This window comes from Vibrio marinisediminis (assembly GCF_014050145.1).
Classification (GTDB): domain Bacteria; phylum Pseudomonadota; class Gammaproteobacteria; order Enterobacterales; family Vibrionaceae; genus Vibrio; species Vibrio marinisediminis.
In genome coordinates this window covers 1-230,686 of sequence record NZ_JACFYF010000006.1, presented here as the reverse complement: position 1 = coordinate 230,686, position 230,686 = coordinate 1, and the positions used below count along the sequence as shown (strand labels likewise).

The window sequence follows — 230,686 nt, the reverse complement described above, 5'->3', positions numbered from 1 at the left end:
ACTCACACCTTAATGCAGCGTTAGTTGCAAATGGAGAATCATGGAAGAATTATCAGGTGGAAGAGAGTCTTCAATATTCCGAGATGGCGATGTTGTTTATCGACCAATTCAGCCTTGGAGCATTACGATTCATCGGTTACTAGAACACTTAAAAGAGTCTGGATTCAACGAAGCACCTCAGTTTCTCGGTGTTGAGGGTGAGCAAGAGAAGTTAAGTTTTGTAACTGGTGACACATTCAATTACCCGCTGACAGGTGCTATCGCTACACAAGAGGCTTTGGTGTCAGCCGCTAAATTGCTGAGAAAGCTTCACGACTCAACTGCAACATTCGTTAGTCATATTGAACCTAATCACTTGCCTTGGATGTTAGAACCTCGAGAGCCATTTGAGGTCATATGTCATGGAGACTTTGCACCCTATAATGTAGCTCTCACCGGTAATATTGTGAATGGCGTATTTGACTTCGATACCTCGCATCCAGCACCAAGGATTTGGGATTTAGCATATTCACTTTATTGCTGGGCTCCGTTTAAAACGGACAGTGTCGATAGGCTAGGTTCGATTGAGGATCAAACTAAAAGAGCTAAGGTATTCTGCGACAATTATGGTGCTTCGTTGGGTCAGCGGGAACAACTCGCAGATTATATGGTTATACGCCTAAACGCACTAGTCAGCTTTATGCGCCAAGAGGCAGCCAATGGCAGCGAACAATTTTCTGAGAACATCGAGCACGGTCATCTTCAATCTTATCTCGATGATATAAAATACATTATCGATAATAAGCAAAAAATTCAGCGCGCGTTGTGCAACTAACAAAGCGTTATAAGACGGATTCTCAACGCTTGGCAATTTCAGCTTAGGTTGGCTTTAGTGCTGAATGTCGCAAGGTTTAAGATTGGGTGGTACGGCAGCATAAGGAGGTGTTATGACGATTACTGGTGAGTGTTTCTGTGGCGAAATCAAGTACAAGGTTGACGGTGGTCTCCATGATGCCCGTTCTTGTCATTGCTCTCGATGTCGTAAAGCATTTAGCTCACAGGCTTCAGCATATGCTCTTGTTAAAGAGGGAGAGTTTGAATGGGTATGTGGGGAAGAACTGCTAACCTCATATATCGGTGAGCATGGTTTTGGACTTCAGTTTTGCTCCAAGTGCGGTTCCACATTAGTTGGCGTACACAAGGGGCATGTTCACGGTGTTACGTTAGGCTGCATAAACGGTGACCCTCAAATACAGCTCAGTCGCCATATATACGTTGACTCTAAGGCTTCGTGGGAATTAATCGCTGATGGGGTACCTCAGTTCGATGGTGCGCCTCCAGAAAATGGATAACAAGCATTTAAGATGGGTTCTCAATGCATGGCATTTTCGACTTACTTCAGTTTAAGTGTTTATGTCACAATGGTTTAGGTAGGGTGGTAGCGTTGCTCACCACTTAATGTGGCGTTAGCTGCTTGGAGGAACTATGAACTATCAGGGTGGTTGTTTATGCGGTGGAGTGTCAATAGAAATCACTGGACCGATCAAGCATGTGATGCATTGCCATTGTAAAATGTGCCAAAAGGCTCATGGCTCATCATTTGCATCTTTCGGCTTAGTCTCTGATGAAGATTTTAAAATAACTGGAACAACGAATATTCGCACATACAAATCGTCGAAGAATGTCTCGCGCACATTTTGCGGTGTTTGTAGCTCCAATATCGAATGGATAGACAGTAGTGAGTTCAACGAAGGTTATCGTTCGTTTGCTCTTGGTTTGCTGGATACAGAGTTTGTACCTGATAGTGAAGAGCACATTTTTGTATCGACTGAAGTTAAATGGGGACGAAGTTGTGCGCGTCTCGAAAAACACAGCTAACAAAGCATTTAAGACGGATTCCCAACGCATGGCGCTCTCGGCTTACTTCGGTTTAAGTGTTTATGTCACAATGGGTTCGGTTGGGTGGTTGGCGTTGCTCACCACTTAACGCGGCGCTATGCCGCAAGACGTTTAACATGGAGGAAAGGAAATGGACTTAAATTCACTATTCTTATTTGTTGTCGCTTGTTTAGCTATCAATATGATACCTGGACCGGACGTAATCTACATTGTTTCGAATACAATGAAAGGCAAAATGGCAAGCGGAATGAAGGCTGCAATTGGGTTGGGTGTTGGTTACTTTGTACATACATTAGCTGCTTGTTTAGGCTTATCCGCAATAATCCTAAGCTCTGCGTTAGCGTTTAGTGTAGTGAAATGGTTGGGTGCAGCCTACCTGGTATATTTGGGAATTCAGTCTCTACTTTCTATGTGGCGCGGAGGCAGCAAAATTGTTGTTCACGAAAGCACTGAAACCAATAAAAATGTATTTGTACAAGGGGTCATTGTTAGCGTATTAAATCCGAAGGTGGCACTATTCTTCCTCTCATTTTTACCTCAATTTATCGATACTTCGACTGGTTCGGCATCAATGCAACTATTAATGCTTGGGTTACTGTTTAGCGCTTTAGCTACAGTGTGTAACATTTTATATGCCTCAGTAGGAAGTTGGGTTTTTAGTCGACCAAACTCACAGCGTTATTCTCGAGTACTTGAGGGCGTCTCTGGAGTTCTACTTATTGGGTTGGCAGGCAAAGTCGCGTTCAGTGAGCGCTAGTGGCATATCAAAGCATATAAGACAAATTCGCAACACTTGGCATTCTCAGTTCAAATTGAGAGGTGATTTATGGCTAAACATCGAACTCCAGTGTACACCGAAGCGTTTTGCATAAAGGGGCAATAGGCTGCCCCTTCGAGTTTTAAAGTCGAGTTTCATCCTCAAGGTACTGAATGCACAATTTTTGTGCTTCAACGTTCCTTTGAATATCTTCGTGCTCTCTTAGCGTTAAGTAGAGTCTAATACACTGTTTAAATGCGATTATCAGTTCTGATTTTGTCGGTTTTGCTACTGTGAGTTCAAGCTTTTTGCTGAATTCGGGTAAACGAGTTTCGATTTTTCGTACTCCTGAAGGAGTCAGGTTAGCCTGTTTTAGTGCAAGCGGTGAGAGTACGACGGTACGAAGAAAGGATAAAAATTCAAGCGCTTCGAAATACTCGCCTCGAGCGATTTTAGTGGCAGCGTAATGCGTCCAAATCCAAAAACGGTCTTCAATCCATTGTGGCTCAGGCTGGGGATATTGAGGTACCTTAGTTTTAAATGTATCAGAGAGCAAAGTACCTTGCTCCCAAAGTACTTTTGTATCATCAACCCGAATTGCGGCATCTGGAAGGGACACAAACTTAAAATCAACATGGATAGCGTCAGGAGCGTAGAGTGCAATGACCAAACGCGGCTCTCCAACATGTTCTCCGGTAAAGGCTGCGACCTTTCCTTCAATACTCTCGATAATAGTAAAACGTTCACTCATCACCGCTTCAAATTGCTCAGGTTTAACTGCAATAACTAAATCTAGATCGCTGTATTTATCTAATGTATCTGTTGCGTATGAACCACTTGCACCTATACCAACAATTCTTGGATCTAGTTGTAGTTTCTGAACAATTTTGTCTAAAAGCTGCTTATGAGTTTGTGGGAGAGTTTTAGGGTATTTCATATTTTACCTTAGTATCTAACGTTTAGTTAAAACTACGCAGTGGGTAGTTAGTGCGGTAAAATCAACGCAGCATTACAGTGTCGTTTGAAATCAAATTAGATGCAACAAAATTTGGCATAGCAAACCACTCAAGGCAGACTTGTCTCGTATGGAATATGTGCTTGACGGAAAATTCAGTGATTAAAGTGGTCTGTGATGGTATTGGTATTGCGTTGGTTTAACCTTTCGTTGCGCGTTGGCGCGCAAATAGAAAAACTATAATTAGCAGGGTTTAAAATGAGTGAGATTGCTCTCTTCATATCTGGTGAAGTCCCAGATAAATTTGGTCGTCGTATTGATCAGTTGCTAGGTTACAACCACTTTTGGTTGGAGCATGACCATAAGTACATTCAAGTTCTTTTCCCAGTAGATGAGGGGACTAAGTTCAATCAACACGCTCCACTCGTCACTCAAGAAGACAGAGCGCTATTTTCCAACTCAAGAGAACTTCGTGAAGCTCATCTGCAAGCGCTTGATGTTATGCTCGAGTTTTGGGGAATGCAGCGAAATGGAAATGAAATCACGTCGGTATTGCCGTTGACACCGGTGAATCACGTATGGCTTAAACATAGTGACCACAATCAACTTAGGTTGACGAGAGCAATTCGTAGTTTGTATTTATTGGGCAATGAGCAGATTGCTAGCAACTTATGCGACTTTTTAACCGCTGCAGCCAATGAAACAGATACGGTATCTGAGAAAACTGTCCAATATTGGCGCAATGCATTAAAGGGGTGAGAGTGTTCTGTAGACTCACCTTAGTATCAAATTGAGCTTAGGGTTATCATAGTCAGAGGTCGCGTTATTCGAAATAGGAGAGGTAAGTATGGGGTTCGAACTAGTACAGGAAGTTATCAATGCTGAACATCGATTAAAAGCCTCGATGATTGGTTCTGATATTGCGGCATTAGATTCACTGCTTGCTGATAATTTGGTGTTCATAAATCATTTTGGACATAGAGTTTCTAAACAAGATGATTTAGCGCTTCATCAATCAGGCTTGTTGTCTATTTCCTCAATTGAATTGAGTGATCTACAGATCGAGCCCCATGGGAATTCTGTTTTGGTTTACGTAAATGCAGACATTGTAGGAACATACAATGGTGCTGACGCCAGTGGACGCTTCGTCTTTTCGAGAGTTTGGCTTAAAGAATATGGCAAAATTCAAGTGGTATCCGCTCATTCAACTATGTTGCTATAGTAAATCGACCAAGATGGATTCCCAACACATGGTGTTTTCTGAACTCCGTAGAGACTTTGAAGCCGATAACCGGATTCAGAAGTGGCTCACGACATTAGTATGTCTTGATGAGCCAGTGCCTCTTCTTCGTCACAGCAATGGACCGACACTCAAGACCCATCATCGGTTGGTTGTTGGATACAACGATGACGATTCAGCTCATTACAGATGTTTTAAAAATGGCGTTCAAGTCGCCTAGGGCGCCGAAGGGCGTCATAATCCACTCAGATCGTTGTGTACAATACCGAGCATATAAACATCAAGACTTAAGGCCCGGGCATAGAGGTATACCAAGCATGAGCTGAAAAGGTAACTGAGTACGAAAGAATGCAGTTATTTAGCGTCTACTCTTTGTGGGGAAACCAACGACTCAATTATCACGGAGGATATGTGAATACAATGGAAATTAGAGAAGCAAAAGTGGAAGATGCGCAAACAATTCTTAAATTTATTAATGAATTAGCGACATATGAAAAACTTGAAAGTGAAGTTAAAGCAAGCGTAAGGGACATTGAAATAAGCCTCTTTTCTCCAGAATCTAGCGCGAGTGCTGTGATATGTGAGGTGAACAACGAACCCATTGGCTTTGCTGTGTATTTTTATAACTATTCAACTTGGTTAGGTAAAAATGGTCTATATCTAGAAGACCTATATGTGTCTTTAGAGTATAGAAATATTGGGGCTGGTAAGGCTATCCTCAAATACTTGGCTAAGTTGGCTGTAGCAAAAAATTGTGGTCGTTTTGAATGGTGCGTGCTGGATTGGAATGAACCAGCGATTGAGTTCTACAAATCAATTGGGGCTAGACCTCAAGACGAGTGGATTATTTATAGGCTTACGGGAGATGCGCTTGAAGCATTTGCCAACTAGAAATATCGTATAGCAAAGCATATAAGAGTGATGCTATACGTTTGATATTTTATCTCCGTGTGGGTTTTATATTTACAGTACAATGGATTAGATCAGGTGCTGGTGTTGCTCACCACTTAACCCAGTGTTAGATGGGTACACCAGCTCTCAGGAGAAATTTGATGATAAGGGAAATCACAAAATCAGACTTTGAGTCGTTCTGGCGGACGTTCTCTACGGTTATTCAGGCTCAAGAAACCTATGCATTTGAACCCAATATGACGCTAGAACAGGCATTTAATCTATGGTGTGAAACACCGCTAAAAGCTTATGTTTTTGTTGAAAATAACGTAGTTCTTGGTACTTATTATATTAAGCCGAATGCGATGGGACCAAGTAGCCATATTTGCAATTGTGGTTACATGGTTTCAAATGAAGCCAGAGGTAAAGGCATTGCTCGTCTTATGTGTGAGCATTCGCAAGAGAAAGCCATTGAATTTGGCTTTGACGCAATGCAATTTAACAGTGTGGTATCGGCTAATGAAGTCGCTGTTAGACTTTGGGAAAAGCTCGGATTTTCAATCATAGGCACGATCCCTAAGGCTTATAAACACGCTCAATTGGGGCTTGTTGATAGTTACATTATGTATAAATGGTTACGAACTTAGCATCAAGCTTGTAGTGCATACTTTTGTTGTGTGCGCTTGTTAAGTGGTGGCTATCGGTAGTTTTCTGGCAATAGGGAATGACCATTTTTGTCCGCCAAATAGCTCAATGCGTCAATCGCTCGAATTGGCGTTAGTAAATTGTCATTCGTGCAACTGTCTAACTCAAATGCCACATAGATATTGTTTGATTCAACCTTTAGAAATAGGTTTCCATGAGGAGCTCTATCTTGAGTAAGGGAAAAAACGCCAATGCCAAGAAAATGCGAGCTATTTATACTACCGGTGGCGTAAATATCGCATTTCAATTTGTGGGCTAGAGTTAGAAAATCGAGAAGTAAGTTAATCTGCTCGTCAGAAACGTAATCTAGTGCATTTATATGCGGCTCTTTACAGAAACGCTCTAAATAGCTAATCATATGGTCAATGTCGTTGTTAAATGGCATCTTTTGGCGCTCATGTTGTAAGGTTTGAGATTGTATATTAGACATTGCATCATCACAAAGTATTCAAGGCTGATTCTGTCGTTGCTCTGTTTAGTGGGAGCATTGCTTGCCACTCAGTCCTGAGTCTACAGTTCTATGCATCCTGCTCAAATGACGGCGTAGCTTCATAAGTGAATGGGAGAGTCCTTCATAAAATAAGGGCGATAGCACTACGGAGGGTGCGAGCATCGAGTATTTACTTGGCTTTATTACATTTATCACATCGATGATTGCCGGTGTATTTGGGTTTGGCGGAGGGATGCTGCTCATTGCTATTCTGCCCGCGTTCTTGAGCCCAAGTTTAATTATCCCCGCACATGGTATAGCGCAGTTGGCGAGTAATTCATCTCGTATGCTGTTTTCTCTAAATTATGTGAAATGGAAGCTGCTACCAAAGTTTCTAATTGGTTCTATCGTAGGCTCACTGCTCGTCGTTAGTGTGTTGTCTTATATCCCCGTTGATTATATTCCGCTCGCAATTGGGGTATATATCCTACTTAACCTCTGGAATTCAACATTCTCAACCGCAGTTAGCAAATATGAAAGCTACTATTTACTGGGCTTTTTACAAACAGGTCTAGGGCTTGTTGTTGGGGCAACTGGTCCGTTAGTTCTGGCGGTATTAACGAAGCAGCTCAAATGCAAAGATGAAATCATTGCCACCAGTTCGATGTTTATGAGTATTAGCCACCTAGCGAAAATACCCGTTTATCTTACGGTTACAACCAGCTTATTCTCAAATATGGCGCTGATCATATATATGATTTTGGGGGCAGTTTTGGGATCGTTTGTTGGAACAAAGCTTCGATTGGCGGCAAACAATGGGAAAATTATTAATGCAATTAAATGGTTGGTGACCTTGCTAGCGATACGTATGGTGGTGCTGGCGATATTATAGTGTGACTGAATTGATTGCTATGCGGTATGTTTTCTAGCGATATTGTAAGGCGTGACTAGCAGAAGAAGTGAGTATGGTTAAGAAAGCGATTCAGGCGATACTCTCTAAATTACTCTTAGGGAGTATCGCTTGTTTTCAAATCCGTGAAAGGCTGGTTACAAAACCCAAGATAGGGTTAGTAACAAAGCTACTGCTGACGTTGCTAGGAACATCATCGCAAGTGTTGCGATTTCGGCTAGTGTAGAAGTTGAAGATTCTTTTTCTACTTTAGTAGCTTTTGCAGTGTCCAATGTTGATAGAAGTGCTGAGTTCATTTCTCTACCTATGTAATTACATTTCAAAAGACAGAGCGAATTCTACTCTTAATGTGACTTTGGTCAAATATTTTGAGTAATTTAATTACGAAAAAAAATAATGCAGAGAGATTACTTTATCTAATTAATCATGGGGATAGAAACCAAGCTCTAACAACGAGTTGCAGAGTTAAACTGAGCCGAAGTGTTTCCCATGGGATGCAAAGTAAATTTCTCGGCGAGTTCTGCCAAGATTGAGGTATCATGAGCAATTGAGTCAATTGTAGATATACATGAATATACCAATTAAGAACGAAACTAACGAAGAAGTGGCTTGTTCAAACTGCAAGGCTTGCTGTTGCCGCTTAGAAGTTATGATTATTTCAGATACAGGGGTTCCTGAGGAACACATCGCCATTGATAAATGGGGTGGGGAGACCATGTTGAGATTAGATGATGGTTGGTGTTCAGCATTAGATCGTGAAACCTACATGTGTACAATCTACGAGAATAGACCTTGGATTTGTCGTGAGTTTGAAACCGGAACTTATGAATGTATCGATGAACGGGTTAAATATCTTTAGTTCGAGTGGTGATCTACGCACGCTCATAAGTGCGATTATTTCGATATACTCGACCACTCTAATAGAAATAGTTAACTGAAAGAAATAGTAATATGTCATTTCCTCCTTGCGAAAATTGCCACTCAGAATTTGTCTACCAAGATCAAAACAACCTTATCTGCCCAGAATGTGCTCATGAATGGAACCCCAATGAAATTGGTGACGACGCTGAGACGTTAGCGATAAAAGATGCGAACGGAACTCTTTTGGAAGAAGGTGACAAAGTCACCCTAGCGAAAGATCTTAAAGTGAAGGGTAGCTCTTTGGTGCTAAAAATCGGCACAAAAGCCGTAGTAAGACGAATTGTTGAAGGTAAAGATCACCAATTAGATTGCAAAGTTGATGGCGCAGGTGAAATGATGGTCACCGCCAAGTTCGTAAAAAAAGCCTAGGTATTTGTATTATCGAGTAATGAACTGAATTGAAACAGGGCAGAGTATTTTGATAAATACCTATAACTTAATCTAGATTAAGGTTTTTTCACTATTCGAGCGTATTATTCAAACGCTCTGCTTATGGTTAATAGAACAGAAAAGAGAGCAGCTATATATTGTTTATGGCTGCTCTCTTTTTTGTTCTCCATTCGTTGATGGGCAGTACAAATAATTGAAATTTGAGGATGAGATTTGAGCGCTTTATTTTCAGCAAGCCGTATTGGCAACATGACATTAAAAAACCGCTTCGTACGAAGTGCCACCTGGGAAAATATGGCAACGGAAGATGGCCATATGACTGAGCGCCTTTACGATATCTATGAAGAGCTCGCTAAAGGTGAAGTGGGTTTAATCGTGACGGGTTATGCCAATATTGTAGAAGAAGAAAAGCCTAATGCAGGCATGATGGGTATGTACAACGACTCATTTATTGCCGAATATCAAAAGCTAACGGAGCTGGTGCATCAATACGATTCAAAAATAGTGATGCAACTAGCGTACGGCGGTACAAAAACCACCTATAACGTCGGCGAAAGAGTGATTTTTGCACCGAGTGACATTGCCGAAAGAGGCACAAAAACACTCGGTAAAGCAATGACGAAGGAAGAGATTGACTACATTGTTAACGCCTTTGCCCTTGCAAGTAAAAGAGCACAACAGTCTGGTTTTGATGGCGTTGAAATCCATGCTGCGCATACTTACCTGATCAACCAGTTTTTAAGCCCATATTACAACCAACGTGAAGATGAATATGGCGGCTGTTTAGAAAACCGTATGCGTTTCTTGTTAGAAATTTATGCCGAGATCAGAAAGCTTGTGGGTAATGATTTCCCAATTTTAGTTAAGTTGACGGCTTCTGAGTTTTTTGATGGCGGACTAACATTTGAAGAGACCCGCTTGATTTGTAAAAAGCTGGAATCGGTTGGTGTGGATGCCATTATTATCTCAGGCAATATTCACGGTAATGCGAGCGGTTTAGTCGGCGAATCGTTTGATGGCTATACTCTGCAACAAGAAGGCTATTTCCATGAATATGGTGATGTGATCAGCCAAGATGTTGCCGTGCCTATTATTACGGTTGGTGGTTTGAGTGATATTGCAGCCATTGAAAAGATCGCACATGAGACCAACATTCAATATTTCGCGTTATCCCGACCATTACTTGCTGAACCAATGCTGGTTAAGCGTTGGTTGGAAGAAAATAGAACGCCTGTGGATTGTGAGCGATGCTCTAAGTGCCGAACTAAGCGTGGTAATTTCTGTGTGGTTTACGGCAAAAAGAAGCGAGCAGTTGCCGCGTAAGCTCAGTTAATAAAGGTCATTCAACAATGTAAATTATGCGTTTAATGACAGTTTGCTAAAAAGCCTCATTCGAGGCTTTTTCTATTTATATTGCGCGGCTTCATCAGTAAGTTAATGCCGAAAAGCTGTGATAACCCCAATCGAGCTCAGGCATAGCAATGTAGACATCCATCCATTATCTGGGCTGTTTTTAAGCTTAAAAGCGATCAGTCGACATAATTATGAGTGTTCAAATCCAATTATTAGCACAGTGGATGTCGGTAAATAGAAATGAAGAAGTCCCTTATTTACTATATTCAAAGATAATCACGTTGATGAGGCAGATATGGATTACAAATTTTTCACCAAAGACAAAGAGTTTACCTACCTTGAAATGGGCTCTTCTACTTACCAACAAGAGTCACAGCAGTTGATTGAGCAGGGCTTTATAGAGCAATCTTTGATTGTTAGCGCAGACTCGCCTGAAAAAGCACAAGCAATGTTTAAGGATGAACACCAAGGCTTTTTTAAGAAGTTGAATATGCTACTCGGTCCATTCATTACCTCTGGCTATCATCGCTCTTAAATTAATACCGCAGAGCCTCGGTGGCTTGAATTGAAAGCGCACTGTCAGCGCAATGCTAGATTTGCTGCGGCAGAGGAAAAAAAGCTAACACTCTCTGCACTAAATACATAGAATGCGCGCCGATTTATTAATAATGATTAGATTGTAATGAGCAAAAAATCTTTAATTGTAGGCGCAGCAATTAGCGCGCTTATGTTTGTGTCGAACGTGCAGGCAGATGACAAGTTTACCTTGGGGCGTACGCTATTGTTGGAACATGGCAAACATGCTGCCAAAATTCCGCTACTCGTTTGTAGAAACACCAACGCGATTCAAATTAAAGCGGAGAAAGGGCTAAAGCTGCGCAAAGCTGTGGTTAAGTTCCAAAACGGTGAGAGCAAAACGATTAACTTTTATCGTGACTTTGACAAAGATGAGCATAGTTCATGGCGTTATTTTGGTAAGCGTCGTTGCGTGAAAAGTATCAATGTATACGGTAATTCTGAAAGCTCAAAAGCGGGCGTAAGAGTGTACGGTAAAGAGAAAAACTAATTTTATTTAATGAGTAGAGATAGCGTGTGAAAATGGGTTATCTCTACTCAGTTTGGCTCAAATTTCTATTTGGCTTTTAACATTTCCTCAAGCCCACCACCATTATGAACTTGGGTGAATCCTTGCTCTACTAAGAAGTTGTAAGCGATGCCCGAACGGTTACCACTTTTACAATAAACAACGATAGGGTGTGTTTTATCTACTTTCGCAAAGTGACGGTCTAACTCGGCTAATGGAAAGTTAACGGCATTTTCTAGGTGACCAGAGGCATACTCTTGTGGCGTTCTCACGTCAACAATCATCGCACCTTGTTCAATTTTTTGCCAACCTTGCACTGCTCGTTGGGAAGCATGAGCGGATATAGATATAAAGCTCAAACACAATGACACGATTAGCAGGTGAAAAATCTTCTTCATAACTCTTCCGTGATTAAATTGTCAGTAAACAAAGTATACCAAGGGTATGAGAAAGGGGATGAATATATTTTCCGGTTTGGTGATAAAGCTAACGTCACTTTTGTCAGAATTTAAGGGTAGATTGACTTTGATTATTTCCCTGCAAAAACAAAGGTTAATCTCTCGATAATGCGGAATTGCTAACCAAAAGCGGGGCTCCCAATGATCAAGGTGAGCAGTAAACAGTGCCCCGAAACCGCCCCAATCGTTAACGCTTTTCTCACTTTGTAATAGCGAATATTGGATTTGTTTCGTTCACAGACAAAGTTCATTAAATGCGCCAGCGTTAAGCCAATTAAAGCACCAACCATTCTCACCTCAGCGATCAAAGCAAACGCAAAAACACAAAGAGTAATGCCATTGGTCACCAGTAACATGTAGGGTTTCGCAGAGGGTTTCTCAACTTCTCTTCCCCACAATGTGCCAGCCATAAAGGCGGCAATACAAACACTGTACATGGTATAAATTTGCACTAAGTGCGTCGGAGTCACGAGGTTTGGCGTCAACAAGCCAAGCGGTAAAACTAGAAAAGGAAGTAGCCCCAAATAACTCAGTTTAATAATCATCCATTTACCTACGCAGTGCAGAGCCATAGGATCAAGTATGGATGATGAAAACGATTTATCTATCCACAACTGGGATAAGTCGATTTGGGGCGATGGATTGGTCAGAAACTACCAGGCTGAACATTAAGGCAATAGAGACATATATTAATGCTCAAAACGCACTCGAATCGCTTTTTCTTGACTGAAAGTGACATGATCAAAGTCATCAAGTTGATGGTGCTTGATCAATGCGCGCAAATTATCGACGTACGCTTCTCCACGCGTAGAGTAATGGCTCAGCGCTTGCACCAGTTGATGACCATTTAGGTTGTTCTGTGCACGAAGCTGACTTCTTAGTTCCCAAAGCTCTTTATAGGCACGGGTTGTGTTGAGGTTGTGAATGTAACTCGCTGTGCCTGAATATAGGTTATCAAAAGCGGCAACTTTGACATGACCGCCAGGCGTGGTGAGGTATTTGCCACCATGTGCGGGTAGGTGTTCACCATATAAACTATTGCCAGCTACGGCGAAATGGCTGGTTCCCCAACCACTTTCATCAATGCCTTGAGCTAACACCATACCGATTGGAATGATATCAACATGAAGTAACAGTTGTTGGATGTCGTTTGATTTCACATCATATGACTTCATTAGAGCGGTGACCCATTGTTGTTCTTCGTCTGACCAGTTTGTTGTTGGTTGCTGTGATAGAGAGATCAACTTGGTTCTTACTTCTAAAATTTGGTCATTAACGGCTTTGATAGTTGGCAACAATAAGCGAACAAAACCGGACGTTTTTTGTTGCACTGGCAGAGAGTTCAAATCATTTGGCAGGTTTTCAATGAAGTAATGTGGTAGCTGGTCATCGGTTTTAACCTTGTTTAACTGGTAGTCATTTTTCTCGAACTGTTCAATGAGCTCTTTTGCCGAACTAAGGGTATTGACCGTAATATTTGGGTAGGGTTGGGTAATACGCTCTGGAGATGCTGGCAGAGGTGTACGCGCAAAAGCAGTCGATGCGATGATAATTGCGCAGCAAGTGAGTGCTGTTTGAAATGGTTTGAACAAGGACATAATGGTGTTCCTTTAATAACGATTCGTCTGTTTGAGTTTACTGCGGTGTCGCTAACATTCCCTCAGTTAAGCAAGCATACGCTACTTCGATAAGGGGAGTCGCTAGATCATACAATAATGATGTCATTCGTGACTGATTACCGTGCCCATTGCGGTAAATTTCATCACTTTTGTGGCGCAATGCTAACGGAGTACAGTGAAATTTTAGTTAATTTGCAAAGTGGCTGATTTTTAACAAAAGTGATCATTGTCACATACTGAAAGTGCCAGTATACTCCGCGCCCGGTAAGATTCGACACCGTTAAAATGCACCGTTATGGCGTGTGATGAATACTTAACCAGCTTTCAAGCGGCTGCAATATGGATACTTGCCCCAAGGAACAGGGCCCAGCGTAACTGTGAGCGTTTACGGGCCTTAAATTAGCTTCGGGTAAGACAGCATTTTGCACACTATCGCAATGCTGCCTATGCCTGTGTGCGTCTGATTTTTGACCCGCCCAAATACAGATACATAAGCAAGGTAACATTCATGCAAATCATCTACAGCTTGGCCGGTATATTGGTCTTATTGGCGTGCGCGTATGCGCTTTCAGATAGCCGTCGCAACATTAATTGGCGGACTGTTATTGGGGCTTTCTCTCTTCAGGCAGGTTTTGCTGCCCTTGTGCTCTATTTTCCACTAGGTCAGTCATTATTGGGTTCCATTAGTACGGCTGTATCCGGATTACTCTCGTTTGCTGATGAAGGTATTGGCTTCGTCTTCGGTGAGCTGGCAACAGGAAGCTTTATCTTTGCTATCCGAGTACTTCCTCTCATCATTTTCCTTTCTGCTATCATCTCTTTACTTTATTACCTTGGTGTTATGCAAAAGCTAATCACTGTTATCGGTGGTGGTATAGCCCGATTATTAGGCACTTCCCAAGTAGAATCATTAGCGGCAACGAGTAATATTTTTCTTTCCATGTGCGAAGCCTCGTTGGTTGTTCGCCCGTTTTTGCCCAACATGACTCGATCGGAGCTCTTTGCGGTGATGGTGGGGGGGATGGCTTCTGTTGCGGGCTCGGTACTAGGCGGTTATGCCGCATTGGGGATAGAACTCAAGTACTTGATTGCAGCGAGCTTTATGGCTGCTCCCGGTGGTCTACTGATGGCGAAGATACTGGTTCCTGAGCGAGAAGAATCCGCCAACCAAGGCGCTATTCAGCTAGAGAAAAGCAGCGACTCAAACGTGATTGACGCATTAGCGTCAGGTGCTATGAATGGTGTGAAAGTCGCCGTTGCGGTTGGTACCATGTTGATTGCTTTTGTCAGTGTGATCGCAATGATAAACGCCGGTTTTGAAACTGTAGGCCATTGGTTTGGTATTGAAAATCTAACATTGCAGTGGATTTTTGGTTACTTGTTTGCGCCATTGGCACTTTTCGCGGGGATTCCGATCAATGAAGTGCTCAGCGCGGGCGCGTTAATTGGTCAGAAAACAATTCTCAATGAATTTGTCGCTTTTCTAGATTTTGTTAAGGTTAAAGAGACCTTGTCTGAACACAGTCAGGTAATCATTACCTTTGCTTTGTGTGGTTTTGCTAATATTGGCTCGATAGCAATTCAATTAGGCTCGATTAACGCGATGGCGCCAGAGCGTCGCCAAGAAGTGGCAACACTTGGATTTCGTGCGGTGATTGCTGCCACACTGGCTAACATGATGAGCGCAGCATTAGCGGGTTTGTTTATCGCTCTATAGTTTGCTCATCTTCAAATAGTTTGCTCATCTTCAATTGGTATAAGAGCCCACGATTTGTGGGCTTTTTTCTTCCTATCTCAATCGTTTCTACCTGCCTCTGTTCAATCTTAATCCTTATCCCTCAACCCTAAGCCCTTAGACGTAAGTCGTGTTACGACGTTATTTACAATCTGCTAATGTATAACCAGTTCTGCTCTAGACATCACTAAATCACAGTGATTCATCGGTTTACCTTGCTGGACAACACATGGCTTACGACAGTAGACAATCAATAAAATTTTGGAAAAACAGCCTAGTTAGGCGCTTTTTCTTGCTGTCTCTTTTAGTGGCGAGTCTGCCTTTGGCTGTGACGGTATTTGTCTACGACAGAATGACCGCTGGGTTAGTGTCAGAGATGGCAACCGAGCGTGCGCAGCAAAACCTTTTGCAAATCAAAAATAGTATCTATCACTTTAGTCGCCAGCATATTCACGCGCTTGAAGCGATATCTGAATTACCTGAGATCCCACGACTATTTCAAACTCAAAATAGCTTGGCTTATTCTTCTCAAACCCTAAGTTTGATTCACTTTGATATTGATCGACCAGAAATATATGGCGCACTGTTTTTTGATCCGAATTGGCGTTTGGTCAACGCATTGCCTGGTCAAAGTGCGAGTGGCTATCCGTATTGGGGGCAAGGCAGTTTTGATATTTCTGCATTAGCGAAAGCCCCCTTTGGCACCGCAATGCTTATCGGTCCAACCCCAGCAGTACCGGGGCATTCTGCTTGGTATTTGATGGCACTGCCCGTTTATCAAGCAGAGAATGAGAAGCAGCCGCTAGGCTATGTCGCTTTTCAGTTGCGCTTGGCGAGTTTAACTCAATACCTTTCTAATGCTCATTCAAACAATACTCTGCTATGCCCGAGCTTCAATCAATCTTGCTTTGATGTTCTGGCAAGGACGACCAGCACGCCGTCCAATGTAGGTGAGACACAGACTTTGCTGGGAGATTGGCATTTGGTCAATATTACTCAGGAGACACCATTGTTGGCGCGGGGGCAAGAAAGGTTATTGGTTCTGCTTATGGCGGTTCTGGTGCTCTGCTTAGTTTCGATGTTTTTCTATTTTTTGGTTAAGCGAGTCAGGCGCAGAGTCTTCCCACTGATTGACGCCGCAAATGCCGTTTCTGTGGGGGATTGGAGTACTAGATTACCAGTGCAGGGTAATGATGAAATTTCGTTATTAGCGCGTTCGTTTAATCGTATGACGGGTCACTTGGACTCGTTACTTCTTGCCCGTGGTGAGGCGGAGCGAAAAGCGGTTTGGGGCGAGTTTGCCACGGGGATTGCTCATGAGATTCGTAACCCATTAGCAACGATTAAAGTGTGTGTGCAATCCCTATCAGAAGGCAAAGCGGAAGACCGAGAACTACAACAATTGATGGTGGGCGAAATTGACCGTATCAATCAATTGATCTCTGGACTGCTGGAATATGCCCGCCCACCGGATCCTGAAACCCAGCATGTGCCATTGAATAACGTGATTAAGCGCCTCGCTTGTTTGATATCACCAATGGCGAAAGAGCGTGGAATCCAGCTTCAAGTAGAGTGCGACACAACCTTGTGCATCGAAGCGGACGAAAATCAAATCCAACAGATTTTAATGAATTTATTGCTCAATGCGCTTGATGCCTCGCAACCGGGGAGCGAGATCCATTTGAGTGTCGAATTAACGAAAGAGGCCGCTATGCTGGTGGTCAGTGACCAAGGATGTGGCATGGATGAAAAACAGATCGCCACCATTAGCCAACCATTTTATACAACCAAAACAACAGGAACCGGTCTTGGGCTCTCTGTTTCACAGCGTCTTGCTGAAATGAATAATGCCAGATTGGAATTTCACAGCCAGCCCAGAAAGGGGACTCAGGCAGTGCTGAGGTTTGAAAGGGAGTTTCTTTGTGAACCAAGTAGCTAATCATTCTCTTGCTCAATTAACGCCAACCTTGTTGATTATAGATGACGAAGTGGCACTGACACGCTCGCTGCAAATTGCCTTGCGTGACCCAAATTATCAGGTGGCGGTTGCGCACAACGCACAAGAAGGGCTAGCAAAAGCGAATGCGCTTCGCCCACAAGCGATACTGCTTGATCTGCGATTACCTGATGGTGATGACTTAAAGCCACTGCAGCGATTGAATGCAATGCTACCCGATAGCGCCGTGTTGATGATGTCTGCTCATGGTGATATTAAAACCGCTGTGGAGGCGGTGAAGCAAGGTGCAAAAGATTTCATCACCAAACCTTTTGATATTAATGCGCTTAAGACACAGTTATCTCAATATCTGCTCGCTCAACCGCTAAAGCAAGAGGGGTTAATCGGGCAAACCCCTGCGATGGAAAAGTTGCGTAGTGAACTGGCGTTGGTCGCCAAAAGTCAGGCAAAAACGGTGTTGCTTCTGGGAGAATCTGGTACAGGTAAAACCGCAGTCGCAGCGGAAATTCACCGTCAGAGCGCACTGGCAAATCAAGGGTTTGTTGAGGTTAATTGCGCCGCTCTGCCAGAGAATCTACTCGAATCGGAACTGTTTGGGGTAGAGAAGGGCGCGTTTACTGGCGCAAATAAGTCTCGTAGCGGTCTTATTCATGCCGCAGATGGCGGTACACTGTTTTTAGATGAAGTCGGCGAATTGACCATGGCGCTGCAAGCGAAATTGCTCTCTTTTCTAGAGAGTCAGCGCTATCGACCTGTCGGTTCAACAAAGGAAAAACAAGCCAATGTGCGTGTTATTGCGGCGACTAATCGTAACCTCGCAAGTGCGGTGGAACAAGGGCGTTTTCGCGCCGATCTTTACTATCGTTTAAACGTGATGCCATTAACGTTACCTTCGCTTGAAGAAAGAGCGGCAGATATTCCGTTGTTACTTGCTCACTTTGCACAACAGTTTAGCTATGATGCCGCTCCTATTCATTTTCAGCTTCAAACACAACAGCTACTGGCGGGTTATCGTTGGCCGGGGAATATACGCGAGTTAAAAAATCTGGTTGAACGTTTATCGGTTCTTTATGGCGGTGATGAGATCAGCGTTGGCATGTTACCGGTAGAGTTTTGTGAAGGTGGAAAGACTCAGCAGAGCTGTGATTTGACGGGTGCAGAAAGTGAGCCATTGGAGCATTTATCTAGCCGCTTAGCAGATGAAGAAAAGCGGGTGATTGTGGGTGCGCTGCAAGAGAGTGGTGGGCACAAAGGTAACGCTGCGAAGTTATTGAACATCTCCCGCCATGCATTGAAAAGGCGGCTGCAAAAGCTGGGTATCGAGGTATGAATCGACTCTTTGTTTGGTGTAGCGCTTGCTGGGCAAGCCTACTATTTTGTTCCGTGGTTCAAGCCGAAATCGTCCTTGGCGTAAGTAAGCAAGAAGCGGATCTGGAAGTAGGCTGTATGTATCCGCTGACTGGCGCGTCTGCTCTTTGGGGCAATGATGCCGTGGTGGCACTTGAGATGGCGCTGGATGAAATCCATGCTTTGCCAGCCTCGCCGAAAATGCGAGTGTATGTTGCCGATACCATGGGCAAGCAGTTTCGCTCACGCGAGATCGCGCTGAACTTGGTTAGCCGAGGTGTCGATGTACTGTGTGGAGTGGTCAATTCCAACATTGCATTAGAAGTGACTCAATTGGCGAAAAAGCACCAATTGTTGTTTCTTGGTGCGGGACATAGCACGGCGAGGTTAACTGAAGACGAGCGGCACCCTTGGTATTTTCACCTCAATAACGATGCCTCACAATCCAGTGATGCGGGGGCAAGGTATCTGCGTGATGTGAAAGCGCAGCTTGATTGGAAAACGATCTCTTATATTGGTCCTGATTACGAATATGGTCACCAGATTTGGCAAACGATGATGGCGAGTTTGAAACGCCATCAAGTTGAGTATCAGATCAAAGATGAATTCTATAGTTTGCTCGGGCAAACCGACTATCGTCTTTATATTGATGCACTCTTAGCTGACCCGCCAGATGTACTGGTAAGCGGGCATTGGACGCGAGATTTAGTCAGTTTTTTAGAGCAAGCATCAGTAGCAGGGTTGCTCGATAAAACGGTTTTCGTCAATTTCGACACGGGTGGCGGATACTTTGTGCTTTCACGTCTTGGCGATACGCTGCCTGAAGGGGTGGTTCTCTCCGGACGGTCTCATGTTAATTGGCCGACAACTACTCGAAATCGCAACTATATCAATGAGTTTTTTAATCGAACTCAGCGTTTTCCTACTTTTATCGCCCAAGATGCTTACACCGTGGTAAAAGTGTTAGACGCGGCTTGGCAGCAAGCGCAACCGCAAAACCTGGTTGGGCTGCGTAACGCACTGCCCGGGCTTGAGGTCGCATTGCCAGAAGACCCTGAGGGTTTTCATTCTTATATTGATGCGGCTACTCACAAGATCATGCAATATCAGGCGATAGGGACAACCCAGCAAGCTGATGGCTTTAGACCTGCAACACGCATGTTGGGGGAGTGGCAAGTTTATCCTCCTACGCAGAACCTCAGGCAGCACGTTTTGGCGAAATAATGTTTTTCAATGAATGAGCGGTTGAGCGCAAACCGCTCAACACAATGAGCGTTCGCCGCTCAACTCTGCATCCAAAATGGTCTTTGACACTTCTCTATTTGTCTTTTGTTAACATTAAGTAACTGGTCGTATCAGTTGTTTGATGATGCCTTGCTGGATAAATAGCTCTGTATTTTCATTGTGATAGCTTTGTTTCTCTCGAGGGTGTTTTTACTATATTCGTTGAGTGCATCTATCTATGGAAACAAAATTTTAACATTGGCATTAAGGTTGCTCTGTTTATTAGGAATAACAACAAATAGCTCAATATTAGTTAATCCCTAACAAACAACAGGAGTATGCATGTCAGTCATTAAACGCTCTCATGGAATGGAGCAACCATACTGGCCGGCTGGCCCTTTTAAAATTCGCTTGCCGTTTATTCATTACCGCTGGGAAATGGCGGAAACCATCCAAGGTATGATCATGTTTGTTGTCGGTATGGCAATGATCCCCCTATTGGAAAAATACCTTGGGCTTCCCTATGACGTTGCGCTGGCTTACGTTGTGGTGTGTGGTATTGGCTTTATGCTGCCAAACCTTTTAGGCGTACCCATGGTACCCGGCTGGATCACTCCCGCGATACCGGTGGTATTACTCTTTCTAGGTCAATTTGAACCGGGACCAGAGGCGATTCGTGCGCTGGTGGGGCTGCAACTCATCGTTACTGCTATCTTCTTCATTCTTGGTATTACCCGTTTAGGCAGTAAGCTGGTTGATCTGTTCCCTGACTCAATTAAAGCAGGCATTCTCATTGGCGCGGGTATCGCCGCTCTGACTGGTGAGATCAGCGAAGGTGGTCGATTAGCGAATACACCAGTATCACTGATTATCGGCTTTCTTGTGACAGCCTACGTACTGTTTTCTCTAAACTTTCGTGATTACGTAAACAGCCATAAATGGGCGAAAATTATTGCGGGTTACGGCATGGTTCCGGGCACATTAGTTGCGATGGGTGTGGGTTGGGCGGTTAATGAGTACCCGTTACCGAATATTGAGTTTGGTTTGTCTACACCTGCGTTTGGCGAGATGATCAACTACTTACCATTTACTGTTGGCTTGCCAAGCTTGGAGATGTTGTGGCTGGCTATTCCAACCGCATTGATTGCTTACGTAATTGCCTTTGGTGACATCATCGTCGGTAAAAGTCTGCTCGACCGTGTTGACCACCTTCGCCCTGATGAAGTTATCGAAGTCAATGTAGACCGTGTTCACCTAGTGACGGCGCTGCGTAACCTTATTCACTCATTCTTCGCACCGTACCCTGGTCTTGCAGGACCGTTGTTTACGGGCGCGATGGCAACGATCGCCGAGCGTTACCGTCATGGTCGTGGCGCGATGGATAGTATCTACAGTGGTGCCGGTGTTTTCTGGATTGTTGGTTTTATTGCGCTGTTCGCTCTGCCTCTAATCACACTATTTAAGCCAGTTCTACCTATCGCTCTTTCTATCACTTTGCTTATCACCGGTTACCTATGTATTTCCGTCGGTGTTGAGCAGGTTCGTAATGCCACTCAAATGGGTGTTGCAGGCACCATGGGTGTAGTACTGGCGGTGTATGGCGCAGGTTACGGATTACTAGCCGGTGTTGCTCTTTATTTTCTTATTGAATATCGCCGTAAAAATGCAGAGCCGCAAGAAGTCGAAGAGCCAATAGAAGTGCTCGAGGATTGAACCAGTAAGTAATAGTGACGCTCGGCTTTTGCCGGGCGATTAAGGAAGAATGGCTATGAACAAACACAATATCTATAACATTGGTCTTGAAAAGACACCGGCTAACTTTGAAAGCCTAAGTCCACTGAGCTTCTTAGAAAGGGCAGCAAGTGTTTACCCAGATTACACTGCAACGGTACACGGCAATATTCATAAAACGTGGAAAGAAACCGACATTCGTTGCCGAAAGCTGGCTTCGGCTTTGCAAAAGCAAGGGATAGGTGAGGGGGACACGGTTTCAGTGATTGCCCCAAATCTACCAGAACTGTTTGAAATGCATTTTGGCGTGCCTATGTGTGGCGCAGTCTTGAACGCAATTAATACTCGGTTAGATGCTGATGCCATCGCGTTTATTTTCCAGCATGCCGAAAGCAAAGTGGTTATTGTTGATAAAGAGTTTACTGAGGTGGTTAAGAAGGCGTTAAAGATGATTGCGCACCGTCCTCTGGTTATTGCGATTGATGACCCACTCTTTGATGAGGGGAGTTTGATCAGCGAAGTCACCTATGAAGAATTCATTTTAGATGGTGATCCAAACTTCCAAAATTGGCCGCCAAGTGATGAGTGGCAAGCAATTTCGCTTAATTATACTTCGGGTACCACGGGCAACCCGAAAGGCGTGGTCTACCATCATCGCGGCGCACACTTGAATGCAGTGAGTAATATTCTTTCATGGGATATGGGGGCGCATCCAGTGTATTTGTGGACCTTGCCAATGTTCCACTGCAATGGCTGGTGTTTCCCGTGGACAATTGCAGCGGCTGCGGGTGTCAGTGTGAGCCTTCGCCACGTTCGTGCGGATGCGATTTTTGAATCGATCAGTGAAAACAAAGTGACCCATTTTTGTGCCGCCCCAATTGTGCTCAATATGATGAACAATGCCGATGTGGATTTAAAATCGGGTATTGATCACCAGATCAAAGCGATGACAGCGGGCGCTGCGCCTCCGGCATCGGTGATTGAAGGGATGGAAGCACTTGGCATTGAAGTGACTCACGTATACGGGTTAACAGAAACCTTTGGTCCGTGCGTGGTGTGTGATTGGCAGCGCAGCTGGGATGAGTTAGACAACACTGAACGTGCTCGTATGAAAGCTCGACAAGGTGTTCGTGCGCCAATGCAGGGTGAGTTGATGGTTGCACATCCAGTCACTATGCAGCCTGTACAGAAGAACGGCAAAGAGATGGGAGAGATCTTCCTGCGCGGTAACATCGTGATGAAAGGTTATTTGAAAAACCCGACCACCTCAGATGAGGCATTAGCAGAGGGTTGGTTCCACACGGGCGATTTAGCGGTGTGGCATGAAGATAACTACATTGAAATTAAAGACCGCTCTAAAGACATCATTATTTCTGGTGGTGAAAACATCTCCAGTATTGAAATTGAAGATGTGCTCTATCGCCATCCCGATGTAGAGGAAGTCGCCGTCATTGCTATGAGTGATGAGAAGTGGGGTGAGGTGCCATGCGCATTTGTCAAAATCAAAGACTCGCAAGATATTACTCAAGACGACCTGATAGCGTTCTGTCGTAGCCAAATGGCGCATTTTAAAGTGCCGAAGAAGTTTGTCTTTACTGCGCTACCAAAAACGTCCACCGGTAAGGTACAGAAATACGTACTGCGTAAGCGAGTTAATGAGTAAACTAATTTGTTTCAATCGTTCCCTGTAATAAACCGTAGGTTTATTGTTGAGAGTTACCTTTAATGTGGGGGGGAACTCTCTTTTTTGTTGTAGGGGTATGTAAATCAATACCTTTTGCAATCAATGAAACACCCTCGATTAAGCCAAGGGTGTTAAAGATAAAGCGCGCATATCCTATTAGAAATAGTTGGCAATCGCTTCTTTCACCACTCGTGAGCGGTCTTTGGTAAGAGGCGCTATCAACTCAGTAGCATCGCTGGCTTGGCTCAAAATTTCTGGCAATTGCGCCCGTCTACCCGCATGCAGATAATTCAGCGTTTGCTTAAAGCTACCGTATTGTCCACGTGCATGGCTTTGGATAAACTCGCAACAGACTTCAAACTCCGACTGCTTAATACAGAATAGCGTAATGTGTGCAGGGTTAACCTCAAGTTCAATTAACCAATCGAGCACAAAACGCATGCCGGCTTCCGTTTTGTCTTCTTCGCGCTCTTGCTCTAGGTAGCTTTCAAAGTCGATTTCGCCTTGTGAAAGCTGGTGGAGTAACCAAGCTTTATCGTAGCTGCATTCAATGACTTTGAAGCCGCGGTAATCATGGTTGAATAGTAGTTTTCCGAGCCTGTCACGTTGTGGCTTATCCAGCATCCAAATGAATTGACCCAGTGTGTAGAGGCGGTATTCGTCAGCGCTAGGGCGGAAGCTTTCTGTCTCTATTTGCCCAGCATAGAGCGAGGTAATAGTGGTGTAATCCACATCGCCCTCAAGGTAAGCCAAGGTTTGCTCTAGTATATAATCGAGGCGAGTCGCGGTATCTTGCAGCGCTAAGATACGAGTGATCACCGCTTGGCTATCGACATCCTCTGCGAGAATCATCAGCATACCGCGAGGCAGTCCTTGTTGGTACGCTTCAAGTGGCATCTGATGATCTGCCATCAAAATCGAGTGTTGATCGCCACGCTGTTGTACCACTGTGCTTTGCATCCAGCTCATGCCATCCATATGACATGGTTTATCATGCACCGTATGCTCATCGGCAACGATTTCTTTCCGCAGTTTTGCTGGTACTTTGTCACCGTCGCCAATGTATAGGCAAGATGCGCCAAATTCGTGGGCTAAAGCGTATTCCCATGATGTGAGGTTTAACTGGATGACGATGTGCAAGGCTCGCTTAAGATCATCGGCAATATCTAACGTAACTTCTGGATATTTCAGCGATGCATGGTGAAGGAACTCAACTTTGCTCTGCTCATTGATGAACTTCAAACCTTGGTGCATTGCTTGCGCTTTTTTGCGGTCAATGCTGCCAAACATGCTGGTAGCGCTGCTAGTGATTTCGCTGTACACATCAAGCCACTGTAAATAGCGATTTGTATCGCGCTGTTGTTGCTGGCGGCTCATTTCATAGGCGTTAAGCACGCCAGAATCGATACCTGCTTTTTCCAATTGCTCGGTGATGTTAATTGCATCAAGTATATTGCTGAACTCGATGTTCCATGGTTCATCGGAGTGTGCACGTAAGACATTACGAGCGACACGCACTGGTGCAAGAGCGACAATAAATTGCCATAAGCGGTCGGCTTGAACACGCTGTGGTAATGGTAACTGTCGTAGCCAAAATGCAATCAGGGTAAAGCGCTGAAAGTCTTCATCATGATCTTTAAATAGATTATAGCCCGGCTGATACTCGCTGAACTTGTTGATATAAAGATTACCGCGGCAACAATCATCGCGATACAGTTGTGGCTCTAACAAAGCCATGATGCTGGCTTGGTCATCTTCAGGCTGCGCTGCGGTGAAGTACGCTGTGATGCGCTGAATATCTTCTTCGCTTAAGCCTTTATCTTCTGGGCAGTGGTAACCACCTTTGACGCAAGACTCTTTAAGGATCTTTTTGACAGCCATCTCCCAAACATTTTGCTCGTTTAGGTAGTTGAACAGAGCTTCGGTCACCTCATCGCCAACACGTTGATTGAAGTCGCGGTAGAGTAGGTAACTCGCTAACGCCAAAAAGCCCATATCCGGTTTTGCCCAATGTTTTGGGTGGCATCGTTCTCGTGATGAGCGTAAAACGGTTTCGACACGTTGCAAATGCTTGTTGCAAAGCAGTTCGTCTCTGTCGGTAAAAACATAGAAGAGTGATTGTACGTCGCGGTTTAGCGCAGCGTCTTGTTCATCCGCTTTTGCCTCTATTTGCGCTGCTGGCAGCTGACTGTAACGACGATAGTAATCTTGGCGAGAGAGTAATGGCTCGTCATCTTCAGTCAGCGACTCGATCATATACTCACTCAACTCACGTTTACCAAGCGCACGATAAAAAACATCAATTACGCGTAAATACTGTTGGCATCGTGCTTCGAGTAGTGAAATGTTGCTATCTTGCGTGACGGTGAGTGTAGTGATTAAACCGTTAGTGTGTTCAATGGTGCTCTCGTCACCAAAATGATCAGTGAGCAGGTCGCCACGTACTAAATCCAATACACTATGCAGCTCTTCGACCACTCCTTGGTTATTATATTCCCAGCTACAGACGTGATCATCCATATGTGCTGCCATTTCAGGGGCATAGGCTTTAGCAAGTGGAAGCAACTCAATTTCTTCAAGGGCTTCGAGTGCATCCAGCTCAGAGCCATCTTCAATATAGCGCCACAATCTCTCACCTTGTGACATGGCAAGAATTAGCGGTTTGAGTACATCACTGCCGTAATTGAGTTCAAAACTGCGGTCTTCACGTGCTAAATACGCTTGGTATTCTGCTCGTTTCTCAATTGCGCTTTGCGCCGCTTTAACCAGTGCTCCGGAAACTTGGTTTTGGACCGTTTTCTGCAAGTCATAGGCTTCATTTTCAAGCGTGCTACCCATAAACGGCTGCTGCATGAAGGCGTCTAACGCTTCGTCTTCATCATAGAAACTGGTGTGGGCAAAGAGTGACTCATACAACCAAACTACAGGGTTATAGCTGCTGAGGTCTTCTTCTTCATCGTCAAGCTCATCAATGCTTGCGAGCAGCACTGGCTCAGCTTGAAAACGCTCTATGACCATCTGTTTAAAGGCAGAGTAAAGGGATGGGTTCTGTTGTAGGTATTCACCCAATGGTTGGTAGGTCGTATCATTGCTATAAGGATCATCCATAAACATCCCTAAGCGAAAACTGGGGTTATCACACCAGATAAAGGCTTTGATGACCTCTGGGTGCCAACCATGCTCGACTAAAAATGCGGCAAGGTAGCTTTCGTATTGCGTGGCATGCTCATCGTCCCAGTATGGAATGAAAAATTGCCCGATAAGATAAGTGTATTGCAAGTCGGTTTTGGCCAGCATATATAGCGCTTCGATACCAAACACGCGCATATCATCGATCCACATTCTATCAGTATCATTGGCGTAGCGGCTGTAAGTGACGATCGCTTTGGCGGTTTCGACAAGCGTCTCTCTGAGTTCGGGGTATTGCAGCGCAGCAGCAAAGAGAATTACCTCAGAGATATAGACTTCTCTGTCATCGGTAATTTCACCGTTGTAATAGTGGCTTCCCCCTTCTTGCCCATAACTTAACGCTGATTTAAGCAGTTCGAAATTACTTCCTGAATCGCTAGGCTGTAAGCGACGTTCTTCATCAGAGTTTTTGTGTTTAAACTCAACATTAAATTGTTCTTTATTGAAGGCAAGCCCATTACTGAGCAAGGCTTGGTATTGCTTAAGTGCAGATTCAATTTGCTGAGGGTCTTGGATGTCGAGGGTGATGATTTGGTTTTTATCAAATTGGTTCATAAGGCAGTGATTAACAAAAAAATAACTTTAAATACAATGACTTTGAGTACAATAGCCTTATTTGCTCTTTGGGAAAAGAATTCTTACCTGAATGTGAGATTGTAACAGTTGTTCTGTGATTTGAGAGTTGATTGTATCGAATGCTAGTGCGTTAAATTACGAGTGGGGTTGCTCCTTCCTTTTTACCTGCCACGGTTTTCCATACTTGAGTTAATCCACCTTTTGCCAATTTTGCAAAGTCACTGGCACGCTTTGTCCAAATTTTAATTAGTGAAATGTGAGGTGTATTGCCTGAGCGGTGGCGTCCAACCAACGTATCAGGCAATCACAAATTTTTAGCTTAGCTGTTTATGCATTTTTTAAGTAACGACTTCTCAAATGTTCTTGGAAGAACTTAGCATTCAGTGTCTCGCCTGTCGCTTGCTTCACCAACTCATCGGTCGTTAGCAAACTGCCTTTACTCCAAATATTGTCTGAAAGCCAAGTAAAGATAGGGCTCAAATCGCCACTGTGAATCGCGCCGTCGACATCAACCGTTTTCTTCATCACAGCCATGTACTGTGCCGCGTACATCGCGCCTAGTGTGTACGAAGGAAAGTAACCAAATGCGCCGTCGGTCCAGTGAATATCTTGCATACAACCGTTTTTAAAGTTGCCCTCAGTTGAAATACCAAGGTATTGCTGCATCTTTAAGTCCCACAGTTCAGGCACATCGGTGTGTTTGATGTTACCGTTGATGAGATCTCGCTCAATCTCGTAACGCAAAATAACGTGCGCAGGGTAGGTGAGCTCATCCGCATCAACACGAATAAAGTCTTTCTTCACTCGTGTATAAAGCTTTTGAAAATTCTGTTGTGAGAATAATTCAGGGTTTGATGTCGTAAAGTGCTTACCAGCAAGGTGAGCTAGATGAGATATAAATGGGTCGCTGCGACCGATTTGCATCTCAAAAAACAGTGATTGAGATTCATGGATACCCATAGAACGCGCTTCACCCGCAGGCGTGCCCGCCAATGCCTTCGGTAAGCCTTGTTCGTATCGAGCGTGCCCCGTTTCATGCACTATCCCCATTAGCGATTGCACAAATTCACTCTCATCGTAACGGGTAGTAATACGCACATCACTTGGTACGCCACCACAAAATGGGTGGATGCTCTCATCTAAGCGACCATGATTGAAATCGAATTGAAGTAACTTCATCACTTCCATGCCCAGTGCTTTTTGCTTGTCAGTAGCAAATTGACCATTGGGTTCGAAGAACTGTTCTGATGATTGTTTATCGATCACTTGGTCAATCATGGTTGGCAACCAAGTTTTGACATCAGCGAACAGGGTATCTAAAGATGTGGAAGTGGTGCCCGGTTCGTAGATGTCTAGCATGGCATCGTAGGGTGTTAGGTTGTTCGCTTCAGCGCGTAACTGCGCTTCTTCTTGTGAGAGTTTTACCACTTCCGCCCAGTTTTTTTCAAAGCCTTGCCAGTCGTTCTCTTTACGTTGAGCGCGCCAAGCATGTTCGCATTTAGAACCAGCAAGAGATTTAGCCTGAACAAGCGCTTCAGGCAAAAGGTTGGCTTGTTGCCATTCTCTTTTGAGCTCGCGTAAGCTAGCCGTTTGCTCAAGTGAAAGAGACTGCAGCTCCGCTTCAGCGAACCAATCTGCTAATTGTGGTTGGGTGTGCAAAGAGTGAATATGAACAGAAAGCTCTGCCATGGCTTCAGATCGTGCTTGGTTGCCACCAGTTGGCATCATGGATGCCTGATCCCAGCCACATATCGCGGCTAAGTGGTTGAAGTGGGCAATTTTCTTTGAGTGAGAAATCAGTTTTTCAAATGCGCTCATGGAAGTCAGCCTTTTGATAATTCGGAAAATACCAGTCTAACAATGACTTTGATGAAGATAAATCGTTTGTTGCCAAGCTAAGATGGCGGTATAAAGAGACGTTATCGTTAAAGGCATTTTTCGTTAACGAGAGTTTATCACTATCTAAGCCAATCTCACTTTCTCAAAATATTGTCGGTTTAGAGCAACAAGGACGTAATAGCTATGATTGTCAATTTCGAAGCATTTTTGATCGCAATTACTATTTTAACCCTCACACCGGGTGTTGATACCGCTTTGGTGATCCGTAATTCTTCTCGAGGGGGAGTAGTTGATGGAGCGACAACCAGTTTGGGTATTTGTCTTGGGCTTTTTGTTCATGCGACATTCTCCGCAGTCGGTATTTCCGCCTTGCTCGCACAGTCGGCGCAGTTGTTCTCTGCAGTCAAAATGGTGGGGGCAGCCTATCTTATTTGGTTAGGTTTCTCGACATTACGAGCGCTGATGAAAGGGCATGCAGTTCCTGCTGAATTAACACTGAACCAACAGGGGCTGAATTTAAAACGCTCGTTACGTGAAGGCTTGCTGTCTAACGTGCTAAATCCGAAAACGGCGGTATTCTACCTTGCCTTTTTGCCTCAGTTTATTAACCCTGAAGGTTCGGCATTTGCACAATCGTTACTCATGGCTGCGATTCATTTTGTCATCGCGATGGTATGGCAGTGTGGGCTAGCTGGTGCATTAGATACAGCAAAAGGCTTGTTAAAAAGCAGCCGTTTTATGATGTGGATGGAAGCCACAACAGGTGTCGTGTTAGTTGCTTTGGGCGTAAAGCTATTACTTGATGATAAGTAATCGATAGTTTTTCTTACAGATCGAATGTGTAAAAAACGCGGCTTTTTAGCCGCGTTTTTTACATGTGAAGCGAATATTTTGATTAAGCTTTGACAGAATCTAATGATTCTTCGCGAGCAGCAGAGAAGAATAATTTCGTCTCTTCAACGACAACATGGCGAAGTGCAATCAAACCAATTAGGTTTGGAATCGCCATTAAACCGTTCACGATGTCAGCAATAATCCAAATCATATCAAGATGCAAAAACGCACCCGATGCTACGAGCATCACGAAGATGATTTTGTAAGGCAGAACGGCTTTGGTACCAATAAGAAATACGACACAGCGCTCACCGTAATAGTTCCAACCCAAGATGGTGGTGAAGGCAAAGAACATTAGACCAATAGAGATCAGCATTGGACCGAAGGTATCCATATTCATACCAACCGCAAATGCGTGGGTTGTCATTGCTGCGCCAGCCAGATCAGTTTGCCATGCACCCGTTAAGATCAACGCTAAACCTGTCATCGTACATATGATGATGGTATCGATAAACGTACCTGTCATCGAAATCAAACCTTGCTTAACGCAAGAGTCTGTTTTCGCCGCTGCCGCCGCCATTGGTGCGCTACCCAAACCTGATTCGTTGGAAAATACACCGCGCGCAATACCAGATTGGATTGCCAGCATAATGCTCGCACCCAAGAAGCCACCCGTTGCCGCTGTTGATGTAAAGGCAGAAACCACGACAAGTTGTAGAGCGTCAACCAGTTTATCTGCGTTCATGATGATGACGCTTAAACACGCCAACACATAGAATAGCGCCATTGTAGGGACGACTTTACCCGCAACTTTAGCGATTGATTGAATACCGCCTAGTGTTACAAACGCAACTAACAGAGTAAGAATGCTTGCTGAGATTTCACGAGAGATACCAAAAGAGATCTCAGTTGCATCAAGAATGGCGTTTACTTGTGGGAAGGTACCAATACCAAAACACGCAACACCAAGGGCGAAAATGGCAAACATAATCGCAAGTGCTTTAGAGCCCACACCATATTGCAGATAGTACATTGGACCACCGACCATCTCACCTTTGTCGTCCACTCGGCGGTATTTTACCGCAAGTAAACATTCCGCATATTTTGTCGCCATGCCAAACAAAGCTGCAAGCCACATCCAAAATAGCGCGCCGGGTCCACCCAGTTTAATAGCCGTTGCCACACCAACGATGTTACCGGTGCCTATGGTCGCAGAAAGGGCAGTACATAATGCTGCGAAGCTAGAAACGTCACCTTGCTTGTCTGAATCTTCTTTACTGAAGACCATTTTTAACGCGGTAGGTAAGTATCTAAATTGCAGTAGACCTAGACGAAATGTGAAGTAAATGCCGGTACCCACTAGCAAGATAAGCAGTGGTGGTCCCCAGACAAAATTGTCGATAGTTTTTAATAAAGATTGAACGTCGTTCATGGTTTCCCCTTAAGTGATAATGCTTTTTAAGGAGAAGAGGGAAAGGCATGATAGCCCCAAAAAAGGACGACCATAGATAGAGCACTTAGCATTACGCCAAGTAACAGGATGATATCTTTCCACTCCTCTGTCCTTTTGCCTGAGAGTTTCACTTCGCAATGCGCAAAGCTTGCTCCTTCGGCGACCGATTTAACGGTTCTCTCCAGAGGTTCCTCCAACTACAGTCCTCACTACCCTAAGGTAGCACCTGAAAGATTTACTTCTTCGGTAGGTTAATTCATCCAAATGTTAAAATTTGGTTAATAACCACTCTCCTGCAGCCTTCATCGGAACAATTACTCAATTAGTGAGTAAATGCTAGTTATTAGCACTGGCGCTAATAACGGTGAAACTTTATCATTTTTTTTGAACAATTCAACAGATTTTTACATTTTGAAATGCTAACAAGGCAAGGGGCGTTTTGGTTGGTTAAATAACTGCCAATTTGAGTGGGTAAAAATAAAAAGCGCCCCGAAAAGGAGCGCTTTGATAGGGTCGGTTATTAAGCGTAATTAGAAGTAATTTGCGTCTAATAGTTCGCTAGCTTCTACCGCGGTAACTTCTTCGCGAGCTTCTAACCATGCAACAACTTGTGCTTTCTGTTCTTCAGAAACGTTTTTGTAACGCTCAGAGACACAGATAAAGCCTTCAAAAATCTCAAGGCCGCCACCACCAAAACATAGACCTAGGCTGTCGATGTAGTCGATAAATTCATCAACGAATACGTCGTAGCGGTCGAAGTCAGCAATGTTTGTTTTGCAGCTTACTTCAAAACCTAGCATTGCGAATTCGCCTAGGTACATTTTCTTTAAGATACGACGTTTCTTGTTTTCTTGTTTAAATGGTTTCATGTGTCTGCCTCAAATAATTAGGACGATTGTTTATACCCTAAATATTGGTCTGACCCAAATAGAAAGCCAGTAAAACAGCTTAATTGTTGGGATATTAATCAAAACGGTAAGTGTTTAGGGAGGTCGCTATCATCTCGCTCACTCTTTGACCATTATTGCAGTTCAAAATGGCTTGCAGTCGCGTCATTTTCTAAACAGTGCCTTATCCTTCTGGCTATGAGCTATATTTAACGCGAGAAAACAACCTTGCGCTGACCTTTTGTGGCAAAAAAATGGTATAAAAGAGAAGTTTAGAATCCTGCTGAGTTGGGATGCCGGGCGTAGAGTCTGCTAAGGAGAGGTTATGACTAGATTGATTGCAATCGTGTTTCTTATTGCCATTGCGTTTGTGTTGGTTCGTTACAGAACCAATGAAAAATTGCAGAAATACGTTGTTATAACCTTAGTGTCAGGTTTCTTAATCTATACCGCGAGCATCATGATCACAGAACTTATGCGCTAGATGAGTAGGAGCCAAAAGTGAATAAAACGACGGATATAGACAACAGCGAAGATGACGTAGTCGTGATCGAGCAGCGTGATAAACGCAGTTATCTCTATATCGCTATTGCGGGTGTATTAGGTCTTGCTCTTGGTGGGATCGTAGGTTCATCGTTGACAGCAAGTAAATGGCAAGCAACTTACGTTGAGTTGCAACAACAATATCAATCTATTCAGCAAGAGAAGAAGCAGTTGGTGGTGACGGTGGAAAAGCGCGTTGCCAATGTGGACACTGAAGTAGAAGAGAAACTGCAGGCTAAAATTCAGCAACTGCAGGAAAATCATCAAACTGAGGTTGAGGAGCTTAACAAGCAAATTGTTCTGCTTGAAAGCCATAACACCAATTTGAACCAGCAAATTGAATCGCAAAAGAGTGATTTAACGACAGCCGCTCAAAAAAATGATCGCTTGAATCAGCAAGCAGATATGCAGGTAAGTTTGCTAGAGCGTTCGCGTGAATTATTTCAACGAGAGCTAAAAGTGAAACAAGAGTTGGAAGCACTTTCTAAAGAACAGGCAGAGTTAGAGCCTAAGTTGGAAGCGCTGAAACAAGATTGTAATGCTTATTTAGATGGCACTTCTTGGGAAGCTAAATCAGATTCTTGTGATAAGCAAGACGAAGCAAACTCGCGTATTAGCCAAATCAATCAAATGATCCGTGTACACGAAATGGACCTAGAGCAAATTCAAGCAATCTCTGAGCAATTAGGTTTGGAATAGTGAATTAGAAATAAGGTGTATTGGCTAAGATTGAACGTTTAGTTTGAAGCGACTCAATATAAAAATCCCGGCGTTTATGATGCCGGGATTTTTGTATTCTTTGTCTCTAGTTCAAGTTAGAACTTGAAGCGAGCCGAGAACATCATTGAGTCACCGTAGAACTCATTGAAACGCGCTTCGCCACCTAGAGAGAATAGCTCAGTTGCGTGGAAGCGAGCGTACGCTGACGCAATCCATTCTTCATTGTCGTCGATAGACAAGTAACCGCCTTTACCACCAACTTCTAGTTGTGGACCAAGCCATTGACGAACGCCAAGGTTTAGTTCCATACCTGATTCAGTACCTGACCAATCACTGTCAACCAAACGGTAAAGGATTTCACCTGTTAGGTCTGCCCAGTTGTTGATTGGCGCATGGAAGCCAACACCCATTGCTGAATCAAAGTCACCAGAGAATTCAGAATCAACACGAGCAACAGCGTGTGCATTAGGGTGGATAGATTTGCTCATACCTGCACCGAATGTACCAGGGCTAGCACCAATACGGGCTTCAAGGTAATCGTAGCTAAAGTTGCTCATAATTGATGGACTGTTAGGATCTGACATTGCAAAAGACTGACCAGATACAAGCACTAGCGCGGCAGCTAAGATTGTTTTACGCATAATGGAGATGAACCTTTAAGTTATTAAATCCGTGTTTGGGCGACAATGTTACCCTTATATACCTCGAGCATATTACTGATTGTTGAACAGCAGCACTAGGCAAAAATGTCATTGTTTTGTCGATAATTTTATTTTAAGCAAATTACATGCCGCTTGTGGTAGTAAAAGTGTGCAGCTATTCACCAAAACTGATGCGATTATCAGCAATCGCATTAAATATCTTCTCGGTATCAAGCACCTGAGCCCAAGGCATGAGTTCAGGTTCGTTGTCTATCATGTACTGCGTTAACAGCTCTTTGGCGATTAAACGCATTTGCTCACCACTCCAAGGTTTAGACAGGTAAAAATCGAGGCTGGCATGGTTAATCGCCTCTACGGTGTCTTCTAAGCCAGCTTGACCTGTGAGTAATAATTTTTTTGATTTTGCTGTCAATTTATTGTCATGGAGTTCGATTAAGAAACTGATACCCGTTTGCTCTGGCATAATATGATCACAAAGGATCAGGGCTAGCTGCGCACCTTCAGATTGCGCCTCGGCTATGATTTCTTTGGCTTCCGCGACGGATTCCGCACCTTCCAATAAGAAGTGCTCCTCAAAACAGTCGAGGTCTTGAATAACGCTGTCTAATACTTCTCGTTCATCGTCGACACATAGAATGAGGTACTTGTTCATAGTTTATTCCTCGCTGTTGCTGGGTTGTTCACTTATCGGCAACCAAACCGACATTTGTGTGTATTCATTGACGTTAGAGCTGACTTCAATGATGCCACCATGCTGTTGAATGATCTGCTGGCAAACTGACAAACCGATACCTAGCCCAAAGTTTCCTTCTTTTTTGGTGGTGAAGTTGAGGGCAAACACTTGTTGCTGAAGATCCGGTGAAATGCCGTGTCCGTTGTCTTTAATCTCAACCACAACCCAACGCTTGTCATTTTTTATTGCGCTTCGGGTGGTAATAGTTAACTTTCCATGCGGCGGAAAAGCATCAATAGCGTTGGAAATGAGATTGGTCCAAACCTGCTGAAGGGCAATCGGTAAGCAGTTAACAAGGGGTAAATCGGCATAGTTTTTCTCTACTTGATGTATCTTTAGCTTATTCTCGAATATCACTAAAGTATCTTCTATGCCTTCATGGATATTGACGTAGTGAAAGGTTTCATCATCTTGTCGGGCGTAGCCTTTTAAGCTTTTCACCATATCGGCAATACGTTGTGCACATACATTAATTGAGCGTAGTGTAGCGCCAGCGAGGTGATAATTATCGAGTTCATCAAGTTCATCATTGACCTCGCGAGGGTTAGTTCGCGTTTTAGTGAGCCAGAGTTGATCTTCATTCAAGCCTAGGCGCACCAGTTTTTTTGCAAGTCGTCGGTCTCCGATGACTTGTTCTACTGCTTTGGCTTTTTGTCTATCATCCGCGGTTGAGTTTGGTCGTGATGATAATGCTCTGGTGAGGACGTGGCTGGTCAGTTCTGGTGGGCATTTGCCATCGCTATTGACCAACTTAAGAATGTTATCGGTTAAGGTTTCTGTACCGCGCAAAATTGCGGCGATTGGGTTGTTTAATTCATGGGCTACACCAGCCACGAGCTGACCAAGCATCGCCATTTTTTCGCTTTCGATAAGTTGATGGTGTGCTACTTCGAGCGATTCAAGCGTTTTTTGCAGTTGCAGCTTAGTGTTGATATTGCGCTGCAAGCGTCGGTTGAAGTGACGCAGCAATAAGTTGGTAAATAGGGGCAGCAATGCCGTATCGGAATACATGACCGTACTAAAGACTTCACGGTCGAGTTTAATCACGTCAGTATTAGTTAGGGTGATCGCAGTTGAAAATGACGGCTCTCCAGTGACAAACGACATACCACCAACCAGATTACCTTTGGTGTGACGAACGACTTCTCGCTGCATTCCTAGCTCGTCTTTCTTATACAGCGCCACTTCGCCTGAAATAATAAACCAAAGGAAATTGTTATCTTCGCCCTCAATGGTTAAGAGATGGTCGCTTGAGTAATGACGTATCGCTTGTGTTTCATCGCCGTTGGCAAAGAACTGCTTGAGTGCATTGATGACTTGTTCAGCTAAATCACTGTCCGACATTTTATGGTGATCAGTGATAAACCCCGCTTGATAGCTTCGCATCTTTTGGTCGATGTGCGCGCGCAGTAGTCTTTGTTGGTCAAGTATTAGCCCGTAGGCGAGTAGATTTTCTTTGTCTTCTTCTATAACAAAGTTACTGAGCTCGTTTTGTGCGGTCTTGTAAACAAGGTTATCTTGCAAAGGTTTGGTCAAACAGTGGTCTAAGCGCCCTTCATTGACCGCAGTAAGGATGGCTTGAATGTCTTGCCCGCAGCTAATCAACACTTTACGAGCACGTTGAGTCAGTGGTGATTTATCAAGTTGGATCAAAAAATCGGCGCCATCAAAGTTTTCATGGTGGCTGGCAATCACTAACGCAACAGGTTGGTTGCGATCTAGGCAAAATTGCAAAGAGGCGTGAGCCTCCTCAAGGGAATCGGCACAGTGAATGTCGAATCTTGAGGCAAAGCTGCTGAGTTCCTTTCGTAGCTGCTCAATGCTTACTGGATTGTTGTCGAGACAGAGCAGGGCATATTGATTCAACGTGTCCTCCAAACTTTAGTCTTGCCAGACTGACAGCGTATCAAGAGCTAAGTAAAAGTGCTGAGAGCTGAGTTATATAAATTCTGCTCGAAAAACAAATCCGCCAATACTCTGATTTATCGCAAGCTTTTTTAGTGTAGACTTTAATGCAATACGGCTTTGAATCATGCCTGCAGCTAAAGGTATTGATGCAAACACTATACTGATAAGAAGACGGATACTTAAAGAATGAGTTCGATGGTACAACTTAGAAAATTTGCTGCTATTGGTGGCGCAATCTCGTTGGCATTATGTTGGCCGCTAGCGGTTGGTCAGATCGGTCAGAATGTGATCGAAGATAGCGTGGCAAAACTAAACTCTGATGCGCTAACTGCTGAGATTGTGAGTTACGATCGTGGATACCTTTCTTCAACGGTCACTACCCGTTATGTCGTGACTGACCCCGTTATGGCTGCACAACTTGAAGCCGATGGCGTACCGGCAGAGATTGTTGTAAATAGTAATATTCAGCACGGTCTAATTAGTTTATCTGCTGATTCAGTTATGGACAATTGGACAGAGATTCCATTGACGCTGCATACCGTCACTCAACTTAACGGTAATACAGACTTCGAATTCAAACTCGATAACTGGCACCAATCAACAGAAGGTGAAGATGGCGCGATGATGCTGATCACCCCTTCGACTTTAAAAGGTCATGCGACGGTTCTAGGGCAAGTTGATTATGAGTTGACGGTTCCTTCAATTGAAGTGGATTTCAATAGCGGTGAGAAGCTCTTAGTTGAAAACGTTACGGGTCAGGGCAGCGGTAAGAAGGTGAATAGCTTCTGGATTGGCGACCAAATGATGAAGATTGAGCAGATGTCAGTCTTTGACCCTCAGCAAACCGTGCAATTTAATTTAAAGAATGGTGAATACGTTTATTCTGCTGAGTACGCAGAAACGACTGAACGTGTCGCAAGTAAGCACACGGTAAGCGTGGGTGAAGTCACAGTCGAACAAGAGAGCTTGGAAAACCTAGAAATTGATTTTGCTTTTGGTGATTTAGACGCCGCTTCATTTGAACAATTAGTGACTTTGTATCAAAACTCGCCAATGTTGACTGCTCAAGATCTGCAAGAGATGATTCCGTATCTCGATAATTTGTTTTCTAAAGGCTTCTATCTTTCTAGTGATAAAATCTCGATGAACATTGGCGACGGTGAGTTCACATCGCAATGGAAACTGATCGTGCCACAAGGCACCGACAATGTTTCACAAGATCCGATGAAGGTAATGCCAGCGCTGCAAGGTCATTTTGATTCGTTTATTTCTAATGCCTTGGTAGATCAATACCCTGCAATTCAACAAACAATTGATGAAGGGGTGATTATGGAGTTTGTTAAGCAAACGGATCAAGGCTACCAAGTTAAAGCTGAAATCAAAGAGGGTAATATTGTCTTTGAGGGTGGGCAAAAAGTACCACTAATGAGCTTATTACTTCCTTTTATGATGTAGCTTACAGCGTACTTGGTATAAAGATATTTACACTTTCCAGATATAAGAGGTCTTAAGACCTCTTTTGTCACTTTTTCTATCAGGGAAAAAGTGGTATTAATGATATTAGTCTATAAAAAACATGAGCAAGGAAAGAAACCGTGGACAACGTTTTTAACTTTAGCGCCGGACCTGCGGCTTTACCGAAAGCGGTAATGGAGCAAGCCCAGTCGGAATTGGTTAACTGGAATGGCTTAGGTACTTCGGTGATGGAAATCAGTCACCGTGGTAAAGAGTTTATCCAAGTAGCCTCACAAGCAGAGCAAGATTTACGCGATTTGCTGTCTATCCCTGATAACTACAAAGTACTGTTCTGCCATGGTGGTGCGCGTGCTCAGTTCGCTGCAATTCCAATGAACTTGCTAGGTAGCAATACCAAAGCGACTTATATTGATGCAGGTTACTGGGCGGAAAGCGCGATCGATGAAGCGCAAAAATATTGCCAAGTTGATGTGTTTAACGCGAAAACAGAGATTGATGGCAAAGTAGCTGTACAGCCAGCGAGTGAGTGGCAAGTTGCAGATGATGCTGCTTTTGTTCACTTTTGCCCAAATGAAACCATCGACGGTGTTGAGATTGCCGAGTTGCCACAGACAGATAAGCCAATTGTGGCAGATATGTCTTCAAATATTCTTTCGCGCCAAATTGATGTTTCTAAATATGGTGTTATCTACGCTGGTGCGCAGAAAAATATTGGTCCTTCTGGTCTTTGTATTGTGATTGTTCGTGATGACTTACTCGAACTTGCCAGCGATATTCTACCAAGCTTCTTAAACTATAAGATCTTGGCAGAAAAAGATTCGATGTTTAATACACCACCTACATTTGCTTGGTACTTGTCTGGTTTAGTCTTTAAATGGCTAAAAGAGCAGGGCGGTGTGGCTGCAATGGAGCAAGTGAATCGCGAGAAAGCAGCGCTTATTTACAACTATGTGGATAGCTCTGATTTTTACCGCAACAACATTCACCCAGACAACCGTTCGCGCATGAATGTACCATTCCAACTAGCGAAACCAGAGTTGGATGAGCTGTTTTTGCAGCAAGCAGAAGCGCGTGGTTTGGTGGCATTGAAAGGTCACCGAGCTGTCGGCGGTATGCGTGCATCAATGTACAACGCAATGCCACTTGAAGGTGTGCAAGCTTTGGTTGATTTTATGCGCGAGTTTGAAGCAGCCAACGCATAAGTAAGTACGGTTTAAAAAATAAAAGCTGGCTAAATAGCCGGCTTTTTCTGTTTTTGGGCGGCGGTTTCCTTGCTGACAATAGTCAGCATCTAATCTATTCGTAATCTAAACTTATGGGTACTCGAAAAGCTGGTGGGGTGACATATTTGTGCGGTCACTAGCGTATTAAGCATCAGTTTTGAGATTGTTCGGTACGGCTCTATGCGCTTAGTTGATGATCACTGCAACCACTAAGAATGGAATTTATAGTTTTGCATTCGACAGTTGTCGTAAGTGCTTAGAAGCGTAAATTGTATCTATCAGATGAATAAGACTATGTTAGGAAATCACTATGAGCGATACACAACAAGAAACGACTCAAGCAGCAGCTCAAACATTGCTTTCTAAAGGTTGGAAATGGTTTGCGATAGTGGGGGTTCTCATCTCAATTGCGGGCTTGGGAGCGCTAAGCCTTCCTGTCGTTGCTGGTGTCACAATTACCACGATCGTTGGCGGACTATTCCTGTTTAGCGGTTTAGTTCAGGCATACCATACATTCAGCATCAAAGTGTGGAAAGAGAAAACGTGGTACGTGTTAAGCGCATTGCTTTACATTATTGGTGGTCTCTTTATCTTGTTCAATCCATTTGCTGGCTTGATTACAATGACGATGTTGATGGTTGTGGTGATGATGTTTAATGGTGCAACGCGGATGATCTTCGGTTTCCGTAGTCGTTCATTACCCGGTAGTATTTGGATTATTATCAGTGGGTTAGTTTCACTGCTTATCGGTGGCTACTTCTTCACACTGTTAGAAGACCCTTCTTTCTCTCTTTCGTTACTGGGTACGTTCGTAGGCGTTTCATTACTTATTGAAGGTATCAGCTTTATCTTCCTTGGATTACAGATGAAAAAAGCCGTTGAGTAACGGATAGGATTACAAAATAGCCCCCAAAGGTTGTGTCTTTGGGGGCTATTGCTTATAAGCCATGACGTTTTAGTGTTGTTTAATTTATCAGTGAGAATTACACCTTAAAGTATTTGAGTTGTTCGCTTAGATGCTCTGCTGAGTGCGCCATTTCTTGGCTATCAGTCGCCAACGATTGTGATGCTTGCAAGATCTCATTGGCTGACAAATGAACACTGGCAACATTTTGGTTCATCTCAGTTGCGACGGTACTCTGTTGCTCTGATGCGGCTGCAATTTGTGCCACCATATCATTCGCTTTTTGCATTTCGGTGACGATGACATTGAGTTGAGCTCGAGTCTCATCAGAGGCTTGCACACTCTGACTTACCTTTTCGTAGCTAGATTGCATCGCGGTAAAGGTTTTATCCGCTTGCTCGGTGAGTTTTTCAATCGTGTGTTGAACTTCATCTGTTGAGTTTTGAGTGCGGCTCGCTAAGTTACGTACCTCTTCTGCCACAACCGCAAATCCACGTCCTTGCTCTCCAGCTCGTGCTGCTTCTATGGCGGCATTGAGTGCGAGTAGGTTGGTTTGATCAGAGATATCGCTGATCACATTGACCACATTACTGATTTCATTCACACCGTTTTGCAGCTCTTTGATCAGCTCATTGGCGGTTGAAGTATTTTGAGAGACTTCAGAGATAGCCAATGAAGTGCGCTTCATTGTGTGATCGTTGAGGTGTGCGTGTTCGACGACTTTATGCGTGCTTGTTGAGGTATTTTCTGCGTTAGTGGCGACATCTGCGATGGTTGTACTCATCTCAGTCATGGCGGCAGAAAGTAATTCTAGTTGGGCATGTTGTGAGTTTACACTGGTGGCGGCTTCTTCACTTGCTTGTGCAATGTGGCTTGCCATGCTGCTTGAGTGTAAAGCAGAGTGGTGCGCGGTACTTAGTGTGTCTTGCAGTTTATTGAGCATGTTATCTATTTGTGCACTGACTTTTCCAAGTTCATCTTTACGCAACATATTCATTCGCGAGCGAAGGTCACCTTGTGCAATCTTTTGGGTGTTACGAGTAAGTTTATCTAGTGGTGCAATAATATTGTTTGAGATAGCAAAGCCCATCGCAAAAAGTAGCCCGGAAAAAACAGTGGCGACTATCGCTTGTTTAATCGCTAGGTCATAGAAGGTGTCTTGAATGTCAGCCACTAATATACCCGAGCCAATAATCCAACCCCACTCAGGAACAAGTTGTACATAAGAGACTTTATCCTTTAGCTCACCTTGTGGGCTTTTCCATTGGTAGTCTAAGAATCCTTTTTGCTCAGGTTTCTTGGAGATAGCAACCATTTCTCGCCAATGGAACTTTCCGGCACCGTCTTTAAAATTGTCTGCTTGTTTGCCGTTTAGGTTTGTTTTGAGTGGATGCATCACAACTTGTAATTGCTGGTTCAAAATCCAAAAATAGTTGCTGCTGTCATAGCGCAAACTCTGAATAGCTTGCAAGGCTTGTTGTTGGGCTAGGTCATTGCCCAAAACATCACGTTTCTCATAGTAGTATTGTACAAGAGTCGCCGCCGTTTCTACTTGAGCACTCAACTTATCTTTACGTTCTTGTAGTGAGCTACTTTTCTGTTGCAGCAAATTAAACACGCATGACAAAGTGATAAGAAATATAGATAAGATGACAATTGAGGCAAGCTTGTATCGAATTTTTAAGTTACTAAGTTTCATTATTGGCCGATTCTAACGTTGTTAAATTATTTTAAATTGGCGCTACTTTAACAATTTATTTTAAAACACAAATGTTACATGTCATAAAATATAATTCATACATTGGTTACATTTGAATCTGTAGGATTTGGTCATACTATTGGGTGAGTTTCGCCTTAATCGCTAAGAAGTCTTCGTTGAAACTTAGCTTTGATTTATAAAATATTCAGTAAGATAAGAGGGTGGTGGCTGTTTTTGTGATCTTATTGGAGAAAGCTGTGTAATGAGTGCCTACAACTAAAGTTAATTTAATTTGTTTCGATAAGGTCGGTAACAGTAAGTAGTTTTTCGAATGGTATACAATGAGCGCGTTGATAAATTAACTTATTTCAAACGATAGCGTAACATTGCATTTTGAATCGGATGTGATGAACAATGGGATGAAGGGAATAATAACTGCCAATTACCAATGGTGATGGTAATGATTAAAGCTGAAAAAAGGCCGAGCATATTTGCTCAGCCTTATTGATATAGATTAGCGATGTCGTTTAACGGCGTTTAGGTTTGCGGTTACCTGCTTGACCATTTTGTTGGTTACCTTGCTGATTACCACGGTTACCTGATTGGTTGCGAGATTTGCCAGCACCATTGGTGTTTCCGTTTTTGCTTTGACCAGTTTGTTCACCGCCACGCTGTTTCGGTTTAATAAAGCCACCTTTACCAGTGTTTGATGATCCAGAGCCGTTTTGGTTTTTGCTGTTTTCACCGCGTCTTGCTTGGCTTTGGTCACCAAAACCAGGCTGGTTCTTAGTGTGCTTAGTTGCAAATCGTTGAGAACCATGACGACCAGATTTACGGCGCTGTGCCGGAGTCTGTACGCTAAGATCATCTGCGGGTACCAAGCAGTTTGGTTTATCACCAATAAGGTGTTTTTTACCCATATCAATCAGTGCTTCACGGATGATTTTCCAGTTAGCAGGATCATGATAGCGAAGCAGCGCTTTATGCAAGCGACGCTGACGCTCACCTTTGGCGACCGGAACTACTTCACGTTGCTTATATTTAACACGCTTGAGTGGGTTCGTTTCTGAGTAATACATTGAGGTGGCATTACACATTGGTGATGGGTAGAAGTTCTGTACTTGGTCACACTCGAAATTGTTCTTCTTAAGCCAAAGCGCTAAGTTCAGCATGTCTTCATCTTCTGCGCCCGGGTGCGCCGATATAAAGTAAGGGATGAGGTACTGCTTTTTACCAGCTTCTGCACTGTATTTTTCGAACATCTCTTTGAAGCGGTCATAAGTTCCCATGCCCGGCTTCATCATTAAGTCGAGTGGTGCTTTTTCAGTATGTTCTGGTGCAATCTTTAAATAACCGCCAACATGGTGCGTGACGAGTTCACGAACATATTCTGGTGACTCAATCGCCAGATCGTAACGGACACCTGAAGCAATCATCACCTTTTTCACGCCCTTCACTTGGCGTGCAGCGCGGTAAAGATCAATAGTGTGTTTGTGGTCGGTATTGAGCTTATTACAAATTCCTGGGAATACACACGATGGACGACGACAATTTGCTTCCGCTTTTGGATCGCTACAGCCCAAGCGATACATGTTCGCTGTTGGTCCACCGAGATCTGAAATCGTGCCCGTGAAGCCAGGAACTTTATCGCGGATCTCTTCAAGCTCGCTCAAAATAGATTCTTGAGAACGGTTTTGAATAATACGACCTTCGTGTTCGGTTATTGAGCAGAATGAACAACCACCAAAACAACCACGCATGATATTCACCGAGGTTTTGATCATGTCATACGCTGGGATTTTTGCTTTGCCATACATAGGGTGAGGTACACGTGCAAATGGTAAACCAAATACAAAGTCCATCTCTTCTGTGGTAAGAGGGATTGGCGGTTGGTTAATCCAAAGTTCACGGTCACCGTGGCGTTGAATAAGGGCACGGCCAGAGTACGGGTTGGTCTCTAGGTGCATCACACGGCTGGCATGTGCGTATAAAATACGGTCGTTGTTTAGCTTTTCAAAAGGAGGCAAGCGTACCGCACTGGTTTGCGCATCATGACGAGATGGGCGAATCGTAATCGGCTGTGCTTCTACTTTGGTTTCTGCATTTTTATCAGCATTGGTGTCACACTGTTCTTCAACCGCGTATGGGTTTGGCGGAATGAATGCCTCTTTACGTGGCTTCTCGATACGAGATGAGTCGATGACATTAAAACCTTGTGGCGCTTGGGCAAGGTTAACCGCGGTACCACGAATATTGGTCAGTGTTGAAATGTCTTCACCATCAGATAGGCGATGAGCTAATTCAATAAGTGCGCGTTCGGCGTTACCAAACAGCAGAATATCTGCTTTAGCATCAAACAAAACCGAGCGACGAACTTTATCTGACCAGTAATCATAGTGGGCTAGGCGGCGCAAGCTGGCTTCGATACCACCAAGGACGACAGGCACACCTTTATACGCTTCACGGCAGCGTTGCGAGTAAACCAGTGTTGCGCGATCAGGGCGTTTGCCACCTTCATTGTTCGGGGTGTAGGCGTCATCATGGCGCAATTTACGGTCAGCCGTGTAACGGTTGATCATTGAGTCCATGTTGCCTGCGGTAATGCCAAAAAATAGGTTTGGTTTACCTAATGCCATAAAGGCATCTTTGGTATTCCAATCTGGCTGAGCAATAATACCAACGCGAAAACCCTGTGATTCAAGTAAGCGTCCAATAATCGCCATACCAAAGCTTGGGTGATCGACGTAGGCATCACCGGTTACGATGATGATGTCACAACTGTCCCATCCGAGGGCATCCATTTCCTTGCGGCTAGTCGGTAAAAAAGGCGCGGTACCAAAGCATTCCGCCCAGTACTTTTTATGCTCGTGAATTGGAGTGATGTCGTTGTACATATTTTGCTCTTAGGTCCAGTGAGCGCGAATTATAGCGGCTTGAATCGCATCTATCTATAGCCAAGTGATGTCAAGATGCCCAGTTGTTTTGTAATCCTAGTTTATTGGTGCTGAACTTGGGGAACCATTGGCTGTAATTGCGCCAAATTTAACCTGATAATTTTGTCATCTACTTAATTTTATTTGATTTGCTACACCACTAACGCTGTAGAGTGGTTGATTAGGTTAAACTGATATAAGTAATTAACGGATGAGTACAACAATGAATGATGTGATGAGTCATTTGGCTAATACAGAATCAGGCATGGAAGAGAAAAAGCCGAAATACTTAGTTTATGATTGGGAGATCAACTTAGCGACACAAGAGTTTTCATGTGATCATGATGTTCAGCAACTGTTTTTTGCCCAATCTTTTGATTCATTACCGGTCAACGAGTTCTTAAAGCTCGTTCCCCGCCAACAAAAAAAGACGATTAAAGCTGCATTTCGAAAAGCGCTGGTTTCCGATCAAGAGGTCTATTGCCACTGTTGCTTACTGATACCAAATGCTTTATTCGCTTATGTAGAGCTTTCCATTTCTCGCCATGGCGATCAGCAGCTTAAAGGCAGTGTGTCTCCGTGCATGATTGTACCGGGAGCAACGGAAGCCGCAGAGTTGTTCTATTCGATATTTGAAAACCAACATCAAGGCATCGTGGTGACGGATGCGGAAACACGCATCTTGGCTTGCAACTATAAATTTGAATCGATGAGTGGCTATTTAAGGCATGAGATCGTCGGTCTTAAAACTCATATATTTAATTCATCACAGCATGATGAACACTATTTCCAACAGTTGTGGGATGCACTTAATGACGCTGGTTATTGGAGTGGGGTGTTGTTATCTCGCCATGCTAATGGTGAAGTGTTTCCGCAAAACTTGACCATACAATCGATCTCACTAAGCAATGGCAAGCACTATTATCTTGGTTTCTATTCTGATTTATCGTCACACCTCGACCGGATAGAAGATATCAATTGTGGTGGTGTTGATTTACTTACGCAACTGCCAGTCAGCGAGCGCTTTATTAATGATTTGGAGCGTCAGTGCGAGATCAAGGAGAGTGCAAACAACCTTTTGGTTGTTGCGATGCAGCCCAACCTGTCGAGTGACAATGTCACAAATTTGAAGCGCCAATTTGCGCAGTACTTGAAAGCGCACACTAATGCGGTTTGCTGTGGGTATATGGATGGCGGTCGGTTTTTAGCCGCTTTGCCTATTGTGGTGGAATCACCTAATGAACCCATTCGCGATATTGCCAAAACGTTAGGCTTGTTCTTTCAATGCTTTAAGCAAGGCGGTGAGGTTTTACATACCCAAGTTAAAACCGGCAAAGTGGGCGTATCTATTTATGGTGTTGATGCGGATACGCCTCGAAGACTGGTTTCTCACGCTTGTCAGACGTTATTAGAATTGCAGCCGGGAGATCGGCGTACGATGGTGTTTTATGAGCGCGAGATTCACCATCAAATTGAGCGAAAGAAGCGCTTAGAGACCCATTTACTGCAAGCATTGGATAATGGCGATGTTGAAGTGCGCTTTCAACCGATTTTTGACCTCAAAGCACGACGAATAGAACGATTTGAAGCATTGTGTCATATCCCACCTTTGGAAGGTGAAGAGGTTAAAACGCCAGAATATATCGCTATCGCACAAGATATTAATCAGCATACACGTTTGGATGCTTGGGTCACTGGTTTGGCACTGAATCAATTTAAGTTACTGAGTCAAAAGTTCGGTGACCATGTTGAATTATCGATCAATCGTTCATTTAGCGACGATGACGATGTTTACGAAGAGTTGAAAAAATTGTCTTTAGCGCTCGATAAAGCCGATGTCTCCCCAGATAAATTGACTATTGAATGCACCAATGTGGCATTCCTGTTGGGTAAAGAAAAGAACCGACAAATCATCCAGCTTCTCAGAGAAGCGGGCGTCAGTATTGCTGTTGATGGATTTGGTACGGGTTACGCGTCATTTGGTTATTTAAAGGATCCTTTGATCGACGTACTAAAAATAAATCGCCAGTTTATTGCCAATGTACAACCAAATAGTCGTGAATACGTTTTGATCGATACGCTGATTCAATTGAGCCATAAACTCGGGTTAACAGTGGTAGCTGAAGGCGTTGATTCTGAGCAAGAATGGCAAGCTGTGTCTCAATTGGGTGTCGAATATGTTCAAGGGAACTACATTGCACCGCCACAACAGCTTGAACAAATTATTACGCAAAACGACTACGGACAATTGCCAGAAAACGGTTTTGTTGAACCGAGTCATTCGATCATCCGCTTAGCGAATTTGCAATTAAAATATCTAGATCCCGGAGATCCGTTGTCACTGGCTTATCAGTATTTTGAGGATAGCCATAGTGACATTTTGCCAGTGATCGATAAAAAGCAATGTGTGGGAGTGGTTGACCGAGCGGCGGTCAATTTACACATGACACCCAATATGGGTACCGATCTAGAAAGCAGCAAAGAGCAGGGTAATTGGAGTAAGAGTGTTAACCGCATGATGAAACCAGTTAAGTGTACTTTGAGCTATTTGACCGACCTTAATGAGGTAAGACATCTTGCGACCACCGAGCCTTTTCCTTGGTTGCTGGTGGATGAAAAAGGTCATTACAAAGGCTTAGTTGAGTCGTTCTCAGTAATAAAATATCTTGCTGATAGTTAAGAGATAGTTTTTAAACACCTGATTCGAACACCGTATAACAAAGGATAGAGCATAATTTTTTCTATACGGTGTTTGTTGCGCTTACTTGGTTTTAGTAAGTTTGTTATTATCCGCTTCCACTTAAATAAAACAGAACAGATATTCCATGGTTCAGCAATTGTTAGCCGTCATTGCCCCGTTATTACTGGGTGCCCAGATTGTATTAACGCTAGTGCTTGTGAAGGGTGAAATTTGCCCTGGTCAGCGTGGTCGTGTCCACAAAATGCTACCGACACTGGCGATTTTGTGGCTTGCTGTGGCATCACTAAAGATCCAAGCATTTATGGTGGCGGCGGCACTGGTGTATTTCTACTCTCAAGTCCAAACCAATAAAACGCGTGAGCGTGGACCATTATGGGTGCTTTATCTTGCCAATGGTTTAGCGCTTGCATACGTAGGCATTATGATTGGTGAGCAACCGACCGCAGCCGCAGGTGCCAATGTGGTCATGCAGGTCTTTTTACTGGGCGCTTGTTTTAGCCAGTTATTGCTGATTATTGCCCGCTCTCGCTTACAAGCATTCCAACGGATTTTACCTATCACGGGTGTAGTGTCAGCAATGCTGGCGAGCTTGACAGTATTGTGGAGTGTGTATGGACTACCAGAGGCACAATTACAAAGCATCATGATGCCAATTGTTTCCTCATTGGGACTGATGCTTGCTGCTGCTCTGATTTGGTGCGTACATCTGTTTGTGGCTAAGCCAGCGACTAAGGCGCAATTGAGCTTGACCTTGCTGATGTTGCTCAGTGCAGCATTGTTTGCTCAGCCTATTTTTAGTGTCATGAGTTAGGTGTAATTCGATCTTCTTCACTGTTAATTTACTTAATGAGAGCTAGGCTTTAAGTAAGCCGACTTAAGTTAGGAGTGGAGATATGGATCTGAGCAATGTACGCAGCCTAGATAGCATCATTCTTTTAGGCATCGTCAACGAGAAGCTTCGCTTAGAATGTGACAGCTTTGACGAATTGGTTAGCATGTACGAAATGGACGTAGAACAAGTCGTCGCAAAACTTGATGTCGTAGGTTACCAATACGACCCGCTAACGAATCAGTTTAAAGCGTATCAGCGTTAAGCATTGGCACCAGTAGAGAATCTAGAGCCCCTTTACCTACTTTGATTGGGTAAAGGGGCTTTTTTATGCCAGTTTTATACCTTCTAAATGGCTTTTGCACTGCAGTTTTGCGGTAGAGAAAAAAGCCTGTAAGTATCGTTTGTCTTTCTCCGAGTTGCGCGTTGCTGCAAATAAACGACGCCACAAGCCTTCGCCTAAAGGTACGCTACTGATCAGCCCTTGGCGTGAAAATTCGCTGATCGCCCAATTAGGTAGAGCCGCAACGCCCAACCCCGCAGAGACCATTTGTACGAGCATCAGTGTATTGTCACATTGTTTCCATTTTGCAGGTTCTATTCCTGCGGGTTGAAGGAAATGTTTCACTACGTCTAAACGCTGTTTTTGTACTGGGTATGAAATCATGGTTTGGTCGGCTAAATCTTCTGGCTGTATTGTGCTTTTGTCAGCAAGTGGGTGGTTAACCGCAGTAATGAGCCGCATTTCAAAATCAAACAGTGGTTCAAAGTGAACCTCTGAGCGAGGGAGAATATCGGAGGTGATCACTAAATCCAGTTCTCCGCTCATTAGTGCGGGGAGTGGCTCAAAGCCAAAACCTGACGAGAAATCCAACGTCACACTGGGCCAAGTGACTTGGTACTCCTTTAGAGCAGGCATTAGCCACTGAAAGCAGGAATGACATTCTATCGCCATGTGTAGCCGCCCATTGACGTCTTCTTTTAGGCTAGCCAGTTCATTTTCTGCTTTTGCTAGGCGGGGTAATAAGTCGTCCGCTAGGCGCAATAGAATTTCACCTTCTGAGGTAAATCTGACCGGTCTGGTTTTGCGTAAGAACAGTTGCCCGCCTAAACGGGATTCCAAGTCTTTGATTTGGTGAGAAAGCGCGGATTGAGTTAAATGCAATGCCGTGGCTGTAGCCGTAAGAGAGCCAGTATCTCGCAATGAAGTTAGCGTTCGTAGATGTTTAAGCTCTATCATGAGTTGTTTTCATCCCACATTCCTTTGTATGAATATTATTAACCTATCGACTATTGCGCCATTTGTAAACGTCTAGACGTCTTTGTTTGCAAGGCATCTAACATCCTGACTGTCTGATTATGAAATTTTCTAATAAACAAGTTGAATAATTGGATGTTGTTCATAGTGACGAATAACGAGATATTTTAGCCATCCGGACATCTTATCGTTCGACTAAATTAATCAGCACAGGGACTAGGGACTATGACGACAACAACACACATACTTGGCTATCCACGAATTGGTGAGAAGCGTGAACTGAAATTTGCGCTTGAGAAATACTGGCGTGGTGAAATTGAACAAAAAGAACTAAAGCAAGTGGGTGTGGATCTACGTGCAGAAAATTGGCGAACACAATCGGATGTTGAGTTGAGTTTTGTTTCAGCGGGTGACTTTGCTTGGTACGATCATGTTCTTACTACAACATTACTGCTTGGGCATGTGCCAAAGCGCCACCGCAATGGTTTTCCGGATCTTGATACGCTATTTCGAGTTGGTCGTGGTCAATCTCAAGCAACCTGCGGTTGTGCAGGCAGCGCGGCTTCTGACATGACAAAGTGGTTCAATACCAACTACCACTACATTGTTCCTGAATTTAGCAAAGATGATTCTTTTGAGGTCAGCTGGCCGCAACTGTTCGAAGAAGTGAACGAAGCGGTAAAAGCGGGGCATAACGTCAAACCAGTTTTGCTGGGTCCATTGAGCTATCTATACCTTGGCAAAGAAGTCGAAGAAGGGTTTGATCGCCTTACTCTGCTGCCTCGTCTACTTACGGCATACCAAGCGATTTTGGCGAAATTGGCTAAGCAAGGTGTTGAGTGGGTACAAATCGATGAACCAATCTTAGGACTTGAGCTTGAAAATAGCTGGCTGGACTCATTTAAACTTGCTTATCAAGTGATCCGCAGTGATGTAAAAGTGCTGCTTACCACTTACTTTGACTCTGTTGAAGAGACGTTAGATCGAATTGTTGAGCTAAATGTTGACGGTTTACATGTCGATCTTTCCGCGGCACCTGAACAACTCAATGCCATTGTCGAAAAGCTGCCTCAAGATTGGGTTCTGTCTGCTGGTGTGGTTAATGGCCGTAATGTATGGCGAGCGGATCTTTCTAAACAATTGGCGCTGCTTGAGCCGGTTAAAGAAAAACTGGGTGATAACCTTTGGGTAGGCAGTTCGTGCTCGTTGCTGCATAGCCCCGTTGATTTGGAACTTGAACCAGCCTTAAGTGAAGAAGTAAGAAGTTGGTTTGCTTTTGCTAAACAGAAAGTAACCGAAGTGGCACTACTAGGTAAAGCGCTAGATGGGAACCAAGAGGCCATCTTGGCATGTGACACTTACAGCGCTCCTATTCAAGCAAGAAAGAGTGCCACTCACGTTAATAAACCGCAGGTTCAACAACGTTTAAGCGGCATTACAAAAGCATTGGCTGAGCGAAGCGCTCCTTACAAAGAGCGTGCAGCTCATCAAGCTGAGGTGTTAGGTTTGCCACTGTTTCCAACTACGACCATAGGTTCGTTTCCTCAAACCAGTGAAATTCGCCTGCAGCGTAGCGCTTATCGTACTGGTAAGTTGAATAAAGCAGAGTATGAAACGGCGTTAAAAGGGCATATCGAAGATGCGGTGAAACGCCAAGAAGCTCTAGATTTAGATGTGTTGGTGCATGGTGAAGCAGAACGTAACGACATGGTGGAGTACTTCGCCGAAAACCTAGCGGGTTTCCAAACGACCAAGTTTGGTTGGGTACAAAGCTATGGCTCACGTTGCGTAAAACCGGCAATTGTTGTCGCAGACATTGAACGCGAACAGCCAATGACAGTTGAATGGTCGACTTACGCTCAGTCACTAACGACAAAACAAATGAAAGGTATGCTAACAGGTCCTGTGACGATTCTGTGTTGGACGTTCCCGCGTGAAGATATCACACGTAAAGAGATTGCCAACCAGCTTGCGTTAGCGCTGCGTGATGAGGTTTCAGACTTACAAGATGCGGGTATCAACATTATTCAAATTGATGAGCCGGCCATTCGTGAAGGCTTACCACTGAAAAAACGTGACCACAAAGCGTACTTAGAGTGGGCGGTGGATGCCTTTAAGATTTCAGCGGCGAGCGCTAAGCCAGAAACTCAAATTCACACTCACATGTGTTACTCAGAATTTAACGAGATCATTGAATCTGTTGCGGCATTGGACGCTGACGTGATCACCATTGAAACATCACGTTCTAATATGGAACTGCTGAAAGCGTTTGAGGAATTTAATTACCCAAATGAGATTGGACCGGGTGTTTACGATATCCACTCACCGAATATTCCTACTCAAGAGTGGATTGAAGGCTTAATCAATACGGCTGCAACGAAAATTCCTGCTGAACGTCTATGGATTAACCCAGATTGTGGCTTGAAAACGCGCAACTGGGAAGAAACGGAAGCCTCGCTGGCGAACATGGTATTGGCAACCAAGAAACTGCGTAAAGAGTTTGCTAAAGCGTAAATATCGTAAAGAGACGTAAAGTCAGTCGCCGATGACTTACTCTAAATGCAAAATCCCCACAAAAGAGTGGGGATTTTTTCATTCAAATTAACTGAGAATAATCAGTATTGTACCGCCAAGGGTCATCAAAATATTGGCAATGGCGTAGGTGCCAGCATAGCCTAAGGCTGGAATAGTTGATTTCGCGTATTCGTTCACGATATCCATCGCCGGACCACAAGTACGAGCACCGATTATGGCACCAAATAACAGCGCACGGTTCATCTTTAGCACATAAGCGCCAACTAGATAGGCAAGCACAACAGGGACAACACTGACTAAGAAAGCAAGCCCAATCACCTGAGGACCAACTTGCGCGAGATGATCAAACATTTTGCCACCGGCACTTAGCCCGATCCCAACCATGAAGAACATCAAACCTAGGTCTTTGACCATGTTTAATGCCCCTTGTGGCACGTAGCCAAAAGTAGGGTGGTTAGCTCGTAAAAAGCCCAACATAATCCCAGACAGAAGCAGACCAACCGCATTACCTAAACCAAAGGAGACTTGACCAAATGTCATGGTGATCAAGCCAAACAACACCCCAAGAATGAAGAAGCTACAAAATGCCAGTAAGTCTGCCATTTGGCTATGAATCGAGATAAAACCAATTTTTTCCGCAAGACCATGCACACGGCTTTTCTCACCACTGACTTGCAGTACATCACCTTTGGCGAGCACAATATCGAGATCCATTGGCATTTCGATTTGCGCTCGAACAACACGGTTCAAGAAACAACCGTATTCTGAAAGGTTGAGATCTGACAATCGCTTACCAGCGATAGAGTCACTTTTTACAACGATCTCTTCTTCGACAATACGTAGGTCGAGTAAGTTGCGGTCAAACACCTCTTTACCGTTGCGGAAACTTGGGTCAAGACGTGCATGGCTGTCTGGGAAGCCAACTAGCGCAATTTCATCACCTTCTTGTAAAATCGCATCCCCGTCAGGGTGTGCCAAAATGCCACCACGACGAATTCGTTCTATATAGCAACCGGTTTGACGGTAGATACCCAGTTCACGTAGGTTTTTGCCATCGGTCCAATCAATCAACTCTGGTCCAACGCGATAGGCGCGAATAATGGGTAAGTAGACTTTACGTTGCCCTGAGCTGCCAAGTCCGCGCTCTTGCGCAATTTGCTGTGCAGAATCAGAAAGGTTCTCTTTTTGTAGTTTAGGCAGTAGTTTGGCGAACATGATCATGCTTATCAAACCAATGAGGTACGCCATGGCATAACCCACCGATAAGTTCTCTAGAACAAGTCCAAAATCCATGTTACGTGGCACAGTGGCAAGCCCTGAATTGAGAGCATCTTGTGCACCCACCAACACAGGTGTTGAGGTTAACGCACCCGCCATCATACCTGCGGCTAAACCGAAATCGAGCCCCATCCACTGGCTACAGAAGTGGGTGATAAACAGCGCAGTTGCGAGCACTACTAGGCTCAAAATGAAATAGTGCTTACCATCGCGGAAGAAGATACCAAAGAAGTTTGGTCCAGCTTCAATACCCACACAGTAGATAAACAGCATAAAACCAATGGTAAGAGCATCAGGATTGAAGGTGAATCCAAGATGACCCATTACTAAAGCGGTAATAAGTACACCGATGGAATTGCCAAGTTGTAGGTTACCGAAGCGAATTTTACCGATGGCAAGACCAATCGCTAACACCACAAAGATGAGAAGAATAGGGTTTTGTTTAAGCAGCAGTACAACGTCAATATTCACAGGGGCAGTTCTTGTTTCAATGCCAGCCTAATACTCAGCGTTCTGAGCATGAGGTTAAGTTCGTCAAATTGTAACTGAATAATAAAAAAATATAAGCAGAAACTACTATTATTTTTAATCACACTAAAAGAATCTATTGAAGTGCTGTAACTATATGGCAGATATAAAAAAACCGCTGAAAGCAGCGGTTTTCTTAAAATATATGCGGTGTAGATTAGTCAAAAAGACCAAGATTCTCTTTCGCGTATGCTTCGAATTCGTCACAACCACCGATGTGTTCTTGATCGATGAAGATCTGTGGAACGGTTTCAACAGGTTTACCAACAGTTTTCTCTAAGTCAGCTTTAGAGATACCTTCTGCCTGGATATCAACATAGCGGTAGTTGAAATCGTCACGTTTTTCTTTAAGCGTTTCTGCATGCTCTTTAGCACGAACACAGTAAGGGCACGCTGGGCGACCGAAAATAACTACGAACATAGAATCTTTCTCCTTAAATTTGATAGTTGCCACTATGCCGCAAACTTTGGCGAAAATAAAGTGGCAATGACCTCTTGATTCAATAGGAAAAATCTATCGCTAAAAAAATGAACAAAACAATCGAGCAGAATCGCGAAAACCATATTTTATATGAGGTTAATTGCAACAAAGCGGGGTAGGTCAATTTAATTTTTGTTGGCACAAGGCAAGCTAGATTGAGCTTACTAATTTGCATAAGGAGTGTGTTTGGTATGTTCCAATTTATGACCTCCACGCGCATCATTTTTGGTGAAGGTGCGCTTCAATCGTCTCTCTCCGTCATTAATCAATTTGGCTATAGCGTGTTGCTCGTATCGGGCAAAAACACCGAGCGTGCTTCGCCGATTATTCAATACATTAAAATGCAGGGCATGCGTTACCAGCATGTCGCTATCTGTGGTGAACCCAATATTACTATGGTGGAAGAAACCGCTTTAAATGGGCGTAAATTCAAACCAGACTTGGTTATTGCCATTGGTGGTGGCAGCGTTATCGATATGGGCAAAGCTCTTGCTGCAATTATCCCAAACCAAGGTGATGTGTATGATTACGTTGAAGTCGTTGGGCGTAATGTTCCGTTGAAAACCAAACCCATTCCGTTTATTGCTATTCCGACAACCGCAAGTACGGGCTCTGAAGTTACGCGTAACGCCGTGCTTCGTTCTGGGCAAGATAAAGTCAAAGTCAGTTTGCGTAGTCCTGAAATGTTAGCTGATGTGGCGATTGTCGACCCGACACTCACCTATGGCACTGACGCTTATACTTCTGGTCGAGGCGCCATGGACGCGTTTACCCATTTAATGGAAGCGTATGTTTGTGGTGAGCCCAACCCAATTACCGATATGATTTGTGAAGAGGGGCTGCGCCGATTAAGTGAATCTGTGTTGCCTGGTTGTTTGAATGATAATTACCGTGCGCGATCGGATCTCTCTTTCGCTGCCATGCTTGGCGGAATGGCGATTACCAACGCTAAATTAGGTGCCGCGCATGGTTTGGCTTCTGCATTAGGCGGAAAACTGGCAGCGCCACACAGTGTGATCACTGCCCGGCTTGCCCCGTTTGTGATGCAAGAAAACATCCGAGCAGCGAAGAAAGCGGGTAGGGCTGATGTATTAGCAAGGTATCGCAAGATGGCGCAGTTATTGACGGGACGAGCAAATGCGAGTCGTGACGATGCGGTGTTATGGACCAACATGATGCTTGAGAAACTTAAACTACCAGATTTAAATGAGTTTGGCGTCTGTAAGACATCCTTTGAACAGGTCGTGGATGATGCACTTAAATCAGTGGCGATTAAGGGGAACCCTCTACCGCTAACCAAAGAGAGGTTGATGTTTATTTTGCAGCAGGTATGCCAGTGTAATGGAAGCTGTGAAAAAGAGTCGGTTTTTGAAAACCAGACCAAAGTGTCATTGGTATCACAATCGGATCAAAGCGGTCTGCCAGCATCCCAACAGACATGAAAAAGAGGCCGTTCGGCCTCTTTTTAGAAGTGTGACAATTTATCGTAACGTGAATCTTTCAGCGCGTCTTTTACACGACGAAGGTTTTCACGGAAACCAGTACCGCGACGTAGCGTAAAGCCAGTTGCTAATACATCGATCACTGTCATTTGAACAACACGGCTAGCCATTGGCATGTAAACGTCAGTATCTTCTGGTACATCAAGCGATATAGTCAAAGAGCTGGCTTTATCCAATGGAGAGTCTTTTGCTGTAATGGCAATCACGGTTGCACCGTTCTCACGTGCAAGGTTAGCAATTTCAACCTGACTCTTTGTTCTGCCGGTATGAGAAATCAAAACGATCACGTCATTGTCAGAACTGTTAATGCAACTCATACGCTGCATAACGATATCTTCGAAGCAGGTAATCGGAATATTAAAGCGAATAAATTTGTTTTGCGCGTCTTTTGCCACTGCAGAAGATGCACCTAAACCAAAGAATGAAATGCGTTTTGCTTGGGTAAGCAAATCCACAGCTCGGTTTACTTGCATTGGGTCTAAGCTGTTTTTCGCTACATCCAAACACGCCATTGTTGATTCAAAAATCTTATGGCTGTATGCGTCTGGACCATCGTCTTCTTCAACATTACGGTTTACGTAAGGTGTTCCATTGGCAAGGCTCTGCGCAAGGTGCAGTTTGAAATCCGGAAAACCTTTGGTGTCCAAGCGACGACAAAAACGGTTAACAGTAGGCTCACTTACATCTGCCATTTTGGCTAGCGTAGCAATGCTAGAATGAATTGCAGTCTGTGGCGACGCCATGATCACTTCCGCGACCTTACGTTCCGACTTACTGAAATTTTCTAGGTTTTTCTGTATTTTTTCTAATGTATTCATAGTGTTCACAAGGGTATAGAGAACAACTCACTGAGCGAGCGTTTTGTATTCTTAACCAAATATGGTTAAGGGTTTCAAGAACAAGAAACGCTCGATAGCGCCGTTGACCCAGTATAAACCTAACCTTAAGTATTACAGTAATTTTTATACGGACCAATTGGCTAGAATATGACAGGCATCAAACAAAATTTTATGAAAACTACAAAAATTTTATTGAATATGGCGCGATCTGTCGGGAATCCCAGCGCTATTGATAACAAATTACATTAAATAAGAAATAAAATTTCAGTTTGCCAATATTTTGTCTGCAAGTTGGTTGATTTTTGTTAACAGAGTTGGCGCGTCAGTTTGTGCGATTTCTCGCTGCTCTTCCAATACACTCTGTAGAATCTCGCAACTTGAAAGCGGATTAGCCAATACCACACGGAAAACAATGGTGTTCAAACTACCGTTCTGAATTGGATTCAATCGAGTTCGTGATACAAACGAGCGACCGTTTTCACGTTGACGCTTTTGCACGAACTTGGTCAAGTCATTGAGTAGCTTATTCATATCAGCGCGTTGTGCTTCAGATGCCACAGCAACAGCCTGACGAACATTTTCAGGAACGTAACGATAGGTCAGTAGACACAATTCAGGTTCAGAAACTAACTCAAAGTCACTTTGCTGTTTGATCAAATTGGCAAAGTAAGCCGCTTTTTTAATGCTTTGGTCAATTAATAACTCGTAGCCAGGGCGACTGATGATGTGCATTGAAGCATAAACCAGCATCGCCATTCCTGAACGAGAACCTTCTAAGGTATGGCTGCCGAGATCTTTAGAGCCCTTACGTAGAATATATTGAGCGTGATGCTCAATCGACTTCATGGCACTTGGATCTTTGAACAACACCATGCCCGCACCCATAGGGATATAAAGCTGCTTATGTGCGTCAATCGTGACAGAGTCGGCTAACTCAATACCATTTAATAGGTGGCGATGGTTGTTTGACATCAGAGTCGCGCCACCCCATGCCGCATCAACGTGGAAATGGCAGTTTTCTTGCTGGCAAATAGCCGCAATTTCAGCCAGTGGGTCAATGTTACCAGTCTCGGTAGTACCCGCCACACCAACAACAGCAAAAGGCTTGATGCTTTTTGCTTTAAGCTCTTGAATTTTGCTTTGTAAGCTTTCAGGACAAATGCGGTTATTACTGTCAGTTTTCACTGCGACTAAACCGTCTTGACCTAAGCCCAATACGTCAGCTGCTTTCTTAAGCGAATAGTGACCGCGTTCAGATACTAGAATCGCCATGCCTTCATAACCATAATGCTTCATGGCTTTGAATAGGCCTTCTTTTTCTACACCACGGAACCCGTTTTGTGGGCGAAGGGCATTATTACGCGCTACCCAAAGAGCGGTAATGTTGGCAATCGTGCCGCCAGAACAAAATGCGCCTAGTGAGTGGTTTGCGCTGTGCATCCACTGACTATAGAACTTGTCATTCTGAGCATAAATAAGGCGGTGCAACATACCTAGCACTTGACGCTCAAGAGGCGTGAAGGCTTTGGATGTTTCAATTTTCACTAAGTTCTGATTGAGCGCAATCATGATCTTAGAAAGCGGCATCAAAAAGTAGGGAAGTGCTGAAGTCATGTGCCCAATAAAGCTGGGCGCTGATGTGTGCACGGAATGCGACACAAGCGTATCAAGCAAATGTTGGGTGTGATCGGAAACAAACTCTGGTTGCTCAGGTATAACTGGCGAGGAGAAGTCTTTTTCGATTTCTCGTAGAGGTTTTTCTTCCGCAACGATATGTTCACGCAAAAACTTATTTAAGTTACGTGACAGTTCGTCTTCAATTTGAGTAAGTGTTGAGTCTGGGCCTTCTGGGACGGTAAAGATTCGAAGTAAACTCTCGAAGCTAGCGTCGGCCGTTTTTTGTTCCGATACCATGCAATGACATTGCTCTTATCATGTTTTGTTGCAGCGGAACAATCTAAACGAAAAACAAATCAATGTCCCGCCTTAATTGAAGAAACTTAGATTGTAACTTCGGCTGTTGATTAAAAAATCGATTAATCGATGGTTAATTAGCCGTGTTTAATGCAGTGAGCTAATTAACCATAGGTTTTCTACGGACAAGTCATGGATTCAACTTTGCTAATTGACGTGTTGTAGCGTTTTAAAGCGCTGTCAATTTTAGTTGGATGGCTTAATAGGTCAGCGAAAGCAGAGCGGAGCTCATAATTCTTCGGGTGCGGTTGATTTTGACGATCAGCAAAGGTTTTTGCTGCAGCAAGCCCTAATGTGTCGGTGCGTGAAGCCAGTGTTTTGATCTCTTTTTGCTCTAATTGCAGCCAGCCTTCTACCGGTTTCTCTGTCGCGACTTTAGAGGCGTCGTTATCAAGGTAGTACTTAACAGCTTCGGCATTTAGGTTAAAGTGATTACGTCGACCGTCTAAATACCACTGGCTGACTTCTTTGAGTTCTGGGTACTGTTCTGCCGTCAGTTGAGCTAAATCTTCATACCAATGCATTGATGCTTCGACATAAGCATCGTATTTTTCAGATAGGCAAGAATTGTCAGCAGCGAAAGCCGCTGTAGAAGTCGCGCTTAGCAGCAATGCAAGCAACGTACGTTTCATGGTAACTTCCTAATTGTTATTAATTGTGGGCGTAGTTTAAGAGAATTTTAAATATATTCCCGCGATCTAGCCCGCAAGTGAGACAAAGAACAACATCAATACGGGCACTAACAGACTGAGAATAAAGCCACTTACTATCGCTACAGGTACACAGCGCACGCCACCTGTGGTTTGGATGACTGGTAAGGTAAAGTCCATTGCTGTGGCACCCGCATAGCCAATCGCTGTGCATGGTCGAGTTCGAATAATCAGTGGAATTAATACCAGTGCAACGAGTTCTCGTAGTAGTTCTAGCATGAATGACGCGCCACCGTAAACGGGGCCAAATGCATCACCCATCAAAATCCCAGCTAAAGAGTACCAGCCAAAACCTGACGCCATGGCGAAACCACGATAAATATCGATATCAAGGATCATGGCTGCAACCGCACCACCAAACAGTGAACTGACGATGATTAACGAGGCGATGCACATTCCTTGTTTATTAATTAGGATTTGCTTGAGGGTTAGACCGCTATTACGCAGTTGAATACCAATGAAAAAGAGTAGGATAAAGAGAATCCACTCACTGGCTGTATCGACCCATGAGAGATCAATTGGCAGCATCAGTCCAATGATTAAACCGCCACCCACAACCAAAATCAATTTTAATGATTCCATCGCCATTGAGGAGAGGGGGAGGTTGGTATTCTTCGCATCCACTTCCAACGGGAGGAAGCGGTCGACAATAGGTAACACCGCCATATTACAGACACCCAAACAAATGAAGAATGTTGCGGTATAAGACAATATGGTTTGAAGGTTATCACCAAGGTTATCGAGTGCCGCGAGACTCAATCCCATTAGTGCCAATATGACATAAATAAGATTGGTCGTTGTAGCATTGATTTTTTCGAGTAAACCTTGGTTTGAAACAGCAATAAAATACCCCACTACTAGCGGGGCAAAGATAAATAACATCCCTGAAAACATACAACTTCCTGACGGACTTATAGCCCGCTTGCTCTGATTAATTCTTGTATTTTGTCTCGGAATTCAATATCGCTTAAATTGGTCAAATTGTACAGAATATCTGCACCAGTCACGTCGACTTCAACTGTGTGCTCATCAATATTCTGATCTTTCCGACGGAACATCAAAATGTGATTGGCAATACGAGCAACATCGAGGTATGACACTTCTACATCCAGATGTTGGCTGTTTTGATTCATGGCAATATCGATAAAGTCAGCGTCAAACCCCCATTTTTCCAGCACTAAGCGACTGGCTGCAGGGCAGAGAGAGTTAAAAATTCTTAGCGCCAATTCACTGTCTAAGTAGTTGCCGTTTTCTAGATAGAGGTAGTATTCGTTTACGATGCAAAATAAGCCAATGTCAGCGAGTAAACCAGTTAATAGGGCCTTATCAGAACTTAAGTGTTGATACTCGGTTGAATCAGCTTGTCTAAATTCTTTGCTCACCATCACCATAGTTGCTGCCAACTCTTTTGAAATGTGAGCACTTTGGCGCAAGATTTGATTGCATTCTTTAGAGAGGTTGACCGAATTTTTCAGTTGCTCAATGGCTTGTGCTGTAACGATATCGCGTACTCGCACAATACCAAGGCGAGAGACAGCGGTAATGACTTCAGTACACTGAATATTGCGGCGATTAAAAATCACCGAGTTTGCAACACGAATTACGGTCGCCGTTAAACCGGGATCTTCTACCAAACAGTCTGCAACATCCATGATCGTTGTCGAATCAGATGAGCAGAGTTTTTGGATTTTTGTGACTACTTCAGGAATTGGAGGAAGGGTAATTTTACCCGAGTCAATAGAACTCTCTAAGAAGGCAGCGAACTCGCTCTCAATTCCTTTCTCAATTAAAGCGCGGTTTTCAGGTAACCAATAAAAAGATAGATGGGTCATTAGCGTTGTTATTATGGATTTTATGCAAAGAAGTGTAACGTTTATACGAGCTATCAAGCAATGAAAGAATGAGACTTAGTGCTATTTCAGTTAATAATTTTAATTGGACCGTAAAGTAAATTTTCTGACACTCTTTTTATATGAATCCAATTTGATGTGATCTTAATCCCATAAAACGTGATTTTTTAAACGATTGATGTGAACTTTGACCAGACTTAATTCGTTTCGTTAACTATCATTATTGCTACAAAATAAACGCCGTAATTCAATACTATACAATAATACGGTGAGATTAAATTTTCGCTAAAAACGCTGCAAATCTGGTGATCACCAATAATCGGGGAAGATTAGAAGGATCAATGGATATGACAGAGCAATCGTTCATTCAATATGTAAGCAAGTATGGTAACTTCCAGAAGCGTTCTATGTTTGGTGGTACCGGGTTATTCAAAGATGACGCAATGTTTGCCTTAATCAGCAACGAATGCGTATTTATTCGTGGTGGTGATGCCTTAGATGATGAGCTTTGCACTTTAGGTTGTGAAAAATACCGTCATGTAAAAAAACAAACTACTGCAACGGTAAATTATTACGATATTACGGATATTTTCACCTCACGTGATGACAAGTTAGATTATCTTGTACAACAATCGATTGAGTATTCTGTTTCTCAACGTAAGTTCAAGCGCTCATCCGCGAATCGTCGTTTACGAGATTTGCCAAATATGCAGTTAACGCTAGAACGCATGGTGAAGAAAGCAGGAATCGAAGATGTTGAGACATTTGTTGAGCTAGGTGCTGCGCAAGTATTTTCTCGAGTTAAGCAAACCTATGGCAGTGATGTTGATGTTAAGCTGTTGTGGAAATTTGCTGGCGCTATTGAAGGTGTGCATTGGAAATTGATTCAAGAGCCTCGCAAGCGTCAACTATTGTTGAACTGCGCGTAATCTTTAACGAGATTCGCTAAAAATTTTAAGAACACCGGGTCTATTGCTCGGTGTTTTTTCTATTTGGCTTACTGTAAAGTAAGTTCGGTAATTCCTAATATGACTGAGCAATGTCAGACCAACTTTATACCGCTCCGCTGCCTTCTTTGATCCACCGTATTGGTAGAGAGCAAACGAAAGCCCTTTGTACGATTGCTTGTGAGCACGGCTGTGCTATTAATCGTGTTCGGCGTTCACGTCACTGGCAAGTGAAGGGAAGCTACAGCAATTTACAGGCGCTTCGAAGGTCACTTCAGGACCAAGACTCGATCACTCATCATTTTGTGATCAGCAAACTAACGCTCTCGCTTGAAAAGATTGAACCTCCGATGACGATTGAGCAGCAATTAGCATTGTTGCTAGCCACTAACCCGAATGTCACTCTTAACGAAATGATGGAAATGACCCAGTGTACTGTTTCACAGGCGAGGTTGGCTCGCTTTGAAAATGATACGTTGTAACACTATGTTTATTTGCTGTTAATCTTGCCACACCACACCCCATTCGATCCCATCATGCTGCTTGATTGAACAATGACTACTGTACGTTTTTTCGTCACATATTGTCTGTTTATTCACGGTTTTTCTCGGCAAGTTCATAGAAGATATTCAAATACGCTCAAGATGTTCCATTGTCTAAGGGAGTCTCCTATGTATCAACAACTCACGGAAGAAAAACGATTACAGATTTGGGCAATGAGAAAAGAGGGTAAAAATCAATCTGAGATAGCGAAGCAACTTCACATCCATCGTTCAACCGTAAGTAGAGAGCTTAATCGTAACTCTGGACCTTATGGTTATGAGCCGCAATTAGCGCAGCAAATGGCGGCTTACCGCAAAAAATTCCATCAGCAAATCATTGAACATCAATATGAAGAACTCATCACTGAACTTATCAAGCTTGGGTTGAGTACAGAGAACTGCAAAAAATTTGTCGCAAACCACCACCCTGAACTTTCCGTTGAGCAATTAGAACAGTTATTCAATTGCTGCCAACAGCAGAGCGAACCCTAGTTACTATCAATTTTTTCTTTCTGACTTACTCACCAATAAAGGGAAGAGCATGATAGGGGGGTTATCACCTCAGTTGAATGGCAACATTATGTTTGAAATTGTGAATTTCATCACGTGTTGCACTTGCTTAGCCGGAGAGCGATTCTGTTATCGCATCGTTGTTGCACTTGACCATGATCATTTAATCATTACTTGCTGAAATAGAAAACCACTGTTGCACTTGCTGTCAAATTTACCGCTCGCTCGACTGTTGCACTTGCCTGCTCTTAGAAAGCGCCTTGTTTTAAGTTGTTGTTTTTGTTGTTAATTTCTCGTATTGCTTAGCGTGATTAACGTCACTTAATTGGTTGGGTTTTGCTCTTATATTTATGACGTGAAACGAGCAGACACAAGCGAAGGAGTATGAAATGAGAAAGTTTAGTCATATTGGTATCCCGACCGAGCATGTGCATCAAGGCGAAGCTTTTAATCAAGATATTGGGCTTTACGCGACTGATTTTAACAACAGCGAACATTCGATTGAGTGGTTGAGATTTTTAGAAGATAGCCCTATGCCTGAAGCGCTTAAAACAACGGCACATGTGGCGTATGAAGTAGATAACCTTGAAGAAGCGATGCAAGGAAAGACGGTTCTGTTAGACGCCTTTAATGCGAATGAGTCATTAAGAATCGCGTTCATTATGGAGGACGAAGCACCAGTTGAGCTTATGCAATATCTCTAAATGGTATCTGTAAGCAATACATCTAGACAATAGGGATTGTGGTGCGTGGCTTTCAGCGAAACAGCGATTTATTCATAACCATAGCCCTTGATTCAAAGGATTCTTAATCATTCATCAATACAGAGAGTAAGATTATGAAAAAGTTTATCAATGATGCTGAAAACATTACGACAGAACTTCTACAAGGTTACGCAATGACTTTCCCTCAAAAGGTGAAAATCATCTCTGAAAAAATTGTTGCTCGTGTTACGCCAAAAGATCCGAATAAAGTGGCAATTGTCACCTTGGGTGGAGCGGGTCATGAACCTGCATTAAGTGGCTATGTAGGCGAAGGGATGTTGGATTACTCGGTTGTTGGCGACATCTTCGCAGCGCCAGGCGCGCCAAAAGTTTTTGAAGCGCTGAAACTGGCTAATTGTCCGGCAGGGGTTCTGCTCATCGTACTTAATCATGAAGGCGATGTGATGGCGGCAAATATGGCGATGGAGATGGCCGCCCGCGAAGGGATCAACGTCAAAATGCTACTGACTCATGATGACATTAGCGCCGGCCTAAAAACCGATATTAAAGACCGACGAGGCTTAGCGGGTTGTGTACCTATTTACAAAATTGCTGGTGCCGCGGCTGAGGATGGGCTGAGTTTAGATGAGATCTACCGCATCAGTGAAAAATTCAATCAAACCATTGCAACTCTAGCTGTGGCGATGAGTAATGCGACTCACCCACAATCAGGTATGGCTATTGGTGATCTTGCTGGTGATGAAATGGAAATTGGCATGGGTCAACATGGCGAAGGTGGTGGTGGACGAATGAAAATTCAATCCGCTGACGATACCGCTCACATCATGATTGAACAGCTTTGCCAAGCAATCAACGTGCAAGCGGGTGATGAGGTGATGCTGATGATTAACGGCTCTGGCGCGACCACGCTCATGGAAATGTTTATCGTCGCAAGAGCTTGTCATCTAACACTGCAAGACAAACAAGTTGCGGTTGTACGCTCAAAAGTCGAAGAAATTCTGACCGTTCAAGAGATGGCTGGCTTCCAAATGTGTATCGCCAAATTTGATAGCGAAGCACTCGCGTTTTGGGATAAACCCTGTAACGCACCTTACTGGACCCAGCAATAACCGAGCCCCTTAACGTAGCAATTGACGCTGTAAGCTTAGGTTACGTTAAGGGATACCATTTTCCCCAAGACAAAAACGATATGTGGAGTCAGTACTGAAACCACGTAGGGCATCGTTTTGCCAAAAATAGGGAGAAATACGATGACAGTACTAAATCAGCACTTGTTATTTAGCATGCTACAAGTGGCGACAAAGAATCTATTAGCGCAAGTCCCGATGCTCAATGAGTTAGACAGTAAAACGGGGGATGGTGACCATGGTTCAACGATGTTGCGAGTATGCCATTGCATCGAAAAATCCATCAACCATGAAGAGAAGCTATGGGACAAGCAAGTCGATGCGCTTGGCTGGCGCATTATGGAACAAGATGGCGGCTCCGCCAGTATGTTGATAGGTAATCTATTTTTAGGCTTGAGTGAAGGGCTGACAAGTGAAGAGCTCAGCCCATTAGAAACCGCTCTCGCTTTTAAATATGGCGTAGAGCGTGTGGTGCGATTAAGTGGTGCACACCAAGGTGATAAAACCATGTTGGATGCATTAATTCCTGTCGCCGAAACCATGCAGGCGGATGCGGAGAATGGCGCCACGCTAGAGGAGCTATTTGCCCACGCGGCTATTGCCGCAAGATTAGGCGCTGAATCTACAAAAGCAATGGTCCCAAAACGCGGTAGGGCAAAAAACATGGGTGAAAAGGCTGTTGGTTTTATTGACCCAGGCGCAACCAGTATGGCGATTCTGTTTGAATCGTTTAGCCAAACCGTTCACCAAGTGCATTAAGGAGCATCAACATGGCCGATAAAGATGGTATTCAAAAAGCAAAAGAGTATGGGTTGGATCAGCCTGCGGTGAGCCGTTCTTTCTATGTGAAAGGCATGGATCATGTCGACTGGGGGATGAAAGATCGTTTAAGCAGAATTTTTCGCCCAGAAAGTGGCAAAACTGTCATGCTCGCATTTGATCATGGCTACATTATGGGCGCAACGGCAGGGCTGGAAAGGCTTGATCTTGCCATTGAACCTTTGGCTCCTCATGCCGATGCACTAATGGCTACACGTGGCGCGCTGAGAAGTTGTATTCAACCCATACACAATAAACCAGTAATTTTAAGGGCAAGTGCCGGAAGTACTGTACTGCAAGATGACATGAGCAATGAAGTGATGGGCGTCGACATTGATGATGCGGTTCGTATCAATGCTTCTTGCTTGGCTATCCAAGTGTTTGTTGGCTCAAATGGAGAATGTTCAAGTTTACACAACCTAGTGAGAACGATTGACGCAGGAGCTCGGCTTGGCATTCCAACACTTGGTGTCACCGCTGTTGGTAAAGAGATGGAACGAACCAATCGCTATTTTATGCTGGCGTCACGCGTGTTGGCTGAATTAGGAGCGCATATTGTTAAAACCTATTACTGCGAAGATTTTGAAAAGGTTGTTGCAGCGTGTCCAGTGCCGATCGTAGTTGCTGGTGGGAAAAAGCTTCCTGAGCTTGAGGCGTTAACCCTCACTTATAATGCGATACAAGCGGGCGCCGCGGGTGTTGATATGGGGCGTAATGTATTCCAATCAGAATGTCCCGTTGGCATGCTCAAAGCAATCAATGCAGTAGTGCACTCGGGCTTCACACCAAAACAAGCTTTTGATTTATTCGAAACAGAGAAAAACACACTAATTTAAGGAAGATAACATGAAATTTTCACAATTTATTGTCATTCCAATTATGGTCGCGTTTTTAGCATTTACGATTCAAATAGTTGATCAGCTCGTCGCTCCCGTCATGCCTGTTGCAGGTAATGTGGGCTTTGGCTGGATTGCCTTTATCGCATGGGCGATGTACTTCATGGCCGGCTGTAATGTGGAAGGTGGTAAGAAAACCTTCTTTGGTTATATCGCAGGCATTATCGCGTCGGTTGCTATTATGGAGTTCGGCGGGGTATTCAGCAGTCTTGGCTTTTTTGCAGTACCAACAGCCATCTTTGTTGTCGTTGTTCCTTGTATATGTTTAGAGCGATTACCACCTTTTGATTTTGTGCCTGCGTTATTTGTTGGGGCCGGTACTTTCTTTGGTTTTATGTCTTACGTGAGTGGAGCAACGTACCTCAGCGCGACGATTACTGAGCTTATCTATTGCTTGATTGGCTTAGGTTATGGCTGGGTGACCATCAGTTTGCGCAGTCGCTATGAGTATTATGTTGAACATGGATCTGATCATGGTGCCCATGTGAGTCACTAACGAAATAAGCGGTGAAATAAACGGACCCAGCAGGTATTTGGAAGTTGGGTCCTTTTTTATATAGCGAGGCAAAATATATTAAAGATTAAAAAAGTGCTTTACCTGAAGTTAACTTGAGGTTTTATAGTGGATGTATCCAAACAAGGAAACATTAATTAAAGGACTAACGCTATGAAAACCTATTTTGAACATGCCAACATTTCAGTCGTCAATCCACAAAACACCATCAATCTTATTTTGGCCGCATTGCCTGACTGGACAGTGCGTGGTGAAGGCGAATATCAAAATGATCGTGGAGAGCAAATACACTGGTTCCATGTGGGTGATGACACATTCTACTTGGCGATAGATTCGCTCGGTGAAGGGCATATGCCTTATTGGACAGAGCGCTTTACCGGGCTCAATCATTTGGGCTTTGCCGTCGAAAACCTTGATGAGACCATTGAGCGTTTGCAGCGTGCAGGGTTTGAACTTGACCACTGGGGAGCGGCGCATCCGCATCGTAAAAATGTGTACTATATGGATGAGCATGGTATCCAAGTTGAGTTTGTTGAATACTTTTCAAACGTAGCCTCAGAACGAAATGACTACAATCAATGATCAATAAGCGTTCAGTAATAAGTAAAGCCCACCGATGAGTGGGCTTAAACAATTTACTGCTGAGTTGCTAATACAGTGCTGTACCAACATGATGGGTTATTTTATCGCAGTGCAAAAGCTCACGTCGGCATGATGAGTTTGTGGGTCGAAGCTGTGGTATAGCTCAAAACAAGGGCGGTCGTCATTTTCAATGCCAGATTCAACCACGTTCGCCATTAAATCATCCCAGGCTTTCGAATATAAGCTGAATTCCGTGATCTGTTGGCGCATGACAGCATACTGACCGCCAGGGAAATCTTGTAATTCAATGCCTGTTGGCACTTCAGTATCTTGCGGTACCATCAAACATATATCAGTACGACATTTATCGTTTGGTGTGATCTCAGGGTTATCGTGATAGATGAATATACATGTGTTACCTGCTAAGCCTTTCATTCCTGCCCATTGATAAAGGCGACCTGCCGGTTCTTCGTATCCCACGCCATATGGTCCAGTGACGCGAATGTATGCAAGTTTTGTCGGTTCAAAGTGTTGCGTTTCCATAGTTAGGCTCCATGTTGATAGATCATGGTCAGTATATGAATTACCCGCGTCAACTTCGTTTCTAATCTTGCGCAGTGAGTGTCCAATCTTGCTGTTTCGTGTTAATTGAGAAAACTCTTTGTAGTCTTCGCAGTCTCGAAACGCACTTGGTGTTACGCCAAAGTGCTGTTGAAAAGCCTTAGCAAGACTTTGTGAAGAGGAAAAACCGTATTCAAGCGCGATGTTGAGTACAGGCTGTTTTGTTTGGAACAGCTCATTCGCCGCGGCCTGTAGCCTTAAACGACGGATAAAATCGGCAAGCGTCTCGCCTTGCACCGCTTTAAATGTACGATGAAAGTGATAAGGGGAGAAGTTAGCTAGCGTCGCGACTTCAGGTAGGTTCAGTGGTTCGTTAAAATGCTTTTCGAGATAACGGATAACGGGGATCAATCGCTGGTGGTAGTTAACGCGCATAGCATTTCTCTTAGCTTGGAGGTTTGCTAAAAAGCCTAACGCATCCGAATAGGGTTTCAACACAGTCAGTGTAAAGTTGAGATTGAGCGCGTTAAAACCATATTTGAGTTTCATCGATACTGATGATCTGTGCGAATTTTCATGCGCTGGAATAATGATTGCCAATAAAAACGCCCTCATGGAGGGCGCTCGTTTGTTTAAATAACGTGTAGAGTTACAACTTGAATGACTCCATTCGCGCTTTCAGGTTATGTGCCAAGCTGCTAATTTGCTGACATGCTACCGCCGTTTGTGACGCGCCCTCAGCCATTTCTGTAGAAGAGAAATTAATCTGCTCAACGCTACGGTTTAGCTCTTCTGATACCGAATTTTGTTCACTACATGCCGTCGCAATTTGTGTGCTCATTTGCGCGATGTTATCGACGGACTGTTCAATCTCGCTGATCTGACTACCCGCTTCATTAACTTGCGCCACACATTGAGCGATACCAGATTGGCAATCTCGGCTCGACAGTCCCATCTTGCTAGTATTGGCTTGCAGTTGACCCACTATATCGACAATTTGCGATGTTGAGTCTTGGGTGCGTTGAGCCAGTGATCGCACTTCATCAGCTACCACTGCAAAGCCTCTACCTTGCTCACCCGCACGCGCGGCCTCTATCGCGGCATTCAAAGCCAATAGATTCGTTTGTTCAGCGATGCCTTGAATCACATCAATCACCATGTTGATGTTGTTTGAGCTTGACTCCAACTCTTGCGCGAGTGCTTCTGATTCTTGAATGGTGACAGAAACTCGTTCAATAACGGCAATGGTTTGATGAAGGGTTTGGGTTCCTTGTTTTGCCACTTCTGTTGCAGAGTAGGCTGAGGTTGCGCCAACTTCGGTGTTTTGCGCCACTTCGCCAACCGCTGCCTGCATCTCCGTCATCGCTGATGCGACTGAGCTTAGTTCCAACTGCTGGTTTTGCATGCCGTTTGCTGTTTGCGATGAAATTGCGCTTACTTCTTCAACTGCTGCCGTTAGCTGAATGGTTGAATCATTGATTTCAGACACCAGTGAATGAAGGTTCGATTGCATGGTGACCAGCTCTTTAAGCAAAGTACCCAGCTCATCTTTGGTAAGCTCTTTTTCATCAATAGAGTTGTTGAGTTGCCCTTGCGCGATTTTTGAAGCGAACTCAAGAGCTCGGTTTACCGGGCGGCAAATGACACGAGACAATAAAACCGATGAGAGGATGATCACTAAAGCAATAATGATTGCGCCAATCCCCGCATTGTATTGTGCCGATAGTGATTCACCTTGAACCTCTTCACCAATTTGTTTGACCATCTCATCATTTAGACCAAGGGTATGGTCTAGGCTGTTGAGCGCTTTGGAATAGGTAGCAAAGCTGCCTAATACCACATCATTGGCTCTTTCTGAGTCGCCGCTTTTCAATAGGCTATTGTAGGTTTTTGTTTCTTGAATATATTGGTTCCAAGTGTCTTTGAATATTTGAAATGACGCTGTTTCTTCGCCATTTAAAGGGAGTGCCTCATAAGCAGAAATACCCGCTTGAACGTCTGAGCGCCACTGGTCAAGATCGTTTAACCATTGACCTATTTTTGGGTGCTTGCCATTTGGAAGTAGTGAAAACTCGTCTTTGCGAACTTTGGTAATATCAACTTGTATTCCTTTCAATATCGAGACCGACGGCAGACTTTTGCTAGTGACCATTGTGATGCTTTGGTTTAGCGTCGATAGACTCAACACCAACATCACGGATACCGTTATGCAGACAATGAAAACAGCTAAATAACTTAGCCATATTTTTTTTACGACGCTTAAATCTCTAATACTCATACTTCTCCCCGAATTGGTACCCTGATGGTCCATGCTAGATAGCGAGATCAAATAAAATCTCAAATAACAAATGTTTTAATTGATACTTGCGAGCCGCACTTATCTCACAAATGATATCAATTGTTATATGTTATTGATGACTCTATTACTTGGAAGTGATGAATGTCACGAAAGTTAATTGTTTGTAGTGTTTGTTGGTGTGGATTTTGTCGATTAATATGTTGATGTTGTCTCACTGGTGTTTTCCAATAGATAAGGTAACAGAGACAAAAATGCCCCTAGCGAACACTAGAGGCATATTGGTTGCGGAATCACTGTTCATGGTATCGACATCAATGGAAAACCTGGCTACTAAATCTAAAGCATTTACTATGACTCATTAGCTGTTTAAATGACTCTTTATCAAGCTTAAGCAAGGTTTCATGATCACCCGCTTCCAGATAAACAGAGTCTAGATTGGTTAAGGTTTCATCACACAATGTCGACATATGATAGGGGCTACCAATCGGTGGAACGGCGCCCGTATCGCAATCTTCAAATAGTTCATACACTTGTCTCTCTTTGACAAGATGAAAGCTCGCACTGAGCTCATCATTAACCTTAGAAAGACTGATCTTATTGTTCGAAGGAAGAACCGCCATCACATGGTGTCCTTGATGATCTTCAAGAACAACACCTTTCGCTAAGCTCGTTAACGGGATGCCTGCTACCGTACCACTATGCAAAGAGCTTCGGCTATGCTCATGTTGAACGGTTTGGAATGGAATACCATGTTCTTTCAAATATCGATCAAATCGAGCCGCAATAGTCATACGCAACTCCTTATTTATAACACTCAGTATTAAGTATAGAGACAGTGTGGACTTCAGACCAATTAAGTGGCGTTTTGCTAGCGGAAAAAGAAAGCCTCAGCGAGATAACTCTGGCTGAGGCTGTTTGTTGAATTAACGCTTTAATCTGTATTGCAGGCTTCAATCTGTATTGATTATTCAGGTGCCAAATTAATGTGCATGTTGATATAGTTCGGCATCAATTTCTTCGCCTTTGCTCGGGCGAGGAACAATTTCAAATGTCGCGTCTGCTTCAGTTAATGAAGAGAGTAGTTTATCAATCGATGAAGGGGCACCTTTCACACCCGCTTGTTGGCTATCAAGTAATGCCGTTAATGTCGTTTTTTGCAAAATAATGTCTGATACGTCAGCTTTGTTGATGACTAAGGTACTGTCAGCATCTTTTAGTTCAGTAACTTGGATATTATTTAAGTTGCCGTTCGACATCTCGACATAGTAAAACTCATTTACATCAGGCAGTTGAATGTTCATCGTAAACGGCGTGTTTTGCGCTTTCAGTGAGTCAACTTTTACTGCTAAGTAATCCAGAAGATTCTCGATGGTCATATTGGCTAATACATCTGGTGACGCAGTTTTAGGCGTACCTGGTTGAGTACCAATTCGCAACTCTTGTGCTCCAGTGAGGTAGATGTTTCTCCAGCCTGCTCCTTCAGATTGGTAGCCCAACTGCTCATAAGTATCAGCCAGAAGACCGCGTGCTTTTTCGTTGCTTGGTTCTGCTTGTACAACCTTGTTTAATGCTGTTGCGACAAAGCGGTATTCACCTTGTTTGAAGTCTTGCTGAGCTTTCTCAATTACCGCGTCGCTACCGCCCATATACTCCACAAACTTAACTGATTCAGGCTCGACCTGCAGTGGGTTTAGGTTAGCAGGGTTCATATCAAAGTAACCAAGATACATGTTGTACACGGCACGTGCATTGTGAGAGTAGGTGCCATGGTAGCCATTGGTATGCCACGACTGTTGAATGCTTTCTGGCATTACCTTGTAAATCTCATCACCGATGTCTTGTAATACCACACCATTATTGGCTAGACGTAGAGTTTGGTTGTGAGTAAAGCCGTAAGCATCACGCTGCATTTTTAAGTAGTTTTCAATTTCACTTTCGCCCCAAATTGGCGCAGAGTGTGAGGCAAACAAGACTTCAGTTTCGTTACCCCATGTGACTAACATTTCATTGATCTTTTTCGACCATTTTAAGCCATCACGGACTTTTGCTCCGCGTAAGGTATATATGTTATGCATACCTTGGTAGGTAAGCTCACCTGTCCAAAGAGCTTTCATACTAGGAATAAATGTCACCATTTCAGAGGCGGCCTCTGTGCCTGATGCATCCATAAACTGCATTTCCAAACCATCGATAACCAGTGTTTCAATCTCTTGTTCATGATTAAGTTCATAATCAGGCAATACATAAGTGATCGTGCCCGAAGAGATACCTTTCGCCAGAGCGGCATCGACAATACCGTGTTCGTGGCGATTTAGTGTAGCGCCATATTGATATGCGGCGCGGCGTGACATGGCATTACCTGCCAGTACATTCTCATCAACTATCTCTTTGGTTATATGTTTTGAACCGTAGACGGTTGCTTCAGGGAATGCTTCTTTAATGGCTCTTGCGCCACCAAAGTGATCGGCGTGTGAGTGTGAATAGATCATCGCTACTACAGGAAGGTCACCATCTTCAGGAACATTGTTTTGGAAAAACTTCAGCGATTTCTCTGCGGCTTCTTTGGTAAGCAGAACGTCATATGCGATCCAACCGTTGTCACTACGAATGAATGAAATCGAAGCTAAATCGGCACCGCGAACTTGATATACTTTTCCAGGAATAACTTCATACAAGCCTTCTGCGGCTTGGTTTAATACTGCTTGTCGCCATAGTGAAGGGTTGACTGAATCTGGTGCTTGATCTGCGTTAGCGACGCTTGGGTCAATGAAGTCGAAACTGTTGCGAATGATATCACCAGTCTCTTTATCGAAGCTGGCAATAAGCCCGCGGTTGTTATTTTCAAAAGCTCGTGTGTCAGCAAAGTTGAGTGTTTTGGCGAACTCATTATTCATTTTTATTGTCATCTCAGAGGCATCTTTGCCGCCTTGCTGACCAATATCATTAAAATGTGCGTGGTCATGATTGGCTGCAGTGGCAGGAAACGCCAACGAGATTGCGATAACTAACGATGCGTTTTTCAAAGTACGAGAAGTTGTCATAAGTGCCTCTTCAATTTGTGTTTGTTGCGATGGAGAGAGTATATGACCAAGACACATAGCAAAAAATAAAGTAAAGTTTATTTAACACATCATATTTGGTTATGTATTGCGGATTGATTTCTACAAGGACGTAAGGATAGAAACGGTGAGTGAAACTGGAAAATTGGATTTAAATCTTTTAACTGTTTTTTTAGAGGTGTATCGCCTCAAATCAATCACGCTTGCTTCTGAGTCTTTAGCTATGACTCAGCCTGGGGTGAGTGGGGCACTTAAGCGATTACAGCAGCAAATTGGTGCTGATCTGTTCACTCGTGAAGGTCGTGGAATAGCGCCAACCAATGCTGCAATTCAGCTAGCACAGCAAATAGAACCAGCTTTGCAAGGTATTACCAGTGCGGTCAGTACACTCAAACAGTTTGATAATCAACAGCACCACCAATTTCACATATTGGTTAATGAGTCAGCGTTGATAAGATTGCAACCCATTGTCGAAGCTGACCAGACTTTGGGTAATATTTCTCTTGAGTTCAACATGGTACCGAACAATGAGGAAGAATTACTGCACAGTTTAAGTATGCAAAAGGCGGACTTAGCAATTGATATCCACTACCCACAAGTTAATGGTTACAAGACTCAACGCGTGCAAGATGATGAGCTGGTATTAATCACCAGAAAGGATCACCCGAGGATAAGTGACTCGATTAGTGAAGCGCAGTATTACCACGAGAAACACGTTACGTTTCGCATGCGCCGTTCCAATCAATATACTGCAGACTACTTCACGACATTGCCGCTAAAAGAGAGAAAAATCAGCGCGGAATGTGATTCATTAATCACCATGTGCGCATTGATTTCATCTTCAGATTGTATTGGTAGCACCTCTCGATACATTGCCAATCGATTTGCTGAGCGCTTTCAACTGCAAGTTCTGCCTATTCCATTTGAAACCGTTCCAGTACAGCAGTATATGATTTGGCATAAGCGTACCGATAACCACCCATCTCACCAATGGCTGAGAGATAAGATTTTGCAATACGCAGAAACTAGCTAAGAGCTAATCTCGTCGAGTTCATAAATTAATCAAATTACCCATATAAGGCCTAGTTTCATAGTCTACCTTTTATTGGTGTCTGAAACTCACACATCTTATGGAGAAATTTATGACTGATAAAATAATCGATCTACATACACATGTTTTTAATTCTGCATATGTACCGCTTGGCGAGATAATAAATAAATCTTGGGGCATTAATAGACCCACAGCTTTTATTCTGGAGAAGCTCGTCAATGCGATAGCTCGTACCTCAGATCTTGATTACAGCCGAGCCTTTAAGCTTGCCTCTCATGGTCGTAAATCTCTTGTTCATGATGATCTGAATTCTCAATATGATTTTTACAGTGAAGTTTTGGACGATCTATGTAGCCAAGTGCTAAATCACCCTAACGCGAGTGAGCAATCATTGGTACTAACACAGACTTTAGAAGAGATTGAATTTATCTATGGTGATGAGACAGAGGTGGAGGACATCCATAAAGGGATTGGCAATCTATTTTCAAAGACCAGAAACTTATTGAAGAAATTTCTGATGAAGGCGTTTTCCAAAGTTGAACAAGGCATAGATAAGTTGGATTTTGTTTTCAAGATGCTGTGTTCGGAGACATATCTAGTCGATCAGTTGAGAGGCTATTATAAGTCTCAATACACAGAGAACTATCTTCTGATTCACTTGATGATGGACATGCAGTATCCGTTTAATGCTAAAAAAATGAAGCTTGATTTTGATAGTGAGCAAATTCCTAGAATGAAGCGCTTAGCAATGCTTTCTGAGGGCTCATTAATTGGGTTCTCGGCCTTCTGCCCATTAAGGGCTTACAAAAAAAGACTCTCTGCCGAAGAGATCATTAGTCGAGTTGAAACGTCATTAGCCGCTGGGATGTGTGGGTTTAAGTTTTATCCACCAATGGGATATCGTCCTTGTGAAAATGATGCTCCGTTAGAACTTGAAGCCATTACGGATGTCTTTTTTGACTATTGTGAAAGTCATGCAATTCCTATATTCACACATTGTACGCCAGCTGGCTTTGAAGTGGAAAAAGGTAAAAGTGGTGCGAATGCCCATCCTAAATATTGGCAAGCAAGGTTGGATAAAAACCCCAACCTCATTCTTTGTTTCGGACATGCTGGTGGAGGAAGGCGCATTGCGGAAGGAGAAGAAGTCCAAGGGTGGTTGGCGTCAGGTGGCTTAGATTCAGACGAATGGACTCATCAGAATAATTACGCTCGTTGTGTTGCGAATTTATGCCGAGAATATGAAAGTGTTTACTGCGAATTTGGTTATTTACACGAAGTCATGAATAGTGAAGATGACAAAAACAGATTTGTTACTAGGCTTTCCATGGAGTTGATGAGGGAAGGTGGCAGCTATTCGTTGAGCGATAAGATTATGTACGGCTCAGATTGGCACATGCCCGATATGATCAACGATTTAGATGATTATATCGATGTTATGCAGCAAATATTTACCGAGTCTGGGAGTGGTCTTTCTGACGTTAAGAACAGGTTTTTCTATGAAAACGCCCTCAAATACCTAAATCTTGAAAGCTACTTGAGTCGAGCCAAATATAGCATGGGAGAGTCCTATTGCGAGTCAGTTGCTAAGAGAGTCGGATTGTCTTAGTTTAATGAATTGATTGCTCTAGCTTTTCTTATTGCTTTAATAGTGTAAGCAAAAGCATGGTTTGCCTTTAATATTTTGAACTCTCAAATGTTGGTGCGTGCTATTTGATGCTGCATTTCTATTAACTGATGCGCACCAACAATTTCAACCTCTTGAACAAACTCAAAGCCAAATTTTTCATAGTAATTTTGTAGATACCCATGCGCATGAATCTTGATAGATGTTACGCCAGCTTTTTTTGCATAGTCCATCAATGAGTTAACCATCTTAGACGCGATACCCCTGCCTCTATATTCTTCAACAACAGCGACTCTAGCCAGAACTGAAGAACCATCATCTTTTATTGCTAGTCTCGCCGTTGCAATCGCAGTGCTTCGTTCTGTAACGAGAGCATGAGCTGATGTTTCATCGAATCCGTCGATTTCTAACTCGGGCGGAATTTGCTGCTCGATCATGAATACTTGATAGCGGATAGCTTGCGCTTTTTTTATGAGTTCAGGACTATTGCCGATAGTTATTTCCATTCTATTTCCCTCTAAGCACATAATGTTTTTATATACGCTGAAACCTCGGTATCTGGACTTATCATGTCGCCTTTATTATTTTTTTACAACTTAAAATCAGGCGCTTAGCTTTGAAATTGAGAGGTTAGGATGTAAAAGTAAATAACGAGGAGCAATCACTCTTTTTATTTTCTCGTAGGGTGGTAATAAGCTAAATTTCACTGGAGCTTGTCGATAATTAGCAAGGAAAATGAGCGGCTCGACGTAAGTTTGATTTGTGAGTGCTCAGTGGCATATTGCTGAGAATTAGTGTCGGCGATACGACACTGAATCCTTTGTATGGCTGTATTTTTGTTGTTTATCTTCTTAGTACTTGGTGAATGTTAAACAAGTCACTGTTGATCACCGCAACGGTGTATTCGAACGGAGTACCATCATCAAACGAAACTAGTTCTCTAAGTTCAATCATAGCTTGTCCTTCATCAACTTTAAGTAATGCTGCTTGTTTAGAATCATTCAGATTGAAGGCAGAAATAGCTTGTTCTCTGAGTTGTACTTTTTTCCCCGTAATCTGTTCCATATGGCTATATTTTGATTCTTCGAGTTGATTGACCTCATCCAGCCCACAAACCGATGTTGGAATATGAACTTTTTCATATGAAACGGGCATATAACCAAAGCTTATCAACCTTTCTAAACAGTAGACTTTGTCTTTTGGGTCAATACGTAGAGCATGAGCGATTTGGACTGAAGGAACGTCAATAATGTCGATAGATAAAACTTTTCGTACGGCACTTTGTACTGCTTGTTCGGCTTGATGATCAAATGGAGAGATAACGTGGAAATCATCTTCGCGCTGTTTGTTGGCAGAACCCACGTATAGTCCTGAGCCATTGACGCGATATATGACCCCTTTTTCAACTAAATAACTCGTTGCTTCTCGAACCGTAGCCCGAGTGATACCGAGCGCTTTAGCTATACCTGATTCAGTATCGAGTTTTTCTCCAGAAGGTATTCTATTTTCTGAGATTTTATTTTCAATAAACTCGACAACAACTTGTCTTTTGCCTGTTAACACTAATGTCATAATGGTTCGATTTAATTTTATTTATACGACTAAAATGGGGAAAAGCTTAAGTGCAAGCCCAAACTGGCGACTGGCTCTTATAACGATACCAGCCGTCAGTATATGTGAGCCTTAGCGTTAGAAAAAGTTTTTTACCTCATAGACTAAGTCGAATAATAAGTACTGGTTAGTGCTTGTTGAGAATATTTAAACAAGATTCTGCGATTTTCTCAGCACTAATTCCGTATGTTTGTTTTAAGAAATCGAGTGAACCTACTTGTCCGAACTGCTCTTGAACCCCCAGCTTGCAAAAGCTCTTTATAGTGACACCTGAAGAGAGGAGTACGCTTGCGACAGCATCACCTAAGCCGCCAGTTACGTTATGGTTTTCAATGGTGATGATGCGTCCAGTTTTCTCGGCATACTCAGCGAGCAAATCTACATCTAGTGGTTTGATGGTATGCATATCAATAACAGCGACTTTATGAACGGTTTTTTCTTCAATGATGCTTGCTGCTTGCATTGCATCATGTACGCAGATGCCCGAAGCGACTAAAGTGATTGTCGCTCCCTCTTTCAGCACATTACCTTTACCAATTTCAATATCGTATTCTGATTGATATAAATGAGGCAGATCTTTTCGAGTTGAACGGATATAGTTTACACCTCGGTGGTGGTAGGCATACCGCATGGCTGCGCGTAGGACGTATTCGTCTGATACATCGATAACCGTTGAGTTAGGTACAAGCCGCATCAGTCCTGTATCTTCAAATGGCATGTGTGTTCCGCCGTTTGCGACGGCTGTTACGCCTGCGTCACTACCAAATATATTGAGATGCTGCTGAGCATATCCGCCAGCAAGAAAGACTTGATCGTAACAACGGCGAGTTGCAAAACAGCCAAATGAATGCACGAATGGAACCTTACCCACCGCAGATAGACCAGCAGCGACGCCGATCATATTCGCTTCTGCTATACCACATTGGAGGAATTTATTGGGGTGTGCTTCTGCGAATTTGCCGGTGCTCATGCTACCCATCAAATCGGCTTCCAGCACCATTACTTCATCATGTTCATGAGCGAGTTCCATTAGCATTTCAGTGTGAATAACTCGAAGTTCTTGACTCATTTTAACTCCTCAATTGTGCTCTCTAACAAAGTGATGTCGGCTTCAATTGCTACGCGAAGATTGTCATCAATGCGCAGGTGATGATTTGCAGGAATATCAACGACCGTTTTTAATCCTTGTCCTTTTACCGTATCGAGAATAATGGCAGTCGGTTTGTCGGTTGTAGCGAGCGCTTGTTCTATACCATTACAAATTTCTGCGATATTACCACCGTCGACCGTCAGTGATTTGAAGCCAAAAGCCGCGAATTTTTGCTGCAGATCGAACGGTTCTTGTATATCAGTTAGTGCTCCATCGAGTTGGCGTTTATTGTTATCAACAAATACAACAAGGTTGCTGAGTTTATAGTGAGCCGCGAATTGAACAGCTTCCCAGCATTGACCTTCTTGAAGCTCGCCATCACCGACGATGGTAAATACATTTGAATTACTACCTACCGCCATACCTGTCGCACATGATATCCCTTGACCAAGTGAACCTGTGGTCATGTCGACTCCTGGTGTTTTATTCATATCAGCATGACTTGGGAGATTTGTGCCATTCGCATTAATGGTTTGGAGCCAAGAGAGGTCAAAGAACCCCCGTAGCGCTAGTGTTGCATAGAGAGCAGGACCTGCATGACCTTTAGAGAGAACAAACAGATCACGATCTATCAGTTTTGGGTTTTGTGGATCGTGCTTTAGGTAATGACCATATAAGCAAGCGAGAGTTTCCGTTACAGAAAGGCAACCACCAAAATGTCCGTACCCCATATTTAAAAGTGCCTGAGACATTTCTTTTTTTATCGCTAAATTGAAAGATTCAATTTGGCGCAAGTCGAGTGGTACCTGCATAGCTTGAGTCTGCATATAAACCTCTTATATATTCGGCGGGGAAAGGCGGGTGAGCCGTTTATGCTCACCCAGTGTGTTGCTAGATGTTTTCTGCGGTGTTGGAGGATTTTTTGTCGAAGAAGTTAGTGCTCAATACGACCCCAGCCACTATAGCAATACCTATGATGACAGCTTCTTTACCAATCAGGGCTAAGTAACCAAGAAAGATACCTGTTACGGCAAAATCAGAATCAGAGAATGTTGTGTTGGCAAAACCAAGGTCGCCAAGTACCGGTAGTAGCCACAGAGTTAGGAACGTGATTACCACACCATTGATGAATGATCCGATAGCGGCACCTCGACGTCCACCTGTTGCATTCCCAAATACACCAGCAGTAGCGCCAGTAAAGAAGTGAGGTACAACACCAGGCAGAATAAGGGTAAGCTCCATCACACCTAAAACACCCATGCTTACCAAGCCGCCAAGGAAGCTGCATAGGAAACCGACAAGAACTGCGTTCTGTGCGTATGGAAATACAATAGGGCAGTCTAGAGCTGGCTTAGCGTTCGGTACTAATTTTTGTGAAATACCAGTAAAAGCGGGTACTATTTCGGCAAGAATTAGGCGCACACCTTGAAGGATAACGAATACACCAGCAGCAAACCCGATAGCAGTGAGGATTGCGTAAACAATAGGGTTTTGTCCGTTACTTAAGTTCTCAGTTACAAAATCAAATCCTGCAGCCAGCACAAGAACTAAGTAAATAATGCCCATTGTTATCGAAATCGAGATCGATGAATCACGAAGAAAGACAAGATTCTTCGGTAAATTCATCTCTTCGGTACTTTTTGAACCTTTGCCTACCAATTGACCGACTAGACCAGATGCGACATAACCTACAGTTGAGAAATGCCCAAATGCGACGTCATCACTGCCAGTGATCTTACGCATAAATGGTTGAGCCATTGCAGGGAATAACACCATAACAAGCCCAAGTGTTATAGAACCAAGGACAACAAGCATGACACCACTAAAGCCTGCCACACTCAAAATAATGGCAACCATACATGCCATATACAATGTGTGATGCCCGGTCAAAAATATGTATTTAAATTTTGAATAGCGAGCAAAGAAAATATTGGCCACCATACCAAAAGCCATGATCAAAGAGGTAGAGGCGCCAAAATCTGCCATTGCTGTTGCATAAATAGCCTCGTTGTTTGGAATAACACCACGAAGATTGAAACCTTGTTCCATCAACACACCCATAGGTGTAACTGCTGCAACTAAAATACCTGCACCACCACCAAGAACAATAAAACCTAGAACTGTTTTAACTGAACCTTTAATAATGTCTGAGCTTGATTTTTTTTGAATGGCTAAGCCCAGCAATGCGACCAAGCCAATTAATATTGCAGGGGTACTAAGAATATCAGTAATGAAATGGAGCATAATGAATTCCTTTAGTCGTTATTTAAGTAAGCCTCAATTTTTTCTTTCATTGCGGCTTTGTCCGTAATATTTGGAATTGAAATGACATCGCCAGCGTGGATGCTATCTGCGAGATCTTTTGTGCAAATAAAAACATCTGCCATATCAGGAGTAACAGAACCAAGATCAGTGTGCTCAACCTCTGCATCAATACCCAGTTCATGCAAAACTTCTTTTACTTTCATTTCAATCATGAAAGAAGAACCTAAACCAGTGCTACATACCGCCATAATACGCATAGACTTTTCCTCAATATTTATTGATTATTTCTAAAATTTGCTTATTTTTTGTGGCTTTAATTACTTTTAGAGCGTCTTCTTCATTGCAGAAGAACGTTGAAATTGAAGTGATTAGCTCAATGTGTTGATTACTGTCTTTTGCTGCAAGCAGTAGGAGAATTTTTACAGGGTCATTATCTTCGCTGTGAAATTCGACACCGTTACGTACGACAAGAAGAGATAGGGAATTATTGATAACACCTTGCTCTGGGCGAGCGTGAGGCATTGCGATCATTGGAGCAAGGACATAATAAGGACCAAGCTCATAGGTTGCATTAATAATGGAGTCAACATATTCAGGTGTGATATCACCTGATTTGAGTAGAGGCTTACATACCAAGTTAATAGCTGTTTGCCAATCTGAAACTTCATCAACAATGTTAATTCGTTGTTCGCAAAGTAAACTTGAAAGCATATTTGCACCTCAACCATTAATACGTCAAAAGCTGTCTATACAGGTTATGCTATAAGAGATATTTGGAAAATAAGGTGACAATGGTCTCAATAATTCAGAACTGACAAAAAATATTCTGTCAATGTTTTTTTGGTCACGAATTTGTAGTATTTATTATCTTTAACTGTGTTGTGAGATCTAAGTGTGGTTTTTAGCAATAAATTGGTGATATATGGGAAGACGTTGATTGAATTATTTAATGTCTCGTTTGCGAGCTTTCTATGTATAGAATTAAATGGAAGAGATATATAGTGTACTATTGATTGCAGTGTGCTGTAATTCATGATGTATTCGTACGAATACTCTAGGAATAAATATATACGTGATGAGATTGTTTTGAGCAACCTGCCTATCTTCTCTATTAATAATAGAACAGGTTACTCTTAGACTAAATTATTTATAATTCAGCCACTAAAGACTCAAATTAAGTGGCTTAGCATGTCGTTTGTGCCCATCAATATTGCAGTCTATGACGACTTGGTTTTCTCCGTGGAAATGCCAAGTAAACTGACGTGCTTTTTTCGCTTCAATGATGATTGAGTTGTTAGTGTCGTGTTCCATACTCGCCATTTGGCTCATCATTTTGCGGTGTGTCGCCAGCTCTTTTTCTGAGCCAATCGCAAACTCATGGGCTTGATTGCCAGTATTCATGATCACAAATTGCACCACATCATTTGGCTCAATAGTGACCTCATTTTTAAATTGGATTGCTTTGTCGTCACTAAGAATGACGTGTACCACTTTATCTGCTTTTGCACCTTTAGCGGGCATACCAACTGCTGACATCCCCGGCATGCTCATCATACTGTGGTCCATTTTACTGTGATCCATTTGTTGGTGGTTCATTGTGTTATGCGTCATATTGGCATGATTCATTTGGTCATTCGCGGCAAATGCCATGCTGGTGGTTAGGCTAAGTGCAATCAGTAGTGTTGTTTTCATTATCATTTCCTTTATTCATTCATTTTTACTTGAGGCGATTAAGTTCGTGTTGTTTCCATAGTTTGAATATGGCGGGTAGTACGAGCAGGGTAAGCAGCAGTGCCGAAGCCATTCCGCCAATCATAGGAGCGGCGATACGCTGCATTACCTCTGAGCCAGTACCATGTCCGTACATAATTGGGATAAGACCAATGATTACCGTGCTGACGGTCATCATCACTGGGCGCACGCGTAGCCCAGCGCCTTGGCTAATGGCGTAATTGAGGTCTTCTTGTAACAATGGTTGCTGGCTGCCTTGAGCGAGTTGCTTGCGCTCGTTCCATGCTTGGTTGAGATAAACCAACATAATCACGCCTATTTCTACTGCCACGCCAGCAAGGGCGATAAAGCCGACACCAACGGCAATGGAGAAGTTGTAACCAAGCCAATGCATTAACCACAAACCACCCACCATCGCTAATGGCAGGGTAGACATGATGATCATCACTTCGCCCACGCGGCGGAAGCTCAAATAAAGCAGTAGGACAATAATCGCTAAGGTAATGGGTACGACCACACTTAGGCGCTGTTTAGCGCGCTCCATGTATTCATATTGCCCTGACCAAGTCAGTGAATAACCCGCAGGCAGTTGAAGTTGATCGGCTACGGCTTGTTGAGCTTCCACCACGTAAGAGCCAAGATCGCGACTTTCAATATCCACAAACACCCAGCCGTTCGGGCGTGCATTTTCAGTTTTGATCATCGGTGGGCCATCTTCGTAGCGAATATCGGCCACGTCGGCGAGCGCAATACGAGCACCATTTGGTGTCACTAACGGTAAGTTTTGCAGTTTCACCACCGAATCACGGTACTCTTGTGGGTAGCGAACATTGATCGGGTAACGCTCTAAGCCTTCAACGGTTTCGCCAACTTTCATACCTCCTACGGCAGTCGCAATCACTTGTTGAATATCTTTGATGCTTAACCCATAGCGCGCGGCTTGTTTGCGTTCTATATCAATCGTCACGTAACGTCCGCCAGCAACCCTTTCGGCATACACAGAAGTGGTGCCTGCTATTGGGTTTAGAATTGGCTCTATTTGTGCGCCAATTTGTTCTATTTGCTTTAGATCCGGACCGGAAATTTTTATCCCGATTGGGGTTTTAATCCCAGTGGCTAACATGTCGATTCGGGTTTTTATTGGCATTACCCAAGCGTTGGTTAACCCAGGAAACTGAATCAATTGATCTAACTCTTTGCGCAGTGACTGAGTTGTGACACCTTCTCGCCATTGGTCACGGGGTTTCAACTGAATCGTCGTTTCAATCATGGTTAAAGGCGCTGGGTCAGTTGCTGTTTCTGCCCGCCCAATTTTACCCCAAACGGTATCCACTTCAGGTACGGTTTTTATTAGCTTATTGGTTTGTTGCAAAAGCTCACGAGCCTTACCTATAGATATCCCCGGGTAGGTAGTCGGCATGTACATCAAATCGCCTTCGTCCAAAGGGGGGATAAATTCACTGCCCAGTTGTTTGGTTGGGTAATATGCCGAAGCAAGTAACACCAATGCCAGCGTAATGATGAGTTTAGGATAAGTCAGGCTGAGGTTGAGCAAGGGGCGATACAGTGCGACCAAACCACGGTTGATTGGGTTTTTATGTTCGGGCAGCACCTTGCCTCGGATGAAGTAACCCATCAAAACGGGCACTAGAGTTATCGCTAATCCCGCTGCGGCAGCCATGGCATAAGATTTGGTAAAGGCGAGAGGCGAGAACATCTTGCCTTCTTGACCCTCTAAGGCAAACACAGGCACAAAACTTAAGGTGATGATCAACAGTGAGAAGAACAGCGGGGCACCCACTTCTTCTGCCGCTTTACCAATGACTTGCCAGCGGTTTTCATCGGTAAGTGGTGTTCGTTCTATATGCTTATGGACGTTTTCTATCATCACTATTGCCCCATCGACCATGGCGCCAATGGCGATGGCAATGCCACCTAATGACATAATGTTGGCGTTAATACCTTGCCAATGCATCACAATAAACGCCGACAAAATACCGATAGGTAAGCTAATTGCAATAACCAATGATGAGCGGATGTGGAATAGAAACAGCGCACAAACCACCGCCACCACTAAGAACTCTTCAGCCAATTTTTGCCAAAGGTTATCAACGGCTGCGTTAATTAAGGTGGAGCGATCGTAGGTCGTGACAATTTCCACACCTTCTGGCAAACCGCTTTGCAATTCAGCGAGTTTAGCTTTGACGTTCTCAATTACTTGGCTAGCATTTTCACCAAAGCGCATTACCACTACGCCACCCACCGCTTCTCCTTCACCATTAAACTCTGAGATCCCACGGCGCATTTGTGGACCAAGGTTAATGTCAGCGACATCACCCAATAATAGTGGTGTACCGTTGGCGGTGACTTTGAGCGGTAGTGCTTTTAAGTCTTCAATACTGCTTAAATATCCCGTGGTGCGCACCATGTGCTCAGCTTCTGCAACTTCAATGACTGACGCGCCCGTTTCTTGGTTACCATCGTTTATTGCACTGTTTATCAGTTGCAGTGTTAAGTCATAAGCGCGCAGCTTGGCTGGGTCTATTTGTACTTGGTACTGTTTTACCATGCCACCGACAGTGGCAATTTCAGACACGCCTGCGACAGTTTGCAGCTCGTATTTCAAAAACCAATCTTGTAGGCTGCGCAGTTCGGCTAGATCATGCTTGCCAGTCTTGTCTTGCAGTACATAGCTGTAGACCCAACCCACACCGGTGGCGTCTGGTCCTAAGGTTGGTTTTGCTTGCGATGGCAGGTTAGGTGCAACTTGGCTTAAATACTCCAACACACGCGAACGTGCCCAGTACATGTCAGTATCATCATTAAAAATGATGTAAACGTAAGAGTCGCCAAAGAACGAATAACCACGAACGGTTTCTGCTCCGGGCACGGCGAGCATAGCGGTAGTCAGTGGGTAGGTGACTTGGTCTTCCACTACCTGAGGAGCTTGTCCTGGGTAACTGGTTTTAATGATCACCTGCACGTCTGACAGATCCGGAATGGCATCGACAGGGGTGTTTTTTACACTGTATAGCCCCGCTAAGGTCAGCAAAATAGAGGCAACCAACACTAAGAACCGGTTGTTGATGGACCAACGAATAATCGCGCCAATCATTGTTCGCCTCCTTGTGCTTCAATCTGTTTGAGTGACCATTCTCCCGCTTCATTTTTAACTAGAAACCGAATCTGTTGACCTTCTTTAAACGGAGAAAGATCAAAGTTATCGCTGACAGTAAAATTCTGCTCACCTATTTGCCATTGCCAATCAGGGACCGCTTGGTGAGATAGGGTGATCATATTAAAGTCAGCCATTAACATGGTGATGGTGCCTTCAATCCATTTCTCACTGCTTGCTGGTAGAGCGGGTTTTATCTCGGTGACTTGATATTGACCTTGGTGGGTTTTTGCCATTTCAAACTCAATGGAATCCCCTTGTTTTAGTGATTGGATATTGACGCTCTCTGCGACGGTGAAATCCATCACCATACCTGGCCAATTCCATTGAGCTACCGGCTGGTGGTTGATGGTCAACATGCGGTGGTCGAGCATAATATTATTGATCTTACCTGTTGCCCAAGCACGATCGTCGGTAACGTCAGTGCCATTGATACGGGATAGGTCGGCACTTTGGCTTGATTCTGAATCGAGCATAAATTGCGCAGAGGTGACTATGCGTTCGTCAATCGCCAGCCCTTGTAATACTTCAATTCGAGCGCCAGCTTCACGACCCACTTTGATGCGGGCTGAGCGGAATTGACCATCGCCCAGAGCCAAAACCACGCGGGTCATCTCTCCGGAGCGGATCACCGCTGAACGTGGGATGGTCAAGACGGCTTGGTCAGTGGTGGGTTTGAGTGCAATCTTAGCGAACATATTGGGTTTGAGTTCACCATTGGGGTTGTCAAACTTCAGTCTTACTCGTAGCGTTCGTGTCTTAGGGTCAAGAATGGGGTAAACATAGTCGACACTGCCTTGCCATGATTTTCCCGCAATCGCTTCCAGTGTCATATCCGCTTGGCTGCCTGCGCTCACCCAATGGGACTGTCTTTCAAACAATTCAACGTCTACCCATACATGCTCAAGTGGACCGGCGCTGATGACGGTTTGTGATGGTGAAAGGTAAGCCCCTTCACGAATGTTGAGTGTGGCAATGACGCCGTCCGCAATGGCTTTGATTTCCACTTGCTGCTTGGCTTTGCCTGAACGATAGATTTGTTCAATTTGTGTGTTATCAACACCGAGTGACGCAAGCCTATCTTTGGCGCCTTGAATCAATGCTTTTCGCCCAGTACGTTTGGCGTTTAATAACTCTTCTTGGGCTTTGACAAGATCAGGAGAATAGAAGGTGAACAACACTTCTCCGCGGGTCACTTTTTCACCCACAGCATTGACGTTGAGCTGCTCAACCCAACCACTGACGCGTACGTTGGTTTGCCACAAGGTACTTTCATCAAACGCGATGTAACCAACTGCGTCAATCACGGGTTTTAGTGGTTGTTTCTCAACCAAAGCGGTTTTAACGCCAAGGTTGTTTTCTACCGCAGCCGAGATTGTTACCGTTCCCTCGATCTGGGAGTCTCCCTTTGTTTCTTCGGCATAGACTGGGATTAAATCCATACCCATTGGGGACTTACCGGGTTTGTCACGCTGATAGTTTGGATCCATTGGAGCGACCCAGTAGAGAGGCTCATCTTTCGCCGAATCATGTTCGGTTGAGCCTGGTTCCTGTGCATGACTAGAAGCCATTGTATGAGAGGATGGCATTAGCCATTGATTAGCGACAAAACCTAAAGCACCACCTACCAGAAGGGCAATCGATGCGACTTTGAATGTTTTCATGCGTTGCTCCTAGTAGCGCGCAGCTGATGTATTTGAGAGTTGTTTAATGTTTAAATCGTCACCGATGAGGCTGGTTATCTGGTTATTGGTGAGATTGAGATCAGTGATCAGTCTTTGTAGTTCAAGCTCAATGGTGAGAAGACTTGTTGAGCTAGTGACAATGTCACTAAAGCTAGCGCGGTTGTTTTGGTAACCACGTTCTACCGTATCCAGTTGGGCTTGGGCTTGTTTGAGTAGCGTGTCGTGGAAACGCTGAATTCTTTGCTGTGTGTGCTCGCGGTCAGAAAGCAGCACCGACAATTGAGCTTCCAAGCGAGAAAGCCAGGCATCACGTTGGGATTGGCTGGCACCAACTTGATACTGCGCAGCTTCCAGCGCTTTATCTTGCTTGTTGCCAGTAAAGAGTGGGATGTCCATGGTGAGGTAGGCGCTGACCATGTCGGGGGCAGGCTCTCCACGCATGTTGTTGGCTTCACGGTGGGCGTACATGACTTCAAGCCCAAATTGTGGCGCGTAGGCTTCTTCAGCAATCGCTACTTGGGTCTTAGCACTTTCTACAGAGGCATCAATTGATTGTATGATAGGGTGCTGCATCAGCAGGGTATAACGCATTTGAGGGTCAGCAAGCTCGTTGACGTTCTCATCCAAAGAAGACCAATTGAGTTGATTGCTTGCCACTAATTGAGTGTTATTTTGCAACCATTCATGGCCTAACCATTCGGAAAGCTGGGCGCGAAGTTTTTGCTGCATTTGCAGGTTAGCGACCAGCTTTTGCTCCAATTGGCTCACTTTGAGTTGTGTGCTAATCACATCTTGAGACTCGGTTAGACCAAGAGCGTAGTTCGCACTAAGGCTCTCAACTAATTGGCTTAGCCATTGCTTCTGTTGTTGCAAAATGGCGTAAGTTTTTTGGTTGTAGCCCAGTTCTATCCACACAGTGGTAACTGTCGCAATCACTTCGCGTTCACGCGCACTCGCTTGCCTTTCCACCGCGTGAGATTGGTAATGTGCTTGGTTTGATTGCAGTTCAATCGTATCGCCACGGTCGAATTTTTGCATTATTCCCAGTGAAACGTTACTCATTGGATCTTGGTCCAAACGAAAGCTGTCAACGGGTATGCCGCTAAAACCTAACTTGATGGTTGGGTCCATTAAGGTGGCTTTTGCTTGCCCGCTGCTTAATGTCGCTTGTGATTGCGCCATCAGTTGAGCGCGGCTGGCATCTTGCTCCAATGCGATGTTGATAATTTGCTGCAACGTTTGTTGGGAAACATTGCTCATGGCTTGAGAGCTCGTCGCTAAATTTATATCAGAGTGGCTTTGGTCGTGCGCCAAAGCAGGGGTCGTTAGTCCCGTAGCCAAAATTAGGCTAAGCGTGATCAAGTTGTGCTTAATATTCACAATACAATCCATTCATTGCTGACGCGTATAAGCGCGATCAGACGTCATAGTTTGTTAGCCGAAAATAACCGGCTAATGGTTAATTCATGAATAGAAAATTAGGCACTAGGTGGGCGATAGAGCGAGCGGGAAACTTTAACAATGTTTCGCGTTGCTTCAATAGGATAAGAGCAAGAGCCGCTTAGTTGGGCAAGGGGAGTTGGGTGAGTGAGTAGGGTTGCAACCACACTGATGCAGGTGGTATCGCAACAATCATGCTGTAAGTCGCTACTATTCGCGCAGTCAAAATCGGTCAGGGTTGGCTTTGCACTCATCATTTGATGATGTAGTGACATTTTTGATGGTTGGGAGGCAGTCATGCCATCCATCGTGGCACAGTGCTCTGTTGCGTTTTGGCTTGCTTGCAACATTTGAATCGGCATCAGTGTTTTTGCTGACGCCAAACTTGACGCGATCAGCGCCAAAGACGTAAGCAATACTAACCAAATTGTACGCAAAGAGTGTGCGTGCATGCTGATACCAATTTGAAAATAACGCTTTTAAAATAATCCTTTCCCCTAGGGTAAGGTCAAGAAAAAAGCCCAACATAATCGTGTTATCTTGGGCTTTGGCTGTTAATTGAGCGAGGTGTGGCTGGATATTCGCCACGTCATCTCAATATTTTTGATGGCTTGAAAACTTAGTGGGTTAAGTAGTGCTTAACAAACTCAGTCACTTTTACCATGTCATCAATCGCGATGTACTCTTCGGTGGTGTGTACTTTCGCCATACCCGTTGAAATATTAACCGTGGTTAAACCCAGTTTGTTGAAGTTGTTGGCATCGCTACCGCCGCCAGTTGCTTTGGTATTAGGCTCAGCTCCGATAGCGCTGAACGACGCTTTAACTTGTTCAATATGTGGGTGTGCATCATCAAGAACGAAGGCGTTGTATGCACGAGTTGATTCAATCTCTACTTCCGCACCGTGTTTTGCTGCTGCCGCTTGGAAAGTTTCAATCATATGATCAACTTGCTTAGTTAGCTTCTCATCGTTGAGAGAGCGAGCTTCGGCGATTATCTTAAGCTCAGGCATAACGATGTTTGTCGCGTTACCACCTTCGACAATACCAATGTTGGCTGTGGTTTCTTCGTCAATACGTAGCAGTTTCATTTGCGTAATAGCATCCGCTGCAACGCTGATAGCACTGATGCCTTCTTCTGGTGCAAGACCTGCGTGCGCAGGGCGACCTTTAATTGTTGCTACAATTTTCTGTTGACCAGGTGCAGCGTTAACGATGGTGCCAATAGGACCGCCTGTATCTAACACAATCGCTTTGTTTGACTGAATCATGTTCATATCAAAGTGCTCAGAACCGCGTAAGCCACCTTCTTCATGCACTGTGAAGGCGATTTCGATAGTTTTGTGTTCTAGGTTTTCAGCTTGAATACAGCGTACAGCTTCCATAATTGCCGCGATACCTGATTTATCATCGCCACCCAAAATGGTGTTGCCCTTAGAGCGGATAACGCCGTCTTCGATGATTGGTTCAATGCCTTTACCTGGAGTAACCGTATCCATATGGCAGCTAAGCACAACGCTATCTTCGATTTTGCCATCAAGGCGAGCGTATACGTTGAAACCATTGGTGTATTGCTCAGGTACTGGCAGCTTGTGCACAGTAAAGCCCATCTCACCAAGTTGCTCAGCTAGCGTTTCAGCGATCTCTTTTTCAAAGCCGGATTCACTGTCAATTTTGATCAGTTGGCAAAAATGCTCAACCAAACGGTCACGGTTAATTTGTGTCATTGTTATATCTCACTAGGGTACAGAGGCGGTTAACATACCCCTAAGTTCCCCCAGCAAACCCTGAGGTAAATCAATGTTCTTACCTAAATTGGGTGTTGGCACTTGAGTTGGTCAATATGTGTTCTATTTCATTTGCGCAAGCAAGTGGGTGAGAAACAAAGCACAGCAATTAAATGTAAAATATTTGTTACATTGCTTGTGGGCTTTTTCTGCTTTCTATTCAATTAATTAGTGAGTTCAACTAATTTCATTTTGGTGAAATTTACGCAAAAAGCGTGTTTTTCCTGCAAGATTTTTATAACAAAAAATTACCCTTATTGGCTGTTATTGCTCATTTTTATATCAGCACATGTGCTTTTGATATTTTCAATATTAACGGCAGGGAAAGATTATGGATCAATTGTTAAACCCGCTAGGGACAGATGGATTTGAGTTTGTTGAATATACCGCAGCAGATGAAAAAGGCATTGACGCGCTAAAAGCCCTTTTCACGTCATTGGGCTTTGCAGAAATTGCCAAGCACCGCTCTAAACAGGCATGGCTGTATCAGCAGGGAGACATCAGTTTTGTAGTTAATGCTCAACCTCATAGTCAAGCCGAAGCCTTTTCACGTCTGCATGGACCTTCAGTTTGTGGCATGGCATTTCGGGTTAAAGACAGCTCAGTAGCGCTAGAACATGCACTTGCTAACGGTGCGAAGCGATACGTGACAGAAATAGGACCAATGGAGCTTTCCATTCCGGCGATTTATGGCATAGGTGACAGCCTGATTTATTTTGTTGACCGTTACGGTGAACAGAGTATCTATGACGTTGATTTCTGCTTTTATGAAGATGCCGAGTCAAAGTGTCAGCAGCAGTCGGTGGGCTTACTTGAGATAGACCATCTAACCCATAATGTTAAACAAGGGCATATGGATACTTGGTCTGGCTTTTACGAACGTATCGGTAACTTCCGTGAAATTCGCTATTTTGATATTGAAGGCAAACTTACCGGCTTGGTGAGTCGAGCGATGACCGCACCTTGCGGCAAAATACGTATTCCTATCAATGAGTCATCTGATGATAAATCGCAGATAGAAGAGTTTATCCGCGAGTACAACGGCGAAGGCATCCAGCATATCGCGTTGAGTACTGACGATATTTACCACACTGTTAAAACACTGCGCGAGCGAGGTATGGATTTCATGCCAACCCCAGATACTTACTATGAAAAGGTCAATCAACGCGTTGAGGGGCATAGTGAAGATCTTGAACAGTTGAAAGATCTGCGCATATTGATTGATGGCGCACCAATGAAAGATGGCATTTTACTGCAAATTTTCACCCAAACGGTGATTGGTCCAGTGTTCTTCGAGATCATTCAGCGCAAAGGCAATCAAGGCTTTGGTGAGGGTAATTTTAAAGCGTTGTTTGAATCGATAGAAGAAGATCAGATCAGACGAGGAGTGCTATAGGATGCGTAAAGGGATTACTTATCCTCATCGAGAAGGGATTTGCTCAAAACAGGCTCACGCTGATTTCCCCACCGAAGGGATCTATGAGCGAGAGGCTGGGCGTGCTGGTTTTTTTGGTCCTGCTGCGCATTTTCATCATAAGCACCCGCCAACCGGTTGGAGTGATTGGGAGGGAGAGCTAAGACCAAGAGCATTCAACTTTAATCAAGTGAGTGATTCTGCGCAGTTATCGCCTTGGGATGTACCTTTGCTACTGTCAAACCAGCAATGCAAAATTAGAGTGTGGCAACTACAGCAAGCAATGCCATTTCTGGCGCGCAATGCCGATGGCGATGAGCTGTTATTCATTCATAAAGGCAGTGCTGAGCTTTACTGCGATTATGGTCACTTAAGCGTGGTGGAAGGCGACTATGTGCTGATCCCGCGCTCGACCAATTGGCGATTAGAGCCTCATCAGCCAATGTTCATTTTGATGATTGAAAACAGTGACGGCGCTTATTCATTGCCTGACAAGGGCATGGTGGGACAACATGCGGTGTTTGACCCTGCGGTGCTGGATGTCCCCGCAATCAACAAAGCATTTAAAGCGCAATACAGCGAGTCGATGACGCAAGTAAAAGTCAAACGGCATGGTGAAGTCAGCACCATTACTTACCCATTTAACCCACTTGATGCGATTGGCTGGCATGGGGATCTTTCGGTTGTCCGACTGAACTGGCGAGATATACGACCATTAATGTCGCATCGTTACCATTTGCCTCCGTCAGCACATACGACATTCGTCGGTGACGGGTTTGTGGTTTGCACTTTTGTACCACGACCGATTGAAAGTGATCCCGGCGCGCTGAAAGTACCGTTTTATCATAACAATGATGATTACGATGAAGTGCTGTTTTATCACGAAGGTGATTTTTTTAGCCGCGATAACATTGAAGCGGGGATGGTGACATTCCACCCGGCGGGCTTTACTCATGGACCCCATCCTAAAGCCTTTGCTGCTGGTCTTGCCTATCAGAAAAAGCGCACGGATGAGGTGGCGGTGATGATTGACACCCGCCATGCCCTAGCTTTTTCAGAGCAAGCGAAGCAGGTGGAACAGCCTGACTATGTCTACAGTTGGCGAGAGAGTAAGTGAGGACAGATGAAATTTGCAACCCTAAAAAATAAAACCAGAGATGGCATGTTCGTGGTGGTTAATCGTGAGCTGACGCGTTGTGTTGCTGTTCCTAATATCGCCAATACCTTGCAGCATGTTTTAGATAGTTGGTCACATTGTGCACCGCTATTGGAAGAGGTCTATAACGATTTGAATCGTGGCATTATTGAAGGATTCACTTTTGACTCAGCGCACTGCGAATCACCATTTCCTCGTGCATATCATTGGGCAGACGGCAGTGCTTACGTTAACCATGTTGAGCTAGTTCGCAAAGCGCGTGGCGCAGAAATACCAGAGAGCTTTTGGATCGACCCGTTAATGTACCAAGGCGGGTCAGATACATTCATTGGTCCTTGTGATGATATCGCTTTTTCGAGCGAATCGTGGGGGATTGATTTCGAAGCGGAAATTGCTGTGGTGACGGATGATGTCGCGATGGGCGCAGGGGAAGAAGAGTCGGGTAGAGCAGTGCGGCTATTAATGTTAGTCAATGATGTTTCCCTGCGCAGCTTGATACCAGCAGAACTTGCCAAAGGTTTTGGTTTTTATCAATCCAAGCCCTCGTCAAGCTTTTCACCGGTTGCCATTACACCTGATGAACTCGGTGATGCATGGCGTGGTAACAAGCTTCACTTACCGCTGCGCAGCTATTACAACGGGCAAATATTTGGCTGCCCGAATGCAGGGCAAGACATGACGTTTGATTTTAGTCAGTTAATAAAACACGCCGCAAAAACTCGCCCTCTCTCGGCAGGCACTATAATTGGTTCAGGGACAGTCTCTAATAAACAAGGCACCGATTTCGGCACATCGATCAGTGAAGGTGGCGTGGGTTATTCCTGCATTGCTGAGATACGTATGATTGAAACCATACGCGATGGCAGTCCGAGCACCACATTTATGCATTTTGGGGACCAAATTAAAATTGAAATGCTAGATGCACAAGGAAACAGCTTGTTTGGTGCCATAGAACAAAGGGTGGTAGAAAAACTATGAAGTTATATGGCTACTGGCGTTCATCGGCTGCGTATCGAGTAAGAATCGCGCTGAACCTTAAAAAAATCCCTTATGAATACTGTGCTGTGAATCTGGTTAAAGATGGTGGACAGCAACACAGCGAAGAGTTTCACCGTATCAATGTTAATGAGCTAGTCCCCGTGTTGGTAGATGGTGGCATTAGCATAAGTCAATCGTTGACCATTTTGGACTATTTAGACGAGCAATACCCAGAGCCAATGCTGATCCCTTTACATGGTGAAGTGCGCTACAAGGTAAAGGAGTTGGCGCAAGATATCGCGGTTGATATCCATCCCCTCAATAACCTCAGAGTGCAGCAATACTTAATTAACCATGCTGAGTTTGATAAGCAGGATGAGTTGGATTGGTTGAGGCACTGGATAATGGTTGGCTTTAGCGCGTTGGATGACAAGTTAAGACACACTGCCGGTGTCTACAGTGTTGGTGCACAAGTTTCGTTAGTTGATGTCTGCTTGGTTCCGCAGGTGTATAACGCTTTACGATTTGATGTTGATATTAGCCAGTATCCGACCATTGAGCGCTTGTATTATTCTTTAAATGAAATTAGCGCTTTCATGCTAGCAGCCCCTCAGTATCAACCGGATTCACCAATAAAAAAACCACCTAGCGAGTAGGTGGTTTTATAGAAATCATCCTTGGTAGATCTATAACTAGAGAAGGTTTGGCGGATAAGCTGCCAACTGTAGGCGTTTATTCGTATCCGCTTTAGCGCATCATTTGAGATTGGCGTTCTCTTTGCTGAATTTCAGCAATATTGAATTGACGCACATCCAGTGCTGCAAAGTCATAACACTCTTTGCAAGAGTGATGAAATAAGCCATCAATATAGTCATGTTTTGTAAGCAGGCTAGGCTTTTTACACCAGTCGCAAATACCTTCAATCGTGTACATGGAACGCTCCTACCGTTATCACCAAGAGTTATCGTAGGTGTTCATTATGACACAAATAGTTATTATAGGTTAACTGTTTGTTACGTGAAGCGAGAGGGAGATCGATTGCTTAGTCGATGGTTTGCGTGGTTTTTGTACTTTTACGTCTAATTAAATTATGTTCATGTAACATTTTATTAACGATTATTGCTGCTGCGCTCCAATATGATTTTTAACGAGTGATTTAGTCGTTTCATCTCTTCATCACTGCCTTTCAAGTCGGGATGGTAAATCTTACATAGCTGTTTGTAACGCTGCTTGATTTTACTCGTATCAGGGATTTGCTTCTCTTCAAAGCCGAACATCGCGCACGCTATTGAAAGTGGGGTGCTCGCTGGGGCTCTAACTGGGCTCGCTGAGCTAACGGTTGCTTGATGCTTCTTTAGCTGTTGGTAGAGCAGTTCGAGTTGTTGTTTCTGTTTTTTGAGTGCCCGATCTTGTTTTGCAATCTGTGTTTTTAGCTGCTGATTTTCAGATGCTGTTTGATCGGTAATCGCGAGAGCTTCACGGCGAGAGTCTAGATGGGCAAGTTGTTTTTTCCTACGCCATAGCCACGCAGAGCTTGCGGTTAAGCTCACAACGAGCAGTGTTGCCAGCGCAAGTTGTGGTTCGTATGGCAAGGAAGACCAAAACGAAGTGTCGTTTTGCGTCTCGCTCGATTCGCTATCAAGTTTGTTCATCTGCGCCAACTGTTTTGCGCGTTGCTGGTTGAACTGAGCTTCTAACAGTGCGGCATACGCTTCTTCCGCTGCAGGGTTTGACTCTGCGGCAACGTGATACCAAAGCTTGGCTTGAGATTGTGCATCAACATCAAGTTGGTGCTCTTGATATAATTGCCCAAGTTCAAACTGTGCTTTATCGTCACCAGAGATGGCAAGTTTGGTCAACCAGTAAAGGGCGTTATCAAGATTCGGTTTAGTTAATCCGCCATTGAGGTACTGGGCTACCAAATCGTATTGTGCCGGTTTGTATCGATTCTGTGCGGCTTGCTCTAGCCAATAGAATGCTTCTTGGTTCGATTTCTCTACTTCAGAGCCCTGTTGGTAAGCTTGTGAAACTTGGTATTGAGCGCGCGGGTTATCTAACTCGGCTTGGGCGAGTAGTTCAGAAAACGAAGGGCTAGAAGTGTTGGCGAAGGCGAGAGATGAAACGTAAAAGAGCAGAGTCGAAACAAATTTCATCATATTGCTGTCACTTCCTGTTTAGCTAGATTTACGCCCACACTGATGAAACAACAGTAACATAGTGTGGGCGATATCGATGACGATTATTTCAGAGGTAAGATCTGAATTTCAACGCGGCGGTTACATGCGCGACCCGCAGTGGTGTCGTTTGAGCACAATGGGAAACGCTCACCATAGCCACGAGAGATCGCACGACCTGGAGCAACACCTTGTTGAACAAGGTAGCTGCGAACAGACTCAGCACGGCGCTCTGAAAGTGTTTGGTTCATAGTGTCGTTACCAGTGCTGTCTGTGTGACCTTCGATCACGAGACTCGTGTCTGGGTATTCAACCAGAATAGTGGCAATGCCGCGTAGAGTGCGGTGGATTGACGGATCTAACTGGTAAGAACTTGAATTAAAGCCGATGCCATTTTCTAGACGAAGCAGCAGTTGGTTTTCACCAACACGTTCAACTTGTACACCAGAATCAAGCAGCTGTTTACGTAACGCGGCTTCTTGTTGGTCAAAGTAATATCCAGCACCACCACCGATTGCAGCACCGCCAGCGGCGCCAATCAATGCGTTTTTGCGGCGTTCTTTTGCGTTATCACCAGTCGCTAAACCTACTGCCACACCAGCGATGGCACCAATTAGTGCACCTTTAGTGGCCGAGTTAGTTTCAGATTCGCCAGTCGTCGCATTTTGACGTTGTGTCGCTTGGCAACCTGTTAAAGCGATAGTGAGTGCAAGAGCAAGAGTTAGTTTTTTCACGGAAAAGTTCTCCATGTGAAAGGGATATATTCAGAGTATTGATGGTCGTCAATAAAACTGATGACGTCCTGTATGTCAAACAGACACCACTATATTTGACACAAGATTAACAAGCAGTGAATAAAGCGTTCATTAATCCATCAAAATGAAGCAATAATAAAACAAACCGCAGATGCATTGTTCATCGACGGCTTGTTACTATTTTGGAATTTAGCGCAGCAATTTTGGGGCTTGTGCGCCATCAATAGGGCGGCTTACCGATAGCGTGCGACCTTTTTTTAGGCCGACTTCGTAATCATCGGTTAAGTTTTTCATCGCTTCGCGAAGCTGTTGTTTGAACGTTTCGCGGTCGATATTTTTAAACTCTTTATCGATGTAATCTTCAATTTTGTTGTTTGAGTCATCATCTGGCGCGATAAGCGGTAGCTTTTCTAGTGCACCTTCCACCCAACCTGAAATAAATGAGTTCACGCGACGAGTCACTTCCATTGAAGAGGTTCCCGTACCAGCAAAGCTGTTGCGGAATTTACCGGTGTGTTCGTTCAATTCACGGTAGACAATATCAAATGCAAAGGCGGCAAAGATCGCGCGGTCGGCTTCACCGATAAACTCAACACGCTTTAAGCCTTTGTGGTTGAGCAATACCGCTTCGACACCAAAGCGAGTGTTGATACCACGAATAATGCGCAGCAGCGTAGAGCTAATGTTTGATGGCAAAAGGTGAGTCGATTGGGTTTTGCCCATCTTGATAAACTCAATATCATCCTTATCCAAGCCATATTTGAGCATGAGGCTATGCGCCATTTTAATCGCATTGGCAGCTTCATTGACGTTGGCAGAGTTACCAAGTTCAAGACATTTGGCAATCTTTTTAAGGGCTTTTTGTTTATGCATTGACGACGACAAAACTCATAAAAATAACAAAGTCGACCATTTTAACGTGTTCTTGGTGTACGTCGCAACTTTAGTCTGAGAAATAATGAAGAAAGGCTCCGTCAATTCGGAGCCTTAGGGGAGGGGTTAAAGACCAAGCTCGCTTAGGAGATCATCCGCATCTGAATTGCCTTTAGCATCAGAGGTTTTCTCTTTTTCACGCATTTTTTGCTGCGCTTTTTCTAGAATGTCATCTGGGTTTTCATCTTCGTCTACTTCAAACTCTTCAAGTTGAATAAATTCAGTTTTATCCATAGCAAGTTCAAGGTAGAAGATGTTGTGGTTTTCAGTTGAGAAGGTGACTCGGCGTGCTTGCGGACGATCCAAGTTGGTGTCAACTGAAAGAATCACTTGTTTGTTTAAAGACAACATCTTCGGTTGGTTTTGCGTAATGTGCGTTTGCAGCTCTTTACGGATCTTATTGGTGAAATCGCCAACCAGTTGGTTCATCAGTTCACCAAGAACATCGCCCACTTCGTCTGAAGTATGCGCAATGGCCAGTTCTTCCGGTGGGAAGCCCATATGTTGCATGTATTTAGTGTACAGCTCTAAAGCGGCTTTGGCGGTAAAGTTGATCACCACTAGGCCTGAAAACCCGCCATCAAACAATACGAAGCAACCAAAATCAGGCTTAAGGCTGGTTTTATTGATTTTCTGCACCATCGCAGAATAAGAGACGTTAGAGTCAGTGGCTGAGCTAAGTACGCCAGACACCGACTGACAAAGTTTCAAAAGGATATCTTCTGTTGTTACGATTTTGTTCTTTTTCATTTGCTCGGTTCAAATGCTGCTGAGTGAGAGAACCAACCGCGATCAATATGCCTGCTTTCTTGAGCAGCTTTCACAAAAAATGGCTAATGAGGTTGGTTAAAGAGTTCTTCGTTTATTATGCGATAAAAAGCTGAAGATAAGTATTCGCCACAATTTCTATTTTGGCACTGTAATTCTGTTTTGATCACGCTTTTAAATGTTGTAAAGTGACGAAATTCAAAAGAATAACAACCCAATGCTGATTGGATCAGTGCCGTAGGGGCAGGACGCAATGTTACCAAGACTTCATTCTCATCAAGATATCGATCATGTGGTACTCAGTTTTTTAGATGAATTAAAAAACGCAGGCTTCACGGGCGATATCGAAACACAATATTCAAGCCGACTCGCAGTTGCAACCGATAACAGTGTTTATCAGCAATTACCGCAAGCTGTTATCCATCCACGAACCACGCATGATGTTGCTTTAATCGGCAAAATCAGTGTTAAGCCTATCTATGAGCGAGTTAAATTCTCTCCTCGTGGAGGCGGTACTGGGACAAATGGTCAGTCGTTGACCCAAGGCGTGGTGGTTGATTTATCGCGTCATATGAATCAAGTGCTTGAAATTAATGAGCAAGAAGGCTGGGTACGCGTGCAAACTGGCGTGATTAAAGACCAGCTTAATGATGCTGTTCGTCCTTATGGGTATTTTTTCTCACCGGATCTCTCTACCAGTAACCGAGCCACGCTCGGCGGAATGATCAATACCGATGCATCAGGTCAAGGCTCGCTAAAATATGGCAAAACGTCAGACCATGTTTTGTCACTGCAAGCGGTGTTTGCCGATGGTTCGATTTTAGAATCGGATTTATCACACGGTACGCCAGATGAAGGTAGTTATGCTGCCAGCGCATTACACGTTACGGAACAAGTATGCCGTGAAAAGCGCCCGCAAATACTGGCAAAATTCCCACCGCTAAATCGATTTTTAACCGGTTATGACTTGAAAAATGCCATTGATGAGCAAGATGACAGCTTCAACTTAACCCGTGTTCTATGTGGCGCAGAAGGTTCATTGGCATTCATAACTGAAGCCAAACTCAACCTGACTAAAATCCCCAAAGCGCGCACCTTAGTTAACGTTAAATACAACAGCTTTGATTCCGCTTTGCGCAATGCCACGTTTATGGTGGATGCTCAAGCGATGTCGGTGGAAACCGTTGACTCTAAAGTGCTTAACCTTGCCAAAGAAGACATTGTTTGGCACACGGTAAGTGACTTATTGACCGATGTACCTGGCAAAGATATGCAGGGCATCAACATGGTTGAATTTGCAGGGCAAGATTGCCAAGAGGTCGAACAGCAAGTTGCAGCGTTGACTGAGCGATTAGACAAAATGCTCGCGAGCGAAGAAGCGGGTATTATCGGCTATCAAGTGTGTAGTGACGTTACCAGTATCGGTAAAATCTACAACATGCGTAAAAAAGCAGTGGGTCTGTTAGGTGCAGCGAAAGGCCGTGCAAAGCCAGTCGCCTTTGCTGAAGATACCTGTGTACCACCTGAAAACTTGGCTGACTTTATCGTTGAGTTTCGTGAACTGTTAGATGACAAGCAACTTCAATACGGTATGTTTGGCCACGTTGATGCGGGTGTTCTTCATGTTCGTCCTGCGTTGGATCTGTGTGACCCACAGCAAGAACTGTTGATGCATGAAGTGTCTGATGAAGTGGTTAAGCTGGTGGCGAAATATGGCGGCTTAATGTGGGGTGAACACGGCAAAGGGTTCCGCTCTGAGTACGGTCCGGAATTCTTTGGTGAAGAGCTGTTTAATGAGCTTCGCCGTGTAAAATCTGCTTTTGACCCGCACAATAAAATGAACCCAGGTAAAATCTGTACGCCATTGGAAAGTGCGGATGAGTTAGTCAAAGTGACGGACACCAAACGTGGGTTTTATGATCGTCAGATCAACGTTGAGGTTCGTGATAGCTTTAAACAAGCGATGGAATGTAACGGCAACGGTTTGTGTTTCAATTACGATACCGCATCGCCAATGTGTCCATCGATGAAAGTGAGTGCCGATCGCCGTCATTCACCAAAAGGTCGAGCGGGTCTTGTACGCGAATGGCTGCGTCAGTTAACCGAACAAGGCATCGATATTCTTGACCTTGAACAGCAGGCACTTAAAACCGCATCAGTGAAAACCATGCTTGACCGCGTGCGCAATAGCTTTAATAAACGTCATCAGTATGACTTTTCTCATGAAGTCTATGAGGCAATGAATGGTTGTTTAGCGTGTAAGGCGTGTGCCAGCCAGTGTCCGATCAAAGTGGATGTTCCAAGTTTTAGAGCGCGTTTCTTAAATATCTATTACAGCCGCTATCAACGCCCAGCTAAAGACTATTTGGTGGCGAATATTGAAATCATGCTACCGTTGATGGCAAAAGCGCCCACGTTGGTTAACGGTGTGCTGAAGCAAAAATGGGTACAAGATGTGACAGCGGCAACGGTAGGCTATATCGATGCTCCGCTGTTGTCGGTTCCTACCTTGGCTAAACGCGTTAAACAGCTTAAACCATTTGATATGCAAGCTCTGGCTGCCATGTCTGGTGAAGAGAAAGCCGAGCATGTGTTGATCGTCCAAGATCCGTTCACTAGCTACTACGATGCCGATGTGGTGGATGATTTCGTTAAGCTAATTACTAAGCTCGGCAAAACACCTGTCTTGTTGCCGTTCAAACCAAACGGTAAAGCGCAGCATATCAAAGGGTTCTTAGCTCAGTTTGCGAAAAGTGCGAAAAACACCGCGATGTTCTTAGAGCAAGTGGCGGACTTATCAATTCCGATGGTGGGTGTCGATCCTGCATTGGTGTTGTGTTACCGCGACGAGTATGACGAAATTCTTGGTGATAAACGTGGCGAATTTGATGTATTGACCGTTCATGAGTGGATGCTGCCAAGGCTGAACGAGTTTACTCAACTTGAAGCAAAGGGTGAGGCTTGGTATCTGCTCGCTCATTGTACGGAGAAAACCAAACTGCCGAACGCAGAAAAAGAGTGGGGCGCGATTTTTACCCATTTTGGCGCTAAGCTAAATACAGTCCCTGTGGGTTGTTGTGGTATGGCGGGTACGTTTGGACACGAAGTCGATAAGCTAGAGATGTCAAAAGACATTTATGAGTTGAGTTGGAAACCGCGTTTTGAAGAGTTACCAACCGATCGATGCTTAGTGACAGGTTACTCGTGCCGAAGCCAAGTTAAACGCTTTGAAAAAGTGAAAACCAAGCACCCACTACAAGCCCTATTAGAGATTATGTAATGGAGATATTGGAACGAAAGATTCCACCCGTGGCGGTTTTTATTATTTTTATTGTTGCGATGGTGAAGTTTGATCAATCCTTGCTAGGTTTCGCCGCTGAGTTTCCCCTGCCTTGGTGGGGGCTAGCGGTTTCGATTGTGCTTTCTGGCGTGATTGGCGTGGCTGGCGTTAATGAATTTCGTAAAGCAAAAACGACAGTCAATCCAGTGAAAGTGGACAGTGCGAGCACCGTGGTGGACAGTGGTATCTTTGCTTACAGCCGAAACCCCATGTATTTGGCATTGCTGATTTTATTAGTCGGTATTGGCTATTGGCAGCAAAATATCATTTGTTTGTTGTTACCGATAGGTTTTGTGCTTTATATGAATCGCTTTCAAATAGCGCCAGAAGAGAGAGCTTTAGAAGCCTTGTTTGGTGTGCAGTACATCGATTACAAAAATCGAGTCAGACGCTGGATTTAGCCTACTTTAAAAATGAACGAGTTAAACGAAAAAGCCGCAGAGAGATCTGCGGCTTTTGTTTGTTTCAAGAGAAATTACGCGGCTTCAAACGCCAATGCTTTTTTCTCTAGTTGACGGAACAGCAGAGTAAGCACGCCATTGACCAGCAGGTAGAACAGACCAGCAATACCGAACACCGTCAGCGTGTCATAGGTTTGAGCATTGATTCTTTGCGCATAGCCCATCAAATCCATAATGGTGATGGTACTCGCGAGTGATGTGCCTTTAAACACCAAAATCACCTCATTGGAATAAGCAGGCACAGCGCGACGAAGAGCGTAAGGCAGTAACACCTTCAAGCTCTGTGCTTTACTCATTCCCAATGCTTTACACGCTTGCCATTGCCCAGAAGGAATGGTGTTAAACGCGCCTTTAAACAACTGAGTACTGTATGCGGCGGTATTCAATGCAAGGGCAAACATGGCACAGAACCATGGCTGGCTTAGCCAGTTCCATAAAATACTCTCTCTAACCCATTCAAATTGTCCCGGTCCATAGTAGACCAAGAAAATCTGTACCAGTAGTGGCGTCCCCGTAAATAGGATGATGATGCCACGACTTAGCCAATGAAGAACGGGCGTACGCATGATCAAAATGACCGTCATTAATAGAGAAAGCAGGCAGCCAACTAGGAGAGAGGCGATGGTCAGTTGGAAACTGGTGACCAGCCCATCAAGCATTTGCCATAGATGTTCTTGCTTCATGCTTTGGCTCCTTTCAGTTCACTCATGCCTTTGATAGCAAATTTACCGTCGATAATTTTAACTAAATACTGGGTGATTAAGGTGATCACAAGGTAGATAGCCGCAGCGGTGGCGTACCATGTAAATGCTTCATGAGTTGAGGCAGACGTTAACTGAGCTTGCTTCAATAGATCCGTTACACCAATTAGTGATACCAGCGCGGTATCTTTAAGTAGTACTAGCCATTGGTTAGTCAGCCCGGGAAGAGCATGACGAACCGCTTGTGGCAATATAATCTTAAAAAAGGCATGCGCTCGGCTCATACCGAGTGCGGCGGCAGCTTCACGTTGACCTCTATTGACTGCTTTCAGCGCGCCACGAATGGTTTGAGAAGCGTATGAAGAGAAAATCAGCGAGAGGGCAATAACGCCGGAGATAAACGGGCTAATTTCAATAAACTCGCCAGTGATAAGAAACAGCACTTGCGTGGAGCCAAAGTAGATAAACAGCACCACTAATAGTTCAGGTAAGCCACGAACGACAGTGACAAATGCTGTAGTTGGCCATTTAAAGGCGACGCGACGAGACATCTCGCCGGTTGCGAATACTACTGCCAATACAAGACCAACAATCAAACTGGTGCAAGCAAGCTGAATAGTCATCCAGCTAGCTTGTACGAGTGATAAAGAATAACCCGTTAAACCCATATTAGTTACCGAAGTACTTAGTGTGGATGTCTTGGTAAACGCCATTGCTTGAAACCGTCGCAAGCGCTTTGTTTAGCTTTTCGACAAGTGCTTGGTTGTCTTTGTTGACTGCAATACCGAAACCGTTACCAAAGTATTTTGCATTGGTGATGTTGTCACCAACGTAAGCTAGCTTGTTGTCATCTTTTTTAAACCACTCAGCAACAACGGCATTGTCACCAAATACAGAGTCGATACGACCATTTTTCATGTCGATGAAAGCGTCTTGGTAGCTTGAGTAAGGTACGGCTGTCACACCTGGCATTTGCTCCATTAGGAAGCTTTGGTGTGTTGAACCGTTTTGTACGCCTACACGTTTACCTTCTAGTGCCGCTTGGTCTGCGACTTTACCTTCCATTGCAATAAATGCAGCGGCATTGTCGTAGTATGCGTTACTGAAGTTAACTTGCTCTAAACGCGCGTCAGTAATATCCATTGCTGAAATTGCCGCGTCGTAACGCTTGAATTTAAGGGCAGGGATCAAGCTATCGAAGGCTTGGTTGTGGAAGGTACATTTTGCTTTCATCTCTTCACACAGGGCGTTAGCAAGATCAACATCGAAACCTTGGATTTGGTTGCTTTCATCCATGTATTCAAAAGGAGGGTAAGTCGCTTCCATCACAAACTTGATCTCTTCCTGTGCAAGAGCGTGAGTTGAAACAACACCGATTAACGAAGCTAGAAGGATTTTTTTCATTGTATTACTCCATAAATTACAAGGGCTGACTCCGTCAATGGGCAGCGAAAGTTTAAATTGTGTGACTTAAATGAATAATTAGTGCTTTAGGTAATCGGCAAACGCAGTGGTTTGCGGATTGGAAAATATCTCATTAGTGCCATGTTCGACGATGTGACCTTTCTCTAAATAGAGAACATGCGATGCGATTTTCTTTGCAAAATCGACTTCATGCGTCACAACAACTTGAGTGATTCCCGTCGCGCTCAACTCTTTAATAATTTCGACCACTTGAGTGGTGATCTCAGGGTCAAGTGCTGCAGTTGGTTCGTCAAAAAGCAACACCTCTGGCTTCATCATTAGAGCTCTTGCTATCGCGACACGTTGCTGTTGTCCACCCGACAGTTGTAATGGCCAAGTATCCGCTTTATCGGCGAGTTGCAGCGTAGTAAGTATTTCTAATGCTTGTTTTTTTGCTTCTTCAACTGTCATGCCTGCTACTTTAACCGGTGCTTCAATCAGGTTTTGCATTACCGTCATGTGAGGCCACAAGTTGTACTGCTGAAATACCATGCCGACTTTGCGGCGTAGTTGCAGTTCTTGTTTTTCTGCAATCGGCGCAGAGAAATCAAATTGATGATCCGTAATCGATAGCTGACCATCGTCTGCGCTTTCAAGTAAGTTCAATACACGAAGCAGTGAGCTTTTTCCCGCGCCACTTGGACCAAGCAATACAAGTGTCTCGCCGTTGTTGCATTCGAAGCTAACATCGTGAAGAACTTGGGTAGTGCCGTAAGATTTGTTGATTTGCTTTACTTGAATACTCATGCTTAAAAACTGCATTAATTACCACATGGCATTCATACTACTAAAACTGCGAAATTATGCAATAAAAATGTATATAAATTTATCTTGTTAATATTATGTATAAATATTGACCAGTAAGATAATAGATATCACTGAATAAATAGATGGTGATAAATGTCTCTATGCAGTGTTATGCATTTAATCAAAAGTTAACTCGACGGGTGATAGCGTGTTTATAACAAGGTGAATCTTTTAATGATGAAGGGGCAAAGTTCGAAGAAAAGGAAGGTTTGGTGGGCATATCGCAGGCGTAAAAAAGCCCCGCTATTTTAGCGAGGCTCGATGTAGCGAGTTACTTTCAAGCAGCGGCTTGAGAAAATTGCGCTAGAAACGCATCTTTTCGCTCGTGGAAACGGTTAACTAAGTCATCGATATCTTCTTGGTTGTATGGCTTAAGACCACTTGCAACCATGCGTTTGATGCCTTTACCGACCACTTCACCATCTTGAATGAAGTCAAAGTTTAATGTGACAAGACCGCGTTTACCTTCGACATCAAAAGTAGCACCAGAGAAGGTCACTTCAGGGTCAGTCAAATCAAGGCGCTCAAATTCGATTTCCATACTTTCGTAGATCACTAATGGGCGCTGGCAGTTGATCATCATCTGCTTCTCTTCCATTAGCGGTACCATAATGTGCGGGAAGTTCATGCCTGAGAAGCGAACATAATTTGCGACCACATGCTCAATAAATTCCGCATTTTGGTTAACGTCGCCTTCGCGGTTCATGTGCAGGTATTCTTTACCATTAGCATCAACTACTGCGGCTTCTTTTTCGCATTTGTTGTCGATATGAAGTGCAACACCGTCACTCACCATTCCAGAGAAGTTAAAGCGCATTTTATGGCTGATACCTTGCTTGCTTAGTAATACGGCAAACAGTAGGTCCCCAGGAACACAGAAGCGCTTGTTGTCTTCGTCGTGAATTGGGTTGAAGTCGCCTGCCACTTTTTTAGCAAAATGGCTCGCTTGAAGGCGAGTGAATTGGAATTGATGATCTTGTGTAGAAAAGTACGATGATAGAAACATATCTTACGCTTAGTAGCCAAAACTGCTTGCGATTATATATGAGGAATTGGCTAGACTGGTCAATCCAGTGATGATGTTGAAAAGATCTCTGTAGTCAGTCATAGCAAAGGGTGCAACCCAAATGATTGCACCCTTGAGACGTTCAATACTCTAATTAACTATATATCAGATACTTGGCAGGGTATTGTCTGGCATTAGGTCATTATGGATAGCTTGTTTCAATAGGGTATTTGCCTGTTCTATATCAGGGGCAAAGTAGCGGTCTTTATCATAGAAAGTGACCTTTTCACGCAGCCTTTGCTTGGCAATTTCAATCCTGTTTGAGGATTTAAGCGGCGCTCTAAAGTCGAGCCCTTGTGCGGCTGAAAGATACTCGACGGCCAAAATACCACGGGTATTTTCCGCCATATCACGCAAACGTCTACCAGCAAATGTCGCCATTGAAACGTGGTCTTCTTGGTTCGCTGACGTTGGCAGACTGTCAATCGAAGCTGGGTGGGCAAGGGTTTTGTTCTCACTCGCCAATGCAGCGGCTGTAACTTGAGCAATCATAAAGCCCGAGTTGACTCCGCCATTATCAACCAAGAATGGTGGCAGTTTGCTTAATGCGCTATCAATTAGCAGCGCCATACGTCGTTCAGACAAACTGCCAATTTCAGCAATCGCCAGTGCTAAGTTATCGGCTGCCATGGCGACAGGCTCTGCGTGGAAGTTGCCGCCTGAGATGATGTCACCATCTTCGGCAAAGACGAGAGGGTTATCAGATACAGAGTTGGCTTCAACTTGTAAAATCTCGGCGGAATTGCGTATTTGTTGTAAACATGCGCCCATCACCTGAGGCTGGCAGCGCAGTGAGTAAGGGTCTTGAACCTTTTCACATTCAGTGTGGGATTGACCAATCTCACTGCTGTTATCAAGCATCTGGCGATACGCCGTTGCGGCATCCATTTGAGCGCGATGACCGCGGACACGATGAATACGTGGGTCAAATGGCTTACGACTACCTAGCGCCGCATCTACAGACATTGCGCCACATACGGTTGCCGAGGCATAGAGGTCTTCTGCGGCAAAGAGCCCTTCCAGAGCAAAGGCTGTTGAGGCTTGTGTACCATTGAGCAGCGCTAAGCCTTCTTTTGGTGCCAGTGTGATTGGGCTTAAACCTGCGATAGCAAGCGCCTCAATTCCTGAAATGACTTTGCCATTATGGCGAGCTTGCCCTTCACCTAGTAGAACAGTGCTCATGTGTGCCAGAGGCGCTAAATCACCCGAGGCGCCGACTGAGCCTTTTTTTGGTACGCATGGGTAGACTTGGGCATTGACCAGTTCAACTAAAGCTTGGATGACCGATAAGCGAATGCCGGAATAACCACGGGCAAGGCTATTGATTTTAAGCACCATCATCAGGCGGACGGTCTCATCAGACATAAATTTGCCTATGCCTGCTGCATGAGACAAAACAATACTTTTTTGCAGTACTTCGAGATCTTTAGGTTCGATGCGGGTATTGGCGAGTAAACCAAAGCCAGTGTTGATGCCATAAACGGTGCGATCTTCAGCGATAACCAGCTCTACCACCGCAGCACTTTGTTCAATCGCTGCGAATGACTCGGGATCTAAGCTGAGGTTAACCGGAGAACGACTGATTTGACGTAATTGCTTCAGGTTCAGGCAACCAGGCTTAAGTATTAGGTTTAACATCTTCATTCTCCTAACGCAGCTTAGCGAGTTCTTGGTTGAGCATAGGTAGATCGAGACGTTGATCAGCTGCACACTGCTTGGCAATATCGTAGCCGGCATCAGCATGTCGCATCACGCCAGTTGCTGGATCATTGTGTAATACTCGCGCAATGCGTCGGCTTGCATCGTCACTGCCATCACAGCAAATTACCATGCCAGAGTGTTGTGAGAAGCCCATGCCTACACCGCCACCGTGATGTAGCGATACCCAAGTAGCGCCACTTGCCGTATTGAGTAGGGCATTGAGGAGCGGCCAGTCGGAAACGGCGTCAGAACCATCGAGCATCGATTCGGTTTCACGGTTAGGGCTTGCAACTGAGCCTGAATCTAAGTGGTCGCGACCAATCACAATAGGAGCTTTTAGCTCACCATCTTTGACCATTTGGTTAAACGCTTGGCTTAAACGCTCGCGGTCTTTTAGTCCAACCCAACAAATACGCGCTGGTAACCCTTGGAATTGAATGCGTTCGCGCGCCATATCGAGCCAGTTGTGCAAATGCGGGTCATCGGGGATCAGCTCTTTTACTTTCTGATCGGTTTTGTAAATGTCTTCAGGGTCACCAGAAAGAGCAGCCCAGCGGAAAGGTCCAATACCTTCACAAAATAGCGGGCGAATGTACGCAGGCACAAAACCTGGGAAGTCAAAGGCATTCTCTACACCTTCTTCTAGTGCCATCTGGCGAATATTATTGCCGTAGTCGAGAGTTGCAGCGCCGCGAGATTGCAGCTCAAGCATCGCTTTGACTTGGGTTGCCATCGATTGTTTTGCAGCGGCGACGACTTTGTTTTCATCTTGTTGACGCATTTGCTCGGCAAATTCCATGCTCCAGCCTTGCGGCAGGTAACCATTGAGAGGATCGTGTGCAGAGGTTTGGTCGGTGACAACATCTGGGGTGATATTGCGTTCAACCAGTTCAGCAAATATGTCTGCAGCATTGCCGAGCAGACCGATTGAAACTGGCTCATCACTGCTGTAAATGAGTTCTAATGCTTCATCTAGGCTGGTGGCTTTTTTATCGACATAACCAGTACGTAAACGGTAATCAATGCGAGATTCATCGCACTCAACCGCAAGCATTGAAAAACCGGCCATAGTCGCAGCAAGAGGTTGTGCGCCACCCATGCCCCCAAGACCACCAGTAAGAATCCAACGACCTTGGCTTTGGCCTGCAAAATGTTGTTTGGCTACGGCGACAAATGTCTCGTAGGTGCCTTGAACAATGCCTTGCGTGCCGATGTAGATCCAGCTACCTGCGGTCATTTGCCCGTACATCATTAAGCCCTGCTTATCGAGCTCGTTAAAGTGCTGCCAATTTGCCCAGTGCGGTACGAGATTAGAGTTAGCAATTAACACTCGTGGAGCATCTTTGTGGGTTGGAAATACACCGACAGGTTTGCCTGATTGCACAAGCAATGTTTGATCTTCTTCGAGACGCTCCAATACTTCAACGATTTTGTCATAACACGCCCAATTACGGGCCGCACGACCGATGCCACCATAAACCACTAAAGCATGGGGATGCTCAGCCACATCGGGATCGAGGTTGTTCATCAGCATGCGCAGTGGGGCTTCGGTTAACCAAGAACGAGCACGTAGCTTGGTTCCATGTGGGGCACGAATAGTACGTTGTGTGTCGAGACGCGTGTCGTTACTGCTGCGTTCCGTCATAAGAAGACTCCTTGTGATTCACTATTTTTCAGAGAAGGCGTTGGCAATATCCCAACACAACCTTGCTGCGAGCCGAGCCGTTTGGCTATCGACGTCATAGGTGGGGTTGTATTCAGCAATATCGGCAATCACCAACTTTTCTTTGTAATGGAGGATCCGCTCTAAAAAGAGGTTTATGGTATCCAAACTGATGCCACGTGGCGCCGGTGAGCTAACACCTGGGGCTATCGCGGCAGGGAAAACATCCAAATCGATAGTGAGATAGATGTAGTCACAGTTATCGATAAAGTGTTGAAGTTGGGTTAAGTGGTAAATGTGGTTGAGATGAGAGAGATCTTTATCTTCTACATACCAAACATTAAGTTTTTCAGCTCGTTCAAATAGCGCAGGTGTGTTACTTGCGCGGCTGACGCCTAAGCAGGCGTAGTGAAATGGCCATTGTTTCTCTTGGCAGTAATGTTGAATTTGAGTAAATGGTGTTCCAGAACTGGTCTTGATATCGACACTAGGGTGTTCAAAGGCACGTAAGTCAAAGTGTGCATCGAAATTGATAATGCCAATTCGTGGTGCAGATGCGAGATTAAGATGTTGTAGATGCTGCGCTAAACCGAGAAACGAAGCCCATGCGACCTCATGTCCACCACCTAAGGTGATAACGGGCGTAGAACGCAGAGCCAGAGCGATCACCTCTGCGCATTGAGACTGCGCTTGTTCAAGCAGATCGTCGTCGCAAGTAACGGTACCTAAATCGATTAGCCGGCTCTGTTTATGCCACGCCATATTTGCTAACGCGCGGCGGATCAAATCAGGCGCTTTACGTGCGCCAACACGCCCTTTATTGCGCGCGACTCCGGCATCGCAAGCAAAACCGATAATGCTCACTGCATTTTGATGCGGTTGCAACTCGCTCACTTGCATTGACTTTATTACGCTATGGACACGGCTTCCTGCTGCGCCATCTTCATCATCGACACGTCCTTGCCAATGAAATTCTTGCTGGGTAATGGGTGGTTTAGGCATAACTTACCGCTCCCTGAATCAGTCTGGCGTATAAACGTTTTACGCCTTGTAGATAACTAAATTCAGCGGGGTGTTCGACATCCCATATTGCTAAGTCTGCATCGAAACCAATCTCAATTTGACCGCGATTGTTACCCACGCCGAGTGCTGAGGCTGCGTGGCATGTCACCCCACGTAGTGTTTCTTCAGGCGTGAGGTTAAATAACGTACAACCCATATTCATCATCATAGTCAAATCTGCGAAGGGTGAGGTGCCTGGATTGATATCACTGGCAATCGCCATGGGGACTTTATATTGGCGAAGTAACTCAATTGGTGGCTTTTGAGTTTCACGTAGGAAGTAAAAAGCGCCCGGAAGCAGGTTAGCTACCGTGCCTGAATTTGCCATGGCGATTACGCCAGCTTCATCAAGGTATTCAATATGATCCGCAGATAATCCGTTATACCGAGCGGTTAAAGCGCTGCCACCTAAATTGGAGAGCTGCTCTGTGTGCCCTTTGACGGCTAAGCCATGTTGCTGCGCCGCTTGAAAAACTCGTTCTGTTTGCGCGGTGCTAAAGCCAATTGATTCGCAAAATACATCAACGCTGTCGGCTAAGCTCTCGCTGGCAGCGGCAGGGATAATCTCTTCACATACTAAATCTATGTAGCGCTCAGCTTGATTTTTAAATTCTGGTGGCACGGCGTGAGCGGCTAATAAAGTGGTTGAGACTCGAATTTGGCGGTGGTTCTCTAGTGCTTTGGCTGCGCGAAGCATTTTCAATTCATCGCTGAGCGTTAACCCATAACCGGATTTGATCTCAACACTAGTGACGCCACTATTGATTAGCCCGTCAAGCCTGAGCAGCGCTTGTTCTGTAAGCTGTTGCTGGCTGGCTAAGCGTGTGGCCTTCACTGTAGCAAGAATGCCACCACCTTGTTGAGCAATGGTTTGATAGGGCACGCCGTTGAGACGCATTTCAAATTCATTGGCTCGATTGCCAGCGTAGATAAGATGAGTATGAGAGTCGATAAACCCCGGGGTGACCAACTTGCCTTGGCAATCGAGGACATCAGTAACGGATGTATCTAGGCGATGCTGGCTGATGGCAGCGATTTTGCCATCACGCAGATAGAGGTGGGCATCAAGCACCTGATAACCGTTAGTTCCAGGCACCATAGTCACTAAGCGAGCGTTTTCTAATAGAAAATCATACTTAGCGGAAGCCGAGTCATTTGTTCTGCCTGTATCGTTCATACTCATCACTTTAATATAATGTATATACAAATAATGGTAGCAAGTAGTGCGTTGATCAAGCGATATGTAACCGAAATGTGATCGGTTTATAGAATAATTAACGAGGTATTAGGTTAATGGTCGAGCTTAATTTGTATCTGGAACCCGGATGATAGAGTAGTGCACTGCTGACTAAATTGTTGCCGCTCCAAGTTCGACGGTTGAGCAACAAGCAGGGCTCACTTTCTGATATTTTGAGTAGCTTGCGTTTTTTGCTGTCAATGGTGACGGCTTCTACACTGTGTTCAATCGCGCTAAGAGGGCAGGCATCAAACAAGTATTGGGTTGGCGTTTGCTCGGTGAAATCTTGCTTAAGGTAGTCAGTGGCAAATTCGGGGTTAACCCATCTCAGTTCTAACTGAATCGGTAATTCATCCGCATAGTGTATGATTTCACTAAAGAATACTAGGCTGCCACGCATCACGCCTAACTTAGTTGCGGTGGCTTCATCGGCACTTATCTGTGACTGCGCGATTACTTTATTGCTGTATGATTGACCGCGTTCAGTGACCTCAATTGCGATGTTTCTTATATCAACCAATGGCGATTCTGCCTTGTCTTGAACTTGGCAAACAAAGGTACCTAGCTTTGGTGTACGTTGCAGGCGACCATCGCTGACTAAATCTCGAATGGCTTTATTGACCGTCATTCGGCTGACATTGAATTGCTCGGTCAGTTCGAGTTCTGTGCTAATGCGCTGACCGACAGACCAAATACCAGAATCGATCTGGTTGATAATGTAACGTTTGATTTGCTGGTATAGCGGTAATTGCGACATGAACTTCTACTCATTAATATTGACTATACAAATGTAATGGTTTTGACCTAACAAATGCAAGTTCAGATTAAAATGCAATCTAGCGAATGAGAGTGCACGCAATTATTGCTTGCACCAGCACTGATGGATGTGAGATATAAATTCGAGCTCACTATTTCGTGATTAAGCGAAAAAAATAAGAATCAGCAAAGGGAACAAGATGTTTGGAAAGTTAAAAGCTTCATTAGGTATTGGGGCTGCAAAAGTCGACACCGTGTTAGACAGCATGGCGGTAGTACAAGGTGGTAGTGTTAAAGGTGTGGTGCATATTCAAGGTGGTGACGTTGAGCAACAAATTGATGCTATCAACCTCAAACTTTGTACTGAAGTGAAAGTCGAGTCCGATAATGGTGTTAGTTACCAAGAGTTTATTCTAGGTCAGCTGCAAGCGGTACAACCATTTGTGATTGAGGCTAATCAGGCAAAGCAAGTACCGTTTGAGCTAAAACTGCATGACGAAACGCCAGTGACGGCATTAAATGCACTTAAAAACCAGTGCCATATTTGGTTAGAAACCACGCTTGATATTGATTTTGCTATCGATCCAAAAGATCGTGATTATGTTGAAGTTCATCCGCTGCCGGTTGTGTCTAAAGTACTGGCTGCGATAGGGCGAGGCGGTTTTGAAATGGTTAAAGCGGATGTTGAAAAAGGCTACCTGCGCGGTGGCAATTTCAGCTCAAAGTCTGGTTGTTACCAAGAAATCGAATTTAGAAACGGCGGTTTTATTAATAAGAAAGAGATCGAGTTGTCGTTTGTACTTGAAGGTGGGTGGGTACACTGCTTAGCTGAAGTTGACCGCTCACTGGGCATGCGTGGTGATCAATATCTCTCATTCACCTTATCTCGTGACGCATCGGACGCAGAAGTTCACTCGGCTGTTTCACGAGTTCTAGCGATCTAATCACTCGCCCCATAACGGTACCGATAAGCAAAAGTAAACGCGATGTCGGTACTGTTATCAGCATTGATCATATTTTCGACCACTGAAAACTCCACTGCTGATTGCACCATTTGGTAGCGATACCCTAACGTGACTTCTGTTGCCACCTTGGCAAAATCATCATCTGCATTAGAAATACCTTCATACAGACCAAACTGTCCGATCAAAAAATGGTTTTGATACCATTGATACTGGTAACTGGCTCCGACAAACCAATTATTGGATACGTAAGGCATTAGCGTGAAATTGGTCGGTGTATCTCGATAAGTTTGGCTAAGAGTGACATCTACACCGTGATTGCCATTGAGGTAACCATAGTTGAGCTGCAACGCTTGCTCCCAGTCGCTGTGCGCAAAAAGAGTGTTTCCAATATCGCTATAGTACAAACTCCATCCTAACGATAACCCGTGGCGTGTTGTTTGATAGAGTTGGTATTGCAGGTAGCTGTATAAGCCTTGACTTAGCACCTCTCCACGAAAATCACGCTCCTCGATACCATAGTTTGGGATGTCGATGAGGTATCGGTCATTCTCGACCAAATCACGGCCATTTTGGTCGATGGAGAACCAATCATGGAACGCGATAGTGAGCGAATCTAGATGGTTGTTGCCGGCATAATTCCAGCGATAACCCAATTCAAATTGCCAAGATTGATCGATTTGCCATTTTCCACCAAGCTGCAATTGGTTTTGGTAGTAGTCGAGTTCATAGTGTCCGTTCTGCGCCCAGATACTGGCGGCAGTGAGTGAGGCGGAAAGTTCGACGTTGTCGACTGGCAATGAAAAACCCGAGCGTAATTGCGGGGCCAGCCCATTAGTAATGAATGGTGATTGTGCGTAAGTTTGTAGCGGACCATAGTTGGCTGGTGGAGGCGTTATTGCGTGTACATTGAGTGCGGTTATTAATGGCGCGCCCGCCAAAATAATGGTTGTGTTCATATCTCAACTCTTATAGTTATTCTTGATAAAACTATAGTTTAGTAATTGAGAAATGAGACATAAATAGATTAAAAACAGGCTGATAGTTCAGCCTGTTTGACGATTAAGCAGCACTCAAGTTGGTGGTAATGTAAGGTTGCCAAGCATCTTGATAAAGTTGGCGAGATTGGCGGCGCATGGTTTCGATTTGCGCGGTTTCAAATTCACTTAGTACACGTTGCTCTGTTTCTGCCTGGCGCTCAATATGTTGGATTTGCTCATATAAGCTATGTTCGTGTCCAGATTTAACATCAGCAATGGCTTTCAAATGCAATTGTACTTCTGCGACCAGATTGGTTTTCGGCAGTTTAACCAATAGGTTTAAATCACGATAACCTGAAGCGGCTGGCTTTTTGAAACGGTTTTTGACTTTTACGATAGTCGTTTCACGGTCAAGAACTTCATAGACTTCCATTAAACTTGCTACGTCATCTGCGACAATAGTGGCTCGCGCTAAGTCAGTGATTCGGTTTACTTGGTTGTCCAGTTCAAGAGCAATTTTTTCTTGTGCACGTTGAGACGATTTTACGCCTGCAAAATAGGCGTCAGTGCTGGTAAGAAGAGCGGTACTTTTACAGATGGTCTCTAGCTCGAACTGAGCTTGGTGCGCCTTACTGTAAAGCACATCGAAATCAGAATAAGGTTGAATTGGCGTAGTATCAGTGGATGAAATGCCATACAAGCCACTTAAATTGTGCTTGAAGGCTTTGGAACAAACCTGATCTTGGTTGGTATTTAGGTTGCCTTCACTATTAGGCGCAACCACAGGCATGGCGGCAAAAGCTGAAGAACGGCTTAGCATTAATAGCATAATTGCCGTCGTTCGCAGGAAAAAGCTCATTCACTCTCCTCAGAATTGTCGTTGCTTAGAAAAAAGGGGAATTAAAATCATCACACCTAAACAAAACAAGTCTTACACTATCTATTGGGGCTACCTGAGCAAACTCAATCCTATCAAATAGCGTTAGTGTAAAAGTTTTAACTAGCTCTCACTTGTCATCATTTGGATTGATACGCCTCGAATTAGTTCATCCTTAAAGTGTAAACAAGTATATCCAAGCAAAGTGAACGTAATGTGAATAGATGGTCATATTTTAAGATGCTGCGTAATGCTGGTGACGTTTACCCAAGTCTCTTACTTGCCTGCCACTTTATATTCCCTCTAATTTAGCGCGGCACTCCTCCGAGTTATTTCACACTCTGCGGCTTACTCGATTTATCATCTGTCTACTTTGAGTGCTGTTTTGAGTGCTGTTTTGAGTGCTGTTTTGAGTGCTGTTTTGGGTTCGCCGGTTTAAATTTGTAGAGCTTTTCGATAGTCTTGGTTTTCATAAAGTCAGTAGAGAATAATAAAATGAAAGATCCAGAGTTTTGGCACAACAAATGGGCATCAAACGTGATCGGTTTTCATCTAGAAGATGTCAATCCGCTATTGATTCAGTTTTGGCAAAAGACCCAGCCAACGCATGACGATAAAGTGTTTGTTCCACTTTGTGGTAAATCAGAAGATTTAGTTTGGTTAGCGACTAAACACCAAGATGTGCAAGGTGTTGAGCTAAGTAATATTGCTGTTCGTTCGTTCTTTGCTGAACACTTTTATACACCAATGGTCATGCCAATTGGTGGGCAACATGAGCTGTTTCAGTTTGATGAGCTGTCTATTTACGTCGGTGACTATTTTACTGCTCCAATTAAACCGGTTGATATCGTCTACGATCGAGCGGCATTAATTGCGCTGCCTGCAGAGATGCGAGATGAGTATGTCGCACGATTAAAATCGTTACTTAACCCAGGGGCGCGTATTTTGCTGGTAACATTGGATTACCCGCAACAAGAGATGGTGGGTCCTCCGTTTTCGGTCAATGAGCAAGAAGTTCAACGACATTTTGCCGAGTTTAAAATTACTAAGCTTTATTGTGACCAAGCGGATGAACATCACCCTAAAATTGCTCAGAAAGGGTTGAGTCGTTTTGCCGAAGAAGTGTATTTAATTGAGGCTTGATAAAGCGAGCTAACGTTAAGTGACCTAACGGATAGCGACTTAACTGATAGCAACTTAAACCCGTTTAGATGTGATAACGCTTGCAAACCTATGGTGGCTGCAAGCGTTTTGCGTTATGGGCTACGGAACTTGATGCCAAGCGTTGTTAGTAGATAACCTCTACTTTGTTCGCCGCACTGACGGCATCTTCAATTGCCTGCTCAATAGAGTCACGCTGTGTCATCACCACACCAAGTCTACGACGTCCATCAATGTCGGGTTTGCCAAATAGACGCAGTTGCGTTTGAGGGGCGTTCAATGCTTTGGCAATGCCATCATAGCGAATATTGGTTGAGGTACCTTGTCCTAAAATAACCGCAGATGCACAACAACCGTATTGAGTAATGCTAGAGATGGGCATGCCAGTGAAGGCGCGCACATGTAACGCAAATTCTGACATGTCTTGTGAGAGCAGTGTTACTAAACCTGTATCGTGTGGGCGAGGAGAGACTTCGTTAAAAATGACAGTGTCACCTTTAACAAACAGCTCAACGCCAAATATGCCATAGCCACCTAGGGCATTGACGACTTTTTCTGCGGCATGTTGCGCCGCTTTAAGTGCAGCATCAGACATGACTTGTGGTTGCCATGACTCGCGGTAGTCACCATCTTCTTGGCGGTGCCCAATTGGTGCACAGAAGTGAACGCCATCTACCGCCCGGACAGTCAATTGGGTGATTTCGTAATCAAAATCGATAAAGCCTTCGACGATGACTCGTCCAGCGCCACTTCTGCCACCTTCTTGTGCGTAATGCCACGCTTTATCAACATCATCAGCGCTTTTAATCACACTTTGCCCTTTACCAGAAGAGCTCATCACAGGTTTGCAGACACAAGGGATGCCAATCGCTTCGACTGCGGCAGCAAAATCTTGGTAGTTATCAGCAAAGCGGTAAGGGGAGGTGGTTAATGCTAAGTCTTCAGCAGCGAGTCGGCGAATGCCTTCACGATTCATTGTTAGCTTTGTCGCGTTGGCTGTGGGTACGACATTGAGCCCTTTAGCTTCAAGCTCAACCAATTTGCTGGTGGCAATGGCTTCAATTTCAGGAACGACATAGTGTGGTTGCTCTTGTTCAATGACCTTAGCGAGTGCGTCACCATCAAGCATGTCAAATACATAGCTGCGGTGCGCTACCTGCATCGCTGGTGCATTTTCATAACGATCACAAGCAATAACTTCCAAGCCTAAGCGTTGACATTCAATAGCCACTTCTTTGCCAAGCTCTCCGGAGCCAAGCAGAAGAACGCGAGTTGAATTTTCACAAGTTGCAGTACCAAACATAGCAAACCTTTCGTCTAATGATATTGAAAACTGCCCAGAATCATACTGGATTAAACAGAAAAAGCAAACGTTTGCGTGCTGGTGGTTGCTTGCTTGTAAGCAACAAAAGCTGACGTGAAGCACACTTTTTTAACCGCAGAATTTATGAATGTAAATACATTGATCTAACACCAAATTTGTTTTGCAAAACAGAGGGATGATAGAACTAGACATTTTAAATCTCAGGAAGAGTAGTGGCGTAATGCGTTCTTATTTGAAATACATCATTCCGGTGGTTGTCCCACTGTTGATTCTTTTAATGCCGTTAAGTGCGTTTCCATTTGAAGGGATAACGGTACTGCAGCAAAGGGTGATCGCCATTTTCTTATTGGCTGCCTTATGTTGGGTGTTTGAACCGATCCCAATCTATGCGACATCTGTTGTGATCATCGTCCTTGAGCTGCTGATGCTATCGGACAAAGGCATCATATTTCTTCGAGCAGACCAAGGTGAAGCTCATTTCGGCGAATTGCTAAAATACAACGAAATCATGGCGACATTCGCCAGCCCGATTATTATGCTGTTCCTTGGGGGATTTTTCCTCGCCATGGCGGCAACGAAATATCGGTTAGATGTTAACTTAGCACGCGTGTTGCTCAAACCATTTGGTAACGATCCTAAGTATGTCATGCTGGGTTTGATGCTGATCACCGCGACGTTTTCGATGTTCATGTCGAATACCGCGACAACAGCAATGATGCTATCTATTTTAACCCCCGTTATTGCGGTGTTTGGTCCGAAAGATCCGGGGCGAGTAGCATTTGCATTGTGTATTCCGGTTGCTGCTAACATTGGTGGTATCGGCACACCGATTGGTACTCCGCCAAACGCCATCGCCTTAAAATACCTAGTAGGTGAAAACTTTATCTCGTTTGGTGAATGGATGGTGTTTGGTGTGCCATTTGTGATCGTAATGATGGCATTGGCGTGGTTCCTTATCAATGCCTTGTATACCGCCGATCAAAAGAGCATCGATCTATCAATCAAAGGTAAGTTCCTTAAAACGCCAAAAGCGATTATGGTTTACATCACGTTTGGTTTAACCATTTTGCTTTGGTTAATGGGCTCTGCTCATGGCATGAACTCTTACACTGTGGCATTGATTCCTGTTGCCGTATTCTCACTCACAGGCATTATCAACAAAGAAGATCTTAAGAAAATATCTTGGGATGTGTTGTGGCTGGTCTCCGGTGGTATTGCTCTGGGATTAGCGCTCGATAAAACTGGGCTTGCCCGTCTTGTTGTACACAGTATTCCGTTTGATGAATATTCCCCGTATGTGGTGTTATTTGGTGCCGCATTCTTATGTTTGTTAATGGCAAACTTCATGTCCCACACCGCGACCGCTAACCTATTAATGCCAATTATGGCTGCGTTGGGCTCTTCAATGACTTCTCTTGCCCCTCTCGGTGGGGAAGTCACCTTGATTCTTGTGGTCACATTTGCCGCCTCATTGGGGATGTCATTACCAATCAGTACGCCACCGAATGCGTTGGCACATGCCACTGGCAATGTTGAGAGCAGTCAGATGGCTCGAGTTGGGGTAATTTTGGGTATCGTCGGCGTGGTACTTAGCTTTGTACTTGTATGGGTACTTCACTCAGTAGGACATATTGGTTAATCGATGTATCAAGCAGATTTAACGAGTTTGATTAATCGTTACTTTAGCCAACCCGAGCGGATAATGCTGGTCGAGGCTGGAGCAACGTTGATAGAACAACACGGCGTCAATGAGCGACTTTATTATGTGCTGGATGGCGAACTGGAAGGGTATGCCTCTGAAAGAGGAGAGAACATCACCAAAGTTTTCTCTGCAAGCCAAGGGGCATTCATTGGCGTGCACAGTTTCTTCTCGGGTATTGGGATCGCATCTTCTCAGGTTATTGCGAAGACGGATGCGCAACTGGCATGGATTGACCGAAATATTCCCGCGGTTGAAGAAGCCACATTTGGTCCGCTTACGGCTCAGTTTATTCCTGTCATCGTTAATGAGTTGTCGCGCCGTCAGTGGCGTGCAACACAAGAGGCAATGGCCAAAGAGAAAGTGTTACGTAAGCTCTATTTGGCTGAGCAAATGACTACTTTAGGTCAGTTGGCGGCAGGGATAGCGCACGAACTTAACAATACCATTGGTGTGGTGAGCAGTAAGTCTGAGCGGTTAGAAAGTATTATTGTCACCTTGTTAGAGGAGTTACACCCGGAAGCGAGTGAGTTTTTTGACCATGGTTTATTACATGGGCAAAAAAGCTCTTCAAGCGATGTAAGAGCAAGGGCGAAAGAATTCGAAAAGCGCTATGGCTTAGATCGTTCAACTGCAAAGGACTTGGCTCGCGCGCTGCCTAATGAAGAGATCTCTGATCATTGGCTTAAAAACCCACAAGAGGCGGTCAGATTCTGGAAAATGGGGCGAGATCTTCACGATTTACGCTCTGCGTCTAGCCATACGGTGGGGATTGTTCGTTCAGTTAAGCAGCTCGGGCGTGCGGATTTCGATACTGTGGAAGCAGTAGATGTCAATGAAAGCATTAATCGTGCGGTTTCTTTACTTCATAGCGACTTGCGTTCAGTTTCATTGAGAATGAGACCGGCAGAGTTACCTCTGTTTAGTGGTTCTCAAACGGAGTTGGTGCAAGTTTGGGTCAATATTATTAAAAATGCGTGTGATGCGATGACAGATACGCAATCACCGGAAATTGAAATAAGAACTCGACAAAATAAGAACCGAATATTCGTCACTATTACCAATAATGGTCCAGAAATAGAACCGCATACCAGAAGACGAATATTCGACCCTAATTTTACCACCAAGAAAGGTGGGTTGAGTTTTGGTTTGGGGCTTGGTTTATCCATCGTTCGCCGGATTATTTCTGGTTACGGTGGCAGCATTGCAGTAAAAAGCGATCAAGCGAAGACAATATTTAGAATTAAATTACCTATCGAGGACTAGCATGGACAAGCTTAATGTAATTTGTGTCGACGACCAGAGAGAGGTTCTAAGCGCGGTATTGCACGATCTTGAACCGTTATCAGAGTGGTTGAACATCGAAGACTGTGAATCTGCAGACGAAGTACTCGCGCTGATGGATGAGCTGGATTCGGAAGGTGAATGCATTGCTGTATTAGTATCAGACCACGTTATGCCAGGAAAGACGGGCGTTGAGCTTTTGACTGAAGTGAGCCAAGACCGCCGATTCAGCGTGACGAAAAAGGTGCTTCTTACAGGACAAGCCACTCATACGGATACCATTCAAGCGATAAACAGTGCTGGTATTAATCAATACTTTGAGAAACCATGGCAGGCAGAGGTATTAGTAGAGTCAATTACTCGCTTAGTGACAGAATACATTTTTGATGCAGGGTTGGATTATACGCCATATCACGGTTTTTTGGACCCTCAGGTAGTATTGGAGCGCTTGAGGTAGAATTCATTTTGCATTGAATGACTTTGTTGCTGGTGAATTTATCTACGATTAAAACCCAATTTAATTTAAGGTTATTTTGGGTTTTATATATTTGATGGAAATGCGAGCAATTTAAGAAAATTATGATTAATGTGACTTAAATAATACTTTAAATATGCATGAAAATAGAGCAATCGGTACATTGAGTAAGGAAATGTTACATTAAGCGTAATATAATCACAGTTAGCTTTTGAACGGACACGAAGATTGCTATTACGATGCAGTACGATCTCAAAAAATCAATAAAAATTTCTATAGATACTCTTACTATTGGCATGTTTGTTACTGCCATTGAGCATAGTAAACGTGTCAATCTGACTAATGCCGGCCGTGTTCCAAGCAATCAAGCAATTGATCAATTGAAAAAAAGCGGCGTAAAATTTGCGTGGGTTGATCGAGAACTCTCCACGCAAGGATGTGTATTTAACCCTGTTTCTGATGTGCCTGAGCAAGCTGTCGAGCCAGAAGTCGCACCGGTTACTGAAGCTAAACCAAAAAAGCAAAGTCGTTTTACTCAGCAAAAACGTGCATCGAAGATCATCCGAGAGGCGAAAGGGTTAGCACAAAAGCTCATTAACCAAACTTTTGAAGGCAAAGTGATTCATGTCGGCGAAATTGAAGAGTGGGCTGATGATGTTATTGATACCGTCGCAATTGATTCCGACGCATTGCAGTGTGTCTCTGCGTTGCGTAACAAAGACAAATACCTACTAGAACATTCAGTGAATGTTGCCTGTTTACTCGTTAGCTTTGGCAAACATTTAGGTTTGCCTAAAGAAACACTAAAGCATATGGCGATTGGCGGCATCATACATGATGTTGGCAAAATCAAAGTAGACGATAAAGTGTTGCACAAACCAGCTCGGCTAACGCCAGAAGAGTTTGAGCATATGAAGCTTCACCAGGTCTATGCGAAACAGATTATAACCAATGTCAAAGGACTTAGTGACGTTTCGCGTGATGTATGTTTGATGCACCATGAGAAACTCGACGGCTCGGGATACCCTGCAGGGTTAACCGCTGAGCAATTACCGATTCATGGTCGTATGAGTAGCATTGTCGATATATACGACGCCTTAACTGCTGACCGCTGCTACAAACGTGGAATGAGTTCTGCTGAAGCATTTAAAATATTACTGAGCTTAACGCCGAACCATTTAGATAAAAACTTGGTTTACAAGTTTATCAACTGTATCGGTGTATTTCCGGTGGGTTCCGTTGTTGAACTGAGTGATGGTCGAGTGGGCATTGTCTGGACATCAAATATTGATGAACCACTAAAGCCTGAAGTGAAGTGCTTTTATTCACGCAAATATAAGCGCTATGTTGAAGTGAGCTATGTGGATTTAAAACATAGCGCGGTGAAAATTGAAAAGGCAATCGCGCCACATAACCTCGAAGTTGATCCTTCGCCGTTTTTTGATCTGTAAATCATTTACCTATAAATAAAAAGGCGCCTAGGCGCCTTTTTACATTTCCGCAGTGTTACAGCTATTGCTGTACCGCGCGCTATACCGCTAAGTAAGTCAGCGGTATATCAGGATTAATGACTTCTAGCGTTGCTTGCGTATCAGCTAGGTGGCTAATACTGCCGTTACTCATTTCAACCAGAGCGGCAGACTCGATAGCGTCGAAAGTATGCCCTGCTAACAAAATTTGGCATAAAGCGACTTGCAGCGGCGGTAGGCTAGGGTTAAAGGCTGCGTTTTCAGCGTAACCACCTTGATACAGGCTTCCATTGCTAAGTTTGATGGCTACACCACTTAAGTTACGAGTATATGGTGCATGGCTGCGATTCAGTGCTGTTAACGCAGAGATGACCAGCGGATCTTCGTCTTGCACAGCTTGACCGTGATCTGTCGGCGCCATTAAACCGGATTCGACACCCAGATCGGCAGGACCAAATGACTCAGGCAAGTATTGTTGTAGCGTCATTTCATCACGTTCAGGCAATTGAACAATCAGTTTATCGGCGGTGGTAAGTTCGTTCATGAATTGGCGACAGTGACCGCATGGGCTGAAGTTAATCGTAATATCTGATAACCCTTGCTCGCCTTTCATCCACGCGTGGCTAATTGCTGATTGCTCAGCATGGACCGTTTGTCCTAGTTGCGCACCGGAGATCTCAAGATTGGCACCAAAATATAATTTTCCTGATAAGCCACGAACGATTGCACCCACATAGAAATTTGAGATAGGCGCGTAGGAATAGGCCGCCGCAAGTGGTAATAGGGCAACGCGTAGTTTTGCGTCTTCCATATCAGAGATTTCTAATAGGTGGCTATATTGCTCAGCACTCAATGTGGCGTCAAAGTCGTCAGCCATTACTATTGGCGTTAAGAAGTGTTCTATTTTTGAAGGTAGTTGTTGCAATGCCAGCTCGATACGGCTTCTCATAAGAAATCCTTTAGTAATGCGATAGCGATAAATAGAGGGTGAACTCTGCTTACCTTTGAATTTACATTCTATGGTGGTCGAGAGATTAAACTGTGACGACGATCGCTGTATGAAATGTAATAGATTACATTATTGCATAATTAGAGAGAGGTCACACAAGAAGAATGACCTCAGAGACGTGCGTTGCTCAAACTTTAACCTATGCGCTTAACCATAGCGCAATAGCAAAGAATGATGGGGCAAGTATTGAAGTGATCACGCCGCAAAGTACCAACGCGAGTGAGCTAAACGCAGCATCTTCACCATTTTTTTCTGCACAAGTCGCAGTTCCTAAAGCGTGAGAGACAGTCCCCATAGTTAGCCCTCTGGCAATCGGGTGGGTAATGTTGAGCATGTTATAGATTGGGTAAGCGAGAATCGCACCGAATAAACCCACCAGCAATACTAGGATCGCTGCAATAGCGGGTTCGCCTCCCAAGTTTCGAGAGACTTCCATGGCAATTGGTGTGGTGACGGATTTACCCAGTAAACTGGCAATCAGAGACAAGTCAGTTTGTAATCCGACCGCTATCAAAGTACTGCTTAGCATCGACATTAGGCTTCCTACACCACAAGCGAGCATAACAATGCGCCAGTTAGCGCGAATTTGAGGAAGTTGCTCATAGAGTGGGTATGCCAATGCGACTACCGCGGGTTGCAGCATAAAACTGAGCCATTCGTTCTCTGCATAATAAGTATCAAACGGTACTTTGAAATAAGTCAGCAAAGGGATCAGTATAGAGATGCTGATTAACAAAGGGTTCATAAGTGGCGTATTGCACTTGCGGCTAAGCCATCTTGCAAAGAAAAATACGACAATTGATACGAGCATCCACATTACTTCTGTCCTCGCTTCAGCAATCGGTCAAGCATCAACCCCAAAGCAATGAGTACAATAAACGTGCTACCGACTGCTGCGGCAAGTATCGGTAGAGCATTACTGATCAGAGTATCGAAATGGTCCATTAGTCCAACACTGATAGGAACGAACAGAAGAATCATATAGCGGATAAAAAGATTTGCGCTAGGTTTGACCCACTCTCCAGGTACAAGCCCACCAGCCATTAACCCAAATAGGATTAACATGCCAATGATACTACCGGGTATGGAGGTACCCAGTAGATTTTGGATATTCACGCCAGCCAAGAGGCAGAGTAGGATCAGCCCCATTGAAACCACGTATTTAAGTAAATTTTGAGCCATATTACTGCGCCGTTAACAAATTTAACGCCGAGAAACGTTGTACTTAAGAGATAAGTTAAGAGACGAGCTTCTCGACGTAGTGATAGACCGATTTTAATAGAGTGATTTTCTTTGTATCACTTTCATGTTCGTGAACTAAGTTTTCAAGATTTAGCATGTAGTCGTCTATTCGACTTTGGAAGTAGTCACGGCTGTGATTCATCCAGCGTTGTTGCTCTTGTTCTGTTAGTGTCCACGGGAAATTACGTGCACGGTACCTAAACAGTAACGGGTCGATACGTTTGTCGTTGAAGGTAATATCTAGTCCACCAAGTTGCTCAGGTGGTGTTTGGCGAATAATGTCCATTGCAGCGCGATCGGCTGGCGAGAAAAAGCTGTCATACAGTTGGGCATCGACATCTTGAACACTATCAAATTCACGGTCGACGGCAAATACCCCTATCAGTTTTTCGCGGATCTCAGGGTGCTGACGAAGCAACTGTAAGTTTTTCAAGCACTGCTCACGATCAATGCCAATGTTGTCAGCATTTTCTGCCGTAAGTGTTTTGGCTGGCGCGAGAATAGGGCATTTATTTATATGAACCAATTTGATCGGTACTGGCAACTCATCTGGTGCTAAGTCAGTGCGTTTGGTGTAAAGGCGTTCTCTCAATTGTTCACTATCCAGATCTAAGATAGCTTGAGGGTCTTTCGCTAAATCAATAACAATGACGGCATTTTGGTTTGTTGGGTGCCATGCCACAGGCACAATCCAACTGGTGTAACTGCATTCACGACCAAGCATGCCAGAAACGTGCATTAGCGGTGTCATATTAACAATATCGATTAGATCATTGAGCTTGCGCTTGTGGCGCATGTTTAAGAAGTAATCGAACAGTTTTGGTTGAGCGGCTTTGACTTTTTTTGCCATCTCAATGGTGGCAATAACATCTGCCATAGCATCGTGCGCATTCGTATGTTCGATACCGTTAGCTACAGAAAGATGCTCAAGCTTAAAACTGATATGACCCTCTTCATTTTCTGGCCATTCGATGCCTTCAGGGCGAAGAGCATAACAAGCTCGCATAAGATCGAGTAAATCCCAACGAGAGTTACCGTTTTGCCAGCTCCAAGCATACGGGTCAATGAAATTGCGGTAACAGGTGTAACGTGTCACTTCATCATCAAAGCGGATGCTGTTGTAACCCAAGTTAATGGTATTAGGTGTGGCAAGTTGCTGATGGATTTGTGCGATAAATTCCGGTTCTGGCAAGCCTTTACTCGCGGCGAGCTGCGGTGTGATACCCGTAATCAGTGCCGCTTCTGGAGATGGTAAGTAGTCGGAAGGTGGCTGACAATAGATAACAAGAGGATCACCAATGATATTAAAATCCATGTCCGTACGTACCCCAGCAAATTGGCTCGGTCGATCTTTGGCTGGACTGGTGCCCCACGTTTCGTAGTCGAAGAAGAAAAACGTAGGTTGGTGTTCTTGTTGCATTGAATAATCCAAGTACATGAAAACTATTTAGCTATTAGAACACCGTGCTCGTTTGTAAGCAACGTAGTGAGGCGCTGATAGCTGTTTTTTCATGCCTTTGAAGAATGGATTGCTTAGTTAGGAGTACGGGACGGGATGTTTGGCAAATAAACAGCTCTTATTAATGGTATGGGTGTTGTCGTTAATTTATTTTAACTGTATAAATATACAGTTATTTTATGCTTGCTGTAAAATTAGCATATTTGTTTAATATTTACCCAGCACAATTAAGAAGGGAAACACAATGCAAGCCGTTTTGAGAGAAAAAATCATTGCCGTATGCAGTAAAAAGATTGAGCAAAAAGGCGAAAATGTTGGCGTATCATTTTATGCGTTCTTTGCTAACAAGAATGATGAACCAGAGCTATTGATGGAAGCTGCGACTTGGTGGATACAGACACACCAACTTGACCATTTCGAAAAAGCAAAGAAGATTTGGCAAATGGTTGAAGAAGGCATGTGAATGAAAATTAAAAGCATCTCTAATATCGACGAGATTAAGATGCTTTTTTGATGAGTATTATTTTACCGGGTTGAGCTAGGATTGGATCGTCTAAACGCAAGTCGAGAGGCGGTGTTCCTCACTTGGTTCATCAGCGAATGTTTGCCGAATCGTCATCATTTCGTCTAAATTTTCCAATAGCACCTGTACACATAACGGATCAAATAGGTAGCCTGACTTGGCTTTGACGAATTCGATCACTTGGTCCAGTGTCCAAGGGTCTTTATAAGGTCGCTTGGTTAGTAGAGCGTCAAAGACATCTGCCAGGGTAACAATACGGGCTTCTAACGGGATATGCACGTTTGATAACCCATCCGGATGTCCTGTTCCATCAAATGCCTCATGATGATGTCGAATGATGTTTTTCAAAAAAGTAACTTCTTCTGATGGAATATTGGTTAGATCGGCCATATCAACGACATTGGCAATAATTTCTTCACCATAGATGGTGTGTTTATTCATAATCGCTCTTTCCGCTGAAGAAAATGTATTAGTGCTGAATAATACTTCGTCCGGAATTCTGTATTTACCAATGTCGTGAAACGGTGCATAGCATTTAATTCTATGGATAAATTCAGTGGTAATTTCGGGCTTATGTTTAGTGAGTAAACGCGCTAGCGCTTCACTGTATCGCCCAATCCTCACTAAATGCTGAGCAGTTTCTGGGTCTCTTTCATGACCAATTTTTAGTGCAATGGTTAGTAATTTATCAAAATGGCTTTGACGCTCAAATACCAATATTTGCAATGTGGCGATGATTTGCGCCACATAAAAAAAGTCTTTTTTAATCTCATTATTTTGAAATAAATGAGGTGTTTTTGAATTGAAGAAAATAATACTGATAACCTTGTCATGGTGAACTACAGGGTAGGCAAGGCTGCTGACGTAACCAGACGTTTTTAGCATTTGAACATGACGGTTATCAGGTAACTGATTGATGTTATTAATAATACGATATTGAGATTGAGAAATGATTTGTTCGATACTTGAGCCTTGACGTATGACTATCTCTTCAAATTCTAAGGATTGATCACTGGGTGCGATATCTTCGGTGTGATAGGTTGAAAGGCAATCACCATCAATAGTAACCAAAGATATCCGTCCTAGACATGGATAAAATTGTCTTACGTATTCAAATATGTCGCTGGTTAAAGAGGTAAATTTTTTATTTTTTCTCGCGATTAAGTCCAATTTATAATAATCCAGCATCAATGGCTCCGAAGCGATGTTTGTTTTGGCTTAAAGCTAAACGGGAGTTCAGTGTCAAATACTCCTAAACGCTAACGTTTCAATATTTGTAAAACATTAGCCTTAGTGTGGTTACTCTATCATACATTAACCTATGTTAATTTTATTGGTCAATATTGTTGCTAATGATGAGTTTGAAAATGTTAGTTCGGTATGGTTTGCGCCTGATATTTGACGAGTTGAATATTTGACATCGTAAATTGATGTGAGAAAAGATGATAAGTCATCGTAGGAATATGGGAGGAACTGCGCAGTGACTGGATGTCATTGAACTGATATTGCAGCTGAATAGGGTAGTGATGAGAATAAGATTAGAGACAACAAAAAAGCGACCCAAAGGTCGCTTTCATTCATCACGCTTTAAAATTAAATTTTATTGCGTCTTTAACGGTAACAATTAAAGAGTTGTTACGTTAGCAGCTTGAGGACCTTTTTGGCCTTGTTCTACTTCAAAGCTAACTTTTTGGCCTTCAGTAAGAGTTTTGAAGCCTTCAGAAACGATTGAACGGAAGTGAACGAATACGTCAGCGCCGCCGTTGTCTTGAGAAATGAAGCCAAAACCTTTAGTTTCGTTGAACCATTTTACTGAACCAGTCATTTTGTTAGACATTATAGATACCTATAGTTGTAAATTAAATTAAATATTAAAGCTGATAACAAAAGCTATTTTTTTGATTTTCTAGAGAAGCAATCGCAGGAGCTAAACGACAGGTATCGAAAGATGACTGAGAGAACACTTTTTCTAAATTTCTAAATCTTTTTAATAGCTCGTTTCTTAAGAGCCGCGTACACTATACACGGAGTTACTCGAATGACAAAAGAAATTTTCCAAATTATCTAACTTTTCTTTCGTTTGTACAAAACGCATACTTTCCTCTGCCAAATGTGACGAAAAACAACCAATAATCAGCAGCTTCGCAAGATGTCACTGCTTCACCGCGCTTTCGCAAATGAGCTCAATTCCATAAAAAAGAATCCATAACGCTCTGGTTCTACGCCAACCTACTTTGGTTTTTGCTTTCGTGACTCTTGTTTGTCGGCTGATGTTTTGTTGTTAATGCTGATACTTTTTAATTAGCGCTCTCATATCAACACTATCAAAAACTTGTACAGGACGCGGATGTGAATCGAAAGAGTAGTAGAGCATCGATCTTGCGACAAGCTCGGCAGGTATTGGAACAAAGCGAGCTAAAGGTCCAAGCATTATTGGTCGCGCGACTTTTAGCAGGCTTTGTATGACTGCTTCATCGGCTCTAGGGGTGTCACGTAACCCAACTAAAGGACCCGGTCTTACAAAGGTGACACTCTCAAAATTCATTTTTTCTAACGCCAGTTCCATTTTCCCTTTACAGCGCAGGTAGTGGGAAGGAGAGCGGGGATTGGCGCCTAAACTGGACACGACACATAAGTTTTTTACGCCCAGCAACTTCATGGTTTTGGCAACTTCACAAACTAGGTGGTAATCAACGGCTTCGAGTGCTTGTTTTGAACCGGCTTGCTTTCGAGTTGAACCGAGGCAAATATACCCCTTGTCAGGAGAGGGTTGCGCATCATCCCATTCAACAATTCTTAGCTGAGAGTCGGTAATTTCTTGCAGTTTTTGGTGAGTAAAAGGCAGTTTTGAACGAGTGAGCGCATAAATATGATCAATTGCTCTCTCTTCTAACATGAGTTTGGTCAATTCAGTACCAATAAGCCCTGTAGCCCCGGCTACTATGACAATTTGTTGTGTCGCCACTCGATATGCCTCATTTATATCTTCAGCTTAAGAATCGATTATTTTTTGTTAGAAATCTATGAAGCGACTCAAATTTATCTGTTCTCTCTATATAAGGCGTATACGAACATGCAATTGGCTGCATTTGATCTAGCTAGGCTAAGGTGGCATGTCACTCGACAATCGGCTTTTTCGCACTAACAGATAGCCATAAAACTGCAATATTTGTGCGGTGAAAGGCTGAACTGCGATGCGTCACTAGAAAACGACCTAAAACAAAGGTTACACTCATGGCAAATTACAATGACCAATTGGTATAGTAATTCAATCGTTTAGAACAAGGACGTTTATGAATATCACCATGAGTACACTTGCTCCTTCGCAGGTGTATCATTTACTTACTCAAACTATCGTGCCGAGACCCGTTGCATGGGTATTGACGGATTCAGGAAGTAGTCGTTTTAATCTTGCGCCGTTTTCGTACTTTTCGGCGGTTTCAAGTCATCCTCCTTTATTAATGTTTTCTGTGGGAAATAAACCCAGTGGCGAGCTCAAAGATACCGTTCGCAACGTACTAGAAACGGGTAAAATGGTTATTCATATAGCCAGTGTTGATTTAGCTGAGCAAGTGACACTGACTTCAGCGACGTTACCTCATGGTACATCCGAAGTGGAAGCAGCAAGTCTTGAGTTAGTTGAAATGGAAGGGTTTGAATTACCAAGGTTAGCAGCGTGTAAGATTGCATTCGGCTGCAAACTGTTTGAAGTAAAAGAAATTGGTGATACGCCTCAACGCCTTGTTTTTGCCGAAATAGAACAAGTGTATATCGACCCAGATATAATTAACGATCGCGAAGACCGATTACAAATTGACGCAATGGCAGTTAATCCTCTTTGTCGCCTTGGTGGCTCTGAATACGCAGTATTAGAGAAGACCTTTTCCGTAGCACGACCGAAGTAAGTAGTAGCATGTTAGATAAAATTCATTCAGAAGCGATCTGGCATCGCATTAATCGTAAAACCAAACCACAGGGCTCACTAGGAAAACTGGAGCATGTTGCTCACAAGTTGGGGTTGATCCAGAGTCAAAAATCAGGTGACGCTGTCACTAAAATTGAAATTAATAAACCAACCGTGTTGGTCTTTGCTGGTGATCATGGTATCGCGAGTGAAGGCGTTAGTATTGCCCCGCAAGAGGTGACGCAACAAATGGTGCAGAACTTCCTAGCGGGCGGTGCGGCAATTAACTGTTTCTGCCGTGTGAGCAACGTAGACTTCAAAGTCATAGATGCAGGGATTTTGCAGCCGATTGACTCTGATTCTAAACAGCTAATCGTGCAAAGATTAGGGGCATCTACGGAAAACTTCGCTCAAAAACCAGCGATGAGCAAAGAGCAAGTTGAACAAGGTCTTGAGTTTGGTGAAAAAATTGTCAAACAGACCATTGATTCGGGATCAAATTTGCTGATTTTTGGTGAGATGGGAATCGGCAATACCAGCAGTGCAGCCGCGATATTAGCAGCATTGTCTCGCCGCAGTGTTGAGAAGTGTGTTGGTCTGGGTACAGGTATTAATGCACAACAACTGCGTAAAAAGAGGCAGCTTGTCCAATTAGGCATTAATCGTTGTCGTGGACAGAACGCGCAAGAAATTTTGCGCCAAGTCGGCGGCTTTGAAATTACGCAAATGGTAGGGGCTTTCCTTGCTGCTGAAAAATACAACACCCCAGTGATCGTTGATGGCTTCATCGCGAGCGCGGCGGCGTATGTTGCGGCAAAAATGAACCCAAGTTGCCGTGAGTATATGATTTTTGCTCACCAATCCCATGAGTCTGGTCATAAGTTCATTTTACAAGAATTAGCCGCCACACCATTGTTTGATCTTTCTCTGCGATTAGGCGAGGGAACTGGTGGTGTTTTGGCTGTACCAATGATTCAAGCCGCAGCAGAATTTTATAACAATATGGCAAGCTTTGAAGATGCAGGAGTAGATATGTAATGCGTAAAGCTGCGCACCATCAACTTGAGTTATTTTGGCTCGCGTTGGGGTTCTTCTCACGCTTGCCAATCCCGAGCCACACCCCCTACAGTGAAGAGCGCATGAACCAAGCCGGACGGTATTTCGGCTTGGTTGGTGTGATATTAGGGCTTGCCGTTGCAGGCTCTTTCTTTTTGTTCGCGATGCTTTTTCCTACTTCGGTAGCTGTCGTACTCACTATGGTTTTTAGCCTTCTACTGACTGGTGCCTTCCACGAAGATGGTCTAACAGACATGGCAGATGGTATTGGTGGTGGTATGACGTTAGAGCGCCGACTGACTATTATGAAAGATAGCCGCATTGGTACTTATGGCGCGGCAACGTTAATCATGGCGCTATTAAGCAAATATGTATTACTTACTGAGCTCGCCATGGTGACAGACATGCTTATCGTTTTGGTCGTCACCTACACCTTGAGCCGTGTGGTGGCAGCAACACTGATTTACGATATGCCTTACGTGAGTGATTTAGACAGCAGCAAAAGTAAGCCATTGGCAAATCGCCAAAGTAAGGCTGATCTGACGGTACTGATCGCGACGGGTGTTTTGGCGAGCTTACTATTGCCAGTTGGTGTGGCGTCTTTACTACTGGTTTCAGCTGTGCTTTTTCGTTGGCTATTTAAAACATGGTTAATGAAGCGTATTGGTGGTTTTACTGGTGATTGCTTAGGCGCCGCGCAGCAATTGTTTGAGCTACTTAGCTATCTAATTATTTTGGCTTGGGTGACAACGGCGTTATGAGTATTCATTTAGTGCTTGGTGGAGCACGTTCTGGTAAATCAAGTTTTGCCGAATCATTAGTGCTTGCAGATAAACATATGCAACGTCATTACGTCGCGACGGCCACCGTAACGGATGATGAGATGAAGCATCGTATCGCCCATCATCAAGCTCGCAGAGATGAAAGTTGGCAACTGCATGAATGTTCATTGCATATTGCTCCATTGCTTCAGCAGTTTAGCTCGCAAGATGTGGTCCTCATTGATTGCTTAACCCTCTGGATGAGCAATGTGATTTTTGAAGGTGGGCAAACGGCAATTGAAGAAGCGATCAATGCTCATGTTGATAAGCTCGTCGTGGCGTTAAAGGCGTGTTCCGCTAAGGTGATTTTGGTATCCAATGAAGTGGGTCTTGGTGTCATCCCTATGGGAGATGTCACGCGTTTGTTTGTTGATCATGCGGGCTGGATGAACCAAGCCATTGCTAAAGTAGCCGATCAAGTCACCTTCATCGCTGCTGGTTTGCCAATGAAATTGAAAGGCTAACTGCGATGCGTACATTGAACTTTTACCTACTTCGCCACGGAAAAGTGGATGGCGAGCCTGCTCTATACGGGCATACGGATGTTTCAGTTAGCAAAGACAATCAGCATGCCATTTGCCGAGCTTTGCTAGATCTAAACCTTCCCGTTGAATACATTGTCACTTCACCGCTGAAACGGTGCGCTGACCTTGCTGTGCAAGTACAACAAACGAATCAATCCTTGGCACTTAGCGAGTGCGATGGGTTTAAAGAAATGAACTTTGGTTTGTATGATGGGGTGCCCTTTGCGCAGCTAACCGAGCAGTGGTCTGTGCTTGAGCAATTTTGGCAGCAGCCAGCACAACATTCATTACCTCAAGCTGAATCTCTACAGTGCTTTCACCAACGTGTTTCATTGAGTTGGCAAGCGCTGGTCGATAAAGCTCAAGGTGACACGCTATTAATATGCCATGGCGGTACTATTCGCATGATATTAGCGTCTATATTAGGATTAGAATGGGCAAATCCAGCACTGTTTTCGGTGTTACAAATAGCCAATCAATCGCTTACTCATATTAAAATTACCTACTTAGAAAACACCTATCCGCAAGTGTGTTTCATCGGTACACCGTTACAACTGTCGTCTACACGGCTATAGGAAAAGCAATGACTGCACCACGTTGGGATCTATCAATCGCTTATCAATCGCTTGATGATGAAAAAATTGGTTTGGATATCGAGCTTATAAAGCAATGTATCCAGGTTTTGCATCAACATGTTGAGCGCCGTGAAATAATCAGCGTAATGCAAAATGCGATTCAAACGAAAGAAGCCGCTGGCAAGTTGTTGGCAACAATAAATACGTTTGCGCAATGCTATGGTTCAATCGATGCAACCAGTAGCCAAGCGAAAGCATTAATCGGCAAATTAGCCAAATTAAGCTCGGAGCTATCCCAATCTTATACGCCTTATCAAGAGACGTTAGCGAATGAGTCTCTGGAGTTTATTCAAGACGTTCTCGATCACGAAAGTGGTGATGTTTATGGCCAAGCATTTCAAATTGCGTGTGATAGAAAAATTGCCAATACCAAACTCAGCGTCGCTGAAGAGCAATTGCTATCGGCAATGCAAGTAGATGGACGCGATGCCTGGGGACGCATGTATGACAACATTACAGGTGCGTTGCAAATTGAGTTAGACAGTGGCGAAACCATTGGCTTCTCCCAAGCGGCTAGTTTGCTTTATGGTACCGATTTCGCTAAACAAGAGTCGGCGTGGCGTGGTATTCAGAAAGCGATGTCTATCCACCAAGAAAGCTTTGCGGCGATATTAAATGCCTTGTCTGGCTGGCGTCAGACTGAATATCAAAAACGTTCGTATCAAAAAGACGTTCATTTCCTCGATCCTAGTTTGCATCAAAGCCGCATTTTACCCGCCACATTGGATGCCATGATGGAGACGACGAAACAGCATCGTGATATTGGGCAGAAAGCGGGGCGTTTGATGGCAAAAGTTCATGGTTTGACTGAAATGACACCATGGAATCATATTGCCGGTATGCCGAGCTTAACCGATGACGAACCGCAGTATTATCACTTTGATGATGCCATCGAGGTGATCAAAGCGGCGTTTGCTGGCGTTGATCAAGAGATGGCAGATTTTGTTACCTTGATGGTTGAGAATGGCTGGATAGATGCCGAGCCGACACCAAATCGTCGACTTGGCGCCTATTGTACAAAGTTTGCAGCGACACGCTCGCCATTGGTGTTTATGACATGGGGCGGAAGCCGCTCAGACTTAATGACTCTAGCTCACGAGTTAGGTCACGCTTTCCATAACTGGGTGATGCGTGATATGCCATTGTGTCAGACCCGTTATCCAATGACTTTAGCTGAAACCGCCTCTATTTTTGCTGAAAATATCGTGCGTGACTATTTACTCTCTAAAGCAGAAAGCCGTGAAGAGCAAATTGAAATGCTGTGGGAAGAGCTCTCATCGGCTTACGCCTTGATGATTAATATTCCAGTGCGTTATGAGTTTGAAAAACGCTTTTATGAGCAGCGCCAAGAGGGTGAACTGAGTGCGGAACAACTGTGTCAGCTAATGAGCGATACTTGGAAAGAGTGGTACGGTGACTCAATGAGTGAAGCTGATCCTTACTTCTGGGCGAGCAAATTGCATTTCTCTATTTCAGAGGTGAGTTTTTACAACTACCCATACCTATTTGGTTATCTATTTAGCAAAGGTGTGTATGCGCAAAGAGAAAGTAAAGGCGAACAATTTTACGCTGATTACGTTGAATTACTGCGCGATACCGGTTCTATGATGGCGGAAGATGTGGTTGAAAGACATCTGGGCATGGACTTAACTCAAGTGGATTTTTGGCAACAAAGCATTGATATGCTGAATGAAAAACTTACTCAATTTGAGGCTTTGCTCTCGCAAGAGTAGCAAAGTAGTGACTCATTTCGTTCTAGATCAAAAAACATTCGATTAATCTTGTGATAATATCTCGTATCCGAGACTAGCTCGGGGAGATTTGTGCAGCTTTCGCTTTCTTTCCTACGTATACCAATAGTTTACGTAGTGTGACAATGTTTGATTTTTAGATGAAGCACGTAAGAACTATTCGTAAGTGCGATCGCAACAACAAAAATTGTCTGAACATTTCATTAACATACCGCTGTGCAATAAAGGAGTAACGCATGACGAAGAAATTATTTCGCCAATCTTTTCTTTTGGACAGCTTAGACCTCAGCCAAGAAATGCATGAGGGGGAAGTGACGGTAGCTTTGGGTACCCGATTAAAACTGCATCAACGCGGTGTGTTAGAGGTGATTCCCGCTAAACTGACAGATGAAAGCAAACATATTGTAATTTCGTGTGGTATCCATGGTGACGAAACAGCACCAATGGAACTCGTCGATAAAATTCTCGCTGATATTGTGACCGGCTTTCAACCAGTTAGAGAGCGGTTGTTGTTAATTGTTGCACACCCTGAAGCGACGAATGCACATCAACGGTATATTGAAGCTAACCTTAATCGCTTGTTCGACAATAAAGTGCATGAGCCAAGCAAAGAGCTTGATATTGCACTGATGCTAAAGCAGCGCGTAGGTGATTTCTTCGCGAATACCGCAGAGTCTCAACGTTGGCACTTTGACCTACACAGTGCAATTCGTGATTCAAGGTTTTACACATTTGCCGTTAGCCCTAAATCACGACATCCAGTACGAAGCAAGGCATTGATGGACTTTATCCATAGTGCTCATATGGAAGCGATTCTGTTCTCGAACGCGCCTTCAAGTACATTTAGCTGGTATACCGCTGAAGCGTTTTCAGCACAAGCACTGACTATTGAACTTGGTCGTGTGGCTAAATTTGGTGAAAACGACCTAGATAAGCTCGTTGCGTTTGATCTCGCCGTTCGTGATTTGATTTCAATCAGCGAAGCAGAGCACTTGCCACGTAAGCCACTGATGTATCGTGTCAGCCGTACAATAGTTCGCATTCATCAAGACTTCGATTTCTTGTTTGATGACAGCATTGAAAACTTTACCTCCTTTAAACATGGTGAAGTTTTCGGGCATGATGGTGACAAACCCTTGATGGCAAAAAATGAAGGTGAGGCGATAGTTTTCCCTAATCGTAACGTAGAAATTGGACAGCGTGCGGCATTAATGATTTGCCCTGTTCAAGTGCGCTATGAAGATGGACAAATCGTATACGATTGATCCTAAGTAAGGTGTTTTTTCTTTCTATTCAAATGGCTTGGCGGTATCGTTGAGCCATTATTTTTATCTAACGCTTTAATTTATAAGACAGTCATCGCTTTATGGAATTTACTCAACTGATTGCCCGCAAACATCTGCGTTGGCAACGAACGATAGGATGGATGGTTGCCGCATTGATCATGATCAGCGGTATTTATCTTATGGTGGGTGAGCTGTTTATTAATCCATTTGGCAGCCTTTCAGCGTTAGAGCAACAACTGATCACTCAACTTCGACTACCACGACTTTTCGCTGCCTTGGCGATTGGTGCCTCGTTAGCGGTCTCTGGTGCGGTATTACAAGTTCTTTTAGGTAACGTATTGGCCGAACCTGGGGTATTAGGGATCTCCGGTGGTGCGAGCGTGATGATGGTGATGCTGCTATTTTTCCTACCAGCATTGGCGACACCTGTTGGTTACATGATTGCCGCCGTGATCGGCGCAATGCTATTTACTCTGCTATTGGTGACGTTGACCAGAGTGCTGCGCTTAACCACTACGCGGCTTCTGCTTATCGGTGTCGCACTGGGCATTCTCGCGAGCTCGGTAGTGACTTGGGCATTCTATTTTAGCGATGATATGAGCTTACGCATTTTAATGTATTGGCTTATGGGCAGTATCGGTGGGGCGAGTTGGTATCAACATGTTCTGACATTGTTTACCTTACCTGTGATGATCTGGCTGTGTTGCCAAGGCTCATTACTGGATAAATTGATGATGGGCGAAACACACGCGAAACAGCTTGGTGTTGATATTGAAAGCGTTCGTTGGAAATTGATTCTTGCGGTATCGATTCTCGTTGGAGGAGCTGTTGCTCTGGGCGGCGTGATTAGTTTTGTTGGTCTGGTTGTACCGCATTTATTACGCTTGGCGTTAGGGACCGAAAACCGATATTTGATCCCGATTTCGGCGCTGGCTGGTGCATCATTATTGGCATTTGCTGATATTGTCGCGCGCACAGCCCTCGATTCTGCTGAGCTGCCGCTTGGGGTAGTTACCACCACCATTGGTGCCCCAATTTTCGTTTGGATGCTGGTGAAAAATCATGATGCACGTTAAATCACTCAGCGTTGGGGCGCGATTGCTACCGCTTTCATTTGATGCCAAGCCTGGAGAAGTGATTCATGTGATAGGTCCAAACGGAAGCGGCAAGAGCACGCTACTTTCCGCTGTGGCAGGATTGCTTGATTGTCATGGGGGTATTGAGCTAGATGGTGTCCATTGGAATGATATTTCAATTGCCCAGTTGGCCGATTACCGTGCGTTTTTAATTCAATCAGATCGCCCAGCATTTAATCTTGAAGTGGCGCATTATTTGTCACTTTCTATTCCTGCTAACTCTAATAACAGCGCGCAAGACGTCGAGCAAGTCGTGGTTGAATTGGCAGAAACACTGCAAATCAAAGACAAACTTCACCGTAGTGTCCATCAATTGTCGGGCGGGGAATGGCAGCGGGTACGTCTGTGCGCGATTTGTCTGCAGGTGTGGCCGACATTAAACCCATACGCGAAGTTACTTATTTTAGATGAGCCAGCGGCACCACTAGATATTGGTCAAGAGGCGCTACTTTATCAATTGATCGAGAAGGTAGCGGCAATGGGGTTGACGGTCTTAATGTCTAACCATGATCTTAATCGAACTCTAAAACACGCTGATCGCGCGATTCTACTTAACAAAGGCGTCATGCAGGCGTTTGGAACTACAGAGGAAGTGTTGTCACCAGAGTTGTTGACTACTGTTTTTAATACACAAGTGCAACGAGTTAACGTTGGTGATAAGCAAATTCTGCTATTTGATTAACCTGATGGTATTAGATTGTATTCAACTCAATCTGTTAGTTCGAATCTAAATCAAGCCGAAACTCTAAGCAGTCTTTATTTACTCCTTGCACACAAGTAAAGTTTCTAAGCTTGCTTTTTTCTACGAAGCCATGGCTTTTTAGCACTTTTTGCGAGGCTATGTTTTCCACCGAAGTCAGTGCGACCACTTTTTGAATACTTTTTTGTTTAGCAAGCTCAAGCATCATCCCTACAGCTTGTTTTGCTATTCCTCTACCTACGTATTTTTCGGCGAGTCGATAGCCTAAAAATGCTTTCCCTTTAGCGATATTGGCTAGATTTACTCGCCCTATAATGTCACCTTGTTGGTTAATTAGTAGGGCAGGTACGCCTTTGCCTAGTGTTTTATCCATGAGTAATTCAGCGCTATGAGTTTGAACACCAATTAATGAATAGAAGTCGTCGGGGCGGGGCTCAATATGCTGTTCAAACCAAGTACGGTTATACAGTTCAAACTCGAGTAAATCTGGCGCATGTTGTAGTGTTAGCGGGATCAACTTCATGCTAGTTTTCCATGTCATCTAATAGAACAAAGCCGCCCGAGGGCGGCTTTGTTTAGAAGTCTTAGCGAGTTAGCGGCGCTAGGTCTGCTGGGCGGTAATAAACAGATTTAAGCACTTTACCTTGGCGAATGGTTTTCGCTTCTGAAACGAAATCTTCAGCACATTTAGCAATGATATAATCGCCTTTTTGAACGGCCATAAGTTTGATGCCTTGCTCTGCGTAGAAGGCTTCAGTATCTGCGTATTCTTTTTCACTGCGACATACTTTGCTCATGTTGCTTGAGTGAACTTCATCCCAGCATGGGATAAATTCAATACCACGGTTCACGGCTACGTTAAGAAGTAGATCGATCAGGTAGCTGATCGCTAAATTATCTTCCAATTTGTCGTGCCCAAGGTGAACAAGACGACCCATTAATACGTAAACGCTATCAACAATCGCATCAGCTTGCTCAGTTTTGTTGTCCGCTTCAGCTAGCTCTGTCAATTCTTCAATCGCTAGTGAAGTGTGCAGCGTATCTGCTTTTTCATCTAGGCTTGTTGGTGAAGCGACAGGTAGGTCAAAAGTGCTACGGAATTCGTTAATATCACGGTAAAGGTGATCGAAAATTTCTTGAGTAAGTTTTGATAGGTACATGCGATTTATCCGCTAAATTTAATATCGCGCAATACTAACAAAGCCGCGCTTTGCTCGCTATGCGTAGCCGTAAAATAGTCAAACGTTCGAGTAAGAAATCACACATCTTTAAGCCTAGTCGAATACAAGGTGTTACTTGTTGTGCGATTTCCCATCAATTTAGCTAAATAAGTATGGAAATAGCTTTTTACGTTCATCATTGGTTAGAGCGGCAACCCGAGCCATATTCGTTTCAGGAATCGATTCAGGATCTGGGTAATGCTTAAGCACTCGCTCTAAACTCTCTTCTCTGATCAAATGGAAGATAGGAAATGGAGCTCGGTTTGTCAGGTTGGTTGCATCTTCTGGTTCGCTATCAGCAAAGCAGTAGTCAGGGTGGAAAGTAGCAACTTGGAATGTTCCGTTCCAACCTTGTTGTGCGATGACGCCTTCAACCCAGTCAATGAATAAGTTGTAGTCCCAAAAGTCACTCAGCATGTTAGGTGCGGCAACTAATGTGGTTTCCAGCTCTTCGACAGGCGTATGTTCTAAGTGTAAAAGCTGGTTAAAAATATCTTCCAATAGTGATTCGTCATCACTCGCTTGGCTGACATAAATCTCGATCTGCTTGTTGCGCTGTGGTTTAGCTGCAAAAGGACACAAGTTCAAGCCGATGACGACATCATTCAGCCATTGGTTAACTTGAGCATGAACATCTGTAGATTGATCTGTTGAGCGTGGACAATTCATATAGCATCCTGAAATGTACGATAATTTTGTTAAATTATTGACGTGTTAGTTTTATTTTTTGTTGTCAATAATAACAGAATTCACCCCAGTCGGTTTGCTTTTTCCTTCTAAACGGAAACAGAGCCAATAGATGCCTGCATAGAGAACGCTACCACCATAGATGACCGCTTGCCAACCACCATGTTGCCAGCAATAAATTAGGTAAAATCCGCCAATACTGCCACCAATATAATAGTGTACCAAGTAAAGTGCCGTCGCTGTCGCTTTAGCTCGTTTTGCTTTTTGGCTAACCCAGGCGTACGCCAATGTGTGCGTGAAGAAAGCGCCAAAGCTTATCAATAATAATCCTAGTGTCATCCAAACTAAGTGATCAAAATAGGCAATCAGCATACCAGCCAAACTAATTGTCGTCCCAAGCAGCATTCCTTGAATCGGCTCTTTTCTATCGCTCCAAACTGAGGTGAGTGTAGAGCTGAGTGTTCCTGCGAGATAACAAAGAAAGATCAGTGATGCGAGCCCGATGGGAAGCTGATGGGGAGGAGCCACAAGACGGAAGCCCATTACTGAATAGAGATTAACGAATAAGGCAAAGTTCAAGCCACCAATCAGCATCGCCAGCCAAATGGTGCGATTTTTTAAATGGGAGATCAGCGCACGGTTGTGGTAACGCATCATCCCTTTTTGTGGTTTAAAATTTTGCTGTTGCGGTAGCAGCCAAGCCACCAGTAAGACACCGACAATAGTAAAGCAAGCGATCACTAAGACGGCTTCTTTCCAGCCTAGAGCATCGGTGAGCGTTCCGCCCACAATACGCCCGCTGATACCACCGAGTGAGTTTGCCGCGATGTAAGTACCAATCGCGTGGCTAAACGCTTTTGCGCTAAGTTCTTCTACCATGTATGCCACAGCGACGGAGGCAAACGCGGCGAGTGCAACGCCCATTAGAGCTCGTAGCAACACTAAGCTAATTAACGAATCAAAAAATAGCATCATTACGCCTATCACTGGCATTGCGATTAAGCCAGAGAGCATGACAACGCGTCGCCCGATATTTTCAGAGCCAACAGCCCAAGGCACCAGTGAAAACGAGAGTGCCAGAGTTGCTGCGGCAAAAACCCAGTTGATTTGAGTTTCAGAAACAGAGAAGTGCGTCGCCATGAAGGGCAGCATTGGTTGGAATAGATAAAGGTTGCAGAACACCAGAAATGACCCAAGCGCGAGGCTTAAGGTGACACGTCTATACTGCGGAGTGCCAAATTCGATCATGGTCTACATCGTCGTAATGGTTGCGGTTGTGATCAAATTATCAGCACTTTTGGAATAAATAAAATATATTAAAAATATCATCTCTATATATTTTTAATATCATGGACTCGAAACACCTTAAACATTTCGTCACTGTTGCTGAATTTGGGCATTTTACTCAAGCCGCGAAAGCGCTGCATATTGCGCAGCCGGCACTCAGCATCTCAATCAAAAAGTTTGAACAACAATTGGGGATGACGTTGTTTCGTCGTTCCGAGCGTAAAGTTGAGCTAACGGATGAAGGCAAAGTGTTGTTAGAGCATGCAAAGCGTGTGTTGCAACAAATTGATGATGCCAAATTAGCAATGGATGAACTCAAAGGACTAGAGAAAGGCGAGGTGAGGCTTGGAGCGCCAAGTATGATGGGTTCTTACTTTTTTCCAAAAGTTCTAATGGCATTTAAAAGCCGATATCCCAGCTTAAAACTGACTTTAGTTGATGCCGGTATTAGCTCCATCCGCAAAATGCTCCTTAACGGTGAACTCGATATTGGGGTGATCAACCTTGATAATGTTCCTGATGACATTGAAACCGATCACTTGCTCCGCTCTGAAATGGTTGCGGTGGTTGCGAAAGACCACCCTTTTGCCAATCGAGAGACAGTGCGGTTAGAAGAGTTTTGTCAGCAAGAGTTGGTGATGTTTAGGGAAGGCTATTTCCATCGTGACTACATTGAATCGAAGGCAAAGCAAAACAACCTTGATCTTCAATGTGCCTTTGAAACTAACCTATTACCACTGATATTGAATATTGTTCGCCGTGAATTTGCTATTACGGCATTGCTGGAGTTGGTCACCCAACATGAAGCGGATATTGTCGGTATTCCGTTTGAAGAACCAGTCAAACTGGATCTTGCATTAGCCTGGCGTAAAGATGGTTATCTATCAATTGCAGAGCGGACATTTATTGAGTTTGTGAAAAGCTTCCGCTGAACAAATAATGCGATAGCAAAAGGGCTGCAATCAATGCAGCCCTTGTGAATTTTACAGCTTGAGTATTTAGCCGATGAATTTAGCAACAAAGTTACTAATGTTCGTCACACTTGATGCTGCCATCACGACTACGATAAGTGCCCCGATTAGTGTTAGGTAGATTGGGTGTTTGTATTCACCAATGATGTCTTTACGACGAGTTGCCGCAAGTACCATACCAAGCACGATAGGTAGGATAATACTGTTCACTAAACCGGCAAGCATCAGTAGAAGAATCGGCATATTCATCGTTACTGTGCCTAAGCTAGTGATTAGAATGAAAGCCACACACCAAGCTTTTTCATTACGCGCTACAACAGGGAACAGTGTTTTAATCAAAGAGATAGCCATGTACGAGTTGCCGACAACCGAAGTAATCGAAGCCACAAACAGTACCAGACCAAAGATGAAGTAACCTGTTTCGCCCGCACCTTGGCGGAACGCGTCTGCCGCTGGGTTTGAACTATCAAGTACTGCGCCTGCTGAGATAACACCAAATACCGCTAAGAACAGGAGGATACGAATCACTACCGCAATGGAAATGCCCGCCCATGCTGCCGTTTTAATGGTAGGAACGTTCTCTTTACCTTGTAGACCAATATCAACCAGACGTTGCGCGCCGGTGTAGTAGCCACCCACAGCGCCACCAACAATGGTTAACGTAGGAAGAAGTAGGTTACCAAAGTCACTCGGTACCACAGCCGCCGTTAGGGTTTCACCCATCGGAGGCAGGCTGGTCATTGCTACGTAGGCAATAAGAACAATCATGAATAAACCGAGGTAACGCGCCATTTGGTCCATGCGTTTTGAAGCGTTGTGTACAACAAACAGTAGGCTACCGATTAGACCAGTAAACAGTGCGCCCCAAGTTGTGTCGACACCAGTAAGAACATTGATACCTAGCGCAGCTCCGCTAACGTTACCAAAGTTGAATGCAACGGCGCCGAGAGCGAGCAGAATACCCACCACATAGCCCATACCCGGAGCAACTTTGTTTGCAATGTCTTGAATGCGTAAGCCAGATACGCCAACGATTCGCCATAAGTTCATCACGATACCGAAGGTGATAAACATCGAAGCGAATACAGGGAATGCCATGTCTACTTTGTAGATATTGGTGAAAACAGCGGTTTGGGTTAGGAAGCCTGGGCCCACAGATGTGGTCGCCATTAGGAAAGCAACGCTCAAAATGGCTTTATTTTGCCAAGAGGTTTCTTGGTGAATTGGAGCCGTCGCGTTGATGGTCGCTGTAGAAGTTTGTGTAGTCATGCCGAATCTCAAATTTGTTGTGTCTCTATCTTTAAAAAAATAGAAAGACAACTGATCAAGATCAGCTGAACTTGTGCTCGTAATTGATTGTAAAACAAGTAATTTCTTAAAGATGCTTACTTGTTGGCGGCGGATTTTAAAGAGCTATCTCACACTTGTCAATAGTTTAGATCCAAGAAAATAATATTTGATGACATAGAATGTATGGAATAACGTGGTATCACCACCAATAACCTCTCTGGAAATTGAATTACCATGAGCAATTTATTTACGACGAGACCAGCTGTAGAAGCTGACTACGAGTTTTTGTTTGAGTTGAAGAAGGCGGCTGAGAAGGGACCGATAGAGCAGGTATTCGGTTGGAATGAAGCAATCCAAAAGCAGATTCATCAACAAGAGTGGGATGAAGGGCGACCTACAATACTTCTTGTCGAAAATCAGCCAATTGGTAGCTATCTCATACAAGTAAGAAGCAAAGATCTCCATTTTGCTCGATTTTTCATTTTACCTGAATTCCAAGGGAATGGGATAGGGAGTGCTATTCTCCAACAGGTTATTACTCAATCTGAATCCTTAGCGTTGCCCGTTACCTTGAGTTACTTGCAAGGAAACCGCGTTGGTGAATTGTATCAACGTCATGGATTTATCATCACTAGTGAAACCAAGCAATTTGTTTATATGCAGCGAAATGTAGCTAGTTGCGAATAAAATTGTGTAGTTGGTCGACATTTTCCGTTATTTCTCTAGAGTTGGTCGTTGTAAAACGTTACTTAAACAAAGCAATCACCCATTCATTATCTTTAATTTTAAGTGACGTATATCGACTGACGTTTTAACAAGAAAGAGGAATACTATGCCAAAATCCTTCGACATTATCGGTGCACCATTTAACCAACTCGGTTGTTACCCAACCAAAGATAATACTGTCGATGGATTGCGACGATTAGATGAGTCAAACTGGATAGGGCTAAGTGATTGGGTCAATGTGCGAAATAACCGTTGGAACGCCGACATTAGAGATCTTGGTGACGTTAAACCCGATTCAGTCGTTCTTCAACTGACCGAGTCAAACAGCAAAGAGAAGGCTCTAAGCCGTTATGCCAATACGCTTAAAGAGATGGTACTTAACAGCTATCAAAATCAGCGAACCCCAATCACTCTAGGCGGGGATCATTCCATTGCTATTGGAACGGTCCAAGCGACATTAGAGTATTTTCAAAAACAGCAGGGTAAGCGAGTCGCGGTAATATGGATAGATGCACACGCTGATTGCAATGATTCAGTTGCCAGCAATTTGCATGGTAAACCGTTAGCCATGTTGATGGATAAATACCCGCATAATAACTGGGCAGTTGACGCTGGCATCGTACTTAATCCTCAAGATGTGTATTACGTTGCGGTGCGCGATTTAATGCCAAATGAAGATGCGCTTATTAAACAGCACTCAATGGTTAATTTTGATATGACCAGCATTGAAACCCTTGGGATTAGCAATGTCTTAAATCAGCTTATTGAGATAATTGATAAGAATTACGATTGTGCTTACGTATCTTTTGACTACGACGCCCTTGATGGAAGCTTATTTCGAGCATGTGGAACACCAAATGTAGGCGGTTTGAGCGCTCGCGAGGCTTTGCATTTGGTTGATGGGCTGGCGAGTCACCCTAAATTTGTTGGTATCGACTTTGTTGAGTATTTACCTGAACTAGATCAACAGGGCATTTCCAAAGAGCTGATGATAAAACTCATCGATGCAGTCTGGGGGTTTCGGAGCTAACCGATTTAATTAAAAAAGGGTGAACATAACGTTCACCCTTTTTTAATGTCTGATAGCGTCTATTAAAGCTTGTCGAATACTATTTGCGTTTATACATCTTTTCGAAGTTATTCGCATTCCAACCGATCATTATTTGATCACCGATCTTCAATACAGGCAGTGAACGCGCACCAATCGCATCAAGTTCTTTACGACCACGTTGCATTTTGGCGTTGGTAAGACGGTAAGGGTAGCCTTTAGAATCAAGGTAGCGCTGCGCATCTTTGCAATGCGGGCACTTATCTTTCACATATAAAACCAGTCGTGTCATTCTAAGTCAGTGCTCTGTTGGAGTGTAAAGTGGCTGGAGTATAGGCGAATAGGGCGAATTGAACAACGAATCCCGTGAAGCCTTAACACGATTAAGGTAGACTTAGCGCCAATTTGATTGATTATCGACTCACTATGAATCCTGTTCTTCGTTATATCCAAGGTTATCCTGAACATATCTTAACGCCAGTCTCGCAACTGCTTGAATCTGGTCGTTTCTGTGCATGGTTTGAACAGCGTTATCCGCAGCGTCATGCTATTCAAAGTGAGAAAGCCCTCTATGAATATACGATGGCTTTAAAAAACCAGTACATGAAGAAAACATCGCCACTAAGTAAGGTGATCTATGATAGTAAAATACATTTGATCAACAATGCACTAGGGCTGCACACCTATGCTGCCAAGGTGCATGGTGGCAAGATAAAATCAAAAAATGAAATCCGAATTGCTAGCGTGTTTAAGAATGCGCCAGAGCCATTGTTGCGCATGCTGGTGGTTCATGAGTTGGCTCATATAAAAGAAAAAGATCATAACAAAGCGTTTTATCAGCTCTGCTGCCATATGGAGCCGGAGTATCACCAACTAGAGTTAGATGCGCGTTTGTTTATGATTTATCAAGAATTGAAATAACGAATTAAGTATGAGTGATAAAGAGAAAGCGCAAGCCAAACGTAAGCCTAGATCAAAGCCAAACAGAGCAAAATCTGTGAAGGCTTCGTCAGCGAATGCGATGCCAGTAGCAAAGATTGCTGGTAAAGCGGGCTTACATAAACGCAACGCACATCAAGGTCGTTATGATTTTGAGCGTTTAGTTAAAGCATTACCTGAGCTAGCCAAATATGTGGTGAAAAATCCGCTAGGTGAACAAACAATTCGTTTTGATGATCCGGTCGCGGTTAAGTTATTAAACCAAGCATTGCTGGTTGAACATTACGGTGTCACGCAGTGGGATATTCCCCAAGGGTATCTTTGTCCACCAATTCCAGGGCGTGCTGACTACGTTCATCGTGTTGCAGAACTGCTCGCCAATGAAGCGCCGAAACTTAACCACAAGTTAATTCGTGCGCTTGATATCGGTGTAGGTGCGAACTGTATTTACCCTATTGTTGGTGCCACTCAATATGGTTGGAATTATGTTGGTAGCGATGTGGATCTTGTCTCGGTAAACAATGCAAATGTGATAGCTCAGTCTAACGCGGTGCTGAAGGGTAAAGTTGAGTGCCGTTTGCAAAGTAACAGCCGTCACTTCTTTAAAGACATTATCCAACCGAACGAGTTTTATGACGTTACAACCTGTAACCCGCCATTTCATGCCTCTTTAAAAGAAGCGCAGCAGGGCACAGAACGAAAACTGAATAACCTCTACGCCCACAAAGCGAAACGCGGTCAATTGACGCTAGAGAAACAGGACGCAAAACAAGGCAAAGCACCAACATTGAATTTTGGTGGGCAAAAAGCTGAGCTTTGGTGTCCGGGTGGTGAGGCTGAATTCGTTAAAAATATGGCGTTTGAAAGCCGTGAATTTGCCGACCAAGTATTGTGGTTTACCACGCTGATCTCGAAAAAAGACAATGTGCGTTGGTTATGCAAGAGCTTAGAAAAAGCAGGTGCGAAGCAAGCGATAGTTGTTGAGATGAGCCAAGGACAAAAAATCAGCCGATTTGTGGCGTGGAGTTTTAAAGATAAAGCTCAACGAGAGCAGTGGTTAAAACTAAAAAGCAAATAATAAACAGCCCGCGATTGCGGGCTGTTTTATGTATCAGACAGAGTATTAGCTCAGCTTGCTGAGTTGTGTTTGGTATTGCTCAACAAGGTTTTGATTGCCTGCTTTTTCTTCAAGAGCAATCATCAGTTGAAGTGCTTCTTTTCTCTGTCCATAGCTTTGGGTAAAGCGCATTAATCGAATTCTTGCATCCATGAGCTTGTCATGTTCAATTTCAAGTTTCGCTAAATTTAATGCTGAACGATATCTGGCCGGTTCGTAATCCAGTGCTCGTTCAAAATAGCCCATCGCTTTGGTTTCATCTCCAGATTTGAGCGCGCAGAACGCGGCATTTTCATAGCTTCCAGAAATTAAGTAATAAAAGGGTTTTTCGATGGCTCGATTGAAGTATTTGTCTGCGGTTTGGTAGTTTCCCTGCTTACACAAGAAGGTGCCATAGTTATTGAGTACATTACCGTTTTCAGGGTGTTGAGACAGAGCGCTTTTATAGAGTTGTTCTGCTTTGTTTTTTTCACCCACTTGCTCATAGTAGTGAGCCATAGTGAGCTGTGAACGATAAAAATCTGGAGCATGTTGGTAGGCTTTTTGAAGGTTTTCTCTCGCTTTCACCATATTGCCTTGCTGTAAATAGCCCATTCCTAGCGCTATTCGTGCTTCGGCTTTTTCTTTAGGGTCACTTTCGGTTCCAAGTTCGCTACTAAGATCTACGGTGACACAAGCTTGCAAAACAAACGTGAGTGAAGCGGATAAGATCAGTTTTTTCATCGCGAACTCCTTCAAATCATCATTAGGAGTATATGTTTGCTCTGTGGGTTATCGTGAGCTTGATGTTGACTGGATGCGAGTAGGTAAGCATCAATGGATGAAAAAAAAGGCCATATACCATGGCCTTGAGAGTTTAATCATCTTTAGTGAAATTGGCTTCGCTAAAGTGTTCGAGATCGAACGGCGTTTGTTGGTAAACGCAATAGTTAAGCCAATTAGAGAACAGTAAGTGCCCATGGCTGCGCCAGCTTGCCCGTGGTGGGTTATCTGGGTTGTTATTCGGGTAGTAATTGACAGGAATGGTTGGCTCCATGCCTTCACTTAAATCACGAACGTATTCGGCGTGCAGCGTATTGGCATCGTATTCTGGGTGACCAGTGACAAAAACGTTACGTTTGTCTTTAGTGGAGGCCAAATAAACACCAGCCACATCGGAGGTTGCCAATATGTCTAAGTCAGTATGAGTTTGTAGGTACTCAGAGGTGAAATCGGCGTAGCGAGAATGCGGCGCTAAGAACTCATCATCAAAACCACGCAAAATAGGGTGATAGTTGTTCTGAGTTTGATGCTTATACACCCCAGACAGTTTCTCTTTACGGGTGCGCTTAGGTAAATCGTATAGTAGTTTAAGCCCAGCTTGTGCTGCCCAGCATACGTAGAGTGTAGAGGTGACATGTTCTTTTGCCCAAGTCATGATGCTTTGCAAATGTTCCCAGTAAATCACATCTTCAAATTGCACCAACCCCAAAGGTGCCCCTGTAATGATCAAACCATCAAAATTACGATCTTTGACCATTTCAAATTGGCGATAGAAGGTGTCTAAATGTTGAGTCGGTGTGTTTTTGCTTGGTCGGTTATCAATACGCAGCAGCTCAATATCAACTTGAAGCGGGCTGTTGGATAGCAGGCGCAAAAACTGAGTTTCCGTCTCAATTTTTTTCGGCATAAGATTGAGGATCAATACTTTCAGCGGGCGAATATTTTGAGTTGCGGCGCGTTTCTCTGTCATGACGAAGATGTGCTCTTCGCGCAAAATATCGGATGCAGGCAGTTGATCTGGTATCTTAATAGGCACGGCTTTCTCCCTAAAGCGGTTTCTATGGACGTCTATACATCCAAAGTTACATCAATCAATTTGAGATGTCGACAGCAAATTTAAGTATAATCTTCAATCATCCAACTAGACTGATCCTTTCACATCTTTCCTATGGCAAAACTCACACTGATTCGAGGCTTACCCGGTTCGGGAAAAAGCACGCTCGCCAAGCGCTATTCTGCGCTCCATTTTGAAGCTGACATGTACTTCGTCAATGCAAAAGGAGAGTACTGCTTTGACGCTAGCCAACTAGAGAACGCGCACCGTTGGTGCCAAAAACAAACGGAAATGGCGCTACGTCGAGGCGACGATGTTGTGGTATCAAATACCTTTGTGCGTCGTTGGGAAATTAAGCCTTATTTTGAGATGGCGAAGAAGCTAGCTGCACAGTTTGAAATAGTTGAATGCAACGGTAACTATGGCAGCGTCCATAACGTAGAACAAAGCGTGATTGATAAAATGCGCACTCGCTGGCAAGAGTGGAAGTAGGTAATTCAGTGACCCTAACTCGCTTTTGGATAAAAACCTCTTAGAGTGTAGTGGTGCGTTGTTTAACGAAGTTATGACGATTATTCGCTAAAAGTCCGTCCCAATTGTTGGATTGCTGTTTTTACCTCTTCAGTCAAACCAAAGCCAAAATTTAGCCTTAGACAGTGATTATAATCTTCTTCGAGAGAGAAGAAGTGTCCGGGTACAAAGTAGTTCCCTAAGCTCAAAGCTTGTTCGATTTTCGTTTCTAGGTTGGGTAGATGGTGAGGCAGCTTAACCCACAAAACGAAGCCGCCTTCGGGTTTTGATACCCAAGTTCCCTCAGGAAATGTTTCCAAAATGGTTAAACGTACCTCGTCACGAAATGAAGCGAGTGTTGCTCTGAGTTTGCGCATGTGAAGATCGTAGCCACCTGAGCGTAAAAACTCTGCTATCGCGGCTTGCGGGAACTCGGCTGTATATTTTGAAGTGCTTTGTTTTAGCTCTTTGACCTGCGAGGTATGGTTACTCGCTGCTATCCACCCAATTCTTAGACCCGGTCCTATTGCTTTAGTAAAAGTATTACACAGAATGATATCAGATGAATAAGCGCGAAGGGGCTTTGGTCTTCTTTCAGTAAAATGAATATCACCATAAACGTCATCTTCGATAATCGTGAAGCGATGCAATTTCGATAGTTCAACAAGTCGTTGCTTTTGACTTTCATCTAGCAGCATCCCATCGGGATTATTGAAATTAGCGTTAAACACCATAACCTTAATTTTATGGCTTTCAAGATGGTGTTCAATGTCGTCGAATTTTCTAACGCTGATACATTTTAGACCTAATTCAGAGATGAACTTCAACGTGTAGAAGTAGGTTGGTGATTGCACAAGAACGGTATCGCCCGGAGAAGTGGTGGCTCGTAAAGCAAGAGACAAAGATTCGAGCCCACCATTTGTGATACATATTTCGTTCTTAGAAAACGAGCATCCATATTCGATGGCACGTCTTATGATTTCGTCTATCAATAACTCATGGCCATGTCCAGAAATACACCCGCCGAGCAAATTAGGGTTCTGATAAATTTGCTTTCGCATGATTTTACTGATCTTTTGAACCGGATACAGGTCGATGTGTCCATTCGATAAGGTCAACCCCGAGTCGTTCTCCGAGGCTAGTAGCGAATAGAGTTGCTCTTTTTCGTTAGAAATATTATCGCCATCAAAACTTAGCAGCGTGCTTCTGACGAAATATCCTTTCTTAGGCATTGCATAAACAATGCGCTCATCTTCTAACAGACGCATCGCATTGAGCGCTGTAAGGTTACTAACATCATATTCTTTCGCAAGCTTTCGTATCGAAGGGAGCTTGGTATCTTGGACGATCCCCCCTTTTTGGATTGATTCAATAATACTGTCCGCAATGCGTCGGTAGATTGGTTTGTTTTCCATAACTTATAGAATATTAATTGACCATATCTGTTATACAACAGATCGTTCACAACTGTATATATTCCTTAACTCAATATTTTATTAACGTAACACTCATTGTTGCAATTAATCGAATGGAAGAGCAATGACCCCAAAACTCAAGGAACTAATAGAGAAACTATCGGCATGTCGTGATATTTCGTCTATTAAATCGCATTTGTCGAATACAGATATAGGCGCTAGTGATGTGGCTGATTATGTCAGGTTTGAAAATGGAGGCTATTCCAGAAATCGTGTAATAAAAACGGACAGATTTGAAGTTCTCGTTCTATGTTGGAAGCCGGAACAAAAAAGCAAAATACATAACCACGCCGGTTCGGTTTGTGCATTTAAGGTAATTAAAGGCGCTTTGAAAAATACTAACTTTGTACAAGAAGGTGGAAAAGTGTTTTTGACGTCTGCCAACAAGCTTTCACTCTCTCAGTATATCGTGCTCTCAGGGGTGGACAATTTTCATGAAATAGCAAATGACTATGCTGAGAATGCCGTTTCTATTCATTTCTACTCCCCGCCGATTGAACATTATCAAGTAGCGGATCAAGAGAGCGATAGCCAATTGATAGAAGAGGTGGTGTTGTGATTAAAACTTTTGAGCTAGATGGAAGTATCAAGAACGCACTACATAAATACATAACTCTCCATTTGAAGGATATAAACCCTTACACGTGTGAACTGCATTATGCTCAAGCATTGAGTCAGTTTATGTTCTCAGCTTTAATCTCTGCAGATGACAGAGAAGGCGTGGCACTCAGTAAACTAATTAGAAAAGTTCAAAACAGTACTGTTCCTTCTATACCTACAGTACACATCAAAAATATTGCTGGAGAGCCTCCGGGTACTTTGATGGCGCCAAGGGAAATTAGGGGGTTCGACTACAGTACTAACTGCTACGACAGAATGAAGATTTGTTTTTTTACTGAGTGGATTTCGTGGGCGCTGGCTTTGCTCTTTCGTCATACCAATATCATTCACCCATCTGAGCATGGTGGAAAAAACAGGTTCCACATGGTATCGCCAATATGTGATCAAGGAAGTAGAACTTTGAGTGCTAGTACTGGAGGTGGAGAGTTCCTTCAACATAGTGATGCGACTGTCTATACCGCTATTAAGACAACACGAGAACTTGAACAATATTTGAAACGGCTTGGAACCTCTAGTTCGATATCTGCTCGTGTTTTGGGTTTGTCAGAAAAGGACTTTCGAGCACAAGTCTTATGTGGCAAATACTCTAGGGTTGACGCAACAATGTTGACAGGGATAGTGAACAAGAACACTAAAACATTAATAACATCACCGGAAATACTTCAGAAGTATCTGATAGAGCAAGGTTTTGGTCAATCTGAATTCAAGAAGTTATCGGAAATGCCTGTCGCGCATATTGCGGGACCTGCAGACGGTGAAATTTCAGGTTTTGTGGGCAATATTGTGCCTCCCTTATTGCTCAGTGATCAAGGGGAAATCTTGGGTACCTGCATCAACTTAGCCTCCCATCGAATGGTTTATGTGGGCAATAACGAGGAGGATAAAGCGCTATTTGCTGAGTTCTGCGAACACGCCATTGCATGCCCTAGTTTGGAGGTTGTCGTAGAGGCTTCTGATATTCTATTGTTCCCAAACTTAGCTTCAAAAGACCAGAGAAATGTGACACACGGTCGTGAGAAAATCGCCAACGACTCCTACAACGTGGAAGTTGATGGGGTGGTTTTAAGAAGAAGCCTTTGCAGACAATATTTGGTCCATTGTAATGCCCTTGATATAGAGGAGCAAAACTATGGAACTTGCTAATGAACTATTAATGTTTCTGTTTTTGGCTGCAATTATTGCTGGATGTATTGACGCTTTAGCTGGTGGTGGAGGGCTGATTACGATTCCAGCCATGTTAATGTGTGGCTTACCTCCAGTGTCGGCGATTGCTACTAACAAACTAGGTGGAGTAGGAGGAACGTTATCTGCTTCATTGCACTTTTTAAAAACCGGCGACATTAAGTTTGGTGAAGTAAAGTGGATGATGCTGGCGACATTCTTTAGTTCTTTCTTAGGCGGAATGGTTTTAACGATGATTGATAGTGACTTTCTCTCTCTTATCGTTCCATTTCTACTCATTGGCTTTTCACTTTACTTTTTGTTTTCGCCAAATATAGGTGACGTTGATCAAGAGAAGAAAATATCACCTTATGTCTATACTCTCGTAGTTGCGACTGCTATTGGCTTCTATGATGGTTTTTTTGGTCCGGGAACAGGCTCTTTTTTTGCCATATCGCTAGTATTTTTATTAGGGTTTAATTTAGTAAAGGCAACAGCGCAAACGAAGATACTTAATTTAAGCAGTAACTTGGCAGCACTGCTTTATTTTATCTACGATGGGTACATTCTTTGGGATGTTGGTTTGTTGATGTTTATCGGACAAGTTATCGGAGGAAAAATTGGTGCGCAGCTGGTTTTGTCTAAGGGTAAGCCGCTTATCAAGTTCGCTATGATCGCGGTCTCTATAGGTGTGTCTACAAAAATGCTGTTCATGAACTAACCGGTAATTGGCTCTATTTAAAAGTAATACGAAGAGTCTGAGAAGCTTTAGGGCAGAAATTGAGCGTGTATAGTGGCTGGCTATCACGCTCGTTCCTTCCGGTACAAAATGATGTAACGGTAAGTTCGGATATGAGCTATTAAACTACTTCGCCAGTCTCATCCTCTTCAATAATGTCATTGTCTAAGCGTGCTTCCTCTAACCAATGTTGCAATGAAGCGCTTGCCAATACCTTTTGTTGGTAGGCTTTCGCACTCTCTGAAAGTTCAACCCCGTAGGTTAGGAAACGCAGCGCGACAGGTGCGTACATGGCATCGGCGATTGACCACTCACCAAACAACCAACCATCTGGGTACTGCTCTGCTTGCTCTGACCAAATCGCGTCTATACGCGTGATATCCTTCAGTGCACCATTACTTAACTCAACCTTTCTACGAGCGCGGATGTTCATTGGCAGTTCGTTTCTCAAATCGACAAAACCTGAGTGCATTTCAGCCGTAATTGCGCGCGCTTTAGCTCTCTCTGCAGCATCACTTGGCCATGCTTTTCCTTGTAGGTGTTGTTCATTTATATACTCTAAAATTGCGAGCGAATCCCACACAATTATGTCGCCATGAACCAAGGTAGGTACTTTGGCTGTTGGTGTTATGTCCTTCAACGTTTTATAGAAATCGTCAGTAAACAGCGTCAGCTTGATCACTTCCACATCCAAATTATATTGAGAGAAGATCAGCCACGCGCGAAGTGACCAGCTTGAGTAGTTTTGGTTACCAATAAACAGTTGCATTGAAGCCTCCATGCAGTGTATGCAGTGATTAACTAAGGTTTGAAATCACAATATCTGATTGTTTTCTGTTGCACTAACGGATAGTTTTGATGGAATACTTCAACAAAAACGATGGATGAATTTTGGATATGGATATCGACGCGCTACGTAGCTTTCTCGCTTTTGTGGAAACCGGTAGCTTTACTCGTGCCGCCAAGCGAATTAACCGCACCCAATCGGCATTTAGTGCCCAAATGCGTAAGTTGGAAGAAGAACTCAGCATTAACTTATTTGAAAAAGACGGTCGTAACCTAGTATTGAGTGAGGCAGGATTGGCACTGCGATCCCATGCCGAGCAGTTAGTCAGTTTACATAACGAAGCTCTCAAACAAGTGAAACGATACGAGAATAAACGCCCTTTACGTTTGGGGTGTCCAGAAGACTATAACGATAACATTTTACCAAACGTTATTCGTGTATTGCAGCAGGCCGAGCCCACATGTTCCATCCATGTATTTAGTGAACCGAGCTCCAGTTTGAGAGAAAAGCTCGATGAAGGAAAGCTGGACGCAGCCATCGTTACTCGTGCCCCGGGCAGTGAAGAGGGGTACTGGCTTACCAGCGATAAAGGCGTGTGGATTAGTCATCCAGATTTTAAACTAGGTGAATCCCAACCTTTGCCTCTCGCCTTATTTCAAGCAGACTGCAAATACCACGCAGCGGCTATTGATTGTTTAACTAAACGAGGCACACCGTATCAAATGCTGGCGTGCTGCAATACCGCTTCAGCACAACGCGCTATCGTTCGCTCAGGACTGGCAGTGGGGGCAATGGGATCAATCAGTGTCACTCGCGACCTTAAGATACTCGACAATATGCCACCATTACCTGCGGTAGATATTGTTTTGATTACGGGCACTGAGCCTCATCCAGTATTAGATAAGGAGTGCTTAGCGAAATTGCAGCAACTGAAGCTAACGCATGACGCTTAATTTGACTTAATGCTGGTGCTTTGGCATTCCATCGTTGAAAGAATAATTTCGGTACTAAGTGGATAAACATCTCTAGTTCATTCACTGTTGCCAAAAGACGACATCGTGAGTAGAACAGGTTTTATAGCTTGAGGGAAATGCGTGGTTTAAGCCGCTTTTTTGTCTTTGAATAGTCCCGATGGCAATCAATCATAAACGGGCTCTGCTTACTTAAATTCCAGCCTAAATAGTGGCTAAATAGGCTGGGGGATATCATTTACTCTGCGTTTGTATCAAGGGTAAATGACTCTTCAATTCTTTTCAGTTCTTCTTGTTCTTTTATCTTAATCTCTTCTTGCAGTGCCGCTTTGCGCTCATTGAGTGACTTTTTTTCTGATTTGGTCAAAAATTTCACGGCTTTCTTATTGGTAAGCGCATACGCGACTACATCTTCACCTTTTTCACGACGTTCATTCACTCGTTGAGAGAAACGTTCGTTGTCACGTGCTTTACGCTCAGCTGAACTTAATTTACTCATGTTTTATACCTTTATTAAATAATGGCAGACCGACTGCTGCCTTCAGGTAAATAAATGAGGTGTCATTCATATAGCTGATGGCGTTATTTTAGCATAGATATCGCCTTGAATACGGGTATTTACAAGCGTTGTGTTGCTCTAGTGGGGGCAAACGTTAGTTGTTTTTTTCTGGTTTTTGATTGTGAATATGGCAATCAATAACCACACAACTGCTTGAATCCACAACTGAGTAAAATGTGGTGCCGCTTGTTGCCAGCTTGCGCCCATTTGATTTAATGCTAAAAATCCTTGTATACCCGCGGTGCTAGGGAAAAGGTTCGCAGCCCAGACAATCACCGAAGGGATAGATTCAGTGGGCCAAATAAACCCAGCACTAAATACAAGCGGCATTGAGCTGATTAATACCACAAGCGTGACCAGTTCACGCCTTGGTAATATAGCGCCAAGCCAAATACCTATTGCACATGATGAAAGTAAAAACGGGAGCAACATGGTGAGTAGCTCGGAGGCATGCGCGATTTGGTTTATGCCATGAAAAGTGAAACTCGCACCAAAGTAGTACATGCTAAGAACGTAATAAATACCGACCAAAACCAAGCTACGTACTGCCACTAACTTAAGGGTAGAAGCTTGGCTCCAATAGCCTTTACCATGTTTCTGGCTGCCACCCATTAAACCCGCAGCCATCGCTAAGGTTTGTTGTAGGATAAGCACAAACACGGCTGGTACAACATAGTCGACATAGCCCATACGTGGGTTGAATGTCGGTTTCATATTTAGTTGCGTTGGTGCATATTGGTTGACAGCTTTTTCAATTGGTGTGCCTTCAATAATGAGCTTACTCACCGTTGTTTTTGCCGCCAGTGTGCCACCTGCCTGTGCTAAACCTTCGACAATTGTGCCGTATACGAGAAAATAAGAAGCATCGCCCGCGTAAGAAAGTGTCGGGCTTTTCCCAAGTAACAAGTCTTTATAGAAGTGTTCAGGAATGACTAATATGCCACTGATCTTGCCATCAAGAAACGCAGATTTCGCTGCTTCAATAGAGGAATCTCGTTGCACTACTCGTACTTGAGGGGTGGCATCAACCATTCTCTCTAGTTGGTAACTGGTTTGGCTGTGGTCTAAATTCACTACGCTTACGGTTTGTTCGCGAGGTGTTTGATGACTGTAAGGTAACGGGTAAAGAAATGAGTAAAACACAACCCCACCAAATACCGTGAGCATAACCACTGGGTTAGTCAGTAACGCTTTGAGCTCGGCTTTGAGCAATTCGAACAGGTTCATCATGCTTGCTCCTGTTGGCGGTGTTTTTTCGCGAGAAGTAACATCAAAACAAATGGTAATACGTAGCCAAGCATTGGAATGAGTTCTTGTATTGATACCGTCCAATCGGCACCGTAGCTCACTTGGCTGACTTGCACTTCAATATAGTGACTAATGGGCAGTAAACTACGCCAAAACTGTGCGAGGCTGCTCATATCATTTACAGGGAAGGTAATACCCATAAAGGCGAAGCTAGGGGCGGTAAACGCGCCCGCAAAGCTCATTGCTCTGGCAGGGTCTAATGTCATAAAAAAGAAGAATCCCCCCATAATCATGCAGGCAATGCTGGTTGCAAACTGCGCAATCACCAAGGTGAGTAAGCTGCCATTCATTGGCCATTCAAAGCCAAGGTAGAACCAACAAAGAAAAGCAAAACCTTGTAGCATGAAAACTGGTAAGTAGGGGGCAAGGGTGGTCACAATCCCCTTTGCTGGCTGATTCCCGAACCAGGTTTGCAGTTTTCGATGACGATGATTCGCCGCCAAAATGAGAATGGTGCTGACCACAACAATGATTTGCCAAAGCGCAGGAATGATTGCTGAAACCAAAAACTGAGCATAGTTACTGTTTTTATTGAATAGCGGTGTGATTTGAGAGCGAATTGGTACCGCTTTACCCATTGCGCTGCTCAAAGTCTGATTACCATGGGATAAGTTAGCAATGGTAGCGATTTGAGCATTAAACGTGCCTTGCGCTTGCACAAATGCAGAGTTCACTAACTTACCAATCAAAATTGTCTGGCTGTTGTAAAAAACAGAAACTTGTGGCATCAGACCTTTGTATACATCTTCTTCAAAATTGGCAGGTATTACCGCGTAGGCATAGATATCGCTTTGAACGAGCGCTTGTTTGGCTTGCTGTACGCTTTGCAATTGCTGGGTTACAGCCATTGAAGAGGTGGCATCATAGTAACGTGACAGAGTACGTGACATTTCACTGTGTGAAAGGTCAACAACGGCGATAGGGACGTCACGAGCGATCCCTTGAGAAAATACCCCCCAAATTGAGAGGGCTAGGGCGATAGGTATCCAAGTAAGACAAGAGAGAAGCCATCTATCTCGTCTTATGATTTGCCATTGACTTACTGGATGCTCGTTTATGTGCATTACAGCTCAACCACCAAACTCATACCCATACGTAGTTCGACCGTATGATCAATCGGTCTAGCTTCTACTTCAAATGTTCTTAAATCAAAACCTTGTGAAGCATCAGTTGAGCGCCATGTGGCAAAATCACCCATTACAGCGATGTGAGTTACTTTGAATTCAACGTTTTGATCTAAAGCAGGGAGATAGGCGCTAAACGTGCTGTCTTTCTTAAAGTGCTTTAACCAATCTTCACGCACATTTAATACTGCCCAAGAGTCCTGAGTATCAATAACAGTAACAACTGGGAATCCCTGTGGAGCGAGTTCACCGCTTTGCAGTAGTACTTGAGATACTTCGCCATTAAACCAACTCTTGATTTGAGTATCAGCGGCAAAAGCTTCCACTTCCGCTACCGCGCCAGCAGCCATGCGCGCTTTTTCAGCGGCTGCGAGTTTGGTTTCAGAGCGCGCACCTTCTTTTGCCATTTGGTACATTTGGTAGGCGGCACTTTGCGTGTATTTGGCAGCTTGCCACTGTGTTTGTGCTTCATCTCGTTTTTGCTCGGCAACCACACCATCTTTGTAGAGGTTGTTGACGCGAAGGAAGGTTTTCTCCATTAAATCAGCTGCCGCTTTGGCTTTTTGCCATTGATCTTTGGCTGCTTGGATCTGCTGGGTTCTTGCGCCTTGCTCTGCCTCTTTTGCAAGTGCATCGGCAGCTTTTTCACCGGCTTTTGCCTGTTCGAGCTTGGCTTCAATTTCAGGGCTGTGAATGGTGAAGATCAACTCTTCCTGTTTGACTTGATCGCCTTTACGCACGAGCACTTGGTCAATACGTCCAGCCACTTTAGAAGAGATACTGTATTGCTGTGATTCAATTTGACCTTGTAAGTGAATCGGTTTCGGTTGATAGGCTTGATAGAAGCTATAGCCAACCCAAGAAGTCATTGCGATTGCCACTGCCGATAGTACGAGGCTCTTTTTGTTGTTCATTTTGATTCCTTACAGGCTGTGCGTTGCAATTGCATTATGTTGATATTGAGCAAAACTGTTCATTTGGTTAGACAGCGCTAATAATTTGGCAAGCGAGATTAGGTAGTTAAAGCTCGCGGCGGCGCGCTGAGTGTGAATACTTGCTAGATATAACTGAGCATCAACGACATCAGTTGATGTTGAAAGACCTTGAGAGAATGCTTTTTCTCGCAACTTCAAGTTCTCTTTTGCTAGATCAATGCTAGAGCCAAGCCCTGTCACTTCTTCTTGAGCTTGCTGTGCTTCTAGGTAAGTTTTCTTAACCAGTACGGACAAATCCTGTTTTGCTTGTGCTTTTAAGTATTTTACTTGGCTAACGGCACTATGGGCGGCTTGCACTTGTTCACTGCGACCACTGTTGTCAATCAATGGCACGCTAACACCGATCCCCACCATCCAATCAGGCTTCATTTGACTGGCGAGTGAATCTTCTTCGTGCAAGCTGTAGTCGCCATACAGATAAACTTCTGGGTAGTACTTACCTTGTTCTGCTTTTATTAAGCTTGATGCTTGTTTCTCTTTAGCTTCGAGCAATTCAAGCCCAGGATAAGTGCTTAGGGTTTGATCAACAAAAGCGCTAAGTGGAGGCAAGTTTTCATTGGTAAACAGCTGAGCTCTTGGCTCTACAGGTGAACTTTGATTGAGAATTTCACTCAGTGCAGCCTGTGCAATTTCGACGCTCTTTTGTGCTTTTTTACGTTCGACAATAGCTTTATCAAGTGCGGCCTCTGCTTGAAGGCGTTCGACTCGTGCTATTTGACCTTGTTGTTCCAGTTTAACCGCGTTATCACGATGCTCTGTTAAGCCTTGCTCTACTAGTTTACGGGTGTGAACCACTTCTTTTGCCAGCACGACACTGAAATAGTATTTGCTTAGATCTTCAAACCGAGCTTGAGTCTCCATGGCAAGCTGACTCTGAGCTTCGTCTGTTTTACCTTCAGCGGCACTTTGTGCCGCGCTGATGCGACCGCCAGTAAAAATGGGCCATATCGCACGGATAGAAGAGGTAAATACATCGCGTTCCGAGATAGTGGAAGTGACAGAACCTAAACTGCTCATCAATCCACCTAACGCGGGCGGTGGGATAATGGCGCCAAGGGCGGGTCCAAGAGACGACAAAGAACCGTTGGTACTCTCAAGTAATTGTTCGCCTGAAACCGTCACATCTTGATCTAATCGAGTGAAGTTAGCGCCTAGCGTTACTTTAGGTAAATTGAGATCGTCTGTTGCACTTTGTAGGTGTTGATACCGCTCAACATTGGCGCGTTGAGCCGCGATGGAATTGTTATCTTGCTGCAAAAGCTGCCAAGCTTCGTCAAAACTTATGGCAGCACTGTGTGCGAAAGGAGAGATCGCAATGCAACCTAGAAGAATCGAAAATGGGCGCAGTTTCATGGCAGTTCGCTTATGAAAATAAAGTAGAGTATATACTCTAAAAAATACATGAGCAAACTCTCACCAAATTGAGCTAAGTCTCGCTTTGAATTGAAAAATGTGTCTATCTTTTGTTCGTCGCTGGTTGAACTTTTGTGCAGTAAGTTGAATACTGGTTTAGTATTAGGTGGCTAGTTTGTTTCTAATAGGGATGTTTAGAAGCAAAGCGGCTTAAGTTATTTAAGATAAACAGAGCAATAAAAACGAAACCTCCCAAAAGGTATGCCAAAGGAGGGCAAAACACGATGCATCAATCGTCACATTCGGCTAGAAAATTTTCCATTCGCTTTACTGTCGGCACCATGTTCATTTTTGCAACGGTTATTACCGCAATGATAGCCATTAGTTTGCAGTATTATTTTAGCCGGCAAATGTCGCAAGAACATGTGCTAACGAAACTGACCATGGCAAGTTCCGAGATAAGTGAGTACATTCAACAAATTGAAGTTAATGCCACTAGTAGCGCACAAATCTTACGCAGCGTATCTTCGTCGGCAGACAGGCAATTTAGTGCACGCGAGACTCGCGACATATTTCTTCAAGTCCTTAAAGATAACCCGATGTTCTACAGTCTTTACTACGGCAACGAGCGTGAAGACTTCTATCAGATCATCAATTTGGAGTCATCGCCAATTGTTCGAGAGAAACTTAATGCAGAGGAACGAGATCGGTGGGTGCTAATTAACATTCGCGGGGATGATAGTAATCGAATAAGAACAACAGAGTATTTAACTAAGCAGTTGACCCGTACACGAATTGAATCAGAATCAAGTAACTATTTCCCTTCCCAAAGACCGTGGTACCACGGTGCAAAAACAGATTCTGTTTACAAAACAGATCCCTATCTATTTAAACACCTTAAAATCACTGGGCAAACTTATTCCACTCGAAGTAAAACATCGGTAATTGGTGTTGATATTGTGCTGTCATCAGTCAGCTCCAAAATAAGTGCAGATGCGATGGGAATTAAAGATGCGCAAGGTATAGAGGCATTTTTATTTAATCAGCACGGAGAGGTGATTGCGTCGAACCTTCCAGAGCGAACGCAAATAAGTATTCCAGCAGCGAAGCCTATGGCGCTGACCCAACAGCAAGCCGAACTCGTTAGAGCGACACCGACGCTGGTGGTCTCTAATCAAAATAATTGGGGACCTTATGATTTCGCACGAGCTGGTGAACCACAAGGCTATGCAATTGATACTTTAAAATTGCTTTCAAAAATGACGGGTATTCAATTCGAATTCGTTAATGGGTTTGACTCTCAAGCCTTAGTCGATAAGTTTAATCAAGGTAAGATCGATGTTATCCATTCTGTAACCAATAAACTGAACGTTGAATCTTCTGTCGCTGGAATGACGCTGTATTCAGCACCGTTAGGTATAGCGGCACTTGCTACGCAACCAGTACTCGATAACTTTGCTCAATTAAAGCAGCAACCTCTGGTGGTAGTGAAAGGGCGTGGAGTCGAAGAGGTCATTCGTTCCATACAACCCAATGCCAATATTCAAGCCGTCGCTAGTTTTGATGCTGCGCAAGATAAGCTGTTAAACGGACAAGCGACTTATGTCATTGACAGCTATTTAGCCCTGAACGAAATGAAGGGTATTGCAAACACTGAGACGATAGTTATTGAGCCGTTAGGCGATTTGGGTCGGGTACCATTTCAGTTGTTGCTTTCTAAGCAAAATAGCGGTTTGTTGCCAATATTGAGTGAAGCGCTTGAAAAGGTAACTGAGCAGCAAAACCAAGCATTGCAATTGAAATGGCTGGATGAAAACGTATCGAAAGGCGGCTTTGTGCCTTACCGTCAACTCTACGAATTAGCGCTTGATAAACAGAATCACAGCCAGATGATCTTAGCTGACGGTGACCAGAACTATCTATATGTCACGCAAATATCAGCAGAGGACAATAGTGGGCAAGAGTACTTTGCCGTTGTTGTGCCTAAGAATATTATTACCGCACAAGTTTTCGACCGTTTGATAACCTCAATGGGTATCACTGCGCTGGCGATGATCATCATTTTACCTATCGCTTGGGTTTGCGGTTCACCGATTGTTAAACCTATCACCCAATTACGTGCTGAGACGACGTTAATTAAGCAGCGAAAATTCTCACAAGTGCAATTGGTAGATAGCCATATCAAAGAAGTTCATGAACTGTCTGAATCTATGGTTGAGATGGTAAAAGAAATCGAGAAGTATCATAAAGAACGCGAAGCGTTTATTGATGCCTTCATTTGTTTGATCGCACAGGCTATCGATGACAAATCCCCATATACCGCAGGGCACTGTAATCGTGTGCCAGAGTTAGGCATTATGCTGGCTAACATCGCAGAGCAATCAACCACGGGTAAATTCAAAGGCTTCAAGTTCAACAATGATGATGAGCGAAGAGAGTTTAGAATTGCCGCTTGGTTACATGATTGCGGCAAAATCACCACGCCAGAACACATTGTTGATAAGGGGACAAAATTAGAAGCCAATTACAACCGTATACATGAAATCAGAACGCGTTTTGAAGTGCTATGGAGAGACGCTGAAATTGAATATTTGAAAGCGGTGTTGGAACAAAAACAATCTAAATCTGAAGCGTTCGAGCAAATGCATCAACGTCACTCGCAATTACAACAAGATTTTGAATTTGTTGCTAACGCGAATGTCGGAGGTGAGTTTATGAGTGATGACAAAGTGGCAAGAGTAAGGCAAATAGCTCAGCAAAAATGGCTAAGGCATTTTGATAATCGTTTAGGGCTATCGCCATTTGAAGAACTGAGCAAAATGCCAGTAGAGGAAACATTACCGACAGAAGAGTCATTGCTGTCTGATAAGCCTGAGCACATTATTCATCGCGTGAATCCGTTTGAGTTAGATCCAACCCTTGGGCTTAATATTGAAGTGCCAGAGCATCAATATAATCAGGGGGAACTGTATAATTTGACCATTTCGCGCGGTACGTTGACCGCCGAGGACCGCTTCAAAATCAACGAACATATGATTAGTGGTATCAAAATGTTAGAGGCGCTGCCGTTTCCACCTGAGCTTGCGAAGGTACCGCGTTATGCCTCGACGCACCATGAAACACTTGATGGTAAGGGATACCCGAGAAAGCTGGACGGTAGTGAATTATCCGTACCGGAAAGAATTCTCGCTATAGCGGACATTTTTGAAGCATTGACCGCCGCTGATCGACCATACAAGAAAGCGAAGCCGCTAAGTATTGCGATTGATATAATGCACAGTATGGCGCTCAACAAGCATATCGATTATGACTTGTTTATGCTGTTTCTTACTAGTGGTGGATTTGAACAATATGCCGAGGCATTTTTGCCACCACAGCAAATAGATAAAGTAGATTTGAGTAAATACATAAAGGATTCTCAGCCTGCATAGTAAAAGGAGCTCGATTGAGCTCCTTTTTTATATGTACCATGGCGTGTTAATGAGGTTTAGTCAGCGACAGAATTGACCTTTGATTTTGGTAACAATCGTTTGATGCCTGTGAGCAATATAGGGCTGAGTAGAATCAATACGGCTAACACTGAAAATACCAGTGTTATCGGGCGCTCCCATAAGAAGCTAAGCTCGCCATCACTAATCATCAATGCTCGACGCAAGTTTTCCTCCATCAAACCACCCAATATAAAACCGAGAAGTAGCGGAGCAAGAGGGAAGTTGGCTAACCTAAGCGCGATTGCCGCCATTGCAATCAGGATCATGATAAACACATCCATCGTATTGAATGAAACCAAATACACACCAGTAATAGAGAAAAACAAAATCATTGGCAGTAATACGGTTCTTGGCACGGCTAGCAATTTAGATATGTAAGGGATCAACGGAAGGTTTAAAATCACTAACACGATGTTACCAATGTACATTGAAATAATCACCGACCAAAAGACATCTGGGTGATCAACAAACAAGCGAGGTCCAGGTTGAATGCCATAGGCAATGAGTGCACCTAACATGATTGCGGTGGTACCGGAGCCTGGAATACCGAGTGTGAGTAGTGGCACAAATGAACCACTAGATGCGGCATTATTGGCGGATTCTGGTGCTACAAGCCCACGAATACTGCCTTTACCAAATTGCTCTTTTTTGTCTTTGGGTGCGAGATTACGCTCCATGCCATAACTTAAAAATGCGGCAATGGTGGCGCCTGCTCCGGGCAAAACCCCAGTGAAAAAGCCAAGTATGGATGAGCGAATCGACACAGGTGCGACTTCTTTAATCTCTTCTTTGGTGACTTTCATGCTACCGATATTTGCCAGTTCGCTTTGCTCATCGTCTCGGGTATCTTTATTTGGTTTAAGCACTCCCATTAAGGTTTCACCCAGTGCAAATGTCGCCATTGCGAGAAGCAGGAAGCTGAAACCATCCATAAGGTCGGTGATGCCAAAAGTAAAGCGCTCGACACCGACACCTTTATCGATACCCACGGTAGAGAGCATCAAACCAAGAATGGTCATCATCCACGCTTTAAGCACTTGCCCTTTGCCCGCAAAGGCGGCAACTGCGGATAAACCGAGGATCATTAAGGCAAAGTAATCTGAAGATTGAAAACTAAGAGAAACTTTAGCTAGCGCTGGCGCTGCTACTAGCAACATGATTGCTGATAACGTACCACCAGTAAAAGATGAGTATGCGGCAAGCGCCAGTGCTTTACCTGCCATACCATTTTTAGCCATCGGGTAGCCATCAAAGGCGGTAACGACTGTCGAAGAGCAGCCTGGTGCGTTGATTAATATTGAGGACGTTGAACCACCAAAGACTGCACCATAATAAACACCGGCCATTAGAATCAAACCGGAAGAGGGCTCTAAACCATATGTAATTGGGATCATCAATGCGATCGCAGAGATTGGACCAAGCCCGGGTAACATTCCAATGAATGTGCCGACAAAACACCCGACAATGACCATCATAATGTTCATAGGCATTATCGCTGTTGATAATCCTTGTAAGATTCCATCTAACATAACTTAAATCCTATTTATTATGACCACATCAAAAACAGCAAACCGGGTTCAAGGTAGACATCAAGCCCTTGGGTCAGCAACAAGTAGAAAGCGATAACAAACGGGATAGAGGCTCCAAATAACACTTTTTTACGTCGCTCACCAAGGATGAAAAAGCCAGCAAGTAGGAAAGCTATCGTCGCGAGAACGAAACCAACATAGGTCAAACCAATGCCATACAGAGCCATTAATACGATGAATCCAGCGAGCAGTTTCCAATTGAAGTGTCGAACCTCAAAGGCTTCATCGTTGTTGTCGGCAGAGATCAATAGCAGTAGAGCAAGTGCAATTCCGATAAACGTGAGGATGGTTGGCAGCGTTCTTGCTGTAAATGGTTCGTACTCATCTCCGGGAAAAAGTGGGATTTGTGTCGTTTGGTATCCATAACACAAGCAAACTACAAGGAAAATAAGCGCGCCTATACGGTCGCGACACAAGAGATTTTTCTTAGAAAGAAAGGATGCAGTGGAACGAGACGGCGATTCCGACATAGCAAACTCCAAAAATTCGAATCGGTGAACATCTAAGCCCATCATTTTGCGTTTGTTACAGGGACGTCATTGGCTCAAAAGCGAAAATCGCTGAGCGTTAGACGGTAGAGTAACAAGCAAAATAGGCGACTGGGTGGGGTATTGGGCTGGTGTGTAACCAGCCCAAAAGCGTGAGACTATTTTAGGAAACCGAGTTCGCGCATAAGGTTACCCATTTGCGTTTCTTGATCTTCTAGGAAAGTGAAAAAATCTTTATCTGCTTTGTAGTTGTCGATCCAACCATTGCGGTCGCGAACAACTTGCCACTGGTCGGTGCTGTACATTTTGCTTAGTGCAGCATTCCACTCGTTGATTTTTTCTTGGCTAACGCCTGGAGCGGCAAAGAAACCACGCCAATTAGCGAAGACAGTTTCATTACCATACTCCGTCAAGGTTGGGATGTCTGGCGCGGCATCTAAACGTTTAGGTGCTGTCACGGCAAGAACTTTTACCTGCCCAGTTTTTGACATTTCCAGTACTTCACCTAGACCAGTTGAAAGTAGTGGGGTCTCGCCAGAGAGCAGTGCAGCCATTGCTTTACCACCAGCATCATAAGCAATGTAGCGCACTTTTCGTGCATCAAAGCCTTCACCCTTAAACGCCGCGGCGATGACGAGATGGTCCATACTACCTCGAGCAGAGCCACCTGCGACTTTAACTTGGCGCGGATCTTCTTTAAACGCTTTTACAACATCGTCCCATGAGTTAAATGGAGAGTCGGGTGTTGTTACAATCGCACCGTAATCGGCAATTGTTGCGGCAACGGGTGTAAGGTCTCGAAATGATTGTGGAAATACACCCGTTAGCGATCTAACTACGATAGGGGTGGAGTTGACCATCAAGGTATCTTCTTGGCGTTCAGCCGTTTCGATTAAATGGGCAATTGCTTTACCACCACCGCCACCAGACAGGTTTTGAAAGGAGACATTTTCAACCAGTTCTTCTTTCATTAGCACGTCTCCAGTACCACGTGCAGTCATATCCCAGCCGCCTCCGGCACCGCCAGGGATGAGAAAGTGAATTTTCTCAATATCGGCTGCGAAGGTACTAAATGAAGAAGATGTAGCGATTATCGATACAGCTAAGGTTGTTTTTAATCCCTTTAACATGTTTCACGTTCCTTATGTTGACGCGCCTAGCGCTTAAATACTCCAATCAATGCAATAGATTGAATAATCTTCTTTCCTATATTAGAGGCAATTATTCATATGTCTAGGTTGGTACTGATTAGTGATTTCATGGTTATGCGTTACTTGTTGGTTATATTTAGGTTACGTGCGGGTTAATTTAATATCTATAAAGCCAAGATAAAGGGATTAATAACCATTGTGACTATTTTGTTCATATTGTTCACCGCGCTAAACGTTTCAGGAAATCTTCGTTTTTTTGCGGTGCAGTTCGCCATACTCAGCAATGGGGTGATGTAAATACATAATATAATGAGAGGTTTTGAATTGTGTCATCTTTGATTACCGCATAACTTGTGGGGATTAATCAGTTGAAACTGAACTAGCTTCATCGCACACTACCGTTATTATGTATTGGTTTGAGATTTATTGTGTTTACCATTCGTCCCGCTAAGGTCACAGATTTAGAACAGCTCAATGAGCTTATGTATCAATTGCATCATGAGCATCACCTTCAAGATCCTGTGAGTTTTAAAACCGCACTCGAAATAGAACAAGAGAAAAGTATTGCTCGATATTTAGATAATCCAGAGTGCTTGGTTTTTGTTACCTTGTTAGAAGAGCAGGTGATTGGATTCATTACGGGGCATTTCTGCGAGCTAATTTCAACGGTTAGCAAGCCAGTGCAAATGGGTAGTGTCGATGAATTATATGTACTACCAGATTTCCGAAGTCAGAAAGTCGCGCAGAGCCTATATCAAGTTTTAGAACAACGTTTTGAAGAGTACGGCGTCCAGCAAGTATTTGTTGAAGTGTGGAACTTTAACCAATCCGCCTGTCAGTTCTACTCTAAAACCGGCTTCGCACACCATATCCATTGGTTGAGAAAAGTACTTTAATGAAAAACATTGCCCAATACTTAGGTATTCATTCGTTGATTGTTTCTGCATTGCTGATATTTGCTTTTAATGCAAATGCACAACCAAAAGGCGCTGTCTGTATTATAAAATCTGACTCGCAATTGGTTATGGTGGATGAAATATTAACTGGGAAATGGTCATTGCCAGCAGGCACGATAAACCCAAATGAACAGCCACAGCTTGCGGCGCAACGCGAAGCGTGGGAAGAAACAGGGCTTGTTGTAACAGTGGGTGATGAGTTAGGTCGAAGTGATAGCGCGATTTATTATGACTGTGTTTCAGATTCTGATCTGATTGCTTTTGGTCAACAAGATAAAGTCGGTGGACACATCCTACCTATTTGGTTCGCGCCTCATTACGGACTTGAAGTCTCCCAAGCAAGATTAATTGACCCGTTTTACTTGAGTGCTGAAGACTACCGTTATCCTCTACAGTGGGAGTTTGTACAAGCGCTATACCAACAAGCGACGGATCAGCCAACCAGTTATGTTGAGAGTTTAGTTGATGCTGCGCCTAGATTTAACCAGCCTGAGTTACAGTGGATAGCAAAAGCGCAATCATTTCTGTTACACCTACCGTCAACGTTTGTTGAAATAATTAATTTAGCGCTACTGACTGGGCTCGTTTTTACCTCACATTGGTGGCTGTTGTTATTGCCGATTTGCTATGCGCAATTTGGACGTGACTTCACTCTGAAGCTTATGTTTACGTTGATGGTTGGGGCATTGATTGTCCAAGTTGGGAAGCTTGGATTCCAGTTGCCGAGACCTTACGTGTACCAACCTAGTCTCAATATGGCAGACCAAATTGGTTTCGGTTTACCCAGCTTAGCTGTTGCACTGTGGACTATTAGTTTCAGCATGTTGATAAATCAGTTAGGGCTTAGAGGGTGGAATAAGGTATCCGCACTTGGTGCGACGATTTTAATGTGGCTGGTGGCTGCGCTTTTCTATAGTGGTAGCGCTTTTCTCGTTGATAGCTTTGCAGGCTTATTGTTAGGTTGGTTATGCGCATGGCACATGTCTCGTCTAGACATTAAGATAGGTAAACCAGCCAAAGAGATCTTCAACCAGAAAGGCGTTTGGTTAATGCTCATGTGTGTATCAGCGGTGTTATTGGTTGTTTGGCAAACACCGATGCTTTTGCAAATGGCACTTGTTGCATTAAGCGTATTGTTGGTGATTATTTTAGTGAAGTTACCACGCGGTTTTGATTTGAAATTTGCAGCGGCTATGAGTGTAGTGTTGGGTTTAACATTGTTGGTTATTGGTGAGGTACATACTTTAGTAGATAGCAGTAATTTGCACTCTTTGGTTGTTGAGGTTATGCAGTTGCCCTTGTTATTTATGGTATTTACGGCTGGCTTACTTTGGCATCAAAACCGTTTGGAAAAGAAAAAGACCTAGCGTGGCTAGGTCTTTGATTGTTTCTTTAACACTTGAACTGAGAGACTAATCGGTCAAGTTCATCGCATTGGTTATTTAATTGGTTAACTCTCACTTCTGCTTGACTGACGTTGGCTACGACTTGAGAGCTATTGTTTGCAATTCGAACAATGTTTTCTGATACTTCTTCGCTAACCGCATTTTGCTGTACGGCTGCAGAGGCGATATGAGTATTCATATCACTCATACTTGAAATAGCATTTAGGATTGCTTGAAGTGATTGGCTTGCTCGTCCTGCGGATTCAATCGTACTCTCACTACTGTGTCGGCTTGAGTCCATTACTTGTACCGCTTGTTCCGCGCCTTCTTGTAATTTTTCAATCATCGATTGAATCTCACCAGTACTTTGTTGGGTACGGCTTGCCAATGAACGAACTTCATCTGCTACTACAGCAAAACCTCTACCTTGCTCACCTGCACGAGCGGCTTCAATAGCTGCGTTTAGTGCCAGAAGGTTAGTTTGTTCGGCGATACCTTTAATAACGTCTAGGACTGAAGCAATGTTGCTGACATCCGACGATAGGTGGTTGATTACGCCACTCGCTTGGTCGATATCAGAAGCCAAGGTGCGGATTGAATCAACCGTTTGTTCTAACACCTTGCTGGTCGATTGAACTTCAATATCTGCATTTTGGCTAGCATTTGCAGCTTCACGGGCATTATCATTCACCACTTGGCTTGTCGCCTGCATTTCGTTGACAGCGGTCGATACCAGTTCGCTTTCTTGCTGTTGTTGAATAGTTTGCTCTGCAACGCCTCGAGAAATCTCACCTAAGCCTTGTAGTTCACTTTTAACTGAGGTGTTTGTTACGACAACTTGCTGAATCGTGGCGCGAATTTTTGCTACAAACTGGTTAAAGCTGGTTGCTAGTTGCCCAATTTCATCATTTGAGTTTGAGTCAATAGTTTGGGTTAGGTCGCCATCACCAGAGGCAATTTCTTTCATTGCGTTTTTAATATTTTCCAATGGCTTCACGATAGCGCGGATAAGAATTAGACAAGTAGCTATCGCTAAAATTATAACGATTGATGTGCCAATTTCTAATGCGCTTTCTGCTTGCTTCGCTGCTGATTTGCTCTCTTCCTGAAGTGCTTGTCTCTTTTCTTCGACGGCATCTTTGACAACATTAAGCTGTTCGCGAACGGCAACGAATTGGTCAGCGTATTTCACTTTATTATCTTGATAAATGCTAACCCATTGAGATTGAGGATTTGCTAAGAGGTTCTCGTAACTATTGAGCCATTGATTTGCCAGTTCAACCAGCAAGTTGATGTCTTTGCTCAATGCCGTAGGCATAACTCCCGAATCCACAACGATCTGCACTTTCTGCATACGTGGGATGGCTTTATAAGCGTTGTCTTCATATTCGAATCGGTTGTAATCAATCGCTTCTTGGTTATTTTCAGATAACGCAATGCCTTGAATAGCAGAAGTTGCTTGGTAAAGATCTCGGTAAGCATCTTCAATGTTGAATAGTGTAGGCACAATTATCTGATTGAGGTTCTCAGTTAACTCACTCTGTTGTCGTGAGGTGACCACATTGATTATCGAGCTAACCGCAAATAGGACAATGATGCCGATAATAGGGAAGGTTATTTTCTGTTTTACTGTTAAATTTCGCAGCATTTTTGTTGTACCTAATTTGGTGTTGAATTTTAGTTGTTATATTAACGTATTAGTTGTTGTTCTTGTTGTAGGAAATAAGTGTTTATTTGCATATTATTATTGTCGATACGAACAATACCGTATATCGATCTAATATAAATTGAAATCACTCGCAAAGTGCGGATTTTTAAGTGGTTTATTTCGCAGACTCTAAATTGTTTTTGGCTTAAAAATGTTCGTTTACCATTTTGATTTGGATAGGAGTTTGATCTCTAGGCTTCTCTCTTATAAGGTTTGGGCGGAATTTCGTTGCTAAAGGTAATAGGCAGTAGTTTTGTATAAATTAAATGAGATGTTTGAAACCATTCAAGGTGAGGGGAGTTTTACTGGAGTGCCCTCTGTTTTTATTAGGCTACAGAAATGCTCTGTTGGCTGTGCCTGGTGTGACACAAAACAGACTTGGGCGGTAAATCCTGAAGACGAGCGCCATGTTGAACAAGTAATCGACAAAACTCAAGAATCCGTGAATTGGTGCCAGGTCTCTGCTAACGATCTTGTTTCAATTTATATGCAGAGATACTCGGCAAAACACATTGTGATTACGGGTGGTGAACCTTGTGAATATGATTTGTTGCCACTGACATCCGCTTTTGAAGCGATAGGTTGTAGTTGCCAAATCGAAACAAGTGGCACAGCGGAAGTGAAGGTCACGCATCGCACTTGGGTGACGGTGTCACCAAAAGTCGCCATGAAAGGACAACTGCCTATTCTTGATAGTGCCATATTAAGAGCAAACGAAATAAAGCATCCGGTTGGTACGGAAAAAGATATTGAACAGCTTGATGCGCTATTGGCTGTTTCTCCTACTTCAGATGAGGTTGTCATTGCTTTGCAACCAATTAGCCAAAAACCGCGAGCGACTCAGTTGTGTATTGATACCTGTATTAAGCGCAATTGGCGACTTTCAATTCAAACTCACAAATACCTCGATATAGCGTAATAAGGAATAATAATGAACAAAGCGGTTGTTGTATTTAGTGGTGGGCAAGACTCGACCACTTGTTTAGTGCAAGCATTGAAACAGTATGATGAAGTTCATGCCATCACATTTGACTATGGTCAGCGACATAAACTGGAAATCGAAGTGGCTCAAAAACTCGCGATTGAATTGGGTGTCAAAGCTCATAAAGTGATGGATGTCGGGTTGCTTAATGAACTCGCGATCAGCTCTTTGACTAGGGATGATATTGCGGTTTCTCATGAACTTCAGGAAAATGGATTACCTAATTCTTTTGTTCCCGGACGAAATATTCTTTTCCTTACGTTAGCGGGTATCTATGCTTATCAAATTGGCGCAGAAACGATAATAACGGGTGTTTGTGAGACGGATTTTTCTGGGTATCCAGATTGTAGAGACGAGTTTGTAAAAGCGATGAACAATGCGCTAATACAAGGGATGGACAAACGATTTGAGATAAAAACGCCGTTAATGTGGCTCAATAAAGCGGAAACTTGGGCGCTTGCCGATCAAAACCAAGCTCTAGCTCTTATTCGAGAGAAAACATTGACCTGCTATAACGGGATAATTGGCGATGGTTGCGGTGATTGCCCATCTTGCGAACTTCGCAAGACAGGCTTAAATGATTACCTCAATAACCGTGAATCAGTGATGGCTAAGCTGGAGCATATGCAGACGAAGCAAGATAAATAGGGTCGTTGTAGGCATCGACGACACAGTTTTTTCCATTACGCTTTGCTTGGTAAAGGGCTTGATCCAATATTGAGTAAAGCTCATCAAAGTCATTGAGTGCTTTGGTGGTGGCTAAATAAGAGATGCTGGCAGTGAGTTTTACTGATTGTCGGCACTCTGAAGAAAACATGGTATTGGCGATAACTTGATGAAGGCGTTCTACGCGCTCTTGTACATCAAGTTCATCAACATCTTTAAATAAGACAATAAACTCTTCACCGCCCAGCCTTCCTGTGATATCTCGCGAATTCATTTGGCTCTTTATAATTTCAATTACATGCTTTAATGCGCGATCACCAGTAGGGTGCCCATAGCAATCATTGATGCCTTTGAAGTCATCTAAATCGATAAGTAACAGTACGCTTCGGTAATCTGGGTGATTGGTTGCGGGCTGTTTTTTGATATTGCGAATACATGCCGCACGATTGAGTGCGCCACTCAGCGCATCTAACTCGAGTAGCGCTGTTTTTCGACGTTGGTAGGCAAATAGAACTAAAATCAACATCAATAACAAACCAATAGCAAATCCAGAAATGTCGTTGTACTGCTCTAGAGATGAGTTTTGTTCGCGTAGCTTTTGGTTTTCTTTGGATAGATTTTTAGTTTGGATTTCATTTAGATAATCACGACGAGTAGCATCAAGTGCAACAAATGCACTTTTGTTTTCTTTATCTCGTTTACTTAACTCTGATTTGGCATAGTTTCGGTAGTAGTTTAATGCGACACTGTAGTTACCCTGTAACTCGGATATTTCCGCTAGTGTCTTCAGAGACTGCGCGCTTAGGCGCTCACTTCGGATCGTTTCCGCTAGATTGAGTGCCTGATGGGCAAAATCTAGTGCGGCGATATATTTGCTTTGCTTCTGGTGCGCAGACGCTAGAGTAAGATAAATCTCACCGCGAATATGTGCGTTTTCTTGTTTGGCCGCGCTGTCTAATGCATCAAGGAGTTCACGAGTTCCCCGTTCAAAATTACCTAAGCCAATGTGGGCTTGACCTAACCCTAGCTGCGCGTATGTGATTCCATAGTGGTAATCATAACGTTGTGAAATCAGTTTCGATTGCATGAAATGGCTAGTCGCTAATTCATATTCTTTCTGTTGTAGCGTGACTTTACCCATGCTGTGGTGAGTTTGCGCCAGTTTTAACGGTATTCCTAACGCATTTCTCATAGTGAGGGCGATGTTGATATACTTTTTAGCTTGCTCATAGTGACCCAAATTAGACAGAAGCAAACCAGTATCGTTGTACACACCAGATGAGTCGACATAATTGGGTACAATGGCAATCAGCTGTTGGTAGGAATTTAATGCAGCTTGATAGTTACCGATAAACTCTTGATTGTTGCCTATCACTCGTAGTGCTTTGTACTTAGGCAAAATAGGGTCTTTAATATCTTTGATGTGAGTATTTAACGAAGAGCAGTACACCTCAGCTTGGTGGTATAGCGCTTGGCGGTTAAGCACTCGACATAGATGGTATTCAAGTAAAATTTTGCCATCAAGCGAGTTAATGTTGTCAGCGTCTTGAAGTAACGAGAGATAACCTTTGCGTGCCGATATAAAATCCAGCTGTTCTTCACTGTTGAGGGCATCGACAAATCGCTCTTCTTTGCTGGTAAACTCACTGTAGAGTGCATTTTTATTGCCGTAATATGGTTGCCCATGAAGCAACATAAATCCATGGAGCTTACTACTAACATATAGTTTCTCTACTCCCGGTTGGAGTGAATTGTATCTATCTTGAAGAAGTGATAGTGCTCGTTGTTCATTGCTTTTTAACGCATTGGCATAAGCCTCTTCCCATTGCGCGCGATCGCTTTGGGCATACGAATGTATTGATGTGAACAGTGAGGAGAGGGCGAGAACTTTTGCCAGTAGCATTTTCATATAATTGTCGAGAAGGTAGATAACCTGAGTTTTTAGCGAGTTATGATAGGCGAGGTCACTGATTGTAACAATGAGTTGATGCTGTAAAAGCTGCAAATGTGAATGCTATCTCGCTTTATACTGAACATGGTGAGAATTTGGGCAATAAAAAAACGCCACTTGTGGGCGTTTTTTCTATAGGTGATTCTGAATGACCGATTATAGGTACATTTTAGCAAGTACAGAAGGTTCTACTTCTTTTCCTTCTAGCGTTGCATTCCAGTTTGGACCAACCAAGACACCATCTTCATCTAATGTGATTAGCCAATCTTCAACAAAAATATCTAATGGAATCTCAAGAACTTCGAAGTCAGCCCACTCTTCAACATTGTGCGTTTGAGCATCTTCTTTAGATGACCAAAATGGCATAACTTCGCTCTCTTCAAACTCAGTAGAGTCACAAGATAGCCAACCTTCTTCGTTGCGTAAGCCCCACACTAATTGGCTAGCTTGAGTTTCTTCAATAAATAGAGCCAAATTCGCGTCGATATCAGCTGTTAGTTTGCTCATGTTAATTCTCTCGTAGATATAATTGTCGTAAGGTTAGCACCGCCCTAGAGAGATACCAAACAAAAAAGGAGCTTTCGCTCCTTTAGTGAGTAATTATCTGAATTATTTTGGTAAACGAGTGAATATTGTCCACTCTTTAACAACTTCTCCTCGGTAACCCACCACGCTGGCGACGACCTTCCTATTTCGAGCATGACTCAATTCGTCATCACCGAAATCCTCTAGCTTCGATTCACCATAACCGACGATGCGAACACGTTCTGGGCTGATATCGTACGATTCTAATCTAACTTCAACCGCTTCAGCACGTCGTTTAGATAGCGCTAGGTTGTAATCTTCTTGACCCACTTTACTGGCGTAACCTTGGATCTCAATCGAGGTTTCAGGGTACTGTTTAAGAAATTCGGACATTTGGCGAATTTGGTCAGCGAAGATTGGTAGAATTTCACTCGAATCATTATCAAACAATATATGCATGCCGAGCGTCTCGGATGATTTAGCTATTTTTCCACAACCATCATTATTTATTTCTGACTCACGAGGGGTTGATGTACAAAGGTCTCTGGCGTTAATGACACCGTCACTATCGTCATCGGTTAGATCTGCTACCTGTTGTGGAACAGGTGTTGCGATATAGTCGTATTCGGCGTCGCCACTTACACAGCCAGCGGTCATTAGAGTGATAGCCGATAGGGCAATAATTGCTTTCATTATCTTAATACTCCACTGCTTGGTGCCATTCTTTCGGGGTGTCGACTCTTAGCGCGTCAAGCAAGACTCCAGTGGCATTAAAAATACGGTACTTGGCAAACTGTTCATCGTACTTTGAATCGATGTAGCCTTTGCGCGCTTCAAATAGTTCATTTTCTGTGTTCAATACATCAAGAAGTGTGCGTTTTCCTAACCTGTACTGCTTTTGATAAGCGATAACTGTTTCAGAGGCCGAGTCTACATGGTCAGCGAGAAATTCTTTTTGTTGAACAGTAAGATCTAACGCGCTCCACGATAAGCGTAATCCTTCTTCAACAGAGCGGAAGGTTCTGTCACGAAAATCTTTCGCTTTATTTAATTGGTATGCGGCACTTTCTGCTCTGTCTTGATCTGAGCCACCATTAAACAAGTTGTATTTTAAACGCAACATTGCCGCGAACTCATCACTACCACCTTCAATACCACCTGCATCGTCGCGCCAAATCTGTGAGGCTTCAACAGAGATCGTCGGGTAGTAATTCCCTTTACGTTGCTGATATTGGAAACGAGCGGAGTCAACGTCAACTTGAGCGATTTTTATAACAGGGTGATTGTTATTCGCCATCTCTAACCCTTCCATTAGGGTTAGTGGTAATGCCATTTCATCGGCTCTTGGGAAAATCAGACCTTGGGGTGATTGTCCAACAAGACGGGTAAACTGAGTATGAGAGTCAAATAAATTGTTCTGCGCTGCAATTAGATTGCCGTGCGCTTTAGCTATTCGAGCCTCAACTTGAGAAAGGTCAGCGGTTGAACCAATGCCAGACTCGACACGTCGTTTAATATCACGATGAATTTCTTTATGGATAGCAAGGTTCGCTTCTGATAATTGCAGTATTTCAAAAGCTTTAGTGGAATCGAGATAGATTCGCGACACTTCTAGTGCCATATCGGATGCGTCAGCAATAAGCTGGTAGCGAACAGATTCAGCGTCAGCAGCCGTGCGCGACATATCATTAATGGTTGAGTGACCATCCCAAATTAACTGCGTAAGACTGAGTTTAGCCTCTTTACGAGTTAACTCATCATTAGTACCAGATGCCAGATCGACCGCTTCATACCCAATACCGGCATCCAGATCTAATTGAGGTAAATAGGCACCTTCTGAAGCTTCAGAGTCATAATATTTACTTTGATATTCATTAAAGGCAGCTTTAATTTCAGGGTTGTTAATAATCGTCAATGAAACAGCCTGTTCCAATGTCTGGCTCGAGGCATTCGTACTCATGCCTATAAATAACGCAAGCGCGCTGAGCTTAATTATTTTCACCTGTATTCTCCTTGAAGTGCTCTCAATCAAAATACTACGTAAAATCCAATCTTAATGTTGAGACGTGTTTAAGTAAAACTCGCGTAACTCTCTCATAAATCGTCATAAAACGTGGCACTAAATGTGAGCTTGTTGTTTTTATTTTGTAAATGATATCAAAAATGAGATTCCAATGTTTAGTTCTTATTAATTTATATGCGTTAGCTCTACCTCAATAAGTGTGGTTTTTGAAAACTACATCAAATTAACGCTTTTAATAGATAGGGAAGTAATTTTCTCAAAGATGGTAATTAAGAGAAATAGCATCTCTGTAATCTTTAGTTGCAGTAACTGTGGTGTTAAATTCTTTTCGATCGTAAGCGCAGTATATTTATTTAAATATCAGTAGAGGCTAATTTTATGGGTATCGCGAATCTAATTGCTTCAATTAATGCTATTGAGAGTCAATCTCTAGTCATTGGCTTAGATGGAAGCGTAAGACTTATTCAACTAGGTGAGAAGGCACTGCCCGGAGAGCTGGTCATCAATCTAGACCTGACGGGGAATAAGAGTGCAGAGCAATTGCAAGCTGATGTCCAACAAGTCTCTGCAGACGGCGATATAATTGATGTTACTCAGGACATTGATAATATCATCAGTGCGATTGAACAAGGCGAAGACCCTACCTTAGCGGATCCAGAACTCGCGCCGGCTGCGGGTGAGACACAAGGTTCAAGCCTTGGGCTCTCGGGAACTATTGGACGAGACGGTGCCGAATCTCAAGCTGAAACACTTTTCGTCACTGAAGCAGGCCGTACGTTGGAGTTCTCACGCACTCAGAGCTTAAGCTTATTTGAACTATTATCATCAAATCAACCGCCTATTATAGAGCGTGATAACATCACTTTTGATTTTAAGTTAACGCAAGGCGACATGACACTTAGCGGTGGCAATAACGAGAAATGGGATGAAGTGGATTTATCCGCAAGCTTTGCTGGCAGCCCTGGTGCCAATGTAACCGTAAATGATGATACAGGTCGTTTAGGTATTTCTGATGGGGCAGATAGAGCCGGTCCAGTAGATCAAATACAGTACGACCGAGAAAGTGGTACCTCAGAGAAACTTAGTATTAAATTACCTAGCCCAGCGACAAGTGGTAGCTTCTTAGTCTCTCGTTTATTTGCAGACGAAGGTGAGGGTACCAACAATCATGAATCGGGTTCATGGGTCGCAAAATTGAACGGCGTGGTTGTGGCCAGTGGTGAGTTTGATGGTGAAGATTTAGGGCGAGGTAATCGCGGTGAATTCGATATCGATACGGGCGGTTTTGCGTTTGATGAAATTGTATTTTCCGCCAATGAATATAGCCAAGGCCTTCAGGGCGATAAGGATAAAGACTCATCCGATTACTTTGTTGAAGGAATTGAGGTCGAGGCTTCAAACAACTTTGCGGTGTTAGAAACGACGGACCCAAGCAATCCAACCAGTTTAGAAATTCCTCAATCAACTATTTTTAGTCAGTTAGATTATAGTAACAATCAAACCTATCAGCTGACGGCAAGCTCTTTAACTAACTCAGCCGCAGGGGTTGTGGTTATTGAGAATGGTAAAATTGTATTTAAAGCTTCCCCAGGCTTTATTGGCAGTACCACAATCGAGTTTGAAATTACGGATCAAGACAATAATGTTCAACATGGCGTTATCAATGTTGAAGTGAAAGAAACACCTGAACCTGCCACGGTTGAAACCTTGACTGCTGAGCAAGTTGCAGTATCCGAAGGTGATGATTTGTTGTTCACGGTAGAGCTCGATAAAGTCACGTTATCAGAAACGACGCTCGCTTTTCAAATAACGTCATCGGGTGGTGATATCCTCAATGATATTGATTTAGATAAGCTCACGTTTACCAATGGCGTTAAATACACAGTAAACGCTGATGGTACTGGGCAATTAATTGTTCCAGAAAGTGTCGGTGAATTTGAAGTTTACCTACCGACGAATGATGTAGGTGACGGAAACCGAGAAATATCGCTTGTGATTGCAGGTCAAGAAAGCAGTTCTTATTTAGCCGATGACATTAAGACACTCAGTCATACCGATGTAGCAACTGACGACGCTGAGTTGATCATCGCCAGTGATCAAGATGATGTTCTGGATGCACTAGGTGGTAATGATATATTAATTGGTGGTCTAGGAAATGATGTGCTTATAGGTGGTGATGGTGATGATATTTTCAAATGGCTAGACCAAACTCAAACTCGAAATGAGCATGATATCGTCTCTGATTTTGAGCTTGGTGCGGACAAAATTGATGTGTCAGAAATCCTGAGTGATGACATGAATCTCAACACGTTACTTGGCTCAATTGATATTGTTAAGCAAAACGACAACAGCTTGAATGTGACACTTCCTTCCGATGGTGGTGATAGCGTAAGCATCACGCTGAAAAATGATGCAGTAGCCCAATTCGACATTTATCAATCAGGGCAAATATCAGGCGATGCATTGAACAATTTAGTCGCGGATATTTTTGTCAACATACCCGACTGATATGTAGCCACGCGTATTCAAAATACAAAGGACCTTATGGTCCTTTTTTTGTGGGTAACTTATTCATAATTATATCTTTAATTCAAATATTCTTAATTTCGAGATGATAATTTAGTTAATAATAACAGCGTATTAGCTTTTACCACTTGAGAAGCTGTTTATTGCAAGCCAACACACTCAGTATGGTCGAAGATATCCATGTTTACGCTACGTGTTGCAGTGCCAATTCATAACTTCTCATGACGGTTTTGAAGTGATGACCTCCGTATTGTTACGACATAAACATGACTCTGGAACGATACCAATATTAAGGATGATTAAGTGACTAACCAAACTGTTAAACAACCTGATAATTACAACCCGTTCGCCACTAAAAATGAATCAGTGTTGTTACAAAATACCAATCAAGCCCCAATAGCGGTGAATGACCCACAAGAGTACCGTTTGGTTCAAGGGGATATGACGGCGAACCGAGTCGGTGATAGTGTTGGCTGGGATGAGGTGACATTGGCTGCCTCTTATGGTGATCAAAATGCAACGATAACAGTAGACCGTAGTGACCGACTTGGTATTGCTGACGGTGCACCCAAAGCTGGACCGGCAGAGCAAATCCAATACGATCGTGAAAGTGGTGTGTCTGAAAAGTTGAGCGTGCAATTTGACCGAGCCATGACCAGTGGAAAATTCGCCATTAACCGATTATTTGCCGACGAAGGTGAAGGCGGCAGTAACCATGAAGCTGGGACATGGATTGCTTACTTAAACGGTGTTGCGGTTGCGAGCGGTTATTTTGAAGGTACCTTCAAGGGACAAAAAGGTATCTATGATATTGATACAGATGGTCGTGCCTTTGATGAAATCGTCTTTATGGGAACAGAGTATTCGAATGGTATTCAAGGGGATCCTACAAACGACTCATCCGATTATTATCTAGCCGGTGTTGATGTTTCATCAGACGGTTCATACGCCGTGAATCAAGGCGAAGTGTTGCGTGTGTCTATCAGTGAGTTGCTCGCGAATGATAGTGATGCCGATTTAGATACGCTGACGATACAAGATGTTAATGGGCGAGAGCATGGTATTGCTCGTATTGATGGTGACTATGTAGAGTTTGACCTTAATGATGATTTTGTCGGCAAGACAGAGTTTAGTTATCAAGTGACGGATGGCAAAGGTGGGGTTGATACAGGACTAGTGAGTGTTATCGTGAACCCGGTGACTCCAGAGGCGACAGTTGAAGATATCATCTTGCAAGACAGTGCGGTAAAAGAGGGAGAGACTCTGCTGTATAGCGTGACGCTCGATAAAGTGACGTTAACTGAAACGCTATTCAATTTTGCGCTCACCGCTGAAAACGGTGCCAGTATCTATGATGTAGATTTAGCTAATCTCAAGTTCAGTCATGGTGTGACGATGAATGAACATGGGCAGCTGGTTGTACCTGAAGGTGTTCCATTTTTTGAGGTATACCTTCCAACTGTTGATGATTTGGAAGCGGAACAAAGAGAAAGCTACCGCTTAACGGTGAGTAATGAATCTGCGCTTGGAGACATTATTGATAACGACTATATCACTATAGATGTTGACTCTTCTGGAGACCGAATAGATACGGTCCATTACATGCAGGGACATGGAAAGTACCTCTGGTCTGCTTCTGCGGCTGAAATAGGGCAGGTCCCAATATACAAACTGGGTGATTATAATGATGAGCAGGGGCTCAATGTCAAAGTCGGTGGCGGCGGTGATGATGTCTTTCTAGGTGCTGGCGATGACTATATTGACCTTGGTGAAAGTCACGCAAAGTTAGATGAAAATACACACGCAGAGGCGAATCAGCAAAGAGCAATTGATAGTGTTACTAATTTTATGTCTGGCTCTGATGGTGATCAGCTAATCGCAGCGGCGTGGGGGGAAGACAGCGCCCTCAACACTTCGGCGTTAAGCAATGCCTATCTGGATGTCGCCCATGCTGGTGGTGGTGATGATGTAGTGTTGGGTAAAGGTGGCGCGGATGCGATATTTGGTGGTTCGGGTGATGATTCACTTTACGGTGGTAATGGTGTAGATGGGCTTCGTGGTGGTTCAGGTCATGACACCCTTGATGGTGGTACGGGCGAAGACATTTTAATCGGTGGTTTAGGTAACGATATTCTAACTGGCGGTCTTGACGCTGATATATTCAAGTGGGTCGACCAAAGCAATGCTTTAAGAAATGATCAAGATGTCGTGACTGATTTCGAAGTGGGTAAAGATAAGTTGGATATTTCCGATCTACTTTCCAGTGACGTGTCGATGCAAGACTTACTTGACAGCATCGTGATAGAAGAAGTTTCAATCGATGATATCAAAGTGACATTCGATAATGGTCTTAACACCGATATCTCAATTACCCTTGAGAACATCGCAAGTGATGTGAGTGGCTTCGAGAACGGCTCTCTTTCTGGAGATAGTGCTCATGCGATAGTCGAGTCATTATTTACCAATTTGCCAGACCAGTACTAATAAAATGGACGATGGCTGATAAAAAAAGGACCTTAAGGTCCTTTTTCTATTTTTACTTGCTTAAAGTACTTTACAGGCAAAGCCCTTTAGGTAGAAGCCTTCTGGGTAAGCGGTGTCGGTAGGGTGGTCAGCCGCTTGTTCAAAGCGTTCCACGAACTTCACTTGACGACCAGCATCGACCGCGGCATCAGCAATAATTTTCTGAAACAGGTTTTGTTCCATTAATCCTGAGCATGAGTAAGTCAACAAAGTGCCGCCAGGACGAAGGATCTGCATTGCCAGCATATTAATATCTTTATATCCACGACATGCACCATTGAGTTGCGCTTTGTTTTCCGCAAACTTAGGTGGGTCCATGATCACTACATCAAATTTCGTACCTTGATCACGGTATTCGCGTAGTAGTTTAAATACATCGGCGTTCAAGAAGACCGCGCGTTTCTTTGAAATGTCGAATTCATTTAACTCTGCGTTGAGTTTTGCTGTATCGAGAGCGGGTTGCGATACGTCGGCATTGATGACACGCTTCGCTCCACCCTTAAGTGCATACAGACCAAAACCGCCAGTGTATGAAAAACAGTTAAGTACATCTTTGTTATTCACATATTTCATTGATTGAAGACGACTATCGCGTTGGTCTAGGTAGAAACCTGTTTTATGGCCGCCAACGATATCAACGCTGATTTTTACGCCGTTCTCTTCAATAACAACCGATTTTGGTGGTAATTGACCATGCAATACCCCCGTTGTTTCTTCTAAACCTTCTTTCTTACGCACAGCGACATCTGAGCGTTCATAGATATTGGCTGTTGGGAACACTTCGATTAGCGCATCCACCAAGTGTTGCTTTTGGTATTCAGCGCCCGCACTCAATAATTGGCATACAAGGTAATCTTGATATTTATCGATAGTAATACCAGGTAAACCATCAGATTCGGCTGCGATGAGGCGGTAACCGGTTAGACCATCACGCTCAATAACATCTTCACGCAGCAATTGCGCTTCACGGATTCTTTTGACAAAAAAGTCACGATCAATTGATTGTTTTTCAAAACTCCATACTCGCGCACGGATTTGCGAGTTTGGTGAATAGGCCGCTTTTGCTAACCACTGACCATCATTTGCAAAGACATCGACTGTCTCACCTAATTGTGGCTCGCCTTCCACACGGCTAATGCCGCGAGAAAAGATCCATGGGTGCTTACGTCGAAGGGATTTGTCTCGACCTTTTTCCAGGTAAATTGCTGGTGTCATTGTGATACTCAAATGATTGTCTTGAAAGGAGGGGTATTGTCAGTGAAGCGAAAGGGAAAATCAAATAAAAGCGCTGAGATGGTACTTCTGTTTGACACGAGTAGCGTCAATGGCGCAAGGCATTGGCATTTATGGCTACGCTGTGACTAAACTAGAGCTTATAAGTTGCCCTGAAATGCGAATGCATTCGCGTTTGTTATTGTTTGGCTCATTAGCTTGTAGGTTACGTATCGGAATTTCAGGCGTGATAGAGTCGTTAGTAAGGAGCCTAGTATGGAACATCAATGTATTAAATTTAAGGTTTCGGGCAGAGTGCAAGGAGTAGGCTTTCGTTATCATACCGCTTATTTTGGATTGAAAAATGGTGTGACAGGTTACGCCAAAAACCTTTGGGATGGCGATGTTGAAGTGATGGTGTGTGGTGACAAAACACAAATTGCTAAGATGGAAGCGTACTTACACCAAGGTCCTCCGAGTGCCAAAGTCGAGTCTTTGCTAAGCGAAATCGTTGAATTTAAATCTTATAAAGGGTTTGAGATCCTGTAGCTAGGCTACAGGATAAGTATTATAGGCACTTAGCTGGTTTAGGTAGCCCAGCAAGTTTAGTTGCTTGCTTAGCCGGACCTTCTTTAAACAGTTTAAAGAGGTACTTGCTGTTACCTTTCTCTGGTCCGTGAGACTTTTCCATCGCTTTAACCAGCATCCGAACAGCTGGCGATGTATTGAATTCTTCATAGAATTCACGAACAAAATGCACAACTTCAAGATGTGCTTCAGTTAGCTCAATACCTTCTTGTTGAGCAAGAAGAGCGATCATGCCTTCTTCCCATTGAGTATGGTCTAACAGGTAACCTTGAGCATCGGTTTCGACCTGCTTTCCCTTGTATTCAAACATCATGATTATCCAATCGATAAGATTAGGGTTAGGTTAGCTTAGCAATTCGTTATGCTCAACAAAAAAGCCCGATGGAGAGTATCCATCGGGCTTTTTTTAATCAAATATACATTAATCGTTGTTCATGATGCCTAAGATACTTAGCAGGCTAGTGAACAGGTTAAGGATATTTAGGTACATAGAGATCGTAGCGCTAACGTAGTTAGTCTCTTCACCACGAACAATACGGCTAGTATCAAACAGAATGAAACCGGAAAATACCAGTGCAGACATGCTGCTAATTGCAAGTTGACCTAGGGTAGAACCAACAAAGATATTGATGATAGCAGCCACAATAACGATGATTAGACCTGCAATTAGGAAGTTACGCATGAAAGAGAAATCTTTCTTACTACTAATCGTGTACGCAGATAAACCTAGGAATACCATGCCAGTTAGACCAAGCGCTTGTGCGATAATAGAAGGACCATTCGCAATTGACGCGTAGTAAGTCAGCATTGGACCTAAAGCACCGCCCATAAGAGTCGTAAAGACGAAAGTCCACACAATACCCATAGAGGAATTAATACTTTTAGGCAGAGCAAAAAATAGAATGCCGATAGCCGCAACTTGCATTACTAGCGCCATCATTGGAGAAATGCCAATAGCCATTGTGACCATAGCTGCGATAGCACTTGTTACTAGCGTCATCGATAGCAAAAAGTATGTATTCTTAAGCGTCTTATTGATCTCAAGAGTTCTAGGAGCACTTGTAGATCGAGTAAACATAGGACTGTTCATAGTCTTCCTCGTTGGGGTGTTATGCTTTATAACTACATTTATGAGGTTGTTTGACTAAAAGATCAAGTCCCATTCAGTAGTTATCAAAATAATAATAGAAATACGCGCTGAAGTATCTGCAAAGATGTAACACAATTTAACCAATCAAAGCGTTACAAGCGCAATTTATCGATTACTAGCCGTTGCGTACTACAGATAAACTAGTTCAAATTCATAGGATTAGTTTACCTTATATAATAGGAAAGGGCACTGTTTAGTGCCCTTGAATTAAAGACTCATGCCTATCTTAGTGATGTAGGATCTGAGCAAGGAAGTTTTGCGTTCGATCTGATTGTGGATTCTCAAAGAAATCGATTGGATTGTTTTCCTCAATGATTTCACCGGCATCCATAAAGATAACTCTGTCTGCCACCTCTTTAGCAAAACCCATTTCATGGGTCACGCACAGCATAGTCATCCCTTCATCAGCGAGTTCTACCATTACATCAAGTACCTCACGTACCATTTCAGGATCGAGTGCCGATGTTGGCTCATCAAATAGCATTACTTGTGGGTTCATGCATAAAGAGCGAGCGATTGCCACACGTTGCTGTTGACCACCAGAGAGTTGACCTGGGTATTTATCGGCTTGATCTGGAATTTTAACGCGCTCCAGATACTGCATTGCCACTTTCTCTGCTTCTTCTTTTGGCATTTTCTTAACCCAAATCGGAGCTAGAGTGCAGTTCTCTAATACCGTTAAATGTGGGAACAGGTTGAAGTGTTGGAAACACATACCCACTTCGCGGCGAACTGCCTCAATATTCTTCAGGTCTTCCGTCAGCTCATTGCCTGAAACAAAGATGTGACCACGTTGGTGCTCTTCTAAGCGGTTGATGCAGCGAATCATGGTTGACTTGCCGGAACCAGAAGGTCCACAAATAACAATTTTTTCGCCTTGCTTAACTTGAAGGTTGATGTTTTTCAGTACGTGGAACTCGCCGTACCATTTGTTCATGTCGTTAATTTCGATCATGTAGTCTTGTTGTTGCGTCATAATACGTCCTTGAATACAAAAATTATCGTTTGTGACCGGTATGGAGTTTGTTCTCTAGCCATATCGAATAACGCGACATGCCAAAACAAAATACCCAGAACACTAACGCGACAAATACATAACTCTCGGTTGCAAAACCTAACCACTCGGGGTCAGTATTTGCGGATTGACCGATACCCAGAACATCGAACATGCCGATAATTAGAACCAAACTGGTATCTTTAAATAGACCAATAAAGGTGTTAACAATAGATGGAATAGTGATCTTTAACGCTTGAGGAAGAATGATTAAGCCCATTTTTTTCCAGTAGGTCAGGCCAAGCGCATCAGCGGCTTCATATTGACCTTTGGGAATCGCTTGTAAGCCACCACGAACCACTTCTGCCATATAAGCTGAGGCAAACATCACCACACCGATTAAAGCACGGATGAGTTTATTGGTTTCCGAACCTTCAGACAGAAACAGTGGCAGCATTACCGATGCCATAAAGAGAACCGTGATCAGTGGGACGCCACGCCATACTTCAATGTAAACGGTACAGATACTACGGATTATTGGCATATCTGAACGACGACCAAGTGCCAATGCGACACCAATAGGTAGCGATACCACAATACCGACAAGCGCAATGATCAGTGTTACAAGCAAGCCACCCCATTTATGAGTTTCAACGACTTCTAAGCCAAATACGCCACCATATAACAGCGCTGCGGCAAAAAATGGATAGATGTTGACGAAAACTAACCAAATCCAAGTGCGTTTAGGAGTCCTCTCATAAGCCAACAAAGCAGTGAAAATTGCTAAAGTTGCGTAGAACAGGCGAGGGCGCCATAGCTCAGCTTCTGGGTAGAAACCAAACATGAACTGTTCCCATCGCACACTAATAAATACCCAACATGCCCCTTCGCGGCTGCAGTCGTTGCGCGTTGTTCCGACCCAATCTGCGTTAATTAATGCCCAGTCTATAAGTGACCATAAACCAGAAAAAGCGAGGTAGCCCAAGATAAGTGTGACGACCGAATTAACAGGTCCATCAAATAAATTACGTCTAAACCATCCTATAACCCCAACAGTGTTTGATGGTGGTGGTAAGTCTGGTTGAAATTGATGTGTACTCATATTATCTCTCCACCAGCGCTACTTTACGGTTATACAGGTTCATCAGAGCAGACGTTAATAGGCTGAGTGTTAGATACACGCCCATCGTCATAGCAATGATTTCAATTGCCTGACCGGTCTGATTCAACGTTGTACCCGCAAAGACGGATACGAGATCCGGGTAGCCAATGGCCATTGCAAGAGAAGAGTTTTTAGTCAGATTAAGGTATTGACTGGTCAATGGCGGGATAATGATCCGCAATGCTTGTGGAATAACCACCAACTTCAGCGTTTTAGAACGAGGCAAGCCAAGAGACATTGCAGCTTCGGTTTGACCATGGCTAACCGCATTAATACCCGAGCGTACAATTTCAGCAATAAAGGATGCTGTGTAAATGCTGAGCGCAAGTAGAAGCGCGGCTAGTTCAGGAATGATACTGATACCGCCTCGGAAGTTAAATCCCTTCAATTCAGGGTATTGAGCTGAAATTGGCGAACCCATGATAAAGTAAACGATTAGCGGTAAAACAATGATTAACGCAAAGGCGATGCGAAACATTGGTGTCTGCTGACCGGTTAACTTTTGGCGATTTTTAGCCCAAATATTGATCACAATCGTTGCGATGATACCAAGCGCCAAAACAGCTAATACAACCATTGCGCCTTGTTCAAGTATTGGAGCAGGGAAGTAGAGTCCACGAACATTAACAAAAATGGCTTCACCTAAACTGAGGCTTTGTTTGGGTGATGGCAAAGCCTGAAGAACTGCGAAATACCAAAAAAAGATCTGTAAAAGCAGTGGTATATTTCGAAATATTTCGATGTAAACAGCGGCTAAGCGGCTAACGAGCCAGTTGGACGACAGTCGAGCGATACCAATGGCAAAGCCTAATACTGTCGCAACGATAATACCCAAAAACGATACTAATGCAGTATTGATTAGTCCGACCCAAAAGGTACGACCGTAAGAGAAGGTTTCATCATATTCAATCAGAGACAAGCCAATCCCAAAGCCTGCTTCTTGATTTAGGAAACCAAAACCTGTGGCGATGCCACGAGAATCTAAGTTGGTAAGTGCATTGTTAACAATGGTGTAAATGAAAAAAGCTAGTGCACTAACAGCAATAATCTGAAAGATGACTGAGCGAAAAGTGGGATTATAAATAAGGCTTGTTCCAGAAGCCGGGGCTTTGGTTGCCTCACTAATAGTAGGTTTCATACAGCAGTAACCTCTAATCCGTCGATATTATGAATGGGCGGCACAAGACCGCCCATTTGTTTAGATGTTGTCGTATTTATCGGATTGGTGGCGCGTACATGAAACCACCTTGGTTCCAAAGTGCGTTTACGCCACGAGAGATCTCTAGTGGAGATCCTTCACCTACCGTGCGCTCGAAGCTTTCACCGTAGTTACCTACTTGTTTGATTACTTGGTAACCCCAATCATCCTTAAGACCTAAGCTCTTGCCTTTAGGACCATCAACACCAAGAATACGTTTGATGTTTGGATCTGAAGATTTCACCATCTCGTCGACGTTTTTAGAGTCAACACCATATTCTTCTGCGTTGATCATTGTATTTAGCGTCCATTTAGCGATATTGAACCACTTGTCGTCACCTTGGCGAACAACAGGACCTAGAGGCTCTTTAGAAATGATTTCTGGTAGAACGACAGCTGAACTTGGATCTGCTAAGTTTAGACGCAGTGCGTACAGACCTGATTGGTCAGTTGTTAACACGTCACAGCGACCAGAATCAAAACCGCTAGAAGTTTGTGCTGCGGTATCAAATACCACTGGCTTGTAGCTCATACCACTGTTACGGAAGTAGTCAGCAAGGTTTAGCTCAGTCGTGGTACCTGATTGAACACACACTGATGCGCCATCAAGCTCTTTCGCACTTGAAATGCCAAGGTCTTTCTTGATCATAAAACCTTGACCATCGTAGTAGTTCACACCAACGAAGTTTAGACCTAGCGCAGTATCGCGATGTAGTGTCCATGTGGTGTTACGTGAAAGTACATCAATCTCGCCAGATTGAAGCGCAGTAAAACGCTCTTTTGCTGTTAGCGGTACATATTTTACTTTGGTCTTATCACCCAAAACTGCAGCAGCAAGAGCCTGACAATATTCTACGTCAATCCCTTCCCATTCACCCTTTGAGTTCGGGTTTGAGAAACCCGGTAGACCAGTACTGACACCACAGCTTAATACGCCTTTTTCTAGAACTTTATCTAGTGTAGCTTCAGCAGCAGATGCTGAAGTAGACGTAAATGCGGTAGATGCAACGATGACTGAAGCAAGGAGCGATAGTTTATTTTTCATGTGTATCCTTCCTGTAGAATCCATGTTAAACCAGGTGACACCTGATACAACGAATGTAAGTAATATTGTGTTTATTAATTATGTTGGCTTTACAAAGCTGTAAAATTACACAGTTCAGTAAATCAACTAGTTATAAGACTAGGAAAGGATCTGCATATTCTCAAATGTATAATTTAAAAAGATTTTTGATTAGAATCACAATCCTAGGCACAAATAGAATGACGAAGTGTTAATTAATTGTAAATACCGCGTTGGTCTCATATTTATCAATCAAGTCAGAGATCTATGAAACAGGCATTTAATTGGCGCAATATACTTGTTAAATAAACGTTAACAATAACGATCTGTTATCAGTCTCTGAAAATTCAGAGTAATATGTTGATTGTTATCAAGGTGAGGGGTGAAATGCAGTACTTTCCAATGTTTCTAGATCTTAAAGGTAAGCCAGTCTTAGTCGTGGGAGGCGGAGAAGTCGCGTGCCGAAAAGTTGAAACGCTCGTAAGAGCAGGTGCAATAGTGACGATTATTTCTCCCGCTATCGAAGATTTTCTGCAAACACTTGTGAGTCAAGGTGAGTGCCAGTGGCAGCAAAACTTCTATTCCAATGAAGTCATGGATTCGAAGTTTGTTCAAGTTTGGGCGACAACGGATAACCCTCAGCTTAACCATCAAGTTTATCGAGATGCGAAGAAGCGCGGCATTCTAGTGAATGTAGTCGACGATCTACCGTATTGTGATTTTATCACGCCTTCAATTGTTAACCGTGGGAGAATACAAATCGCGATATCCAGCGGTGGAGCGTCACCAGTCTTGGTGAGGAACATTCGTCAACAATTTGAGTATGTCCTGCCACAGAACTTAACTTTACAAGCGGAATTTGGTGCATCAAAGCGTACTGATATTAAGCAAAAACTGCCTAGTGTGGAATTGAGGCGTAAGTTTTGGGAAACGTTTTTTGACCTTCCGCTAGTGGAATCGGCAACGAATCGGCAGCAGTTAGAGGCTCAATATCAACACCTTCTTAGTGACAATGTCACTGACAAGGGCTCAGTGACTTGGATTGAGTACGGTGATGATTTTGAATTGTTGTCGCTAAAAGCGTTGAGGTTAATGCAGAAAGCGGAACTGGTGCTTTATCCTCAGCAGTGCCCGTTTGTATTTGTTGATAGTGTGCGTAGAGATGCTGAGCGCATTGAATTTAGTGATGAAGCCCGTCTGGGTGAACAATTAAAAATGGCCATCGACGCCAAGCTTAGAGTCGTTGTCTTCATTGCTGAAAAATCGGCAAAATATAATTTGCTGATAGGCAAAGATTTAAGGTTGTCTTTAGCGAAAGCATAAAGAAGCCCGCCGAATGGCGGGCTTCTGCTATTTCATACGTGACAAATGTTTACATTAGTCACGGAAGTTTTCGTATTGGAACGGTTGACCAAGTTCAGCTTCACGAATTAACGCGATAGCAGCTTGTAGGTCGTCACGCTTCTTACCGGTAACACGAACTTTTTCACCTTGAATCGATGCTTGAACTTTCATTTTTGCATCTTTCAGTGCTTTAACCACTTTCTTAGCGGTTGGGGTATCAATGCCTTGCTTGAATACCACAACTTGATGCCAGTTCTTACCAGTTGCTTCAGGCTCTTTTGCTTCCATTGAGTTCGCATCAACACCACGTTTAGTTAGGTGGCTACGAAGAATGTCACGCATTTGCTTCAGCTGGAAGTCGCCTTCCGCACTGAGTTTTACAGATTCATCTTTTTGTAGCTCAAACTCGGCAGCTACGTTTCTAAAATCGAATCGAGTTGTTAGTTCGCGTTGTGCGTTTTCAATGGCATTACGCAGTTCAACTGCATCAACTTCAGAAACAATATCAAAAGATGGCATGTAAATTTCCTCTAAATTTAAGGGCGCGCTTTAATAGCGTTCGCCAATAGTTCCAACATGGTTGCAGTATCTTCCCAACTTAAACAAGGGTCGGTAATAGATTGACCGTAGGTTAGGGAGGATAAATCATCCATTGGCTGATTGCCTTCAACAATGAAGCTCTCTGCCATTATACCTGCAATATAAGTACTGCCAGATTTAATCTGTTCGCAAATATCTTTTGCGACATCGATTTGTTTTCTATGTTGTTTTTGACAGTTTGCATGACTGAAATCTACCACAAGTCGTTGCGGCAGGTCGAACTCTGCAAGCTGATTACAAGCAACTTCGATTGATTGAGCATCAAAGTTTGGACCTTGATCGCCACCACGAAGAATCACGTGACCAAATGGGTTACCGCTTGTACGGTAAACTGTCATACGACCATTTTTATCTGGCGAGTAGAAGTAGTGCGAAGCTTGAGCTGCGCGAATCGCATCAATAGCGATTTTAATGTTGCCGTTAGTGCCGTTTTTGAATCCAACTGGGCAAGAAAGCGCAGAGGCCATTTCTCGGTGAATTTGTGATTCGGTGGTACGAGCACCAATTGCGCCCCAAGTAATGAGATCGGCAATGTACTGGCCAGTGATCATATCAAGAAACTCGGTAGCCGTTGCTAAACCAAGTTTATTGATATCAAGCAGTAGCTCGCGAGCTTTGTTCAGACCCGCTTCAAGTGCGTATGAACCATCTAAATTTGGGTCAGTGATTAAACCTTTCCAACCTACAACGGTACGTGGTTTCTCAAAATACGTGCGCATGACAATAAACAGTTCGTCTTTGTACTGTTCTTGAACCGCGGCAAGGTGTGTTGCGTATTCAAGGGCGGCTTCAGTGTCATGCACCGAGCATGGACCAACGATTACAAGAAGACGTTGATCCTGGCCAACCAAAATACGTTCAATTTGGCGGCGTGAGTTTGCGATACGATCGGCGACATCATCCGTAATTGGGTAAGTGTGGCTCAACTCAGCCGGAGTCGGCATTGGACCTATAGCTTGGGTTCTTAATTCGTCGGTTTTAAGTGGCATACTGCAGCCTGTTCTTTAATTACGAAGCGCTAAATATAACGGAAACACAATGAGGTATAAACCACTTCTACAAAATCTTAAGCTTTAACTTATAACAAAGTAACCAAAGTAAGTCTGATGGAGTGACAATGTAACCGTTTAACTGCGTGTAACTCTCAATAATGTTAATGGTATGTTGACATTGTATCAAAACAATATACAACTAGGTTATCGCTAACACATCTGACCAGTTGATTATGAATGCAATGTTGTCTCCAATTCGCAAAGCGAATTTTTATTTGTCGAGTTTTGGTTTCTTTAAAGTGCCGTTTATTTGGCTGTCGCGCCCTAAAATTATTAGCCTTGATGAGAACAAAGTTGAAGTGATCATCCCGCTTCGAAGAAGAACCAAGAATCATCTTAATAGTATGTATTTTGGTGTATTGGCTGTGGGGGCGGATGTTGCTGGCGGATTTATGGCAATGGGCAAAGCACAACAAAGAGGAAAAAGGATTTCTTTAGCTTTCAAATCAGTCAAAGGCGAATTTTTAAAACGCCCGGAAGCTGATGTGCTGTTTACTTGTAATGATGGCAAGCTAATCGATGAGATGCTTGACGAAGCCATTGCAACTGGTGAAAGGGTGAACAAAGCGGTCACAATCACCGCCACCTGTCCATCACTTCATGGTGATGAGCCGATGGCGGTATTTGAACTAACATTGTCAATCAAACAATCTAAACGTTAAGCGATTCTAATGAGACGATTGCTTAAGGGAGCGGAGCTTGAGGATCGATATCTACCCGTTCAATTGCCACTATTTTTGTACGGTTCAAAATTATCTTCCAGCGATAGTAGCGCGGTTTACCGTCAAGTCGGTCTTCTTTGGCGATTAAGTTCAGTAGATGACGCTTCTCAACCGATTCACGGCTAACTTGACCATTATTGAGTAAGTAAACACGGTTGGAACCTTTGTCCATCAAGCGAGTGATAGTGCGCATGCTGACAAACATGGATTCACGAGTTTCTTCATAGCCACTCATAAAGCGAGAGGTAGCCATCTCGGTTTCAGAACGATAGTGAAGGATTTGCTCTTCACGCTGCGCAGTCCGTTTTTTGCGAATATACATGATTCGATCTGGCAGCTTATTGAGCGCAAGGTAATCAAGCCATTCGGTTTTTTGTCCTACGACTTTGTTGGTGGTTGGATCGCTGTAACGCTTTTTCCAACGCGGTTTGCCTTTACGGAACCATCGCCACAACACATCACGCAGGTCATCTTTAAAGATTTCTCTTAACGCATAAACAAACGACATCGCCACAATGAATGAGGCGGTGATCTCTCCCCAGTAATCTCGTGCAAGGATTGCTGTGGTGGTGACAAATACCATCACAAAGCCTGTGGCAAGACCTTTCACAATCCGTTTCATGTTTTTACCCAGTGACGTGGTGCGTTCTTTAAGAATGATAGGGTGCTCAATCAAACGGCGCAGTAAGCGCATTTTGTTGCTCATTCTCGTTACGTCGTCACGTGTGGCAGGAGAGTTGTAGTTGTTAAGCTTTCGGTGCGCTTTCTCTTTCTCAACAATAGTAATTAAGCGATCTTTAAGTGTTTTGTATTCACCGTCACGTGGCATATGTGAAACAAGAGAGAGAAACTTTTGCTCGGTATACCAGGATAAATAGTTATCGATATTGGCGTAATAGCGCTTTAGGTTTTCTTCGTAAGGAATACCACGGCGCAGTTTTTTTAGAATATCAATGGCAAGTTCAATGACCGCATCGATTTCTTCATCAGTGACTGAGTCTGTTTCGTGTCGATTTAATTGATTAACCGCTCTATCGAGTGCAATTACATATTGATAGGCGAACAGGCTCAAACTCACACGATACTGAGTTGTGGACAGTCGTCCTCGCTTTGCTAGGCGACTATGGACCAATGGCAACAGAATTTTGTCACTGTAATAGGCACGTTTTTGTACAATAGACTCGTAATAAAACTCAGTCTCTTTTAATACATCTGGGTTAAGACCAAGCTCACCAGGAACGAAGAAATAAAGATCAAGATTAGCCTTTTTGCTGGATGCCATCGAATGGGAAATCTTGAGCGTGATGCCGTCCTGCTTATCAACGGTGATCAAGGGAGTGCTCCGGAGGGAAAAAAGTTCGAATTATCTGGCGCAAGCATACCAGAGTTTCGCTATAATCGCCTCAAATTAAGTGTTACAGAGAAAAAATACAATGATTAATGTCGGTCAAGTAAACCACCTAGAAGTTGTGAAAAATGCTGAGTTTGGCGTTTTTCTTGATGCGGGTGAATTTGGCACCACTCTTTTACCTAAACGCCATGTTCCTGAAGGAATTCAAGTAGGTCAGTTTATTGATGCATTTTTGTATTTTGACTCTGACAATCAACTAGCGGCCACAACAGAAACGCCAATCGCTCAAGTTGGTGAATGGGGTTTAATGCAGATCGAAGGTGTGAATAACACGGGTGCGTTCGCTAGTTGGGGTATTAAAGAAAAAGATCTTTTGATCCCATACAGTGAACAGCGCGGTCGCTTGAATGTTGGTCAATCTATTCTCGTGTACGTATACACGGATAAAGCCTCTGGTCGTATCGTCGGCACGACTAAATTCAATAAGTGGCTAGATAAAACTCCAGCAAATTACACCGCTAACCAGCAAGTAGATTTAATTATTGCTGAACGTAGTGAGTTGGGTTTCAAAGCCATTGTGAATGGTGAACACTGGGGTATGATTTTTAGCTCTGATGTGTTTGGCAAACTGTTTGTTGGTAAGCGATTAAAGGGCTATGTGAAGGCGGTACGCGAAGACGGTAAAGTGGATCTCTCTTTACAAAAAACTGGTGTCGCGAAAATGGATGACTTGAGCAGTAAAGTTATTGAATTGCTTGAGAAGAAAGGTGGCTTCTTGCCATTGAATGATAAATCAGCACCAGAAGCGATTTTTGATGCTTTCCGTACCAGTAAAGGGACGTTTAAGAAAACCATCGGTGGTTTATATAAGCAAGGTAAAATTACCATTGAAAAAGATGGTATTCGCTTAAACTAGCTTCCCTTGAAGCGCTAGGTAATTAGCGTAGATAAAAGAAGGCCCAGATCTTATCCTGATCCGGGCCTAGGGGAAGGGCTCTATTCCGAGCCTGCGCTAACCGTATGAATATAATCAATTATGACTAACTATAATTGTAGTGCATTATCCGGTTATTGCTCGGGTTCACTAGAGCTTACAACTTATTTCATACGGTTAGAAAAGGTTCTTATCTCTCACCAATTCTCTTGGAAGGCCATTTTTAACTCGATTTCCTACCCATTTACCCAATCCAATCACATCGTTAGCAAACTTAACAAGAACCTCGCCTTTGCCTGATTGTTCACTCGGGCGTACGTCGCGACCCATAAACCATTCACGTGCATCATCAATAGAAAGTTCTACATAATTGGCTTCATTACCATTCGTAAGTGCTGTAGCGACTTGGTGCTGCCATCGGTAACCTTTTTTGTGTGCTTCGGCGATTTTAATTCCCATTCGAGAGAACTTAAATTCAGATAGCATTGGTTCGAGCGCAGAAGGGAACAACCATACATCGTTATCACGTAACCACACTTGGCTATTTTCTGGAAGCGTAACACCCAGTGTCTCTTTTAGTTGTTTTGCGATCTCTTGTTCCACTTTGTTGCTTGCTTTGCTAAATGGGAATTTACCAAGGCGTTTTTTCACTTCTGGAGCGGTTACTGAGCCGAGTTTGCGAATACGGGCGACGAAGAAGCCTTCACAGTCATAGACTTGTGGGAAAATATGCAAGAAACCTTCTTCTGTTAATGCTTTATCAGCATTAGGGAATAGATCCGCCAAGCTATCAAATTCTACCAAATCACCAAACGTTTGCTTAAGGTGATGGCAAACTTGTTGGTTTTCTTCAAGGCTGAGTGTGCAAGTTGAATAAACCATAACACCACCAGGTTTAAGAGCATGGAATGCACTTTCAATCAGATCTTTTTGCGTTTCGGCAATGGAGATGACCGCTTGTTTGCTCCAGTTTTTCATTGCGTCGGCGTCTTTGCGAACCGTGCCTTCTCCAGAACATGGTGCATCTATCAATACGGCTTCGAACTGCTCGGGTAACCAACCACCAAATACACGACCATCGTAGTTACTCAGTGCAGCATTTCTCACGCCACATCGCTCAATATTGGCATGCAGCACTTTTACACGGCTTGCTGAGAATTCGTTGGCAACTAGTACGCCGTGATTATCCATTTTGGCGGCAATCTGGGTTGTTTTAGAGCCGGGTGCGGCTGCCATATCCAATACACTGTTAAAGGCATCATCAGCTTGAAATAGCGCTGAAACTGGCATCATTGAGCTAGCTTCTTGTATATAGAATAAGCCCGCCATATGTTCGGCAGTATTACCAAGTGGAACAAGGGATTCGTCAGCATCAATCCAGAAACCTTCGTTGCACCAAGGCACAGGTTCGAGTTGCCAACCTTTTTCCGCTGCGCGAGCAAGAAAATCGGTGACAGAAATTTTCAATGTATTCACGCGAATGCTTTTGCGTAGCGGGCGTTGGCAAGCGGCGATAAAGTCTTCCATGTTAAGTGAACTAGGAAGAATAGTCGCCATCTCAGTGAGGAATGCTTCTGGGAGGTATACGTTAGCGTGCAAAATACAAACTCGAAGATAATAAATTTAGCGCGATTATATACTCAAATACCGTTGCGAGGCGAGTGGCTGCGCCATTCTCGCGAATAATCCGATATACCTAGCTCTTGAATTCATCAAGGGGATAAAGAAAACGCAGCCAGAGCTGCGTTTTGAATGAGTGTTTATGGTTTTGGTATCGCTGTTCGCCATTTTTTCCAGCTTTCTTCAGGCGTCGAGTAAAGAAGGAAAGACTGCCCGTGCTTAGCGGTGGCTTGTAATTGAGCGCCTTCAGGGGTTGCGAAAGTGATCCCTCCGCGTAGAAGGCTATCAACTGTACCTGATTTTATATCTGCCCCTGTGATACCAATAGAAACATCAACGCCAGAGCTATTCCAAAAAACGCTGTTCTGACGTACTAAGTAAGCATAATCAGCATCAATAGAAATCTCGGTGATCACTCGGTCGGCAAATTCACCCAGCTTAACGCTAGTAACACTACCTACTTCGATTTCTCGGTAGAGAATAGGGGTACCTTGAGTAACAGAACCTCGCGCTTCACTTTGTAAGATAAACTGCACACCTTGAGGTTGGTATGGCTGAGTATGCAATTCAAAATGTTCGCTAGGATTGCCTGAGCCAACTTTAACGTTGATCGATTGACTGAGTAGGTTTTTCAGGTTCTTAACGCCACTCAAACCTACTTCGGCTTGAGGAAGCCAAAAATAGGAGCCTTCACGAGCAATCTTTTGCGCGTACTCAGGTAATATACGAGCTCTTAATTCGACGTCATTATTTTCAAAGTTAGGGATAACCGCGCTAACTTCGCCCACCTTAATGCTGTTGTACTGAATTTGAGTCCCGACTGAGACGTTATTGTCGCCATGAGCAAATAGGGTTAATTCAAATCCAGCCTTGCGCGCATGTTTGAAGTCACTGTATAGCTTCCAATACTCTCCGTCTTGGTTTTCGACGCCTGGCATAGAGTCAAAGGCAATGCCGCCTTCTAGCAAGGTTTTCAATGGGGCAGCTTTAACACTGATTCCTGTTAATGTTGCATCCACTTCTACACCGGAGCGATTCCAGAATACGGTTTGTTCATTAATCAAATGTTTGTATTGATTCTCAATACTTAAGGTCACCAATATATGGTCACTAGAGAGCTTGTAGTTTGCCACGCTACCTACTTTAAGGTTGCGATAGAGTAGTGGACTACCTTTGGAGATTGGCGGTAACTCGTCAGCAATCAAGGTAATTTCACGTGAACCAGAGAGGTTGTACTTAGCTAGTTCGGCTAATGACTTACTTTGATAAAGCCGGTAGTGAGAGTTTGCTTTGCTACTTCCTTCGCTGACAAAGCTAATTGACCCCGTGAGCAGCTGCTTTGCTGGCGGTACGGTGATGTTTAATCCCGATTCCGTCAGCTCAGCACTTGCACTTCCAGTGACAAAAAATCGGTTGTTCGAGCGAATCAAATCTTGGTAGCGTTTGTCGACTAAAATGTCGAAACGGACTTTGTCTTTGGCTAACGTTGTTTTGATGACATCACCGACAGCAACGCCACGATACAGTACTTTTGCACCGGCATCTAAACCGAATGAATTGTCGGCGTATAGTTCAATAGCCACAGATTGAGCTTGCTGTTTCTTAAATTCATTTTTACGAATGGCATTGAATTTACGGGTTTTGTCGCCTTCACCGGGTACAAGGGTTAAGAAGTTACCTTTGATTAAATTGGTGAGGTTTTCCACGCCCGATAAAGAAACATCGGCTTCTTCCAAAATAAAGCGGCTACCACTGGTCAGCATGTCACTAAAAGCGGGTTGAATCGCTGCAGAAGCCACAATTTGATTGCGAGAATCGTTCAATTGCAAATCAGTAATTTGGCCCACTTCAATACCGCGATACATGATCGGCGCACCAGAGGGGCTGATTTTGTTGTCATCAGGTAGGGCGATGTTAATTGGAATACCACGACCTGCGGTTTTAAGATCAGGGTAAAGCTTAAACTGCATGTTTTCCGCAATAGGCATACCACGATCGGGAGAATCCACAGCAATAGAGCCGCCAATGAGCGCTGTTAAGCTTTCTAAGCGTATATCGACACCAGAGAAACCTACATTAGCGCCAATTCCGCTCACATTCCAAAAACGGCTTTCGTCGGTAATAATGTTGCTGTATTCATCGCGAATAGACGCTTGAATAATAACGTTCTTACTCTCTTTATCGAGTTGGTAATTGTAGACTTCACCAATTGGGATCTTGCGGTAAAGAATTTGCGATCCGATAGAAATGCCACCTAGGTCTTGTGCTTTCAGGCTAATGTTGAGTCCTTCGTTGGCAAGCAAATCGGCAGGCGCTCTATCTAAAGCCACAAACTTGGTTTTTGGATTGCCTTCCTCGGTGCTGGGTTGAATCGCGATATAGTTGCCCGATACCAGCGCATCAAGCCCAGAAATCCCTGAAAGAGAAGCCGTCGGTTTCACCATCCAAAAACGAGTTTTGTCGGTTAATAATTTAGCCGCTTCTGGATAGATATCGGCGTCCACATAAATACTTTGTAGATCACTAGAAAGGTTGATGTCGCGAACCATACCGACTTCAAGACCTTGATAGCGAATGGTGGTTCGACCCGCAATTAAACCTTGTGCGTCGGAGAAATGAATTTCAATTCTTTGCCCAGCGTCATGAATGGTTTTAAAAACCAACCAACCCGCAAGCAGCATGGTGACAATAGGCAGTATCCATAAAGGAGAAATACCGCGATTGCGCTTCACATCGGGAGAATAAGAATTTTGCGAAGACGTAGAATTACTCATTAAAAGGCTCTTGTTGTGTAGATGTTGTCTTGGACGAATTACTCTGATTGTAATTTTCCCAAATAAATCGAGGATCAAAACTGTCTGCTGCCAACATGGTTAATACCACAACAATACCGAAAGCAACAGCTCCATAACCCGGTGTAAAATCAAGGATTTGACCTCTGTCAACTAAGGACATCATTATAGAAATTACAAACAGGTCCATCATCGACCATTTACCGATCCATTTAACTACGAAATAGATGGTCATTCTTTGGCGGTGGAATATACGACGCTTAAACTTTACCGCGAGTAAGATATAAGTTAAGCCGAGTATTTTTGCTACTGGCACGACAATACTTGCGACGAAGATAATGATGGCAATTCCTGTCATACCATTTTTAATGAGCGCAGCGACACCGGAAATAATGGTGTCTTCTAAACGTTTCCCATTGGTCAGCAGAATTGAAATTGGGATCAAGTTTGCTGGGAATATGGCGATAGATGCTGCTATTAGGTAAGCCGTGGTCTTTTGCATCGAATTGGGCGAGCGATGAGATAGCGTACTCTCACAGCGCACACACCGTTTACCATTGGGTTGAGATAAGTGGCAAGTAATGCAATGCACATCTTTATGCTCAAACGGATACTGTGATTCATGTTTGTATGATTCCCAGTAACGTCTAACACTAAAGCGGCTCACCAATAGAACGGTGAAAAGTTGTAACAGTATCAGCCCATATAAACCCGTACCGACAAAAATGTCTGAGTAATCTTGTAATTTGAAACAAGAGATCGCCACGCTAATTAGGAATACATCAATCATCACCCAATGTTTGAGGTGATGGACAATCCATAAAGAGTGTTTAAGTAATTTAAATGTGCGGGTGTGAAGCGCGATATGTGCGGTGACAACTGCACCGCAAACAAGCAGTGGCGCAAGTGAGCTACAAAATGCGACAAGCAACGAAAGAAAGACGTAACCTTCGTTAAAGAGAGTGACTACCCCGGTCGCTAAGGTTGCCGGTATCATTTGACCGAACAGCCGAATACTGAGGAAATCAAAGAAGTGTGACGGTATAAATAGCAATAAGCAGGTGAGGGCGATTGCTAGGTTACCCGATAAAGACGGTTGACCACCTCGGTACAGTTGCGAGCCGCACCGAGGGCAATAGGCACTCTTTCCTTGCTTCACGCCAATAATATCGATTGGTAGCTCACAGCCAGGACACAAGCGAACTCGTTTTGGCTCTGTGTTATGGGCGAGTAAGCTCAATATTGCCCCCTCACGTCACGAGCAAAGAAGTTATCCGTGTGATTGAACCGCCCCGTAGAGGGTTTGATATAAACCTTGTTGTTCAACTAATTCTCCGTGTGTCCCTGTTTGGGTCACCTGACCATCTTCTAAAACGTAGATGATATCTGCTTGTCTAACGGCAGATAAACGGTGCGCAACGATTAAGGTTGTGCGCCCGCTCAAAAATTCGGTTAATGCCCGATGTAATGCTGCTTCCGTTGCGGTGTCTAAGGCAGAAGTTGCCTCATCTAATATGACAAACTTTGGATTGCTTAACACCATTCTCGCGATGGCGAGCCGCTGCCTTTGACCGCCGGACAAACGTATACCGTTACGACCAATTTGTGTATCTAGCCCTTGGCTAAGCTGTGAAATGACATCCTGCATTTGAGCAATCTCTAGCGCTTGCCAGAGCTGATCGTCATTGTAGTGGCTACCAAGCGTGAGATTATGCCTCAAGCTATCATTAAATAGTATAGGTTGTTGTAAAACCACGGCAATTTGGTCACGTATTACATCAAAACTGATATCGTCGGCGCTATGATGATTAAATTTTATAACGCCAGACGTTGGGCGGTATACGCCAATGAGTAACTGGATTAGGGTCGATTTACCGCCGCCACTCGCCCCGACAAGCGCTACTTTCTTACCTGCGGGAATATGCAAGTTCAGATTTTTTAAAACTTGAGTCTCGTCATTGTAAGAGAAATTGACTTGTTCAATATTAACGTCGACTTCTTGGTCATCACGAAATGGGTTTATCTTGCTCATTGGTCGATACTCTTCTTCCAACTCAAGCAAAGTATTAATCCGTCCTAAGGCAGCTTTGGCGCTATACCATGAAAACTGAATGCCTAGCAGCTCTTGTACTGGAGACAACATAAACCACAAATACCCAAATACTGCGAAGATCTGTCCGATAGTAAGGTCACTAAATAACACCATTAGCATAGCAACGGCGCGGAAGAGTTCGAAACCGAGTAGGAATAGCAGAAAAGAGACGCGTCCAGCCGCTTCTGATTGCCATGCGTATTTATCGGCATCCAGCCTGACCTGATTGGCACTGAGTTTTAATTCACTTAAAAATTCTCGTTCTCTGTTTGCAGCGCGTAGTTGGTAGATTCCATCAAGGGTTTCAACCAGTCGATTCTGAAAGTGCTCAAAAGACTGATTCTCTCTTTTCTTAAGGTGTTTTACTTTACTGCCTAGTAGGCGTGAAAAGTAAATCACCAGCGGATTCACCAGTAGAATAAAAAGCCCCAAACGCCAGTCAATCCAAAGTAGTACCGCGGCGGTACCGATGACAGTAAATAAGCTGATCAAAAATTTACTAAGAGTAGAGCCGATAAATTGGTCTATCGTTTCGATATCAGTAATTAGGTGGGCGTTGATCCCACCGCTACCGCGAGTTTCATATTGCCTAATACTGATGCGCCCAAGCTTATCAATCATTTTACTGCGCATCTGATAGGTAATGGTTTTTGAAACGAGCGTAAATTGCCGGCTTTGTACGATGTTGAGGACTTGTCCAATCGTGCGCATCAGCACAACTAACAACAGAGTGAAGAAAATGTAGCCTGTAGGAGTTTGCATCGAAGCGGGCAGGACGCTGTTCATCATCTCCAGACCGGTACTTGGCTGGTTGAGTAACACTTCATCGACCATTAAGGGCATTAATAGTGGAATAGGCACGCTGACTAAGGTAGCAATAACAGCAACCAAATTAGCAACAATCAGCTTGTTTTTATGTATTTTTACTTGTGAAATCAACCAAGAACGGCTAATAGTGTTGTTGTTTTCAGTCATTCTATTGATAATGCTTACTATTTATAGGCTAAGTAATTGTACGTAGAATAACCTGATAAGTCTCATCTTTTCACTGGAAGCAGTTGTTCAAGTTATTGTAAGTTATTAAACGGAAGTCATTATGAACCAAGAATTTTATCAACGACTGACTAAACAAGCGCAGGCTCTTATTGAGTCAGAGCCGAATTTGATCGCGAATTTGTCGAATGTCAGTGCGTTGCTGAATATGGAACTGGAAGATATTAACTGGGTTGGTTTCTATCTGATGGAAGAAGACCAATTGGTGTTAGGACCTTTCCAAGGTAAACCCGCTTGTGTTCGTATTCCTGTTGGGCGTGGTGTATGTGGAACGGCGGTAGAAACGAATCAAGTACAGCGTGTTTATGATGTACACCAATTCGAAGGACACATTGCCTGTGACGCAGCAAGTAACTCGGAAATTGTCATTCCATTTAGCGTGCATGGAAAAATCGCTGGTGTACTCGATATTGATAGCCCAAATATTGGTCGATTTAGCGAAGAAGATGAAAAAGGACTGGTTATTTTGATGGCAGAAGTAGAAAAGCTGCTTAATTCACACGCTATCAAGGCATAAATTAGCTTTAGAGTGTGGTTTTTCCTATACAGGTCACTATAATACCCAAAAATATTTAATCTTAACGCTCGCGGATAGTCCGCACTAACCAGGAACCCCCATGGAAAACACTGAAAAGTTAAAAAACAGCAAAGAAGTTATTGCATATATTGCTGAATGTTTCCCTAAGTGCTTTACTTTAGAAGGTGAAGCGCAACCACTTAAAATTGGTATTTTTCAAGATCTTGCGGATCGCTTATCAGATGACGAAAAAGTAAGTAAAACTCAGCTTCGTGCAGCGTTAAGACAGTACACTTCATCATGGCGCTACCTACACGGTGTTAAGCCAGGTGCGGTACGTGTAGATTTAGATGGCAACCCATGTGGTGAGCTAGACGAAGAACACGTAGAACACGCAAAAGCTGCACTAGCAGAAAGCAAAGCGAAAGTGCAAGCTCGTCGCAAAGAGCAAGTGAAGAAAACTCGCGAAGAAGGTCAAGCGAAAGCGAAACCAGCAGGTAAGAAACCACAGCAAGCTCGTCGCCCACAAGCGAAATCTGCGCCGAAAGCCACTAAGCCAATAGAAACACGTCTACTAAATGCTGACGAAATGAAAGTTGGCAATGATGTAAATGTGAACATGGGCAAAGGAAACATGGCTGCCACTATCGTTGAAATCAATAAGGAAGATGTGCGAGTTCAACTGTCTAACGGCCTACAAATGGTTGTGAAAGCGGAGCACCTGCGCGCATAAAGGAGAATCTCCTACGCATGAAATGCCGTTTAAACTTTTCGCTGATTGCTGCTAGTGTAATGCTAGCGGCAACGCCCGCGAAAGCACTTGAAGCGAAAATTGAATTAACCGATTTACCTGCGCTGGCTCAAGAAGCTCAGCATCAAACAGCAAGTAAACGTGTCACTTCCCGCTTTACCCGCTCTCATTACAAACATTTCTCTCTTGATGACGAATTTTCGCAAGCGATATTCGATCGTTATATAGAAATGCTTGATTTCAACAAAAATATCTTCACTCAAGCTGATATTGATAACTTTTCTAAATGGGCAACATCGATTGATGATCAGTTAAAAGCAGGCGACAACCAAATTGCTTTTGACATTTATAACCAATCAATGAAACGCCGTTATGAAAGGTTTGATTACGCTCTTTCTCTATTAGATAAAGAGATGAAGTTTGATGTCGACGAAAGTATTGATCTTGATCGTAGCGAAGCCGATTGGCCTAAAACTCAACAAGAACTCGATGAGCTTTGGCGCAAGCGCGTAAAATTCGATGCCTTAAATCTTAAATTGACTGGCAAAAACTGGGATGAAATTAAAGAGATCCTCGGTAAGCGTTATAACAATGCGTTAAAACGTTTAAGCCAGACAAACAATGAAGATGCTTTCCAACTCTATATGAACGCGTTCTCGCGCGAAGTTGACCCTCATACTAGTTACTTGTCTCCGCGTAATGCCGATCAATTCCAACAAGAGATGAACTTATCTCTAGAAGGGATTGGTGCAGTGTTACAAATGACAGACGACTACACCGTTATTCGTTCACTCGTTGCTGGTGGACCTGCAGCGAAGAGCAAAAAACTGGGTGAAGGCGACCGTATTGTGAGTGTTGGGCAAGACGGCGAAGAGATGGTTGATGTGATTGGCTGGCGACTCGATGATGTCGTTCAACTAATTAAAGGACCTAAAGGCACGACAGTAAAACTTGAGATCTTACCTGAAGGTAATGATGCCAAGAGTGAAGTGATTTCGATCGTTCGTGACAAAGTACGTTTGGAAGATCGAGCGGTTAAATCTGAAATTATCGAAAAAGACGGTAAGAAGATTGGCATTCTTGAAGTACCAAGTTTCTACGTAGGGCTATCAAAAGACACGGATAAACTGCTGGTTGAGCTAAAAGAGAAAAAGGTTGACGGTGTTATCGTTGATCTACGTAATAACGGTGGCGGTGCATTAACGGAAGCAACTTCGCTCTCTGGTTTGTTTATTACTAGTGGTCCGGTGGTTCAAGTTCGTGATAGCTATGGTCGTATCAATGTCAATGCTGATACTGATGACCAAATCAGCTACGACGGTCCGCTTTTAGTTCTAGTTAACCGTTACAGCGCTTCAGCCTCAGAGATTTTTGCCGCAGCAATGCAAGACTACGGTCGAGCTATCGTGGTTGGTGAGAATTCGTTTGGTAAGGGGACAGTACAACAACATCGCTCTTTAAATCATATCTATGATTTATTTGATAAAGAGTTAGGTTATGTTCAGTACACTATTCAAAAATTCTATCGAATTGACGGTGGTAGTACACAAAACAAAGGTGTTGTACCTGATATTGCTTACCCAACACCGATTGATCCAGCTGAAACTGGTGAAAGTGTCGAAGATAATGCGTTACCTTGGGATAGTATTGAGAAAGCGGAATATAAGCAGTTACAACGTAACGATGATGTTATTTCTCAACTTGATAAACAACATCAAGCGCGAATCGCGAATGATTTAGAGTTTGGTTTTATTGCCGATGATATTGTTCGATACAAGGCAGAAAAAGAAGATAACTCTTTGTCATTAAATGAGAATGAGCGTAAGCGTATAAGTGATGAAGCTGACGAACGCCGCTTGGACCGTACAAACCAACGCCAAAAAGCGCAAGGTTTAGAAACGTACAAGACATTGGATGACATACCGAAAGATTACGAAGCGCCAGATCCTTATCTTGATGAGTCGGTTGCTATCATGGTCGACATGATTCAATAATGTCACCCACTAATAATGAAGCGAGCTCTAGTAGCTCGCTTTTTTTTTACTAAAAACTAATGTGATCTAGATCAATTTATTTAGCTTTCTCGAAGGGTTGTGCCTACGCTTAAAGAAAAAGTGAGGGGAAGCAATATGAGATGGATAGCAATTTTTCTTGCCTGTCTAAGCTTTAGTGCCTGGAGCGCAAATGCCTCAAGTGATAAAGATTTGGATGCTATAAGTCATTTTGACCATCCTTTTTTACTCGGTGACTGGTATTTGATTAATCCAGAGCCGGATTCTTCGCAAGAGAACTTCATTGCGATTAAGTTGACCTTAGATTCAAATTATCATTTCTCAATCGATATCCAGAAGCGGGATTTTTCGGTCGATCATTGGGAAGGCATGTATAACGCCAATGAAGACACGATCATTCTCGGACTTCACACCGATGCGCCTCAAATTTATAGCTATGCCAGCAATCACAATATGCTCAACTTAAATGGTGTGATGTTTACCAAAGCCTTGTCTAATTCGCTTGCCGGTATTTGGTCAAGTGAACATTTAGCTGGAGACGATTTGCTGGCCAGTGAAGTCAATCAAATGGATCTGATCTTACAGCCGGATTTCGTCTTTCTATTTAAGGTTAGTAATCAAGACGGTGATGAAGCGGTAAGAAGAGGTGTTTACTTTACGGAAGGTGAACATTTGGTACTGCTCTATGAAGATGGTGAACATAATGCTCGATACAAATTGAACCGCGACAAACTTACCATAGAGTCAGATGAAGGAGGTATGTTTGCGGTATTAAATCGAATTCGCTAGTGCTTCCGTATTCATCGAGTGTTTGACGATATTTTAGACTAATCATTTGGATTAAGACTATTTATCAGTAAAAAAACGAGGTTATTAATGAGAATGCCTCGTTTTTTTGCATTCAGAGTTGTAAGCTAGTTAATCAAATACTATTCGTTAGAAGGATTTAGAAATGGCTCAAGCTCCTCAAGCCAAATATCGCAAAGATTATCAGTCTCCCTCTCATACTATTACTGATATCGAATTAATTTTCGAACTGCACGATACTGCAACTCTTGTCACCGCTGTGTCTCAAGTACAACAACTGAAAGAGAGTACTACTTTAGCGCTAGATGGCGATGGGCTGACATTAAAGAGCCTACGTATAGATCAACAGCAATGGACAGACTATGAATTAGTTGAAGGTGGGTTGAAGATCCATAATCTACCAAATATGTTTACCTTAGAAATAGTTACTGAGTTAAACCCTGAAGCGAATACCGCTTTGGAAGGGCTTTATAAATCTGGTGGAGCATACTGCACACAATGCGAAGCTGAAGGCTTCCGCCGTATTACCTATTATTTAGATCGCCCTGATGTTTTAGCAAAATACACCACCACGGTGATAGCAGATAAAGTTCAGTATCCGTTTTTGCTGAGCAATGGTAACCGTGTTGAACAGGGTGAACTAGACAACGGTCGTCATTGGGTTAAATGGTTTGACCCACATCCAAAGCCAGCCTATTTGTTCGCATTGGTTGCGGGTGATTTTGATGTTCTAACTGATCAATACACCACAAAGTCTGGGCGCAATGTGACGTTAGAAATCTTTGTTGATAAAGGCAATCTTGACCGTGCGAATCACGCGATGGTTTCGCTAATCAATTCAATGAAGTGGGACGAAGAACGATTCGGCTTTGAGTATGATCTTGATATCTACATGATTGTGGCGGTTGATTTCTTCAACATGGGCGCAATGGAAAACAAAGGCTTAAACGTTTTCAATTCTAAGTTTGTATTGGCAAATGAAAAAACTGCGACGGATACCGATTACTTGGGTATTGAAGCGGTGATTGGCCATGAGTATTTCCATAACTGGACGGGTAACCGCGTGACTTGTCGCGACTGGTTCCAATTAAGCTTAAAAGAAGGCTTAACCGTGTTCCGCGATCAAGAGTTTTCCTCTGATTTGGGTTCACGTGCCGTGAACCGCATTAATAATGTTCGTATTATTCGCGGTCCTCAGTTTGCTGAAGATGCAAGCCCGATGTCTCATCCGATTCGCCCGGATAAAGTCATTGAGATGAATAACTTCTATACCTTGACTGTGTATGAAAAGGGCAGCGAAGTGATTCGTATGTACCACACACTACTTGGTGAGGAAGGATTCCAGAAAGGCATGCAGTTGTATGTTGAGCGTCATGATGGCACCGCGGCAACTTGTGAAGACTTTGTCAAAGCTATGGAAGATGCGAATGGCGTCGATTTGCAGCAATTCCGTTTGTGGTACAACCAATCGGGTACACCTACAGTTAAGGTTGCAAGTGAATATAATGAGCAAGCTCAAACCTATACCTTAATAGTAGAGCAATCGACTGAATCGACACACGATCAAAAAGAGAAGCAAGCTCTGCATATTCCATTTGACGTTGAGTTGTATAGCGCTGCTGGTGACGTTATTGAGTTACAATGTAACGGCGAAAAAGTGGCGAATGTTTTGAATGTGACACAAGCTAAGCAAAGCTTTGTGTTTGAAGGCGTTACTGAGCAGCCAATCCCATCGCTACTTCGAGAATTTTCTGCACCAGTAAAATTAGAATACGATTACAGCGACAAAGAGCTAACTTTCCTAATGGTTTACGCCCAAAATGAGTTCGCTCGTTGGGATGCTGGTCAAATGCTTTTGGCTAAGTATATCCGTACCAATGTTGAAGCCGTTCAAGCAGGCAAAGTTGCATCATTACCTGCGGAAGTTGTTGATGCGTTCCGTGGTGTTGTATTGAGTGAAGTATTAGAGCCAGCCTTCATTGCTGAAATGCTTTCATTGCCTAGCCACAATGAAGTTTCTGGTTGGTATAAAACCGTTGATGTTGATGCGATTGCTCAAGTACTGAAAGCGATAAAAATTCAATTGTCGGCTGAGTTGCAAGACGAGTTTGGCGCTATTTACCATAGTTTGAACCAAGCGGAATACACGATTGACCATGATGCGATTGGTAAACGTGCGTTACGAAATACGGCACTTTCATTCCTGGCTTATACAGAGCAGGGTAATGAATTGGTTAAGAGCCAATACGCGCAAGCCAACAATATGACAGATACCATCGCAGCAATGGCAGCAGCAAACCAAGCACAACTGGCATGTCGTGAAACTCTCATGGCAGACTACAGTGATAAGTGGAAACATGATGGTTTGGTGATGGATAAGTGGTTTGCATTACAAGGCAGTAACCCAGCCGGTAATGTACTTGAGGTGATTAAGCAAACAATGCATCACGAAGCATTTAGCCTTAAAAACCCGAATCGCACTCGCAGCTTAGTGGGTTCGTTTTTGAATATGAACCCGGTTCATTTCCACGCCATTGATGGCTCTGGTTATCAGTTTGCCGGTGAAATATTACGTGAGCTAAATAGCGTTAACCCGCAAGTTGCATCACGTTTGGTTGATCCTCTACTAAAACTTGGCAAGTATGACCAGCAACGTCAATCCTTGATTCGAGCCGAATTGGAACAGCTAAAGGCAATGGATAATCTAGCGAAAGATTTATTCGAAAAAGTATCGAAAGCGTTAGAGTCATAATCTGAGATTGTTGATAATATAAAGCAGCGGCAATTGCCGCTGCTTTTCACATTTGGCTAATACGATAAGACATGAATTACTACTACTTCTCGCTAAATATCCCATATCAAGTTTACCTTACTCATTACAATGGCGCGGCAAACAACATCGTCGTAATGACGGATAATGGTTTACGTCTTCAGTTACCAGCAACGAGGTTTCGCCCATTTGTCACTCAATTAGGTTTGAAAGGGCGCTTTCGCCTAACAACTGACCAAAATAGTAAATTCGTTAAGTTAGAAGTTCTGTGACAAAGGTATTTGGCAGAAGTTTAAACAAAACCTTAATCACATTCTCAAACATTTCATCTTCACTGCTCCGGAAATAGTTAACCTTTCATCAACATAATCGATACAATGAAACAGTATTATTAAGATTAAGCGCTATGCTTACATCAACACATAGTGCTTGTGACATCCCGACAAAATAGAATTCTAATTGTGGAGTGTGATTATGACCGTGCGTGAACCTCTAATGCCGGTTCTACTTGAAAAGGTATATAAGCTAATTCAAGACAAACTCGAACTTGCTCAACGCCCTCTAGTGACCCAACTCGCCCAACATCTGTTTAGTAATATTGCGCATGATGATTTAATTGAGCGAAACGAATCCGATTTATATGGTGCTGTCGTCAGTTTATGGCATCACCTGAATGATAAAAAACCACACGATATTTCAGTTAGAGTCTTTAACCCTACAGTGAGTAAGCAAGGTTGGAAATCGACCCATACTATTGTAGAAATTGTGGTGCCAGATAGCCCATTCCTAGTCGACTCTATTAAAATGGCACTCACTCGCCTCGATCTTGCTTCTCACATGATGTTGCATGGTCCAACTCAGATCGAGCGTGATAAAAAACAAGAGATTAGCGCCATTAATAGTGGTGAAGGGGATCTTCTCTCTATATTTCATGTTGAAGTCGACCGCTTGAGTGATAAAGAGGCAATGACCTCGCTGAAAAATGAAATTTTCACGATTCTTACTGACGCACAACTTGTGGTAGCTGATTGGATACCTATGGTCGACAAGCTAAAGCTCGTGACCGATCAAGTTGAGAAGCAGCAAGGCAAAATAGAGATCGAACGTGATCACTATGAAGAGACGATTAAGTTCTTACGTTGGTTAGGTGATCATAATTTTACCTTTATGGGTTATAAAGAGTATGATCTGATCAACGAAAATGGAGAGATGGAACTGAAACCAACGCCTGAGAAGGGGTTGGGTTTGTTTTCCAATCCAAAGCATGTGCGCCGAGTAAAGCTATCAGACTTCCCCGATTCGGCACGACTTGAGGCTGAAAAACCGTTCTTGTTGATCGTAACCAAAGGCAATACGGCTTCACGGATCCATCGACCTGCATATACCGATTATATTGGTATCAAAAAGTTTGACGAACATGGCAAGGTGGTTGGTGAGCATCGATTTACCGGGTTATATACATCGGCTGTTTATAACCAAAGTGTCGGGGGCATTCCTCTTATTCGTGAAAAAGTAGAACGAATTCTTGAGGCCAGCTGTTACCGACGCGGTTCGTACTCATATAAAGCGTTGCATAACATTCTTGAAAATTATCCGAGAGATGAACTACTGCAAGCTCGAGAAGAAGAACTGCTAGAAGTGGGTATGGGTGTCGTACAAATGCAAGATCGTGACATGTTGCGATTGTTTGTCCGTAAAGACCCATTTGGGCGCTTCTTTAGTTGTATGGTGTATGTGACCAAAGATCGTTATAACACCGAACTTCGTCGTCAAACTCAACGCATCCTTAAGCAGTACTTTGGCTGTGATAAAGAAGTTGAATTTACGACGTATTTTTCAGAAAGCCCATTAGCGAGAACACATTATATTGTGCGAGTAGATAACAATAATATGGATGTTGATGTTAAAACGATTGAGCGGAATTTGGTTGAAGCATCTTCAACATGGGATGACCGATTATCGGACGCTATTGTGGCAAACTTTGGTGAGAGTAAAGGTTTACCACTTTCAAAAGAGTACATGCGTGCCTTCCCAAGATCATATAAGGAAGATGTTCTCCCAGGATCTTCAGTCGCGGATATAGAACGATTAGAAGCGCTGAGTGATGATAATAAATTGGGGATGTTATTCTATAGACCTCAAGAGTTAGCCAGTGATTCTAAAGCGGTTCGGTTCAAGTTATATCATCGCGATGAGCCTATCCATCTATCTGATGTGATGCCAATGCTTGAAAACCTTGGTTTACGAGTGATAGGTGAATCTCCTTATGAGATCCGTAAAGCCAACGGTAGAGTCTATTGGATCTTAGACTTTTCAATGTTGCACAAGAGCGATAAGAGTGTCGATCTCCGAGAAGCACGAGATCGTTTTCAACAAGCGTTTGCGTCAATTTGGCAAGGTGAATTAGAGAGCGATGGCTTTAATCGACTTGTTTTAGGTGCTTCATTAACCGGGCGTGAAATTTCCATTCTGCGTGCTTACGCGCGATACATGCGCCAAGTCGGTTTTCCGTTTAGTCAACAATATATAGAAGACACACTTAATCATCATCCCGAAATTGCGGGTGATTTAGTGCAGCTGTTTACTAAACGTTTTGATCCTAAATTACGTGGTAGTGAAAAAGGTCAAAGTACATTAGTTGCAAAGATCACAGCACAGCTGGAGCAGGTAGAAAGCCTTGATGATGATCGAATTATTCGTCGTTATATGGAAATGATCACGGCAACGCTGCGCACTAACTACTATCAGGTAGATCACAACAAACAATCAAAATCTTGGTTGGCGTTAAAGCTTAAACCAAGTGACATTCCAGAGATTCCACAACCAGTGCCGGCATTTGAGATTTTCGTTTATGCACCAGACATTGAGGGGGTGCATTTACGCGGTGGTAAAGTGGCTCGTGGTGGTTTGCGTTGGTCAGATCGCCAAGAAGATTTTCGTACAGAAATATTAGGCTTAGTGAAAGCGCAACAAGTTAAAAATACCGTTATCGTGCCGGTCGGCGCAAAAGGTGGTTTTGTTTGTAAGCGACAGCCTAATCTCACTTCCCGTGATGAAATATTTGCCGAAGGGCAGCGTTGTTATCAGCGATTTATCCGCGCTTTACTTGATGTTTCTGACAATATTGTCGATGGCGAAGTTTCACCACCACAAAATGTTGTACGCCATGACGGCGATGATCCATATTTGGTTGTGGCTGCGGACAAGGGGACGGCAACGTTTTCAGATCTTGCCAACTCTGTTTCGGCTGAGTACAACTTTTGGCTAGGTGATGCCTTTGCTTCTGGTGGTTCAAATGGCTATGACCATAAAGCGATGGGGATTACGGCTAAAGGTGGCTGGGAATCAGTCAAACGCCACTTCCGCGAGATGGGTGTTAATTGCCAAACCACAGATTTCACGACGGTAGGCATTGGTGATATGGCGGGTGATGTGTTTGGTAATGGCATGCTACTGTCTAAACATACATGTTTAGTGGCGGCATTTAACCACATGCACATCTTTATTGACCCTAATCCAGATGCTGCAGCAAGTTGGCAAGAGCGCGATCGTTTGTTTAAGCTTCCACGTTCAAGCTGGGAGGATTACAATAAAGAACTAATTTCGACTGGCGGGGGAATTTTCCCACGACGTGCTAAGTCGATCGTACTGACCCCCGAAATTCAAAAGATGCTAGGCACTAAAAAGGCATCATTAGCGCCGAATGATCTTATAAAGATGTTGCTATCAATGAAAGTGGATCTTTTATGGAATGGTGGGATCGGCACATATGTTAAGGCGTCGACAGAAACTCATACTGATGTTGGTGACCGCGCAAATGATGTACTTCGTATAGATGGACGAGATCTGAAAGCCAAAGTTGTTGGTGAAGGTGGCAACTTAGGTATGACACAGTTGGGACGCATTGAATACGCACTGGCGGGTGGTCGAGTTAATACGGATTTTGTTGATAATGTAGGTGGCGTCGACTGCTCAGATAATGAAGTCAACATTAAGATCTTCCTCAATGGCTTAGTAGCAAACGGTGATCTTACTGTTAAGCAAAGAAATACCATTTTAGAGTCGATGGAAGATGAAGTCGGCGAGATTGTTCTTGATGATGCGTACTGCCAAGCCGAGTCTATTTCAGTGACCGATTATCAAGGTGTCTCATTAGTAAAAGAGCAAATCCGTTTTATTCATGCGATGGAAAAAGCGGGGCACTTAGATCGAGTATTAGAATACATACCCGATGATGAAACATTACTTGAGCGTGAGAAGCAGGGGCTGGGGCTCACTCGTCCGGAACTTTCTGTTTTGGTCGCTTACGGGAAAATGGTTCTGAAAGAGCAACTGGTTCATGATGATATCGCTAATGATGAATTCCATGCTCAACAGTTGGTTTACTATTTCCCAAGCAAGTTACGCGGTAACTATTCTGAGCAAATGGTTAATCATCCTCTTCGCCGTGAAATTATAGCAACAGCCCTAGCAAATCAAATGGTTAACGAGATGGGATGCAATTTTGTAACCCGTCTTCAAGAAGAAACCGGCGCTAGTGTGGTTGATATTGCCAATGCCTACGCGGCATCCCGAGAAATTTTTGGTCTAAGGACTGTCCTTGAACAACTAAGAGAACTGGATAATATTGCGCATACCACAGCACAATATGACATGATGTTTGCCGTTCGCCGTACTCTTCGCCGCTTAAGTCGATGGATATTACGTAACAGAACGGGTCGACAATCAGTTGCAACACTTGTTCAGCTCTATCAAGGCGATGTTGAAAAAGTGAAAAATTCACTGGATCAATTGTTAGTGCCTTCTGAAGTTGAAGAGCACAATCAGCAAGCTCAAGCTTGGGTTGAACAAGGTATTACGTCTGAGTTGGCGAATTATATAGCACGTTTATCGAGCTTATACTCAGTACTGGATATATCTACAGTATCTAAAGAAAAGGGCATCAGTGTTGAAAAAACCGCTCAGCTTTACTTTAGTTTAGGTGATCGACTTTCACTGCACTGGTTCTTGAATCAAATTAACACTCAAGCGGTGGATAATCATTGGCAAGCTTTAGCCCGTGCGGCATTCCGAGAAGATCTGGATTGGCAGCAACGTTTACTCACTGCTCAAGTTTTAAGTTGCGGATGCCACCCTGAACAAGTGGATGTAATACAAGCTCTTGAAGATTGGATAGCAACAAATAATGTCTCTCTCCATCGATGGGAAAGCATTTTAAATGAGTTCAAAGTGGGATCTGTGCATGAATTTGCAAAATTCTCTGTCGCACTACGCGAATTGATGCTTTTAAATTTGAATTGTTCTGCAAATGAGTAAATAATATCGCCCCGTTTACACGGGGCTTTTTTCTATCGGAGGCAGAATGCTTTACCGTCTAGCCAGGACTGGCTTTTTCCAACTTGATGCCGAAAAGGCACATGATTTAGCAATTCAAAATTTCAAGCGCTTTAACGGCACTCCTCTTGATCTCTTCTACCGTCAACAACTTCCGCACCGTCCAGTTGAATGTATGGGCATCACTTTCCGTAACCCAGTGGGTCTTGCTGCTGGTATGGATAAAAATGGTGAGTGTATTGAAGCGTTTGATGCAATGGGATTTGGATTTGTCGAGGTCGGCACTGTGACTCCTCGCCCTCAATCAGGCAATGACAAACCACGTTTGTTTCGTTTGCTAGAAGCTGATGGGATCATCAACCGAATGGGTTTCAACAATTTAGGTGTTGATAATCTGATTGATAATGTTAAGAAGGCAAAATTTGATTGCGTACTTGGCATTAACATTGGCAAAAACAAAGATACGCCAATTGAAAAGGGTACAGAAGACTATTTGATCTGTATGGAGAAGGTATATGAATACGCAGGATACATTGCTGTTAATATTTCATCACCAAATACTCCAGGATTACGTACTCTTCAATATGGTGAAGCACTAGACGAGTTGTTGTCTGAACTGAAAACGAAACAATCAGAGCTAAATGAGAAGTACGGCAAGTATGTACCTTTGGCGCTAAAGATTGCGCCTGATTTGAGTGATGATGAAATTAGCCAAATTTGCCAATCTTTGATCAAATATCGTATCGATGGTGTGATCGCGACTAACACGACTTTGGATCGTTCGATCGTTGAAGGTATGAAACATGCCAACGAAGCGGGTGGTTTAAGTGGACGTCCGGTTCAATTGCGCAGTACTGAAGTTGTTCGTCGTCTATATGAAGAGCTTGGTGACAAGCTACCAATCATCGGAGTAGGTGGCATAGATTCATATGTTGCTGCGAAAGAGAAGATGATGGCGGGAGCAAAGTTAGTTCAGGTCTATTCTGGTTTTATTTACCACGGTCCAGGGTTGGTAAAAGAGATTGTCAAAAATATCTAACTTCAGGTGACGCTGTCACAATGAAAAGTTAGACTAATCTATTGTATTTTAAAGAGGGAATGATAATTCATTTCCTCTTTTTTTTTCGATCGTAGTGCATACACTTTCGCATAAAGAGGGAAAGGTAATTAAGCGTTTTACCTATATTCACTTATAGAAAGAGATCGGATTGATGCTTAAACCCAGCGACAAATGGACTTGGTACTATGATGATGCAAACCAGCATTTGATGTTGGATTTAGGCAATGACATGGTTTTCAAGACAAATCTTGCAAAAAAATTGATTGTAGAATGCGCAGTAGGCATTAACGAGTTTACCGTTGATGATGCTTCAGCATTCCAAACTTATAAAGAGCAGATTTCGCATCTCGATTTATCTGAACCTCGCCAAGCAGAGCTTGCGCTCTACTGTGTAGCAGCAAAGAGATTCCATAAGCCAGTTCAACCAAAGAGTTGGTTTTTTGATAGCTTATCTGATGGTTCCTTAATCCCAATAGAAGGTGACTTCGTTAAACTCGAAAATGCCCATGGTGATGGCGTATTTATTGTGTTGGAAGTAGGAGAGTCCGCCAGCTTGTGTGCGTCAATTAATTTGGACGAGTTTAATCTAAATGGCAGTAAAGCTCTCAACTTTGGTGAAGCTATCAAAGTGATGCATGACAGAATGCAAATCATCAATCATTGTTTCCTTACTCAGCCTATGAGATTGGTAGGCTAATTTTAAAGTTTCGTTCCTGTTTATTCATTTCCCGCCAGCCTAAGTGCTGGCTTTTTTTTGCCTTAAATTCCATCAGTCGATAAATTCAAACTCTAGTTGCATGTGATTCATCCGACAAAATCACAACGAACTAATTAAATTTTGTTCAATTAATTTCCCATATCAATACCGATATTAGGGCAGAATTCCTCTATTAGCCCCAATCTGTAACTAAATTACACGCAAAATGAACGTCTGGTATAGACCAAAATTATGGTGAATAAGTATTCACTATCGCTAATGATGCGATTTTCTGGTTAATCATTGCGGTTTTTACTCGCTTGCTAGGCAAAGATGGATTTGGTTGTTTGATCGCCAAATAACGGTTTCTGAGCGAGAAAAGTGAGATTCAATTAACGAAATATGCTGCGGGTCAGGTATAATGCGGGGTCATTTATTAAGAACACTAGAGCACTATGCATCAATATCTTGCAGTAACTTCAAACGGGTTAGAGAACCTGTTAGCAGAAGAACTAACAAAACTAGGCATTACCGACGCTAAACCTGTACAGGCTGGGGTAAAGTTCAAAGCGACGAATGAGCAAATCTATCGTTGTTGTTTATGGAGCCGTTTGGCTTCCCGTTTTGTCCGTATCTTGTCTGAATTTACCTGCCAAGATGATATGGACCTTTATCTTGCGGCGTCTGCGGTTAACTGGGTTAATCAATTCCATAGCTCGAAAAAGTTTGTGGTTGATTTTAATGGTACTAACCAAGAGATTCGCAATAGCCAATACGGCGCGATGAAAGTCAAAGATGCAGTGGTAGACTGTTTTACTAAGAAGAACCTACCACGCCCTTCGATCAGTAAAGATCTTGCCGATCTTCGCATTCATGTCCGCCTTCATAAAGACAAAGCACTGCTTGGTATTGATATGGTTGGTGGTGGTTTGCACCAACGTGGCTACAGAGAGTTAGCGGGTAAGGCACCATTGCGTGAAACCCTTGCTGCTGCGGTGATTCTTCGCAGTGGTTGGGATACAACTAAGAACTTCTTAGATCCAATGTGTGGTTCAGGTACGCTAGTTATTGAAGCGGCAATGATGGCTGCGAACGTAGCACCAGGTGTAAAGCGTAAGTCTTGGGGCTTTGAAGTTCTTGAAGATTTCGACGCTGAATTGTGGGCTGAAGTAAAATCGGAAGCGGCGGTTCAGGCTCGTCGTGGCGTCAAAAAAGTTGACGCAAAATTCTTCGGTTTCGACAATGATGAGCGAATTATTAAAACGGCACGAGACAATGCACGTCGTGCTGGTGTTGAAGAGTTAATTACCTTCTCTGTTGGTGACGCCGCGTTAATTAAGCGTCCTGAATCGTTTGTTGATGGTGTGATTGTATGTAACCCACCTTACGGTGAGCGTTTAGGTACAGAGCCTGGCTTGATCGCGTTATACACTGCATTCGGTGCGCAACTAAAATCAGAGTTTGGTGGCTGCCATGCCTCTATTTTCTCAAGCTCTGATGAATTGCTTAGCTGCCTGCGTATGCGTGCCGACAAGCAGTTTAAATTGAACAATGGTGCGTTACCGTGTCACCAAAAGAACTACCAGATCTCTGCTCGTAGCATTGAAAGCTCTAGTGACAATGTCACACAATCTCAAGTAGCCCCTGATTTTGCTAACCGTTTGAAAAAGAATATCGGTAAAATTGGCAAGTGGGCGCGCAAAGAGGAGCTTGATTGCTACCGCATCTATGATGCCGATTTGCCTGAGTACAATGTAGCGATTGATATTTATCTTGATAACCTCGTTATTCAAGAATACGCCGCACCAAAAGAAATTGCCGAAGAGAAGACCAAACGTCGTCTAACCGACATCATTCGTGCTGCTATTCAAGTAACCGGTATTGAAGCGAATAAAGTGGTGTTGAAGACACGTGAAAAGCAAAAAGGTCGCTCTCAATATCAAAAACTGGCTCAGCAGTCTGAAAAATTGCAGGTGAATGAGTACGGGGTTCAGTTAATTGTTAACTTACAAGATTATCTTGATACTGGCTTATTCTTAGATCACAAACTTACCCGTCGTCGTTTAGGTCAAATGGCTGCAGGCAAAGACTTCTTAAATCTATTTGCTTATACCGGTTCTGCAACAGTACATGCAGCTTGCGGCGGCGCACGTTCAACCACGACAGTCGATATGTCAAATACGTATCTTGAGTGGGCAAAAGAGAACATGCAATTAAACGGGCAAGTAGGTCGTCAACATCAATACGAGCAGGCTGATTGCCTACAGTGGTTAGAGAAAGCAAATGGTAGCTATGATCTAATCTTTATTGATCCACCGACGTTCTCAAACTCGAAGCGTATGGAACAGAGTTTTGATGTTCAACGTGATCATATTCAATTGATGCGTAGTTTAAAACGATTATTGAAACCGCAAGGTACTGTTGTGTTTTCTAACAACAAGCGCCACTTCAAGATGGATATGGAAGCGTTGGATGAGCTTGGTTTGGAAGCGAAGAATATTTCTTCACAAACTTTACCTTTGGATTTCTCTCGCAACAAACACATCCATAACTGTTGGCTTGTCACTCATAAAGGTTAATGGACGGGATTCTTGATTACCCTATATAGCACGGAAGGGTGCCATCTCTGTGAGATGGCACTGGCTTTAACGCAACAATTACACATTTCACTCCCAATCGAAGTGGTCGACATTGCTTTTGATGACGAACTCTTTTCTCGTTACGGCGTCACAATCCCAGTTTTAGCTTATGGCGAAAGCGAGTTAAATTGGCCCTTTGAATTGCATCAATTACAGATTTGGTTAAAAGACAATGGCATTACTTACCATAAATAACGGCCTTCTAGGCTTTGGCGATCACCCGCTGTTAGATAACGTCGATTTCGCATTACAAGAAAATGAACGAGTTTGTTTGGTTGGGCGCAATGGTGCGGGTAAGTCGACATTGATGAAAGTGTTGGCTGGTGAAGTCATCATGGATGACGGTAAGTTGACCGTTACTCAAGATGTGGTTATTTCTCGCTTGGAACAAGATCCACCACGTAACCAAGAAGGCACTGTATTCGATTATGTTTCAGCTGGTTTAGCTGAAGTGGGTGAACAGCTTAAGATCTATCAAGATCAGTTGGATCTCATTGCGATTGACCCAAGTGAGAAGAACATTAACAAGTTGGCTCGTGTTCAGGAGCAACTTGATCACTCGGGTGCGTGGCGATTTGAAGACCGTATTAATAACGTTTTGACCGCTTTAAAGCTTGATGGACACACAAAACTGACTGATTTGTCTGGCGGTTGGCAACGTAAAGCGGCGTTGGCTCGTGCATTGGTTCGTGACCCTGATGTTTTGTTGTTAGATGAACCAACCAACCACCTTGATGTAACGACAATTGAGTGGCTAGAAGGCTTTTTGAAAGACTTTAGAGGTTCAATTATTTTCATCTCGCACGACCGTACCTTTATCAAATCCATGGCTACTCGCATCGTTGACCTTGATCGCGGTAAATTATCGTCTTTCCCAGGTAACTACGATCAATACTTGGTTGATAAAGAAGAAGCATTGCGTGTTGAAGATATGCAAAACGCAGAGTTTGACAAAAAGCTTGCTCAAGAAGAAGTGTGGATTCGTCAAGGCATTAAAGCTCGTCGTACACGTAATGAAGGTCGAGTTCGTTCACTTGAGAAGCTGCGTGAAGAGCGCCAAGATCGCCGCGAGGTGCAGGGCAAAGTAAACCTTCAAATTGATGATGCTAACCGCTCAGGTAAGATCATTTTTGAAGCTCAGAATCTTCACTATGCCATTGACGGGCAGCAAATCGTTTCTGATTTTTCTTTCAATGTAATGCGCGGTGATAGAATTGCTCTTATCGGTCCTAATGGCTGTGGTAAGAGTACACTTCTTAAATTGCTACTTGGCGACTTGCAGCCAGATTCAGGACGCTTGCATTGTGGCACTAAGTTAGAAGTAGCGTATTTTGACCAATATCGCGAAGCGTTAGATCCAGAGAAGTCTGTAATTGATAACCTGGCCGATGGCAAACAAGAGGTGATGGTTAATGGTCGTATGCGCCATGCATTGAGTTATTTACAAGACTTCTTATTTGCTCCTCAACGTTCACGCACGCCTGTAAAAGCACTTTCTGGTGGTGAAAAAAACCGTCTGCTACTTGCTCGAATTTTCCTGCGTTCTAATAACTTGCTGGTACTTGATGAACCAACCAACGATTTAGATATCGAAACATTGGAACTTTTAGAAGAATTACTTGCCAACTACCAGGGTACACTTTTATTAGTGAGCCACGATCGTCAGTTTGTTGATAATACAGTGATGACCAGTTGGATTTTCGAAGGTAACGGATTAATCGAAGAATTTGTTGGTGGTTATCACGATGCGCAGCAACAACGCTCTCAAGTTAAGCAGACTCGTGCGGTTGAAAAACCAGCAAAAGAGAAAGCTGTAGTTGAGGCACCTCTCAAAACCGCACCAGTGAAAGGAAAGCCGAAGAAGTTATCCTATAAACTACAGCGCGAACTAGAAGAGTTGCCAGCGAAACTAGAACAACTAGAGGCAGAAATTGATTCGCTGCAGGAGTTGGTGAATAGCGCTGATTTCTTTAATCAACCCGTTGATAAAACTCAACCCGTATTAGATAAGCTGTCTGCAGTAGAGCAGGAGCTTGAAGTTGCTTTCGAACGCTGGGAAGAGCTAGAAGCAATGCAACAGGAAAGTTAATAATAAAATGAGATGTAACCTTTTTAAATTATCGGCAGTCACAGCCACAATTTTAGCCTCTTTTGGCGCAAACGCGGCGCTTTATAATGTCTATCATTATGCACCTGAAGGGACAGACATTCATACATATGGTGTAGCTGTTAAGCCCGACGCATCAGATTGTTGGTCAGCGACTAATTGTAATGACAGCGATGCTACCGTGAACAGTTTTGTCATTACAATGGAAACAAAGAAAAACGAGGAGGGCTTTAGTTACCGCGACGAGTCCCCTTTTTTGCTCAATAAAGGCTATTATTATCTTGATTTCGATGATTCACCGACTGAAGATAAAATCATCGATGGATTTACGAGCTATTGTAATGATTACCTAAGATACGATGCTGACTACTGCAAAGACAATTGGGCAAAGGAGCAATCTGCAGGCTATACATTAGAAATATTAGATAAAGATTACACAAATTTAAACAGTTCCTTAAGTACGGGTTCTTTTTCCATCTCAGGTGACAACCTAGTAGTCAATTACATTGATCCGACGACTGGTAAAGTAACCGGTAATCACAGAGATGGTGATGCTTATAGAAATGTAGCATTTAGCGATTCAGCATTATTAAGCAAACCGAGTGATATGAGTGATTTTCGTGCATCTCATGCGTGGAAAAGGCTTGGTAACTACACCGTAGGTAGCATTTCACGGGAGAACGCACGCGATCCAAATGATAGTAGCTCAAAAGCAGCCGTCTGGATTGGTGATGGGAATAGTGCGACAGTCTCTGAGATTAAGTGGTCTGATGGAGCGAGTAGTTCACATAGTAATCGGGTCGTTCCACAAGGAGGCGCTCGAGATATTATTCATTCGGGAGACTATTTTGCGGTAGGTTATAATTCAACAGATAAAGAATTGTCGGTTGCAGCCGTTTTTGAACTTGGGGATATGTCTGACATAGCAAACGCTAATACCAAGTATGTTACTCCTTATACAGACGATGAGAAATATGCTCATTCGATTCTTACATCAGTAAATGACAATAAAGTCGCTATTGGTAGTGTAAAATATAGAGTCAATAATAACGGCTCCTATTCTAATAGTCTATTTTATGTACCTGATATCACAGCTGGCACCTTATCTAGCACGCCGTTTAGTGGAAGTATCTTTTTCCAGAGCGCTAATGGTAAGGCTGGTGCTATAAATAATCTAAATGAGGTCGTTGGTGAGATTGACTATCAACAACACAAAGAAGTTGGTAGTTCTTCACCAAGAGCTAAACGGGCATTTGTTACCGTAATTAGTGATAAAACAATCTCTAAGGCACCATTTAAAAACAGTGCTTACTATTTAGACGACCTCACATCGGGTTCAGATGCACTTACTGATAATAATCAATACCGCATTATAAACGCCACCGACATTAATGACGCAAGCGTCATTTCCGGCACCGCACTCTTTTGTGCCGGTGGCTATGATACACAAGCTATTAACTCAACTTGTAATGGTGGCGCTACCGGTTCGGAAAAACTGGTAGCCGTGAAACTGATACCAATTCAAGGTGGAACTATCCAACCTCGACCTGTAGACCAAGTCAAAGTCGAGCGTCAAGGCGGCTCTTTGGGCTGGTTAGCGCTAGGTCTGTTAGCTCTGTTAGGTTTTAGACGTAAGCAATAGACAAAATTGTAAACTAGGGCACGGGCTCACAGTTTTGAGTGCGTGCCTTTTTTTTTGCTTGAGAAAGGTGAAGTTTTGTTCGATTCTTTAATGGTGGAGTCATAAAAGCGCCACATTATTTTAATAGTAGTACTTAGACACCCCCTGAATTGTATGAGGACGACACTATGAAGAGACAAAAGCGTGACCGCCTAGAACGAGCACAATCACAAGGTTACAAAGCTGGACTCAATGGACGCTCAACAGAAGCATGTCCATACCAGCAGATGGACGTTCGTTCATATTGGCTCGGTGGTTGGCGTGATGCCAGAGAAGATAAAACATCTGGTCTGTATAAGTAGTTATTCTCTTCACATACAGCATAAGGAAACGAGCCCCGAAAGGGGCTTTATAATAGCACTTTAATGCACTATAACTAAATGACCTTAATAAAAATAAACGACTCAACCGAGTCGCTTACATAAAATCATAACTTAAAATGAAGAAGTATCTTGGAAAAGACCCACTTTTAAGTCTTTAGCAACATAGATTTCTTTGCCGTCTACCAGTACTCGACCATCAGCAAGACCCATAACAAGCTTGCGGTTAACCACACGCTTCATATGAATTTCATACGTCACTTTCTTCGCAGTAGGTAGAATCTGACCTGTGAATTTAACTTCACCAACACCAAGTGCGCGGCCTTTTCCTTTTCCGCCAACCCAACCTAGGAAGAAACCAACAAGTTGCCACATCGCATCCAAACCTAAACAACCAGGCATTACAGGGTCACCTGGAAAGTGGCAATCAAAGAACCACAAGTCCGGAGTAATGTCTAACTCAGCTAAGATAAGACCTTTACCAAAGTCACCTTCAGTTTCTGACATTTTTGCAATGCGGTCCATCATCAACATATTAGGTGCTGGTAGTTGAGGGTATCCTTCACCAAATAGTTTGCCTTGGCTAGAGGCGATTAGATCGTCGCGATTATATGATTCACGTTTGTTTTGCATTATCAATTACTCCAATTTTTGATAGCCGCATATTAGAGAACACGTGTACACCAAACAAGTCCGATGAGTGCTAGTTAAACCAGTTTCTCACACGTTCAATTATTGATTCGCGCTGTTCGTGTCTTTCAAAGTTTTCAATACGTTCCGCGATTTTACTGATAACGCTTGTTTCATCGTCACCACGGAACGGCTTGCCCATAATGATTGGAATCGCTTGGTCTACAGTTTCAACCGACCATATATGAAATTCGTTATTCTTAATGCTTTCTACCACATCTTTGTGAAGCGCTAGGTGTTTTAAATTGGTTTTAGGTAAGATGACGCCTTGTTTGCCTGTAAAACCTTGGTGCTTACAGACATGGTAGAAGCCTTCAATTTTCTCATTCAAACCACCGACAGCTTGAACTCGACCAAATTGGTCAACAGCACCAGTTACCGCGATTTGTTGATTGATCGGGTATTCAGAGAGTGCACTAACAAAAGAACACAACTCTGCTAAAGTGGCGCTGTCACCATCCACTTCACAGTATGACTGTTCAAAAACAACCGAAGCAGAGTAGGGTAAAGGCTCATCCAATTTTAAGGCACTAGCGACAAACGCTTGCATAATCATCATACCTTTAGCATGAAGATTGCCGCCCAGCTCAGCTTTGCGTTCCACATCTGAAATGTCACCATCACCAAAGTGGATAACACAAGAAATTCTCGCTGGTTCGCCATATGATTGAGGATGCCCGGACACATCGATAACCGTTAAGCCATTAACCTGACCAACACATTCGCCTTGCGTTTCAATGATAACTTGACCATCAAGGATGTCGGAACGTGCACGTTCAGGCAAATATGCTTCGCGGTAGTATTTTGCATCAAAAGCCGCATCAATATCATGCTCATTAAGCTCTGAATGATTCGACAGCACAACGGCTTCATGGAAAATAGTTAGATACCACATGATATCAAGTGGCATATAACGTTGATCTTCTGTTTGGCGTGCACCTGCTACCATCAATCGATGGATTGCATTGGGTGTGAGTCTAGGTAACTCATTTCCATCGGTTATCCAATTGAGATGCCCTAAGTATTGGTCGATTGTTGCAGCGTTTAAACCAAGTTCTAACTCAACTTCACTATACAGTGCAAAGCCGTTATAAATATCGGGCTCTAAGTACTCAAACTCGGCTATCTGGTCACGGTCACCAACTAGTATCACTTTTACATTGGTTTGATAGCGAGGTTCTTCGACCGCTAAGCGAGTTTGGTTAATATTAATAGGGTTAGCATCGCCGGTAATAAGGGCGGCTTTTAGCATAAGCCAACCAGCAGGATTTGCGAGCAGCGCATTCACGGGTAAGACAATAAAGCCGTTGTGTGCTTTCTCAATTAAGCCTTCGCGGCGTTGCGTTACGTTGCCTTCTTTATCAACACCATAAGCGCCAAACAGCACTTTAATATCAATGGATTCACTCGTGACTACAACAGCATTGTGGGACTTATCGGTAACGACTTGCTTGATATGTTGACGATAAAATGCGTTATCAGGCGAATTTAAGACAAGTAGGCGATTTAAACCTTTTATTGACGTGAATGTCTCAATTGTCTTTGTGAGACGAGGCTGAGCTGTAGCGAAATCAACACAGGGCTGAGAGTGTATATTGTTGATGGCTTGGTCATATTCATTATATTGCGGGGTGACAGCTTGCCATTGTTCCTGGATCATTTGAGACATTCATTTATGCAAAAAGGTGACAAATTATATAGGAAAAGTCACCTTGCTTATAGCTTATATATTAAAATCGTTGGAAACAGATACTCGATCTGAGTCGATATTTAAGTCGTTGTCGATTGTCAACTTTATTTGTTTGGGTTACGCTGTCACTAGGATGCTAATGGGTTATATAAAATGAAATATCAACAGCTTGAAAACTTAGAATGTGGTTGGAAATGGAAGTATCTAATTAAAAAATGGAAAGAAGGTGAAAAGATCACTCGCCATATTGATAGCAGTGAAGATAAATCCGCTGTCGACAGCTTACGTCAACTCGAGCATGAACCGACCAAAGTACTGGAATGGATCGAAGAGAACATAGCGCTCGAACTGGATAACAAACTTAAACAAGCGATCCGAGCAAAAAGAAAACGCCACTTTAACGCAGAACAAATTCACACCAAAAAGAAATCGATTGATTTAGATTATCGCGTTTGGGAGAAACTATCATATCGAGCCAATGAACTCGGTTGTACGTTATCTGATGCCATTGAGTATTTATTATCTGAAGCTTCTAGAAGCGAAAAAGCATCAAAAACCGTTTCAAGTTTAAAAGAAGACTTAAGCAAATTGCTATCTGATTAAGGAACATTGAATATGCTATATGTCATTATCATTGCCGCACTTGTGATTTTTTGGCTGGTTGCAGTTGATAGACCAGTGCTCAAAGTCTGCTTTAAACAAGGGCATATAGAAAAATCAAAAGGGCGCTTTCCTGCTAAATTTCAGCAAAATCTACAGGAAATCGGTGAGCGTACACCGTTCGATGGTGAATTAAAGGTGTACCAGCTTCGAACAGGTCCTAAGTTAGCATTCTCAAAACAAATCCCCAAAAAAGTCCAACAGCGCATTCGCAACGTATTTCCACATCAAGGTTTTACGTCGAAATCAGGTAAAAAAACTGGCTAATAAACTGCTCAATTGCAGTAAACCTTGTTATTCATTCCTGCTAGCAGCACCGCCTTTTACATTTGGTTTAGACACCATTATGTTAAATGAGGAGGTGCGCTATGCGACTATTTTTACTACTTTTCGTCTTTTCATTTTATTCCTGGTCCGCTGACGACGCAGAATTCAATCCTATTGCAGAAAAAATCAAAGCTAACGTTCTCAAGGATATTAATGGCGAAGAGCATTTAGTCGGATTTTGTAATGTATACATTTACATGAAGTACAAAGGTAAAACAGCGTATGTCAGTAGAGTGAAAACATCAGGTGACTACAAGCTCTGTAAAGCTTCGAAAAAAGCGATAAAGTTGAACAAACCATTTCGCTACACAAACACTGAAAAAATACTCCGAATACACGTATCAAAGTAGAACCGCGAAGCTCGTGGCCTGCGTGACGCGGTAACAATCTGCCATTCAAGAAATTATTACACCATAAGTGTAGAAACAAATTCAACTGAGCAACATCGTCAGTAAGGCAGGAAATGGTCACAGGCATTGAGCATGTTGGATATGCGAATAACATAGAAACGAAGGACAGCTAACGAATGTTTGATAAAGCTATCATAGACAGCAATTAGCGAGACATTTTCTATGTGTAAATTAGTAGCATCAATCTATCAAAGATGAGCATGCAAGCATTCAAACCTGAAAAATGATTTGGAAAAGAGAATGACCATTTCTCAAGAAAATCTGGCACTTATGATTGCGGATGAACTTGGAGAAGACAAAGAATCTGTTTTGATAGGTTTAGCGGCTGATCGCGTTAAGACACCACAAGAGCAAGCCATCTGGGCGAACATTGCAAAAAAGTATGACGGGTTAGGATTATCAAGCATATCAATGACTAGCGGCGCATTAGCATCAGTGTTTTACACCCCTAAAGAAGCCCTAGCCATGTTTATCCCATTTTAAAATGACTCATTTCTTACCAAGTTAAAATGTCCTAAAGCTCAGAAGAAA

208 protein-coding genes and 1 riboswitch are annotated in these 230,686 nt (G+C 43.5%); of the genes, 104 read left to right on the top strand and 104 right to left on the bottom strand.

Annotation, left to right across the window (positions count from 1 at the left end):
• Positions 1-40 precede the first annotated feature (40 nt).
• From H2O73_RS12150 to H2O73_RS12135, 4 genes are all read left to right on the top strand, one after another.
• Positions 41-814 carry a phosphotransferase gene (locus H2O73_RS12150; protein WP_182109116.1) on the top strand — a complete coding sequence of 258 codons (774 nt, stop codon included), beginning with the start codon at positions 41-43 and terminating at the stop codon, positions 812-814.
• Between the two features lie 112 nt (positions 815-926).
• Positions 927-1,331 carry a GFA family protein gene (locus H2O73_RS12145; RefSeq protein ID WP_182109115.1) on the top strand — a complete coding sequence of 135 codons (405 nt, stop codon included), beginning with the start codon at positions 927-929 and terminating at the stop codon, positions 1,329-1,331.
• A 133-nt stretch (positions 1,332-1,464) separates the two neighbouring features.
• The gene (locus H2O73_RS12140) at positions 1,465-1,857 is read left to right on the top strand and encodes a GFA family protein (protein WP_182109114.1); all 393 of its coding nucleotides are present in this window, start codon (positions 1,465-1,467) and stop codon (positions 1,855-1,857) included.
• Positions 1,858-2,008: 151 nt separating this feature from the next.
• Positions 2,009-2,635, top strand: coding sequence for a LysE family translocator (locus tag H2O73_RS12135; protein ID WP_182109113.1), 627 nt, complete (start codon positions 2,009-2,011; stop codon positions 2,633-2,635).
• A 142-nt stretch (positions 2,636-2,777) separates the two neighbouring features.
• Here H2O73_RS12135 and H2O73_RS12130 read toward each other — a convergent pair whose 3' ends face one another.
• The gene (locus H2O73_RS12130; RefSeq protein WP_182109112.1) at positions 2,778-3,572 is read right to left on the bottom strand and encodes a nucleotidyltransferase domain-containing protein; all 795 of its coding nucleotides are present in this window, start codon (positions 3,570-3,572) and stop codon (positions 2,778-2,780) included.
• Positions 3,573-3,848: 276 nt separating this feature from the next.
• Here H2O73_RS12130 and H2O73_RS12125 point away from each other — a divergent pair, with 276 nt between their 5' ends.
• The 6 genes from H2O73_RS12125 to H2O73_RS12105 all read left to right on the top strand — a co-directional run bounded on the left by H2O73_RS12125 (position 3,849) and on the right by H2O73_RS12105 (position 6,368).
• Positions 3,849-4,349, top strand: coding sequence for an opioid growth factor receptor-related protein (locus H2O73_RS12125; protein WP_182109111.1), 501 nt, complete (start codon positions 3,849-3,851; stop codon positions 4,347-4,349).
• A gap of 88 nt (positions 4,350-4,437) precedes the next feature.
• The gene (locus tag H2O73_RS12120; RefSeq protein WP_182109110.1) at positions 4,438-4,812 is read left to right on the top strand and encodes a nuclear transport factor 2 family protein; all 375 of its coding nucleotides are present in this window, start codon (positions 4,438-4,440) and stop codon (positions 4,810-4,812) included.
• Between the two features lie 13 nt (positions 4,813-4,825).
• Positions 4,826-5,050 (top strand): hypothetical protein, encoded by a 225-nt coding sequence (locus tag H2O73_RS22125; protein ID WP_246335908.1) that lies wholly within the window; start codon positions 4,826-4,828, stop codon positions 5,048-5,050.
• Positions 4,950-5,156, top strand: coding sequence for a DDE-type integrase/transposase/recombinase (locus H2O73_RS22265; RefSeq protein WP_368737162.1), 207 nt, complete (start codon positions 4,950-4,952; stop codon positions 5,154-5,156). Before H2O73_RS22125 ends, H2O73_RS22265 begins: the two co-directional genes overlap by 101 nt.
• 94 nt (positions 5,157-5,250) lie before the next feature.
• Positions 5,251-5,721, top strand: a complete 471-nt coding sequence (locus H2O73_RS12110) for a GNAT family N-acetyltransferase (protein WP_246335914.1) — start codon at positions 5,251-5,253, stop codon at positions 5,719-5,721.
• 161 nt (positions 5,722-5,882) lie between these two features.
• Positions 5,883-6,368 (top strand): GNAT family N-acetyltransferase, encoded by a 486-nt coding sequence (locus tag H2O73_RS12105; RefSeq protein ID WP_182109107.1) that lies wholly within the window; start codon positions 5,883-5,885, stop codon positions 6,366-6,368.
• A 50-nt stretch (positions 6,369-6,418) separates the two neighbouring features.
• On the opposite strand, the gene H2O73_RS12100 is transcribed toward H2O73_RS12105, so the two are convergent.
• Positions 6,419-6,811 carry a hypothetical protein gene (locus H2O73_RS12100; protein ID WP_182109130.1) on the bottom strand — a complete coding sequence of 131 codons (393 nt, stop codon included), beginning with the start codon at positions 6,809-6,811 and terminating at the stop codon, positions 6,419-6,421.
• Positions 6,812-7,037: 226 nt separating this feature from the next.
• On the opposite strand from H2O73_RS12100, the gene H2O73_RS12095 reads away from it, so the two are divergent.
• A complete protein-coding gene (locus H2O73_RS12095; RefSeq protein WP_368737161.1) occupies positions 7,038-7,748 on the top strand; it encodes a sulfite exporter TauE/SafE family protein in 711 nt (236 codons plus the stop codon).
• A 155-nt stretch (positions 7,749-7,903) separates the two neighbouring features.
• Here the strand turns inward: H2O73_RS12095 and H2O73_RS12090 are convergent, their stop codons facing one another.
• Positions 7,904-8,062 carry a hypothetical protein gene (locus tag H2O73_RS12090; RefSeq protein ID WP_182109105.1) on the bottom strand — a complete coding sequence of 53 codons (159 nt, stop codon included), beginning with the start codon at positions 8,060-8,062 and terminating at the stop codon, positions 7,904-7,906.
• A 272-nt stretch (positions 8,063-8,334) separates the two neighbouring features.
• On the opposite strand from H2O73_RS12090, the gene H2O73_RS12085 reads away from it, so the two are divergent.
• The 5 genes from H2O73_RS12085 (at position 8,335) to H2O73_RS12065 (ending at position 11,496) form a co-directional block, all read left to right on the top strand.
• Positions 8,335-8,625, top strand: a complete 291-nt coding sequence (locus H2O73_RS12085; RefSeq protein WP_182109104.1) for a YkgJ family cysteine cluster protein — start codon at positions 8,335-8,337, stop codon at positions 8,623-8,625.
• A 92-nt stretch (positions 8,626-8,717) separates the two neighbouring features.
• A complete protein-coding gene (locus tag H2O73_RS12080) occupies positions 8,718-9,056 on the top strand; it encodes a zinc ribbon domain-containing protein YjdM (protein ID WP_182109103.1) in 339 nt (112 codons plus the stop codon).
• 234 nt (positions 9,057-9,290) lie between these two features.
• On the top strand, positions 9,291-10,400 hold the full coding sequence (locus H2O73_RS12075) for an NADH:flavin oxidoreductase (protein WP_182109102.1): 1,110 nt from the start codon (positions 9,291-9,293) through the stop codon (positions 10,398-10,400).
• Between the two features lie 325 nt (positions 10,401-10,725).
• Positions 10,726-10,965: a hypothetical protein gene (locus H2O73_RS12070; RefSeq protein ID WP_182109101.1), complete on the top strand. Its 240-nt coding sequence runs from the start codon at positions 10,726-10,728 to the stop codon at positions 10,963-10,965.
• 147 nt (positions 10,966-11,112) lie between these two features.
• Entirely contained in the window at positions 11,113-11,496 is a 384-nt protein-coding gene (locus tag H2O73_RS12065; RefSeq protein WP_182109100.1) for a DUF2541 family protein, read from the top strand.
• A gap of 65 nt (positions 11,497-11,561) precedes the next feature.
• Here the strand turns inward: H2O73_RS12065 and H2O73_RS12060 are convergent, their stop codons facing one another.
• From H2O73_RS12060 to H2O73_RS12050, 3 genes are all read right to left on the bottom strand, one after another.
• Positions 11,562-11,912, bottom strand: coding sequence for a rhodanese-like domain-containing protein (locus tag H2O73_RS12060; RefSeq protein WP_182109099.1), 351 nt, complete (start codon positions 11,910-11,912; stop codon positions 11,562-11,564).
• 179 nt (positions 11,913-12,091) lie between these two features.
• Entirely contained in the window at positions 12,092-12,517 is a 426-nt protein-coding gene (locus H2O73_RS12055; RefSeq protein ID WP_182109098.1) for a DUF3429 domain-containing protein, read from the bottom strand.
• A 144-nt stretch (positions 12,518-12,661) separates the two neighbouring features.
• Complete coding sequence (locus H2O73_RS12050; RefSeq protein WP_182109097.1) at positions 12,662-13,570, bottom strand: glucosaminidase domain-containing protein; 909 nt, start codon at positions 13,568-13,570, stop codon at positions 12,662-12,664.
• Between the two features lie 529 nt (positions 13,571-14,099).
• On the opposite strand from H2O73_RS12050, the gene H2O73_RS12045 reads away from it, so the two are divergent.
• The 6 genes from H2O73_RS12045 to H2O73_RS12020 all read left to right on the top strand — a co-directional run bounded on the left by H2O73_RS12045 (position 14,100) and on the right by H2O73_RS12020 (position 23,248).
• The gene (locus H2O73_RS12045) at positions 14,100-15,308 is read left to right on the top strand and encodes a NupC/NupG family nucleoside CNT transporter (protein ID WP_182109096.1); all 1,209 of its coding nucleotides are present in this window, start codon (positions 14,100-14,102) and stop codon (positions 15,306-15,308) included.
• Positions 15,309-15,618: 310 nt separating this feature from the next.
• Positions 15,619-17,265, top strand: coding sequence for a sensor histidine kinase (locus tag H2O73_RS12040; RefSeq protein ID WP_182109095.1), 1,647 nt, complete (start codon positions 15,619-15,621; stop codon positions 17,263-17,265).
• The gene (locus H2O73_RS12035) at positions 17,249-18,613 is read left to right on the top strand and encodes a sigma-54-dependent transcriptional regulator (protein WP_220457573.1); all 1,365 of its coding nucleotides are present in this window, start codon (positions 17,249-17,251) and stop codon (positions 18,611-18,613) included. The genes H2O73_RS12040 and H2O73_RS12035 overlap by 17 nt, the downstream gene beginning before the upstream one ends.
• Positions 18,610-19,854 (top strand): ABC transporter substrate-binding protein, encoded by a 1,245-nt coding sequence (locus tag H2O73_RS12030; RefSeq protein WP_182109094.1) that lies wholly within the window; start codon positions 18,610-18,612, stop codon positions 19,852-19,854. The genes H2O73_RS12035 and H2O73_RS12030 overlap by 4 nt, the downstream gene beginning before the upstream one ends.
• Before the next feature lie 342 nt (positions 19,855-20,196).
• Entirely contained in the window at positions 20,197-21,567 is a 1,371-nt protein-coding gene (locus tag H2O73_RS12025) for a permease family protein (RefSeq protein WP_182109093.1), read from the top strand.
• Positions 21,568-21,622: 55 nt separating this feature from the next.
• Positions 21,623-23,248, top strand: a complete 1,626-nt coding sequence (locus tag H2O73_RS12020; RefSeq protein ID WP_182109092.1) for an acyl-CoA synthetase — start codon at positions 21,623-21,625, stop codon at positions 23,246-23,248.
• A gap of 177 nt (positions 23,249-23,425) precedes the next feature.
• Here the strand turns inward: H2O73_RS12020 and H2O73_RS12015 are convergent, their stop codons facing one another.
• Complete coding sequence (locus H2O73_RS12015) at positions 23,426-27,013, bottom strand: hypothetical protein (RefSeq protein ID WP_182109091.1); 3,588 nt, start codon at positions 27,011-27,013, stop codon at positions 23,426-23,428.
• Positions 27,014-27,361: 348 nt separating this feature from the next.
• On the bottom strand, positions 27,362-28,852 hold the full coding sequence (locus H2O73_RS12010; protein ID WP_182109090.1) for a carboxypeptidase M32: 1,491 nt from the start codon (positions 28,850-28,852) through the stop codon (positions 27,362-27,364).
• A gap of 204 nt (positions 28,853-29,056) precedes the next feature.
• Here H2O73_RS12010 and H2O73_RS12005 point away from each other — a divergent pair, with 204 nt between their 5' ends.
• Positions 29,057-29,686 carry a LysE family translocator gene (locus H2O73_RS12005; protein ID WP_182109089.1) on the top strand — a complete coding sequence of 210 codons (630 nt, stop codon included), beginning with the start codon at positions 29,057-29,059 and terminating at the stop codon, positions 29,684-29,686.
• An 82-nt stretch (positions 29,687-29,768) separates the two neighbouring features.
• Here the strand turns inward: H2O73_RS12005 and H2O73_RS12000 are convergent, their stop codons facing one another.
• Both H2O73_RS12000 and H2O73_RS11995 read right to left on the bottom strand, forming a co-directional pair.
• Positions 29,769-31,139, bottom strand: coding sequence for an alanine/glycine:cation symporter family protein (locus H2O73_RS12000; RefSeq protein ID WP_182109088.1), 1,371 nt, complete (start codon positions 31,137-31,139; stop codon positions 29,769-29,771).
• 117 nt (positions 31,140-31,256) lie between these two features.
• Positions 31,257-31,355: riboswitch (glycine riboswitch) on the bottom strand.
• A gap of 335 nt (positions 31,356-31,690) precedes the next feature.
• Positions 31,691-32,029 carry a YggL 50S ribosome-binding family protein gene (locus H2O73_RS11995; RefSeq protein ID WP_182109087.1) on the bottom strand — a complete coding sequence of 113 codons (339 nt, stop codon included), beginning with the start codon at positions 32,027-32,029 and terminating at the stop codon, positions 31,691-31,693.
• Between the two features lie 343 nt (positions 32,030-32,372).
• Here H2O73_RS11995 and H2O73_RS11990 point away from each other — a divergent pair, with 343 nt between their 5' ends.
• Both H2O73_RS11990 and H2O73_RS11985 read left to right on the top strand, forming a co-directional pair.
• Positions 32,373-32,531, top strand: coding sequence for a hypothetical protein (locus tag H2O73_RS11990; RefSeq protein ID WP_182109086.1), 159 nt, complete (start codon positions 32,373-32,375; stop codon positions 32,529-32,531).
• Between the two features lie 17 nt (positions 32,532-32,548).
• A complete protein-coding gene (locus H2O73_RS11985; RefSeq protein WP_182109085.1) occupies positions 32,549-33,289 on the top strand; it encodes a chromosome partitioning protein ParA in 741 nt (246 codons plus the stop codon).
• A gap of 116 nt (positions 33,290-33,405) precedes the next feature.
• Here H2O73_RS11985 and H2O73_RS11980 read toward each other — a convergent pair whose 3' ends face one another.
• The 3 genes from H2O73_RS11980 to H2O73_RS11970 all read right to left on the bottom strand — a co-directional run bounded on the left by H2O73_RS11980 (position 33,406) and on the right by H2O73_RS11970 (position 36,571).
• Positions 33,406-33,951 carry a hypothetical protein gene (locus H2O73_RS11980; RefSeq protein WP_182109084.1) on the bottom strand — a complete coding sequence of 182 codons (546 nt, stop codon included), beginning with the start codon at positions 33,949-33,951 and terminating at the stop codon, positions 33,406-33,408.
• Between the two features lie 175 nt (positions 33,952-34,126).
• A complete protein-coding gene (locus tag H2O73_RS11975; protein ID WP_182109083.1) occupies positions 34,127-34,624 on the bottom strand; it encodes a response regulator in 498 nt (165 codons plus the stop codon).
• Positions 34,625-34,627: 3 nt separating this feature from the next.
• Positions 34,628-36,571, bottom strand: a complete 1,944-nt coding sequence (locus H2O73_RS11970; protein WP_182109082.1) for an ATP-binding protein — start codon at positions 36,569-36,571, stop codon at positions 34,628-34,630.
• Between the two features lie 228 nt (positions 36,572-36,799).
• Between H2O73_RS11970 and H2O73_RS11965 the strand changes: the two genes are divergently transcribed.
• From H2O73_RS11965 to H2O73_RS11955, 3 genes are all read left to right on the top strand, one after another.
• A complete protein-coding gene (locus tag H2O73_RS11965) occupies positions 36,800-38,068 on the top strand; it encodes a DUF945 family protein (RefSeq protein ID WP_182109081.1) in 1,269 nt (422 codons plus the stop codon).
• A gap of 140 nt (positions 38,069-38,208) precedes the next feature.
• Positions 38,209-39,291, top strand: a complete 1,083-nt coding sequence (serC, locus tag H2O73_RS11960) for a 3-phosphoserine/phosphohydroxythreonine transaminase (RefSeq protein ID WP_182109080.1) — start codon at positions 38,209-38,211, stop codon at positions 39,289-39,291.
• A 331-nt stretch (positions 39,292-39,622) separates the two neighbouring features.
• The gene (locus H2O73_RS11955) at positions 39,623-40,198 is read left to right on the top strand and encodes an HdeD family acid-resistance protein (RefSeq protein ID WP_182109079.1); all 576 of its coding nucleotides are present in this window, start codon (positions 39,623-39,625) and stop codon (positions 40,196-40,198) included.
• A gap of 97 nt (positions 40,199-40,295) precedes the next feature.
• On the opposite strand, the gene H2O73_RS11950 is transcribed toward H2O73_RS11955, so the two are convergent.
• Both H2O73_RS11950 and H2O73_RS11945 read right to left on the bottom strand, forming a co-directional pair.
• Entirely contained in the window at positions 40,296-41,915 is a 1,620-nt protein-coding gene (locus tag H2O73_RS11950; RefSeq protein WP_182109078.1) for a methyl-accepting chemotaxis protein, read from the bottom strand.
• A gap of 527 nt (positions 41,916-42,442) precedes the next feature.
• Entirely contained in the window at positions 42,443-44,809 is a 2,367-nt protein-coding gene (locus H2O73_RS11945) for a YgiQ family radical SAM protein (protein ID WP_182109077.1), read from the bottom strand.
• 250 nt (positions 44,810-45,059) lie between these two features.
• On the opposite strand from H2O73_RS11945, the gene H2O73_RS11940 reads away from it, so the two are divergent.
• From H2O73_RS11940 to H2O73_RS11930, 3 genes are all read left to right on the top strand, one after another.
• Positions 45,060-47,528 (top strand): sensor domain-containing phosphodiesterase, encoded by a 2,469-nt coding sequence (locus H2O73_RS11940; protein ID WP_246335905.1) that lies wholly within the window; start codon positions 45,060-45,062, stop codon positions 47,526-47,528.
• Between the two features lie 145 nt (positions 47,529-47,673).
• A complete protein-coding gene (locus tag H2O73_RS11935; protein WP_182109076.1) occupies positions 47,674-48,360 on the top strand; it encodes an HI_1241 family integral membrane domain in 687 nt (228 codons plus the stop codon).
• An 82-nt stretch (positions 48,361-48,442) separates the two neighbouring features.
• Positions 48,443-48,643 carry a DUF4250 domain-containing protein gene (locus H2O73_RS11930; protein WP_182109075.1) on the top strand — a complete coding sequence of 67 codons (201 nt, stop codon included), beginning with the start codon at positions 48,443-48,445 and terminating at the stop codon, positions 48,641-48,643.
• Positions 48,644-48,706: 63 nt separating this feature from the next.
• On the opposite strand, the gene metR is transcribed toward H2O73_RS11930, so the two are convergent.
• On the bottom strand, positions 48,707-49,618 hold the full coding sequence (metR, locus tag H2O73_RS11925; protein WP_182109074.1) for an HTH-type transcriptional regulator MetR: 912 nt from the start codon (positions 49,616-49,618) through the stop codon (positions 48,707-48,709).
• Positions 49,619-49,861: 243 nt separating this feature from the next.
• Between metR and metE the strand changes: the two genes are divergently transcribed.
• Entirely contained in the window at positions 49,862-52,150 is a 2,289-nt protein-coding gene (gene metE, locus H2O73_RS11920) for a 5-methyltetrahydropteroyltriglutamate--homocysteine S-methyltransferase (RefSeq protein ID WP_182109073.1), read from the top strand.
• An 87-nt stretch (positions 52,151-52,237) separates the two neighbouring features.
• Here metE and H2O73_RS11915 read toward each other — a convergent pair whose 3' ends face one another.
• A complete protein-coding gene (locus H2O73_RS11915) occupies positions 52,238-53,920 on the bottom strand; it encodes an aspartate:alanine antiporter (RefSeq protein ID WP_182109072.1) in 1,683 nt (560 codons plus the stop codon).
• Between the two features lie 214 nt (positions 53,921-54,134).
• Entirely contained in the window at positions 54,135-54,398 is a 264-nt protein-coding gene (locus tag H2O73_RS11910; protein ID WP_182109071.1) for a GrxA family glutaredoxin, read from the bottom strand.
• A gap of 251 nt (positions 54,399-54,649) precedes the next feature.
• Here H2O73_RS11910 and H2O73_RS11905 point away from each other — a divergent pair, with 251 nt between their 5' ends.
• The gene (locus tag H2O73_RS11905) at positions 54,650-55,900 is read left to right on the top strand and encodes an iron-containing alcohol dehydrogenase (protein ID WP_182109070.1); all 1,251 of its coding nucleotides are present in this window, start codon (positions 54,650-54,652) and stop codon (positions 55,898-55,900) included.
• A 23-nt stretch (positions 55,901-55,923) separates the two neighbouring features.
• On the opposite strand, the gene H2O73_RS11900 is transcribed toward H2O73_RS11905, so the two are convergent.
• The 5 genes from H2O73_RS11900 to H2O73_RS11880 form a co-directional block, all read right to left on the bottom strand.
• Positions 55,924-56,778, bottom strand: a complete 855-nt coding sequence (locus H2O73_RS11900; protein ID WP_182109069.1) for a MurR/RpiR family transcriptional regulator — start codon at positions 56,776-56,778, stop codon at positions 55,924-55,926.
• A gap of 285 nt (positions 56,779-57,063) precedes the next feature.
• Positions 57,064-58,713 (bottom strand): pyridoxal-dependent aspartate 1-decarboxylase PanP, encoded by a 1,650-nt coding sequence (panP, locus tag H2O73_RS11895; RefSeq protein ID WP_182109068.1) that lies wholly within the window; start codon positions 58,711-58,713, stop codon positions 57,064-57,066.
• 179 nt (positions 58,714-58,892) lie between these two features.
• The gene (locus H2O73_RS11890) at positions 58,893-59,405 is read right to left on the bottom strand and encodes a hypothetical protein (RefSeq protein WP_182109067.1); all 513 of its coding nucleotides are present in this window, start codon (positions 59,403-59,405) and stop codon (positions 58,893-58,895) included.
• Between the two features lie 66 nt (positions 59,406-59,471).
• Positions 59,472-60,377 (bottom strand): LysO family transporter, encoded by a 906-nt coding sequence (locus tag H2O73_RS11885; RefSeq protein ID WP_182109066.1) that lies wholly within the window; start codon positions 60,375-60,377, stop codon positions 59,472-59,474.
• A 17-nt stretch (positions 60,378-60,394) separates the two neighbouring features.
• Positions 60,395-61,315, bottom strand: coding sequence for an HDOD domain-containing protein (locus H2O73_RS11880; protein ID WP_182109065.1), 921 nt, complete (start codon positions 61,313-61,315; stop codon positions 60,395-60,397).
• A 359-nt stretch (positions 61,316-61,674) separates the two neighbouring features.
• On the opposite strand from H2O73_RS11880, the gene H2O73_RS11875 reads away from it, so the two are divergent.
• The 9 genes from H2O73_RS11875 to H2O73_RS11835 all read left to right on the top strand — a co-directional run bounded on the left by H2O73_RS11875 (position 61,675) and on the right by H2O73_RS11835 (position 67,995).
• The gene (locus H2O73_RS11875) at positions 61,675-62,262 is read left to right on the top strand and encodes a TfoX/Sxy family DNA transformation protein (protein ID WP_182109064.1); all 588 of its coding nucleotides are present in this window, start codon (positions 61,675-61,677) and stop codon (positions 62,260-62,262) included.
• A gap of 110 nt (positions 62,263-62,372) precedes the next feature.
• Entirely contained in the window at positions 62,373-62,762 is a 390-nt protein-coding gene (locus H2O73_RS11870; RefSeq protein WP_182109063.1) for a ribosome recycling factor family protein, read from the top strand.
• Positions 62,763-62,951: 189 nt separating this feature from the next.
• Positions 62,952-63,314, top strand: coding sequence for a helix-turn-helix domain-containing protein (locus H2O73_RS11865; protein WP_182109062.1), 363 nt, complete (start codon positions 62,952-62,954; stop codon positions 63,312-63,314).
• A gap of 407 nt (positions 63,315-63,721) precedes the next feature.
• Positions 63,722-64,036 (top strand): hypothetical protein, encoded by a 315-nt coding sequence (locus H2O73_RS11860; protein ID WP_182109061.1) that lies wholly within the window; start codon positions 63,722-63,724, stop codon positions 64,034-64,036.
• A gap of 134 nt (positions 64,037-64,170) precedes the next feature.
• Positions 64,171-65,166: a dihydroxyacetone kinase subunit DhaK gene (locus H2O73_RS11855; protein ID WP_182109060.1), complete on the top strand. Its 996-nt coding sequence runs from the start codon at positions 64,171-64,173 to the stop codon at positions 65,164-65,166.
• Positions 65,167-65,307: 141 nt separating this feature from the next.
• A complete protein-coding gene (locus H2O73_RS11850) occupies positions 65,308-65,943 on the top strand; it encodes a dihydroxyacetone kinase subunit L (RefSeq protein ID WP_182109059.1) in 636 nt (211 codons plus the stop codon).
• 11 nt (positions 65,944-65,954) lie between these two features.
• A complete protein-coding gene (gene lsrF, locus H2O73_RS11845) occupies positions 65,955-66,839 on the top strand; it encodes a 3-hydroxy-5-phosphonooxypentane-2,4-dione thiolase (protein WP_182109058.1) in 885 nt (294 codons plus the stop codon).
• 10 nt (positions 66,840-66,849) lie between these two features.
• Positions 66,850-67,395, top strand: a complete 546-nt coding sequence (locus H2O73_RS11840) for a DUF1097 domain-containing protein (protein WP_182109057.1) — start codon at positions 66,850-66,852, stop codon at positions 67,393-67,395.
• A 171-nt stretch (positions 67,396-67,566) separates the two neighbouring features.
• Entirely contained in the window at positions 67,567-67,995 is a 429-nt protein-coding gene (locus tag H2O73_RS11835) for a VOC family protein (RefSeq protein WP_182109056.1), read from the top strand.
• A 96-nt stretch (positions 67,996-68,091) separates the two neighbouring features.
• Here H2O73_RS11835 and H2O73_RS11830 read toward each other — a convergent pair whose 3' ends face one another.
• From H2O73_RS11830 to H2O73_RS11815, 4 genes are all read right to left on the bottom strand, one after another.
• Positions 68,092-68,991, bottom strand: a complete 900-nt coding sequence (locus tag H2O73_RS11830; RefSeq protein ID WP_182109055.1) for an AraC family transcriptional regulator — start codon at positions 68,989-68,991, stop codon at positions 68,092-68,094.
• Positions 68,992-69,205: 214 nt separating this feature from the next.
• A complete protein-coding gene (locus tag H2O73_RS11825; RefSeq protein ID WP_182109054.1) occupies positions 69,206-70,834 on the bottom strand; it encodes a HAMP domain-containing methyl-accepting chemotaxis protein in 1,629 nt (542 codons plus the stop codon).
• A gap of 332 nt (positions 70,835-71,166) precedes the next feature.
• Complete coding sequence (locus tag H2O73_RS11820) at positions 71,167-71,646, bottom strand: aminoacyl-tRNA deacylase (RefSeq protein WP_182109053.1); 480 nt, start codon at positions 71,644-71,646, stop codon at positions 71,167-71,169.
• Positions 71,647-71,835: 189 nt separating this feature from the next.
• Entirely contained in the window at positions 71,836-73,896 is a 2,061-nt protein-coding gene (locus tag H2O73_RS11815) for an alkyl/aryl-sulfatase (RefSeq protein ID WP_182109052.1), read from the bottom strand.
• A 145-nt stretch (positions 73,897-74,041) separates the two neighbouring features.
• Between H2O73_RS11815 and H2O73_RS11810 the strand changes: the two genes are divergently transcribed.
• Both H2O73_RS11810 and H2O73_RS11805 read left to right on the top strand, forming a co-directional pair.
• Positions 74,042-74,947, top strand: a complete 906-nt coding sequence (locus tag H2O73_RS11810) for a LysR family transcriptional regulator (protein WP_182109051.1) — start codon at positions 74,042-74,044, stop codon at positions 74,945-74,947.
• A gap of 109 nt (positions 74,948-75,056) precedes the next feature.
• A complete protein-coding gene (locus H2O73_RS11805; protein WP_182109050.1) occupies positions 75,057-76,574 on the top strand; it encodes an amidohydrolase family protein in 1,518 nt (505 codons plus the stop codon).
• A gap of 83 nt (positions 76,575-76,657) precedes the next feature.
• On the opposite strand, the gene H2O73_RS11800 is transcribed toward H2O73_RS11805, so the two are convergent.
• From H2O73_RS11800 to H2O73_RS11740, 13 genes are all read right to left on the bottom strand, one after another.
• Entirely contained in the window at positions 76,658-77,098 is a 441-nt protein-coding gene (locus H2O73_RS11800; RefSeq protein ID WP_182109049.1) for a GNAT family N-acetyltransferase, read from the bottom strand.
• 337 nt (positions 77,099-77,435) lie between these two features.
• Entirely contained in the window at positions 77,436-78,164 is a 729-nt protein-coding gene (locus tag H2O73_RS11795) for a GntR family transcriptional regulator (protein ID WP_182109048.1), read from the bottom strand.
• 166 nt (positions 78,165-78,330) lie between these two features.
• Positions 78,331-79,272 carry a transketolase family protein gene (locus tag H2O73_RS11790; RefSeq protein WP_182109047.1) on the bottom strand — a complete coding sequence of 314 codons (942 nt, stop codon included), beginning with the start codon at positions 79,270-79,272 and terminating at the stop codon, positions 78,331-78,333.
• The gene (locus H2O73_RS11785) at positions 79,269-80,120 is read right to left on the bottom strand and encodes a transketolase (protein WP_182109046.1); all 852 of its coding nucleotides are present in this window, start codon (positions 80,118-80,120) and stop codon (positions 79,269-79,271) included. Before H2O73_RS11785 ends, H2O73_RS11790 begins: the two co-directional genes overlap by 4 nt.
• Positions 80,121-80,184: 64 nt before the next feature.
• Positions 80,185-81,537 (bottom strand): PTS ascorbate transporter subunit IIC, encoded by a 1,353-nt coding sequence (ulaA, locus tag H2O73_RS11780; RefSeq protein ID WP_182109045.1) that lies wholly within the window; start codon positions 81,535-81,537, stop codon positions 80,185-80,187.
• A gap of 11 nt (positions 81,538-81,548) precedes the next feature.
• A complete protein-coding gene (locus H2O73_RS11775) occupies positions 81,549-81,815 on the bottom strand; it encodes a PTS sugar transporter subunit IIB (protein ID WP_182109044.1) in 267 nt (88 codons plus the stop codon).
• A 10-nt stretch (positions 81,816-81,825) separates the two neighbouring features.
• Positions 81,826-82,269 carry a PTS sugar transporter subunit IIA gene (locus H2O73_RS11770; RefSeq protein ID WP_182109043.1) on the bottom strand — a complete coding sequence of 148 codons (444 nt, stop codon included), beginning with the start codon at positions 82,267-82,269 and terminating at the stop codon, positions 81,826-81,828.
• Positions 82,270-82,719: 450 nt separating this feature from the next.
• Entirely contained in the window at positions 82,720-83,253 is a 534-nt protein-coding gene (gene copI, locus H2O73_RS11765; RefSeq protein WP_182109127.1) for a copper-resistant cuproprotein CopI, read from the bottom strand.
• Positions 83,254-83,275: 22 nt separating this feature from the next.
• Entirely contained in the window at positions 83,276-86,404 is a 3,129-nt protein-coding gene (locus H2O73_RS11760; protein ID WP_182109042.1) for an efflux RND transporter permease subunit, read from the bottom strand.
• Positions 86,401-88,128, bottom strand: a complete 1,728-nt coding sequence (locus H2O73_RS11755) for an efflux RND transporter periplasmic adaptor subunit (protein ID WP_182109041.1) — start codon at positions 88,126-88,128, stop codon at positions 86,401-86,403. Before H2O73_RS11755 ends, H2O73_RS11760 begins: the two co-directional genes overlap by 4 nt.
• 9 nt (positions 88,129-88,137) lie before the next feature.
• Positions 88,138-89,529 (bottom strand): TolC family protein, encoded by a 1,392-nt coding sequence (locus tag H2O73_RS11750; RefSeq protein ID WP_368737160.1) that lies wholly within the window; start codon positions 89,527-89,529, stop codon positions 88,138-88,140.
• 98 nt (positions 89,530-89,627) lie between these two features.
• On the bottom strand, positions 89,628-90,041 hold the full coding sequence (locus tag H2O73_RS11745; RefSeq protein ID WP_182109039.1) for a hypothetical protein: 414 nt from the start codon (positions 90,039-90,041) through the stop codon (positions 89,628-89,630).
• A gap of 167 nt (positions 90,042-90,208) precedes the next feature.
• Positions 90,209-91,315, bottom strand: a complete 1,107-nt coding sequence (locus H2O73_RS11740; protein ID WP_182109038.1) for a M20/M25/M40 family metallo-hydrolase — start codon at positions 91,313-91,315, stop codon at positions 90,209-90,211.
• 391 nt (positions 91,316-91,706) lie between these two features.
• On the opposite strand from H2O73_RS11740, the gene hppD reads away from it, so the two are divergent.
• The 4 genes from hppD to maiA are packed head-to-tail and all read left to right on the top strand — an operon-like array spanning position 91,707 to position 95,579.
• Positions 91,707-92,771, top strand: a complete 1,065-nt coding sequence (hppD, locus tag H2O73_RS11735; RefSeq protein WP_182109037.1) for a 4-hydroxyphenylpyruvate dioxygenase — start codon at positions 91,707-91,709, stop codon at positions 92,769-92,771.
• Position 92,772: 1 nt separating this feature from the next.
• Positions 92,773-93,906, top strand: coding sequence for a homogentisate 1,2-dioxygenase (locus H2O73_RS11730; protein ID WP_182109036.1), 1,134 nt, complete (start codon positions 92,773-92,775; stop codon positions 93,904-93,906).
• 6 nt (positions 93,907-93,912) lie between these two features.
• On the top strand, positions 93,913-94,923 hold the full coding sequence (locus H2O73_RS11725) for a fumarylacetoacetate hydrolase family protein (protein ID WP_182109035.1): 1,011 nt from the start codon (positions 93,913-93,915) through the stop codon (positions 94,921-94,923).
• On the top strand, positions 94,920-95,579 hold the full coding sequence (gene maiA, locus H2O73_RS11720) for a maleylacetoacetate isomerase (RefSeq protein WP_182109034.1): 660 nt from the start codon (positions 94,920-94,922) through the stop codon (positions 95,577-95,579). The genes H2O73_RS11725 and maiA overlap by 4 nt, the downstream gene beginning before the upstream one ends.
• A 91-nt stretch (positions 95,580-95,670) precedes the next feature.
• Here maiA and H2O73_RS11715 read toward each other — a convergent pair whose 3' ends face one another.
• The 5 genes from H2O73_RS11715 to H2O73_RS11695 form a co-directional block, all read right to left on the bottom strand.
• Positions 95,671-95,856, bottom strand: a complete 186-nt coding sequence (locus H2O73_RS11715) for a hypothetical protein (protein ID WP_182109033.1) — start codon at positions 95,854-95,856, stop codon at positions 95,671-95,673.
• Between the two features lie 176 nt (positions 95,857-96,032).
• Positions 96,033-97,079, bottom strand: a complete 1,047-nt coding sequence (locus tag H2O73_RS11710; RefSeq protein ID WP_182109032.1) for a tetratricopeptide repeat protein — start codon at positions 97,077-97,079, stop codon at positions 96,033-96,035.
• 83 nt (positions 97,080-97,162) lie between these two features.
• On the bottom strand, positions 97,163-97,831 hold the full coding sequence (locus tag H2O73_RS11705) for a YiaD family glycine zipper/OmpA-like lipoprotein (protein ID WP_182109031.1): 669 nt from the start codon (positions 97,829-97,831) through the stop codon (positions 97,163-97,165).
• A gap of 210 nt (positions 97,832-98,041) precedes the next feature.
• Positions 98,042-98,725 (bottom strand): DUF2786 domain-containing protein, encoded by a 684-nt coding sequence (locus H2O73_RS11700; protein ID WP_182109030.1) that lies wholly within the window; start codon positions 98,723-98,725, stop codon positions 98,042-98,044.
• Between the two features lie 126 nt (positions 98,726-98,851).
• Positions 98,852-99,535, bottom strand: a complete 684-nt coding sequence (locus H2O73_RS11695) for a DUF3334 family protein (protein WP_182109029.1) — start codon at positions 99,533-99,535, stop codon at positions 98,852-98,854.
• Positions 99,536-99,806: 271 nt separating this feature from the next.
• Between H2O73_RS11695 and ydiJ the strand changes: the two genes are divergently transcribed.
• Together ydiJ and H2O73_RS11685 are read left to right on the top strand one after the other, a co-directional pair.
• Positions 99,807-102,833 carry a D-2-hydroxyglutarate dehydrogenase YdiJ gene (gene ydiJ / locus H2O73_RS11690; RefSeq protein WP_182109028.1) on the top strand — a complete coding sequence of 1,009 codons (3,027 nt, stop codon included), beginning with the start codon at positions 99,807-99,809 and terminating at the stop codon, positions 102,831-102,833.
• Positions 102,833-103,294, top strand: coding sequence for a methyltransferase family protein (locus H2O73_RS11685; RefSeq protein WP_182109027.1), 462 nt, complete (start codon positions 102,833-102,835; stop codon positions 103,292-103,294). The genes ydiJ and H2O73_RS11685 overlap by 1 nt, the downstream gene beginning before the upstream one ends.
• Positions 103,295-103,368: 74 nt before the next feature.
• Here H2O73_RS11685 and artM read toward each other — a convergent pair whose 3' ends face one another.
• The 10 genes from artM to hutC all read right to left on the bottom strand — a co-directional run bounded on the left by artM (position 103,369) and on the right by hutC (position 113,812).
• A complete protein-coding gene (gene artM, locus H2O73_RS11680; RefSeq protein WP_182109026.1) occupies positions 103,369-104,037 on the bottom strand; it encodes an arginine ABC transporter permease ArtM in 669 nt (222 codons plus the stop codon).
• Entirely contained in the window at positions 104,034-104,723 is a 690-nt protein-coding gene (gene artQ, locus H2O73_RS11675) for an arginine ABC transporter permease ArtQ (protein ID WP_182109126.1), read from the bottom strand. Before artQ ends, artM begins: the two co-directional genes overlap by 4 nt.
• 1 nt (position 104,724) lies before the next feature.
• A complete protein-coding gene (locus H2O73_RS11670) occupies positions 104,725-105,459 on the bottom strand; it encodes a lysine/arginine/ornithine ABC transporter substrate-binding protein (protein ID WP_182109025.1) in 735 nt (244 codons plus the stop codon).
• A 78-nt stretch (positions 105,460-105,537) separates the two neighbouring features.
• Positions 105,538-106,266: an arginine ABC transporter ATP-binding protein ArtP gene (artP, locus tag H2O73_RS11665; protein ID WP_281364223.1), complete on the bottom strand. Its 729-nt coding sequence runs from the start codon at positions 106,264-106,266 to the stop codon at positions 105,538-105,540.
• A 337-nt stretch (positions 106,267-106,603) separates the two neighbouring features.
• Positions 106,604-107,332: a DUF3581 domain-containing protein gene (locus H2O73_RS11660; RefSeq protein ID WP_182109023.1), complete on the bottom strand. Its 729-nt coding sequence runs from the start codon at positions 107,330-107,332 to the stop codon at positions 106,604-106,606.
• 165 nt (positions 107,333-107,497) lie between these two features.
• A complete protein-coding gene (hutH, locus tag H2O73_RS11655; protein ID WP_182109022.1) occupies positions 107,498-109,036 on the bottom strand; it encodes a histidine ammonia-lyase in 1,539 nt (512 codons plus the stop codon).
• Between the two features lie 4 nt (positions 109,037-109,040).
• Positions 109,041-110,738: a urocanate hydratase gene (gene hutU, locus H2O73_RS11650; RefSeq protein WP_182109021.1), complete on the bottom strand. Its 1,698-nt coding sequence runs from the start codon at positions 110,736-110,738 to the stop codon at positions 109,041-109,043.
• Positions 110,739-110,759: 21 nt separating this feature from the next.
• A complete protein-coding gene (hutG, locus tag H2O73_RS11645) occupies positions 110,760-111,758 on the bottom strand; it encodes a formimidoylglutamase (protein WP_182109020.1) in 999 nt (332 codons plus the stop codon).
• Positions 111,751-112,995 (bottom strand): imidazolonepropionase, encoded by a 1,245-nt coding sequence (gene hutI, locus H2O73_RS11640; protein WP_182109019.1) that lies wholly within the window; start codon positions 112,993-112,995, stop codon positions 111,751-111,753. Before hutI ends, hutG begins: the two co-directional genes overlap by 8 nt.
• A gap of 97 nt (positions 112,996-113,092) precedes the next feature.
• The gene (hutC, locus tag H2O73_RS11635) at positions 113,093-113,812 is read right to left on the bottom strand and encodes a histidine utilization transcriptional repressor HutC (protein WP_182109018.1); all 720 of its coding nucleotides are present in this window, start codon (positions 113,810-113,812) and stop codon (positions 113,093-113,095) included.
• A gap of 199 nt (positions 113,813-114,011) precedes the next feature.
• Here hutC and H2O73_RS11630 point away from each other — a divergent pair, with 199 nt between their 5' ends.
• Positions 114,012-114,755: a sporulation protein gene (locus H2O73_RS11630; protein WP_182109017.1), complete on the top strand. Its 744-nt coding sequence runs from the start codon at positions 114,012-114,014 to the stop codon at positions 114,753-114,755.
• Here the strand turns inward: H2O73_RS11630 and H2O73_RS11625 are convergent.
• The gene (locus H2O73_RS11625; protein ID WP_182109016.1) at positions 114,752-115,732 is read right to left on the bottom strand and encodes a DUF3187 family protein; all 981 of its coding nucleotides are present in this window, start codon (positions 115,730-115,732) and stop codon (positions 114,752-114,754) included. The genes H2O73_RS11630 and H2O73_RS11625 overlap by 4 nt on opposite strands.
• A 103-nt stretch (positions 115,733-115,835) precedes the next feature.
• Positions 115,836-116,612, bottom strand: a complete 777-nt coding sequence (locus H2O73_RS11620) for a RelA/SpoT domain-containing protein (RefSeq protein WP_182109015.1) — start codon at positions 116,610-116,612, stop codon at positions 115,836-115,838.
• 513 nt (positions 116,613-117,125) lie between these two features.
• Between H2O73_RS11620 and H2O73_RS11615 the strand changes: the two genes are divergently transcribed.
• On the top strand, positions 117,126-117,773 hold the full coding sequence (locus H2O73_RS11615) for a thiopurine S-methyltransferase (RefSeq protein ID WP_182109014.1): 648 nt from the start codon (positions 117,126-117,128) through the stop codon (positions 117,771-117,773).
• 145 nt (positions 117,774-117,918) lie between these two features.
• Here the strand turns inward: H2O73_RS11615 and purT are convergent, their stop codons facing one another.
• Positions 117,919-119,094, bottom strand: a complete 1,176-nt coding sequence (gene purT / locus H2O73_RS11610) for a formate-dependent phosphoribosylglycinamide formyltransferase (protein ID WP_182109013.1) — start codon at positions 119,092-119,094, stop codon at positions 117,919-117,921.
• Between the two features lie 241 nt (positions 119,095-119,335).
• On the opposite strand from purT, the gene H2O73_RS11605 reads away from it, so the two are divergent.
• From H2O73_RS11605 to H2O73_RS11590, 4 genes are all read left to right on the top strand, one after another.
• Entirely contained in the window at positions 119,336-120,754 is a 1,419-nt protein-coding gene (locus tag H2O73_RS11605) for an SLC13 family permease (protein WP_182109012.1), read from the top strand.
• A 3-nt stretch (positions 120,755-120,757) separates the two neighbouring features.
• Positions 120,758-122,080, top strand: a complete 1,323-nt coding sequence (locus tag H2O73_RS11600) for an ATP-binding protein (protein ID WP_182109011.1) — start codon at positions 120,758-120,760, stop codon at positions 122,078-122,080.
• 1 nt (position 122,081) lies between these two features.
• Positions 122,082-122,555, top strand: a complete 474-nt coding sequence (locus H2O73_RS11595) for a response regulator (RefSeq protein ID WP_182109010.1) — start codon at positions 122,082-122,084, stop codon at positions 122,553-122,555.
• A gap of 257 nt (positions 122,556-122,812) precedes the next feature.
• Entirely contained in the window at positions 122,813-124,024 is a 1,212-nt protein-coding gene (locus H2O73_RS11590) for a cyclic di-GMP phosphodiesterase (RefSeq protein WP_182109009.1), read from the top strand.
• A 79-nt stretch (positions 124,025-124,103) separates the two neighbouring features.
• On the opposite strand, the gene cdd is transcribed toward H2O73_RS11590, so the two are convergent.
• From cdd to sbcB, 4 genes are all read right to left on the bottom strand, one after another.
• On the bottom strand, positions 124,104-124,991 hold the full coding sequence (cdd, locus tag H2O73_RS11585; RefSeq protein WP_182109008.1) for a cytidine deaminase: 888 nt from the start codon (positions 124,989-124,991) through the stop codon (positions 124,104-124,106).
• 199 nt (positions 124,992-125,190) lie between these two features.
• Complete coding sequence (locus H2O73_RS11580) at positions 125,191-125,868, bottom strand: CidB/LrgB family autolysis modulator (RefSeq protein WP_182109007.1); 678 nt, start codon at positions 125,866-125,868, stop codon at positions 125,191-125,193.
• A complete protein-coding gene (locus tag H2O73_RS11575; RefSeq protein ID WP_182109006.1) occupies positions 125,868-126,233 on the bottom strand; it encodes a CidA/LrgA family protein in 366 nt (121 codons plus the stop codon). The genes H2O73_RS11580 and H2O73_RS11575 overlap by 1 nt, the downstream gene beginning before the upstream one ends.
• 55 nt (positions 126,234-126,288) lie before the next feature.
• Positions 126,289-127,713, bottom strand: coding sequence for an exodeoxyribonuclease I (gene sbcB / locus H2O73_RS11570; RefSeq protein ID WP_182109005.1), 1,425 nt, complete (start codon positions 127,711-127,713; stop codon positions 126,289-126,291).
• A 283-nt stretch (positions 127,714-127,996) separates the two neighbouring features.
• On the opposite strand from sbcB, the gene H2O73_RS11565 reads away from it, so the two are divergent.
• Positions 127,997-128,215 carry a DUF6500 family protein gene (locus tag H2O73_RS11565; RefSeq protein WP_182109004.1) on the top strand — a complete coding sequence of 73 codons (219 nt, stop codon included), beginning with the start codon at positions 127,997-127,999 and terminating at the stop codon, positions 128,213-128,215.
• A 90-nt stretch (positions 128,216-128,305) separates the two neighbouring features.
• Here the strand turns inward: H2O73_RS11565 and H2O73_RS11560 are convergent, their stop codons facing one another.
• From H2O73_RS11560 to H2O73_RS11550, 3 genes are all read right to left on the bottom strand, one after another.
• Complete coding sequence (locus tag H2O73_RS11560; RefSeq protein WP_182109003.1) at positions 128,306-129,463, bottom strand: HD domain-containing phosphohydrolase; 1,158 nt, start codon at positions 129,461-129,463, stop codon at positions 128,306-128,308.
• Positions 129,464-129,899: 436 nt separating this feature from the next.
• Entirely contained in the window at positions 129,900-130,112 is a 213-nt protein-coding gene (cspE, locus tag H2O73_RS11555; RefSeq protein ID WP_182109002.1) for a transcription antiterminator/RNA stability regulator CspE, read from the bottom strand.
• Between the two features lie 444 nt (positions 130,113-130,556).
• Positions 130,557-131,240, bottom strand: coding sequence for an NAD(P)H-binding protein (locus H2O73_RS11550; protein ID WP_182109001.1), 684 nt, complete (start codon positions 131,238-131,240; stop codon positions 130,557-130,559).
• A gap of 328 nt (positions 131,241-131,568) precedes the next feature.
• On the opposite strand from H2O73_RS11550, the gene H2O73_RS11545 reads away from it, so the two are divergent.
• The 9 genes from H2O73_RS11545 to btuD all read left to right on the top strand — a co-directional run bounded on the left by H2O73_RS11545 (position 131,569) and on the right by btuD (position 140,070).
• Positions 131,569-132,180, top strand: a complete 612-nt coding sequence (locus H2O73_RS11545; RefSeq protein ID WP_182109000.1) for a flavin reductase family protein — start codon at positions 131,569-131,571, stop codon at positions 132,178-132,180.
• An 8-nt stretch (positions 132,181-132,188) separates the two neighbouring features.
• Positions 132,189-133,217: a nicotinate-nucleotide--dimethylbenzimidazole phosphoribosyltransferase gene (gene cobT / locus H2O73_RS11540; protein WP_182108999.1), complete on the top strand. Its 1,029-nt coding sequence runs from the start codon at positions 132,189-132,191 to the stop codon at positions 133,215-133,217.
• A complete protein-coding gene (locus H2O73_RS11535) occupies positions 133,217-133,996 on the top strand; it encodes an adenosylcobinamide-GDP ribazoletransferase (RefSeq protein ID WP_182108998.1) in 780 nt (259 codons plus the stop codon). The genes cobT and H2O73_RS11535 overlap by 1 nt, the downstream gene beginning before the upstream one ends.
• A complete protein-coding gene (gene cobU / locus H2O73_RS11530; RefSeq protein WP_182108997.1) occupies positions 133,993-134,520 on the top strand; it encodes a bifunctional adenosylcobinamide kinase/adenosylcobinamide-phosphate guanylyltransferase in 528 nt (175 codons plus the stop codon). The genes H2O73_RS11535 and cobU overlap by 4 nt, the downstream gene beginning before the upstream one ends.
• A 5-nt stretch (positions 134,521-134,525) precedes the next feature.
• Positions 134,526-135,155, top strand: coding sequence for a histidine phosphatase family protein (locus H2O73_RS11525; RefSeq protein WP_182108996.1), 630 nt, complete (start codon positions 134,526-134,528; stop codon positions 135,153-135,155).
• 8 nt (positions 135,156-135,163) lie between these two features.
• On the top strand, positions 135,164-136,948 hold the full coding sequence (locus H2O73_RS11520) for a M3 family oligoendopeptidase (protein WP_182108995.1): 1,785 nt from the start codon (positions 135,164-135,166) through the stop codon (positions 136,946-136,948).
• 254 nt (positions 136,949-137,202) lie between these two features.
• Positions 137,203-138,231 (top strand): succinylglutamate desuccinylase, encoded by a 1,029-nt coding sequence (locus H2O73_RS11515; protein ID WP_182108994.1) that lies wholly within the window; start codon positions 137,203-137,205, stop codon positions 138,229-138,231.
• A gap of 101 nt (positions 138,232-138,332) precedes the next feature.
• Positions 138,333-139,328 (top strand): vitamin B12 ABC transporter permease BtuC, encoded by a 996-nt coding sequence (gene btuC, locus H2O73_RS11510; protein WP_182108993.1) that lies wholly within the window; start codon positions 138,333-138,335, stop codon positions 139,326-139,328.
• Complete coding sequence (gene btuD / locus H2O73_RS11505) at positions 139,315-140,070, top strand: vitamin B12 ABC transporter ATP-binding protein BtuD (RefSeq protein ID WP_182108992.1); 756 nt, start codon at positions 139,315-139,317, stop codon at positions 140,068-140,070. The genes btuC and btuD overlap by 14 nt, the downstream gene beginning before the upstream one ends.
• Before the next feature lie 34 nt (positions 140,071-140,104).
• On the opposite strand, the gene H2O73_RS11500 is transcribed toward btuD, so the two are convergent.
• The 4 genes from H2O73_RS11500 to H2O73_RS11485 form a co-directional block, all read right to left on the bottom strand.
• Positions 140,105-140,611: a GNAT family N-acetyltransferase gene (locus H2O73_RS11500; protein ID WP_182108991.1), complete on the bottom strand. Its 507-nt coding sequence runs from the start codon at positions 140,609-140,611 to the stop codon at positions 140,105-140,107.
• A 61-nt stretch (positions 140,612-140,672) separates the two neighbouring features.
• Positions 140,673-141,248, bottom strand: a complete 576-nt coding sequence (locus H2O73_RS11495; protein ID WP_182108990.1) for a nucleoside triphosphate pyrophosphohydrolase family protein — start codon at positions 141,246-141,248, stop codon at positions 140,673-140,675.
• 159 nt (positions 141,249-141,407) lie between these two features.
• Positions 141,408-141,977: a DUF1415 domain-containing protein gene (locus tag H2O73_RS11490; protein ID WP_182108989.1), complete on the bottom strand. Its 570-nt coding sequence runs from the start codon at positions 141,975-141,977 to the stop codon at positions 141,408-141,410.
• Between the two features lie 51 nt (positions 141,978-142,028).
• On the bottom strand, positions 142,029-143,243 hold the full coding sequence (locus H2O73_RS11485) for an MFS transporter (protein ID WP_182108988.1): 1,215 nt from the start codon (positions 143,241-143,243) through the stop codon (positions 142,029-142,031).
• A gap of 101 nt (positions 143,244-143,344) precedes the next feature.
• On the opposite strand from H2O73_RS11485, the gene H2O73_RS11480 reads away from it, so the two are divergent.
• Entirely contained in the window at positions 143,345-144,214 is an 870-nt protein-coding gene (locus H2O73_RS11480) for a LysR family transcriptional regulator (RefSeq protein WP_220457569.1), read from the top strand.
• Between the two features lie 66 nt (positions 144,215-144,280).
• On the opposite strand, the gene H2O73_RS11475 is transcribed toward H2O73_RS11480, so the two are convergent.
• Entirely contained in the window at positions 144,281-145,522 is a 1,242-nt protein-coding gene (locus H2O73_RS11475) for an NRAMP family divalent metal transporter (protein WP_182108987.1), read from the bottom strand.
• 255 nt (positions 145,523-145,777) lie between these two features.
• Here H2O73_RS11475 and H2O73_RS11470 point away from each other — a divergent pair, with 255 nt between their 5' ends.
• Both H2O73_RS11470 and H2O73_RS11465 read left to right on the top strand, forming a co-directional pair.
• Complete coding sequence (locus H2O73_RS11470) at positions 145,778-146,230, top strand: GNAT family N-acetyltransferase (RefSeq protein WP_182108986.1); 453 nt, start codon at positions 145,778-145,780, stop codon at positions 146,228-146,230.
• A 145-nt stretch (positions 146,231-146,375) separates the two neighbouring features.
• Positions 146,376-147,299 carry an arginase family protein gene (locus H2O73_RS11465; RefSeq protein ID WP_182108985.1) on the top strand — a complete coding sequence of 308 codons (924 nt, stop codon included), beginning with the start codon at positions 146,376-146,378 and terminating at the stop codon, positions 147,297-147,299.
• A 79-nt stretch (positions 147,300-147,378) separates the two neighbouring features.
• Here the strand turns inward: H2O73_RS11465 and H2O73_RS11460 are convergent, their stop codons facing one another.
• Positions 147,379-147,609 carry a glutaredoxin family protein gene (locus H2O73_RS11460; protein ID WP_182108984.1) on the bottom strand — a complete coding sequence of 77 codons (231 nt, stop codon included), beginning with the start codon at positions 147,607-147,609 and terminating at the stop codon, positions 147,379-147,381.
• A gap of 134 nt (positions 147,610-147,743) precedes the next feature.
• Between H2O73_RS11460 and H2O73_RS11455 the strand changes: the two genes are divergently transcribed.
• The gene (locus H2O73_RS11455; RefSeq protein ID WP_182109124.1) at positions 147,744-148,238 is read left to right on the top strand and encodes a M48 metallopeptidase family protein; all 495 of its coding nucleotides are present in this window, start codon (positions 147,744-147,746) and stop codon (positions 148,236-148,238) included.
• Positions 148,239-148,248: 10 nt separating this feature from the next.
• Complete coding sequence (gene rlmF, locus H2O73_RS11450) at positions 148,249-149,334, top strand: 23S rRNA (adenine(1618)-N(6))-methyltransferase RlmF (protein WP_182108983.1); 1,086 nt, start codon at positions 148,249-148,251, stop codon at positions 149,332-149,334.
• 45 nt (positions 149,335-149,379) lie between these two features.
• On the opposite strand, the gene pilW is transcribed toward rlmF, so the two are convergent.
• Both pilW and metA read right to left on the bottom strand, forming a co-directional pair.
• A complete protein-coding gene (gene pilW, locus H2O73_RS11445; RefSeq protein WP_182108982.1) occupies positions 149,380-150,096 on the bottom strand; it encodes a type IV pilus biogenesis/stability protein PilW in 717 nt (238 codons plus the stop codon).
• Positions 150,097-150,229: 133 nt separating this feature from the next.
• Entirely contained in the window at positions 150,230-151,171 is a 942-nt protein-coding gene (gene metA / locus H2O73_RS11440) for a homoserine O-acetyltransferase MetA (RefSeq protein ID WP_182108981.1), read from the bottom strand.
• Positions 151,172-151,303: 132 nt separating this feature from the next.
• On the opposite strand from metA, the gene H2O73_RS11435 reads away from it, so the two are divergent.
• On the top strand, positions 151,304-151,681 hold the full coding sequence (locus H2O73_RS11435; protein WP_182108980.1) for an ATP-binding protein: 378 nt from the start codon (positions 151,304-151,306) through the stop codon (positions 151,679-151,681).
• Positions 151,682-151,761: 80 nt separating this feature from the next.
• On the opposite strand, the gene H2O73_RS11430 is transcribed toward H2O73_RS11435, so the two are convergent.
• Positions 151,762-153,114: an aminotransferase-like domain-containing protein gene (locus H2O73_RS11430; RefSeq protein ID WP_182108979.1), complete on the bottom strand. Its 1,353-nt coding sequence runs from the start codon at positions 153,112-153,114 to the stop codon at positions 151,762-151,764.
• A gap of 124 nt (positions 153,115-153,238) precedes the next feature.
• Here H2O73_RS11430 and H2O73_RS11425 point away from each other — a divergent pair, with 124 nt between their 5' ends.
• Genes H2O73_RS11425 through H2O73_RS11415 form a run of 3 tightly spaced genes read left to right on the top strand, consistent with a single transcriptional unit; the run spans position 153,239 to position 155,677 of the window.
• A complete protein-coding gene (locus tag H2O73_RS11425) occupies positions 153,239-153,733 on the top strand; it encodes a cysteine dioxygenase (RefSeq protein WP_182108978.1) in 495 nt (164 codons plus the stop codon).
• Positions 153,730-154,938 carry a hypothetical protein gene (locus H2O73_RS11420; protein ID WP_182108977.1) on the top strand — a complete coding sequence of 403 codons (1,209 nt, stop codon included), beginning with the start codon at positions 153,730-153,732 and terminating at the stop codon, positions 154,936-154,938. The genes H2O73_RS11425 and H2O73_RS11420 overlap by 4 nt, the downstream gene beginning before the upstream one ends.
• Positions 154,925-155,677, top strand: a complete 753-nt coding sequence (locus H2O73_RS11415; RefSeq protein ID WP_182108976.1) for a TSUP family transporter — start codon at positions 154,925-154,927, stop codon at positions 155,675-155,677. The genes H2O73_RS11420 and H2O73_RS11415 overlap by 14 nt, the downstream gene beginning before the upstream one ends.
• Before the next feature lie 139 nt (positions 155,678-155,816).
• Here H2O73_RS11415 and H2O73_RS11410 read toward each other — a convergent pair whose 3' ends face one another.
• A complete protein-coding gene (locus tag H2O73_RS11410) occupies positions 155,817-156,464 on the bottom strand; it encodes a glutathione S-transferase family protein (RefSeq protein ID WP_182108975.1) in 648 nt (215 codons plus the stop codon).
• Between the two features lie 128 nt (positions 156,465-156,592).
• Between H2O73_RS11410 and H2O73_RS11405 the strand changes: the two genes are divergently transcribed.
• On the top strand, positions 156,593-157,435 hold the full coding sequence (locus H2O73_RS11405) for a LysR family transcriptional regulator (protein ID WP_182108974.1): 843 nt from the start codon (positions 156,593-156,595) through the stop codon (positions 157,433-157,435).
• A gap of 256 nt (positions 157,436-157,691) precedes the next feature.
• On the opposite strand, the gene H2O73_RS11400 is transcribed toward H2O73_RS11405, so the two are convergent.
• From H2O73_RS11400 to H2O73_RS11380, 5 genes are all read right to left on the bottom strand, one after another.
• Positions 157,692-157,952, bottom strand: a complete 261-nt coding sequence (locus H2O73_RS11400) for a DNA polymerase III subunit epsilon (RefSeq protein ID WP_182108973.1) — start codon at positions 157,950-157,952, stop codon at positions 157,692-157,694.
• 138 nt (positions 157,953-158,090) lie between these two features.
• Entirely contained in the window at positions 158,091-159,239 is a 1,149-nt protein-coding gene (locus H2O73_RS11395) for an ABC transporter permease (protein ID WP_182109123.1), read from the bottom strand.
• The gene (locus H2O73_RS11390; RefSeq protein ID WP_182108972.1) at positions 159,239-160,384 is read right to left on the bottom strand and encodes an ABC transporter permease; all 1,146 of its coding nucleotides are present in this window, start codon (positions 160,382-160,384) and stop codon (positions 159,239-159,241) included. The genes H2O73_RS11395 and H2O73_RS11390 overlap by 1 nt, the downstream gene beginning before the upstream one ends.
• A complete protein-coding gene (locus H2O73_RS11385) occupies positions 160,384-161,358 on the bottom strand; it encodes an HlyD family secretion protein (RefSeq protein ID WP_182108971.1) in 975 nt (324 codons plus the stop codon). The genes H2O73_RS11390 and H2O73_RS11385 overlap by 1 nt, the downstream gene beginning before the upstream one ends.
• 9 nt (positions 161,359-161,367) lie before the next feature.
• The gene (locus tag H2O73_RS11380; RefSeq protein WP_182108970.1) at positions 161,368-162,792 is read right to left on the bottom strand and encodes a TolC family protein; all 1,425 of its coding nucleotides are present in this window, start codon (positions 162,790-162,792) and stop codon (positions 161,368-161,370) included.
• A 284-nt stretch (positions 162,793-163,076) separates the two neighbouring features.
• Here H2O73_RS11380 and H2O73_RS11375 point away from each other — a divergent pair, with 284 nt between their 5' ends.
• The gene (locus H2O73_RS11375; protein WP_182108969.1) at positions 163,077-166,223 is read left to right on the top strand and encodes an HD domain-containing phosphohydrolase; all 3,147 of its coding nucleotides are present in this window, start codon (positions 163,077-163,079) and stop codon (positions 166,221-166,223) included.
• A 56-nt stretch (positions 166,224-166,279) separates the two neighbouring features.
• Here the strand turns inward: H2O73_RS11375 and H2O73_RS11370 are convergent, their stop codons facing one another.
• From H2O73_RS11370 to H2O73_RS11360, 3 genes are all read right to left on the bottom strand, one after another.
• Positions 166,280-167,812, bottom strand: a complete 1,533-nt coding sequence (locus H2O73_RS11370) for a tripartite tricarboxylate transporter permease (RefSeq protein WP_182108968.1) — start codon at positions 167,810-167,812, stop codon at positions 166,280-166,282.
• 17 nt (positions 167,813-167,829) lie between these two features.
• Positions 167,830-168,342 carry a tripartite tricarboxylate transporter TctB family protein gene (locus H2O73_RS11365; protein WP_182108967.1) on the bottom strand — a complete coding sequence of 171 codons (513 nt, stop codon included), beginning with the start codon at positions 168,340-168,342 and terminating at the stop codon, positions 167,830-167,832.
• Between the two features lie 176 nt (positions 168,343-168,518).
• A complete protein-coding gene (locus tag H2O73_RS11360) occupies positions 168,519-169,490 on the bottom strand; it encodes a tripartite tricarboxylate transporter substrate binding protein (protein WP_182108966.1) in 972 nt (323 codons plus the stop codon).
• Between the two features lie 446 nt (positions 169,491-169,936).
• Between H2O73_RS11360 and H2O73_RS11355 the strand changes: the two genes are divergently transcribed.
• Positions 169,937-170,407 (top strand): GNAT family N-acetyltransferase, encoded by a 471-nt coding sequence (locus H2O73_RS11355; protein WP_182109122.1) that lies wholly within the window; start codon positions 169,937-169,939, stop codon positions 170,405-170,407.
• On the top strand, positions 170,407-171,834 hold the full coding sequence (locus H2O73_RS11350; RefSeq protein WP_182108965.1) for a bifunctional NUDIX hydrolase/phosphatase PAP2 family protein: 1,428 nt from the start codon (positions 170,407-170,409) through the stop codon (positions 171,832-171,834). The genes H2O73_RS11355 and H2O73_RS11350 overlap by 1 nt, the downstream gene beginning before the upstream one ends.
• 25 nt (positions 171,835-171,859) lie before the next feature.
• On the opposite strand, the gene H2O73_RS11345 is transcribed toward H2O73_RS11350, so the two are convergent.
• Complete coding sequence (locus tag H2O73_RS11345) at positions 171,860-173,500, bottom strand: methyl-accepting chemotaxis protein (protein WP_182108964.1); 1,641 nt, start codon at positions 173,498-173,500, stop codon at positions 171,860-171,862.
• 313 nt (positions 173,501-173,813) lie between these two features.
• On the opposite strand from H2O73_RS11345, the gene queE reads away from it, so the two are divergent.
• Positions 173,814-174,479 carry a 7-carboxy-7-deazaguanine synthase QueE gene (gene queE, locus H2O73_RS11340; protein WP_246335904.1) on the top strand — a complete coding sequence of 222 codons (666 nt, stop codon included), beginning with the start codon at positions 173,814-173,816 and terminating at the stop codon, positions 174,477-174,479.
• Between the two features lie 12 nt (positions 174,480-174,491).
• Positions 174,492-175,190 carry a 7-cyano-7-deazaguanine synthase QueC gene (queC, locus tag H2O73_RS11335; protein ID WP_182108963.1) on the top strand — a complete coding sequence of 233 codons (699 nt, stop codon included), beginning with the start codon at positions 174,492-174,494 and terminating at the stop codon, positions 175,188-175,190.
• On the opposite strand, the gene H2O73_RS11330 is transcribed toward queC, so the two are convergent.
• The 4 genes from H2O73_RS11330 to H2O73_RS11315 form a co-directional block, all read right to left on the bottom strand.
• The gene (locus H2O73_RS11330) at positions 175,153-177,117 is read right to left on the bottom strand and encodes a GGDEF domain-containing protein (protein ID WP_182108962.1); all 1,965 of its coding nucleotides are present in this window, start codon (positions 177,115-177,117) and stop codon (positions 175,153-175,155) included. The genes queC and H2O73_RS11330 overlap by 38 nt on opposite strands.
• Positions 177,118-177,315: 198 nt before the next feature.
• A complete protein-coding gene (locus H2O73_RS11325) occupies positions 177,316-177,666 on the bottom strand; it encodes a DUF2750 domain-containing protein (RefSeq protein WP_182108961.1) in 351 nt (116 codons plus the stop codon).
• A 102-nt stretch (positions 177,667-177,768) separates the two neighbouring features.
• Entirely contained in the window at positions 177,769-178,341 is a 573-nt protein-coding gene (locus H2O73_RS11320; RefSeq protein ID WP_246335910.1) for an OmpA family protein, read from the bottom strand.
• 40 nt (positions 178,342-178,381) lie between these two features.
• Positions 178,382-179,644 carry a TolC family outer membrane protein gene (locus H2O73_RS11315; RefSeq protein ID WP_182109120.1) on the bottom strand — a complete coding sequence of 421 codons (1,263 nt, stop codon included), beginning with the start codon at positions 179,642-179,644 and terminating at the stop codon, positions 178,382-178,384.
• A gap of 441 nt (positions 179,645-180,085) precedes the next feature.
• Between H2O73_RS11315 and H2O73_RS11310 the strand changes: the two genes are divergently transcribed.
• Positions 180,086-182,215, top strand: coding sequence for a M10 family metallopeptidase C-terminal domain-containing protein (locus tag H2O73_RS11310; protein WP_182108959.1), 2,130 nt, complete (start codon positions 180,086-180,088; stop codon positions 182,213-182,215).
• A gap of 321 nt (positions 182,216-182,536) precedes the next feature.
• Entirely contained in the window at positions 182,537-184,717 is a 2,181-nt protein-coding gene (locus H2O73_RS11305; protein ID WP_368737159.1) for an Ig-like domain-containing protein, read from the top strand.
• Positions 184,718-184,777: 60 nt separating this feature from the next.
• Here the strand turns inward: H2O73_RS11305 and H2O73_RS11300 are convergent, their stop codons facing one another.
• A complete protein-coding gene (locus tag H2O73_RS11300) occupies positions 184,778-185,971 on the bottom strand; it encodes a class I SAM-dependent methyltransferase (protein WP_182108958.1) in 1,194 nt (397 codons plus the stop codon).
• 273 nt (positions 185,972-186,244) lie between these two features.
• On the opposite strand from H2O73_RS11300, the gene yccX reads away from it, so the two are divergent.
• Positions 186,245-186,517 (top strand): acylphosphatase, encoded by a 273-nt coding sequence (gene yccX / locus H2O73_RS11295; protein ID WP_182108957.1) that lies wholly within the window; start codon positions 186,245-186,247, stop codon positions 186,515-186,517.
• Between the two features lie 19 nt (positions 186,518-186,536).
• Here yccX and H2O73_RS11290 read toward each other — a convergent pair whose 3' ends face one another.
• From H2O73_RS11290 to H2O73_RS11265, 6 genes are all read right to left on the bottom strand, one after another.
• Positions 186,537-186,866: a TusE/DsrC/DsvC family sulfur relay protein gene (locus tag H2O73_RS11290; RefSeq protein WP_182108956.1), complete on the bottom strand. Its 330-nt coding sequence runs from the start codon at positions 186,864-186,866 to the stop codon at positions 186,537-186,539.
• Between the two features lie 111 nt (positions 186,867-186,977).
• Positions 186,978-187,646 (bottom strand): Bax inhibitor-1 family protein, encoded by a 669-nt coding sequence (locus H2O73_RS11285; RefSeq protein ID WP_182108955.1) that lies wholly within the window; start codon positions 187,644-187,646, stop codon positions 186,978-186,980.
• Positions 187,647-187,932: 286 nt separating this feature from the next.
• Positions 187,933-188,682 carry an amino acid ABC transporter ATP-binding protein gene (locus H2O73_RS11280; protein ID WP_182108954.1) on the bottom strand — a complete coding sequence of 250 codons (750 nt, stop codon included), beginning with the start codon at positions 188,680-188,682 and terminating at the stop codon, positions 187,933-187,935.
• A gap of 22 nt (positions 188,683-188,704) precedes the next feature.
• The gene (locus H2O73_RS11275) at positions 188,705-189,802 is read right to left on the bottom strand and encodes an amino acid ABC transporter permease (protein ID WP_182108953.1); all 1,098 of its coding nucleotides are present in this window, start codon (positions 189,800-189,802) and stop codon (positions 188,705-188,707) included.
• Between the two features lies 1 nt (position 189,803).
• The gene (locus H2O73_RS11270; RefSeq protein WP_182108952.1) at positions 189,804-191,000 is read right to left on the bottom strand and encodes an amino acid ABC transporter permease; all 1,197 of its coding nucleotides are present in this window, start codon (positions 190,998-191,000) and stop codon (positions 189,804-189,806) included.
• Positions 191,001-191,076: 76 nt separating this feature from the next.
• A complete protein-coding gene (locus H2O73_RS11265; RefSeq protein WP_182108951.1) occupies positions 191,077-192,105 on the bottom strand; it encodes an amino acid ABC transporter substrate-binding protein in 1,029 nt (342 codons plus the stop codon).
• Positions 192,106-192,510: 405 nt separating this feature from the next.
• Between H2O73_RS11265 and H2O73_RS11260 the strand changes: the two genes are divergently transcribed.
• Positions 192,511-193,446: a precorrin-2 dehydrogenase/sirohydrochlorin ferrochelatase family protein gene (locus H2O73_RS11260; protein ID WP_182108950.1), complete on the top strand. Its 936-nt coding sequence runs from the start codon at positions 192,511-192,513 to the stop codon at positions 193,444-193,446.
• A 54-nt stretch (positions 193,447-193,500) separates the two neighbouring features.
• On the opposite strand, the gene H2O73_RS11255 is transcribed toward H2O73_RS11260, so the two are convergent.
• Positions 193,501-193,986, bottom strand: a complete 486-nt coding sequence (locus tag H2O73_RS11255; RefSeq protein ID WP_182108949.1) for a YajQ family cyclic di-GMP-binding protein — start codon at positions 193,984-193,986, stop codon at positions 193,501-193,503.
• A gap of 17 nt (positions 193,987-194,003) precedes the next feature.
• A complete protein-coding gene (locus tag H2O73_RS11250; protein ID WP_182108948.1) occupies positions 194,004-195,056 on the bottom strand; it encodes a 3-deoxy-7-phosphoheptulonate synthase in 1,053 nt (350 codons plus the stop codon).
• Positions 195,057-195,301: 245 nt separating this feature from the next.
• On the opposite strand from H2O73_RS11250, the gene H2O73_RS11245 reads away from it, so the two are divergent.
• Positions 195,302-195,781: a PaaI family thioesterase gene (locus H2O73_RS11245; protein WP_182108947.1), complete on the top strand. Its 480-nt coding sequence runs from the start codon at positions 195,302-195,304 to the stop codon at positions 195,779-195,781.
• Positions 195,782-195,803: 22 nt separating this feature from the next.
• Here H2O73_RS11245 and H2O73_RS11240 read toward each other — a convergent pair whose 3' ends face one another.
• On the bottom strand, positions 195,804-197,174 hold the full coding sequence (locus H2O73_RS11240) for a hypothetical protein (RefSeq protein WP_182108946.1): 1,371 nt from the start codon (positions 197,172-197,174) through the stop codon (positions 195,804-195,806).
• 100 nt (positions 197,175-197,274) lie between these two features.
• Between H2O73_RS11240 and H2O73_RS11235 the strand changes: the two genes are divergently transcribed.
• Positions 197,275-198,108 carry a CvfB family protein gene (locus H2O73_RS11235; protein ID WP_182108945.1) on the top strand — a complete coding sequence of 278 codons (834 nt, stop codon included), beginning with the start codon at positions 197,275-197,277 and terminating at the stop codon, positions 198,106-198,108.
• Positions 198,109-198,303: 195 nt separating this feature from the next.
• On the opposite strand, the gene rsmF is transcribed toward H2O73_RS11235, so the two are convergent.
• From rsmF to H2O73_RS11215, 4 genes are all read right to left on the bottom strand, one after another.
• Entirely contained in the window at positions 198,304-199,725 is a 1,422-nt protein-coding gene (gene rsmF, locus H2O73_RS11230) for a 16S rRNA (cytosine(1407)-C(5))-methyltransferase RsmF (protein WP_182108944.1), read from the bottom strand.
• Between the two features lie 161 nt (positions 199,726-199,886).
• Entirely contained in the window at positions 199,887-202,520 is a 2,634-nt protein-coding gene (locus H2O73_RS11225) for a PqiB family protein (RefSeq protein WP_182108943.1), read from the bottom strand.
• Positions 202,513-203,781: a PqiA/YebS family transporter subunit gene (locus H2O73_RS11220; protein WP_438696060.1), complete on the bottom strand. Its 1,269-nt coding sequence runs from the start codon at positions 203,779-203,781 to the stop codon at positions 202,513-202,515. The genes H2O73_RS11225 and H2O73_RS11220 overlap by 8 nt, the downstream gene beginning before the upstream one ends.
• A gap of 27 nt (positions 203,782-203,808) precedes the next feature.
• Complete coding sequence (locus H2O73_RS11215) at positions 203,809-205,605, bottom strand: ABC transporter ATP-binding protein (RefSeq protein WP_182108941.1); 1,797 nt, start codon at positions 205,603-205,605, stop codon at positions 203,809-203,811.
• Positions 205,606-205,726: 121 nt separating this feature from the next.
• Here H2O73_RS11215 and H2O73_RS11210 point away from each other — a divergent pair, with 121 nt between their 5' ends.
• The 14 genes from H2O73_RS11210 to rmf all read left to right on the top strand — a co-directional run bounded on the left by H2O73_RS11210 (position 205,727) and on the right by rmf (position 226,360).
• Positions 205,727-206,200, top strand: a complete 474-nt coding sequence (locus tag H2O73_RS11210) for a GAF domain-containing protein (protein WP_182108940.1) — start codon at positions 205,727-205,729, stop codon at positions 206,198-206,200.
• 100 nt (positions 206,201-206,300) lie between these two features.
• Positions 206,301-206,933, top strand: a complete 633-nt coding sequence (gene proQ / locus H2O73_RS11205) for an RNA chaperone ProQ (protein WP_182108939.1) — start codon at positions 206,301-206,303, stop codon at positions 206,931-206,933.
• 17 nt (positions 206,934-206,950) lie between these two features.
• Positions 206,951-208,945, top strand: a complete 1,995-nt coding sequence (prc, locus tag H2O73_RS11200; RefSeq protein WP_182108938.1) for a carboxy terminal-processing peptidase — start codon at positions 206,951-206,953, stop codon at positions 208,943-208,945.
• A 135-nt stretch (positions 208,946-209,080) separates the two neighbouring features.
• On the top strand, positions 209,081-209,752 hold the full coding sequence (locus H2O73_RS11195; RefSeq protein WP_182108937.1) for a hypothetical protein: 672 nt from the start codon (positions 209,081-209,083) through the stop codon (positions 209,750-209,752).
• 163 nt (positions 209,753-209,915) lie between these two features.
• Positions 209,916-212,522, top strand: coding sequence for an aminopeptidase N (pepN, locus tag H2O73_RS11190; protein WP_182108936.1), 2,607 nt, complete (start codon positions 209,916-209,918; stop codon positions 212,520-212,522).
• A gap of 71 nt (positions 212,523-212,593) precedes the next feature.
• Positions 212,594-212,812: a DUF2835 domain-containing protein gene (locus tag H2O73_RS11185; protein ID WP_182108935.1), complete on the top strand. Its 219-nt coding sequence runs from the start codon at positions 212,594-212,596 to the stop codon at positions 212,810-212,812.
• Positions 212,813-213,014: 202 nt separating this feature from the next.
• Positions 213,015-217,856 (top strand): NAD-glutamate dehydrogenase, encoded by a 4,842-nt coding sequence (locus H2O73_RS11180; protein WP_182108934.1) that lies wholly within the window; start codon positions 213,015-213,017, stop codon positions 217,854-217,856.
• A 46-nt stretch (positions 217,857-217,902) separates the two neighbouring features.
• Entirely contained in the window at positions 217,903-218,913 is a 1,011-nt protein-coding gene (pyrD, locus tag H2O73_RS11175) for a quinone-dependent dihydroorotate dehydrogenase (protein ID WP_182108933.1), read from the top strand.
• 172 nt (positions 218,914-219,085) lie between these two features.
• Entirely contained in the window at positions 219,086-219,631 is a 546-nt protein-coding gene (locus H2O73_RS11170; RefSeq protein ID WP_182108932.1) for a cell division protein ZapC, read from the top strand.
• Positions 219,632-220,086: 455 nt separating this feature from the next.
• Positions 220,087-222,210: a bifunctional 23S rRNA (guanine(2069)-N(7))-methyltransferase RlmK/23S rRNA (guanine(2445)-N(2))-methyltransferase RlmL gene (gene rlmKL / locus H2O73_RS11165; RefSeq protein ID WP_182108931.1), complete on the top strand. Its 2,124-nt coding sequence runs from the start codon at positions 220,087-220,089 to the stop codon at positions 222,208-222,210.
• 12 nt (positions 222,211-222,222) lie between these two features.
• Positions 222,223-222,465 carry a glutaredoxin family protein gene (locus H2O73_RS11160; protein WP_182108930.1) on the top strand — a complete coding sequence of 81 codons (243 nt, stop codon included), beginning with the start codon at positions 222,223-222,225 and terminating at the stop codon, positions 222,463-222,465.
• Positions 222,443-224,359, top strand: coding sequence for an ABC transporter ATP-binding protein (locus H2O73_RS11155; protein ID WP_182108929.1), 1,917 nt, complete (start codon positions 222,443-222,445; stop codon positions 224,357-224,359). Before H2O73_RS11160 ends, H2O73_RS11155 begins: the two co-directional genes overlap by 23 nt.
• A gap of 7 nt (positions 224,360-224,366) precedes the next feature.
• Positions 224,367-226,019 (top strand): DUF3466 family protein, encoded by a 1,653-nt coding sequence (locus H2O73_RS11150; RefSeq protein WP_182108928.1) that lies wholly within the window; start codon positions 224,367-224,369, stop codon positions 226,017-226,019.
• A 167-nt stretch (positions 226,020-226,186) separates the two neighbouring features.
• Positions 226,187-226,360, top strand: a complete 174-nt coding sequence (gene rmf, locus H2O73_RS11145) for a ribosome modulation factor (protein ID WP_182108927.1) — start codon at positions 226,187-226,189, stop codon at positions 226,358-226,360.
• 132 nt (positions 226,361-226,492) lie between these two features.
• On the opposite strand, the gene fabA is transcribed toward rmf, so the two are convergent.
• Together fabA and H2O73_RS11135 are read right to left on the bottom strand one after the other, a co-directional pair.
• Positions 226,493-227,011, bottom strand: coding sequence for a bifunctional 3-hydroxydecanoyl-ACP dehydratase/trans-2-decenoyl-ACP isomerase (gene fabA, locus H2O73_RS11140; RefSeq protein ID WP_182108926.1), 519 nt, complete (start codon positions 227,009-227,011; stop codon positions 226,493-226,495).
• A 70-nt stretch (positions 227,012-227,081) separates the two neighbouring features.
• A complete protein-coding gene (locus H2O73_RS11135) occupies positions 227,082-228,728 on the bottom strand; it encodes an AAA family ATPase (RefSeq protein ID WP_182108925.1) in 1,647 nt (548 codons plus the stop codon).
• Between the two features lie 183 nt (positions 228,729-228,911).
• Here H2O73_RS11135 and matP point away from each other — a divergent pair, with 183 nt between their 5' ends.
• From matP to H2O73_RS11120, 3 genes are all read left to right on the top strand, one after another.
• Positions 228,912-229,361 (top strand): macrodomain Ter protein MatP, encoded by a 450-nt coding sequence (gene matP / locus H2O73_RS11130; protein ID WP_182108924.1) that lies wholly within the window; start codon positions 228,912-228,914, stop codon positions 229,359-229,361.
• A 12-nt stretch (positions 229,362-229,373) separates the two neighbouring features.
• Positions 229,374-229,685 (top strand): DUF3634 family protein, encoded by a 312-nt coding sequence (locus H2O73_RS11125; protein ID WP_182108923.1) that lies wholly within the window; start codon positions 229,374-229,376, stop codon positions 229,683-229,685.
• 710 nt (positions 229,686-230,395) lie between these two features.
• On the top strand, positions 230,396-230,638 hold the full coding sequence (locus H2O73_RS11120; RefSeq protein WP_182108922.1) for a DUF3693 domain-containing protein: 243 nt from the start codon (positions 230,396-230,398) through the stop codon (positions 230,636-230,638).
• Positions 230,639-230,686 lie beyond the last annotated feature (48 nt).

What these genes read in the sequence shown, in the direction of transcription:
- H2O73_RS12150 (WP_182109116.1), top strand. Translation starts at nt 41, where the DNA reads ATGGAAGAATTATCAGGTGGAAGAGAGTCTTCAATATTCCGAGATGGC.
- H2O73_RS12145 (WP_182109115.1), top strand. Translation starts at nt 927, where the DNA reads ATGACGATTACTGGTGAGTGTTTCTGTGGCGAAATCAAGTACAAGGTT.
- H2O73_RS12140 (WP_182109114.1), top strand. Translation starts at nt 1,465, where the DNA reads ATGAACTATCAGGGTGGTTGTTTATGCGGTGGAGTGTCAATAGAAATC.
- H2O73_RS12135 (WP_182109113.1), top strand. Translation starts at nt 2,009, where the DNA reads ATGGACTTAAATTCACTATTCTTATTTGTTGTCGCTTGTTTAGCTATC.
- H2O73_RS12130 (WP_182109112.1), bottom strand. Translation starts at nt 3,572, where the DNA reads ATGAAATACCCTAAAACTCTCCCACAAACTCATAAGCAGCTTTTAGAC.
- H2O73_RS12125 (WP_182109111.1), top strand. Translation starts at nt 3,849, where the DNA reads ATGAGTGAGATTGCTCTCTTCATATCTGGTGAAGTCCCAGATAAATTT.
- H2O73_RS12120 (WP_182109110.1), top strand. Translation starts at nt 4,438, where the DNA reads ATGGGGTTCGAACTAGTACAGGAAGTTATCAATGCTGAACATCGATTA.
- H2O73_RS22125 (WP_246335908.1), top strand. Translation starts at nt 4,826, where the DNA reads ATGGATTCCCAACACATGGTGTTTTCTGAACTCCGTAGAGACTTTGAA.
- H2O73_RS22265 (WP_368737162.1), top strand. Translation starts at nt 4,950, where the DNA reads ATGGACCGACACTCAAGACCCATCATCGGTTGGTTGTTGGATACAACG.
- H2O73_RS12110 (WP_246335914.1), top strand. Translation starts at nt 5,251, where the DNA reads ATGGAAATTAGAGAAGCAAAAGTGGAAGATGCGCAAACAATTCTTAAA.
- H2O73_RS12105 (WP_182109107.1), top strand. Translation starts at nt 5,883, where the DNA reads ATGATAAGGGAAATCACAAAATCAGACTTTGAGTCGTTCTGGCGGACG.
- H2O73_RS12100 (WP_182109130.1), bottom strand. Translation starts at nt 6,811, where the DNA reads ATGCCATTTAACAACGACATTGACCATATGATTAGCTATTTAGAGCGT.
- H2O73_RS12090 (WP_182109105.1), bottom strand. Translation starts at nt 8,062, where the DNA reads ATGAACTCAGCACTTCTATCAACATTGGACACTGCAAAAGCTACTAAA.
- H2O73_RS12085 (WP_182109104.1), top strand. Translation starts at nt 8,335, where the DNA reads ATGAATATACCAATTAAGAACGAAACTAACGAAGAAGTGGCTTGTTCA.
- H2O73_RS12080 (WP_182109103.1), top strand. Translation starts at nt 8,718, where the DNA reads ATGTCATTTCCTCCTTGCGAAAATTGCCACTCAGAATTTGTCTACCAA.
- H2O73_RS12070 (WP_182109101.1), top strand. Translation starts at nt 10,726, where the DNA reads ATGGATTACAAATTTTTCACCAAAGACAAAGAGTTTACCTACCTTGAA.
- H2O73_RS12065 (WP_182109100.1), top strand. Translation starts at nt 11,113, where the DNA reads ATGAGCAAAAAATCTTTAATTGTAGGCGCAGCAATTAGCGCGCTTATG.
- H2O73_RS12060 (WP_182109099.1), bottom strand. Translation starts at nt 11,912, where the DNA reads ATGAAGAAGATTTTTCACCTGCTAATCGTGTCATTGTGTTTGAGCTTT.
- H2O73_RS12055 (WP_182109098.1), bottom strand. Translation starts at nt 12,517, where the DNA reads ATGATTATTAAACTGAGTTATTTGGGGCTACTTCCTTTTCTAGTTTTA.
- H2O73_RS12050 (WP_182109097.1), bottom strand. Translation starts at nt 13,570, where the DNA reads ATGTCCTTGTTCAAACCATTTCAAACAGCACTCACTTGCTGCGCAATT.
- H2O73_RS12045 (WP_182109096.1), top strand. Translation starts at nt 14,100, where the DNA reads ATGCAAATCATCTACAGCTTGGCCGGTATATTGGTCTTATTGGCGTGC.
- H2O73_RS12030 (WP_182109094.1), top strand. Translation starts at nt 18,610, where the DNA reads ATGAATCGACTCTTTGTTTGGTGTAGCGCTTGCTGGGCAAGCCTACTA.
- H2O73_RS12025 (WP_182109093.1), top strand. Translation starts at nt 20,197, where the DNA reads ATGTCAGTCATTAAACGCTCTCATGGAATGGAGCAACCATACTGGCCG.
- H2O73_RS12020 (WP_182109092.1), top strand. Translation starts at nt 21,623, where the DNA reads ATGAACAAACACAATATCTATAACATTGGTCTTGAAAAGACACCGGCT.
- H2O73_RS12015 (WP_182109091.1), bottom strand. Translation starts at nt 27,013, where the DNA reads ATGAACCAATTTGATAAAAACCAAATCATCACCCTCGACATCCAAGAC.
- H2O73_RS12010 (WP_182109090.1), bottom strand. Translation starts at nt 28,852, where the DNA reads ATGAGCGCATTTGAAAAACTGATTTCTCACTCAAAGAAAATTGCCCAC.
- H2O73_RS12005 (WP_182109089.1), top strand. Translation starts at nt 29,057, where the DNA reads ATGATTGTCAATTTCGAAGCATTTTTGATCGCAATTACTATTTTAACC.
- H2O73_RS12000 (WP_182109088.1), bottom strand. Translation starts at nt 31,139, where the DNA reads ATGAACGACGTTCAATCTTTATTAAAAACTATCGACAATTTTGTCTGG.
- H2O73_RS11995 (WP_182109087.1), bottom strand. Translation starts at nt 32,029, where the DNA reads ATGAAACCATTTAAACAAGAAAACAAGAAACGTCGTATCTTAAAGAAA.
- H2O73_RS11990 (WP_182109086.1), top strand. Translation starts at nt 32,373, where the DNA reads ATGACTAGATTGATTGCAATCGTGTTTCTTATTGCCATTGCGTTTGTG.
- H2O73_RS11980 (WP_182109084.1), bottom strand. Translation starts at nt 33,951, where the DNA reads ATGCGTAAAACAATCTTAGCTGCCGCGCTAGTGCTTGTATCTGGTCAG.
- H2O73_RS11975 (WP_182109083.1), bottom strand. Translation starts at nt 34,624, where the DNA reads ATGAACAAGTACCTCATTCTATGTGTCGACGATGAACGAGAAGTATTA.
- H2O73_RS11965 (WP_182109081.1), top strand. Translation starts at nt 36,800, where the DNA reads ATGAGTTCGATGGTACAACTTAGAAAATTTGCTGCTATTGGTGGCGCA.
- H2O73_RS11955 (WP_182109079.1), top strand. Translation starts at nt 39,623, where the DNA reads ATGAGCGATACACAACAAGAAACGACTCAAGCAGCAGCTCAAACATTG.
- H2O73_RS11950 (WP_182109078.1), bottom strand. Translation starts at nt 41,915, where the DNA reads ATGAAACTTAGTAACTTAAAAATTCGATACAAGCTTGCCTCAATTGTC.
- H2O73_RS11945 (WP_182109077.1), bottom strand. Translation starts at nt 44,809, where the DNA reads ATGTACAACGACATCACTCCAATTCACGAGCATAAAAAGTACTGGGCG.
- H2O73_RS11940 (WP_246335905.1), top strand. Translation starts at nt 45,060, where the DNA reads ATGAGTACAACAATGAATGATGTGATGAGTCATTTGGCTAATACAGAA.
- H2O73_RS11935 (WP_182109076.1), top strand. Translation starts at nt 47,674, where the DNA reads ATGGTTCAGCAATTGTTAGCCGTCATTGCCCCGTTATTACTGGGTGCC.
- H2O73_RS11930 (WP_182109075.1), top strand. Translation starts at nt 48,443, where the DNA reads ATGGATCTGAGCAATGTACGCAGCCTAGATAGCATCATTCTTTTAGGC.
- metR (WP_182109074.1), bottom strand. Translation starts at nt 49,618, where the DNA reads ATGATAGAGCTTAAACATCTACGAACGCTAACTTCATTGCGAGATACT.
- metE (WP_182109073.1), top strand. Translation starts at nt 49,862, where the DNA reads ATGACGACAACAACACACATACTTGGCTATCCACGAATTGGTGAGAAG.
- H2O73_RS11910 (WP_182109071.1), bottom strand. Translation starts at nt 54,398, where the DNA reads ATGTTCGTAGTTATTTTCGGTCGCCCAGCGTGCCCTTACTGTGTTCGT.
- H2O73_RS11905 (WP_182109070.1), top strand. Translation starts at nt 54,650, where the DNA reads ATGTTCCAATTTATGACCTCCACGCGCATCATTTTTGGTGAAGGTGCG.
- H2O73_RS11900 (WP_182109069.1), bottom strand. Translation starts at nt 56,778, where the DNA reads ATGAATACATTAGAAAAAATACAGAAAAACCTAGAAAATTTCAGTAAG.
- panP (WP_182109068.1), bottom strand. Translation starts at nt 58,713, where the DNA reads ATGGTATCGGAACAAAAAACGGCCGACGCTAGCTTCGAGAGTTTACTT.
- H2O73_RS11890 (WP_182109067.1), bottom strand. Translation starts at nt 59,405, where the DNA reads ATGAAACGTACGTTGCTTGCATTGCTGCTAAGCGCGACTTCTACAGCG.
- H2O73_RS11885 (WP_182109066.1), bottom strand. Translation starts at nt 60,377, where the DNA reads ATGTTTTCAGGGATGTTATTTATCTTTGCCCCGCTAGTAGTGGGGTAT.
- H2O73_RS11880 (WP_182109065.1), bottom strand. Translation starts at nt 61,315, where the DNA reads ATGACCCATCTATCTTTTTATTGGTTACCTGAAAACCGCGCTTTAATT.
- H2O73_RS11875 (WP_182109064.1), top strand. Translation starts at nt 61,675, where the DNA reads ATGGATATGACAGAGCAATCGTTCATTCAATATGTAAGCAAGTATGGT.
- H2O73_RS11870 (WP_182109063.1), top strand. Translation starts at nt 62,373, where the DNA reads ATGTCAGACCAACTTTATACCGCTCCGCTGCCTTCTTTGATCCACCGT.
- H2O73_RS11865 (WP_182109062.1), top strand. Translation starts at nt 62,952, where the DNA reads ATGTATCAACAACTCACGGAAGAAAAACGATTACAGATTTGGGCAATG.
- H2O73_RS11860 (WP_182109061.1), top strand. Translation starts at nt 63,722, where the DNA reads ATGAGAAAGTTTAGTCATATTGGTATCCCGACCGAGCATGTGCATCAA.
- H2O73_RS11855 (WP_182109060.1), top strand. Translation starts at nt 64,171, where the DNA reads ATGAAAAAGTTTATCAATGATGCTGAAAACATTACGACAGAACTTCTA.
- H2O73_RS11850 (WP_182109059.1), top strand. Translation starts at nt 65,308, where the DNA reads ATGACAGTACTAAATCAGCACTTGTTATTTAGCATGCTACAAGTGGCG.
- lsrF (WP_182109058.1), top strand. Translation starts at nt 65,955, where the DNA reads ATGGCCGATAAAGATGGTATTCAAAAAGCAAAAGAGTATGGGTTGGAT.
- H2O73_RS11840 (WP_182109057.1), top strand. Translation starts at nt 66,850, where the DNA reads ATGAAATTTTCACAATTTATTGTCATTCCAATTATGGTCGCGTTTTTA.
- H2O73_RS11835 (WP_182109056.1), top strand. Translation starts at nt 67,567, where the DNA reads ATGAAAACCTATTTTGAACATGCCAACATTTCAGTCGTCAATCCACAA.
- H2O73_RS11830 (WP_182109055.1), bottom strand. Translation starts at nt 68,991, where the DNA reads ATGCGCGTTAACTACCACCAGCGATTGATCCCCGTTATCCGTTATCTC.
- H2O73_RS11825 (WP_182109054.1), bottom strand. Translation starts at nt 70,834, where the DNA reads ATGAGTATTAGAGATTTAAGCGTCGTAAAAAAAATATGGCTAAGTTAT.
- H2O73_RS11820 (WP_182109053.1), bottom strand. Translation starts at nt 71,646, where the DNA reads ATGACTATTGCGGCTCGATTTGATCGATATTTGAAAGAACATGGTATT.
- H2O73_RS11815 (WP_182109052.1), bottom strand. Translation starts at nt 73,896, where the DNA reads ATGACAACTTCTCGTACTTTGAAAAACGCATCGTTAGTTATCGCAATC.
- H2O73_RS11805 (WP_182109050.1), top strand. Translation starts at nt 75,057, where the DNA reads ATGACTGATAAAATAATCGATCTACATACACATGTTTTTAATTCTGCA.
- H2O73_RS11800 (WP_182109049.1), bottom strand. Translation starts at nt 77,098, where the DNA reads ATGGAAATAACTATCGGCAATAGTCCTGAACTCATAAAAAAAGCGCAA.
- H2O73_RS11795 (WP_182109048.1), bottom strand. Translation starts at nt 78,164, where the DNA reads ATGACATTAGTGTTAACAGGCAAAAGACAAGTTGTTGTCGAGTTTATT.
- H2O73_RS11790 (WP_182109047.1), bottom strand. Translation starts at nt 79,272, where the DNA reads ATGAGTCAAGAACTTCGAGTTATTCACACTGAAATGCTAATGGAACTC.
- H2O73_RS11785 (WP_182109046.1), bottom strand. Translation starts at nt 80,120, where the DNA reads ATGCAGACTCAAGCTATGCAGGTACCACTCGACTTGCGCCAAATTGAA.
- ulaA (WP_182109045.1), bottom strand. Translation starts at nt 81,537, where the DNA reads ATGCTCCATTTCATTACTGATATTCTTAGTACCCCTGCAATATTAATT.
- H2O73_RS11775 (WP_182109044.1), bottom strand. Translation starts at nt 81,815, where the DNA reads ATGCGTATTATGGCGGTATGTAGCACTGGTTTAGGTTCTTCTTTCATG.
- H2O73_RS11770 (WP_182109043.1), bottom strand. Translation starts at nt 82,269, where the DNA reads ATGCTTTCAAGTTTACTTTGCGAACAACGAATTAACATTGTTGATGAA.
- H2O73_RS11760 (WP_182109042.1), bottom strand. Translation starts at nt 86,404, where the DNA reads ATGATTGGCGCGATTATTCGTTGGTCCATCAACAACCGGTTCTTAGTG.
- H2O73_RS11755 (WP_182109041.1), bottom strand. Translation starts at nt 88,128, where the DNA reads ATGAAAACATTCAAAGTCGCATCGATTGCCCTTCTGGTAGGTGGTGCT.
- H2O73_RS11745 (WP_182109039.1), bottom strand. Translation starts at nt 90,041, where the DNA reads ATGCACGCACACTCTTTGCGTACAATTTGGTTAGTATTGCTTACGTCT.
- H2O73_RS11740 (WP_182109038.1), bottom strand. Translation starts at nt 91,315, where the DNA reads ATGACACAAATTAACCGTGACCGTTTGGTTGAGCATTTTTGCCAACTG.
- hppD (WP_182109037.1), top strand. Translation starts at nt 91,707, where the DNA reads ATGGATCAATTGTTAAACCCGCTAGGGACAGATGGATTTGAGTTTGTT.
- H2O73_RS11730 (WP_182109036.1), top strand. Translation starts at nt 92,773, where the DNA reads ATGCGTAAAGGGATTACTTATCCTCATCGAGAAGGGATTTGCTCAAAA.
- H2O73_RS11725 (WP_182109035.1), top strand. Translation starts at nt 93,913, where the DNA reads ATGAAATTTGCAACCCTAAAAAATAAAACCAGAGATGGCATGTTCGTG.
- maiA (WP_182109034.1), top strand. Translation starts at nt 94,920, where the DNA reads ATGAAGTTATATGGCTACTGGCGTTCATCGGCTGCGTATCGAGTAAGA.
- H2O73_RS11715 (WP_182109033.1), bottom strand. Translation starts at nt 95,856, where the DNA reads ATGTACACGATTGAAGGTATTTGCGACTGGTGTAAAAAGCCTAGCCTG.
- H2O73_RS11710 (WP_182109032.1), bottom strand. Translation starts at nt 97,079, where the DNA reads ATGATGAAATTTGTTTCGACTCTGCTCTTTTACGTTTCATCTCTCGCC.
- H2O73_RS11700 (WP_182109030.1), bottom strand. Translation starts at nt 98,725, where the DNA reads ATGCATAAACAAAAAGCCCTTAAAAAGATTGCCAAATGTCTTGAACTT.
- H2O73_RS11695 (WP_182109029.1), bottom strand. Translation starts at nt 99,535, where the DNA reads ATGAAAAAGAACAAAATCGTAACAACAGAAGATATCCTTTTGAAACTT.
- ydiJ (WP_182109028.1), top strand. Translation starts at nt 99,807, where the DNA reads ATGTTACCAAGACTTCATTCTCATCAAGATATCGATCATGTGGTACTC.
- H2O73_RS11685 (WP_182109027.1), top strand. Translation starts at nt 102,833, where the DNA reads ATGGAGATATTGGAACGAAAGATTCCACCCGTGGCGGTTTTTATTATT.
- artM (WP_182109026.1), bottom strand. Translation starts at nt 104,037, where the DNA reads ATGAAGCAAGAACATCTATGGCAAATGCTTGATGGGCTGGTCACCAGT.
- artQ (WP_182109126.1), bottom strand. Translation starts at nt 104,723, where the DNA reads ATGGGTTTAACGGGTTATTCTTTATCACTCGTACAAGCTAGCTGGATG.
- H2O73_RS11670 (WP_182109025.1), bottom strand. Translation starts at nt 105,459, where the DNA reads ATGAAAAAAATCCTTCTAGCTTCGTTAATCGGTGTTGTTTCAACTCAC.
- artP (WP_281364223.1), bottom strand. Translation starts at nt 106,266, where the DNA reads ATGAGTATTCAAGTAAAGCAAATCAACAAATCTTACGGCACTACCCAA.
- H2O73_RS11660 (WP_182109023.1), bottom strand. Translation starts at nt 107,332, where the DNA reads ATGTTTCTATCATCGTACTTTTCTACACAAGATCATCAATTCCAATTC.
- hutH (WP_182109022.1), bottom strand. Translation starts at nt 109,036, where the DNA reads ATGAAGATGTTAAACCTAATACTTAAGCCTGGTTGCCTGAACCTGAAG.
- hutU (WP_182109021.1), bottom strand. Translation starts at nt 110,738, where the DNA reads ATGACGGAACGCAGCAGTAACGACACGCGTCTCGACACACAACGTACT.
- hutG (WP_182109020.1), bottom strand. Translation starts at nt 111,758, where the DNA reads ATGCCTAAACCACCCATTACCCAGCAAGAATTTCATTGGCAAGGACGT.
- hutI (WP_182109019.1), bottom strand. Translation starts at nt 112,995, where the DNA reads ATGAACGATACAGGCAGAACAAATGACTCGGCTTCCGCTAAGTATGAT.
- hutC (WP_182109018.1), bottom strand. Translation starts at nt 113,812, where the DNA reads ATGTCGCAATTACCGCTATACCAGCAAATCAAACGTTACATTATCAAC.
- H2O73_RS11630 (WP_182109017.1), top strand. Translation starts at nt 114,012, where the DNA reads ATGTTTGGAAAGTTAAAAGCTTCATTAGGTATTGGGGCTGCAAAAGTC.
- H2O73_RS11625 (WP_182109016.1), bottom strand. Translation starts at nt 115,732, where the DNA reads ATGAACACAACCATTATTTTGGCGGGCGCGCCATTAATAACCGCACTC.
- H2O73_RS11620 (WP_182109015.1), bottom strand. Translation starts at nt 116,612, where the DNA reads ATGAGCTTTTTCCTGCGAACGACGGCAATTATGCTATTAATGCTAAGC.
- H2O73_RS11615 (WP_182109014.1), top strand. Translation starts at nt 117,126, where the DNA reads ATGAAAGATCCAGAGTTTTGGCACAACAAATGGGCATCAAACGTGATC.
- purT (WP_182109013.1), bottom strand. Translation starts at nt 119,094, where the DNA reads ATGTTTGGTACTGCAACTTGTGAAAATTCAACTCGCGTTCTTCTGCTT.
- H2O73_RS11605 (WP_182109012.1), top strand. Translation starts at nt 119,336, where the DNA reads ATGCGTTCTTATTTGAAATACATCATTCCGGTGGTTGTCCCACTGTTG.
- H2O73_RS11600 (WP_182109011.1), top strand. Translation starts at nt 120,758, where the DNA reads ATGTATCAAGCAGATTTAACGAGTTTGATTAATCGTTACTTTAGCCAA.
- H2O73_RS11595 (WP_182109010.1), top strand. Translation starts at nt 122,082, where the DNA reads ATGGACAAGCTTAATGTAATTTGTGTCGACGACCAGAGAGAGGTTCTA.
- H2O73_RS11590 (WP_182109009.1), top strand. Translation starts at nt 122,813, where the DNA reads ATGCAGTACGATCTCAAAAAATCAATAAAAATTTCTATAGATACTCTT.
- cdd (WP_182109008.1), bottom strand. Translation starts at nt 124,991, where the DNA reads ATGAGAAGCCGTATCGAGCTGGCATTGCAACAACTACCTTCAAAAATA.
- H2O73_RS11580 (WP_182109007.1), bottom strand. Translation starts at nt 125,868, where the DNA reads ATGTGGATGCTCGTATCAATTGTCGTATTTTTCTTTGCAAGATGGCTT.
- H2O73_RS11575 (WP_182109006.1), bottom strand. Translation starts at nt 126,233, where the DNA reads ATGGCTCAAAATTTACTTAAATACGTGGTTTCAATGGGGCTGATCCTA.
- sbcB (WP_182109005.1), bottom strand. Translation starts at nt 127,713, where the DNA reads ATGCAACAAGAACACCAACCTACGTTTTTCTTCTTCGACTACGAAACG.
- H2O73_RS11565 (WP_182109004.1), top strand. Translation starts at nt 127,997, where the DNA reads ATGCAAGCCGTTTTGAGAGAAAAAATCATTGCCGTATGCAGTAAAAAG.
- H2O73_RS11560 (WP_182109003.1), bottom strand. Translation starts at nt 129,463, where the DNA reads ATGCTGGATTATTATAAATTGGACTTAATCGCGAGAAAAAATAAAAAA.
- cspE (WP_182109002.1), bottom strand. Translation starts at nt 130,112, where the DNA reads ATGTCTAACAAAATGACTGGTTCAGTAAAATGGTTCAACGAAACTAAA.
- H2O73_RS11545 (WP_182109000.1), top strand. Translation starts at nt 131,569, where the DNA reads ATGAATATCACCATGAGTACACTTGCTCCTTCGCAGGTGTATCATTTA.
- cobT (WP_182108999.1), top strand. Translation starts at nt 132,189, where the DNA reads ATGTTAGATAAAATTCATTCAGAAGCGATCTGGCATCGCATTAATCGT.
- H2O73_RS11535 (WP_182108998.1), top strand. Translation starts at nt 133,217, where the DNA reads ATGCGTAAAGCTGCGCACCATCAACTTGAGTTATTTTGGCTCGCGTTG.
- cobU (WP_182108997.1), top strand. Translation starts at nt 133,993, where the DNA reads ATGAGTATTCATTTAGTGCTTGGTGGAGCACGTTCTGGTAAATCAAGT.
- H2O73_RS11525 (WP_182108996.1), top strand. Translation starts at nt 134,526, where the DNA reads ATGCGTACATTGAACTTTTACCTACTTCGCCACGGAAAAGTGGATGGC.
- H2O73_RS11520 (WP_182108995.1), top strand. Translation starts at nt 135,164, where the DNA reads ATGACTGCACCACGTTGGGATCTATCAATCGCTTATCAATCGCTTGAT.
- H2O73_RS11515 (WP_182108994.1), top strand. Translation starts at nt 137,203, where the DNA reads ATGACGAAGAAATTATTTCGCCAATCTTTTCTTTTGGACAGCTTAGAC.
- btuC (WP_182108993.1), top strand. Translation starts at nt 138,333, where the DNA reads ATGGAATTTACTCAACTGATTGCCCGCAAACATCTGCGTTGGCAACGA.
- btuD (WP_182108992.1), top strand. Translation starts at nt 139,315, where the DNA reads ATGATGCACGTTAAATCACTCAGCGTTGGGGCGCGATTGCTACCGCTT.
- H2O73_RS11500 (WP_182108991.1), bottom strand. Translation starts at nt 140,611, where the DNA reads ATGAAGTTGATCCCGCTAACACTACAACATGCGCCAGATTTACTCGAG.
- H2O73_RS11495 (WP_182108990.1), bottom strand. Translation starts at nt 141,248, where the DNA reads ATGTACCTATCAAAACTTACTCAAGAAATTTTCGATCACCTTTACCGT.
- H2O73_RS11490 (WP_182108989.1), bottom strand. Translation starts at nt 141,977, where the DNA reads ATGAATTGTCCACGCTCAACAGATCAATCTACAGATGTTCATGCTCAA.
- H2O73_RS11485 (WP_182108988.1), bottom strand. Translation starts at nt 143,243, where the DNA reads ATGATCGAATTTGGCACTCCGCAGTATAGACGTGTCACCTTAAGCCTC.
- H2O73_RS11480 (WP_220457569.1), top strand. Translation starts at nt 143,345, where the DNA reads ATGGACTCGAAACACCTTAAACATTTCGTCACTGTTGCTGAATTTGGG.
- H2O73_RS11475 (WP_182108987.1), bottom strand. Translation starts at nt 145,522, where the DNA reads ATGACTACACAAACTTCTACAGCGACCATCAACGCGACGGCTCCAATT.
- H2O73_RS11470 (WP_182108986.1), top strand. Translation starts at nt 145,778, where the DNA reads ATGAGCAATTTATTTACGACGAGACCAGCTGTAGAAGCTGACTACGAG.
- H2O73_RS11465 (WP_182108985.1), top strand. Translation starts at nt 146,376, where the DNA reads ATGCCAAAATCCTTCGACATTATCGGTGCACCATTTAACCAACTCGGT.
- H2O73_RS11460 (WP_182108984.1), bottom strand. Translation starts at nt 147,609, where the DNA reads ATGACACGACTGGTTTTATATGTGAAAGATAAGTGCCCGCATTGCAAA.
- H2O73_RS11455 (WP_182109124.1), top strand. Translation starts at nt 147,744, where the DNA reads ATGAATCCTGTTCTTCGTTATATCCAAGGTTATCCTGAACATATCTTA.
- rlmF (WP_182108983.1), top strand. Translation starts at nt 148,249, where the DNA reads ATGAGTGATAAAGAGAAAGCGCAAGCCAAACGTAAGCCTAGATCAAAG.
- pilW (WP_182108982.1), bottom strand. Translation starts at nt 150,096, where the DNA reads ATGAAAAAACTGATCTTATCCGCTTCACTCACGTTTGTTTTGCAAGCT.
- H2O73_RS11435 (WP_182108980.1), top strand. Translation starts at nt 151,304, where the DNA reads ATGGCAAAACTCACACTGATTCGAGGCTTACCCGGTTCGGGAAAAAGC.
- H2O73_RS11430 (WP_182108979.1), bottom strand. Translation starts at nt 153,114, where the DNA reads ATGGAAAACAAACCAATCTACCGACGCATTGCGGACAGTATTATTGAA.
- H2O73_RS11425 (WP_182108978.1), top strand. Translation starts at nt 153,239, where the DNA reads ATGACCCCAAAACTCAAGGAACTAATAGAGAAACTATCGGCATGTCGT.
- H2O73_RS11415 (WP_182108976.1), top strand. Translation starts at nt 154,925, where the DNA reads ATGGAACTTGCTAATGAACTATTAATGTTTCTGTTTTTGGCTGCAATT.
- H2O73_RS11410 (WP_182108975.1), bottom strand. Translation starts at nt 156,464, where the DNA reads ATGCAACTGTTTATTGGTAACCAAAACTACTCAAGCTGGTCACTTCGC.
- H2O73_RS11405 (WP_182108974.1), top strand. Translation starts at nt 156,593, where the DNA reads ATGGATATCGACGCGCTACGTAGCTTTCTCGCTTTTGTGGAAACCGGT.
- H2O73_RS11400 (WP_182108973.1), bottom strand. Translation starts at nt 157,952, where the DNA reads ATGAGTAAATTAAGTTCAGCTGAGCGTAAAGCACGTGACAACGAACGT.
- H2O73_RS11395 (WP_182109123.1), bottom strand. Translation starts at nt 159,239, where the DNA reads ATGAACCTGTTCGAATTGCTCAAAGCCGAGCTCAAAGCGTTACTGACT.
- H2O73_RS11390 (WP_182108972.1), bottom strand. Translation starts at nt 160,384, where the DNA reads ATGCACATAAACGAGCATCCAGTAAGTCAATGGCAAATCATAAGACGA.
- H2O73_RS11385 (WP_182108971.1), bottom strand. Translation starts at nt 161,358, where the DNA reads ATGAACAACAAAAAGAGCCTCGTACTATCGGCAGTGGCAATCGCAATG.
- H2O73_RS11380 (WP_182108970.1), bottom strand. Translation starts at nt 162,792, where the DNA reads ATGAAACTGCGCCCATTTTCGATTCTTCTAGGTTGCATTGCGATCTCT.
- H2O73_RS11375 (WP_182108969.1), top strand. Translation starts at nt 163,077, where the DNA reads ATGCATCAATCGTCACATTCGGCTAGAAAATTTTCCATTCGCTTTACT.
- H2O73_RS11370 (WP_182108968.1), bottom strand. Translation starts at nt 167,812, where the DNA reads ATGTTAGATGGAATCTTACAAGGATTATCAACAGCGATAATGCCTATG.
- H2O73_RS11365 (WP_182108967.1), bottom strand. Translation starts at nt 168,342, where the DNA reads ATGTCGGAATCGCCGTCTCGTTCCACTGCATCCTTTCTTTCTAAGAAA.
- H2O73_RS11360 (WP_182108966.1), bottom strand. Translation starts at nt 169,490, where the DNA reads ATGTTAAAGGGATTAAAAACAACCTTAGCTGTATCGATAATCGCTACA.
- H2O73_RS11350 (WP_182108965.1), top strand. Translation starts at nt 170,407, where the DNA reads ATGAAAAACATTGCCCAATACTTAGGTATTCATTCGTTGATTGTTTCT.
- H2O73_RS11345 (WP_182108964.1), bottom strand. Translation starts at nt 173,500, where the DNA reads ATGCTGCGAAATTTAACAGTAAAACAGAAAATAACCTTCCCTATTATC.
- queC (WP_182108963.1), top strand. Translation starts at nt 174,492, where the DNA reads ATGAACAAAGCGGTTGTTGTATTTAGTGGTGGGCAAGACTCGACCACT.
- H2O73_RS11330 (WP_182108962.1), bottom strand. Translation starts at nt 177,117, where the DNA reads ATGAAAATGCTACTGGCAAAAGTTCTCGCCCTCTCCTCACTGTTCACA.
- H2O73_RS11325 (WP_182108961.1), bottom strand. Translation starts at nt 177,666, where the DNA reads ATGAGCAAACTAACAGCTGATATCGACGCGAATTTGGCTCTATTTATT.
- H2O73_RS11320 (WP_246335910.1), bottom strand. Translation starts at nt 178,341, where the DNA reads ATGACCGCTGGCTGTGTAAGTGGCGACGCCGAATACGACTATATCGCA.
- H2O73_RS11315 (WP_182109120.1), bottom strand. Translation starts at nt 179,644, where the DNA reads ATGAGTACGAATGCCTCGAGCCAGACATTGGAACAGGCTGTTTCATTG.
- H2O73_RS11310 (WP_182108959.1), top strand. Translation starts at nt 180,086, where the DNA reads ATGGGTATCGCGAATCTAATTGCTTCAATTAATGCTATTGAGAGTCAA.
- H2O73_RS11300 (WP_182108958.1), bottom strand. Translation starts at nt 185,971, where the DNA reads ATGACACCAGCAATTTACCTGGAAAAAGGTCGAGACAAATCCCTTCGA.
- yccX (WP_182108957.1), top strand. Translation starts at nt 186,245, where the DNA reads ATGGAACATCAATGTATTAAATTTAAGGTTTCGGGCAGAGTGCAAGGA.
- H2O73_RS11290 (WP_182108956.1), bottom strand. Translation starts at nt 186,866, where the DNA reads ATGTTTGAATACAAGGGAAAGCAGGTCGAAACCGATGCTCAAGGTTAC.
- H2O73_RS11285 (WP_182108955.1), bottom strand. Translation starts at nt 187,646, where the DNA reads ATGAACAGTCCTATGTTTACTCGATCTACAAGTGCTCCTAGAACTCTT.
- H2O73_RS11280 (WP_182108954.1), bottom strand. Translation starts at nt 188,682, where the DNA reads ATGACGCAACAACAAGACTACATGATCGAAATTAACGACATGAACAAA.
- H2O73_RS11275 (WP_182108953.1), bottom strand. Translation starts at nt 189,802, where the DNA reads ATGAGTACACATCAATTTCAACCAGACTTACCACCACCATCAAACACT.
- H2O73_RS11270 (WP_182108952.1), bottom strand. Translation starts at nt 191,000, where the DNA reads ATGAAACCTACTATTAGTGAGGCAACCAAAGCCCCGGCTTCTGGAACA.
- H2O73_RS11265 (WP_182108951.1), bottom strand. Translation starts at nt 192,105, where the DNA reads ATGAAAAATAAACTATCGCTCCTTGCTTCAGTCATCGTTGCATCTACC.
- H2O73_RS11260 (WP_182108950.1), top strand. Translation starts at nt 192,511, where the DNA reads ATGCAGTACTTTCCAATGTTTCTAGATCTTAAAGGTAAGCCAGTCTTA.
- H2O73_RS11255 (WP_182108949.1), bottom strand. Translation starts at nt 193,986, where the DNA reads ATGCCATCTTTTGATATTGTTTCTGAAGTTGATGCAGTTGAACTGCGT.
- H2O73_RS11250 (WP_182108948.1), bottom strand. Translation starts at nt 195,056, where the DNA reads ATGCCACTTAAAACCGACGAATTAAGAACCCAAGCTATAGGTCCAATG.
- H2O73_RS11245 (WP_182108947.1), top strand. Translation starts at nt 195,302, where the DNA reads ATGTTGTCTCCAATTCGCAAAGCGAATTTTTATTTGTCGAGTTTTGGT.
- H2O73_RS11235 (WP_182108945.1), top strand. Translation starts at nt 197,275, where the DNA reads ATGATTAATGTCGGTCAAGTAAACCACCTAGAAGTTGTGAAAAATGCT.
- H2O73_RS11225 (WP_182108943.1), bottom strand. Translation starts at nt 202,520, where the DNA reads ATGAGTAATTCTACGTCTTCGCAAAATTCTTATTCTCCCGATGTGAAG.
- H2O73_RS11215 (WP_182108941.1), bottom strand. Translation starts at nt 205,605, where the DNA reads ATGACTGAAAACAACAACACTATTAGCCGTTCTTGGTTGATTTCACAA.
- H2O73_RS11210 (WP_182108940.1), top strand. Translation starts at nt 205,727, where the DNA reads ATGAACCAAGAATTTTATCAACGACTGACTAAACAAGCGCAGGCTCTT.
- proQ (WP_182108939.1), top strand. Translation starts at nt 206,301, where the DNA reads ATGGAAAACACTGAAAAGTTAAAAAACAGCAAAGAAGTTATTGCATAT.
- prc (WP_182108938.1), top strand. Translation starts at nt 206,951, where the DNA reads ATGAAATGCCGTTTAAACTTTTCGCTGATTGCTGCTAGTGTAATGCTA.
- H2O73_RS11195 (WP_182108937.1), top strand. Translation starts at nt 209,081, where the DNA reads ATGAGATGGATAGCAATTTTTCTTGCCTGTCTAAGCTTTAGTGCCTGG.
- pepN (WP_182108936.1), top strand. Translation starts at nt 209,916, where the DNA reads ATGGCTCAAGCTCCTCAAGCCAAATATCGCAAAGATTATCAGTCTCCC.
- H2O73_RS11185 (WP_182108935.1), top strand. Translation starts at nt 212,594, where the DNA reads ATGAATTACTACTACTTCTCGCTAAATATCCCATATCAAGTTTACCTT.
- H2O73_RS11180 (WP_182108934.1), top strand. Translation starts at nt 213,015, where the DNA reads ATGACCGTGCGTGAACCTCTAATGCCGGTTCTACTTGAAAAGGTATAT.
- pyrD (WP_182108933.1), top strand. Translation starts at nt 217,903, where the DNA reads ATGCTTTACCGTCTAGCCAGGACTGGCTTTTTCCAACTTGATGCCGAA.
- H2O73_RS11170 (WP_182108932.1), top strand. Translation starts at nt 219,086, where the DNA reads ATGCTTAAACCCAGCGACAAATGGACTTGGTACTATGATGATGCAAAC.
- rlmKL (WP_182108931.1), top strand. Translation starts at nt 220,087, where the DNA reads ATGCATCAATATCTTGCAGTAACTTCAAACGGGTTAGAGAACCTGTTA.
- H2O73_RS11155 (WP_182108929.1), top strand. Translation starts at nt 222,443, where the DNA reads ATGGCATTACTTACCATAAATAACGGCCTTCTAGGCTTTGGCGATCAC.
- H2O73_RS11150 (WP_182108928.1), top strand. Translation starts at nt 224,367, where the DNA reads ATGAGATGTAACCTTTTTAAATTATCGGCAGTCACAGCCACAATTTTA.
- rmf (WP_182108927.1), top strand. Translation starts at nt 226,187, where the DNA reads ATGAAGAGACAAAAGCGTGACCGCCTAGAACGAGCACAATCACAAGGT.
- fabA (WP_182108926.1), bottom strand. Translation starts at nt 227,011, where the DNA reads ATGCAAAACAAACGTGAATCATATAATCGCGACGATCTAATCGCCTCT.
- H2O73_RS11135 (WP_182108925.1), bottom strand. Translation starts at nt 228,728, where the DNA reads ATGATCCAGGAACAATGGCAAGCTGTCACCCCGCAATATAATGAATAT.
- matP (WP_182108924.1), top strand. Translation starts at nt 228,912, where the DNA reads ATGAAATATCAACAGCTTGAAAACTTAGAATGTGGTTGGAAATGGAAG.
- H2O73_RS11125 (WP_182108923.1), top strand. Translation starts at nt 229,374, where the DNA reads ATGCTATATGTCATTATCATTGCCGCACTTGTGATTTTTTGGCTGGTT.
- H2O73_RS11120 (WP_182108922.1), top strand. Translation starts at nt 230,396, where the DNA reads ATGACCATTTCTCAAGAAAATCTGGCACTTATGATTGCGGATGAACTT.